Source organism: Shewanella sp. 10B, assembly GCF_023475885.1.
In the GTDB taxonomy this organism is placed as follows: Bacteria; Pseudomonadota; Gammaproteobacteria; order Enterobacterales; family Shewanellaceae; genus Shewanella; species Shewanella mangrovisoli.
In genome coordinates this window covers 115,343-346,028 of the sequence record NZ_JAMDJO010000001.1, presented here as the reverse complement: position 1 = coordinate 346,028, position 230,686 = coordinate 115,343, and the positions used below count along the sequence as shown (strand labels likewise).

Genomic DNA, 230,686 nt, shown 5'->3' with positions numbered 1-230,686 from the left:
CAACATCGGCCTGTGTGTTTGTTTCGTATTCGGCTTCATGTTCAGTCACATAAACGCCCTTCTGCTGAGATAAAAATTAGCGTAACTATATTGATATTGAAGAAGATTAGCAAACCCACAAAATAAATTGCACACAAATCAATTGATAACAATTAAACTATTATTTATGCTACTCACCACACCTAAGGAGGTAATGATGACATCGACTATCTATAGCCATAGCGCAAACGACATTCAAGGCAATCCAACTGCACTAGCGCAATATCAAGGCAAAGTGATCTTAATTGTGAATACCGCCAGTGAATGCGGTTTTACACCACAGTACAAAGGCTTAGAAGCGCTCTATCAAAAATATAAAGCGCAGGGATTGGTGGTTTTAGGCTTTCCATGCAATCAGTTTGGCGCCCAAGAAAAAGCCGATGAGAAAGGCATCCAAAGTTTTTGTGAACTCAACTTTGGCGTGAGTTTTCCGCTGTTTTCGAAAATCGAGGTAAACGGTGAGCACACTCACCCTTTATATCAGTACCTAAAAAAAGCCGCGCCGGGCGTATTAGGCACAGAACGCATTAAGTGGAATTTCACTAAATTCTTAATTAATCGTCAGGGCGAAGTGGTCGCTCGCTTTGCACCAACCACAAAACCAGAAGCCATTAGTGACAAGATAGAAGCGCTTTTAAAATAATCCGCACGCTATCCCATTGAAATTTTATTATTAAATAAAAAATTTAAGTTATTTTTTATTTTCGATGGAACTTTAATTCTATAAGCCCCTCAAACATATTGAACAGCGAATGTCTTTTTCATGTTCATCATTCTCCCTGGGGCTTCTAGCGCAGCCCCCTTGACCTAGGAATAGGTCACTAGGCAACCGTTTGGTTGCCTTTTTTTATGCCTATGTTTTATATGTAAAATAAATGTAGCCACGCACCAACAGCTCAATATGCTGATGCTAGCAAGGCCAAAAATAAATTTAAAATTTTTTAGCCGCCAACTGAACTTTATCAAAAGGTCTTAGTCTGATTATATGTAAGGATTAACAAATCCGCTTTAATGCAGAATAGATTGCTAAATGAAAACTTTAGCAAAGGATTAAATGGATAAAACGCGCCTTTTAATTCAATGAAACAGTTTCAAGTTATTGCATAGAGTCGAATTGGTTGGTCGTTCATCATCATCTCCCTTTTGGGAAGCAATCGAATACACGCTAGCGCACTGCATTCCTTTGTCTCCTACTTTGATTCTTTTATGGCAACCTTAGGTTGCCATTTTTTTATCTGTATTTTACCCCTTCAGCATCCTATCCAATTGCACTTGAATCGAAGGATGGTAACCCGCCCTTGCACTGGCATAGATGTGTTGTAACTCAGTGTGATAGCCAGCAACTTGCAATTCGGCATAAAGTGGACGAACAAACTTGCCGCGACCAATGCGCTGTAAATACGCACTTAAGGCGGGTAACACAGGATCATAATGATTACGGATAGCGACCCTAAACCAATCGCAGGCAATTTCAGCGTTAGTAGACTCGGTGAACTTAAAAGTATCGTCCAAATCCATGAGTTGCACCTGCGACAACACTTCGGGTAATTGGGTCAAAAAGTATTGCCAATGGTGGACTCGCCAACCTTTTACCTTAAGCTCGCTGGCCGCTTTGCCCTGTAAGAAATCATCTAAGGCGCAATCGACTTTATCTAAACTTCGCGATGTGGGCCCCACATAACCTTGAGGCAAACCTTCGCCATAAATCCACTCCAACAGCTCGGCTTCACTTATCTTATCCGGATAGGCTTCGACTAAGGCTACTTTCGCGTATTCGACAAACACTTCGGTGGTGATCGCCTTAAAGGCAAAGTGCTGCACATAGGCAAACAGAAACTTATCGAATTCGGCGCGGCCGAGGCGATGTTCTAACTCATGGACGAACATCGAAGCCTTATCGTAGGTAAAACGGTTAAACGCTAGATTAGGATCGGTCTGCTGCACATTGGCGGGCAGCGTTTGCCTGTGAAGCGGTAAAGCCGCCATTTCTTCTTGCAGTCGACCAAATTCAATAACCCATTCCAGCTCGGCCTGCTCCTTGCCATAGACTTCTTCGACAATCCGATTGGTAAAGTAGGTCGTAAAACCTTCATTTAGCCAGAGATCGCGCCAAGTCGCGTTACTGACCAAATTACCCGTCCACGAATGTGCCAACTCGTGGGCGACTGTCGACACTAAGCTTTTATCCCCCGCAATCAGAGTTGGGGTTAAAAAGGCTAAACGCGGGTTTTCCATGCCGCCGAAAGGAAAGCTGGGTGGCAAGATGATCATGTCATAACGTCCCCAGGCATAAGGGCCTAAGAGGGATTGCGCCACGTCCAGCATGTGTTCGGTATCGGCAAACTCAGTCGCTGCGGCTGCCAACATGCAAGGCTCGGTATACACGCCGCTGTGCTGACCTATGGCTTGAAAAGCTAAGTCACCCACAGCTAAAGCCAGCAAATGGGTCGGAATGGGCTTTTCCATCTCAAAATGAAATTGCCCCTCAAGCGGTGTATCAGGGTCGTTCATAGCACTCATCACGGCGCGCATGCCCTTTGGCACCTCGACGTGCGCATCGAAAGAGATCCGCACCTTTGGCGAATCCTGCAAAGGGATCCAACTGCGGGCATTAATGGGCTGAGATTGACTAAAGAGATAAGGTAATGCTTTGCCCGCCGTTTGTTCAGGCGTAAGCCACTGCAGCCCTTCAGCCTCCGGTGAGGTTTGGTAACGAATATAGATTCGTTCGCACTGCGCTTGGGGTAACTGGATGACTAATTTCTGCCCGAGAATGTCATCGGCTGCTTCTAGATGAAATGCCAGCGCGGCTTCATCAGTCGTGACCGATAAAATGCTTAAATCGCGACTATCGAGCCATAGCTCACCAACCTCAGGCTCAAGATAGCACAGTGACAGCGTTGCTTCCCCGAGCAGAGTACGAGTCGCAAAATCGACTTTTAGCGCGAGGGACAAGTGCGTGACCTGCACTTGGTCACTGTTGGCAAAGGAATGGTAATCTCGGGTTAAATCCCATGCTGCGGGTGCGATTGGCATTTGCTGATTTTCTAACGGCATCACTTAGCTAACCTGTGGACGGAAAATTATCTGACCATATTATCAGCCGCTGATTTACTCCTGTGCAATCGAATAAACCTTTCTCACATCCGCATTTTGTAACAATGCTTGAGTCGATAGCTTGCAATAATCAACTTCAACTCACCATAAACAATAAAATTCACTTACTTTCAATGTATAAAGGAAAATATAAAAAATATTTTCAAATATTTTCTATTTTTGCTGAACTAATTTCGCGTCCTTGAGTCAGATATTATGAACCGAATCTTTGCAAGAGTTTCTTCGTTCATCATCATTCTCCTTTAGATGGTTTCTAGCGCGACCGTCCCCGGATTCCGAATTGGAATTTACAGCAACCTTATTAGGTTGCTTTTTTTATGTCCTTTTATACCAATCACATTAAATATCTAATCAGTTCAGAGCCTCACAGGCATCTCAATCCAAGGCGCATTGACGAGGAAATGGTTTCTCCCTTTTAAGTCAATGTAACACGGGAGTGAGATGCCAGTGAGGTTCCCGAAGGGCGGGGTTGAACATGCTTTATACTGCGTTTAAGGCTTTCGACAGAGCAGTCACTATGCCTTCAAGCCTTCGCCTTGTCTAAAGCCCATTTAACTCCCGCTGAATGAACAGATATTTAATACGATTGGTATTACAGTCGTCAGCGCCAGTCAGCAATCCCCCAAAAATGATAACCCCCTACTCAAGTTGTTGATTTAGGTCCCAAAAACAAAAAGGGTCTCCGAAGAGACCCTTAAGGTTTAGCGATTAAGAATTAGAGGCGAATGCCTAACTGTTCTAAATCTTTAGCAACTACGCTCTTAGGCAGAGTCACATAACCGTCTTTTTCTACCACTTGCTGACCTTGCTTAGACAGCACGTAACGGATGAATTCTTTTTCCATTGGTGCTAAGTCTTTGTTTGGTTGCTTGTTCACGTATACATATAAGTAACGTGATAATGGGTAAGTACCGTTAGCGGCGTTTTCTGCAGTCGCTTCGATAAACTCGTTACCTTTCTTCGCGATGGCAACGGCTTTCACGCCAGCAGTTTTGTAACCGATACCTGAGTAACCGATAGCGTTCAGTGATTGAGACACTGACTGAACCACAGAAGCAGAACCTGGTTGCTCGTTTACGTTGGCCTTGAAGTCACCTTTACACAGAGCGTGCTCTTTGAAGTAACCGTAAGTGCCTGATACTGAGTTACGACCGTACAATTGTACGTCTTTTGCTGACCAGTTACCGTCAAGACCTAAGTCGCCCCAACGTTGGATATCGCTGCTACCACACTTGTGAGTAGAAGAGAAAATACCGTCAACTTGTTCAACAGTTAAGCCTTTGATTGGGTTATCTTTGTGTACGAATACCGCTAAAGCGTCAATCGCAACACGAACTGCAGTTGGCTTGTAACCATAGTGTTTTTCGAAGGCTTCTTCTTCGTTAGGCTTCATTTTGCGGCTCATAGGGCCGAATTGTGAAGTACCTTCGGTTAAGGCTGGTGGCGCAGTAGAAGAGCCCGCAGCTTGAATTTGGATGTTTACGTTAGGGTACATCTGTTTAAATTCTTCAGCCCACAGAGTCATCATGTTGGCTAAAGTATCTGAACCTACAGACGAAAGGTTGCCTGATACACCACTTGCTTTCTCGTAAGTTGGCAGAGATTGATCAACAGATGCCATTGCAGTGGCAGAGAATACACCAGCGGCTGTGAGGGTCATCGCGCCGACAAGCTTTTTCAGTTTCATTATGTGCTCCAGTAATAAGCTAACTAATTTCTAACTTAAGTTTCTTCAGACGCAGCCAGTATCAATCGCTACAATGACAATTCTATGTCCAAGATGTGACACTTAGATGACAAAACACATTTTTCGCATTTTTTTGAAAAAAACCTCGCATTGTTAAAGTGTCAAAAGCAAAACAGGCCATAATGACCTGTTTTATATGTAAAAATAATATGCGTTTCTATGACAATTATTTTTTGCGTTCAATCAAATGGGATGGGATCACAAAACTAAAGGTACTGCCTTTACCCAATTCACTACTGATATTGAGCTCACTGTGGTGATGACTCAAAGCGTGTTTCACAATGGCTAAGCCAAGGCCACTACCACCGGTTTGCCTTGAGCGTGCACTGTCGACGCGATAAAAACGCTCGGTTAAGCGGCTAATATGCTGCGGTGCTATCCCCTCCCCCGTATCTGTCACACTAAAGAGGCCACCGGTTGCCACACTGCGCCATTGCACGGTAATTTTGCCGCCGGGCTCTGTGTAGCGAATCGCATTCGAAATCAAATTAGAACAAGCACTTCTAAGCTGCAGCTCATTGCCATGGGAGTTAAGTCCCGCCTCACAGTGGAAGCTTAGCTCGTACTTGTCCTGCGCCAGCGCCTTGGCCTCTTCCTTTAAGACTTCCATCAACTGCGCCATGTTTACGGTGTTCTCAAGGTTAATATCCGCCGCATCTTCGATGCGTGATAACACCAACAGTTGCTCCACCATCGACTGCATGCGCCGCGTCTGCTGCTGCATTAACGCTAAGGGCTTGGCGTTCATCGAACCGGGTTCCGCCATGCTTTGCATCATCTCTAAATAGCCCTGCAATACAGTGAGCGGGGTTTTCAGTTCGTGTGACACATTGGCGACAAATTCTTTACGCATGCCTTCGAGTTGCCTTATCCGTGTAATATCGCGGGCAATGAGCAATAACTGCCTATCGCCATAGGCCATAATACGGATTTCGAGCAGTCGTCTATCGGATACGGGCGATGCCAGCTCTAAGGGATCTTTGTATTTTCCGGCTTTGATATAGGCCGAAAAATCAGGGTGGCGGATCAAGTTATCGATGCGTTGACCATTATCCTGTGGCCAGACAAAGCCTAAAATCAGCTGAGCTAACTTATTACACCATAAGATATTGTGCTCAGAGTCGAGCACGACTGCCGCATCGGGCAAGGCCTCGGCCCCTTGGCGAAAACGTCCTAGCAAGGCGGCTAGTTGACCCACTCGACGACGATTTTTACCCTGTAGACGGTATATGCCGTTAAACACCCCTTCCCAACTACCACTGCCCTGGGGAGGCGTTAATTTTCTATCTCGCCATAACCAAAAATTGAGACGCGCTAACTGACGGTAATGCCAGAACACCAGTCCTAGCAATCCAATGATAAGTATCCAGAGGGGTTTCCCTACCAATAAACCAATCAGCAAACAAAGCAGTAAAAACACCGCTAAGCGCGAAAACAGCCGGTACCCTGAATAAGAGTCGAACATAAATAAACCCAGACATCAGGCTAAATAGGAGGAGCACAAGATAGCTTAAAAGCTAACCTGTGCCTATCTCTTATTTGGCACTAAATGCGTGTAGAGAAACGATAACCTGCACCACGAACCGTTTGAATAAGGCGATCATGGCCCGATTCTTCAACCGCTTTACGCAGGCGACGGATGTGTACATCCACGGTTCTGTCTTCTACATACACATTGGTTCCCCAAACGTTATCGAGCAGCTGTTCGCGGCTGTAAACACGTTCAGGGTGTGTCATAAAGAAGTGTAATAAACGGAATTCCGTTGGTCCCATATCGAGTACGGTATCGCCAACACTCACCCTGTGGCTCACGGGATCGAGTAACAATCCTTGTACATCGATGGTTTCTTCGAGGCGGGTCGGCGCGCTACGGCGCAACACAGCCTTGATACGCGCCACCAGCTCCTTGGGTGAGAAAGGTTTAGTGATATAGTCATCGGCGCCCACTTCGAGGCCCTTAACCTTATCTTCTTCTTCACCGCGAGCGGTTAACATAATAATGGGGATCTGACGGGTAAACTCATCCTGCTTGAGGCGTTTGGCCAATTGAATACCACTTCCACCAGGAAACATCCAATCCAACAAAATCAGATCGGGGTAAGGCTCCTTTAGCAGCGCAATGGCCGAATCAAAATCTTCCGCCGCAGAGGTTGTAAACCCATGCTGTTCCATTACAAAAGTCAGCATCTCGCGGATGGCTAACTCGTCTTCTACTATCAATATCCTTGCAGTCATAAGTGATTTTCTGTCAGTGAATGTCAACACGGCTATTATTAGTCATTTTTATTACAGATTTATGAATAAGCATGCCGCAAAAGCGATATTGTCGCGATAATTGTCATATTAAGTTTATATAACTGTTTGTTTATCGCAATAAAAAAGGAGGCCTAAGCCTCCTTAATTCAACCTTAATGCTGAGATTAGAACTTGTGTTCTAAACCAACACCGATGTATTTGTCATCGTCGTTAGACGCTTCCATAGAGCGGTTAGTATAGAAAGCAAACACTTTCGTTGGCTTACCTAAGCTGTAGTCCGCACCCACTGACCATGAATCACCTAAGTCTTCCATGTCTTGGTATTGAGCTTTTAAGGTCACTGCGTTGATATCATAAGCTGCGCTTAACAGGTAACCGTTCACGCTGTCAGTGTTAACAGGTAAAGCGTTTTTGTAAGTTTGTTCCTGTTGTTGGTACATACCACCTAAGGTTAAATCAGCGATTTTACCTTGTACCGATGCACGCAGGATTTCGTAACCTTTTACGTCAGAATCGTAAGCGATAGCAGCGTAGAAAGGTGATTTTTTCAGTTTAGCGTCACCGTACATAGCGGCTAAGCTGAAACCGTCTTGAGCTTGTTGGTCAGCATCGCCTTCAGCAGCATAAGTAGCACCGAATACGAAACCACCGATTGAAGGTGACAGGTAAGTTGCCGTTTGACCTAAACGGTTTTCACCTTTGAACAGGCTCTTTAAGTCACCTGATAAATCGTTGAACTGATCAACGTTACCTTGAGAGATCTTTAACAGAGTGTCGTTACGACCAACAGAGAAAGAACCAAATGCACCTTTTAAACCAACGAATTGGTTACGGGCTTTGAAGTTGTCGCTTGTTGCAGCGCCAGTATCAACTTCGTACTCAACTGTGTAGAACGCTTCCAGCGAGCTAGACAGTTCGAAATCACCCTTCACACCAAAACGAGAAGCATTACTTTGAATAGTTGTTGTAGAATCACCTTTCTCATCATTTGATTGAGCGGTAACGTTCAACTTACCATAAACAGTCAGTGGCTCAGCGGCATAAGCAGAAGCCAGAGTTGCAGAAGCTAGCGCAGAAGCAAGTAGAGTTTTACAAAAAACGTTCATCATTTAATCCTTTCGACGTTATGTTCGTCTTGGTTATTGGTTTGGAACGACCGAAAGTTTGCAATGAATCTGTTTCAGTTTTATTTCAATTGTGACAACTTGGGGCAGCCACCACGAAACCGCCTTCCACCTCAAAGATAAAATCGAGATACACCAAGGGTTACAGCCGGATTTTTTTCAATGTTACATTTTGATGAATTCTGCAACCAAGGCAAAATTTAACGATTTAAGGTAGGTTTACCCCGTTGCAACTATGCCGTAAACTGCGACTTTATTTTTCCAATGAGCGCATCTTATGTGGTTTAAAAATCTTACTCTTTACCGTTTCAATAAACCTTTTTCCATCGAAACAGAAGCACTTGAAACCGCACTCGCCGATTTCACATTCTCTCCGTGCGGCAGCCAAGACGTCAGCAAATTTGGGTTTTCCAATGCCTTAGGTAAACAGGGCAGCACCTTAGTGCACAGCGCCAACAATCGTCACCTTATCTGTGTAACGAAAGAAGAAAAAATTCTGCCTGGCCAAGTGATTAAAGAATCATTAGAAGAAAAAGTGGCGCAAATTGAAGACGAAGAAAATCGTAAACTCGCCAAAAAAGAAAAAGATGCGCTGAAAGATGAAATCATCACTAGCCTATTGCCACGCGCCTTTTCGCGTCGCAGCCAAACTCGCGCGCTGATTTTACCTGAGCTGGAAATGATCCTCGTTGACAGCTCTAGCGCCACTAAGGCCGAAGAATTATTAGCCTTATTACGTAAGGCCTTAGGCAGCTTGCCTGTGATCCCATTAAGCTTTAAAGCGCCAGTTGAATCCAACCTCACTCAATGGTTAAAGGATGGCAGCGCCCCCTTACCCTTTGAAATGCAAGATGAAGCCGAGTTGAAATCGGCCGCCGATGAGGGTGGTATCGTGCGCTTTAAGCAGCAAGATCTAAAAGAAGATGAAGTACTTGCCCACCTCGAAACCGGCAAAGAAGTACATAAGCTCGCCCTGCACTTTGGCCAATCGATTGCGCTACTGCTGCAATCCGATGCCAGCGTAAAACGTTTAAAATTCTCCGAAGAATTTAGAGCAGGGAATGATGAGCTAGGGAATGAAGATCCAATGGCGCGCCTCGATGCCGACTTTGCCTTAATGGGCAGTGAGTTAGTGGCGCTGATGCACGCACTGGTTTCGGCATTAGGTGGCCTTGAAGAGACTCAAGCTTAACGCTTAAGCGAGCTTATAAAACGCAGCCACGTTTAGCTAAAGCTCCAAACAAGTTTATGCTAAATCAAACAAATAATGTAAAAAGGCGCCGCAGTTGAACTTAGTTCACTGCGGCGCCTTTTTAGTCTCTATGACAGAAATAACACGTTGGCAGCGATTCGAGTGAACCAACCTCTATGGCCACTCACTCAAATCGCAAACGAACTAGCTTTTCGTCAGCAGTTCACCCTTATTATCGAACGGCCAATCAATACCGAGCCAAGCTTTGAAGAAGGCTTTTTGCTGCTTAGTCGCCTTCGCATCGCCTTTTAGCACTAGCTTACCGCTTTGTTTCTCACCTAAGGTTAAAGCGACTTGCTTGATTTTGTCGTTGTTAAATAAGGTGATTTCGACTTTATCACCCACTTTAAAGTCTTTAATGCGTTTATCAAAACCTTGTGCCGTGACCTTTAAGCCATTAATCGCGAGGATCTCATCTCCTGCGACAATACCGGCCTGCCAAGCGGGGCCATTACGCAAGACTTGAGAAAGCACTAAAGAGCCATGTTCGCTACTTAAAGTCATGCCAGTAAAAGGCTCAGCTTTGGAGTCTTTACCGTAGGACATCACTAATCCCACCTGAGACAACAGGCTTGAAAACTCAAGGCTCAGCGGACTATTGACATGGCTCTGCCACCACGGGCCGTAGTCCTTACCCGATAAGTCCTTCAGGATCTGCTTTACATCACTCACAGTGTAGCCCTTAGGCACGCGGTAATCCTGATAGAGTTTGCGGTGCACGTCTCGGTACGAGTGGGCGAGCTTCGAATCCGTCAGCAGGGAGAAATCCAGCGCCAGCGAAGCTAAATAACCTTCGGAGTAAATATTCACACTGTGGTTAATGGCATAATCGCCGCCCGTGCTACTCCACTCGCCTAAACTGGCCTCGGCAACGGATTGAATTTCGCGCCCAGGTGTCAGCTCACTCTTCTCGATGCGTTTGGCTAAATCTTCTAAAAATTCCTTAGGCGTCATCACACCTGCACGCAGCAATAACTGACCTTGGAAATAACTGGTAGAGCCCTCGGCAATCCACAACAGTTCGGTCATGTTTTCATGCTGATAATCGTAGGGGACCAAACCTGCCGGACGATAGGCTTTAACGTTCCAGGTATGAATGAACTCATGGGACGCCGTGCTAATAAAGCGTAGGTAATCCTTACGCTCACGAAAACTAAAGCGCGGCAGTTGAATAACCGTTGAGTTTAAGTGTTCGGTCGCGCCGCCCGCACCACTGGTGGCATGCACCATATACACATAACGCTCAAAGGGATAACCATCCCAAATCGCCTTGGCTTGGCCACTCAATGCGGTTAAGTCTTTCACCACCTTATCGGCATCGTAGTTGCCTTCGCCCCAAAACACGAGTTCATAGTCTTTGTCGTTGGCGCTGAATTGCTTGTGGAGACTCACTCCCGTTTCGATGGGGGAATCAATCAGCACATCATAATTAGGCGCCACAAAGGAGTGCGCCGCATTACCTGACGACATACCCGAATAACTTTGCCAGTTCTCGGGAACCGTTAACTGCACGGCCACTGGGTCTGCCCGAAATTGCGGGCTATACATAAATACGCCACTGGCATCGAGATAAGCATGGCTCGCATCGATATGGCGTACTCGTTGACCTAATTCATTGGCGAAAAGTTGATAACTCACTGTCACACTGGCGGGTTTATCGAGGGCTATTTGCCACTCGCCACTGGCGCTACGTTTCCATGGAAGACTGTTGCCTTGACTGTCTTTCGCGGTAAATAAACGCACACCATCGGATAGGGATAACACTTGATATTTACCCGTACGCCACACGGGAAGATTAACCGTCAACTCACCCGCTTTAGCTTCGGGAAAAGTCACACTCACCTGCGCAAGGTGATGTTCTGGTTGGCTTAAATCAATTTTATAATCTACATCGGCTAAAACAGTTGTCGAACCTAATGCACTTAATATCAAAACAGATAATCTACTGGGTTTCACTCTGACTTCCTTCCGTCTTCTGTTATTATGCTTCTTATATTTTTTCCAAGTATAACAAGTCGATGTAGCATCCTCATTAGGCGCTAACAAAAGCTAACAAAATAAGTTCCTTGACTTAGGGAATATAGGGCCACCTACACATGCGTAAATTCATTGTTATTTTCGTGACCTTGTTGATGTCTATTTCGTTTCAAACAAAGGCTGCCGATCTCGAAGCCGAAGAAATAGAATTGCGTGAAACGCCACAGAAGATGTACGACAGGCTCAATCAATCCCTTTCTTTTCCTATTGCCTTTAAGACCCGCGAACAGTTTGAACGTGCCGCCCAAGAGCAGGGCTACAGCAGCGACGAATTCGAGCATATTTTGCAGCTACTGGCGCGATTGAATATGGAGCCGAATGTAAAATCTAAGGTCGGGTTTCAAGACGCTAATACCCTTATCGAATTGCTTGCAAGCATAGCGCAGACGCCGTTCGAACAAGCCACGGTCGCCATGTTAAAGGGCCGCTATATCGGCCGTACCGAACAAAAATACCAAGAAGCCATCGCCTTTTATAATGAGGCGCTGACACGGATTAACGACAGTTACGATGTCGAGTCCATGCTGCTCAAGCACACCATTCATGAACACTTAGGCGGTTTGCACCTCGTTATCCGTCAGGATGTGCCTGCCTTAATGCATTTTCATACCTATCGCGATATCGCCTACAAACTCAGGAACGATTATTTGATTGCGGCGGCCGAGTCAAAGCTCGGGCATTATTACAATAAAAATCAGCAGCTCACTAAGTCATTACAGCACTATAGCGAAGCGATTCGCCTGTCCAATCGCTCCAATTATCCTTCGATGAAGACCCATCTGCAGCTACAACTGGCGAAGGTCTATCGGGATTTAAAACAATGGGATGAAGCCTTAAAGAATGCCCATGAGGCCGCCGCAGGATTTAAAAAACTGGGCAACGACACTTATCTGTCAAGTTGCATGACAGTGATCGCCATGGTGTATGGCGAGCAAGGGGATTGGAACCGCGCCATTGATTACTATCTCAATGCCCAGCAGCTCGATGCTAAACGCGGTAACTACATCGCTCAAGGATTGAACTTCCATAATCTCGGTCAAGCCTATTCGCACTTAGATGACGAGGCAAACGCCCTCAAATACTTACTGATGGCGAACCAAATCTTTGTTGAAAAACAAAGTCATCACTATTTAGTGTATAACGAGCTGCTAATTGGCGAGATAGCCCAAGCGAAGGAAGATTGGCCGCTGATGATGAGCCATGCCGAAAACGCTTTGGCCCTAGCGACCGATTTAAAATTGCAAGATGAGCAAAAATCAGCCTTGACGCAAATCGCCCTGTCGGCGGAAAAACTTAACGATCAAGCCAAGGTAATAAGCACTCAAAAACGCATTATCGAATTAAGCCAAGCATCCGAGAATACCGCGCAGGACTCGTCGGTATCTTCCTCGGTACTGGCCGAACAGCAACTCAAACTTGAGCTCAGTATGCTACAGGGCAAACTGAACGATGCCGTTGAAACCACTAAAAATACCAACAAGTTACTCGCCTTGAGTGGCCTTATCGCCACGCTACTCTTAGTAGGGATAGTTATCCTATTAAATCAGCGCCGTAAAACAAGGCGCCAAAATGCAGCCTTACTCGCAGTAAGTTTGCAGGAGCCTTTTACTCAGCATCAAGGCTATGCCGCACTCTTAAAGGATCTGGCTCAGCCTCCTGCGAATGCGCCAACTACCGCCCTCGCCTTGATTGAATTTGGCGAACACGTCAATACCGATCTTAATCACGGCCAATACTTTGCTAATGCTATTACCCAACAATTGACTCACCATATAGGCAATAGTCTATTGATGCCCGTCTATGTGATCCGCCAAGGGCTATTTGCCGTAAGATTTACTGAGGCGGTAGAGCCGCAGCAAGTATTACACACGCTGCGTAGATACCTTGATGGCAAAGGCTTAAGCCATAGCTTTAACCTTGGCTTGATTAATTTGCCACTGCTAGCCAAAGCAGAAATTAAAATCGCCCCCAAGTTACTGTTCGAAACAGTGCAAATGGCATTGGCGGGTGCCCGAAGTTTACCGAATGATACCAGCCATTATGTGTGCCTAAGGGCCTTGGATTTTGTACCGCCAACACTCTTTGCAAACCCGCTATTCTTGCACTTGGAGAAAGGGATTGAGCGCGGCCTTATTCGAGTCGACACCGATGCTCCTAAGGAGCAGATTGCCTGGCCCTGCTGGGAAAACAACCAAGATAGACATTTATTGGAAAATATTTGATCAATATCGACTATTAATCACAAGGACATGGGCAAACCGATTTGCACTCCACTGCCGTTGTTATAACATTAGTAGCATATGAGTTAACTGCTAATCTAGACAGAGGACGTCATGCTTTTTAGCCCTGCTGAGTTAGGAAAATACTCCGGATGAAGGATTCCAACACGACAGTTTCACAACTGGCATTACTCCAACAGAAACTTCACTCTGCCAAGTTGGCACTCGATGAAGTCAATGAAGATAGAAATGCTAAGTTACAAACCTTACTCCAATTTATTGGCCATTTAAGTCTTGCCTGCAAAGGTCAGAATTTAGAACTGGATAATAAACTCGCCAAACTTCGCCATAACTTGAATACCTTTGAGCGAGTCGATGAAGCGTTGCCGGAATTAGTCGATGTTGAACGCCTATTAAAGGGTCAATACCACCATGTGATGGTACAACTTGAAGAGAGCCGTACAGGGCTTGCGCAAGTCATTCGCCAAATCCAACGGGTAAACTCAGCGCCAGATAAACTCAAAAAAGAAGTTAATTACTTTAAGCAGGATCTCGCCAAACCTTTCCATACGGTGTGGGAATATATTCCTAAAGTAAAACAAATAATTGGTTTCTATGACACCATTTTGCAGCAGCAATTTGAAGAAGCCGAAAAACTCGATGTGTTGCCTAAACACAGGCAGCTCGCCCACGAATTGGCGCAGATGATCTCGGAAATTGAGTTCCGTAAAGATCAACGCGACCAAGTGCTGGTTATTAAAGAGCTACTGGCTTCGGAAGTCGAAATCGACACCCTGCTCGAAGCCTATCAAACGATTTTATCCCTGCTGCTCGATAATATCGCCCGCGAAAAGTCAGCCTCGCAAGAATTTTTATACGCACTAAACGATGCCTTAGCCGCGGTGCGTGAAGTGGTGAGTGAATCCTACAATCACAATCAGCGCAGCTTCCAACTGAAGACTCAGTTGAATCGGGAAATTAATTCGCGCGTGGATAACGTAGGTGAAGCCATTATCGACACCGACGATATTGTCGATCTTAAAGCACAATTAACCGAACAGCTTAGCTCGATTCGTTCCGCCCTCGCCCGTAAAGAAGCATTAGAGCAGCGTGAGCAGGCCCTGCTGCGCAAATCAATGGAGACCATGCGCAAAGAGCTGAATGAGCTCAGTAGCGAAGCGAATACCTATAAAGAACGGCTATTCGAGCAACAAAAACTCAATCTATTGGATAGCTTAACTCAACTGCCTAACCGCGCCGCCCTTGAAGAGCGCATGGAGCTTGAGTATCGCAATTATCAACGTCACAGAACACCGCTGTGGATTGCTGTAGCCGATATCGACCATTTCAAAAGCATCAACGACAGCTTTGGTCACAGCACGGGCGATAAAACCCTGCAGGTTATCGCCATGGCATTAAAGAATTCCCTAAGGGATACCGAGTTTGTTGCTCGCTACGGCGGCGAAGAGTTTGTGCTCATCCTGCCTGAAATTGACGGTGGCGATATTGCTCAACTTTTAAACAGAGTCCGTGAAAAAGTAAAAAATATTCCATTTAAATTTAAAAATCAGCGAATTACAGTTACAGTATCTATAGGGGCTGCGCAGGTTATGGGGAATGAGCTCATACATGAAACCTTCGAGCGCGCCGATGCAGCACTCTACAAAGCAAAACATGAAAGCAGAGACAGGGTTGTGATTGACGTATAACAAAGTCAGCCTATACGTCGCCTCTTATCACTCCTGTCGAGACGAAGGAGTGATAAATGATAGTAAAAGTCAGCCCAAAGGGCAGCATGGATCAGCTTTCACAACTCGAAGTTGATCGCCTCAAAAAAAGCGCCAAGAGCGCCCTATATCAACTGTATCGTAACTGCTCACTCGCCGTACTCGCAGCAGGCCTTAAGACCGACAATTCTAAAGCACTTTTCGAGCAATATCAGAACTTCGATATCAATGTGTTGCAACGTGAACGCGGGGTTAAGCTAGAGCTTATCAATCCCCCAGAACAAGCCTTTGTCGATGGCCAAATTATCACCGGGATCCAAGAACACTTGTTTTCGGTGCTGCGGGATATCCTCTACATCAGCGACAAGTACGACACCCTTAAACATATCAATCTGACCAACGCCAGCCACATTACAAACGTAGTGTTCGATATTTTGCGTAACGCCCGCGCCATCGCACCGATGAAAGACCCCAATGTGGTCGTCTGTTGGGGCGGCCACAGTATTAATGCCGTCGAATACCAATACACCCGCGAGGTGGGTTATCAGCTCGGCCTAAGGGAACTCGATATTTGCACCGGCTGTGGCCCAGGCGCGATGGAAGGCCCAATGAAGGGCGCGGCCATTGGACATGCGAAACAGCGGATTAAAAATGCCCGCTATATTGGTCTTACTGAGCCGAGTATTATTGCCGCCGAGCCGCCTAACCAAATTGTGAACGAGCTGGTGATTTTGCCCGATATCGAAAAACGCCTCGAAGCCTTCGTGCGCTTAGGCCATGGCATTATTATCTTCCCCGGCGGCGCGGGTACCGCCGAAGAGCTACTGTATATTCTGGGGATTTTGCTCAATAAAGAAAATCAGGAAACCCCCTTCCCACTGGTACTGACGGGTCCCAGTGAGAGCGCGGATTATTTTATTAAAATTGATGAGTTTATTGCCGCCACCTTAGGAGCCGAGGCGCAGCAAAAATATCAAATCATCATAGACAATCCCGCCGAAGTCGCCCGAGTGATGAAGCAAGGCATGGAACAAGTGAAAAACCATCGCCGCGCCACCGGCGATGCCTATCAATATCAATGGGGACTGAAGATAGAACCCGAGTTCCAACTGCCGTTTATCCCTAGCCATGAGGTGATGGCTAACTTAGATTTACATTTTCAAGCTAATAAAGCGGAATTAGCCGCTAATTTACGCAAAGCGTTTTCGGGTATCGTGGCAGGTAATGTAAAATCAGACACCATCAAGCAGATTGAGCACTTAGGCCCCTTCCACATTAAAGGGGATCCACATTTAATGGAACTGATGGACAATTTGCTGGGGGCCTTTGTCGCCCAACATAGGATGAAACTGCCGGGAAGCGCTTATGTTCCCTGCTATCAAATAGTGAAGTAAAACAATAACCGCCAATGAATAAGTTTTTAATTATCGATGGTCTCAACTTAGTTCGCCGGATTTATGCGGCGATCCCAGATGAGAACGATATGGACAGTTTAACGGAGCGTGTGAGTGTCGCCTGCACTAAACTGCTGCGCATTCACCACCCTACCCATGTCGCTATCGTCTGGGATGGTGATGAGATCTCTTGGCGAAAACAGCTTTATCCCGATTATAAAAAGGGCCGTAAACCTATGCCCGAGCCTCTGGCAGCTGGCTTACCTGCACTGCAGGAACACCTCAAAAGCGTACCAATTCAATCGATTTATGCCGCCGCCGAAGCCGATGATGTTATCGCCACCCTTGCGATGAAAACCGCCAAAGCCCAAGGCGAAGCCGTTATCGTGTCCACCGATAAAGGCTTTAGCCAACTCAATCATCCGCGTATCAGTCAATGGGATCATTTTAATCAGCAATACCTCAACATCGCAGAGCTTGAACAAAAATTGGGCGTCGATCGTAGCCAATTTCTTGATTTAATGGCGCTGGCGGGTGATAGCGGTAATAAAATCCCCGGTATCGCAGGCATAGGCCCCAAATCGGCGGCGGAGTTGCTGCGAACCTTCAGAACCTTAGCTGCGCTGTTTTCTTCTCTGCCCAATCTCGGCGCCAAACAAGCCAAAAAGCTGGCCGAAGGACGAGATATGGCTCGCCTCAGTTATAAATTAGCCCAATTGCAAATCGATTTGCCCTTAAACATCAACCTCAAGGATTTTAGGGTCAATGGCCCCGCCAATACGCCGCAGCTCGATTAACGCACCTTGTTAACACTAAGTTGCAATAAAGCCGTTTACCTTAGGCCATCAAAGGCGTATTTTATTGACTTGCCAGATTGTACATTGGATATGCAAAGGAATTAGATTCAATGAAATCAAAAACTTCGGTCATTATTGGCAGTATATTTGCCGCGTATGTCGCCTTCGTCGCTGTTGTGGTGCTGGTATATGAGCCCACCCCAGATGAAATGGATTGGGAAGATAGACAAGTCTATAACAGCCAGAAATTAAATGAGTTAACCCTAGGACAGGACATTGCCACCGTAAAAACCCTCTTTGGCAAGGCCGATTTTACAGAAGCCAAATCCCTTAAAGATGGCCAACTACAAGTGCTCTTTTATCGTACTCACCATGAAAAATCCGATGGCGTGACCACCAAAGAAGAATGCACCCCACTGATTTTTAAAGACGATAAACTCGTGGCCTGGGGCGATGATACCTATAAACAATATCTCGAAGCTGGCACTGATATCGTAAGCCGCACAGCCAAAGAAGCCGAAAGCTCAAGCAAAAATTGATTTAGCTCTGATATCGCCATCATCCCTAAGCTAAATATCGTAAGCGTTTAAACAATATCCCCAAATGGCAATGTAATACCAATTCATTGCCATTGTTTCCCCCTATGACAAGCCACCGATTTATTTAACAAGAATCATCCCTACAGGGTCGACGGCGGCATCTGCAACAACTATCGCACGGCTACTTACCATGCAAGGTATACTGTCGTATTCGAGTTTAGATACTTTTGAGTGATTTTAGGCCAAGGTTAGTGTATCTCAACTCAACCGCTAACAAATAAAAACATTTGGAATCAATTAATTATATAAGCCTTGATTTTAGTTAATCGGTTTCGAAAACGAGGATGTGCGTTTTCAGGATGGTTTATTAAATGGAAAACTGATAAGTTCTTTATATACAAATAGTTAATTGTGTACTTTTACTGCTCTAACAAAGTAAACGTACACTAATCACATGTTAGGCCCCATGGAACACATCGACGTTGAATGGATACATAAGAACGCCGCTTACCCTGTACAACGGCTGCCGGTGCTTGATACCGCCGCGATGAGATCTGCAAACTTGAGTTCTTCCTCGATGGCAAGCTAGGCTTTGCAGCACATGAATTATCCCTGCTCCAAGCTTGGCAGTGCTGAGGTACCCTCTTTTGGAGAGCAACCCATCTCTTGAGTTCAATGGCGCGAGCATTAGCGCTCGGGACGTCGAGAGACTCTTGTCTGCCCATTCTCCAGCTGGGGCCTAATAACTCATTCAAGCCGAAGCCGTTTAGTGGCTCGGCGTTATTCAAGCGTAATTTATACAACGGAAGTAATTAATATGATTAACCTATTGATAAATAAATCTGATTTAGCCGAAATGAGCGAAACCTCTTTTGGTGGAAAACCAGTTAAGAATAAAGGTGAAGATTTTCACTGGCCGACTTGTGCTTGCTGTAACCTTCCAATGCAATTTTTGGCGAAAATCTCGGTTGAAGAAGAATTACATCAAATTTTTATGTGCCAAAACGATCCTGGAATGTGCGACGATTCGGATGCTGATGGCGGCGGCAACGCTGTAATAGTAATAAAACCATTTGACCTTGAATTTGTCCTAGTCCCATCTGAAGGCAAAACGCTTCGAGATACAGCGCACTCAGCTCAGGTAGTATCGGTCGATGGAGATGACTACGAAGCAGCAAGAAGGGAATGGGCGGAAGAAAATGGCGTTAGCCCTCGAGAGGTATTAGGCCAAATTTCCGGTGAACCCGCATGGATTCAAGGTGATGAAACACCCAATTGCACTGCGTGTAATGAACCAATGGAATTTGTCGCTCAACTAGAACAAGGACCAAACTGGGAAACAGAAATGAATTTTGGCGGCGGAGGGGTGGCGTATTCGTTCGTCTGTCGCTGTAATGGTTCTGCAAGTTTTTTATGGCAGTGCTAATACCAACAAATAACAAGTCAAAACACATAGGGCTTGGTAAAGCTGTGATCTTTTGGGCTCCAACAAGTCACAAACTAAAACCAACGAGTGCTTAAGGCGTTACTCAACAGATATCTTAATCCGAAAGCAACTTACTAGAGTAAAAAATCGCTCGCCTATGTCCTTTCTTTCCATAAAAAACGCCACCTTATGGTGGCGTTTGCTTATGAATAAACCTAAAACAGAGGATTACTCATCATCGGCTTTATATTCGACATAGGCTTCGCCTTGGCTTAACCAAGTTGGCGCAGGTTTACCTTTAAGATAATGGTCGAAATATTCCATCATGCGAATGCTGTAATCGAGCTTATTGGGGTATTTCTTCAGATGATGGGGTTCATCTTCATATTGTAAAAACACCACATCTTTACCCGCACGGCGCATCGCCAAGTACATTTCAACACCCTGCTCCCAAGGCACCGCATCGTCTTTATCGCCAAACATGATCATCAGCGGCGTTTGAATGCGATCGGCATAGAAGACTGGCGAGTTCTCGATATACTTTTGCGGCGCAGCGAAGAGGCTTTCACCTATGCGGCTTTGGCCCGTTTCGTATTGGAATTGGCGCGCAAGCCCAGTGCCATGGCGAATTCCGCTGTAGGCGCTGGTCATGTTGGCGACAGGGGCACCAGCCACCGCAGCTTTAAACATCTTTGTTTGAGTAATGGCAAACGCAGTTTGATAACCACTCCAAGAATGTCCTTGTAAGCCAATGGCGTTAGCATCGGCAACGCCCATGTCGATAAGCTTTTGCACGCCCGAGGTCAGCGCTTGAACCGAACTGGCGCCGGGATAACCGATCTCGAAACGAATATCCGGCAAGAATACCGCATAACCGTTATTCACATACCAAGCGAAGTTTGGTCGGTGGTTGACCTTCATTTGCGGGAAGGCATGCAGTCTGTCGGTCATAAAGCGATAGTAGTAAACCAGCACAGGATAACGCTCGCCCGCTTGATAGTTAGTAGGCTTAATCAACACGCCATCGAGCGGCTTGCCATCACCATTGGTCCAATGCACTAATTCGGCTTGGCTCCAATTAAAGGCTTGGCGTTGCTTATCTAAATCGGTTTGCTTAACCGCGTTTTGTGGGGTCAGATAGCTTGCGGTATACAGGTCAGGGAACAGATCGAAGCGCTCCTTAGAGAACACTAAGGTATCCGCATCTTTACTGCGCCCAAGCACAGTTAGCTTATACTCGCCTTCCATCAAGGTCTTAACGCCCGCTTCGCCTAAGGTCGCTTGATAAAAACCATCGGCCTTAGTCTTGTCGCTGTAACCATGCAGCAGCACAGTGGCGTTGTAGGCCAATGTGGTTGGCTCATCGGGATTATCGACTAAGCCTTCAACACGATATTGAATTTTTTGAGCGCGCCCCTGCCCCGCGGTTAAGGCAAATCCGCTTTTCGATGCGGTATTAAACTGCCATACATCGTATTTGTCGTAGACGAGGAAGCCTGCATCATCCTTCAGCCAAGGGCCAAAACCATAACCCGGCGCATTGGAAGGGTAATCATGGTCTTCATCGGCAAAACTCACCTTTAAAGACTTGGTCAGATTGGTGCGACGACCTTCGGCAATATCGTATAAATACACATTACCTTGCTGATAATAGGCTACATATTTGCCGTCGCCCGATAAGCTCAGCTCAGCATCGCTTGGTTGTTGGGTTAACAGCGGCAACTTGCGCCCGGTGTTGATATCCACCAAGTAATAGTCTTGATAAAAACCCGCCCAAGTGATCATCTTGCGATAGGGTAAGTCAGAGCTTGCCAGCATATAACGCTTGTGCTGTGACAGGGTCACATCTGGCACCGTTTTATCGCCAAGTTGCACTACATTATTTGAACCTAAATGCAGCACGGCTAAGTAAGTACGCTTTTGCTCTTTATCATATTGTTTGATTTCATGGGGTTTAATCCGCGGATCGTCCCCATGCCAGACCTTAAGCCCACGTTGACCTGTGACTATCTCTTTGTCGTAAAGGTCTTTTGCTTCTGCGATTTTCTTCAGGCTGAGCTGTTGGCTCACCTCGGGCACACGGCCAAAGAAGAGTCGCTCACTGTCTAGCGAGAAGCTTAAACTGGCGTAACGATTCAGCGTCCACTCTTTGGTGTTTGGCACAGGGCGAATTTTGCCCGAAGCGATATCGACTAGGCTTAGCTGATAACTGCGGCCATAGGGTAATTCACTCGCATCCCCTTGGGTAAAGGCCAGCCAGCGACCATTTTTCGACAGTGAAACCGCACCAATTTGTTGAGTTTGAGATTCAAATGCCGTTGATTTTTTGTAGTCTTTCAAATCAATCAGTTGCAGTTGATGTTGTTTCGCCTCGATATCATTGACCGCAACAGCCAAGCGACGACTGTCTTTATCGAAGTAATAGGCGGTCACATGCTCCAGATCCACCCGCTGCGATGGCGAAGACAAATTCACTAAACTCAAACGACGGCCTTGGTCGAACTTATCGACCTTCACCTTCTCGGCTTTGGGCTTATCATCGGCGCCTTCAGTTTTCTCTTTGGCGTCTTTCTTGGCCTCCTCGTCGGCTTCAAACCAAATGGCTAAATGTGCGCCATCGTCACTAAAGGCAAATTCCTTTACCCGTTCAAATTTGGTTTGCGTGCCAGTTTGGGTATCAAGCAGCACCATATCGGCTTTGAGCTTTTTCTTGGCTTTAGCATCACTGGTTTCGACTTTAAGCAAACTGGGTTTTACGGCCATCGCCACATAACGGCCAGTGTGACTCACGATAGGACCTGAGCCGCCTTCAATCTGAAAGTCTTTTCCTGTTTGCAGATTTTTAATTAAGCCATGGCTATCGCCACGATCCGGCGCCACCTCGACTGCCAGCACTTGACCATTGTCAGCGATAACGGGCTTTTCGAGGGACTCAAAATGCATAATGTCGGTCAGGGTAAGCGGTTTAGTGCTGGTTTCTGCATGGGCATTGGGCAGTATTCCGAGGGATAAAAGCACTAGCGATGTGATAGGTAATAACTTCAATGTCTTCCTCTTTTATGTAGTTGTTAGACTAAAGTAGACTTTTTTAACCATTGGTCCTCCATCATCGTTATAACCCAGTATTTTTACAAGTTATACCCGATAAAAAATCGTGATATTGCTCACTATTTCCTGTGAAGTTTGACCAAAGACGGTTAAAATAATGGGGAGAAAAAACACCAAATTCATAGTCATGTTACCCGGCTAATCCCGGGTCGGACAATTGCAGTAACGACGAACCGTGGAAGGACTTCTCCATGTCAAAAAGAACGATAACCGTAATTCCAGGTGATGGAATTGGCCCAAGTATTATTGATTCAGCCTTAAAAATTCTTGATAAAGCAGGTTGTGATTTTGAATATGAATTTGCCGATGCCGGCTTAACTGCTCTCGAGAAGCAGGGCGAACTACTTCCGCAGCGTACTTTAGAACTGATCGAAAAAAACCGCATCACCCTGAAAGGCCCGCTAACTACACCAGTAGGCGAAGGTTTCACCTCTATCAACGTGACATTACGTAAGAAATTCGGCCTGTACGCTAACGTGCGTCCAGTGTTGTCTTTCAAAGGCACTCAAGCCCGTTATGAAAACATTGATATCATCACAGTGCGTGAAAACACCGAAGGCATGTACTCTGGCCACGGTCAAAAAGTGTCTGAAGACGGCACCACTGCTGAAGCGACCAGTATCGTCACTCGCCAAGGCGCTGAGCAGATCGCAACATTCGCCTATGAACTGGCCCGCAAAGAAAACCGTAAGAAAGTCACTATCGTGCACAAAGCAAACATCATGAAGTCAACTTCAGGTCTGTTCCTGAAAGTGGCCCGTGAAGTGAGCCAACGCTACCCAGATATCAAAACCGAAGAAATGATCGTCGATGCAACTTGCATGAAGTTAGTGATGAACCCAGAAAACTTCGACGTCATAGTGACCACCAACCTGTTTGGTGACATTCTGTCGGATCTGTGTGCTGGTTTAGTCGGTGGTTTAGGTATGGCACCAGGCGCCAACATTGGCCGTGATGCAGCGATTTTCGAAGCGGTTCACGGTAGCGCGCCCGATATCGCAGGTAAAAACCTCGCGAACCCAACATCAGTGATCTTAGCCTCTATCCAAATGCTGGAATACTTAGGCATGGCCGATAAAGCCGATCTGATCCGTAAAGCCGTATCGGCAGTGATTGAAGAAGGCGACCGTACGACTCGCGATTTAGGCGGCACCCACGGTACGACTGACTTCACTCAAGCGGTACTTGACCGTCTGTCATAATCGCTTTGCGCGAAACAAAAAACGCACCTTGGGGTGCGTTTTTTATGGCCGCTATTTAGCGGGACAGCCAAATAAAAAGCCCCAAACATGACTTGGGGCTTCACTCACTAACAGAACGATAAAAAACCGCTGATTAGTTCCAAGCCTGGCTCGGTCTAATCCACAGGTGCACAGTCACTTCATCACGGTCATGGTATAAGTGCTTACACTGTAACTGGAATTCGTTGATGCCGTTTTCCTTGAGGATTTCCTGCATGGTATTCAAAATCGCCATCACTTCTTTATAACGGCTCTTCATCGGCAGTTTGAGGTTGAAAATCGCTTCTTTAAACCAGCCATTGATGGCCCAAGCTTCAATCAGTTCAGCCACGCGCGCGGGTTTTTCAACCATGTCGCACACTAACCAATAAATGTTTTTACGCTGTGGCTCGAAGCGGAAACCATCCTCGCGGAAATGTTTCACTTGTCCGGTTTCCATCAGTTTTTCGTTCATTGGACCATTATCGACCGCGGAGACCATCATGCCACGACGCACCAATTGATAGGTCCAGCCGCCAGGGCAAGCGCCTAAATCCACTGCGTTCATGCCGCTGCGAACCCGCACTTCTTGCTCTTCTTTAGGCACAAACTGCGCGAAGGCTTCATCGAGTTTCAGGCTTGAGCGGCTAGGCGCATCGGCAGCCATTTTCAGGCGCGGGATCCCCATAAAATAAGGGGAGCTGTTGTTGCTGAAGGAATAACCTACGTAGGCGCGACCTGGGCCGATAAAGCACACGTGGATAATCGGACGCTTAGGATTTTCCTGTGCCAGTAAACTGCCGGATTTTTTCAAATGCTGGCGCAAAGGCACGGTAAACTTACGGCAAAATGCCGACAGCTCTTTCGCTTCGTTGGTGTCAGGGGTTTCAACCCTCAGCTCACCCGCTTTACTCACCTCACTGAGCGCCGCCACAATCGGACTGACACGATCAGACTCAGGTAAATCCGCCAGCAGCTCGCTTGCGGCAAACATCTGACGGGCAAAAATCAGTGAATCTAACGGCAATTGCTTCACTAAGGTATCGCCGCCGTCTTCTTCAAAACATTGATATACCACGTAGGCATCGTTGTTGTTGGCCTTAACAAAGCCACCCACATTGAGCTCGGCGGCTCGCTGTTGGATTTCTGCTGCGCATTCTTTCTCATAGCCTGCACGGCAAAATAAAAATAGGTTTTTCATGGAGATCCTTAAGAAATCCAAGCCATAAACATGGCCGACTATCGATTTGGGCGCCAGTATAGCAATTTCAATGCACAAAAGCCCGATTTGCTATCGGGCTTTTGTGTAATTGGCAGTGTGAACGCACAGCGCAGTGGCTGCGCCACACAAGTATTATGACTCGTTGCCATCCACCACTTTATGGCGCCATACGGCCGCGGCCAGCAATAACCAACCTAAGAGGAAGCAGCCACCGCCCATTGGGGTAATAGGGCCTAACCATTTGCTACCGACTAGCGCTAAACCGTAAAGCGAGCCAGAAAACAGCACGATGCCAGCAATAAACAAATACGCCGCCCAATCCAGCAAGCGTGAGGTTAACCACTGCCCGGCAAAGGCCACGGCAATCAGCGCAAAAGTATGATAGAAGTGATACTGCACGCCTAGATTAAACACATCAATCAGCTCTGGCGGCGCGACAGCCTTGAGTCCATGAGCACCAAAAGCGCCTAGCGCAACCGCAAAAAATCCGCTTACCGCGGCGAGTAACAACAATCCTTTACGCATTTTTACCTCCAAAAACCAATAGGCTTTACGACGGATGACGCTCAAGCCGTTAATCCAGACTCTGAGCGCTTTAGGCCATATTAAGAATAAGCATTAGCCAATAAATTTTGCTGATAAATCAACAGCCAATGCAAGGTTAGCCGCTTCGGTCGTGCCTGACGACTTTCTTGGGACAAAACTATGATCCCCATCGGCTAAGTATTCAATTTGTATATCACTGTTAAGCGGCCAACTTAGGAGCTGCGCCTGTGTGCCAAACTTATCCCGCTCACCTTGTAGCACTAATACGGGCACTTGGCAGTCGTTAAGGGGTTCTAACCTAGGTTCACCACCCTTAAGTGGAATAAAGGGATAACCTAAGCAAATGACCCTATCGATACGGCTCGCTTGCGCGCTATCGCAGGCCAGTAACGCCGCCATGCGTCCGCCCATGGATTTGCCCATCAAGACCACGCGCTTAACCATAGGCTGAGCGTGCGCCACATCGAGCATCTCGCTAAAACAGGCAAGCAACTTTGGCGCTCTGTCAGGAGGGCGCTTTTTACCATCCACGGCATTGGCCTGCATATAGGGAAAGTTAAAGCGCATCACTTGAAAGCCCTTGGCGACAAGACCTGCGGCCATTTGGCACATAAAGTCGGAATCTCGATTCGCTCCCGCGCCGTGGGCAAATAAAATCAAGGTTTCTGATGGCTCGCCTTCTAACACATAGGCGTTTGAAGCAACAGCCTCGTTGACCAAAGGATTATCCGGGCAACAACTCACTACGTGACTCCTCGGCAAACATATCTAACATCCACTCACGGAACGCGACCACTTTACCCAGCTCGGCATGATTTTGCTGGCAGACGAGGTAATAGGCATCTTTGCTCACTAACACTTCTTGGAATGGGCACACCAGTCGACCCGCCTTAATATCGGGGCGAGCGAGTACGCTATAACCTAATGCCACACCTTGGCCGTGGGCTGCCGCCTGCAAAACGAGGGAAGAATGACTGAAAATCGGCCCTTGGTTGACGTTAATATCGTGGATGCCACATTGTCTAAACCAAGCCTGCCAATCGTGGCGACTCATATCGTGCAGCAACGTGTGGTGTTTTAAATCTTCCGGCTTGGACAAGGGCTTAGGGCCGTTTAACAGCATGGGCGAACATACAGGGATCAGCACTTCATTACGAAGTTTATCGGCGCGAAGCCCAGGCCAATTGCCTAAACCATAATAAATGGCAACGTCGACATCATCGGTTAAAGAGCTGGCCTCTGTGTCTACCGCCTTAATTCGTACGTCAATATCAGGATTTTTTTCACTAAACTTCGATAGGCGCGGCACCAGCCACTGAATAGCAAAGCTTGGCGACATACTCACGGTCAACGAACCAATGGCGCTGCGTGCAAGTAGCCTGTCGGTCGCATCCGCCAGTTGAGTGAAGATATCTTTAATATCGAGAAAATAGCTCTGACCTTCTTCGGTCAGTAGCAGCGAACGATTCTTTCGACGAAATAATTTTAATCCGAGAAAATCTTCCAGCGCCTTAATTTGGTGACTCACCGCAGCCTGAGTCACAAACAATTCTTCAGCCGCTCGAGTAAAGCTCAAATGCCGTGCGGCGGCCTCAAATGCTTTAACCGCATTCAGTGGTGGTAAGCGTCTTGACATAGTGATCTCTATCTCAATTTTTAATTAGTTTTTCTAATCCGTATTGTTACATTTAATCGTTTGTAAAGGCCAGCGTTTTTGATTAAATTTTGCGCCAACGAAACACATGAGTTGGACAATCTCGAACGGGTGATGGGAATGTCTGACAGCAATACTTTGTCAGCCCGGAGGCGACTATGTTCAATTTAAAATCTGCTTTTGCGTTAGTGTTAGTCAGCGCACTCAGTGCCAATGTCAGCGCAAATGTTATCGATGCAGAAATTATCATCGACACCAGTGATTTACAGGCAAGCATCAATGCCGAACTGACTGCGACGATGGAAAAAATGCATGAAGAAGCGCTGCAGGATCCAACCTTATTGCTTGCCGATGAAGTGTTACCGGCCCAGCAAGTGGTCAAGACCGAATAAATTGCACTGCTGATCAGTAAAATAAAAGCCGCATTCCAATGCGGCTTTTTTGTATTCGTTTACCTGCTTATTGGCGCATCGAGGCCCCAATTAATGCGCATTAAGGCCAAAGTTGATGTTTGGCCTTAGCTCTCGTTTTACTGGCTATCGCTTAAGGGCGGTAAACCTTAACATTGTGATAACCTTGTTCAATCAGGTATAGCGCTTGTAATTTACTCATCACCCCACGCTCGCAGTACAACAGGTAAGTCTTCTGCTTATCGAGGTCGGCAAATTGAGTCGCTAATTTGAAGAAAGGAATGCGCTTGATTTCCACGCCTTCAATCTCCAGCGGCTTGTTCTCTTCTTCCTCTGTGGCGCGAATATCAATCACCACTTCATTGGTGTCGATAGCAACAACGGTTTCAGTTTCAGTGATACGCGTATTCATTTGTTCTGCTATCTCCCTGATATCAATGGCAACAGCCTGCTCAACGATACGGTCAATCAAGTCCTCAGAAAATTTGGTCTCTTCGGCCTCAACCTTGGCCAGTACCGCCTTCACGGTTGGCTTTTGCGAAATCACGCCGCAATACTCGGGCATAGATTTAGCAAAATCTTCGGTGCCGATACGGCGACATTCGTTGATAATGTCCTGCTTGTCCATGGCGATCAGCGGGCGCAGGATCAGCATATCGGTGCAGCGGTCAATCACGTTTAAGTTGGTCAAGGTTTGGCTCGATACTTGGCCTAAACTCTCACCAGTCACAATCGCCTGAATGCCCATACGCTCAGCAATACGCGCTGCGGTGCGCATCATCATACGCTTAAGCACCACGCCCATTTGACCGTTGTCGATTTTCTCTAAAATCTCGGCCACCACAGGCTCGAACGGCACAGACACAAACTTCACCTTGTGGGATTCACCATAGGTTTTCCACAAATGGTAAGCGACTTGTTTCACGCCAATTTCATGCTGCGCGCCGCCGAGGTTGAAGAAACAGTAATGGGTACGAGCGCCCTTCTTAATAAATTGGTAGCTCGACACGCCTGAGTCAAAACCGCCCGAAATCAAGGACAACACATCTTCCTGCGTCGCCATTGGGAAGCCGCCTAAGCCTTCGATACGCTTAGTCACCATATACAGTTTATCACCCTCGATTTCGAGGTTAACTGTCACTTCTGGGTTCTTCAAACGCACACCAATCGCATCGGTAAACTGGTTTAAACCACCACCGACATAACGCTCGACTTCGATAGAGTTAAAATCGTGGGAGCCAGTACGTTTGACGCGCACACAGAAGGTTTTACCGGCAATTTGGTCACGGTAAACGGGTAAGACTTGCTGGTAGATATCGTCGACTGAGGTAAAGCTATATTCATCCACTTGCACCACATGTGCGATCCCAGGAATACAGGCTAAACGCTCACCAAAGGCCTGAGCTAATTCAGGTTTATCATTTGGCACCTTTACCCAAATACGGTCCCATTGACGTTGCACTTTGGCATCTTCATCAACTTTTTTGAGCACGTTACGGATGTTGGTTTCAAGCATTTTGGTGAAGCGCATGCGCACGGGCTTGCTCTTCATCATGATTTCTGGGTACAGCTTTACAATAAACTTCATGGGATTTCCGCGGGCAATTTTGTAAACAGCAAAATTGGTTAAAAGAATAATCGCCGGATTATAACAAACTCACGGCGATTGGCGCACCTGTTTCCACACTCGAGCTGCTCGTGGCGTGCGCTTATGCATAGTTGAATTTATAGTCAAAAAATCACAAATAAAAAAGCCGTGAGCAAGTCACGGCGTTTTTATCGAATAACAAGTTTGGATTAAAAGCTATTTACCTACTTGAATTTCTTCGGATTCTTTGGCTTTACCCTGTTCAATCGCAATCTCAACACGACGATTTCGCGCGCGGTTTTCAGGTGAGTCATTAGGCACGATGGGATTATTCGACGCCATACCGACCACTTTCATCCGCTTAGGATCGAAGCCCTTCACTTGCAGCAGCACATCGGCCACCGCAACTGCGCGTTTGCTCGAGAGATCCCAGTTCGAGCTGTATAGCTCATCGCTTATCTGCATATCATCGGTGTAACCCGATACAGTGATGATCCCCGGCACATCTTTAAGCAATTCACCGACCGAGCGCACCACAGGTTTAAATCGTGGCTGCAGGAAGCCCGAACCCGAGGCAAATGAGCCCTTCTCACGGATACGGATAATAATTTGCTGCCCAAGTGACTCAATTTCGATCGCCCCATCGGTGATCTCGTTATTGAGCTCCTGCGCCATTTTCTTCACTTGTTGATTGATTTTATCCTGCGCCGCTGCGGCTTCCGCTTTTACCGCATCCGCCGTTTCTTGGGCCGTCGCCGAGGCTTCACCGCCCCGCTGCGAACCATTTTGCTGCTGCACACCACCCGCGCTATCGTCCTCGCCCGCTTGATAATCCAATACGGGTTCGGTCATTTCGTTGGTTTGTTGGTTAATGATTTCAATCGGCGTGGGATCGGGACGACCAGGACGAAACTCCAATGCAATCACAGACGTCCCCTTAGGAATGTCTTTGACTTCGACCTTATTTTGCACCCCGAAGGCATACTTCATCGAGCCTGCGATCTGCTTAAACTTCATCACGTCCATTTCGGAAAATGATAGCAGCAGCACGAAGAAACACATCAAGAGGGACATCAAATCGGCAAATGTTGCCAACCAGAGCGGTGCTCCGGGCGGTGGACAGTTGCACTTAGCCATGGGCTACTCTCCGTCCGTTGTATCGATTTTCCGCTGTTTTTCAGCTAGATAATTCTTCAAGAAACCTTCAATCACCCGCGGGTTTTGGCCATCTTGAATGGCTAATACCGCATCCATAATCAGGTTGCGGTTCAGCATTTCTTCACCCATGCGCAGGGTGAGTTTATCGGCAATGGGAATACACACCATGTTCGCGACCACGGCGCCGTACAGTGTCGTTAACAAGGCCACCGCCATCGAAGGACCAATCGATTTAGGATCTGACATGTTGGATAACATGGCCACTAAGCCCACTAAGGTACCAATCATCCCCATCGCGGGGCCGACGTCACCAAAGGCCCTAAAAATCGCAATGCCGTTACGATGGCGCTCTTCGGTGAGGGCAATGTCTTTTTCAAGCGCGGCGCGCACAACTTCGCCATCGTGACCATCGACCAACATATCGACAGCTTTTTGCATAAAACTGTTGGAAATTTGCGCTTCTTCGAGGGCAAGGAATCCGCCTTTACGGGCGGCGTCCGCCATAGTCACGGATTGTTCGATAAGATCTTCTGGCTTATCAATCTTAAACATAAAGGCTTTGACGGCAATTTTTACCGCGCCCAAAAACTGTTTGAGATTGAATTTCATCATTACTACGAAGAATGAACCACCGAATACGATAAACACTGAGGGGACGTCGATAAAGATTGCCAAGCCGCCGCTGGTCATCATAGCCCAAAGGATAAAACCAAAGCCCCCGACTAGTCCTATAACTGTAGCTAAATCCACAACGGCTCCTCAATATTCGGTATAAACGACATAATACTGACTCTATTCGCAAAATAACACAAAATGTCATCCACATAGGGATTACACTTTGGTTTTAACCTGAGCCTTACTCTATGATGTCAAAGGATGATTATAAGCATAATGCTATTATTGTCATTTATCGGACAAGCACTAAGCAAGTTTAGCGACAATTTCTATTTTCTGAAAAAAATTCAGCAACAAAGCGTGCTATTGAGCAAATATCCGTCGACTGAATTTGACCCTTGAGTCGCCCTGATATACCTTGTGTCCGCTCTTTCAAAGGAATTATTAACGTGGCGAAGAAACCCGAAAATCTCAGTTTTGAAGAATCCCTTGGTGAACTCGAGCGCATCGTTGCCGAATTAGAACAGGGCGATGTCTCTCTGGATGATGCGTTAAAACAATTTGAACGTGGCATCAATCTGGTGCGTAACAGCCAAGCAAAACTCGAGCAAGCTCAGCAAAAAGTGGCCATTTTACTCAAGCAGGATGAAAATGCGCCCCTCTCTCCCTATGCCGTTGAGGGCGAATAAGCGTGTTAGTCAATGCAATAAAAGAATATCAACTACGGGTTGATGACCAATTAAAACAACGTTTCAGCACACTCGAAGACACAGCGCCGCAATTAAAGGCCGCCATGACCCACGGCGCGCTATTAGGCGGTAAGCGTATTCGTCCCTTCTTGGTTTACAGCGTGGGGCAAATGTTTGGCGTGCCGCTTGAAAAGCTCGACGCCAGCGCCGCCGCCATTGAGTGTATTCATGCTTATTCGTTAATCCATGACGATTTACCCGCCATGGACGATGACGACCTTCGTCGTGGTCAGCCCACAGTGCATATCGCCTTCGATGAGGCGACCGCCATCCTTGCAGGGGATGCACTGCAAACCTTAGCCTTTGAAATTGTTACCGAAGCAGTACTAGGGATCAGCAGCGAGCAGCATATCGCCATGGTGAGGGCGCTGGCGAAAGCCTCGGGTTACCGTGGTATGTGTGGCGGCCAAGCGATTGACTTAGCCTCAACCGATAAGCTCATCGACCTTAAGGCCTTAACTCAACTGCATAATATGAAAACGGGCGCCCTTATCAGCTGCGCCGTTGAGTTAGCCCTGATCGCCGCTAATGCGCCAAAAGATGAATATCAGACTATGATGGAATTTGCCCATGCGGTAGGACTTGCCTTCCAAGTGCAAGACGATATTCTGGACATCATTGCCACCACGGAAGAACTCGGCAAACCCCAAGGCTCAGACGCCGAGTCCAATAAGAGTACTTTTCCGCAACTACTTGGACTGCAAGGCGCCAAAGACACCGCCGCGCAACTGATCCAAGAGGCACTATCAGCGCTGGCTAAATTGCCATACAATAGCCAGTTAATCGCAGACTTCGCCCGCTATATCATTGAGCGAAGAATATAATAAGAGACGAAGTATCTCGCTATGAGTTTGGACATTTCACAGTTTCCCGTGTTGGCTCAGGCCAACACTCCTAATGAACTCCGCCAGCTTCCTCAGGCCCTGTTACCTCAATTGGCCGATGAGTTGCGGGAGTTTCTTCTTAAGTCCGTTGGCATGTCCAGCGGACATTTTGCCTCTGGACTCGGCACGGTCGAACTGACTGTCGCCCTGCATTATGTCTATAACACCCCGTTTGATCGTTTGATTTGGGATGTTGGCCACCAAGCCTATCCCCATAAAATCCTCACCGGTCGCCGCGACAGAATGCACACCATTAGGCAAAAGAACGGCTTACACCCTTTCCCTTGGCGGGAAGAAAGTGAATACGACACCTTTAGCGTCGGACACTCCGGCACCTCCATCAGTGCCGCATTAGCCATGGCTGTTGCCGCCGAAAAAGAACAGGCAGGCCGTAAAGTGGTTGCCGTGATTGGCGATGGCGCCATGACGGGCGGTATGGTGTTCGAGGCCATGAACCACGCGGGTGATTTGCACAACGATATGCTGATGGTGCTGAACGATAACGAAATGTCGATTTCAGAAAACGTCGGCGCGCTCAACAATCACTTAGCGCAGTTGATGTCAGGCCGCCTCTACACCACGATTCGTGAAAGCAGCAAGAAAGTCCTCAAGGGCATGCCAGTTATCAAAGAAATGGCCAAGCGCACCGAAGAGCACCTCAAGGGCATGGTTGTACCAGGCACCCTGTTTGAAGAGTTAGGCTTTAACTATATCGGCCCCATCGATGGCCACGATGTCGATGCCCTAGTGGAAACCCTGCGCAATATGCGCTCTCTAAAGGGCCCACAAGTACTGCACATCATGACCAAAAAAGGTCGTGGTTATGAGCCCGCCGAGAAAGATCCTATCGGTTGGCACGCGGTACCTAAATTTGACCCGTCACAATTTAAGAAGCCAGCCACTAAGCCGGGACTGCCGACCTTCTCCCAAGTGTTTGGCAAATGGTTATGTGATATTGCCGAGCAGGATGAAAAAGTCTTAGGCATTACCCCTGCCATGCGTGAAGGTTCGGGCATGGTGGAGTTCTCACAACGCTTCCCGAAACAATATTTCGATGCCGCCATTGCCGAGCAACATGCGGTGACCTTAGGGGCCGGATTTGCCTGTGAAGGCTTTAAGCCTGTGGTCGCCATTTACTCGACCTTCCTGCAACGGGGTTATGATCAACTGATCCACGATGTGGCGCTACAGCGCTTACCAGTATTGTTCGCTATTGACCGTGGCGGTATTGTCGGTGCCGACGGCCCAACCCACCAAGGCGCATTCGATTTAAGCTTTATGCGCTGCATCCCGAATATGGTGATCATGGCGCCATCGGATGAAAATGAATGTCGCCAAATGCTCTATACCGGTTATTGCTATGATGCTGGCCCGAGTGCGGTGCGTTATCCAAGGGGCAGCGCCACTGGCGCGACTCAGGTAGAAGCCATGACGGCATTGCCGATAGGTAAAGGCGTGATTAAGCGTTTAGGCAAACGTATCGCCATGCTGAACTTTGGTACCACCTTAGCCGCCGCCTTAACCGCCGCAGAAAGCTTAGACGCCACCGTCGTCGATATGCGCTTTGTCAAGCCATTAGATGTGGATTTGGTTAAAGAGATGGCGCAAACCCACGATGTGCTCGTGACAGTGGAAGAGAACGCCATTATGGGCGGCGCAGGCTCTGGCATTTTAGAGCTACTGCAAAAGCTTAAAATGCCCAAACCTGTGCTGCAAATCGGCCTACCCGATGAGTTTATTAAACATGGCTCTCCAGAAGAAGTGACCCATGATTTACAACTCGATGCCGAAGGTATGTTAGCGCAAATTAATGCTTTTCTTGCCGATTGAGTGTTGATGGGAGCTTAGCTCCCACAATACTGCAAACGTGATAAACCACGATTAACGGCAAATAGAAAAACAACAGACAAATAAAAAGGACTGCATCGGCAGTCCTTTTTATTAGTTAGCGCTAAGCGTTAGCTTAGGCTTCAATGTTGATTTCTTGGCTAGGGCCGCCCTGTGACACCATCACCATGGCTGGACGCAGTAAACGGCTGTTTAGCTCATAACCCTTTTGCATCACTAACATCACAGTATTGGCTGGATACTCAGCACTTGGCTGCATACCAATGGCTTGATGTTGGTCTGGGTTGAAGGCTTGACCCTGTGGATCGATAGGTTTTACCCCAAACTTAGCCACGGCGGTTAAGAAGCTCTTTTGCGTGAGCTCAACACCTTCGAACAATGCTTTGGTGGTTTCATCCTGTGGATTAGTACCTTGCAGTGCACGTTCCATATTGTCTAACACTGGCAGTAATTCGTTGGCGAATTTTTCCAATGCAAATTTGTTAGCCTTTTCCACATCCATCGCCGCACGACGACGAATATTGTCTACTTCGGCAGCAGCACGGATAACTGAATCTTTTTGCTCTTCAACTTTCGCCAAAGCGTCAGCGAGTAACTGTTCCAGCTCTTCAATACGGAAATTGGCTTGGGTAAGCTCGTCAATCAGACTCGCTTCTTCGGTAGAAACTTCAGACTCTACACCCTCTTGGATCAGATCCTGTTCTGCTTTAATCGACTCGTTGCTCATTTTCACTCCAGCTAAAAATGCTTTGTTTCTAAATACTCTGGGCATATTATGGGGATCAATTTTGACGTTTCAAGGCCTAAGGCCAGATCTAGCATAAATATGACCACAAAGTTCCACACCATTGGCCTGATTGGCAAGCCACACCACCCAGGGACAAATCAAACCCTCAAACGTCTGCACCACTGGCTGACGGTGCAAGGGTATGAAGTTCTTGTGGAAGAGCGCGTTGCCAGCGAGTTAGGGACAAATATCGTCGCGGTCGATTTGTTAGAGATTGGCGCACGCTGCGATTTAGCCATAGTCGTGGGTGGTGATGGCAATATGCTCGGTGCCGCCAGAGTACTGGCGCGCTTCGATGTCGGTGTGATTGGAGTAAACCGTGGTAATCTCGGCTTTTTAACGGATTTACCGCCCGATGCCTTTGAAGAAGCCCTCGCCAAAGTGCTCGATGGGGAATTTGATACCGAGCACCGCTTTTTACTCGAGGCCGAGGTCTATCGCCATGGCATGTTAAAAGCAAGCAATACTGCCGTTAATGAAGCGGTACTCCATCCGGGTAAAATTGCCCATATGATTGAATTTGAAGTCTATATAGACAATCAATTCATGTACAGCCAACGCGCCGACGGCATGATAGTCTCAACTCCGACGGGATCTACCGCCTATGCCCTGTCGGCAGGAGGCGCTATTCTAACCCCCAATTTACAGGCATTAATACTAGTGCCTATGTTTCCGCATACACTGTCGTGTCGCCCCATAGTGGTCGATGCCTGCAGCACCATTAAGATGGTCGTCTCCCCTGAAAATGGCGAAAATCTCGAAGTAAGTTGTGATGGCCACGTGCATTTAGCCGTCTTACCCGGCGATGAAATCATAGTGCGCCGCAGCTCTGAGCAGCTCAGACTTATCCACCCTAAAGGCCATAATTACTTCCATGTGTTACGCAGTAAGCTCGGCTGGGGCAGTAAGCTGTTTTAAGCCCACATTAGGCGAGGCATAATGGCCACAAAGGCACGCCATCATTAATCACTCAGGTTAATTCCCATACCAGTTGTTAACAGAATGGTGTGTTGCGGCTGCGTGGCTGTAAACAGCTTTATTAACCGTTATTAAATTTCAGATTAAAACAAAATTCATTAAGTGATATTCATCACGCGAAATTTAGTCATCACTAAAATTTGATCTTGCTCTCAATATTTCCTGCGGTGCAAAACTCAATAAAAATCTATTTATTCACTATCTTACTCAATTCAGTTTAGCGGAGTGATTTTTACCGCCACATAAAAATGAGACATGAGTCACATTTTAATATTGTCTTAAAAATCCATTAAGTACTCATTAATGAAATAAATGGATCAGTTAATTGCAATACTGATAGCTAATTTAGCGGATATCTCGATTTTTATAACCTTAAGGAATAGAAATCAGTGAAACATCCCATTATCGAAATATAAAAAACCACCTTCGAGTGACATGGATCACAGTTAGGAAAATCCTATGAGAGAAGCCTCCCGCAGCACTGTAAATTAGCATTTTATACAGCAGTCAAAATGATCTAGATCATATTAGTTAAGCCCCGAATAGCGTCTAGTACACACCACAGAATGTTGTGACTCTTGGCATTGGCAGTTGAAACTGCTGATTTATCCGCCGAGGGTTAAACAGGAAAACACTAGCAAGATCCAAATATAAATAATAAGACAGACCACTTTATGTAGAGGCAAGCATGACAATACTTCAACTCCTCGCCAGCTTGACGCCAGTAATCAGTGTAATGATCTTTCTCGTATTACTCAGAATGCCAGCGTCCAAAGCTATGCCCATCTCCATGGTAATCACAGCGCTTGCCGCCGTGTTTATTTGGCAAATGGATACCACGCTATTAGCCGCATCGGTTCTCGAAGGACTGCTGTCAGCCATCACTCCCTTAACCATCATCTTCGGCGCGGTATTCCTGCTCAACACCCTGAAATACTCAGGGGCCATGGATACCATTCGCGCGGGTTTCACTAACATCAGTGCCGATGCCCGTGTGCAAGTGATTATTATCTGTTGGTTATTCGGTGCCTTTATTGAAGGTAGTGCGGGTTTTGGAACGCCAGCCGCGATTGGTGCGCCGCTGCTGGTATTATTGGGGGTTCCGCCCGTTGCCGCCGCCGTTGTGGCGCTGATTGCCGACTCGGCCTGCGTATCCTTCGGTGCAATTGGTTTACCCGTGCTATTTGGTATGGAGCAAGGTTTAACCCAAGGTGGTGTAAGCTTGGCGGCTGAGCAGTTTGCAGCCCATGGCGGAAGCTACGTTGGCTATGCTCGCTTTATCGTAATGCATATGATCACTATCGACTTAATCACAGGTACCTTAATCCCGCTAGTCATGGTGACCATACTGACAGGATTCTTTGGCCGTAATAAGTCATTTAAAGAAGGTTTAGCCATTTGGAAGTTTGCAATTTTCGCGGGTCTTGCCTTTACCGTTCCCGCTTGGATTATCAACTACCTTGCGGGTCCTGAATTCCCATCTGTTATCGGTTCATTGGTGGGTATGGCCTTAGTTATCCCCGTTGCTCGTAAAGGATACTTACTGCCAAAAACGCCTTGGAATGACTTTGCTGAAAATGATAGCCAAGAAGGCGCGAAAATTGAGACTACCGCTAAGTTCTCCCAAATCGCCGCTTGGACACCTTATATCATCATGGCAGCGCTATTAGTGTTATCACGTACGGTTGCGCCACTCAAAGCCTGGTTATCCAGTTTCAACATCAGCTGGACAGGCCTAATGGGCACTGAGCTAAAAGCCAGCTTTGCGACCCTGTACGCACCAGGCGCCTTCTTCGTGGCCGTGTGTATCTTAGGTTTCTTCCTGTTCAAGATGAAAAGCCCAGCGATTAAGCAATCTATCGGCGTGTCATGCAAGTCGATGTTACCGACTATCATCTCATTAGGCGCATCCGTGCCTATGGTGAAAATCTTCTTAAACTCAGGCGTTAATGGTGCAGGTCTTGCGTCTATGCCAGTCGCCTTAGCCGATATGTTAGGCCAATCTATGGGAGCGGTCTGGGCATGGATGGCACCGATTGTGGGGATCTTCGGCGCCTTCCTTTCAGGCTCAGCCACCTTCTCCAACATGATGTTCTCCAGCCTACAATACAGTGTGGCCGACAACATTGGCATGAACCATACACTGGTGTTAGCACTACAAGGTATCGGTGCGAACGCCGGTAACATGATGTGTGTGATGAACGTCGTAGCCGCCGCGACCGTTGTAGGTATGGCGGGCAGAGAATCAGAAATTATTCGTAAAACTATGCCTGTGGCGATTGGTTATGCGCTACTTGCAGGCACCATCGCAACTCTTTGGGGTGGCTTCTAAGCCAATCTAAACCTAAGGCCGCTTGGCGGCCTTAGTCATTTTTAGCGTTGAGAGAGTAACTTATGTCTATTAATTATGACGCTGTTTATAAAGAGCTTATTCAACAACTCGGTGAGTCAGCCGTCTCAAATGACCCTGTACGCCGCTTTGCGTGGTCAACCGACGCCAGTTATTTCCGTATCGTGCCTGAAATTGTGGTCCACGCGGATAACCTCGAACAGGCCAAACAGACCTTAGCCATCGCCCGTGCCCATAAAGTGCCAGTAACCTTCCGTGCAGCGGGGACCAGTTTATCGGGACAAGCCATTGGCGAAGGGATTTTATTGATCTTGGGCCACGACGGTTTTAGAACCATTGAAATCAGTTCCGACAGCAATAAGATCACCTTAGGCGCGGCGGTGATTGGTGCCGATGCCAACGCGGCGCTCAAGCCTCTCAATAAGAAAATCGGTCCCGATCCGGCGACCCTTGCCTCGGCCATGGTCGGCGGTATTGTGTCTAACAACGCCTCGGGTATGTGCTGTGGTACGGCGCAAAACAGTTACCAGACCATCGCCTCGGCTAAACTGCTGTTTGCCGATGGTACCGAGCTCAACACGGGTTGCGATAAGTCTAAGGCCGCCTTTACCCAAAGCCACGGCGAGTTGCTCGACTCACTGGCCTCACTGGCTAAATTAACCCGCAGCAATGACGTGCTCGCGCAGCGTATTCGCAAAAAATACTCCATCAAAAACACTACGGGTTATAGCATCAATGCTCTAGTGGATTTTGAAGACCCGTTCGATCTGATTAACCACTTGATCGTTGGCGCCGAGGGCACCTTAGCCTTTGTCGAAGAAGTCACTTACCACACGGTCGATGAAGCCAAATTTAAAGCCTCGGCCATGGCGGTATTTTTCAACATGGTGGATGCGGCGAGTGCCATTCCACCGATTATTGGCGATAGCGTTGCCGCCGCCGAATTACTCGACTGGGCATCCATCAAGGCCGTCACCGGTAAAAAAGGCATGCCAGATTGGCTCAATGAACTGCCAGAAGGCGCGGCAATTCTATTGATTGAGTCCCGCGCTAACGATGCCCAAACCTTAGAAAGCTATACCCAAGATGTGATTGCCAAACTCGCGCACATCAAAACCGAGCGTCCAATTAGCTTCAGTAGCGACGCCAATGTGTACAGCAAATACTGGGCAATGCGCTCTGGCCTGTTCCCGATTATCGGTGGTGAGCGACCAAAGGGCAGCTCAGTCATCATCGAAGACGTGGCCTTTAACGTCGAACATTTAGCCGCGGCCGCCGCCGATTTAACCGAGCTATTCCATAAGCACGGCTATCCCGAAGGCGTGATTTACGGCCATGCGCTGGCGGGTAACTTCCACTTTATTATCACCCCGACCTTCGCCTCCCAAGCCGACATCGAGCGCTTCCAAGGCTTTATGCAAGATGTGGCCGAGATGGTGATCCATAAATACGATGGTTCGATGAAGGCCGAGCACGGCACTGGCCGCGCCGTTGCACCTTTCGTTGAAATGGAATGGGGCGCGGATGCTTACACCCTCATGAAACGCATCAAGCATATCTTCGACCCAGAAGGCCTGCTCAACCCCGGCGTTATCTTAAACGACGACAGCACAGTGCACGTGAAAAACATCAAGCCTTGCCCTGTGGTCGATGATTTTGTCGATAAGTGTATCGAGTGTGGTTTCTGCGAAAAAACCTGCCCGACTTCGGCGCTGAACTTCTCGCCACGTCAGCGGATCGCCACCCTGCGTGAAATCGAGCGCTTAGAGCAATCTGGCGATAAAGCTGCCGCCGATAAAATGCGTGCCGATGCCAAGTATGATGTGATTGATACCTGCGCGGCTTGTCAGCTCTGTACTATTGCCTGCCCAGTCGATAACAGCATGGGTCAGTTAGTCCGTAAGCTACGCACACCCTATATCAGCACCACTGAGCAAAAAGTGTTGGATTTCCAAGCCAAACACTTTGGCGCCGTCAACCAAGTGATCAGCACAGGCTTTGACGTATTGGGAGTCATCCATAAAATCACCGGCGATGGTATCACCAACGCGCTGATGAAAACTGGCCGCTTACTCTCTAAAGAAGTGCCCTATTGGAATCCAGACTTCCCCAAAGGTGGCAAACTGCCTAAACCGTCCCCAGCTAAAGCAGGGCAAGAAACCGTGGTTTACTTCCCAGCCTGTGGTGGCCGCACCTTTGGACCTACACCTAAGGATCCCGATAATCGCACCTTGCCAGAGGTGGTTGTGACCCTGCTCGAGCGTGCTGGCTATAACGTTATTACCCCAGAGAAGACCCGCGATTTATGCTGCGGCCAAATGTGGGAATCTAAGGGCGACTTTAAAAACGCCGACGCCAAACGCCAAGAGCTTATCGATGTGGTCAGCAAGATGAGTAATGGCGGCAAAATCCCCGTATTAGTCGATGCCTTGTCTTGTACCTATCGTACCCTCACGGGTAACCCTCAGGTGCAAATCACTGACTTGGTTGAGTTTATGCACGACAAGCTACTGGATAAGCTTAGCATCAACAAAAAGGTCAATGTGGCTCTGCACTTAGGTTGTAGCGCTCGTAAGATGAAGTTAGAGCCTAAGATGCAAGCCATTGCTGATGCTTGTTCGAGCCAAGTGCTCAAACCTGCGGGCATTGACTGCTGTGGTTACGCCGGTGAAAAAGGCCTGTATAAGCCAGAAATCAACGCCAGCGCCCTGCGTAATATCAAAAAGCTCATTCCTGTCGAGATTAAGGAAGGCTATTACGCCAACCGTATGTGTGAGGTCGGCTTAACGCAGCACAGTGGCATTTCCTACCGCCACTTAGCGTATCTGCTCGAAGAGTGCAGCCGCTAAAAAGTACTCAACGGGGCTAGAAATGGCCCCGTTTTTTTATCAGAAGAAAACTATTCTCATTTATCGAGCAAAACACTAAAAACAGGAGATAAATCACAAAATAAAAACCAACATAAACACTTTAAATTCAATAAATTAAAATATTCTCATTTTTACAAAAATCAACAAGGTCATTTACTAAATTAGCGCTACTTATTTACTTAAGATAAGCCTATATTTGATCAACTACCTTAGCATTTGTGTGGACTTTGGGGTCACAATGCAAGGCAATGTCGTTCACTAACAAGAAAGAGAAAAACACAATGAAAATCGCTCTTTTCATCCCGTGTCTCGTTAACCAAATGATGCCAGACGTGGCGATTGCCACCCTGGAATTACTGGAAAAACTCGGACACCAAGTGATTCTACCCGCAGGCCAAACTTGCTGTGGCCAACCTATGACCAACTCGGGTTGCTTCGATGCAGCACGCAGTACTACCTTGAAATTACTTAATGCTTTCAAGGGTGTGGAATGTGATGCCATTGTTTGCCCTGCCGCCTCTTGTTTAGTGGCCGCCAAAGAAAACTTCCACGAGTTTGATAACAGCCCTGAAGCCCAAGCCGTTATCGACAAACTCTATGAGCTGACCGAGTTCCTCCACGATGTCGCCCCAATCCCAGCGTTCAACAAGCCTTTTGCCCATAAGATCAGTCTGCAACTGAGCTGCCACGGCATTCGCATGTTGAGCCTTGCCACACCGAGCGAGCAAATGGGCCCACGATTCAACAAGGTAGAAGCCGTGCTCGCCAATATCGCCGGAATCGACATTGTCTATCCAGACCGTCGCGACGAATGCTGTGGCTTTGGTGGTACTTTTGCCGTTGATGAAGGCGCCGTATCCGCCAAAATGGGTAAAGACAAGGCCCAAGCCCACGCAGCAACAGGCGCGCAATATGTGGTTGGCTTCGACCCTTCATGCCTATTACACCTCGATGGCATGATCCGCAGACAACAATTGCCAATTGAAATTCGCCACATAGCGCAAGTGCTTAACGCCGCGCTCTAGGAGACCCACTATGGCATATCAACATAATCACGAGGCAACGGGTTCACAGGTTCACGCCCACAAGGCCGATATTTTCTGCCGTGATGAAACCCGTGTTGACTGGCACTCAAAAGCCCTTTGGGTGCTGCGGGAAAAACGTGACCGCGCCGCAGGCAGCTTACCCGAGTGGGAACAACTGCGTCAGTTAGGCTCCGAAATCAAGCTGCATACCTTAACCAACCTTGCACAATATCTTGAAACCTTTGAGCAAAACTGCCTTGCAAACGGTATCAAAGTCCACTGGGCAAAGGATGGCGCCGAGCACAACCGTATCGTGTACGACATCTTAGCTAGCCATAAAGTGAAGAAGTTAGTTAAGTCTAAATCCATGCTCACCGAGGAATGTCACCTCAATCCTTACTTAGAGCAACGTGGAATTGAAGTCATCGATACCGACTTGGGCGAGCGGATTATTCAGCTGGCAAAAATGCCACCTTCGCACATTGTGGTGCCCGCCATCCACATGAAGAAAGAAGAAGTGGGCGATCTGTTCCATGACAAATTAGGCACTAAGGCAGGCGAGTCCGATCCGCTATATTTGACCCGCGCCGCCCGTGCTCACCTGCGTGAGCAATTCCTCAGTGCCGATGCCGCCATGACAGGGGTAAACATGGCGATTGCCGATAAGGGCGCCGTGGTCGTTTGTACCAACGAAGGTAACGCCGACATGGGGGCAAACCTGCCCAAGTTACAATTGCATTCAATGGGTATAGACAAAATTGTCCCCGATATCGACAGCGCCGCCGTGTTACTGCGCACCCTAGCGCGTAACGCAACGGGTCAACCTGTCACCACCTATAGCGCCTTCTACCGTGGGCCACAGGTCGATGGCGAAATGCATGTCATCATCGTCGATAACGGCCGTACAGAGATGCTCAAGGATAAAATCCTTGCCGAATCATTGAAATGTATTCGCTGCGGTGGCTGTTTAAATACTTGCCCTGTGTATCGCCGCTCCGGTGGTTACAGTTACAACTACACCATTCCCGGCCCGATTGGGATTGCCGTGGGTGCCAAGCATGATGACACAAACTCCATCGCTTGGGCTTGTACCCTGTGTGGCAGCTGTACCTATGTTTGCCCGACTAAGGTGCCGCTCGATAAGATTATTTTCCACCACAGACGCCTTAAGGCCGAAGCTGGACAACTCCCCTACGGCAAAAACGGTTATATGCCATTAGTGGGTAAATTTATGGCAAGCACGACCCTGCTCAATTGCTCAATGGGCGCGGCCCGCACCGCACTGCGCATTCTGCCCGGTAGTCTGCTCAAGCCATTTAGCGGTGCTTGGGGTAAATACCGTGAACTGCCCGTTGCCCCCAACTCCAGCTTCGAAGCTTGGTTTAAGAAACACAGGAGCCTATAAGATGTCTAGTAAGCACGAAATTCTCAATGCGCTCAAACTGTCGGCTTTAACAAACCATCCAATGCCAAGCATCGATGTCGCCCCGCGGGTAGAAGATCTGGTTGGCCAGTTTGAAACCAATCTTAAAACCGTGGCGGGCACGCTGCACCGCGAAGGTGGTCTTGCGACATTGCAAGCCAAAGTGGATGAGCTTGTCGCCCAAGGCTTACAGGTTATCTCCCTCGTTGAGGGTGTCACGGCAAACCGTGATGTGCCACCAACGGCACACGAGCTTAGGGATATCGATTATGCGGTCATTCCTGGTGATGTTGGCGTTGCCGAAAATGGCGCCATTTGGGTGAACAATAAGAATTTAGGCCACAGAGTCACGCCTTTTATCTGTGAAAACCTGATCTTAGCGCTACCTACCACTAAAATTGTGCCTAACATGCATCAAGCCGCCAAGGACATTACCTTAGATGCGGGTGAGTTTGGTGTGTTTATCGCGGGTCCCTCAAAAACCGCCGATATCGAACAAGCCTTAGTCGTCGGCGCCCACGGTGCCTGCAGCTTAAATGTGTATCTGGTTTAATTGCTAGCGCGCTAAACCTTTAAAAGCCGCCTTAACAGGCGGCTTTTTATTGGGATGAATGTGTTGATAAAACGCTTTGATTCAAAAGGTAAATAGTCATTTATCTGCTCAACAAGTTTAATGCCAATTTAAACTACCCATTTGCGATATGCACGTAAAAAGCTAAGGGACAAAACCTTGCTAGATTTTTTACTCTAATTCATTGGTTTCGGATTAATATTTGTAAGGCGATTATTGAGCGTTAGTATTAAACCCGATAAACAAGCCATCCATTTTCGTTGCATGAACTTAAGCGAATGATCTCCAAAAACTCATTTGGTCAAAACTCGCAGCAGACTGAGCAGTCCAAAACAGTAGAAGTGATCACTTGTGAACAGCGGAAGCGATCAATTGCGCCAGTGCCGCCAACTGGCGGCGCTGCCCCAAACTGCCCGCCCTGCTGGCAAACACTGATCACTTCTACCGGCAACGGCTGCCCAGACCGCTGGTCGGATTGCCCAAGTTTCAGGCAAGAAAAAGCCCCAAGTAAATGGGGCTGATTGGCAAAAAGAGTTAAGCCTGTCCTGTCTCTTTTTGCTGTCCTGTCTTTCTATAAAGTGTTATACCTGACCCATCATTTTCCCTTGGTAAATTTATGAGGAGAACCATCAGGATTGGGCTTGTTTTATCTACTTCCAAAGCCTAAGTTTTCTGTAGACCAATAGGTTACCGGATATTGTATTTCCGACTCCACATCGTACAAGAGCTGAGTGAACCCAAGAATTCCATTGGTACTTGAATAATATACTATCATTGGATCAGACGTAGCCATCTCACGTGATAAATTTATCACTTGAATTTTAAAAACTTCCTGTGAAATTCCAAAAAATTCAATTGTTTCCTTTCCTTTATTGATATATTTAAATCCCTTATGCTTCCACTCGGCGGCAGTTTTATCTTTTTTTTGTATTGCAAAATTAAACGTAATACTTTCAATACATATCCAATTATCATCGCAAGAGTCATATGGTGAGCCAGCATGCCCCCAAAAAAGTACTTTGGATTTAGTATCGATAGTAAAATTTTGACTAGCTACATTAAACGAATCTGCAACAATGTCTCTTTCTAGGTCTGAAGACCAACTCTTATAAATGTATTGATATTCATCAGCGCTCACTAATGTTGGTACTAAAACTGAGGCGATAAGGCAGCTAATTACAAGAAATTTATTGAAATTCATTTGATCACCATCAATATTCTTTTGGATAGACAGACTTAAGGAAACTATCGGCCATCCCCTCTCTACGTTTATCAGGAACACGTCGCAAGCCTCCATTTACAGAAGTCACGTTAACCCTTGGTATAGAATGAGCGATCTCATGAACAATTAGTCCCCTAATCGCATGAACGCCCGCATTTAAACTAACGTGATAACCACTTGCCACATTTGCTGGTGAACCGTTTTTATATGCATCATAGGCACCTCTATAGAATATAACATAGACTTTTTCGGCTACAATATTACCAGCGGCATCTTTAATAAATGTCGTTGTTGTTTTCGCTTCTGAACCATCTGCTGCATATTCATTCGTGTATGACCAAGTTGCCATTCTTAAACCATTGATTGCATGTTCAAGATCTGTAGATAGTTGTTCATTCCCGGAAGCAGTTGCGTCATTTATTCGTTCGACAAGACTAAAGTACTCATTAACAATCCCATTTTCTAATTCGTTAACAAAATCTTTCTCACCCTCTGATATCTCACCAACATCAGTGCCTCTAGAAGTTTTGTTAATACCAGCTCTTGAGCCTTTAGCTGTTACACCATCCCCACCACTCTTAGCAGCAGTCTGTTTCAAACTCCCCATATCAGACAAATTACCTGCACTGCTCATGGCATTTTGAATCCCTTGATGGGCACTCGCGCCATTGCCTTTGGTAATGTACATATTGCCCTGACTATCTTTGCCGACCGTACCGACGGTTTTACCATCTTTATCAGTAATATCTTGTGTCGTTCCACTTTCGATACTGTCGGCACAATCCTGAACATTATCTGTGGTCGCACAATACCCCGTCGGATCCGTCCCCGCCAGCGGGTTGTTCATTATGTAGGAATAGGGATTCACACTCTGGGTGCTGGTCGGGCTCTGGATCAGCGGGTCGACGCTGAGGAAGCGCCCGAGGTTGTAATCGTACACCCGGCCATTCATATGAATTAACTGCTGTTCATTCAGATGCTCGTGGTCGGTAAAGCCACGGCGGTTTTTGTTGGTGATATCCAAATCCTGCAACTTTGATTGCAGGGTATTTTTATTCACTATATCAGTACGATGCCCACCGCCTGTCGATGCGGTTCGCCCAAAGGGGTCAAAGTAGCGTTGACTAACAATATTACCATTTTGGTCGGCTAAGGTGGTGGCACTGCCGAGTCTGTCCTTGAGGTAAACTGCAGCAAATGACCACGCTGTGAGGTATAACTGAGTACCGCAATATCGTCTAAGTAGGCACGCCAACTGCCATCACTGTCGGCTTCATAGTACTTATCGACATAATAAGTGGTTGTCGTTGCACTGCCGACCGTACGGCTTTGCTTGGCGCGCATATTATCACTGCCATAGACAAAACTGGTGGTGGCACCACGGCCAGAGACACTCAGTGGCTTATCCATGGCATTGTAGGTCATGGTGAGACCATCACCCACACGCAAATTGCCGCGCTTATCATATTGAAAACTCACCGTGGTGCCATTGAGTTTAGTCAGCTGACATACCGCATTGGGGCCGGCATTATTGCCCGCGGCACAGCTGGCATTGCCGCCATAACGGTAGGCAGTGCTGCTATTGGCACTGTAGTCGGTTTTCTTAAGGAAGTTCCCGACCTTATCGTAGGCATAGTTAACCGTGGCACTAAAGGTCGGGTTGCTATTGCTAAACTGATACTCGCTTAGGCGATTAAGCGTGTCATAACGGTAGCTCTTAGTTAGGCCTGTCACCCCATCACGTTCACTGGTGAGATTCATAAACTCATCGTAACCATCATAGTAGTGCGCATGAATACGCCCCAGCGGGCCATCCACTTCGACACTCGCCATGGTGCCTTCGCTGTAATAACTGCGTGATTCCGACATCACCCGGTTACCAAGTTCAGCGCCTGTGATATGGCCTGCTTCATCCATGGCTGTGACTTGACGATAGAGATAGCCAGAAGCAGCATTGCTGGTCTGCTCGAGGTAACCATAATCGTTATAGCTATATTTGAGCGTTAAGCCGTTCGGGTATTCGAGTGCCTTAGGACGACCATAGAAGCCATCGTACTGATGTTTAACTGTGCGACTCACTCCATCAACGGTCACTGTGGTTTGCGCCAATTGCAGCGCAGTTGTGTAGGCATAAGTGCGAGCGACGCCGTTTTCGGTTTCAGAGGTGAGTAAGCCTTGCTTGAGGGTGTCCCACACAAAGGTCGCCGTACCTGGTGCACTGCCGCCCGTGGTGGTTTTACTGGTGACACGGCCCAGTACATCGAGTACATAGGTTTGCACCACGCCATTGGCATCGGTTTGCTTATCCAGTTCGCCTACGCTGTTGTAACCAAAATTGGTGGTGCCTTGGTTAGGGTCGATAACTTGGGTTTTATGGCCAAAACCGTTGTAAGTTGCTTTGATATCACTATTGTTAGCATCGCGGATAACTAACGGTCTACCGCCACTATCGTAAGCAAAGCGGTTGGTGCCATTTTGCGCATCCACGGTTTCATATAACCAGCCTTGACGACCATAGGTACGCGACATCAAGCGTCCTTCGACATTGATATCGGTGGTTAACCCGTTATAGGTGTATAGGGACTCCAGCCCACCGGAGCGCCCATTAGGAATGGTGCGTCTGCCGGGTCTATCAAGCGCATCAAAATCGCTGAACTCGGTATAGTCTGCCGCCGTGCCGTTACCATAGGGCGTCGAATCTCGGGTTAAGCGGCCGAGCACATCATAATGCTTATCCTGATATTGATAGCCCCCGTCAAAGCCTTGGGTTGCGGTGCGCAGTAAACGACCTTGGCCGTCAAAATACTGCTCCGTTTCAGGCATACCTGCGCCGCTGGTGCGGGTCATCACCACAGGAATATTGTCGTTGTTCTGGGGCGGATTATTACCCTCATTGGCGAGTAAATAGCGCAAATAGCGGGTTGGACTGCCCGTCTGTTTGACCTGCACCGGACGACCGATACCATCGTACTCGGTTTGAGTGATGATATTATTAGGCGCTATCACTTTGGTGGGGAGTCCTAGCCCCATATTGTATTCGGTGGTGTTGATATGGCCCTTGGCATTGGTGACCTTGTAAGGCAGATAACCATCGTCAGCCTGAGTTGTGCCGTCTTTGGTGTAGGTAAAACTGGTTTGCCTTGCCGCCATGGCAATACACGTACTGCTTTGCCCTGTGGTTTTAGTCCACAGTGGCAGACCGTAACTGTTTAATCCGGTTTCTTCAACGCGATTGCAACTGCTATTACTGGCGGTAAAAGTCACTTTAGTGGGTAACTTATGATTGCTATCCCAGGTATTGACCGTTTGCAATTGCCACTGCGCCTTATCCATCGTGCCAACCGGATCATCTCCCCAGTTGCGCTGAGCAGTACTGTGGCTCGTCTTTATCCAGTTAAACTTATTGAGCCACCAATTATTAATATCGGGCACATAACCAGTTTCCGTCACACTGGAATAGGTATTCGCCTTACCCTTTATGTAATCTGTAACCGTTTGAGTTTGCTTTTTAATATTGCCCCACTCATCCACATCGGTAGGGCTAGTTCCTACCGTCTGCTTTATCTCTGACATCAGACTCCCATCATCCAGATCCCAGGACTTCTGCAGCGAGCTGGTCTGAATGTTGTGGTACACACCTTTGCTGCGCACTAGGCTTGCCTTATGCTGCGGGTTATCGACCCAGGTATTTTTTAGCTCAACCACAGTGCCCTTTACACCATTTTTGTTCGGTGCGACCACTGTCTGTGATATCAGCAATCCCACCTCAGGAAACTTCTGCTTGAAGACGCTATGCACTGTCTTATCCCGCAGCATATCCTTTTCCCAGATTTGATTAAATCCGGTAAAGCCACGTCCTTGCAGGTTGTACATCGCGCCTTTATAGGCATATTGGGTTTCATTTTCGCCACCCTGTCCGTTGCTTTGCTTGAAGGATTGCACCACATACATACTGGAGGCGAAATGGACATAACCGGAACCAACCTCATTGTGGTCTGTAGTATAAAGCTTAGCTTGGTCCGCACTGCCTTCTCCGGTTGACAGTGGGCGATAACGCCATTCGCTACGATTACCTAGACCGTCAGTAACGGCTTGCAGGTAATCTGTAGCAGCATAATCGTTGGTAGTTTGTCCGTTACCAGAGCCATAGTTACGGCTGAGGTAAGCGCCATAGCGCGTGCCCCACATGCTTGAACCCGGGTTTTGTATCCACGTTTCGTTAAACTGTCCTGTGCCAGGCACGCGTGGCCCATAGGTTGTGAGCATATCAACCAGACCATCCCCAAATGCATCCGCCAAGCGGGATTCATGGGCAGAACCGTAGAATGGGGTGGATTGCTTTGTTAGCCCCCAGCGGCCATCGGCTTGCAACACGAATTTAATCGCATCGTATTGATAAATCGAATCATCAAAATCTGAACTGGCAATCGGTTTGCTGGGAACCGTATTAAAACTGTTTACAGGCATATCCCCATAGAGCGCATCGCCACAGAGTGTCCTTTTAATCCCGCTGCCCGAAGTCCCACCGGGAAACATCACATAGGCACAACCTGTAATCACCCTCTGACCTGGAAGTAATATCTCCTCAATACCGTCTAAATCGATGTCAGCCGTTTGCATGCTGTCAAAGTATTGGGGGTAAATCACATCCATAGGCTCTTGCGCCGTGACCACCACATAATGAAAACGCTCTTTCAAATGCAGATTGCCCGCAAATGCCATCCAAGGGGCAAACGTGGCGCGTCCTTGATTAAGTTCATAACCAATCACGCGGTCATTATTTACCATTCGCCAAGAAATAATGTCCGCTAATCCATCACCATTAATATCAATCAGCTTTTGGAAAAAATGAAAACCATCCCCAGTATGGAATGGATAAGTTGGAGCACTTGACCATTGCACACTCCATTGTTGCGGTGTGCTGTTATTTAAGATGAAACTTCGCAACACGGGGACAGGGGCATTCGCCGCACCACTGCCGCCCAAGCTTGACACCACAAAATCCACCATCCCATTGCCATCAATATCACCCGCCATAGTGACATCAACTTCAGGTCTTGCTGGCCAACTTCCCAGTTTGGGGTCTATTGCGGTCTCATGGATTAATTGAAAGGAATTCGCGGAATAAGGCGTTGATGCGTTACCCGTATTTAAATAAGCTCGCCAATAGCCTTTACCGCTCACAACAGTAAAGACCATCAGGTCAACATCCCCATCTCCGTTGAGGTCTATCGCACTCATTAGCCTATCAGGGCTTGGAAAGCGATTCGGATTAAAAGGGATACCCGTTGACACATACGAAGCTGACCCTGATGCAGATAATTGAATATGTAAGATGTTGTTGATGGATTTAAAGGGGTCGACTTTACCGTCATGGTCCGCATCGAATGCAACACAAATCCAGCCATCGGAGACATAATCGTTGTAGCAAGCTTTCTCATGGGTAAAACCATTTTGACCCAGCATGTCCTGCTCTGCATTTGAGTCATATCCAGGGAAATCGGTGGAACCATCACCATTAGCATCGCCATGCGGGGTCACTTTATTAATGTCCAACTCACCTGAAAATACCGCTTGCCCACCAATAAGGAGTTCATCGGCCTTAACTGTCGATGCGCTATCGCGCCAAGTCAGTTGAGTTTGCGGTGTGCAGTGTCCTAATGCATCACACTGCGCTAGCGCTCGTAATAAGTGGCGCCCGCTAGCCAGACTCAGTTGATAATCAAACTGATATTGATGAACTAATTGTCCTCCTGCACCATTGACCTTAAGCTCTGATAACAAACGAGTACTGGTTGTTAGCCCTCCGGCCAGATAACTTTTACGCTTGTCAGTCCGAGGCTGATAATAAAATGTGATATTCCTATCACCTAATACGCCCAAACCACCTGTATATAAAATCTGGCTAAGAAGATGCTCACCCGCCACGCTCGTATCGTATTGATAATCGATGGTATTAGCGCCATTGGAATAAGACTCCTGGGTCATCTTCCAACTGAGTGCAGTGCTTAAGCCGCTTGGCACAAAGCGACTATTAGCGTTTGCGCCATAGGTAGCTCGACTACCATCAGGTTTATAGACGGTAAAACTGCTGTTACTGTCATTAATATTGCCGTGCTGTACCACTTTAGCGAAGGAATCCATCTCAGTGCGATATTCAGCATTGCTTGCCCCATAACTGCCACTCACGACAATTAAACGCTGCCCGTCAAGACACAACCTATCGGTCGAGGCATTAAAGGTGACCGCACGGGTAAAACCATCTTGCGCAAAGGTTGCAACACAGCGACTAATACTTGAACCGGCATTGAGTGACCAACCCACACCTAAAATGCCATTACCCCCTTGGGAGTTATAGCTAAGCGATATAGAAGGCTGAACGCCATTACGTCCTGGCGGTAAATCGATAGGAATGTGATAACTTGCTTGACCACCCGATACGCTGGCTTGCCCCTTAACCGCTGCGGCATTTAAGTCAACACCTTCTGCGGGCTCAATATCGCTGCCACCCGCATCGGCAACCGTTACCCGAGATAAATTTTTCCAGTCGCTTCCAAGCACAGGCAAGCTAACCTGAGTATTGCTGGATAATTTCCAAGCACTGCACGCCGTTGAGCAAGCCCGCACTTGATATTGATAAGTACCAGAAGCAAGCCCCGACAAAGCATAACTGGTGGCCGTTCCAGAATACTTAGTGGCCCATGCGCCACCGTTAACGCGCTGCTGTAATTCATAACGTGTAGCGCCGCTGATGCTAGACCAAGTCACATTGAAGGCACCTGTTGCGTTACTTGCTGGAACAGATATTGATGTCGGGGCCGATGGTGTTGTTGGTATAGAAGGGGTACCAACGAGAAGAGACGAACTATAACCACTACATAATGTGCCTTTACAAGCATTGATGCGATAGTAATATCCCGAGAGTGTTTTTCCGGAAAGATTAATATAACGGGCGTTTGTCCAGCCAGAACATACTGTTCCCGAGCCATCGCCAATGACAACAGCTCGTGCCATTAACATCGATGACGAACCGCCATCCGCATTACCCAGTCCTGTGTAAACGGTGCTCCACGAAACATTATCGGTTGATTCTTGGATATTTGCAGAGGTTATTTCACACCCAATGTACCAATGCAAATCAATCATTGAGTTTGATTTACTTCCGCTGAGCGTAGGTGTATCAGGAACCAGCGCCGCATAACTCGGTATAATCCATGCCAATCCAAGCAATAACATAAAAGCAGTAAACAATGTTTTACAGCGCAACGTTGTCAGCAGTGGTGACATGACATTCCCTTAGTGTAAGTTCCTTTTTTTGTCAAATCACAATACAAAATTAAAAACATCTTCACAACACTAACGAAACACTTTAATTATTCTAGGCGCTTACAAATGTTGTGATGACGTTTGCTACGATAAATAAGAAGTCATTGTTTACCGGCACCACAGATAACCGAGACAATATTGCTAAAAGTGCATATTGCCTCAGCGTCCTTACATTTCAATAGACTCAGATATTCGAAGTGCATCTTCAATCTCTACACCTAAGTAGCGGACGGTGTTATCTAACTTGACATGGCCAAGTAATATTTGAATGGCTCGAATATCTTTCGTTCTACGGTAAATCAATGTGGCTTTGGTTCGGCGCAGTGAATGCGTGCCGTATAATTCACTATTTTGGCCTAACTGATGCGCCCAGTTTTTGACTATAGCGCGGTAATAGCTGTAACTCATCGGTTGATGAGCACATCTTGGGCTTGGAAATATGTAGTCCTCAGCGACGAGCCGCTGTTCAAGTAACCAAGAGGTCAGACAATGTTGGGTTGGTGGTGTAATTTCAAACTGAACTTCACGATGGGTTTTACGCTGTGATAATCGCACTCGCGGATTGATGATGCCTGCCGAGGTAATGTCTTGAACTTTCAAATGCAGTAAGTCACAAGCGCGCAATTTTGAATCAATGGCTAAATTCAGTAACGCTAACTCAGCAATATTATGCTCTAACTCTAAACGAGTGCGAATGCGCCAAATCTCTTCCAGTTTAAAAGGTCGTTTTTGTCCCATGGGATGACCTTTATTCCAAGCGTCCATACAAACCTCCTCTGGTTGTGATGAATAGACACTTAAATTTTAGGAAATGGTGCGCTTAATTGAACACATATGGATTATAAAATCTCATGCATATATGCAATTAGAGTGGTGGGCAAAAATGGAGTGCTGAATTGCTTTGGGGCAAAAAAGCTTTTAGCCGGATGAACAGTTCAATGGTCGTAAAGATTGTTGTTGCAACAGTGACCGTTGGCGGCATGGCCGCTCTTTCACATCTGACCCATAGGGATATGGGAAATGCCAGTATGATGTCGGGAACATCATCGGTCATGTGAACGCGGCATTTACACTTCCATGTATTGCAAATGCCGCCGTCGAGCCTATAAGGATACTTCTTGTAAAATAAAAGGGCGGCGTGTCACTGGGGAAACAATGACAATTCATCCTGCACACCTGACGACAAACTTGCTAGTTTTGGGGCATGAGCGAACAAATAAATCGCTTAGATAAAGATTTTAAGCTCTGCTTAAATTAAAACGACCCAAGTCACCAACTTATTCAGCCATTACTATTTTAGATAACTCATCTCAGTACCCTTACTCTTCTTAAGCAGGTATTTTCCGCTTAAACCTATCACTTAGCGAGGCAATCACGGCTGTATTGACCTCAAAAATTTGCATACATCCGCAGCGTAAATGAGCAATCAAGAATATATGTCAGGCTTGCAACCTGCTGACTCACTGAACGTTTTATTAGATGGTCATCACACTTTAATGGTGGAATTTACCAAATAATTCACAAACATGAACTAATATGTAACTTACCAAAATATCGAGAGCTGGAATGAGGGCTCACTCTACTGAATACAGGGGATTTATCAGTCTGACACCTTGAATAGCGTTACGGTAAGCGGGTCGCTATAAAGTACTAAATCGTCTTCACCAACACAGTAACATCAGGGATCTGCCGTTCTGTAGCAATACAGATGATTCAAGTTATAGGTTTATAACTCGTTGAGGTAACAACGGAATGGAAAACAACGAATTAATCGCGGTTGAAAATCGAATCGTCACTAAATTTATGGACATGTTTATCAAGTTTGGCATGCTCCTCGCTCTAGCGTCCTTCTGCTACACCATCTTCTCCCCGTTTTTAAATATCATGCTCTGGGCAGTGATTTTAGCCGTGGTCATTTATCCCTTTCACCAGCGTATCGCTAAACGGCTGAGTGATAAGCAAGGTCGAGCCGCTACTTTGTTGATTGTTATAGGGTTAATGATCTTAGTTTTACCGACCATCATGATGGTTAGCTCCATGACCGATAATATGGGTAGCTTGGTTGAGCGCGTGAATCAAAATACTCTTGAAGTCCCTACTCCAAAGGAAAGCATTGCCAATATTCCCTTTGTTGGCGCTAAGATTTATGACTTTTGGCTGAAAGCATCGACCGATTTACCCTCGTTAGTCAAAAGCTTACAACCGCACTTAGGGGATGCTGCCAAGCAAGTCATTCATGCGTTAGCCAGCATCAGTGCCAGTCTGTTGATGAGTATGTTTTCCTTCATCATCGCAGGCATCATGATGGCTTATGGCCATTCTGGTGCACAAAGTTCGGCTCGGATTGCCACTCGGATTGCTGGTCCTGAGCGCGGCGCCAAACTAGTCAATATCTGCTCTTCAACCATTCGTGCCGTCGCCTTAGGCGTTATTGGCGTGGCCTTCATTCAAGCCTTGTTAATCGGCATTGTGATGACCTTCGCGGGTATCCCCTTGGTGGGTATCTTCTTTATCTTGGTCTTGATATTAGGGATTGCCCAAATCCCCGCGCTTTTAGTGACGCTTCCAGCGATTGCTTATATCTGGATGGCGGGCGATAACGGCACGGTAGGCAGTATCATCTATACCGTGTTGCTGATCCTTGCGGGTGCGGTGGACAACGTACTCAAGCCTATTTTCCTCGGCCGTGGAGTCGATGCTCCCATGCCAGTGGTGCTCATAGGCGCCTTAGGCGGCATGGCCACCAGCGGTATTTTAGGGATGTTTATTGGCGCCACGCTACTGTCTATCGGCTACCGCATCTTTATGATGTGGGTGGATGAAGGTCTCGAAGAGGGATTGAGAGAGCAAGATGACAATTGATCACTTTGTTCCCCGCCTCGTGTTAGGCGGGGTATGTGCTCTGCTCAGCGGTTGTACTGTACTCGGTCCTGATTATCAACGGCCCGATGTGCCAGAAGTCCAAAGCTGGCAGAGCGCGAGCTCACGCCTCTTTAGCGGTGCGACAGCGGCCAGCGATTATCATCAATGGTGGTCGCAACTGAACGACCCAGTGCTAAGCAGCTTGATTGACGAGGCCTTGCAGAAAAATCCTGATGTGCGGATCGCAGGGCTACGCATTCTCGAAGCGCAAGCCCAGTTGGGTATCGCGGAAAGCCTTAAAAATCCCCAGTTAACCCAAGCCACAGCACAATGGCTGGGCGCTGGCCAAACCCAAAGCGGTAACACTACCTCAGGTAGCAGTTATGGCGCGGCATTTAATCTGGGCTGGGAACTGGATTTTTGGGGCAAGTTTCAACGCAGTATCGAGTCTGCCGATGCCAACTACTTTGCCACTATCGCCCAATATGACGATGTGCAAGTGTTGATGATTGCGCAAGTGGCACAGCTGTATGTGAGCATTCGCACCTTAGAGGCGCGGCTGCAAATTGCCCATGAGAATGCGCAGATCCAAAAGCGCAGCTTAGAAATTACTCAGCACCAGTTTCACAGCGGTAATACCGCCGAGCTGGATGTGCAGCAGGCCAAGACGCAGTATCTCAGCACGCTCTCGACCATCCCTCAGCTAGAAACGAATCTGCGCCAAAGCCAAAATGCACTCAGCACTCTGCTGGCAAGGGCGCCAGGGGCATTACCCGAAATGGCAAGCAATACGGGCGTACTCCCCCAGGGGCAATTGGCCTTAGTTGCTGAAATGCCCGCCGATTTATTACGGCGCCGCCCCGATGTCAGAACCGCAGAGCGTCAACTTGCCGCCCAATCTGGGCTGATTGGTATTGCCGAGAGCGATCTGTATCCATCCATCACCTTAGCCGGAACGCTAGGATTAAGTGCAACGGGCAGCGGCCATAGCATTTTCTCTTGGGGGGCTGGGCCATCCATTAGTTGGAATATCCTCGACAGCGGGAGATTAACCAACCAAATCTTAGTGGAAGACGCGCGCTTTGAGCAGTTACACGAACGCTACCGTGAAACCGTTTTTAAGGCCGCGCGGGAAGTTGATGATGCCGCCATCGCTTATGCCAACAGCGCAACCGAAATAACCTTGCTGACACAAACAGGTGAAGCAGCGAGTCGTTCACTCGAAATTGCTAATACCCAGTACCGCGAAGGTATGGCGGATTTTCAGCGTGTACTCGATTCGCAGCGCGCCCTCTTCAGCCAACAGGAACGGCTCGTTAACAGTCGCGGCGCCCATATTGGCAATCTCATCACCCTCTACAAAGCGCTTGGTGGCGGGTGGGAACCGGGGCGGCAACGTCCGTTAGTGACTCCCGCTGTTGATCAAAAACTTCGCACGCGTGATGAATGGGTGCCCTATCTCGATAACCCACGGTCCGATGCAAACCAGCCCCAAACGGGTTATCAACCTAATGCCCAGCCTACATCGACTATTCAAAAGGGAATTGTGAATGACTGACAGTACCGCGACTCCGGGAAAGGCGAGTAAATATGCCACCCTTGGCCTTCTGGCACTCATAGTAATATTGCTGCTCTGGTACCTTTTGGCCGACAGAATGACCCCCTATAGCTCACAGGCAAGGGTCCAAGCCTTTGTGGTGCCGATTGCCACCGAAGTCACGGGGCAGATTTTGAAAGTCTATGTGCAGGATAATCAAGATGTCGCCGAGGGTGATCCCTTATTCGATATCGATCCTGAGCCCTATGATATTGCACTTGCCAAAGCCAAGTCGGACTATGAAACAGTACTAAATAGCGTTAAAGCCAATAACGAAGGCGTTAAGGCGGCGGAAGCGAAATTACAAGCCATGCGCGCGTCTTACAATAATTCAGTGAAAGATGCCGAGCGGCAAGAACGCCTCTATCGCCAAGACCCGGGGGCTATTTCAGTACGCCGACTCGAAATCGCACAAGCATCGCGAGAAACCGCCAGCAGCCAAGTCACAGCCGCCGAAGCCGATGTTAGGCGCGCCATTGAGGCAGCCGGGGTAAATGGTGAAAACAACTCACAACTATTAAGTGCTCGTTCGGCGGTAAATAAAGCCGAGCGCGATAGACAAAATACCCATGTCGTCGCCCCAAACCGTGGAGTGATCACTGACTTAAATACCGATGTGGGGCAGTTTATCAACGCGGGCGCCCCCGCAATGACCCTGATTGCAATCCACGATGTGTGGATTTCCGCGGATCTGACCGAAAACAATCTCGGCAATATTAAAGTGGGGAACAGAGTCTCTATCCTGCTCGACAGCATGCCTGGACAACTGTTTAGCGGACAAATACGCAGTATTGGTTATGGTGTGGATGATGGTAAAAAGCAGGCCGTCGGTTCACTGCCGACGGTCAGTAATAGCCGCGATTGGCTGCGCCAAGCACAACGCTTCCCCGTAAAAGTGTCGTTCTCAGCGGACGATATGCCCCCCGCAGCTAACCTGCGTGTAGGAGGCCAAGCCGACATCTTGGTTTATACCGAAGAACATGGCCTGATGAACCCGCTAGGCGCACTGTATATTCGGGTAATGAGCCTCTTCTCCTATCTGTATTGAGGCCTGATATGCATCACGCAGACAGTACAGTACTCAGAATTAGCCTTGGCATCTCATTAGCCGCGTTTGTGTGTTTTGGTCTAGCCCTGCCCATGCCCCACCTGGGTTGCATTATGGCATGGGTCATCCTATGCATGCCCGGCGAAGCACTGAGCTTAAAAAAAGGCCTTATTGGCGGTGTATTCTTGTCGCTTATCATGACTGCGGGCGTCTTATTAGTCCCCTTATTGAGTTATTACACCTTAGCCGCGGTGCTATTAGTCGCATTATTGCTGTACTTTTTAATGCTTATTTCGGTCACAGGTAAAGGCGTACTAGCCATGTTGCTGACAATGGCGATTACCCTCATTCCGATTGCAGGCTTAATAGAGCAAGCCGTGGCGCTCGCGATTGCACAGCTCATCGCCATCGGGGTATTGATTGGCACGTTAGTGAATGGCATCGCCCATGCCTTGTTTCCGCCCGCCCCCGTGGCCGCAGCAGAAAAACCTATCCTATTGCCCCCAGAGCATCCCAAGCGGTTGGCCCTCCGCGCCACCATCATAGTGATCCCTGTATGGCTTCTGGCGCTAAGCGATCCGGCGTTTTATATCCCCGCCGTGATGAAGACAGTGATGTTAGCGCAGCAAAGTACTCTGCTAAACGCCAAACAAGCAGGCAGAGAACTCGTGCTTTCTACCTTAATGGGCGCCTTGTTGGCATTCGCCCTGTGGATGGGACTCAGTATTTGGCCTTCGTTATTGATGTTAGTGCTGATGCTGGGACTAATGACCATGTGGCTGACTCGTCGGCTTATTCAATTAGTGCCAACGGGGTTTCCCCCTTCCTTTTGGAGCAATAGTTGGATCACCGCCCTCATCTTATTTGGCCCCGCCATTGCCGACAGTGCGAATGGTAAAGATGTATGGTTAGCGGCCGCCATGCGTTGCAGCCTCTATTTATTGGTCGCTGGTTATGGTTGGCTGTGTTTTATCGCACTGGAGCAGAAATGGCCAGCAGGCCGCCCAGCCTCAGAAGCCCCCGTAGGAGAATAGAATGTTATCAGCATTAGTGGTTGGCCTACCTATCATATTAATCAATATGTTACTGCAATCTCTTGCCACTATGTGGTGCATCCGTTTCTACAATAAACGGCTACTAGACCACGATAGTTTAGTCGCAGGAGTATTAGGACTTTTCGGTATCACCAGCATAGTAATGCTGGGTAACCTTTTACAAATCGTCGCTTGGGGCAGCTTGTTTCTCTTCCTCGGCGAGTTCAATAACCTGCATGATGCGATTTATCATTCTGGGGTCAACTTCGCGACCTTAGGCTATGGCGATATTGTGATGAGTGAAAAATGGAAATTATTAGGCCCAATCGAAGCGGTAAATGGCGCCCTGATGATCGGCTTATCGGGCGCATCCATGTTGGCTGTGCTACAGCAATATGTGCAGAAAAAATAACCGACGATGCCTCAATGTAAACGCAGTCTACAGTGACTGAGAATATCCATGGGAGTAATGACCCAACACACCTACAAAAAAGCAGCCTCAGTTAGGCGGCTTTTCTATTGGATAGAACCTTAGACGAGACAATAAAGTATACGCTTAAAGCGATGGGCTAATGCCGCGGGATCGAAAACCGCCATGGTGGCGGTATCTGTGTCAAATCGAGTGCTTGTATAGGGTTGACTCATCATCCTTGCCTACGAACCGAATATGCTTCTGACGTCCTGTTATATCCTTGATAACCCCAAAGCTAACATCGAAAAAGCCAAGTGATTTAGACCATTACGACCTCTTGGCGATAAGCATCAACTACATAAAGGCCTTCGTAAAGGCTTCCTTCGATTGGCGAATATAGTTGCGCGCACTTTGGGCATGTTGTTCCCATACCGCCCTATCGCTTGGGTCGGTGAAGGGATTTTGCTCGGCGGCAATCGAGCGCTCAAATCGATCGTAGAAGGTTAACATCGCCGAGGTGATTTGATTGAAGCGCTCCTTAAACTCCTGAAACTCATCCATTTTTTCAGTAGTTTTAATCATGTATTGCACCAACTCAGCATTGCTATTTGCGGCTAATAAGGCGTCGGCCTTGGCGCTGATATTGGCATTCACATCGGCCATAATTTGCGCCCGTGTTTGCTCATCTTTGCTCATCACCTTACTGTAGTTTTCGGGCGTACGTGCAATGCTGGCATGCTGCAGATAGCTACGCAGATGCTTATCTAAATCCTTGCGGAAAGTATCTAAGTTCTTCTGCATATTGACTAAATCGTTGTCGAGCGCCGTAACCTGTTGCAACTCTTTTTCGATTTCAGCCATAAAGCGTTCGGCCTGCTGATAAATCTTAAGGCCGTTTTCCTCGGCAAACTTTTTATCACTGCGGCTTAAGTCGCTGTTGTCATAGTTTGAGCGGTCGAAGGTGGCCGCGAGGAAAGATTTAAAGGGTTCGGCAAATGCTGAATAAGCGCCCGCACTCACCACATTTAAGGTAGCCGTGGCTAAGTCACCAAAGGGTTTGACCATAGAGCCTAAACGCGCCTGTTGGATCGGCGATGCCACCCGCTTAGCATCGGTTAAGACTGACCTAAAGGTGTTATAACCCAATGGGTTAGACATTTTATTACGTTCAGAAGTCGCCAATACAAAGGTGATGCTCGAGTAAATCGCATTGGAATATTCGAGGTACTGTCTTTGGCTTTCGAGCTGGGCAGCGTAGTTTTTACCCAAAGTTCTAAAGGATTCGGCTTGAACCTCGTAGTTTTTGTCTTCTTTAAGCTTATCTAAAATGCCGCCAATGATTTTTTGCTCGTTCTTTTGCAGCGCGATATCGAGGCGAATTTTATCTAGGGTTAAGTCATCCAAACTGATGGGGCCATTGATGGCTTCGATATCGAGGCGAATATACTGGCGGCTCGGGTCGTCAATCGACACCCTGTGGGCCAAATATTCGGTAGTCGCAGGAGTAATATCGATTAGCGCCACATGCTGCCACTGGGCATCCAGTTTTAATACCGGCGATGTGAGTACATTGATCCGATATTGGGTTTGGATATTTTGGGTCTTAACCCAAAACTCCAACAGGCCCGCTTCGGAGACAGGGAATTTACTGACGATACTGCTATTGCCTTCGGCACATAACAATGCGCTCTCACCACTGTGGGGCTCCGCGCCCTCAAATTGGCAGCCCATGATCCAAGACCAAGGTTGGGATAAACGGTTACCCTCAAAATCGCTAGCAAACACTAGCTCATTATCCTTGGCACTGGCATTAACACTGGTTAACACGCCAAACAACAGCATAGAGATGACTGCAGCGGTGCGCATAAGAGCCTCATAAAACATAAATAACAAACGACGAGCCTGAAAAGGCCCAGAATTCTATCCTATCCGCACGCTTTTACCGTCAGTCGGCCGCCGTATTTTAGTATAAAAAACACGCTAAAAACTGCGCTAAATTTAAGCTGGGATTAAACCAGCGAAATGTAACAGAGCGCATGCCGACACGCCAGTACTAAGTCGGTTTCGAAGGTAAAGATAATGCGTAAACAGCATCAGACTTTAGCGTTCACTTGGAGCCGCCCCATCGCGATAAACATCCAAATCACCAGCATAGTGCTACAGGTCGCGAGCGACACCCATACGCCAATCACGCCAAAGGCCCAGGCAAAACAATAGATAATGGCGGCGATAAGCAGCAGTTTCGCCCCTGTGAGTATTGATGCCTGTTTAGAACAATTAATCGCCTGGAAGAAACTCGCGCCCACAAGAATCAAGCCTTCCATCGGTAAGCCCCAGAAATACCAACGCATTCCTTCAATCGCGACCGGCGTTAAGCTTGGGTTGTCACCGGCAAACAGGTACACCAACCATTCGGGGCGGGAATAAATCAACACTAAGCCAAGTGCCGCGGTGAGTAGGGTCATGCCAAAGGCGATATTGCGTGCCTGCTTAACCCTGTCGAAACGCCCTGCCCCCGCATTAAAGCTGTAAATCGGTTGAGTACCGAGGGCAATGCCTTCAAAAATCAGATAGAAAAACGCTTCGGTGTAACTCACCACCCCGTATGCCGCCACATGCAGAGGGCCACCGACCCATAAAAAGGCGGTGTTATGCAGGGTCAATACAATCGACAAATACAGGTTCATCAAAAAGCTTGGCAAGCCAACACGGGCAATGTTGAGGCAGTTATCGAGCTTTAGCTTCATCTGCTCAAGATTGATTTTGAGCTGAGTGCGCGCCCCAAAAAAATGCTGCAGGCAGAGTAAACCAGTCACGGCCTGGGATAACATGGTGGCAATCGCCGCCCCAGCCAAACCAAAGGGAAACACCACAATAAACAGCCAATCTAAAAAGGTGTTCAGCACGCCACCTAAGATCAACACAAAGGTCACCATGGAGGGGCGACCGTCGTTACGCAGCAAGGTGGTAAATGCCATTGAAATAATAGGGAAATGACATAAGGCAAAATACCAGAACAGGTATTCGTTAGCGTTTTCGAGTATCTCCCCCTCGGCGCCGAGGGCAATTAAAATATCTCGAGAAAAGATCCCGCCGATTAAGGCAAAAAATGCCCCCGCCAGTAAACATAAACTAAAGGAATTGCCGAGCAACTTACGCGCCTTGGCGACATGACCTTGCCCTAAGTTAATCGAGACTAACGCGGCGCTGCCCATGCCGAACATGGCGCCGACGGCATAGAGAATCGCGCCCACGGGATAGGCCAGCATCATGCCCGCCAACCCGGTTTCGCCGAGATAATGGCCAACGAAGATACCATCAATGGTGACATACACCCCAGTCACCAGCATAGAGGCGATCGTTGGAATGGTATAGCGCCAGAAAAGCTTAGCAATCGGCTCTTGCAGCAGGCGTTGGTCCGTTGCGGCAGCGGAAATAGCAGTCATAACCTAATCTCACAAAAAATAAAGGCAAGGCGCGCACTTACATTATTCTGACTGTATTCGCACAGATAAAATAGTGGATGAACAAAAATGCGGCAGAGGATTGTACCTAAATTTTGCCTTAATACCAAAGGGATTGAATGAGGTGGATTTGTAACAAAAACTAATCAGCACAATACCTTACTGCTTGCACACATTTATTCCGTGATTGCAACAAGCGAGCATCACTTAATAACAGATGTGGCGAAACTCATCATTTTTCACTACTTTTTTGGTATTTAACCCTTAATTAGGTAAAGTGTAGGCTTAAATTGCCCGAAATCGGTTAATTACCTAGGCATTATTTGCCTAAACAATTGAGTTAACCATTTAATTAATAATGAATTAGTGGAATTAAATTCAATAACAATAATAAAGGGAAGGACATGAGTCACAATAGTCCAAATGCAGAGAATGATCTGCGCGAAGTCAAGCAGTTAGGCATGTGGGCCTCCATCACTAGCCTAAGTTATATTTTTTGGTTAGTGGGCGGCATGGAGCTGGTCGAGCGTATCGCCTATTACGGTGTCAAAGCCAGTGCAGGCTTATATGCCAAAGCCCCCGAGTCGGCGGGCGGTCTGGGGATCAGCCTCAGCGACTATGGCATCATTATCTCGCTCTGGGCCATTATGCAGACCTTTGTGCCTGTGTTTACCGGCGGGATTTCCGACAGGGTCGGCTACAAGGAAACCATTTTTGCCTCAACCGTGATTAAAATCATGGGCTATCTGACCATGGCTTTCTTCCCCAGTTTTTGGGGCTTCTTATCGGGATCATTATTACTCGCCATCGGCACTGGGATATTTAAACCCGGCATTCAAGGCACCTTAGTACTCTCAACCAATCGCAATAATACCTCCATGGCCTGGGGAATATTTTACCAAGTGGTGAATATTGGTGGCTTCTTAGGGCCATTGGTTGCCGTACATATGCGCCAGCTTTCTTGGGATAATGTGTTTTACGCCTGCGCCGCGATTATCTCGTTAAACTTCTTGTTCTTATTGACCTATACCGAGCCGGGTAAGGCCGAGCGCATCGCCCGTAATCAGCAAATAAAATCCGGCGAAATTAAACAAGAAGCCCTCTGGCGCGACGCTTGGCATGAACTGAAAAAGCCTATAGTCATCTATTACATGTTAGTGTTCTCTGGCTTTTGGTTCCTCTTCAATGCCCTGTTCGACGTACTACCCATTCATATTTCTGAGTGGGTCGATACCAGCGTGATTGTGACCAGCCTGTTTGGCAGCGAAGGCACCAGCAACGGTATTTTACAGTTCTGGCTCGGGTTAAATAACGAAGGCACTAAGGTCATGCCAGAAGGCATGCTCAACCTTAACGCCGGCCTGATTATGACCAGCTGCTTTTTAATTGCCGCCCTTACCGCCAAGTACCGCATCACCACGGCGATGCTGATTGGCTGTTTACTCAGTATCTTAGCCTTTGTGTTTATCGGCGCCTTCCATGCCGCTTGGTTTATCGTGCTTGCCATTGCCATGTTCTCCATCGGCGAGATGATGATAAGTCCGAAGAAAAACGAGTTCATGGGTAACATTGCCCCCGAAGGTAAAAAAGCCATGTACCTTGGTTTTGTGATGCTACCGCAAGGGATTGGTTGGGGCTTAGAAGGCTATTTCGGCCCTAAACTCTATGAGATTTTTGCCTCTAAAGAATTGTTCTCACGCGAGTTATTACTCGAGCGCGGCATGAGCTCAGCGGATGTGAACGCTATCCCGCAAGGGGAAGCCTTTACCACCTTAGTCAGCTTTACTGGCGAAAACGCCCACGATCTGACTCAGCTGCTCTACCATAGCCACAATATCGGCATGGCTTGGTATATTATCGCCGCGATCGGCACCATTTCGGCTGTGGGGATTTATATCTATGGTAAGTGGTTACTGACGCTGCAACGGGCGCAGCAAGCCGCACACTAATGGGCTGGGTCTTCTAGGGCGTAATAAGAAACGTAAGTTCTTACCCCAATAGGCTTATCTAAAAAGTGATTTCTAAAAAGTAAGTTCGAAAAAAGTGAGTGTGTAGGCACTCACTTTTTTTATTGGGTGCTTGGCACAAATGTCACTAAAAACCCGCTAACAGCGCTACTTCAAATTGCTCGGCCGAGAGCGTTAATCCCAAGGCGTTGCACTGCTCTTGCAGTTGGTTTAATTCCTTATCGACGCTGGATAAGGTCAAGGTATTATCATCGAGCAGATAGACTTGGCGTAAACTGGTGAAGTAAAAAAGTAATGTAATCAAGGCGTTTACATCATTATCCGCCGCCGCGGTCCGAATTTTACTCAGCTTACGATAAATGCGATTTTGCAGCTGCTTTAACTGCCAGACGTAATAAATCTCTCTAAAGAAGGGTTTACTCTTAAGCTGATACACTATGGCGCTACAGAGTAACACCGCCAAAATCACCCCGAGTAGGTTCCAATGGAAATTCCCCGTCGGCTCACCGGGCACAGCCTGGACACCAAAGAGCGCAATCAATCCCGCCCCAAAACTTAAGGATAAAACTATCAGCCCCAGCACTAAGGCCACCATAAACAGGTTCATATTGCTACGGTAAACCGTTTTATCTACTTGCTGTAATTTCATTGGCTCACTTCTTATCGAAAAATACCTATTGGCGGCGCAGCATAACTCAGTTTGCTTGAGCCTGCCTGAATATCAACACCCTTTACCCGTTATCAAACTTGGCAAGATACAAACTGAAACAGGTATAGCCAGATTAAAAGGCTCGTAAAATACTAATAAATTGATTCGCTTATCTTCCATTTAAAGAAACACTCTTATTCTGTAATGTCGCTTTGCAAACTGCAAATAAGCATAAAAATCGGTGTACAATTTGCCAGTATTGAGGAAAAAGAACATTTACCTAATAACTACCTCAAAATTGAACTAAATTCCTATAGTAGTCATAAAGGAACCGTCAATGGCATTTAATAGAGTGCTTATCGCTTACAGCCTTTTTATCCTCTCAAGCCTGTGCCCGCCCGCACAGGCAGAGGAGCTGCTTGCCGTCGGTACCTCGTTTAGCCAGATTTTTGAACAGAATGCCAAGGGCGAATACAGCGGTTTAGGTGTGGACATTCTGAATCGCTTTGCCGAACAGAAAAAAGTGACGATTCACTATCAAATTGCGCCTTGGCGCCGCGCCCAATCTATGGTCGAGCGAGGGCAAGCGGATATTCTGATTGGCCCCTACATTTCCGAGGCTCGGCAGAAAGTTTTAGCCTTTTCCTCCCTCGCCTTTTACCGCGATGACATTGTCTTTTACGCCAGAACCAACAATCCCACACCTTGGGATGGTAACTACGCCGGTATCCGTGGATTAAGAATTGGTAAGATGCAGGGCTGGAATTACGGCTATCTGTTTAACGAGCGCACTAAGTCGCTCACAGTCAATGAATTTGCCGATCTTAAGAGTGGCATTGAACGTTTATCCCGTGGCGATCTCGACCTGCTTGCCAGCAATGTGCGTAACACTCAAGCCTTACTGGCACAAATCAAGATCCCACAGGCTATCGCGCCACTTTCGCCCGCGATTGATACTCAAGATGGCTTTATGGCATTTCCAAAATACGCACAATTTCAACCGCTTCTGGATAGTTTCGATCTGTTTTTGCAGGATATGGTGCAAAGCGGTGAATTAGCGAACCTCGCAAAGGCAAGAGGCGTGTCTATCCCAGATACTATGCTGACCGAGTAACACGACTCCCAACTTCAGATTAACTGGCTCACTTAGCCTAGCGCGCTAAGCAACCCAATAAACCTTGCTCAATCTCATCCCAATTGAGCGCTTGGGTCGCAATCACTTCTAAGCGCGAATCTAGGCTATCATCCAGCTCAGTCACCGCCATATCGCCATCACTCCAATTGATCCCAGCAATACCATCGCTGGTGATCATCACCGCTTTTAACCGCAAAAGTGCAGAATGGCCTTGAGTCTGTGCCGAGATAAACTGCATGAGTTTATCAAAATCAAACTCTTGCATTGGCTCAATAACCCAGCCGCAGCTAAAACAGCCTTCGCCCTGATTGTGTTTACGCACTAGGCCGCGTGCATCGAATTGGAATATTTGCTCGCTCGCGCCCTCGGCAAAAACGCCCTGTGCTCCTAAGCTGTCGCCACTATTACGCAAAAGACTTGAGGATGTTGTCACGGGTCGAAAAGCGGCGAGTTTGCCATTCGAGGCTTTTTGACGCCGTGGCTGTTTAAGGCAGTCAAGCAAAGTTGCGGACAATCCCTGTGACGTATTATGTTCAATCACGCGAGTATCACTCAGCTGTAACTCATTCAGATATTGACTTAAGTCGTCCGCCAAGCGCCCGCCCTCAGCCGCTTCAAACTCGGGGTATAAATCGGTTTTCGTGGTGACTATTACATCGGCGACGTGCAACTGCTGGATAAAATTGTCGTGCCCACGGTAGCGCTCATCCCGTAATTTGCGGGCATCGATAAGACAGAGAGTGCTCTGCAAGCTGATAACATTGTGATAATGGGGCGCACTGAGCACTTTAATAATTTCATTGGGATGCCCAAGCCCCGTCGGCTCAATCAGCAATCTGTCGGGCTTAGCCCGGGCGATCAGTTGATTAATGGCCACTTGAGTCGGTACACCTGCGGCGCAGCACATGCAGCCCCCCGCCACCTCACGAATTTGCACGCCGTTGTCGCTAGCATCCATCAACCCGGCATCAATCCCCACTTCGCCAAACTCATTCACTAATACCGCCCAAGTTTCGCCTTCGGGTTTGGTTTTAAGGAGCTGTTTAATCAGGCTAGTTTTACCGACGCCTAAAAAACCTGTGATGATATTGGTGGGAATGGCTTTGACTATCATGGACGGCACTCTCATGGCAACGAACAGAATTGAGGGCACTCGAGTGTAGGGATTATCCCGTAAAAGCTCAACAAAAAGCGCGCCAATGGCGCGCTGATAAATGGATAAGTGGAAGCTGAGGGATTATTTACCCTTTGGAGTATTCGGCTTATTTTTTGCGTATTTACCTTCACGGGCTGGCGATTTACGCGCCCGTGCTTGGCTTTCGCTCGATTGGCCAAATCCGGCGTTGCCGCCAAAGCCCCCCTTGCCTCGCGCGCCGTTGCCTTTCGAGCCATTAGCTTTAGTGCCATTACCGCCCGCCCCTTTAGCCCCAGTATTTCGACTGCTCTTGTAATTCCACTTAGCAGTCTTAGTGGTGGCCGTCGGCGCCTCACGGTAACGGGCAGGCAACGGTGTGCCTTCCTCGTAACCGGGCTGTACCGTCACTGGCAGGGTTTGGCCAATCAAGGCCTCAATCTCGGCCAGCATCTCATCATCGGCTGGAGACACAAATGATATCGCGCGCCCCGAGAGTCCCGCACGGCCGGTGCGGCCAATACGGTGCACATAGTCTTCCGCAAGGAATGGCAATTCGAGGTTAATCACTAAGGGCAACGCTTGAATATCTAAGCCGCGCGCCGCCACATCGGTCGCCACCAGCACCCGCAGTTTGCCCGCTTTAAAATCATCGAGCACGCGATTACGCGCGCCTTGGGTTTTATCGCCGTGGAACACGCCTGCGCTGATCCCATCGAGGGTGAGTTCCTGTAATAGATGTTCGGCGCATTCCTTGGTGCTGGCAAATACCAGCACCTGACGCCAATTGTTGCGCCCGACAAGCTCAGACAATAATTCGGCCTTGCGGCGTTTATCGACTCGATAAACTAGCTGCTCAACCGTGGATGCCGTGGTATTTTCGGCCACATTCACCCACTCGGGTTGATTAAGCATCTTATGGGAAAGCTGCTTTACCGCATCACTGTAGGTGGCTGAAAACAACATAGTTTGATGCTCAGTGGCAATAAGGCGTTTTACCTTTTCAATGTCACGCACAAAGCCTAAATCGAGCATGCGGTCCGCTTCGTCGATCACTAAGGTGGTCACACTCGAGAGATCTAAATGGAACTGGCCAATAATGTCGAATAGTCGCCCCGGCGTCGCCACCAGAATATCGACGCCCTGCTCCACCCCTTTACGCTGCGGATTCATGTTCGCGCCGCCATAAACGGCTAAGGTTTTCAGGGGTAAAAACTGACTGTATTTCTGAATGTTAGCGCAAACTTGAATCGCCAGCTCCCGGGTCGGCGTCATCACCAATGCCCTAAGCAGAGGCTTATCATTTGGCTGCTTTGACAGTTGCTCAAGTACGGGTAAGGCAAAGGATGCGGTTTTACCCGTGCCCGTTTGGGCGCAGGCCATAATATCTTTTCCTTCGAGCGCGAGGGGGATCACCTGCTGCTGCACTTGCGTGAGCTGCTGATAGCCACACTCAGCTATCGCATTCAAAATAGGGGAAGATAAGCCGAGTGTGTCAAATTTCATAAAAGCTCTTTTTGTTAGTGCGAAGTGTGAATGCAAAACCGCTGAGTGCAGCTTGGTTCCATAAAGTGCGGCGTCGTTAGTGGCTTTATCAACCGCTACACGAATCAACTGCTATTCGAATCAGCCGCCATATAGCCCTTTACGGGGCCGCGGAGTCTAGCAAAATTTGCGGCGCATTTATAGGCAAAAGATAACCATAAGTGCAGGATAATAGTTACTCTGTTACCAACTAAGCCTCTTTAACCAAATACTTACTCGCAAACTCTGTGGCGCTCACGGGTTTAGAGAATAAGTAACCTTGGCCATAATCACAGCCCGCAGTAAGCAAGACTTGGCGCTGCGCCTCGGTTTCGACCCCTTCGGCGATGACTTTCATCCCCAACTTATGGGCCATTACGATAATGGCCTCGCACAGGGTTTGGTCGCTTTCATCGGTGTCGATATTGCGGGTAAAGGATTGATCGATTTTTAGGTAATCTATATCGAACTTCTTCAAATACGCCAAGGACGAATAACCTGTGCCAAAATCGTCTAGGGAAACTTGCACGCCCGCATCCCGATAGGCCAAGAGTTTTTCGGTGACGCCCATACTGGCATCGAGGAGTAACCCTTCGGTAATTTCGACGCACACGCCCGTGCCGGTGACGTCTAATTTCTGCAGTAATTCGAGCCAATTGTGCAGCAGTGTGCCCTCATCGCGGAACTGAATGGGTGACTTGTTAACGCTGATCTGGATATCGACTCCAAAGGTTTTACGCCACAGGGCACTTTGCCGCGCCGCCTGCTCAAAGACCCAGTTGCCAATCTCGACAATCAGCCCAGTATCTTCGGCAACCGGAATAAATTCCGCAGGGGAAACATAACCCCGCTCCGGATGGAACCAACGCAATAGCGCTTCGGCCTTAAGCACTTCGCCCGTGGTCATGGTCACTATGGGTTGATAGTGCAGTTCAAATTCTTTGCTCACCACTGCCTGGCGTAAATCTTGGATTAACCGCATCCGATACTTGGCGTATTCCTGCATCGAAGGAGTGAAATAGTTGAAACGATTGCGGCCCTGATCTTTCGCCGCATACATAGCCTGATCCGCATGTTTGAGCAGACCTTCGATGCTAGTCGCATCATCGGGATAAAGAGTGATGCCAATACTGGCGCTGATATAGGCCGTTTCTTCCCCCAGCACATAGGGCTCGGCAATGCGACGTAAAATATGTTCGGCAACCCGCTCTATCCCCTTGTGATCCACCATCGAACTGAGCACCACAGTAAACTCATCCCCGCCGAGGCGCGCCACCACATCGGCATCCCGCACGCAGGATTTTAAGCGACTGGCGGTTTCAATCAGCAATAGATCCCCCATCGCATGGCCTAGGGTGTCGTTCACTTCTTTAAAATAATCCAGATCGAGGAACATCAAGGCAAAATGATTGCGATTGCGGTCGGCACTCTTGATCTCGGCGCCTAAATATTCGAGCAACATGCGCCGATTCGGCAAGCCCGTTAGCGTGTCGTAGTTGGCCTGTTTCCAGATCAAATGCTCGCTCTGCTTTTTATCCGTGATATCAGAAAACAGCGCCACACGCCGATAAGGTTGGCCATCTTTATCTTTGATGGTGTTGATGGTGAGCCAAATGACGTACTCTTCATTGTTCTTACGTCGCTGGCGCATCTCCCCCTGCCACTCGCCCTTCTCGCGAATTTCATTATTCATCTCGGTATAAAAGCCATGACCGTTGAGATCGCAATAAAGTAGGCGAATATGCTGACCACGAATTTCTGACTCGCTATAACCCGTGATCGCTGTAAATGCGGCGTTGACAGTGATGATGACCCCCGTCTCATCGAGCACACTCATGGCCTCGGAGCTGTTGTCATAGACCAGCGCCGACAGCTTTAGGGATTCTTCAATAAGCTTGGCCTCGGTGATATCGGTATAGGTACCGCACATTCTTAAGGCGTTGTTATTGGCATCGCGGCTCACCACTTTGCCCGTATCTAAAATCCAGCGGATATCGCGGTTAAGGGTTTTTAAGCGATATTCCATTTTATGTTGCGGCGTTTCCCCGCGAATATGGGCCTCGATGGAGTGCAGCACCTTGGGCCTGTCCTCGGCGACAATCGAGTCCATCCATTGGCGACTATTGGCGTTAAGCATATCAATATCGCAACCTAAAATATCGGCACTGCGGGCGTTACGCTCGATATGGTCATTACGGATATCCCAGTCCCAAACGCCCAGATCGCTACTGCTTAACACCAGCTCGAGTTGCTCACGACTGGCGAGCACTTCCCTATCGGCGAGAGTCTGGGCGGTGACATCCAAATAACCCGCAATCACCAATAACACTTGATGATTAGCGCGCTTACAGGCGACCGTCATATGGGTATATACAATCGAATTATCTTTGGCGATAAAACGTTTATCCATTTCATAGTTATCGATTTTACCCGCCAGCATCAGCTCAAACTTGACTACGTCCGCCTCGACATCATCAGGATGAGTGAGCTGTTTCCAGGTCATATGCAACAGCTCATCCTCTGAGTATTTCAGCATTTGGCACAGCCTTGGGTTCACCTTGATCCACTTTTGATCGACGCCGGTAATGGCAATCCCGATGTTGCCGACGTTAAATTGGCTGCGGAACAGGAAATCATCCTGCAAACGGATCTGCTCGTCACGCTCGAGCTCAAAACGGCGGGAGAGTAAACGGCTCAGTAACCAAGTCGCGAGGGGATAAATGGTTAGCACGGGTAACATGATTTTTTGCAGCACGGGAATGGCAACCTTGTCCGGCAGCAAAAAGAACCACAACAACATGACGATATGCACGACGAAGGCAAAGCTGAAGATTTCTCTGCCCGAGATATTGGCAAGGTAAGATTTACGTTGCTGGCGCCATATCACCCCAATCAAGCCTGAGGAAATAATCACCCCTAAGCCGACCCACATGGCAGCGCCACCAATGCTGATCCGATAAATAGCCGTCATCACAACGGCGATGGCGGTGGGCAAACCGCCAAAAAACAGGCCGGTGACACATAGGAGCACAGAGCGGGTATCGAAGATAATGCCGGGTTCGTACATCCATGGGGTACTCATAATCGTGACGCCAATGCCACCTATGAGTAATCCGATCCCCAGCCGCCACAGCAAAAAATACTGCCGCTGATGCTTTTTAGGAATCGCATCGTACAAAAACACCAAGGCGAGCAATAACGCCGCATTTTGTACTAAGGGTAAGAAAATGCTTTTATCCATGGATGTGGAAGCAACTCCAAAAATGAGGGAACGGATTATCTTACGAAAACTCTCCCTCACAAGTGTAGCAGAATTGCTTACAAATCATGGTCTAATTACAAGGGATAACTCACAAAATGTTGTAGAGTTGTTTCTTGTATTCGAGGGCTATGCTATGCCAATCAAAGCGCCGCGCTTTTGCATTACGCTTGAATTGCATCCAATCAACAGCGCCAAATGTCTCCAATGCGTCGCCAAGCTTTGTCAGTAACGCCTCACCCTGCGCCTTGATATCGTCGCCATAAAACACAAAGCCATCGACATTGTCCTCGACCGTATCCCGCAATCCGCCAACCCCATGCACTAGGCAAGGCTGACCACTACGCATGGCAAGCATTTGGCTAATACCACAGGGTTCGAAGGAGCTTGGCATCAGGAACAAATCACCCAGTTGATAAAGACACTGTGAGAGTTCCTCATGGTATCCCTGCAGAAACACAAAATGGGCATACTTAGCCGCAAGAGTTTGAAAAAACTGCCCTATCTCAGGGTCGCCACTGCCCAGTAACACAAACAGAGCCTTAGGCTGCGTTTGCGGCAACTGTTGCAATAACGTCTCCAATACCGATAAGCCAGAAGGTAAAATATGCCGCAGGATCAACACTTTTTGATCGGTCAGCCTGCCAACAGAGGTCAACAGAAAGTCCGGGAATTCCCCCGCAGAGGCTTGGCGCCACAGGGCTTGTAGCCGCGTAAAAGCAATCATATCGACGCCACTCACCTGACTTCGTCCGCCCTGCCACTGCACTAAGGCCGACTCGATGCAACTCAGTAACGCCTTAAACTCAGTTAATCCCATACGTTCGAGGGAGGTTTGGGCCAAGGTTTCAGGGTATTCGCAACCGTTTAAAATACCAAGCACTCGCCCCTGCTCGGCTTTGCGTTGTAAATCTGCCTCCAAGCCTTCACCACCGAAGAAACCCAACTCGGGACGGGAGGGAAGCAATACCTCCTTGGCGTAGGTCGGTGACACGAGATGCACCTTATCCGCCAGCGTTATCCCCATCCGCATCGGATTAATGCAATGGGGATAGCGGGGATCGATAATCTGGGCGCGTTGGCCCTCATCTAACTGAGCGAATAAGTAAGGGAACCAAGCCGCAAAGCTTGAGGTATCATGGCTCAGCGGCCTTATCCCCTGCAGCGCAAGGTTATGAATCGAAAACACACATTCTATGCTTTGCAATGCTTGATACTCAGGCGCCAGCGCCCGCAGCATGGCTAAACATCCCGTGTGCCAGTCGTGCAGATGTAAAAGCTCTGGCATAGGCACAAGCCCTGCCACCAAGGCTTTGGCTACGCTTGCACACAAAAGCGCAAACTTAGTCGCATCATCGGCAAAGGGGCGGTCGCTCGAGCCTTGGCTATAAATCTGCCCGGGGCTCGATTGCCACAGCCCATGCTCGAGCAAGTAAATATTGGCGCCCGGCACCTTAGGCTGCGCCAGCCAATACAACTTAATCGGCTCCTGTCGCCCAGCAAAACTCACCTCAAACTCATGGATAAGTTTGGCCCCAAGGCCCGTTAAAAATCCGTAGCTTGGCATAATTATATCGGCTTGGATCCCAACACTCGCGAGGGCTTGGGGCAAGTCACGGATCACATCCGCCATACCGCCCACTTTCGCCCCTTTCAGCGCCCCATTTTCCGCTGCAACCATTAATATGCGTTTCACCTAACTTCATACTCCAACAGGGTTAATATTCAAACACATTATCGGCTTGGCCTTACTCATAGCCCACGGGCAGCCCTAGCATATCGCGGGTGACTAAGGTGATGCCTTTCTCGGACACCCTAAAGCCTTTTGCCCTGTCATGGTCGTGGTTATAACCGATCACTGTGCCTTCGGGGATGATGCAGCCCCTGTCGATGATGGCGTTTTTAATCTTACAGTGGCGCAGCACCACCACATCGGGCAGCACCACTGAATCCTCAACCACTGAGTAGGAACAAACCCGCACCTCATTAAACAATACGCTGCGGCGCACGGTCGCGCCCGAGATAATACAGCCGCCGGAAATAATCGAATCCACCGCCATACCGCGTCTATCGTCATCGTCGAACACAAACTTAGCGGGCGGCAATTGCTCCTGATAGGTCCAAATCGGCCATTTGGCATCGTAGAGATTTAAGGCGGGCGTTGGCGATAACAATTCCATATTGGCCTGCCAAAAGGAATCTAAGGTGCCCACATCGCGCCAATAGGCTTGTTCATTGGGGAAGGCACTCTTAAAGGGGTAGGCAAACACTTTATGTTTTTCGATGATCGAGGGAATAATGTCTTTGCCAAAATCCCGATCGGAATTGGCGTTTTGCGCATCTTTCTTCAACTGTTCGAACAAAAACTCGGTGTTAAACACATAGTTACCCATCGAGGCGAGGCACTTCTCGGGATTGCCTGGGGAGTGTTTAGGATGCTTGGGTTTTTCTTCAAAACCTAGGATGCGCATCTCGTCATCAACCTCCATCACCCCAAATGCACCCGCCGCCTCGGCCACAGGCACCTCGAGGCAGGAGACTGTCATATCGGCGCCGGATTCGGCATGGGCGGCCAATAAGCCAGCGTAATCCATGCGATAGACATGGTCACCCGACAGCACCATCACGTACTTGGGCAGCTCATGGCGGATGATGTCGATATTTTGAAATACTGCGTCAGCCGTGCCCTGATACCAATTCTCAGAGTAACGTTGTGAGGCGGGCAGGATCTCCACCGACTCACCTAATTCCTTTTTAAAGTGACCCCAACCGCGCATCACGTGGCGAATTAACGAGTGCGACTTATATTGGGTCACCACCCCAACGCGGCGGATCCCCGAGTTGATGCAATTCGACAGCGGAAAATCGATGATCCTAAACTTACCCCCGAAATACAGCGCGGGTTTAGCGCGCCAGTCGGTGAGTTCATGTAAACGCGAGCCTCGGCCACCAGCCAGAATCAATGCATAGGTTTCACGAGTTAAATTACTGATATAACGTACATTAGACATAGGCTCTACTCCCCAAATAGCACATCAGTGCCGATTGCTTCACAACCACTCTTCCCAGCCGCCCTAAGGCCGCAGGATTGCATACCACAGCGCATTCCCTTGCTCATTAATCTCTCCGTTACAGTTTCCAAATATCATCTCGATAGCCAGCAATCGTCACATCACTGGAGAAGCGACCACTGGCCGCCGTGTTGCGAATACTCATTTGCGTCCACTTTTTCGGATCTTTATAGGCCTTCGCCACCGCTTCTTGGGCTAGGCGATAACTGTCGAAATCTGCCGCCGTCATCCACTGATCATCCGCGCTTTCAATCGAGGCGATAATGGGATCGAAAATCCCCGGTTCCAGCAGGTTAAAATGGCCGCTCTTAAGTAAGGCCATGACTTCGGATAAGGCGTGGGACTCGGCGATAATCCGTTGCGGTTGGTAATCGCAGCGCATTTGGGTCACTTGCTCGGCGTTGAGGCCAAAGAGGAAAAAGTTATCCTCGCCCACCTCTTCGAGCATCTCGATATTGGCGCCATCTAAGGTGCCTATGGTGAGTGCGCCGTTCATCATGAACTTCATATTGCCCGTGCCAGAGGCCTCCTTACCCGCGGTGGAGATTTGTTCGGAGACATCGGTTCCGGGGCAGATTTTTTCCATGGCACTGACGTTGTAATTGGGCAGAAAAGCAAAACGTAGATACGGCGCCACCACAGGATCGCAATTGACCATATGGGCAACATTACTGGCGAGTTTGATGATGAGTTTCGCCATAAAGTAACCTGGCGCAGCTTTACCGCCAATCAGCACACAGCGTGGCACTAGGTGCTCCGTGTGCCCCTGCTGGATTTGATGGTAGAGATGGATCACATGCAGAATATTAAGGAGCTGACGCTTGTACTCGTGGATCCGCTTAACCTGCACATCAAACAGCATCGCAGGGTCAAACTCGACGCCACATTCCTTGGCGATCATCTTGGCGAGTTGCACCTTGTTGGCTTGTTTCACCTCACGCCACTTTTGAATAAAGCTGGCGTCTTGGGTTAAGGCATTGAGCGCCGTCAGTTGGCTTAAATCCGTCACCCAACCCTTGCCTAAATGGCTGGTTAACAGTTTGGCGAGCGCGGGATTGCAGTGGGCTAACCAACGTCTTGGGGTTACGCCATTGGTGCGATTGTTAAATTTCTCCGGCCACAGGCTATAGAAATCCTTAAACAGGCCCGACTTTAATAACTGGGTATGCAGCGCCGCCACACCGTTTACCGAAAAGCTCGCCACTATGGCTAAGTACGCCATGCGCACGTGGGGATCGGGGCCATCTTGAATGATCGACATGCTGGCCAGTTTAGCGCCATCCCCCGGCCAATGATGGGCAACTAAATCTAGGTATCTGGCGTTGATTTCATAGATGATGTCTAAAATTCGCGGCAGCATCAACGCCATCATACGCACGGGCCAGCGCTCTAACGCCTCGGGCAACAATGTGTGATTGGTATAGGCCATAGTGTGGCTGGTAATCGCCCACGCAGCGTCCCATTCGAGGCCATATTCATCCACCAGCAGCCGCATTAATTCGGGGACGGCAATACTCGGGTGAGTGTCATTCAGTTGGATCACATTTTTCGCGGCAAACTCACTGAAGTCATGGCCGTGGTGATGCACCCAACGCTTCAAAATCGCCTGCAGGCTGGCGGAGGACAAAAAGTACTGCTGACGCAGCCGCAGCTCCTTACCGTTCTCGCTGGCATCATTGGGGTACAGCACCATAGTGATCTGCTCAGCGAGGTTCTTGCACGCCACAGCTTCTGTGTAATCCCCTTGGTTAAACTCTGCTAAATCAAAGTCATCCGTCGCTTCGGCCTTCCAGAGTCTAAGGCTATTCACCCGGCCATTGCGATAACCGGGCACGGGCATGTCATAGGCCACGGCGAGCACATCTTGGGTATCGACCCAAATCATGTGCCTGCGCCCTTGTTTATCCACATAGGATTCGGTGTGACCAAAGAATTTTACCGTCACATTATGGTGCGGAACACGCACCTCCCACGGGTTGCCCTCACGCAGCCAACGGTCTGGACGCTCTACCTGATAGCCATCGACAATCTTCTGGGCGAACATGCCGTATTCGTAACGAATGCCATAACCCGTGACGGATAAATCCATGCTGGCGCAGCTATCGAGAAAACAGGCGGCGAGCCGCCCAAGGCCACCATTACCTAATCCTGCGTCATGTTCGGCCTCTTCAAGCTCTTCGAGAGACACGGAATATTGACTAAGCGCCTCGCGGCTATCTTGCTCTAAATCTAGATTTAACAAGGCATTACCTAATGCCCTGCCCATCAGAAACTCAAGCGATAAATAAGCTACTTGCTTGTTGTCATAGCAGCTATCTTTGATGCGCGTCTCACGCCACTCATCTAACATTTGCTCTTTAACGCTGAGTGCCAACGCTTGAAATAACTCACCGTGAGCCACTTCGCCGCGGCTTAAACCGTAACGCACATGGCGATTAAAGGTCGCGGGCAGGGCATCACAGGGCTCGCAGGGTTCGAGTGTCGCTTTTGGCTTACTCGGCGCGGCCTTAGTGGCACGTTTTTTGGAGGGAACGCCGCTGGTATTTGGGCTCAGCTCACTGTTATGACTCATAGTTAATTCCTTATAAAATCAGCATGAAACAGCATAAGACTGCGATCCTGTAACAAGTACCGCGTCGGTGAGGACTGAGCATCCAGCGGCTCAGTGGGAGTTAAAAATTGTGGGTCGGTTTGGGTATGCAGCAGACATTGCCACGGTCCTAAACCGTCAAAAATAGGCAGGGTAAAGGCCAAGGGATGCTCATCGGCATTGACCATCAACAGCAGCGCTTGGAGTGTGTCAGCCTGAGTTTGTGGTTGACTGGCAGTTAAATTGCCCGATAACACCACGCAGAGGCTGCGCCCCATGGACTCACTCCACAGGCTTTTGCTCATAGGTTCACCTTGGCGACTAAACCAATCCAGCCTCGCCCCCGATGGGGTTGAGACAGGACTTACAGCTTGGCTTGAAGATGACTCAGACGACCAATCGAAGGCATTGGCCACTAGCTGCTCATGGATAAAACGTTTGGAACACAAGAGCGGAAAGCGTTTACGCAAGGCAATCAACTGTGAGGTGAAACTCAGTAATGAGCTATCCATGCCCTCCGCTGACCAATCGAACCAATTCAATGGGTTATCTTGACAATAGGCGTTATTATTCCCGCCTTGGGTGCGGCCAGTCTCATCGCCGCTGAGTAACATAGGCACCCCTTGGGAGAGGAATAATGTGGTCAATAGATTGCGTTGCTGGCGAGCGCGCAGCGCGAGAATGGTGGCGTCATCGGTGTCGCCTTCTACTCCGTAGTGATGGCTGAAGTTCTCATGGTGGCCGTCGCGGTTTTCTTCACCGTTGGCCCAATTGTGCCGCTCGCAATAACTCACTAAATCTTTGAGAGTAAAACCATCGTGACTGGTTAAAAAGTTGATACTGGCGGCAGGAGGACGGCCGCTATGCTCAAAGAAATCCCCCGAGCCATGAAAACGCCGCGCAAACTCGGGCAACATGGCGTGATCGCCGCGCCAAAAACGCCGCATAGTGTCACGGTATCTGTCATTCCACTCGCTAAAGGCCACCGGGAAATTACCCAGCTGATACCCACCCGGACCAATATCCCAAGGCTCGGCAATCAGCTTCACCCGGCAAAGTACTGGGTCTTGCAGCAACGCATCGAAAAAACCACTACCTGGGTCGAATCCATAGGCTTCACGGCCAAGGCAGGCGGCTAAATCGAAACGAAAGCCATCGACCCCCATCACTTCGACCCAGTAACGCAGCGAATCTAACACCAACTGCAACATGCGTGGGTGATTGAGGTTTAAGGTATTGCCGCAGCCGGTATCGTTGATATAAAAGCGTTTATCGTTTGGATGCAGGCGGTAATAGCTCAGATTGTCGATACCGCGAAAGCTAAAGGTCGGCCCGAGGCGACTGCCCTCGGCGCTGTGGTTATAGACCACATCGAGAATGACTTCGATACCCGCACCGTGTAACGCATCCACCATAGTGCGAAACTCACCAATATCTTCACTCGAGAGATAACTCGGCTCAGGCGCAAAAAAGCCTACGCTGTTATAACCCCAATAGTTAGAGAGCTGTTTTTCAAGTAGAAAGGGCTCGGAGAAGAATGCCTGTACCGGCAGTAACTCGACACAATTCACGCCGAGATTAACTAAGTAATCTATCGCAGCATTCGATGCCAGCCCGGCAAAGGTACCACGCAGCGGCGCATCTATCTCAGGGTGCAGCGCGGTAAATCCCTTTAAGTGCATCTCATAGATAATGCACTGCTCAAGTGGCAATGGCTCACGCTTGCTTGAGAGTGGCCGAATAGTATGGGCCTTAGCGGCATTAAAAAGAGGCCGAGTATCGACCACTTTGCACTTAGGTACAAAATCCGCGTTATCTAAGGTGCTGAAAGATAAGTCTTCATTAGGGTTATCAATCTCATAACCAAAGTTGGCGATATGGTGGTGATAACGCCCCACGAGCTGGCGAGCGTAAGGGTCTAACAGCAACTTATGCGGATTAAATCTGTGGCCTAATTGCGGCTCGTAGGGACCATAGACACGGTAGCCATAAAGCTGGCCGGCACTGAGCCCATGCACATATAAATGCCAGATTTGCTGGGTCTGCTCCGTCAAGGCGATGCGCTGAATTTCTACCTCGCCTTGGGCATCAAACAGACATAACTCCACCCCAGTGGCATGGGCCGAAAACAGGGCGAAATTCACTCCGCCATCATCGACCGTCGCCCCTAAGGGAAAGGGCTGCCCCGCACTTAGGTTATAGGCGGTTGAGCCATCAGCATTTACAGGCACAGTATTCGTCATAGGTTAGTGTCTCTTGGCGTATCCGTCGCAGGCCCGAGAATTAAGCACCCCAGGGGAGGCACAGTGATCAACGCGCTCGATGCCATGCCCTGCCAAGGTAAATCTTCGGCAACCACCTTGCCCGCATTCCCCTGATTGCTGCCACCATAGAGATGGCTGTCGCTATTGAGGTACTCACAGAAATCCCCGCCTTGGGGCAAGCCGATACGAAATCCTTGGTGCAGGGTTGGCGTCATGTTCACCACAAACACTAAGGGCACATCACTGCTCTCGCCATAGCGAACAAAGCTAAAAATACTGTCGCGACCATTGTCACAATCGAGCCAGCGAAAACCTTGCGACTCATAGTCGAGCACGGATAAGGCGGGGAATTGGCGATAAAGCTGATTCAGATCGCGAAGCCAGTGCTGCACGCCTTGGTGAGGCTCGAAGGCGAGCAAATGCCAATCGAGGCTATGGTTATGGTTCCATTCGTCACGCTGGGCGAACTCGCTGCCCATAAACAGCAGTTTTTTGCCCGGATGTCCCCACATAAAGCCGTAATAGGCCCTGAGGGTAGCGAATTTTTGCCAATCATCGCCGGGAATTTTATGCAGCAAAGAGCCCTTGCCGTGCACCACTTCATCGTGGCTTATCGACAGCATAAATTGCTCCGAATAGGCATACATCAGGCTAAAGGTCAGCTGGTTATGGTGATACTGGCGATAGATGGGATCGCGGCCTAAGTAGTTTAGGCTGTCGTTCATCCAGCCCATATTCCACTTAAAACCAAACCCCAGCCCGCCGCTATCCGTCGGCTTAGTCACCCCCGCAAAGGCGGTCGACTCTTCGGCTATCATGCAAATGCCAGGGAAGGCTTGATACAAACGTTGATTCAACATTTGCAGAAAATGAATCGCCTCTAAATTCTCCCGTCCGCCATAGGCATTGGGCAGCCATTGCCCGGGTTCGCGGCTGTAGTCGAGGTACAACATGGATGACACCGCATCGAGCCTGAGCCCATCGAGGTGAAACTCCCGCAGCCAATAGCAGGCATTGCTGAGCAGAAAGCTGCGCACCTCACCACGGTCGTAGTTATAGATCAGCGTATCCCAATCGGGGTGCGTGCCTTTGCGCGGATCTTCATGTTCGTAGAGACAAGTGCCATCGAAACGCACAAGGCCGTGGGGATCCTTAGGGAAATGCGCTGCGACCCAATCGAGTAACACGCCAATCTCGGCCTGATGGCAGGCATCGATAAAGGCCTTTAAGACATTGGCATCGCCAAAACGATGGGTCGGCGCGTACAGGCCAACGGGTTGATACCCCCAAGAGCCGTCGAAGGGATACTCGCTGACAGGCATCAACTCGATATGGGTAAAACCTTGCTCCTTCACATAGGGGATCAATTGCTCGATTAAGTCTTGATAATCAAAATATTGCTCACCAAACTCACCTTTTCGGCGCCAAGAGCCTAGCTGCACTTCGTAGATAGACATAGCGGCGCGATGCCAAGCCGTGGTCGCCCGTTTGTGCATCCATTGTGTATCCGCCCAAGGGTGTTGATGTTTTTTCGGCACTATGGAGGCATTGTGCGGTGCACATTCCATTTGGGTCGCCATAGGGTCGGATTTGGCGTGGCGCTCGCCATTTTGATATACCAAATCAAACTTATAGTGCGCGCCTTCGGCAACATCAGGCAGAAAAATCTCCCATAAGCCGTTGGCCAAATGTTGGCGCATCACATGGCGAGTCTCGTCCCAGTGGTTAAAATCCCCCACCACAGAAACCCGCTTAGCATTGGGCGCCCATACGCAAAAATGCACGCCTTCGACGTTATCGACGTGGCGCCAATTCGCACCTAAAAAGCGATAGGCCTGTTCAGAGCTTCCTTCGCCGAAGAGGTATAAGTCTTGACTATCGAGGAGGGAGCCAAACTGATAGGGATCGATAATATCCTGCTCGCAGAGGGGATAAGTCACCCGTAGCGCATACAAAAAAGGCTTAACCCGTCTGCCAAGCGTGCCCGCAAACAGCCCCGCCTCATTGACGCGCTCAAGGCTCGCCACCTTACGGCCATCCTTAAGACTTATCACATCAACCTTTTGGGCATTGCGTAAAAAACAGCGCACCACCAAGGCCTTACCCTCGTTGATGCTGTGCATACCGAGCAGGGAAAACACATCCGTATATTGACCATTTAACAGTGCGACATCGCTACCGTCATAGAAGTAAGTCTGGGCTTGAGTCATCATTTGGCTTCCATTTTTAGTCAAAGGGTATCTGTATGCGCAGCCGTTTCTGGCAAATGCCTTGCCGCAGCAATGCGTTGCAAACGCTCAACCAGCGCAGGCCTAGCTGCAGCTTCACTTAGGCTGATGGGCAATCGCCGCTGCCAATTCGGGTACTCGAGCCAAGTGCCGGGGATATTCACCGCATGGCGGTCCCCGAGCAGATCGCACCACTGCACGCTGTAAAGAGCGCTGTTGCCCGAGGCGCCAAATGGCATCCACGCCGTTAATAAATCTTCAATATCAATCTGTTGAATATCTGTCTCCGGCAATAGGCCCTGGGAGATTAAGCACTGCGCCAGCTGGTGTTTTTCCTGCTCACGTCCGGCTAAGGCCTCACCTAATTGCTCGTCGGTATTGAACAGTTCGAGTTGTCGCCTCAGGTGCAAATCGCTGCCCGTCCACCAGGCGACTAACGTCGGCACATCGTGGTTTGCCAGCATCATCAAACTCTGGAACTTATAGTGGCTCGGCGGCTTAAAGCCTTGATGGTCTTTGCAGAAGTAGAACAACTCGTTGGAGTAAACCCCCGCCTGATACAGGCGATGAATAATATCAGGCGGCACTAGGCCCAAATCTTCACCAATCACCACACAGCGGGCGCGTTGACTCTCAAGGCAGAGAATCGCCAACAGAGTTTCGACCGGGTAATACACATAGGCGCCATGGCCGAGGCGCTTGTCCAGAGGCCACCACCAGAGTCGCAGCAGCCCCATCACATGGTCGATTCGCAGCGCACCGCAGTGGGTCATGTTGGCGCGAGTCAGTTCAATAAAATGGCGATATTGATGCTGTTTTAGCTTGACGGGATCGAGGGGTGTGAGGCCCCAGTTTTGTCCCTGCGGCGCGAATGGATCCGGCGGTGCGCCTATGCTGGCGTTTAAGCAAAACTGCTGCGAATTGGCTTGAACTTCAACGCCTTGCAACGCGGCGCCTACGGCCAAATCGCGAATAAGCCCTATGCCCATCCCCGCTTCTTTGGCTTTGAGCTGGCACAATTGCAGTTGATCTTCAGCCACAAACTGCAAGTACAAATAAAAGCCTTCATCCTGTGCTATGGCCCGTGGGCTGCGTAGCGATTCGGCTTGGGCAAATTCCCTGAGCGGCGCCCCCTGCTCTGCCACAAAATCCTCAAAACGCTGCGCTCTTGGGGTGTTGGGCTGTAAATGGTGTTCGCAAAAGACAGTGTATAAACGTGCAAAGGCGCGGTACTTAAGCTCGCTGACTTTGGGATAATCGAGCCAGTTCTCCGCGTTGAGTAGGGCAATGGCTTCTTGCCACTCCTTCGCCGCAAACTCCGTTTTTAATGGCTCAAATTCAGGCACGCTAGGTAAATGAATATACAGCGGATTCAGCCTTCGACGGTCGCAGGGACTATAAGGACTCGGATGTTCCGGCGCGGCAATATCTAAGGCATGTAATGGATTAAGTTGAATGAAATCGGCGCCATATTCGGCCACTAAACCGATAAGTTGCTCTAAATCGCCAAAGTCGCCCATGCCCCATTGGCTTTCGCTGCGCAGACTATAGAGCTGAAGACTCACGCCCCACGGTTTATGGCGCTTTCCTTGAGCTACAGCGCTCATCACCCCTTGATAGGCGGTTCTCGGTGCCACCATAAAAGTGCCATGGAACTCAGTCGCCTTACTTGCTGCCGAAATGCTTGCTGATGAGTTGCTTGCTGCTGAGGTGCTTGCCGATGCAAGGCCTTGCTGAGCATCTGCCAGCCCAAGCAAACTGACGCTCAGTGTGTGGTACCCCAATCCCAAGCAAGATAAATCACTTAAGTTGTCTTTATTGTTAGATGTGTTTAGCGCGGCGCTGACATTTTCCCATGAACGGCGCGGCTCAGCCTTGCTATCTTGCTCAGCAGCATCGCCCGCATCACGGCAATGAAACTCATGACCTAAAAGGTCGAGGCGGTATTGCAGGAACTGACACTCATTGGCAAAGTGGCTATTGCCAAACTGTGCCAACTCCTGCGCCTGAATCCGATAATCCCCAATCGGTTTTAGCGCCGAAAACAGCACCTCGAGGATAACCCTCTCCCCTTGCTCACAGGTAAAGGTGAGCAGCAGATCGCCACGGTAAGATTGAGGTAAATACAGACAGACCCAAGGTTCGTCGACATAGCACCAATGAAACGCCGGCAACACTTGTGTCCAATGCTGTGCATCGAGTTGATATACCTGAGCGTCAAGCTCATCGCCACTGGGTAAACTCGTTAATGGCTCATCCTTTGCCTCGCAGGCCTGAGTGTTTTTCTCCTGCAACATACAGGTCAAAATCCCTTGCCTGTCAGCCTCGGGAATGCGGATGTACTGGCCGAAGCAGTCGGTAAAATCTGCTCCCACGCCCCGCAAATACAGCAACTTCTCCAGCCCCATATTTGTCGCCCCCGCGACTGCTCATCCATAGCCTTAGTTAGGCAGTAACCATGCCAGCGCAAAATAACAGCATGAAGACAGATTTGTGTCAGCCAAGTGACAACAAAGAAAACTTATAAATCAGCATCTTGAATAAAATGCGTGCCTTTATCGCTCAAGCCTTTACCCACGGGGCCATCTCGCTAACGCACTAGTTTGAAGCAGGGAGTGGTTAAAAAAGGTGCAACGCGCTTAAATGGCGCAAGCAAAACAGCGTCTTATCTTAGAGCAGCATTTCAAGAAGTATCGCAGCGGTTAACTCACCCGCTCAAACTGCAATGCCCGCATTAATAACTAGCTGCAACACTTTGTATCAATTGCATTTTTCATCTTGAACTCACCTTCATCGCTCTGTCACTATGCGCGTTCAAAACAAAAACAACACTTAATCGCAACATTTACCCATGCACGCTTACATCATCCAAGCTGACAGGGCGTAAGTAGCGAACGACGCAAAAATAAGGAAATTGACATGAGAAGTATCACAGGGTTTATCTTCGCAGGCGGTTTGAGTTTGGCCCTCAGCGCCTGCGGCGGTGGCGATGATGAGTTAACGCCGAGCATACCGACTCCCGATCCAACACCACCGAGTCTAAGTGCCGATGTCTGCTATTTAATGAGTACGACTAAAGGGGATTTGACCTTAGCCATCGACCTCACCAATATGCCTATCACGGGCAAGAACTTTAAACAATATGTCGATAAGTCCTTCTATAACGGCACTTTATTCCACAGAACCATCAATAACTTTGTGATCCAAGGCGGCGGTTTCACTACGGGATTACAAAGCAAACCGACCAGCGCACCGATTAAAAACGAGGCCGCCGTCGGTATCAGTAACAAACGTGGCACTATCGCAATGGCGCGTACCACAGTGCCAGACTCAGCGACATCACAGTTCTTTATCAATGTGTTAGATAATCCGCAGCTCGATGCTTCGGCGAGCAGCTATGGCTATGCCGTGTTTGGTAAAGTCGTCGAAGGGATGGATGTGGTCGATCAGATAAGCATTGTGCCAACCAAAACCAGCAACGGTTTTAGCGACACGCCAGTGAATGAGATTTTGATTAATAGTGTAACGGAAACGAACTGCCCCGCCGCCTAGCCAAAACAACAACGCACTGTATGCACAGTGCTTTTTATCATTTGTGGCCGAGGGGATTATTCGTCCCCTTGAATTTTACCCACCAACAGCATAGGTGCAGCATCAATTTTATCGGCATCCATCATGGCGGCAATACGCTCCACCGATGACAGCAACTGACTCTGCTCCCACTCTTCAAGGTTTTGATATTGCTTTATAAAGTGCTCTTGAAGCGGTTTAGGTGACTCTTGCAATAATGCCCGCCCCGCCTCACTTAAATGTAGATGCACCTTGCGCTTATCCGACTCACTGCGTTTGCGGATCACTAATCCCCGCCCTTCGAGCCTATCAATAATTGTCGTCACAGTGGCAGGGCTGAGGGTGATTTCTTCGGCCACCTGCTTGGCTAAGGGTGCACCAAGTTGGGCTATTTTCTGCATCACCATCAACTGCGGTCCCGTCAGGCCTGAATGTTTATTGAGTTGCCGGGAATGAATGTCGATAGCGCGGATCACCCTGCGCAGTGAAATCAGCAGTTGTTCGTATTTTTCCATCGTGCTTCGCGTGCTCCTCATCAACCCAACGGCCGCACCTTACCAGAAACTCAGCCACAACTCACCTCGGCGGGCAATTTATCGCGTAACAATCTGAGTTTAACTAAACAAGCATCATCTGAAAAAAGCTTTTAAAAACATAGCGTATATCGAGCCTGATCCCTGTCATAAAAGTTCATTATTTAGTTATCTAGTTCCAACTTTAGTGGGAATTTCACCTCAATAAACTGCCTAAGCCGATCTAGATCACATCTTGAATACCCCTTAATTGGTAGCTTGGTCACCAGAAAGAAACAAATTTAATTTACAAGCAAATAGGTGGACTTATGGCTGCTAAATTTTTTATCCCTTCCGTCAACGTATTAGGCAAAGGCGCCGTCGATGACGCTATCGGAGATATCAAAACCTTAGGCTTTAAACGCGCGTTAATCGTGACGGATAAACCTTTAGTCAAGATTGGTCTGGTCGGTGAAGTGGCCGAAAAGCTCGGTCAAAACGGCATTACTTCAACCGTGTTTGATGGCGTACAACCCAACCCAACCGTCGGTAACGTCGAAGCCGGTCTTGCACTATTAAAAGCCAATCAATGTGATTTTGTGATTTCATTAGGCGGTGGTTCCCCCCACGATTGCGCTAAGGGTATCGCCCTAGTTGCCACCAACGGCGGCAGCATCAAAGACTATGAAGGGTTAGACCAATCCGCTAAACCACAACTGCCATTAGTGGCTATTAACACCACCGCTGGTACCGCCAGTGAAATGACCCGTTTTTGTATCATCACTGACGAAGCTCGCCATATCAAAATGGCGATTGTCGATAAACACACCACCCCATTACTGTCTGTGAATGACCCTGAGCTGATGCTGAAAAAACCAGCGAGCCTCACCGCCGCAACAGGCATGGACGCGCTGACCCATGCGGTTGAAGCCTATGTGTCTATCGCTGCTAACCCAATTACCGATGCCTGCGCCATTAAGGCCATTGAACTTATCCAAGGCAACTTAGTGAATGCGGTCAAGCAAGGCCAAGATATTGAGGCCCGTGAGCAGATGGCCTATGCGCAATTCTTGGCGGGTATGGCCTTCAACAACGCCAGCTTAGGTTATGTACATGCGATGGCGCACCAATTAGGCGGTTTCTACGACCTGCCCCATGGTGTGTGTAACGCCCTATTATTACCCCATGTGCAAGAATACAACGCCAAAGTGGTACCAGATCGCTTAAAAGATATTGCTAAGGCGATGGGTGTCGATGTAACCAATATGACGGATGAACAAGGTGCAGCGGCGGCGATCGCCGCGATTAAGGCCCTATCCGTTGCGGTAAACATTCCAGAAAACCTGACATTACTCGGGGTTAAAGCGGAAGATATTCCAACCCTGGCCGAAAACGCCTTAAAAGATGCCTGTGGTTTCACTAACCCTAAACAGGCAACCCATGAAGAGATCTGCCAGATCTTCACTAACGCGTTATAAGCCAAAACGCGCTCTAGAGCATACGCATTAACGCCGTCTGTCGCGCGCCAATTGACAGGATGTTGTTCGGCTAGCGCAAGCTAACGACATGAGAATCGGCCCAAACAAGGGAGCTTGTTTGGGCCTTTCTTTTGGGCTGACTCAGCCAATTTTGCACTACGCCATAATGTAAAACACCGCCGTAGCGCCGTAATCTTCGGCAGTTGGGATCCCATAGATCGAAAAATCGTCCCAATAGCGTAAAAACGTGATCTTGGTGGGTTACATGCTGTTACAAATCCGCTAGACTGGCTTTAGTTCGCTTTTTCCCTGCAAAAGATGAAGCCAGCTCAGAGGCCCATTCTAAGGAATGGGCCTCTGTCCCTTTTAGCGCCCGCCCCTACACCTCCCCAATAATTTGCTACTGTTTAATGGCTGACTGCGCCATTCAGATCCTGTCGCTTATTTGCTGCTTTATTGCGCAGTAATTAAGCAAAAACGAATTTGAGTGCAAAACTGAGAGATAGCACATAGATATTCGTTAAAAACTCATGCTAAATAACACTGAATGGAAATGAATTAACTGACTCATTTTTAAACAAAAATACTTGTAAAAACTGTGATTTAACTCGGGCGATATCAGCGCAATTAATGATTGACCGAATTCAAAAACGATGCCTATGATGGCAGCAACATCCTCAACAGGTAGGTACGCTATGACAGCAATTACTCATGTATATAACTACACAGTTAGATGTCCGCATTACAAAGATCCCGAACATCCAGTGAGTTGGTTAAACCACATCGAATTAAACCAATCCAGTGAAATTGCCTTAAACCGTATCACCAAATGGCACGAACTCTCAGGCAGTAAATCCTTCGAAACCAGTAAGTTTGTAGTCCGCAAAGCCGATAATGAAGAAGCCTACTTCTCCATGCAGAGCGATAGGCTTAAAAATGATGGTCACGCGCTCGTCACCTTTAAAATCTTCCTCGATACCTGCTGTGACGAGGCTGCGCCAGAAGAAATTATGCAGCACCTGATTGATGATTATCAGCAGCGTTTAGCGAAACTCGATCAAGCCTCATAGTGCTTTGCTTGAGAGTGACGTATCACACAAGCGATTAATCGCTAAGTGAAATAGCAACAATGCCAGAGTTAATACTCTGGCATTTTGTTTTACTCACCTTGTTAATCAATTCATTCTTAAACCGTCGTTAATCCGCCGCCTCGTTATCTTGAGCCAGAGACATTTAAGCTTCACTCAAGCAAACTTATGCATTATCCCTACTCCAAAAGTTGGACTCAAAAGATTAGGCTCCAATGATTGGATTTTCAGATTATTAAGGCGCGGTACAGCAGTATTTGGTATCTTGCTTAACAACCGTTAGTTTTCAGGATGAGTACAATGAAAAAAGCCGCGCTCATAATATTACCACTGCTACTGGCCACCACGGCCTGCGCCGATTTAAAGGATGCGGGTCGCGCCATAGGCACCACCACTAAAGATGTGACGAAAGAGATTGGTCACGCCACTCGTGACACCACAAAAGAGATTGGTCACGCCACCCGCGACACCACCAAAGCCATTGGTCATGCCTCACGGGATGCGGTGAAATCGGTCAAAGAAGATCTCACTAAAGATTCAGAGTGACGCCCATGCGTCACTCTGCTTTATCGGGGCTCAATCCTTAGGCCGCATTGGCTCGAATACCATGGGGCACGGGTAAGCCCTGGGCATTCACGTTTACAAACACCATCTTATCGATACTAACCACAGGCGCTTGCGTCATCTTATTACGCACTTGGCAACTAACCGTAATGGAACTGTGGCCAAGGCTGACAAGCTCCAAGCCAAACTCCAATACATCCCCTTGGCGCGCTGGCGTCATAAAATTGATTTCAGAAATCAGCTTAGTCACATGGCTGCTGCTCTTCATCTGGCACGCAGCAAAGATAGCCGCCTCCTCGTCAATCCAACTCAATAACTGGCCGCCAAATAGGGTATTTGCAGGATTTAAATGTTCAGGTTTGACTAAACGACGACTGTAATATTTCATGACGGTGACCTCACTGTGAATGCCAAGTTTTACCGTCAATTCACAGCATTATTTAGGCCAAGATAAATAGCCATTGAATAACAATGAGATAGTATTAAGCTATTGTAAAACGGTTAAAAATTTGCACCAACTCGAGTCAGAGTTGCACCAGAATAATCAATTAGATAAAAAAATAGCGACTCAAAGAGTCGCCAAGCTCAGGCAAGCAATGTATTGACTGGGTAGGAAGTTAAGTCACAAGGTTTGACTTAAAAACCCGTGCAGCACATGTAGGCGAACTGCACGGGGGACAACAGCTGCAATGCAGCTAAACACAGGGTTTACGGGTACAACATCTTACGGGTAGAACCTATTCGCGATACAACAGACTTCGCTTAAAACTGCTCTTCTTCGGTCGAGCCAGTCAGTGCAGTCACCGATGAATGACCGCCTTGGATCACTGTGGTGACTTGGTCGAAGTAACCTGTACCCACTTCCTGTTGATGCGCGACGAAGGTGTAGCCTTTCTTCGCTGCTGCAAACTCAACTTCTTGAACTTTCTCAACGTAATGCTTCATACCTTCACCACGAGCGTAGTCGTAAGCCAGGTCAAACATGTTGTACCACATGTTATGGATACCCGCTAAAGTGATGAACTGGTACTTGTAGCCCATGTCCGACAGCTCTTGTTGGAAGCGCGCAATCGTCGCGTCATCCAAGTTTTTCTTCCAATTGAACGAAGGTGAACAGTTGTAGGCCAGTAATTGGTCTGGGTACTGAGCATGGATTGCCTCAGCAAAGCGGCGTGCTTCTTCTAAGTCAGGCTTAGCGGTTTCACACCAAATTAAATCCGCATAAGGTGCGTAGGCAAGACCGCGAGAAATCGCTTGGTCTAGACCCGCTTTCACGCGGTAGAAACCTTCACTGGTGCGCTCGCCAGTCACGAAGTCACGATCGTATGGGTCGCAATCAGAGGTCAATAAATCCGCTGCGTTCGCATCGGTACGAGCGATAACTAAGGTTTCAACACCGCTCACGTCGGCTGCAAGGCGCGCTGCAACTAACTTTTGTACCGCTTCTTGGGTCGGTACTAATACTTTACCGCCCATGTGGCCGCACTTTTTCACTGAGGCCAATTGGTCTTCAAAATGCACACCGGCGGCGCCAGCGTCGATCATCGACTTCATCAACTCGAACGCATTCAGTACGCCACCAAAACCCGCTTCCGCATCGGCAATAATCGGCAGGAAGTAATCGACAAAGTTTTCTTCTTCCGGATTAACACCATTGCTCCACTGAATTTGGTCTGCACGGCGGAAAGAGTTGTTAATACGTGCAACGACAGCAGGTACTGAGTTTGCTGGGTATAAAGATTGGTCTGGGTACATAGTGCCCGCTAAGTTAGCGTCGGCCGCCACTTGCCAACCAGACAGGTAAATTGCTTCGATACCGGCTTTAGCCTGCTGTACCGCTTGGCCGCCAGTCAGTGCACCTAACGAGTTCACATAACCTTTTTTTGCGCCACCGTTGACTAAATCCCACAGTTTAGCGGCACCGCGTTTGGCAATGGTGTTTTCGGGTACGATAGAACCACGAAGAGCCACAACTTCCTCTGCAGTGTATGGGCGACGCACGTTTTTCCAACGTGGATTTTCAGCCCAATCTTTTTTGATCGCGTCAATCTGTGCCTGACGTGAAGTCTGTGTTGCCTTAGTCATAGTGTCACTCCTTTCTCTGTGATGTTGTAGCAAGTGAAGCTGCCCCACAGCCTCACCCTGCCCATTGGTTTAATTGGCGGCTTGACCGCCATAACGCATTCCATGTAAACGCATTCAGTGTTACAGCATTAAAACGCTAATCATTAAGCCGTTAGCATCTCGTAACCGGGTAAGGTTAAGAAATCGACCAACTCATCCGAAGTGGTAATATCCTCAAGCAATACCGCTGCTTGGGTAAATTTGCCGTGGGTGAATCTGTCACCGCCCACTTCTTTTTTCACATTCGCTAACTCTTCCACCAGCATGTCCTTAAACAATTGTTTAGTGACGGGTTTGCCGTTAGAGAGTGACTTGCCATGTTGGATCCATTGCCAAATCGAGGCGCGGGAGATTTCAGCCGTTGCCGCATCTTCCATTAATCCGTAGATCGGCACACAACCATTGCCACTGATCCACGCCTCAAGGTATTGCAGAGCGATGCGAATATTCAGGCGCATCCCTTGCTCAGTACGCTCGCCATCGCAGGGTTTTAATAACTCTGCGGCGAGAATCGGTGCATCCACATCACGGGTGATATGCAATTGGTTTTGATGATCTTGGCCTATGTATTCGTTAAAGATCCCCATCGCCGTATCCGCAAGACCCGGGTGAGCGACCCAAGTCCCATCGTGGCCATTACGCGCCTCAAGCTCTTTGTCCTTACGCACTCGTTGCAACACGGTTTCGTTCTGAGCAGGATCCTTCGCTGGAATAAAGGCCGCCATGCCACCCATCGCCAGTGCGCCACGTTTATGGCAGGTTTTGATCAGCAGTCTTGAATAGGCGCTTAAGAAAGGCGTATCCATGGTCACCGCTTGGCGATCCGGTAAAACGCGGTCGCTATGACGCTTTAATGTTTTGATATAGCTGAAGATATAGTCCCAGCGACCACAGTTGAGCGCGACAATGTTTGAGCGTAATTCATAGAGAATTTCGTCCATTTCAAACACTGCGGGTAAGGTCTCAATCAAACAAGTACATTTGATTGTGCCAGGCTGTAGGCAGAATCTTTCTTCAACAAAAGCAAACACTTTTGCCCACCAACGCGCTTCGATATGGCTCTCGAGTTTAGGAATATAGAAATAAGGACCACTGCCCTTCGCCAGCAATTGGCGATAGTTATGGTAAAAGTACATCGCAAAGTCGAATAACGCGCCGGGGATGGACTGCTGGTTAAATTCAACGTGCTTCTCTTTTAAGTGCAGGCCACGCACACGGCAGATTAATACCGCAGGATTTGGGCCTAGCTTGTAATGTTTACCAGTTTCAGGCGCTGTGTATTCAATCTCACCGCGCACGGCATCACGCAGGTTAATCTGACCTTCAACCACTTTCTGCCAGCTCGGTGCTAAGGAGTCTTCAAAATCCGCCATAAACACTTTGGCATTGGCATTGAGTGCATTGATCACCATCTTACGTTCAACTGGACCGGTGATTTCAACACGGCGATCGAGTAAGTCATTCGGAATGCCACGGATCTTCCATGCCCCGTCACGAATAGCGCGAGTCTCGGCTAAAAAGTCAGGCAAAGCCCCTTTATCAATACGCGCTTGTCTATCTTTACGTTTGGCGAGTAAGGTGGGCACTTCTGTCGCAAATTCACGGCAAAGTGACTCAAGCAACGCCAGCGCGCCTTCGGTAAAAATCACCTCCTGCCCTGGTATGGTATTTCCCACTAAGGCCAGAGTGCCATTCGCAGTGGCCTTATTCTGTGTCGAATTCAATTGCTGTTCACCTAAAGTGTGTTCCGTCATCTTCTCGCCCTCCCAAGAGGCTAACCTTTTGCTCGTTTACGACCCGTTACCAGCAAAGACATGAGTAACATGTACAAACATTCACCACAAAACATTCAAATGTTCGTTTAGAACCAAAACTTACAGACAAACATTTGTATTTGCAACTATCCAAAAGTGCCATAACCGCTCAAGAATTTGACCAAAAAGCTGCTCAAAATTGGTCTGACCAAGATAATAATTGCAGCATAAGCAATTAATAAATAACAATTTTAAAATTTAAAGCTAAATAAGATTTTTCTTATCGTGAAATTTGTCAGACAACTTTACCACTCAAAGCTCGATGTAATTTTATACGTAACTTAATTACCAATTGAAAATTTAAATATACAGCATTTTTGACCTATTCGACCTAAGTAGAAAGCAGTGCGCGTTTTGAACTCCACCCGGAGGAAAGCGGTAAAAATCAACAAAACCAATAAATTAACAAAATAGAAACAGATTAAAAATTTAAACACTCGTTTAACTGTTACGTTTACGTAAACGGCCAAGTAAATAGAGGGAGAGTGACAGGGAGCACGGGTTATGTTTCTCGATCAAAAACCCGAGTCGATATGGTTAACCCAAAAAATAAATCACTTTTTTATAAAAAAAATGAAACAAATTAGAATTCTGACCTTGTGTTGCTTCAAATGAGGGCAACAGGTGATAGTGAAGGTCTTTATCCCCAACGCAGTTAACCGTATTTCGTATGTAAAGATAACCAAGGTTCATGGTCTTTTAAGCGCCAAACAAGGGGTTGCAAAGTAGATGAAAATCATTATCATTCGCGACCTTTCTGATTGGGGGACTTTCAATGCCAGTATTACAGCCTGTATTTCGCTTATCACTTATTGCACTCGCCTGCCTCAGTGCTTTACCACACACAGCCAACGCCGATGACACACCTTCAGCTCGCGATGAAAACGTCGAGCGTATAACGGTATACGGCAGACAAAACTCTGTGGTGAAAAACTCAGGACTTGCAACTAAGTCAGATATGTCCTTAATGGAAACTCCTGCGGCGGTTGTTATCGTTGACCAGGAGCTGATTAACAGCCAAGGAGTCGATAATCTGCAGGACTTGATCCGCAATATCAGCGGGGTAACTCAAGCAGGCAATAACTACGGCATTGGGGATAACTTGGTTATTCGCGGTCTTGGCGCAAACTACACCTATGACGGCATGTATGGCGGTGCCGGCCTTGGCAATACCTTTAACCCCACTCGCTCCCTAACCAATGTGGAATCCGTTGAGGTTTTAAAAGGGCCTGCTACTGGACTCTACGGCATGGGCAGCGCGGGCGGCGTGATCAACCTGATTGAGAAGAAACCGCAATTTGAATCCAAACACAAAATCACCACTGAAGTTGGCCAATGGGATACCTACTCTTTCGCCATCGATAGCACGGGTGGGATCACCGATGATCTTGCTTATCGTTTAGTCGCCAAAACCGCCCGCAGTGAAGGCTACCGTGATTTAGGCGCCGACCGTGATGAAGTGTTCGGCTCACTCAAGTGGGTATTAAGTGATAGCCAAGATCTCATGCTGTCAGGTGCGTATATCAAAGACGCCATTGCCGTTGACTCCATCGGCCATCCAATCCGTATCTACAATGCCGATTCTGTCGGTGGCAAAACCGCGGGCGAAGTCACTTGGCAAGATTTGATTAACGATCCTAAGGGCCAAGGCATACAGCTAACCGACGAGCAGCGTCAGCAATTGGCGGCATCACTCGCCAGCGGTGATGGCTTAACTCCCTATTCCTTCGGTGACGCGGGATTAATTTCTCCCATGGCAAAGGATAATGAAGGTGAAGAATTAAGATTCAAGCTGACCCACAATATCTACTTTACCGATAATCTGTTCCTCAACCAGCAGTTGCAATATCGCGACTACACTACAGGTTTTGCTCGTCAAACAGGGGCTTACAACTATGTGTATTGGAAGCGCAAAATCAAGGTTGGCGGCGTACCGACTGATGTGATTAACGAAGATCCCCGCGCGCCACTGGTTGAAAATGGTGTGCTCTATCCGTTTGCCGCCAGACGTCAGGAATACCGCCAACTCGATGCTGAAGAAACCTCATGGCAGTATTTTGCCGATCTACGTTACGACTTCCAAATCGGCAATATCGACAACGAATTACTGGTGAACGCTAACTACGAAGACCGCAACATTCGCCTCGAGCAATTCTCGATTTACGATGCGGATCAAGTCATTAAAAACAAACAAGGTGATGTGATTTACCGTGGTTCGCTACCGTACATTTACGATATCCGCAATCCAAATTGGGGAACGGGTAAATTTGCCGACTACGATCCGCTCAAAACCGCCAACTACAATAAAAAAGTCAGCGCTTGGGGCCTAGGCATGCAACATGTGGGTTATCTAGGTTATGGCTTTACCACCCGTATTGGTGTGGCCTTTAACGAAATCAAACAGAGCTATGAACACCTAGGTGTGGATGAGCGCTACAGCGCGAGTCAAGCGAGCCCCACTCCAGAGGAAGATAGCAAAGATAACGGTGTCACCTACAACTTGGGCTTAACCTATATGCCCATTGATGATTTATCATTTTTCGTCAATCACTCAAAGGGTCGCACCGCCTATAGCATTTTAGGTTCAATCACGGGGGAAAATACCGACCGCGAAGACTCAGAATCCGTTAGTAACGATCTCGGTATGCGCTTTAAAGCCTTTGACGATCAGATGCTAGCATCGCTGGTGTTCTTTAAAAGCTCACGCACTAATGTGCCTTACAACAACCCAGACTATAACGCTGGTGTGTCAGGTGCCGAGGTGCCCGTGTACTTTTACGATGGCAGTGAAGATACCCAAGGGGTCGAGTTGGATCTCAATGCCCACTTAAACGATAACTGGCGCATCAACCTTAACGGCATGTATCAAGACGCTAGGGATAAACAAAACCCGAATGACAAAGCCAACTACGACAGCCGTCAAAAAGGTGTGCCCTATGTGACCGCCAGTGCTTGGATAACCTATGGTGCAGACTGGTTTGCCTTAACAAGCCCTATTGAGCTGAGTTTAGGCGCCAAGTATGTGGATGATAGAAGCACACACTCAAGCTCATTTGGCATCCCAGATGGTTATGTGCCGAGCTACACCTTAGTGGATTCTGCCATCAGCTACACCACCGACTCTTGGAAGTTACAATTGAATATCAACAACCTATTCAATAAAGACTATTACAGCAAGGCGATGTTCCTCGGTGGCATGCCGGGCGAAGAGCGTAATGTGAAGCTGCAATATAGCTACAGTTTCTAAGCGTTTTCCTTAAGCCCATAAACAACAAGAGAGCCCATTGGCTCTCTTGTTTGTTTTAACTGGCTGACTTAACTGACGTTTTCCCGGTCGCCACGCATCAGCGACTCCAACTCGGCTTTCCCCTTAGTGGATAAATCAATCAGCTTGGCTAAATCATGCTGATGGGCAGCACTGGCGATCACCAGCTTTTTATCGTGCTCGGCAAAAATCTTCACCCTTTCATTGGCTTGTACCTGTGATAAGCCTAAGCCCTGCAAAATCTTCTCACTGGCAGACAAAGCCGAACCAAAGGTTTCACGGAACACATCGGTCACCCCAAGGCTCATTAATCGATAGGCGTGGTTACGGTCACGTGCCCGAGCGACAATATTGATATGGGGGAAATGGGTTTTCACCTGCTGGGCAATTTCAATCGAATCCTCAACATTATCAACGGCCAGCAGCAACAAGCGCGAGCGCGCAATCCCGGCCGACATCAACATATCTAAGCGTCTGGCATCGCCAAAATAGACCTCACCGCCGTATTTGCGGATCACATCTACATGGCTGGCATCCTTATCTAAGGCCACAAACGGAATGCCCGATGACGCTAAAATCCGCCCAGTGATCTGCCCTACCCGCCCAAATCCAGCGATCACCACCTCAGACTCAGTCACATTAATGGTATCGGGCAAACGTGTATCCACCACCTTAGGTTTAGTGGCTCTAAATAGTGTGAAAATCATCGGTGTGACAGCCATGGATAAACCAATGGCGAGCACTAAGATTTGAGCGATTTTATCATCCACTATGCTGGATAATTGCGCCTGCGACAGCAGCACAAAGGCAAACTCACCACCCTCTGCCAAGATAAGTCCTAGGGCAATACTCGGGCGCCATGTATGGTGGCGTACTCGACCAAGCAGCATCAGCACTAGGGTCTTAATCAGTAACATGCCCAGCAAAATCGCGAGGATAAGTAAGGGATCGGTTAAAAACAGCTTGAGATCCATACTCATGCCGACCGCCATAAAAAACAGCCCGAGCAGTAAGCCCTTAAATGGTTCGATATCGGTTTCGAGCTGATGTCGGTAGCTGGAGTTCGCCAGCATAATTCCGGCTAAAAACGCCCCCATACCCGCCGATAGCCCTAGCCATTCCATCAATTCGGCGCTGCCCATCACCAGCAATAGTGCAAAGGCGGTTAACACTTCACGAACCCCGCTGCTGGCAACGAGTTTAAGTAACCGCGGCAACAGATATTTGCCCACCAACACAAAGCCCACTAATGCCACACAGGTCCAATACCAAGGCACCGCATGGTGCTCAATCTGGGCCGAATTAGGCGCAAGGTAAGCGGTTAATAGCAACATGGGGATCACGGCGAGATCTTGCATTAACAACACCCCAAAGGCATCGCGGCCCAGCGGGGTGGTCAGCAGTCGATGTTCGCTCATCAACTGCACCGCAAAAGCCGTCGATGACAAGGATAACGCTGCGCCAACCACTAATGCAGCCTCAATGGATAAGCCAAATCCCCAAGCTAAACCGCCAATTGCCGCCCAAGAAAGGAGTAACTGACCACTGCCGAGACCAAAGATGGCGCTGCGCAGCTCCCATAACTTGCTCGGATTGAGTTCAAGCCCGAGCACAAACAGCATCAATACCACACCCAGCTCGGCAAAATGCAACACGGCTGCGGGATCAGACACCAGCGCCATACCGCCAGGCCCTAAAATCACCCCTGCAGCGAGGTAAGACAGAATCGGTCCTGCGCCAAAACGTTTGCCCAAGGGTACAAAAATCACCGCGGCCAATAAAAATAACAGTACAGAAGTGAGCAGACTCGACTCTTCCATTAGGGCTCCACAACGTTAGCGAAAGGCAAAAATAGGGGTATGACCTTAAGCGAAAAAAGCTTCGGCTACCGCTGGCAATCATACTCTAGTTATGCAGGGAGTGTGAAAAATTGACCTAAAAATCATCGAGAAAACGCAAGAAATAAGCGAAAAAGCGAAAGAAGAAAACCGCGTTACATTAACCTAAACAGTCAGTTACACAGACAATACAACTCGTACCCTACTGCCTTGCCAACTGGCTGGTAATATTGGTAGCGCGTTTATCGGAGGCTAAAGCGTCCTCATAACAAAATACACTGTTACGACCATTCGATTTTGCGGCATACAATGCCATATCGGCACGGTGCAGCAGAGGGTCTAGGCTTAAGTCTTCTTTTGTCATACCGCTGACCCCAAAGCTCGCGGTGATAGTAAATTTATGCCCCGACAGATGCGTATCAATGGCTTCAATTCGGCTTCGGCATTGTTCGGCAACTTCCATCCCCTTAGATTCATTGGCGTAAGGCAAGAATAGTGCAAATTCCTCACCGCCAATCCGGGCAAATACATCGCCATTGCGGACATGGGGTTTTAACGCCTCAACGACTTTTTTCAGCGCCCAGTCACCCGTACCATGGCCGTAGGAATCATTAATCCGTTTAAAATGGTCTAAGTCGAATAAAATCACGCAAAAATCGCCCCCTCGGGCAGCGGCTTGCACAAACAGATTTTCCCCAAGATCTTGCCCTGCACCACGGTTAAACACGCCCGTCAAAGCATCCATTCTGGCCATGCGCATAAAACGCCGTTTTTGCAAATTGCCCACGACTAACAAAATCGCGAGGAAAAACAGCCCGCCCACTAATATCGTGATAAACATCAGCATATTAGTGTATTCACGTTCTTTTACCGTTTGCTGAGCGATGTAAAGTTCGCGCTCTTTATTTAGCAAGTTGATTTCACGCGCCTGCTCATCGGCATTAAACTTAGCCGCCTGATAAGCAAGGGTTTTCATCTTAGATTGGTCAAAAATTAGTTGATTATAATGTTGCTCTTTTCTGGAGTATTCATAGGCTTGTTCAAATTGTTTGTCCGCCGCCATCAACTCGGCAAACACTTTATAGGCAATATGCTTATGTTCGATATAACTATTATCATCGGGAAATGTGAGCACCTTAACAGCGTGACTTTTTGCTTGAACCAGCTCACCCGTTGCAAAGTAATTTTCGGCAAGTAATGCATGCACATGGCTGATTTCTAATTGAAATTGAAAATCTTCATACCCTTTTAACGCTAATAGCAAAATCGCTCTCGCGTCTAAATAGTCACCTCGCTCCTGCAAAACTATCCCTTTGCCTTTCATCGACATAGTCGCCAAAAGGGGAAATTGCTTCGCATCACAATATTGACGGCTATCTTCGAAGGCATCGAAGGCGTCGGGACTTTTCACACCGAGCAAGTAAATCGCCCGCAGCAATTTGGCATGGCAAATATCGCGAACATCGGTTTCCTGAGCGAGTTGTAACACCTTATTGGCATAGAGGCCCATATCGCTATAAGCGTCCATTTCAGAATAAATATTGGCAATTCTTAGATAAGAGTGACGTTTAATCGTAATATCATCGATATTCACCACTAGGGCTAATGCTTTGGCGACAGCCGATAAGGCTTTATCATAGTCGCGCATCCCTATATAGACAGTGGCTTGATAGCTATAAACCGATGCTAATAATTCAGAACTTGTGATTAAGGTTTCGGCCTGATGCAGATCGTCTAACGCTTTGGCATATTCACTGACAAAAATATAACTAATGGCTCTGTCAATTCTTAGTCTGCCTTTTTGTGTCGGGGTTAATCCGCTAAATGCGGTCTCATATTCGGCCAGTTTTTTCTGCGCAGCGCTGAGATCAGATTGCAGTAATACATCAAGCTCATTGAGTGCCTGATCAAAATCGATAGACTTAGCCATCAACGCTGTCGAACACAAAGCAAAGATGGCTAATAGGGCGCAACGCAACCGTTTCAAGATAAGTTAATTATTACCATGATTCACTAATAAGAAGGCTTGATAGTCTTGGTCGCCACTTAACGTTTTGAGCTTTTCCATATCCCCAGTCATTACAGCGTTAATTTCTTCATCAGTTAATCCGTGGGCACGCATCACCGCCTCGGGATTCTGTTTATAGTCTTCCATTAACTGCGCATCTTGGCCTAACTGGGTAAAAAAATCCGATAATGCAGACATGTTTTCTCCTTGCGATTACTAGTTAGGCTGCACAGCCAAAAGCTCTAACATTGGTCACTAAATCCGAACCTAAAAGGTTACCATGTGAAATAATAAGGTAGGATTGATAGCTACTATCACCACTTAACGTTTTGAGCTTTTCCATATTCCCAGTCATTACAGCGTTAATTTCTTCATCAGTTAACCCATGGGCACGCATCACCGCCTCAGGATTCTGTTTATAATCTTCCATTAACTGCGCATCTTGGCCTAACTGGGTAAAAAAATCCGATAATGCAGACATACTTATTCCTTATTGTTAATAATGACTCAATATCACACTTCAATTTAGCCCAAATCTTCGGGACTGATCCCTAACTTAGCCAAAATAGCATAGTTGTACTCTAGCTTTTTTGCTGGCGGAATTAACAACGTACTAATCGGTGTTAAGTGTGCTTGGGGTAAATTCGCTAAAGGTAAACGCTCGATACGCGGGGATTGGATTGGCAAATTGGCCGCTTCGTAGATGACCACCTCATGCTCGAGCGGGTACCATTGATTCAACTGCTCCACGAGGATCTGCAACCTGTCACTCGAGGTATGAAATTGGGTTAGGGTATGTTCGCCCGCAATCGCGATTTGCCAGAGTAATAAGTGAGTGGTGGGATCCGGCACATGGTTGAAAAACATAAACTGGCTGGCTTCAAAGCTTTGATGCCCGGAGTTGCCAGGGTCAATCCCTAAGTCGGCCCACAGGCAAGCTTCGGCCGAAATCCCCGGCTCCATCTTGGCTGAAAACCCTTCTGCCTTGGCGCGAGTTATAGCCATATGGGATACACAGGCAAACACACCCGGATGGCCATAGAGTGCACACACGGTTTTTTTACCCGCTCTCACCGCATCTAGAATGGCATTGACCATTTGCTCGTAGGTGTCTCGGCGATTTTTAACTTCACCATTTTGCGCATAAAACTGCTGCAAATTGATGACATTGGGGTTGAGCTTCGTCAACCAACGCTGCGAGAAACCGTCGGGTAAGAGTGAAAATACAATATCGGCATGTTCAATATAGCTGCGGCTTAATACGCTAATTTGCCCCGCGAGCTGCAATCCCGTACCCACACAGACGAGTGATCCCAATGGTCTCTCCTAAAAATGCACTACCGCAGGCTGATCCATGAACTCAAGCCATAACCTTGATAGCAACCGCTAAACCCTATGCTACTCCCTAAAGTCGCGAAAAAATGCTAACACCATCAAAGTAAAACACTTTCACAACTCTACCCATGTTTTCACAACATTGCTACATGACTATTTCGACTTTGCTTAACTTTACGGTTTTTCAGCGCAATTTACCGCGGGGCAGCTTATTTAAGCGCAATCATCAGCATAAAAATCTTCACTCATCGCGAACTAAAACGCGCCGCTTAGGTCGAAAACTCACACAATTGCAACGATAAGCGCCGCAACGCCCAATTACCCTTGTCATAAGGGGGAGTGCTTGGGTATGATGGCCGCCAGATTTTCAGAAGTAGCGCATACAATGATCAATAAAAAGCAAAGTCTTACCCTGCTGAGCGCCGTTGCGCTCTCAGTTTCGCTCAGTGCCTGTAGCGTGTTTGATTGGCTGATCTATAAGCCCGATATTCCGCAAGGCAACTACATGGAGCCGCAACAGGTTGAAAAGTTGCGTATCGACATGACCAAAGAGCAGGCCGAATACATTCTTGGTCGCCCAGTATTGCGTGACAGCTTTGCCGATGACACTTGGTATTATGTGTACCACTATAAGAGTGGCCGTGATGCGAGCATTACCCACAAAGAACTGATCCTGCACTTTACCGGTAACAAATTAAGCTTAGTGAAGGGCGACTATGAATTAAGCCCAGAGTTTAATACGCCGCTTGAGCAGAGTAAGTTACCTATGGCCAACACCGCTGAATCTGCGCCGCTCGTGCCAGCACAGCGCCCGGATGAAAAGCCATTAGTGAAAGAAAATCAAACCGAAGCGCAAGTTCAAAAGCCAATCAAGTAAGCACACTGGTTTAACACTTGCCTTAAACACAAAAAGCGCTCATGGCGCTTTTTGTTTGTTCGTGTTGCGGACAGATTAAGACACTCGCCCACCGGTCACTTTATTGGCACGACCTTCATCCTTGGCCTTATCAGCACGGCGACGGCGCACATCCTTAGGATCGGCGATCAGCGGGCGATAAATCTCCACACGCTGCCCCGGTAGAATCACTTGGTCATGCTTAACCACATTGCTAAACACCCCAAGCTTTACCGTTTCTAAATCAATCTCAGGGAAAAAACTTACCATATTGCTCTGACGCACTATGTCAATCGCGCTCGTGCCGGGCAATACGCTAACCGAAATCACCTTTTGCTGAGTCGGCAGTGCATAAATAACATCGACGACGAACTTATCTGCTTCATTTGTCACTGTAAATTACCTTAGCGCGGCTGGTAAATGCCGTCACCATTGACACCATAAGATCATTAAACACTTTACCAAAAGCCATATCGACCAATGAGCTGGAAAACTCGAAATTTAAGTCAAACTCCACCTTACAGGCATCTTCCGTCAACTCGGTAAAACGCCACTGGCCGAATAAGTGTTTAAAAGGCCCATTTTCAAGTCTTAACTCGATACTCTTTCCCGGCACCACCTGATTGCGCGTGGTGAAGGTCTTACGGATCCCCGCCTTACTCACATCGACCGAAGCCACCATGGTTTTACCATCAAACTCAAGCACTTTACCGCCAACACAACCGGGTAAAAACTCTTTGTACGACTCAACATCATTGACTAAATCATACATTTGCATCGCACTAAAACGAACTAACACACTTCGAGAAATTTGCGGCATAGGGCTTGGCACTCTCAATCTAAGTAAACACGCTGTCTCAAGCGAACTCCGCGCGCCCTACTCTCTAGGGAAGCTAACAAAATTGGTTTGGATTCTACCACGATACTTAAAAAACGCACCCCTCACATATCCCTATGATGACTAAGCAAAACCGCATAAAAAACCAGCAATGAATTGATGAGGGCTTGAAATAGCTCAAATAAACCCTTATATCCATTTCAAATTGATTCACCGTGCGTATAATGGCGCCACTATGGTAAAGAAAAACTCAAAAAAAGCCGCGCCTGCGACGATCGCACGCAATAAGCGCGCAACCTTCGAATACCGTTTCGAAGAAAAAATGGAAGCTGGCATTTCCCTCATGGGATGGGAAGTGAAGTCTATCCGCATGGGTAAAGTAAACCTATCGGACTGCTACGTCTTCTTAAAAAATGGCGAAGCCTTTATGCATGGCTGTACCATTATTCCGCTCAATACCGCATCGACCCATGTGGTGTGCGACCCGATTCGACTGAAGAAATTACTGTTAAGTCGTAAAGAGTTAGACAAATTAGCCGGTCTTGTTGAGCGTCAAGGCTACTCGATTATCCCTATCTCCATGTACTGGCGTAAAGGGGCTTGGGTCAAAGTAGAAATCGGCCTAGGTAAAGGTAAAAAAGACCACGACAAGCGTGAAGATACCAAAGCACGCGAGTGGGAAGTGGAAAAAGCCCGCGTAATGAAAAAGGAAAAAACGCGCGGATAATGAACAAACGATTGAACTTGCAGCAAATGATACTAGGTTATCGCCACGCTACGAGTTACAATCAACTTTCTTGGGGGGCGATTCTGGATTCGACAGGATTCACGAAACCCTGGGAGCATGCCGAGGGGCGGTTGGCCTCGTTAAAAGCCGCAAAGTTATAGTTGCAAACGACGATAACTACGCTCTAGCCGCTTAATGCCGCTAGCCATCTACCACACGTTTCGCACATGGGCAGTGGATTTGATGGTCATCTCACATCGTGCTAGCGAGGGAACCCTGTCCGGGGGTGAACCGCGAAACAGTACCGGACTCACCGTGTGGGATCCTGTCTTTCGGAGTTCAAACGGTTAAACAATAGAAAGACTAAGCATGTAGCGCCTTGGATGTAGGTTTTCTGGACGCGGGTTCAAGTCCCGCCGCCTCCACCAAATAAAACAAGGACTTAGCAGAAATGCTAAGTCCTTTTTCTTTTCAGTGTCCACCGATTGCCCACACAGATTTACCAATGTCCACAATTGCTGTTGCCAATTGCTTAAAATCTACGAACAGCGCAACAACGAAATCATTTCAGATCTTTGCTCCTTTAACTCCCCCTAGGAATGACGCTGGTTGCGCCTACGAACTGCAATAAACCAAAACTGAAAAAAATTTAAGATACAAACCGTGCAGAAGGGGGAGCAAGAGTGCGGATTTCGTGGCTTAGTTTCTCTATTGCGCTGGTCTACGTACCTTACTGTGGTTGAGCAGTGTTTTGTCTGTGTGGTTTTTATGGACGCAGGTTCAGTTCCTCACTGCGAATTAAACCCGAGCTGATTTAGATGTGGTCACATAGCCGCACATGGGACTACTCAAGAGAGAATTTCGATTGGAAAGCGGTTTGGGCAGAAAGAGTGTAGCTCAAATCCAAACTGACCGCGGCCCACAAAAATGGGCTCGGCCAGTTTAGAGCTGAGCGAGTACCTACATTATTGGCCCACATCGACACCATTTTGATAATGGTATTCGGATGAGGCTTCGCCGTTGAAGTAGTAAACCAACTTGCCGTGTAACTGGTTATCGACATACTCTTCGCTTCGTTGCAGGCTGCCGTCTTCATTGAAGCTGTAGCTTTTCCCTTGTAAAAGGCCCTTGTTATCGTATTGCATCGTGCCTAATAAGTGGCCGTTAGCGGACATGGCTCGCCACGGTCCCACTTCATGCCCCGCTTGGTACTGGCCGTGCCATAACTTCACCTCGCTGTAACTGCTCTCGTCTTGCACTAACCATTTACCTTCACGCTGGCCGTTAACATACTGACCTTGGGCTTGCAGTTGTTTATCGAAGCCTCGCTGTACAAAAGCGCCATGCAACTTATCGTTTTTATAAAACGCTCGATACATTACCGTGCCGTCGGCGGCGATATCGCTCTGCTCGCCGTTGAGCTGCCCTTGTGAATTAAACTGTTCGATACGCGTCGAATCGGGATTTTGGCTTACCCACTTTCCGACCTTTAGATCCGATTGATATTGCCCAGTGACAAAACTGCCATTTTCAGCGTTATCTTCACGATATGCGCCGTGCATTTTGCCTTTACTGTAATTTACCCGCCTGACAGAGCCATTCCAGCCTGCGTCAACATATACCCCTTCGTAGCTCCCCTTAACTCGCTCTTCTCGTTCAAGCAGCGAGCCTGCGGCATCAAAGCGCTGACGCAGACTCCAATCTTTTACGGTATCGCGCTGATATTGATAGGTTAACTTTCCACTCTCATCGAAGCGCTGCTCGTTGGTAATATGACCTTTAGCAAGATATTGGGTGTCAAGTTGGGAGGTTACATGGCCCGCACTCGCATAGGTCATATCCTGAATTTCACGGCCATGAGTATCGTATTTCTGCTGCTGCGTTAATCGCCCTTGCTGATCAAAACGTTGCTGGATACCCACCTGCTTATCATGCTGATAATGTTTAATCTCTCGAGGTACATCAGCGGCATGATAAACCAACACTTCACCGTGTAATTTCCCCTTAAGATAAAACTCCTTAGTGAATAACCAGCCTTCTTTTGTCCAATATAGTCGCTCGCCTTCTCTTTTCCCCGCCACCATATTTACGGTTTGCTCCGGCTGACCATTGCTATGGAAGCTTTCATATAAGCCTTCCATCCCCTTAGCGCCATAGGTTACCCGTGTTTGTAGCTGGCCATTGTCGAAATAACTTTGCGCTAATCCGGACTCCACACCATTCGCATAATGTTGAAGGTCGCGTAATTGACCATTGGTGTGATAACGTTTTTGCTCACCATGGAGCCTGCCATTCAGATATTGATACTCACCCGAGCGTGTTCCATCTTCCCAGTAATACAGATGCGTTCCCTGATAACGCCCTTGTGCATCGCTACGTCCCTTGCGAGAGAGTTGACCATTAGGGTGATAAAATTCGAAATCACCGACAATAGCACTCTCCGCTAAATTGGGGCCGTTAACTGTCCCTTTAAAAACGGGTTTATCTGTCCCTACATAAAAAAGCGCTACTGGCCACACGCCCTCTTGCTCAGTCGCTAGCTGTTTCTGGTAATAAATCGCTTCACCTGGCACCTCGCTAGGCTGCCATTGTTCGTCGAGTAAGATGCGATCAGCCAACACATTACACGACAGAAATAGGGCAGATAATAGTAATAAGGCTCTCATATCAGTTCCTTAAGGCAAGGCTGGGAATGTAGTAACCCACTGTTTATTAATGGGCTCGCCACTAACCTTCAGGTATTCAATCGCCTGCACTCGCCCTTGCAGCTCAAACCAACGGTCTTGATGAAGCACTTGCTGTAACGGCCGTTGATAAAAATCGTCGCGATCCTCAGGCATAAAAGGCGCGAGTGGAATGTTCTGCGCATTTAAAAAACGATAACGGCGCATCACCTCGCCCACGGTTTGCGTGGTATCGAGTTCAGGTAATTGAGTGGTATCAATCAGCCAACCTTGCTTAGGTTGATACGCAATAGCTTGCCATTCGGGTGTACCGCTACAACTCAAGGCACTGCTGACTTTAATATCGTAAAAATTACGACGGATCCCATCGGCACTGGTGAGTTGATATAGGACAGTCTTCTCAAGATGTTCCGCCATACTGTTTTCGGATTTGATCTGCGTCCATTGCAAGCTGTGGCCGTCAACTTGGGGCGCATCCACCACAGTTAGCGAGCACACGGCGGCTTGCTCGGCGCTTAACTGTAGGCTTACGCCATATTTAGCCACCATTTGGGGTTCGAGCAAGGCGGGATCCGTAGCTAATGCCTCTTGCGGCGCTTCATTGTAGCGCGCATACATATCATCACGGTAAAGCGTGCGCTGATCCACTGGGGGATAAGCGAGGTTCTTCATGTAATCCATCATCGGAATAAAACGAACATTTTTAGTCAGCTCGCTACTCTCATCCGGCGTATTCACATAGATGGTTAGCGCCTGTGGCTCGGCCGGAAAACTAAAGAAGGTGGTGGGTTCAAATTGCATCGAGGCAGCTAACCCCAACATATTCCGTTCGGCTGAGGTTAACCAAGCAGGCCCTTCTACCGACGGCGATTGGTACTTCATCATGGCACCTTCGGCACCGTCAAATCGACCCGCTAACCAAGATTTATGGGTTGGATCGCGTGATGTCAGCACATACGAAAAAGGCTTATCGGGGATGGGGGCAAATTCCAGCTGTAAATCTTTATACTGCAAAGACACCGTTTTGTTTGGATCGGGTGTTAATGCCAGTTTAACCAGCTTAGCGCCCTGATAGTGGGCCTTAGCACGAAACTCAGTCACTTGGGAAAACAGCTCGGAGGGTTCATTCCAACCGACGAGTAAATGTTGCTCTACGGATTTATAAAAACCATCCTTTTCAGCGAAATTAAAGCGATAAATTTTACTGAGTTGTAGCGGTAAAACGCTGCCATCGGCACTGTGCGCCGTAATATCGGTTAAACGAAACTCTCCTGATGCTTTTAAACCTGAAAAATCATGCTGATAGGTAAGGCTGAGTTGGTCATCAATAAGGTCAAAGTAACCCGCATCGTAGGCAAAAACCGCCTCTTGGCTTAAGGGTTTATTGGCCTCTTCAAGTGATAATTCGGGCTGTTTTTCATATTCACCCGGTGGAAAATCGTAATCAAAAGCCACTCGCTGCGACAGGTCGCCCAGCTCACGCTCCTTAGGCACCATAATCACATTGCTGCGCATCGTTCCCTTAAAGCCGTAACGCTCAAAGGGCACCTCTGCCACTAGCCCCATCTGCATTAGCCATCCTCTGTCACGCTCGAGCATCAGTTGGCCATATATTTTGGCTTGCTCACCTTCGCTTTCCACCTGAGCCAGAACATGGGTGTCAGTGACCTTTAACACGGTAAGCTTTGAATTAGCATGGCCTTGATAGGCCGGAAGCATCACCACAGCCCCCACTTCAGCGGGTATCGCATTAATAAAAACCGATGAGCTAAAGAGCTTTTTAAGTTCCTGCTCGAGCTCAAGGCCGCGCTCTGCGAGCATGGCTTGCCAGGCGGGTTTATTTAATGCGCTAAATTCTTTAACGCTGCCATCGTCTAAATTTAATGAAAATTCAAAGCCCTGAGAGAAAATGGCATGCATTTCGGGATTTCGCTCAACCCGTTCGCCGCTGCTCACGCCACTCCCTTGGCCATCTTGCATTTTCATATAATCGACATGCACTTCGAAGCGGCTATTTTTACCTGCCTCGAGCACCTTATAACGCAGTAATTGATGGGATGTGGTGTCCACCGTTTCATTACGACCACCTGCCTCGACCGAGATGCGGGCAGTGCTATAGACTTGATACGCGCGCTCATCGCCTTTTTGTGGCTTAAACTCCACATCGGCATCGCCAAATGAGCAGGCTGATAAGAGAAAACATGTAACTACGCTAACCAAATACTTCATGGTTATTCCCTGTAACTGAATATTAAAACGCCGCATTATGCCTGTTAATCCAACATAAATACATTTTTGAGGCGATTTTATCGGGATCTCTATTTGAGCTAAGCATATTATTGATGGAAAATGAGCGCGATTTCGAATTAAATTTTCGCTGTTCTGCGGTAGGAATTCGACGGTAAAAATAGCTCTTCGAAGTATCCCAAAATAGGATTACAACGGCTTAAAATGGATAACATTCGATGACGACTGTAACGACTAACTCACCTCAATAAAGTAACTCAGATGTTAACAAAATAATAATCACATATATTCATTAATAGTACTAAGAATACCCATTACAAGCTCAAATCGCAGTTATCCATCTGAAAATTAAATACTTAAAATCATAGCGATACCTTTAAGCACAAATATTCATCTTGTAAGCATGCCATTAGATTCTTTCCTTATTCAAACGCGTTAACACAAAGGTATCGATAAGATTCAGGCCCTCATAATTAATTACTGGTTTTATTTGTGCCAATAATAGAGCAAGGTCTACATCGCATATTACTGCTGGCAGTGAAATTACCAGTATGGCGACCTAGAGACTTTATTCAGTCAAAAGTAGTAATTTGGTCAGCATTAACCATGGCAGAGTGAGTGAATGAAAAACTCAATATTAATATTGTTCTGCTTAATAGAATCCAGCACCTAAGAGTCGCAAACAAAAAAGCACAACCCAATTAGGTTGTGCTTTTTTGATTAAATACCGAAATTGTACTTAATCAATATCAGCTCTGCTTTTCGACCTTATTGATAGTGCCTTTATAGCCAGTGGCGTCGACGGCGGTAATCAACTTATCGAGGTTAAAATCATCGGCGACTGTGACCACGGCCTGCTCGGTTTTCAAGTTTGCCTTGGCTTTGATCACTCCATCGGTTTTGCGCAGCGCCTGATTGACGACAGTGACGCACAGTGGACAGGTCATGCCTTTCACATCGAGTGTTACCTGCACGTTATCCGCCCAAGTGAATGGCGCAAACCCCAGCGATACTATGAGTATGAGAGTAGTGCGTAATAGTGGCTTCATTCGAACACCTCAAGTAGCCAAGGTAAAACAAAGGGATACAGTTGGAACGCCAGCACAATAGGCACGGTCAGCCAATAGGCGAATAGCATTTGTCCTCGGCTAAATGTACCAGTGCAAAGCGGCTTTTTCGCAAAGTACAAGCGCCAAAAGCCCAGCAAAATCAACCCTGTTGATAGAAGTAACATGGGCACTTGCAACCAAACTAAGCTCGATAACCCCGACAGCCCCGCCGCAGACACGCCAAACACTAAATAAATTAAGGGCGCAATGCAGCAAAGGCTAGAGGCAACCGCCGCAACAACGGCAGCGGCCATGGTGGCAAGCAGCGGTTTAGCGCTGCTCGCTTGACTTGTAGTCATAGGCAAAGACTTTTGGCTCATAGTAATTCACAGGATCGCCGTCCACTTCGGCATAGGGATAACCAAAATTGTTCAGTGGAGTCTGCTCTGCCACGGGGAATAAGTCAAAGTCGCGGCCATAGTTAAAGCCAACCCAATTCATTTCCCAGTTACCAAATAGGTAATCATTCACCGCTTGTACCGCAGGATCGCTATGTTCCTTCTTCTCGGTGAGGCGCATTTTAGTGACATCCGCAGGATCGGCAGGTAACCAACCATAACCCGCAAGATAGAACATGGCACGGCAGTGTTGACCACCCGTCACATCGGCAAAGCCCTTATCATCGGCGCTGCCAAAGGCCTTTTTGGAATAATGGCCCATCTTGATGGCTTGCCCTAGACGAATACCAAACATTTCACGGGCAGGCACACCCACAGCGCGCATCAGCGCCACAAATACTGAGTTGATATCGGTACACTTACCGCCGAGTTTGCCACTTTCAAGAATGGCGGCCACATCGCCACTGCCACAACCGATAACATCGTTATCGCGGTACATGTTGGCGCTCACCCAGTTGTAAATCAACTGTGCTTGCTTGAGCGGCTCGGTTTCTTTACCCACGATCTTATCCGCGGTTTGCTTCACGATACCATCCACAGGCATATGCTTGGTTGGTTTAAGGTAAATGGCGACATCGGCGGGATACTCAGGTTTAGCTGGCGCGCGGTAATGGCTTAACTCGCCACTTTTAACAGGTTCCCAATCTTGGGTTTCAATCACTAATTCTAGTGTTAGGGTCATCTTGCCCTTGGCATCGGGCCAAGTGGCAAACAGGGTTTTAGCGCCATAGTGGTTATTGGCACTGATATAGGCGTCTTGATAAGTCCCGCTAAAGTTAAGTTTTTCAACCTGCTGGAAAGCTGTGTTTTCAGGAAGTGGCACCCATAACTTCACCACGCCCGCAGAGCCTTCTGGCGCGACGAGCTGATAGGTATTGGTTAAGGTAAATCGGCGACGACCACAGGTTTTATCGGTCATCGCATGGGTTTGCGTCGACGCCGCTAACACTGGCATCACGGTTCCCGCCGCCGACAGAATGGCTGCCCCCTTCAAAAAATCACGTCTTTGCATTAGGCATTCCTTAGTTTGATAAGCATTAGAAAAAAAGAGACCACTAAAGTAGTTGCCAAGGATTATAGAAAGTTATCGATCCGGCACAATCACCAAATTTCATCCAGCGCGAACAGCATGACAAAAACCACTACTAGCGCACAATCAGCCTAGTAAATAGCGGGGAAATTAAGACAATTTGTCTCAATAGAAGCCAAAAAAACAGGTACAGCACGACTGCTATACCTGTTTGTAAAGGAGGTAAAGCATTAACTAAAGGCAAGCAGAGGCGAAATACATAGCAATAAGCCAGTGACGATAATGATATACAGCGACACCCCTTTATATTTATGCAGCGCAGGCACTTGATAGACCAAATAGGCAGGGATCAAACAACCCACTAAACCGAAGATAGGACTGCATATAGAGGTAAAACTCAGCACAGGGGCATTTAATACAATCGCACCCCAGGACAGCAAAATGGTAAAGATCATGATGCCGTAACCCACTAACGACTTATTGATCCGCTCCTCGGGCATCACTCGGCGCAGCATATTCATGGTCAATCCCTGACACGCCTCCCTAAACCCTAAATACACACCAAAATACGCCGTCATCACCGCAAAGATATTTAAGGTCAGACTAAGCAGCTTTAAGGTTTGCCCAGGCATCCCCTGGGCCACCATGGCTAAGGCGGAGATATTTTCATGGGAGGCGCGCACCGCCTGCTCATGCCCCATGGCAAGGGTAAAAGACACAGCGTAGAAAAACACCACCACAAACAGCACCCCAAAGGCAATGTTCATCGCGCGCATCGCCTTAAAGCGGGCAACAGCAAGGGATTTCTCCCGCGAACGATAGGAAATCACCATAGGGCTTAAACTTTGGATAAATAGAATCGATGTCAGCGTAAAGGGCAACATCACAATCGCATCCTTTAGCCAATCGCCCGTGCTGGGTACGCTACCGATATTATTGATATCCCACTTATCGACCATCATCAGCCCGAGTACCGCCACCACCCCAAGCTTAGTGAGCACCATAAAGGTGGAGATCTTAAATAATAGGTTTTCACCACGGGAGGCCAATGCGACTAAACCGCAGATCAGCGCTAGGCCATAGAAGGGATTTTCAGACAACAATGAAGTAGTCGCGCCAAAGCTTTGTAAAAAGGAGGCACTATCATTGGTGATGGCCGTGGAATACACAAACACCCAAATCACCAACATAATGAAGTACAAGCCGCCGAGTAAGATGCCCCAGTTTTTGCCCAGATACCCCGAAATCACACTCGGGTAATCCTTACATTCGGGCGACTCGGCCAAAGTATTGATAAATAAACGTTGAAACAAATACATGGCGGGATAACCAATCACGCTGGAGAGCAAGAATACCCACAAGCCCATCAAGCCCACCTGCACTGGCAAAAATACGATCCCGGCGCCAATCGCCATGCCAATACTCATAATGATCCAGCCCCAATCCGTACTGTCGAAGCGGGTATCCTCTTTCCATTGTGCCGCCGTTAGCCTTGCATCCATATCTCATCCTAACCGAGTTGATGTTATTTTTTTGCAAATATATTTGAACAAAACAAACTCAACAAACAAAATACTCAACTTTTGTTGAACAAAGTGCCGTCGCTCACAATTCGGTCCAAAACCCGCTGAAAGACGCATAAACTCGTCTTTACGGCATGAAACATTAAAAAATAATTGCAACCAAACCAAAATATGCAAATAATATTGCACATAGAAATTCGACAGCATTCAATTTTATTTGCAGATTGGAGAGATAATGAAAAGCATCATTCATGCAGAACGTGCCCCAGCCGCGATTGGCCCTTATTCCCACGGCACGAGTTATGGCAACCTGATTTTTACCTCTGGACAACTGCCTGTATGTAAAGAGAAAGGTGGCGTTGTCGAGGGTGGGATCAGCGAACAATCTGTGCAATGCCTTGAGAATCTGAAATATGTGATTGAAGCCGGTGGTGGCAGCCTTGAAACCGTGCTTAAAACCACCTGTTACTTGAGTGAGATCAGTGACTTTGCCGCCTTTAATGAAGTCTATAAAACTTATTTCAAAACCGACTGCCCTGCCCGCAGCTGTTTTGCGGTAAAAGATCTTCCACTGGGTGTCAAAGTGGAAGTCGAAGCCATCGCCCACGTTCACGCATAAATTGGTAAGGTTGTAGCCCGATGAAACCTTTATGGCAGCAATACATTCAGATTATTAACCAAGTGGTTAAACCCGCCTTAGGCTGTACCGAGCCGATTGCCGCGGCCTATGCGGCGGCCGTGGCCCGTACCTTATTGCCGGTAGAACCCGAGTCAATTGCGGTGCAAGTTTCTGATAACTTGTATAAAAACTCGATGGGCGTATATGTGCCCGGCACGGGTAAAATCGGCCTCGCTATCGCCGCAGCCGCTGGCGCGCTTGCAGGCAATGCCGATGCGGGATTAGAAGTCTTAGCCAACGTGACGCCTGAACAAGTGACACAGGCGCAAACCCTTATCGATGAGGGTAAAGTGAAGGTAGAGCGTACCGAGACCGACGAATTTATCTATTGCTGCGTCAGCTTAACCGCCGGCGAGCAAGAGGCCATGGTGAAAATCTGTGGCGGCCATACCTTGATTGCCGAGAAGCGCTTAAATGGTGAGTTAGTATTTACCGCCGATAGCGCCCAAGCCAAGGCCACAGGCTCAATCTGCGACGGCGTCGATATCAATATTGAATCGATTTACCGCTTTGCCCAAGAAGTGCCCTTCGAAGAAATCCAATTTATTCTTAAAGCCTCGGAATTAAACAGTAAATTATCCGATGAAGGCATGTCTAAACCCTATGGCTTGGAAGTCGGCCGCACCATGAAAAACGGCATTGCTGCGGGGATCATCGGTGAGGACTTACTCAATAAGATTGTGATGCTCACCGCGGCGGCTTCGGATGCGCGCATGGGCGGTGCCAATCTGCCCGCCATGAGCAATTTAGGCAGTGGTAACCAAGGAATTGCAGCGACGATTCCAGTAGTGATCACCGCCCAGTGTTATAAAGTCAGCGAAGAGAAACTGGCTCGCGCGCTGATCATGAGCCACCTCGGGGCGATTTATATCAAGTCCCACTATCCGCCGTTATCGGCATTCTGTGGCAATACGGTCACCAGCGCCGCAGCCTCTATGGCCATGGTGTATTTAGCGGGCGGCAGTTTCGAGCAATCTTGCTTTGCGATTCAAAACGTCATCAGCGACAGCTCGGGCATGGTTTGTGATGGTGCCAAAGCCTCCTGCGCCATGAAGGTCAGTACCTCATCGAGTGCGGCGGTGCGCTCCTTCTTAATGGCGCTCAACAGCCAAAACGTTTCAGGCCAAGGCATCATCGCCAAAGATGTTGAGAAAACCATTAAGAACATAGGCAAGATGGTACTCAATGGCATGTCATCTACGGATGTCACTATCATTAACATCATGTCTGAATAAGATGGTTATTCCTGAGAAGCAGCTGAAAAGGTAAGAATATTGTGAAATTGCAAGACTTAACCCAAAGCGATCTGGATATACTCAAGTCCATCGAAAATATCGTCGATGGGATTGCCGCCATGTATGGCCAACATACAGAAGTCGTGCTGCACAGCTTAGATGCTAAGCACCCTTCGGTGATCAAAATTGCCAATGGTCATGTCACTGGCCGTGAGGTCGGTGCGCCCATCACGAACCTAGCCTTGCTTAAGCTCAAAACGGGTCAGGATATATCCAACTCTTACCTTACCAAGTGTGCCAACGGTAAGACCTTACGTTCGATAACCACAGTGATCCGTAATCCTAAAAACCTGCCAATTGGGTTGCTGTGTATCAATACCGATATGGATGCGCCGCTGCAATCTGTGCTGCGCACTATGATGCCAGAGCAGCTCCTCGGCAGCGAATTGACCAGTTCGCCCGAGGTGTTTGCGCGCAATATTGATGAGGCGCTGCACAGCACTATCGATAGTGTTAACCACGAGGTGCGTGCCAATCCTGCGATTTCCCCTTCACAAAAGAGTCGCGAAATTGTCAATCAACTCCATGAGTTAGGGATTTTCGAACTCAAGGATAGCGCCCAAGTGGCCGCCACGCGATTGGGGATTTCAGTGCATTCCATTTACCGCTATTTGCGTGAAATTAAAGCCAATCAGGCGGAAAGCGAGAAAAGCCTCGCTTAAAAACAAAGGGCTAAGATGTTCATCTTAGCCCTTTGTTTTTATCAGCTTGCTAGCGTCAAATGGGATTGCTCATTGGCTTAGAGCACATTGCTCGTTCTACCTGTTACATCCCAAGCCTGTACCGTGCCATCGTCCATTAGGGCAATTACATCCAGTAAATTACTGCGAATATCCCGCATGTGGCTCAAATCAACGGCTTGCTTATCTAGCGTCACTGCTGGCTCTTCCCGCATCCATACTGCAATCGAGCCATCTTGGCGTTTAACCGTAAAGCCTAACCCCGTAGGGAAAATATCCGTTGCTTGAGTAATGTCAGTTTTGGGACCAGAGTGGCCATCAACCACAGTGCCATCTTGCTTTAAAAAGGCAAACTCTCGTTCATAGGTCACCACTTTGCTCACCTGAGTGACCTCTTGATAACGCGGCTGGTTTTCTGCCAATTCCCATCCTTCCCAAGCGATAGCCGTATTATCCCTACGTAACGCGACAAATCCTTCATCAAAGGGATAAACCTTAAGCACGCTTTGTAATTTATCTTTAAGGACTGTCGTATCAGCACCATCATATTTACTGCCCCAAACGATAAGTTGACGGCTGATGGTTAAGGCGGCAAACGCATCATTATTGGCAAAAATATCAATCACTTTATTGGCGCGATTTGGGCGAGATAAACGAGCAGGGAATGGCACATCATACTCAGTTAACTCCCCTTCCCCCCACGCATAAACACTACCGTCAGCCAGCAGCGCTGCAAAACCATTTTTGGAAGCAACAACTTTCACGGCAGGCGCAAGCTGGTTAAGCTTTGCCACTTGCTCACGACCTTTTTGCTCCGCTCTGACCTTACCCCACGACACCAATCTGCCCGTCGCTGTCATAGCGGTAAAAGCATTATCGTTAGCATAGAGGAGTTTCACATTGTTAAGCGCTGAGGCGACTTCGCGACTATCGCCACCGTAATCCGCCTGCCCCCATGTCACTACTGTCTCATCCCGTTTTAAGGCGGCAAAAGCGCCATGGTTAACAGACACAGACACGACGCCCGTCATCGCAGGCGCGGCGTATTGACCAGAGCCTAGCTCGGCAGTTGATGCATCTTCAAAAGACCAACTGACGACACTTCCATCTTGCTTAATGGCAGCATAGAGCCCCTTAGCCACAACAAATTCGCGCACATCATGCAATACAGGTCTCACTCCTCGAGTCCAAGGCATAGTTTCATCCCCCATTCCCCAAGGGATCAGTTTGTGGTCATGGGTTAATGCTGCAAAGCCGCAGGTATCCTCTGCCGCATACAGTTGTTTTACATTAAGTAGAGGCTCGGCGGCGTTATTGCTATCGCCACCACACTCGCCATCCCCCCATGTGACGACAGTGCCGTCTCGTTTGAGCGCCGCAAATGCATTGAGATTGCTGTAGATTTGACTCACATCGGCTAATTCTGCAGGCATAGGGATTTTGGGCGAAGTCTCAGCAATCTCAGGGGTGTTTGGCTCATGAATCAAGACATTATTCGCTGAAGCGGGTGTTCTGTGAGCCTGAATAGTGTCAGAAATTTGCTACTTTAACTCTGGGGATATTTCAGAATCTTGTTTATCTATGATTAAGTTAACCACATGACCTAAGGCAAAAATGGCTAGCGCCACGCCAACCCAGGGGACCTGTTTTTTTTCCACAACTATATCCTTATCGTAACTGCAAACTCTCACTGAGTTTAAACGGATGCACAACATCGACTGCGTGCACTCTGAGGCGCGATTGTAACTTAACGGACCAGCAAAATAACATTGCCCAAAAGTCGAGGACATTCCATTGGCCTTAAAACATAAAAGCAGCGAATATCGCTGCTTTTATTCATATCATCCACAGGATTGGCTTAATCCCGTTTGCCGACCTTCTCTAAACCCCAAACTAAGGCAATGGCCGCCAACATACACACAACAGCTAACATCAGCTGTGAAGGTTGGCCCGTCACTTGTTCAAAATTCAGCGGCGAAATATTTTGCTCCAATAGCGGCACTTGTTCACCGTGGGAGTTAGTACGCCAAGTTAAGGTTTGTTTCCAAGGCCAAATTTTACCTAAGGTGCCGAGCATCAAGCCCGTGAGAAACACTACGGTCGCATCATGGTATTTACGCAGCAAGGCCGAGAGTAAATGGCTAAAGCTTAAAATCCCCAGCAAAGCGCCAACGGCAAAACAGGCCAAGATATCGATTTGGATATTTTTTGCCGCCGCGAGTACCACTGGATATAAGCCGAGCAATAATAAGATAAAACTGCCCGAAATCCCCGGTAATACCATGGCACAAATGGCAATCGCACCGCCGAAGAAAATATTTAAATAGCTGGCCTCGACCGACACAGGGTTCAGCACTGTGATCACCCAAGCAGCCAAAACTCCTAAGGCGAATAATCCCAAACGCGCCAGCGTAAAACCACTCACCTGCTTAAGCATGTGCACCACAGAGATGATGATGAGGCCAAAGAAGAATGACCAAATCGGAATGGGATGGGCCACCAGCAACCAAGAAATCAGTTTAGCGAAGGTAAAAATACTGGTTAGGATGCCCGCTAATAGGCTCAGTAAAAATCCGCCATTGATATGTTCAAAGGCGCCTTTAATCCCCTTCGATTTAATCACGCTCCAAAGGGACGGATTAATACGTTTAACGCTTTCGAGCAGGGTATCGAGAATCCCGGTGATAAAGGCGATAGTGCCACCCGAAACCCCAGGCACCACATCGGCGGCACCCATGGCCATTCCCTTAAAATAGGTCAGCAAATATTTCACTGTGAGTCCTTGTAGTTAAATCATTATGACGTGTCATTGATGACAAATTTGTCGTGATTATACGGTGTTAGCGTAAAAACCGCGAAATGAAGTTTACTTAATTCGGCCGACTGGCATTTAATGTTATCCCAATGTTACACTCATCCGACCAGAAAGAAACAGGCACGTCGCTAAGCATTAAAAATATCAGCGGCCCAAGACTAACACCTTAAGTTTGCACTCCGATGAAGGATAACCATGAGCCCTAACGCACAAACCCCAAACGCTAAGCCCAATAAGGTTCTCGCGCTTTACCATAAAACCCAAGGCTGGCCCTTTGGCCAAAAAATCTTCTCTATCATGGTATCACGCATGGCGCCTTATTTTGGCACCATCAAACCACTGATCACTGAATTGCGCCTTAACCACTGTGCTTGCCTGATAAAAAAACGTCATGCCGTTCATAACCATATAAAAACCGTGCATGTTATTGCCATCTGTAACGGCTTAGAAATGGCGATGGGCGTGATGGCCGAAGCATCGATTCCAGCGCACCTGCGTTGGATCCCCAAGGGCATGAGCCTAGATTACACCGCCAAGGCGGGCAGTGATATTTTATGTGTTGCCGAAGTCACCCCAGAGCAGTGGACGCCCGGCGATATGCTGGTGCCAGTTACCGCCTACGATACCCAAGGCGTGGTGGTCGTAAAAGGGCATATCAAGTTATGGATTTCAGAAAAGCCGCAGAAATAAGCCAAGGCACATCAACCCAAACTTAATCATCAATCGAAATCACCACTTAGGTTGTCTTGCTCAACGCTTGCAGGCTGCTATGCTAAGCCAAACAACCTAAGACAGGGGTTCAAAATGGATGAATTTTTACAGGCCGCGATTGATGAGGCCAAACAAGGATTAGCCGAAGGCGGTATCCCCATTGGTTCAGTATTAGTGATCGACGGGAAAATTGTCGCCCGCGGCCATAACAAACGCGTGCAACAAGGCAGCGCCGTGCTGCACGCCGAAATGGATTGCCTCGAAAATGCCGGCAGACTAACCGCCGCCGATTATCAAAAGGCCACACTTTATTCGACTCTCTCCCCCTGCGATATGTGTAGTGGGGCAATATTACTCTACGGCATCCCTAAGGTGGTGGTCGGTGAAAATGTCACCTTTCAAGGGCCTGAAGCCTATGTGCAGTCCCGCGGAGTTGAGGTGACTGTGGTAGACAATCATGAGTGCAAACAGTTAATGCGCGATTTTATCGCCGCCAAGCCACAACTGTGGAACGAAGATATTGGCGAATAGCCAATATCTTTCAAAGCGGTTCACGCGCCCAACGCTTTAATTAGTTGAGTGTTCATTGGTTTGAGCGCCTGTTAAGCTAGCGCCTTGTATTATTAACTCAATCTCGCCGAGCTGACTCGGTTAATTATCCCCAATAGCAAAAGGATGCCTGCTATCAAATCTATCACTCAAGCTGCCCAGGATCCTTGGGGAAATCCCGTCGATTCGACTCACACGCCCCATCAGCCTATCCCAACTGAACGTAATGCCAACCTCGATGCCATACGCGGGCTAGCAGTATTGGGGATATTTTTTATGAATATCTATTTTATGGGGATAAGCTTTTATGGCTATGCGCCCCATCAAATCCCATTGCTCACAGACCAAGTGCTCGAAGCCTTTAGCAATTTCTTTATTGAAGGGCGCTTTATCAGCTTGTTTTCCATCTTATTTGGCGTTGGGCTTTATATTCAGTACCAACGATTTAGCGATAAAGGCTTAGCGGCCTATTCACTGCTGCGCTCACGCTTGAAATGGTTGATTGTCTTTGGCCTGATCCACGGCATCATTATCTGGCCCGGTGATATTTTACTGACCTATGGGATCAGCGGCTTTTTAGCACTCTGCTATCGAGATGCCAGCATCGCCGAGTTAAAACGTAAGGCCAATATTTTTATTTTCAGCTCGTTAGTGGTTATCTGCTTAATCAGCATCATGGGCAGTGACGAACTCTTTACCCGCGAATCGCCCTTATTCACCGAACAATACAGCGCTTGGACATCGGGTTATGCCAATCAACTGCTTCTGCATGTCATGCAGGTCGGTTACATGGCGCTGGTCATTCCCTTCACCTTAATGTGGTTTACGGGCGGACTGATGCTGCTCGGAATGGCGCTCTATCGCCAAGGTAGCTTCGAGCAGGGATTTGAGCAAAACACCTTAATCAAGCTGGTTTTAGCCAGCTTAGCGCTCTCCGCCCTAGATACCCTGCTGAGCTTAACTCAAAACCCAACATTGGTGATGTTTTCGGACATCATAGTCATGCTAAGTGCTATCCCTACCGCACTGATTTATGTCCATATATTGGTTAAAATCTGCCAAAATCGCTCGACAGTGTTAAGGCCTTTGCAAAATGTCGGCAAACTCGCCTTTAGCCTGTATATATTGCAATCCATTGTCGGTGTGTTTATCTTTCGCCACTTTGCTCCCGAGTTACTATTAACCCTCGATAGGGGCGGTTATATGGCGATAGCGCTGGGTTACTCGCTGCTGCAATTGCTACTCGCAAGCTTGTATTTACGCTACTTTCACCAAGGACCGCTCGAAAAACTCTGGCGCCAGCTTGCCTTTAAGTCCATCAACGCTAGTAGCCATTTGAACCCAAACAATGAACAACAAAAGAGCCAGTAAAACGCCGTCCGCTCCAGTACATGAACGAAGAGCGACTCAACAAAGAGTGAATCAGCGAAGAGTGACTCAATCTAGAGCCACAGAACCAAGAGTTGCGAAATCAAAAGTGGCAAAACCAAGAGCCACAGAACCAAGAGTCACGAAATCAAAAGTGGCAAAACCCAGAGCCGCGCGCTCGCATCAGAGTTCGATGCCTTTATTATTAGCACTGGTTTTTCTGGCGATGTTAATCGGCGCCGCTTGGTGGCATATGCTGCCACTCGCGATTGTGGGTTTATACCTGCTGCTGAGTTTATGCACCTTTATCGCCTACGCCTTCGACAAATCGGCGGCGCGAAAAGGTCGCTGGCGCACCAAGGAAAGCACCCTGCATCTAATGTCTCTCCTCGGTGGTTGGCCCGGCGCACTGTTTGCCCAGCATTTACTACGGCATAAATCGGTCAAAGCCGCCTTTCGTCAATTGTTTTGGCTCACGGTCGTGACCAACTTAGCCCTGCTGGGTTATGGGATCCAAACGGGTTTCATGGATAGATTGATTTAACCGTCACGCTAATGTGTTTCTATTTCAATCAATTGCTCGACAACTTTTAATGCCTGCATAGCGGCACCTGTGTCACCGCGTAGCTGCGCCGATACTATAGCGCCTTCCTTCAATAGGCATAGGGTATCGACAAGATAAGCCGCTTTTGCCTCGGACAAGCCCAAGGCCGCCACTTGCCGACCGATTAAATCTGCCACCCGCTGTTTATGCTCGGCACATAAACGATGCACTGGATGGCTAGCATCGGTAAATTCGGCACTCACATTGATAAAAAAACAGCCCCGAAACTCACACAACTGCGGCACTCTTTGATTAAACCAATCATCGAGCGCCATAAATAACGCGCGGATCCCCGCCTTACCCACCTCGGCCGCCTGTACTCGCTCGCTTAACCATTGATAAAACACTTGATCGCGGTACAGGACCACGGCTTCGACCAACTCATCCTTACTCGCAAAATGATGGTACAAGGTTTTTTTGGCAATCGCCGACTCCTGCAAAATCTGGTTAATACCCACCCCATGTACGCTCTGAAAATAAAACAGTTTAAATGCCGTGCTGATGAGCTGTTGACGTTTATCTAAGGGCATATCTGACAAGACTTCCAGTTGTGGCATATCGCCTTCCTCTGCAATTAGGATTTAAGCGTATCTTCTCACAGGTAGACAACTCAGTCTACCTGTGCAATGATAACAAGTAGACAGATTGGTCTACCTATTGAAGATTCAACACAATTAAGTGCAACGCGGCCACCTGGATGGAGTCAACGGGCAACCCAACACTGTCCTCCCCAAGCCGCAGCCATTGATATTCACCATATAAACCACAGCCCTTGCGCGATAGCCAAGTTGGGCTCAAAGGACACACAATGAAAGTGATAAGCCAACAACAATTAAAACCAGCACTGCTCGCCGGCATAGGCGCCATGTTATGTATCAGTGCCCTAGCAAGCTTGGAGCAAATGAGTTCGCAGCTGTTGTGGCTGATGGCCCCCTTTGGTGCCACTATGGTGATTTTATTTGCCCTTCCCGATAGCCCATTGGCGCAGCCAAGAAACATTGTCTGCGGCCACTTACTGACCAGTCTGATGGGACTTATCATCCTCCACAGTGTAGGCGTCTCACCGCTAAGCTTAGGATTAGCCGTAGGGGCGGGAATCGCATTGATGATGCTGACCCACACAGTGCATCCTCCTGCAGGAGCAAATCCGCTGGTTATTATGCTGACCGCGCAAGGGTGGGATTTTTTATATTCGCCAGTCGCCAGTGGTCTAGTGCTGATCCTGTCCTTTGGCTGGCTGTATCATAATCTGCTGTGTCGACGCCCCTATCCGCAGAAATGGTTTTAAACTGTGTCAAAACATTAAAACCTAAGCGTTTTACATATTTGGGCATGAACTGGATACAGAAGAGAATAAAGAAGAGGATAAAAATAAAGGGCAAGTGAGATTGCCCTTTATCAAAAACCGTAAGTATTCGCTTAAAACCAGCTTAGGGCGATACTGATAATCACCCCGGTGATCAGCAACTGCATTAAACAGAACCCCATGATATCCCTCGCCTTTAATCCGGCGATCGCTAGCACTGGCAACGCCCAGAAAGGCTGGATAAGATTGGTCCACGCATCACCCCAAGCCACGGCCATAGCAACACGTGCCACATCGGCACCCAAGGCTTCGGCGGCGGGCAACATTATCGGCGCCTGCACCGCCCATTGTCCGCCCCCCGAAGGTACGAAAATATTCACAATCCCGGCACTGATAAAGCTCCAAAATGGCAGGCTTTCGGCGCTGGCGATGGCCACAAAACCTTCGGAAATACTCTGGGCTAATCCCGATTGCACCATCACCGCCATAATGCCAGCGTAAAAAGGAAACTGGATAACGATACCCGCGCCGCCTTTGATGGCTTCGTTGAGACTCAGCAATAAACTGCGTGGCGTTTGATGCAGCACGATGGCGAGAAATAAAAATAAGAAGTTGACTAGGTTAAGGTTTAAGCTGCCGCCCTGCACAGCAAAGTAGTAGCCTAAGTAAACGAGTCCCGCGCCGCCCACGCTCCAACCGAGCAAGCGACTGTTTTCTAATTTATCCGCAGGGCGAGTCGTCGTATTGGCCGTTAACTGCGCCGCGTTATCGTCTGCGGCCCCATCCTCAAGAGCCTTAGGATCGACATAGACACCGTCTTTCTCTTCGGGCAGCATAAAGCGGTTTACCAGAGGCATCACCACAAACAAAATCAGCACTAACAGCAGGTTAAAGCTCGCGAAGATGGTCTCGCTGGTGGGGATAATACCGATTTGTGATTCAGAGAAATGCCCCGCCGTGGCAATGGTTAGCGGAATCGAGCCCGCTAAGCCGCCATGCCAAACCACAAATCCCGAGTAAGCACTGGCGACCAATAAACGGTAATCCACACGAACTTTACGCGCTAAGGCCTTCGCGAATAAGGCGCCGACCACTAAACCAAATCCCCAGTTAATCCAACTGGCGGCGAGTGAAACCAGTGTTACTAAGATAATCGCCTGTGGCGCCGACTTAGCGAATCCAGCGATGCCATCGAGTAATTTCTTAATCGGTGGCGAGCTGGCGAGCATAAATCCCGCCACCAGCACTAATAGCATCTGCATCGAAAAACTCAGCAGTGCCCAAAAGCCATCGCCCCAGTAATTGATGACTTCGAGTGGGGTTTTCTGCTCAGCCACCACGGCCGAAATCAACACCACTAAGGTTAAGAGCAAGACAAAGATATAAGGGTCGGGTAAATAACGGTCGACGAGTTTGACCAGAGGTTTTGCCGCTTTGGTTAACATAAGACTGTCCTTGTTTATTCTTCTTATCTGTTTTTATTGAGTTTTTGTAGAGTCTAATGCCACAGGTTAAGCGATCTCTAAAACGGGATAAAGCCTTTAGCCATTTTAAAAAGTGAGAAAATGTAACGCGGATCATCCAGTACCGCGCCAAACCGAGGCGCTAGCCACTTCGGCTAAAAAACTGATAACATGGCCAAAATTGACTGAGGTGCTCCTTAAAATGAAAATGTTACTTGCCGTTGTTGTGATTGCTGGGGTGATTTTTTACTTCTTTACCTCGATGAATAACCAAAAAGCGGCCCAAGAAAATATCCGTTTAGGTAATGAGTTTTTAGCGCAAAACAAAAACCAAGAAGGGGTGAAAACCACCGCCTCGGGATTGCAATATCAAGTGTTACAGCAAGGCACTGGCACGGTTCATCCTAAGGCGAGTGATACAGTGACTGTGCATTACCACGGCACCTTAATTGATGGCACTGTGTTCGATAGCTCGGTCGAGCGCGGTGAACCCATTGCTTTCCCACTCAATCGCGTGATTAAAGGCTGGACTGAAGGCGTGCAACTGATGGTCGAAGGCGATAAGTACCGCTTCTTTATTCCAAGCGAACTGGCATATGGCAACCGCAGCACTGGCAAAATTGGCGGCGGTTCGGTACTGATTTTTGATGTTGAGCTAATCAAGATTAACTAAATGTATGCTCTACAAATGGAGGCCTCCAATCTCAACGGGGGCCTTTTTATTTGACTTAATAAGTTAATCCGAACGGATAATTTATCAATTTAGCCTGTACTATAAGCCACTTAGCTCTTATTCACTTCAAACAATTGTTGACACCTCTCGCCAATAGTTTAAACATAACCCTATTCACCTCGATATTTTTAGACTTCAGTTGTAAAGGATTGCACATTGGCCATTCCCAGAGTATTCATCAGCTCCACCTGTTACGACTTAAAGCACATCAGAGAAAATCTGAAATACTTTGTTAAAACTATAGGTTACGAGCCTGTTCTATCCGATGATGGTGATGTTTACTACAGTGTCGATAAGAACACACATGATGCTTGCCTTGCGGAAGTCTCAACTTGCCAACTGTTTATCTTAATCATAGGTGGGCGTTATGGTGGTGAACATAAAGATAAAGAAGGCTCTATCACTAACAACGAATATCGTGAAGCGGTTAAAAATAAAACGCCAATTTTTGCATTGGTTGAAAGTGCAGTGTATTCCGACCATTACACATACTTATCCAACAAAATAAGCAACCCTGATTTCTACGAAAAAATCACCTATCCAAGCATAGATAACATCAAAATCTTTGGTTTCATTGACGAAGTTAGAAAAAATAGCCTTAACAATGCAATAGTTTCATTCAACGATTTTTCTGATATGGAAACATATTTGAAGAAACAGTGGGCAGGTATGATGTATGACTTGCTCGCGGAAAGAACCAGAAACGGTAATGCCAAAATAACCAATAGGTTAATTGATGATCTGACAATAGCTGCGAAGAAATCTGAAGAGTTAATCAAGGTATTACTTAGAACAACTGATACCGAACAAGTAGAGGATAAAATTAGCAAGATTGAGTTAATAGCTAAAGCTAGAAGTTTCCCAAATTGGCTAGCAACTTTGTTCGACTCAAATATCATATCAGCATGGAGTGCTGACGAACTTCCTGACCCCAAAGAACACAAATATTGGTATGAATTTTTGCTTGCAACAAATGATTTCGTTACTACTACTGATGTTAAAAATGGTATAGAAACTTATTACTTACATGATAAAGCAAATACTTATATTGAACTTGGACCTAAACTTGACTCAAAGAAAGACGATCCTATTTTCCGTGAAATCCAATTAGCGTTTGAAGCGTTACAACAAGTTGACCCAGACATACAAAAACCAATATTAGAAGAATTAGTTTTTGGATTCTAATCATATTTTTACAGAAGATTTAACATTGCAGAATAAGTCATATAAAAAACTGTAGTTGTGTTTTTAGCAGCACCTTAATTGGTGGCACTGTGTTCGATAGCTCAGTCGAGCGCGGTGAACCCATTGCTTTCCCACTTAATCGCGTGATTAAAGGCTGGACTGAAGGCGTGCAACTGATGGTCGAGGGCGACAAGTATCGCTTCTTTATTCCAAGCGAACTGGCCTATGGCAACCGCAGCACTGGCAAAATTGGCGGCGGTTCGGTACTGATTTTTGATGTTGAGCTGCTAAAGATTAATTAATCTGACGCTGTAATTCTTAATAAAAAGCCCTGCATTGCAGGGCTTTTTTAATGTCTTTAATCCCTATCGACTAAGGGCAAGACGCCGCGCCAATATCCGTCCATACCGCAGCAACCCCAGGGACATCTCCCTTGGTCCAGTATTTGGCTTGCCACTGACGACCGTTATAGCTGGTGGTTGCACCGCCGTTATAGGCAACGCCCGCATCCCAGCCTAACTCAACCTGACTCAGCAATTGCCATTGGTCGGCGGTTCTTGATGGTGTGTTACCTTGAGTCCAGTATTTTGCCTTCCAAACCAGTTGGTTATAACTCACGGTATCACCCGTGTTGTAAATGCTTGTCGCATTCCAGGCAGGATAGTTGGCCGCATTGGGGTCAGTTGCATCACATTGACCGCCCGTCGCCTTAGGCGTCACGGTTAAGGTCAAGGCAGCACTGGCATCTAAGGCGCCATCGGAGACCAATACACTCAAACTGTATTGGGTCGACTGAGTAACCGTCGGCGCCGTCACCACCAGTGTGGCACTGTTTTGTCCACTCGCCGCCACGCCGCTGGGCACTGTCCATACGTAGGTGAGGCTGTCGCCATCGGCGTCAGTCGCCGTCGCATTGATGCTCACCGATTGCCCCGCTTCAACCGTCACACTCGCTGGTACAGTTACCACAGGCGCTTGGTTTGTCGTCTCGGCCTTATGGGTTAAAGTCACTGTATCGGTTGAAGATAATCCTTCGGGATCTGTGACTTGCAGACTAAACACATACACCACATCCGACGCCGCCTCACTCAGTTGCACCAGAGCATTGGCCATATCCGCATTTCTGATACTTAAGCTTGGGCCCGAGACTTGGCTCCATTGATAACTCAAGGCACCATTTTCAGGATCCCGCGACGCGCTACCATTTAGCGTGACATCCGCAGTGCCCGTTACCGTGATATCTGCTCCCGCATTGGCTATCGGCGCTTTGTTCGCAGGTGGCGTGGTGCCCTCACCATGGCCTAGGCCTTCGTGCATGGCATTGAGTATGTCGCCATTATCGGCGTCAATTTCCCAGGCGAACAGACCACCGAGCTGATTGGCCAGCACGTATTGGCCCTTGGCTTTAACAGAGCGCGCATCGTCGAAGGTAATTAAATCGCCCGTTGATGCATTAAAGACCGATGGCGCTTCGGCGGTTTCATCATAGGCATAGCTCCAACCTGCCCCCATATAATCCTTAGCAATCTGGCGATAATCCACCAGGCCCGCTTCCCAAGTGCCCTTCACTTTGCCCGTGGCGGTGCCCGTGAAAGGATTGTTACCGCTATAACCATTCACCCCAGTCCAGCCGCGGCCGTACATAGCGGCGCCGACCACAATCTTACCCGGCGTCACCCCTTGAGAGAGCAACGCTTTTACGCCTTTGTCCGTGGTGTAACGGGTATTAGGATCCCAGCTCGCCTCATAGAGATTGGTTTGATGTCCAAGCTCAGTATTGGTCCAGCCACCATTAAAGTCGTAACTCATCAGGAAGATGTAATCCATATATTGCTGCGCCGCCTGATAATCGACCTTAGCAATCTTATCGCCGCCCGCACTGATGGCCGAGGTCAACTCATAGCTGCGTCCGGTTTCGGCGCTGAGTTCATCGAGCATCGCCCGCAGTTCACGCATCAGGGTGACATAGGTTTCCCCATCATTGGCATTCCCTAAACTTGGGTTAGCGCCACTGCCTCCGGGGAATTCCCAGTCGATATCGACACCATCGAAGAACTTCCAGGTTTGTAAAAACTCCTTCACTGAGGCGACAAAGGTATCGCGCTTGGTTTTATCTCCTAAAAAGTAGAAGGGATCCGAGAGCGTCCAGCCACCAACGGAGGGGAGGATCTTCAAATCGGGATAGGCTTGTTTTAACGCCATCAATTGGCCAAAGTTGCCTTTGTAGGGATCGGAATACTCACTCACCCCCGCCTGCGGCATTTGTACCGCCGCCCAAGGGTCGTGAATCGCTACTTTAAAATCGGCACGGCCAGCACAGGCGCGCTGCAATGCCTCAAAGCTACCTTCGATTTCCTTTAAGCTGTCGTTGATGCCATTGCCGCCACAAATCGGGGTAAAGCCATATAAAATATGGGTTAAGTTTTGTGCTGGGATCTTATCGACGGGGAATTTACGTCCATAAACACCCCACTCCACAAAGTAACTTCCCACCACTTTGCCGGATTTATTCGCATAGGGACGATTGTTTTCCTTCAAAGGCGCATTGAGTGGCAGTAAATGGCTGCCATCGGTATCGGCGACTAAGATTTCCCTCGCATCACTGGCACTACAACCTTCGTTATTACAAAGCTGCACGCGCATTTGATAGCGCCCGCCCTTATTGACCTTGAAATTGGCCGTCCCCGCCGCACTCGATGGACCTTCCCATGCCACATTTCCATCGAGTAACACCTGCGCCTTATTGCCGATGTCGCCGTTATACAAGTTCCACGTCACGGACACATCGGCGGCATCTTTAACCGTCACTAATTGGTTATAGGCTGAGGCGGCTTGATTCACCTCGATAATGGCAAACTTGGTTTCCCCCCAACCTAATGTCGGTTTACCGGGGAGCGCTGCAAAGGCTTGAAAACTGGCAGCAGAGGCCAGCACCGAGGCCACCAGCATCGCCGAGGTGGAGATTTGAGTCTTAAACATGAGATTTCCCTATTGAGTAAGTTATGCATCAATAAGGCAAACAAAGCGTAGACAGGAAACAACACTCTTAAAACCATGTGCGTACAACGGCAGCATGAAGAAACAACCTGTGGTATCCCCGCTATCATAGGTACAAACGAACCCTTAGACCGGAGGCTTTGCGTCCCAATCTTTCGATTGGTTTGCCTTTCACACTAATGACAACGTTGTCATTACGTTAATTAGCATATGCCGCGATAGTGTTAAATTGCAACTAAATATTAACAAACGGGCCGTTGTACCGATTATCAACGCAGGATTGGCTTTAAAGAAAAGTAGAACCATTGAGTACAAAAAATAAGCAATAAATTGTATTTAAAAGGATTGCTTAAACCATAGAGTCGTATCATCGACTCACCTAGCCAATAGGAGAGACAATAAAAATAAATCGAAAGTCTTAAGAAAGCGGTTATGCAGGACGCCGCTCGATAACTCGTGCAAACAAAAATGCGGTCATCGAACAAGGTGATATGCAGAGTGCGCTGCAAACACACAAATCCGATGGCCGCATGCTGTTGTTCTCGACCCAATCAGAATCAATATCTGAGCCAATATCTGAGCCAATATCTGAATCAATATCAGCGTCAGCAAGCCAAGATTGATAGCCGGAACGAACCTATCACGCCTCAATCTTGGCCTATTCGCACCTCAATCGAATGCCGTTAGGCGGCGTCCTTCGAGTAATCCCTTGCCAAGATCACCGATAAGCCACGGCAGACTAAGGTCTCCATATCATCGACACGATTAATCTTCATTTCGGCTAACGGTGCACTGAGGGCCATGCGTCTTAAACTATCGAGACAACCCTTGTAGTACGGCGCGCTGTTCATCATGCCACCCGCTAACCAGATCCGATTAGGATTAAACAGATTGACCGCCCACGCGAGCCCCATCCCCAGATAAGTACCGGCGAGATATAAATCATCGGCGGTAGCAATCTTACGGCTGCGGATAGAATCGCCGCTGGCGAGCTGCTCAAGACTAAACTCCCCCGCCTCCGTCATCACCCGGCAATGCCCAAGCTCCCCCGCGACTCCCGTGGCCCCCGTAAAAGCCTTGCCACTCAACGCGATCGACATGCCAATCCCAGTGCCGCACATGACTAACAACTCACAGGCATATTTTTCATCACAGGTTGCCTGCATACCGGCGTCGATATCATTGCAGATAAACTTAAGTTCGCCTTGGGTTTTCAAGGTTTCAAAGCTTAGCCCATTGAGACCGGGCAAAGATTTACAGGACACCAAACGATTCTGTTGTACGAGTCCAGGTACAGCGATCGCTAAATGGTAATTCTGTAAATCATAATCCCGTTCCAGCGCCGCGATTTGATCATTTAAATCTTCAATTTTAAAGCCTTCACCCGTGGGGATTTTATATTGTTCTGTATGCCCCTTGAGTTGAAGTTCGAACAGGGCTTTGCTACCGCCCACGTCTATTGTTAATGTTTGCATCGCCAACTCCACTGATACATGTGCTCCCCTCTGACCCCGAGCGGAGATGGCGAATGTTAGCATAATGGGCCAATATTAGCGATTGAATAAAACTTAAGTAGCTAATTTGTAAGAATTAGTCGGAAGGACTGAGTGATAAAGATAACATTTCAATTTGAGAATTCGCCTAAGATCACAGCCCTTGTTACTGCAAAGTGATGCTTCAAAAACAAAATTGTATACAAAATCCTTTATTCCATCCCCTTGCATCTTAGCCATTGAGCTTGCGATAATCGCCGCCAATTCGCATCCTTTTCGCCAGCATTACGCATTATAATTTGGTCGCCTACGTCAGCCGCCAATGCCAATATTTGGAGCCCCTATGTCGTTAGAATCGTCATCATCCCAACAACCTAATAAGATTGCTAACCGTCTTGCCGCCATTCGTAGTGAACTCGCCAATGCCAATTTAGATGCCTTTATCATCCCGCGCGCGGATGAATACTTGGGCGAATATGTGCCTGAGCATAACGAGCGTCTGTACTGGGCAACGGATTTTACTGGCTCAGCGGGCATGGCCATTGTCTTAAAAGACAAAGCCGCCATCTTTACCGATGGTCGTTATACGGTGCAAGTGCGTCTGCAGGTTGATGCAAATCTCTTTAGTTATGAAAGCCTGACCGACACACCACAAATCGAATGGCTATGCGATACGCTTGCCGCTGGTTCACGTGTGGGCTTCGATGCCCGTTTACACACCTTAGCGTGGTTTGAAAACGCCAAAGCGACCTTAGCGAAAGCTCAAATTGAACTGGTTGCCGTCGAACAGAATCCGATTGATAAGCACTGGCAAAATCGACCTGCACCATCGAGCGCAGCTATCACGCTATTTAGTAATGAGAGTGCGGGTAAAACTAGCCTGCAAAAACGAACCGAGATTGGCGCACTAGTCAAAAAAGCGGGCGCCGATGTCGCGCTGATCGCCGCTTTAGACTCCTTCTGTTGGCTACTCAATATCCGTGGTAATGACGTGCCGCGACTGCCGGTCGTGCTCGGCTGCGCGCTACTTCACGCCAATGGCGATATGCAGCTATTTACGGATTTGAACAAACTCCCTGAAGGCATTGAGGAACACGTTGGTACAGGTGTGAGCTTTAAGAGCGAAGCTGCACTTGCCGATACCTTGGCAAGCTTACAGGGCGTGAAACTGCTCGCCGATCCGAACTCTGCCAACGCTTGGGCACAAAATCTCGCCCGCGATGCAGGCGCCAAGTTAATTGCCGGTATTGATCCCGTCTCCCTGCCTAAGGCACAGAAGAATGCCGCAGAATTAGCAGGCATGCGCGCCAGCCATATCCGTGATGGTGTGGCCGTGAGTCGTTTCCTCGCTTGGCTCGATGCCGAAGTCGCCGCCAATCGTCTGCATGATGAAGCAACCCTTGCCGACAAGTTAGAGAGCTTCCGTCTCGAAGATCCACTGTATCGCGAGCCAAGTTTCGATACCATTTCCGCCGCTGGCGCCAATGCGGCCATGTGCCACTACAACCATAACAATGGCACGCCAGCCATGATGACGATGGACAGCATCTACCTTGTAGATTCTGGCGCTCAGTATCTGGACGGCACCACGGATGTCACTCGCACCATCGCCATTGGTAAAGTGACCGATGAACAGAAGAAAATGGTCACCTTGGTATTAAAAGGCCATATCGCCTTAGATCAGGCTCGCTATCCGAAAGGCACTACGGGGCAACAACTCGATGCCTTCGCCCGCCAATATCTGTGGCAACATGGGTTTGATTACGACCACGGCACAGGCCACGGCGTAGGTCATTTCCTCAGCGTGCACGAAGGCCCGCAGCGCATCGGTAAAAACCTCAATGCCATCGCCCTAATGCCTGGCATGGTGTTATCCAACGAGCCAGGTTATTACCGCGCCGACAGTTTTGGGATCCGCTTAGAAAACCTAGTGGTAGTGCAACACTGTGAAGCCTTAAAGGGCGCCGAGCGTGAAATGTATGAATTCGATGCCTTAACGCTGATCCCAATGGATGCTCGCCTTATCGATAAGAGCCTGTTAACCCAAGGCGAAATCGACTGGTTTAATGCTTACCATCAGAAAGTGTTTAACACCTTATCGCCCTTAATGTCGGGCAGTGAGCTTGAGTGGCTGACAAAGGTCACAAAAGCCATCTAACGTTAAGTGGCACAAAACTAAAGCCCAAGCCAATGCTTGGGCTTTTTATTGAGAGTCGCGTCAAGACCCGTTCCACCTATGATGTTACTGTTCTGACAAGCTAAATCACGACATTAGTCCAATAGTCAGGCTGGTGTTTTTCACCTAAGCTCCTACCACTATTTAGGCAAATGAACTTATAACCGCTTTAGCCCGGCATAAGCTAAAAACAGACCTTATACAAAACTCTGAAATTTGCTTTTAAACAGGATAAACACTCGTTTGAAAGCGAATTAAAAATGCAATATTTGCAGAAACTTACAAAATTTAAAAATCATTACTTTTGTTGCGGGTAAAGCTAAAAACCGCTCTCCAATACCCACACAAAAATGATACCATTATCACATAATAAGCCGACTCCAATGAGAGCTGGCACCCGTTTTACCAGTTACATTTACCCAAAAAGTCGTATCGGCCCTGAATGGACACACTAAATGAGCCAGAGTAACCCTAGCCGCAGTAAAACCAGCCAACTCCACAGTAACGCACAGGAAGTCCGCCTCACACCGCAAGACGAATTGATTTCTACCACAGATACCCGTGGGATTATTACCTACGTTAATCAACGCTTTGCCGAAGTCTCGGGTTATAAGCCCGAAGAATTGATCGGCCAGCCTCATAACAAGGTGCGTCACCCAGATATGCCCAGTGCCGCCTTTAAAGAGATGTGGGAAAAGCTTAAATCCGGCCAATCCTGGCGAGGCATAGTCAAAAACCGCTGTAAGAATGGCGGTTTCTATTGGGTCGATGCCTTTGTTTCTCCCCTGTTTGAGAATGGGACTATCATTGGTTATCAGTCGGTGCGTATTCAGCCGCAGGCGGCCTATGTCAGCAAAGCCACGGATATCTATCGCAGGCTAATACAAAATAAACCCATCCCTAAACCACTCAGCTTAATGCAAAAACGTTTTGTCTCTGCCGTCGTCGCGACAACAGGTTTACTGATTGCGGGTTACTTTTGGGGTTGGGGAGTGATTTTCGCAGGGGCGATTCTGATGAGCCTCAATCTGGCGATCTTCTATGATGAGGCCTTTCGCATTCCAGCCAAACTTGTTGAAATGCAGGAGAAATATGACTCTATCAGCCGCTATATCTACTCGGGCGCCGATACCTCATCGATTCTCGATTTCCAATTGATCCTATTGCAAGCCAAGATGAACGGCGTACTTGGTCGCACCCAAGATCAGGCCCACCACTTACATGCGATTGCCGATCAGCTGGTGGTGACGACAGAACAAACCTATGTCAGCCTAGATCAAGAGAAAAACCAGCTAGAACAACTCGCCAGTGCGATGGAAGAAATGAGCTCAACCATTGCCGAGGTTGCACAAAATACTCAACTGACCTCGACCAGTATCAACACCGCCTACGATCTCTGCCTCAAAAGCAGCGCCAATATGAAGGCCAACACCCAAAAGGTTGAGCAATTAGCCAAATCCGTGGCCGATGCCGCCAATAATGCCCATCAACTCAATAAGGAAGCCGAACGGGTGGCCAGCGCCATGGGTGAGATTGACTCGATTGCCGAGCAGACTAACTTGCTCGCGCTCAACGCCGCGATTGAGGCGGCTCGCGCAGGCGAGCAAGGCCGTGGGTTTGCGGTTGTCGCCGACGAAGTACGCGCGCTATCGAGCCGTACCCAATTGTCGACTAACAGTATTTCCCAGAGCGTCGACAAGATGTTCAGCATGCTAAATGCCTGGGCGAAGGAGATGGAGCAGAGCCGTCAGCATGCCGAGCTATGTGCTAACGATATTCAAACTTCTGCTGAGAACGTGAACACCATTTACCAAGAGGTGAGTGAGATCCACACCTTTGCCCAGCAAAACGCGGTGGCCGCCGATCAGCAGCGCCAAGTGGTGCATGAAATCACTAACAACATTCACTCCATCACCCAAACCAGCAGCGAAAACCTCGCCGCCACCCATCAAATTGGTGATGCCGCGAATCATTTAAAACACAATGCCGAAAAGGCCCTCGGTCTACGCCGCGCCTTTGGTTAGTACTCCCGTCGCGCCATTATCAGCTAAGATGATGGCGCGATACTCTCCCTCTAGGTTTGCCCCTCAACAATTTCAACCACATCTAAAACCGCTTACAGATTGTTATAAAATCCCAAAGGGTTAAAAAGTACAGGTTTTAACCGAAAATTTTGCTATACTCCGCGCCCGCCATTTTTCTGCTACAAAGTGCAAAATACTGTGTGGCGGAAATGCGTAAGCAAGTGCATAGGTTTGAAGCACTCTTGTAGTGAAGCGCTGTTGTAATGAATAAAGTGCAGCAGAGTGCGCTTTCAACAATAGAAGATGCGCTTGAATGATTGAATAAGTGACTGACAGGAATCCAAAATGAGATTTGAATCTTTTAGTTTTTGCCCCGAGATTTTACGCGCTATCTCAGATTGCGGTTATCAAAAAATGACACCTATTCAGCAGCAAGCGATCCCCGCCATCCGCCGCGGGCAAGATGTGCTGGCTAGTGCGCAAACAGGTACGGGCAAAACGGCGGCATTCGCCCTGCCGATACTGCAAAAGATGGTAGAAAACCCTAGCGAGACCCTAAAATCGAACGCGCGGGTATTAATCCTCACGCCGACTCGTGAGCTCACAGCTCAAGTCGCCGACAACGTTGAAGCCTACAGCAAGTATTTAAATTTCAGCGTATTAACCATTTACGGTGGTGTAAAGGTTGAGACTCAGGCGCAAAAACTAAAACGCGGTGCCGATATTATTGTCGCCACGCCAGGACGCTTACTCGAACACCTGACCGCCTGTAATTTAAGCCTCTCTAGCATCGACTTTTTAGTGCTCGATGAAGCCGACCGTATGTTAGACATGGGCTTTAATGCAGATATTCAAAAAATCCTTCAAGCGGTGAATAAGAAGCGTCAAAACCTATTATTCTCAGCCACCTTCTCGAGTGCGGTGAAAAAACTGGCTAACGACATGATGGTCAAGCCTCAGGTGATCAGCGCCGATAAGCAAAACACCACCGCAGATACCGTGAGCCAAGTAGTGTATCCGGTTGAGCAGCGCCGTAAGCGCGAACTCTTATCCGAACTGATTGGTAAGAAGAACTGGCAACAAGTGTTGGTCTTTACCGCGACGCGCGATGCGGCCGACACCTTAGTGAAAGAATTGAATTTAGATGGTATTCCCTCTGAAGTCGTCCACGGTGAAAAGGCACAAGGTAGCCGTCGCCGCGCGCTGCGTGAGTTTGTCTCAGGCAAAGTGCGCGTATTAGTCGCCACCGAAGTCGCCGCCCGTGGCTTAGACATTCCAAGCCTTGAGTATGTGGTCAACTTCGACTTACCTTTCCTTGCCGAAGACTATGTGCACCGTATTGGTCGCACTGGCCGCGCGGGTAAATCTGGGGTTGCGATTTCATTTGTGAGCCGTGAAGAAGAGCGCACACTCGCTGATATTGAAAAGCTAATCGGCCAAAAAATTCGCCGCATTACCGTGCCTGGATACGAAGTCGGTAGCCGCGACTTGCTGTTAAAGCAGCTACAAACCCGTCGTAGTTTTGCTAAGAAACAACAGAGACTCGACAACGTTAGCGAGCAGATCATCGCCGAGAAAAGCATGCAGGGCCGCCGCGTGAAGATGAAGGTTGGCCAAGCCCCAAGTAAGGCGAAAAAGCTTAAGTAAATAGAGTGAACTATCACCTATCCAATAAAAAAGCGTCCTAGTGGACGCTTTTTTATTGAGCCAATTATGGTCTTTATATCACTTAACCACTTGAATTTTAGGGAAAGGATACTTGCCCTCTTGGATTTCCTTATTAGGGCCGTACATGCGCATAATAATATAGGCATCCTTTTCAGGAATCGGCAGCCAATTGCTGTTGCTCTCATCCCCTTTAGCGCTCAATTCGATGGTATACATGCCATCGGCGCCGGGTTTAAGAGTACGATCGCCGCGGCTGTGGCGGTTAATCTCATTGTGCGCCATTAAACGATTATCCGATCCATACACAGTAAACGACCAGAATTGACTCACCTCGGGCGCCTTAAAGTGCATCAGGTATTTTTTGCCATTTGAACCGTTGAGATTTTTACCGTCATCGCCCTTTTCCTCCTTCAGATAAACCGACTCATCGGGTGGCAATCCCCACTGACCAAGATAAGTGCCTTCGGCGAAGAGATCGCGCGCACCGTCACTCAATTGCTCACGGGTACCTAATAACTTACCCGCATTGGTCATTTTTGGCGCTAAGTCGATGATATGTTTCATCCCTAACGTTTCACCGACCTTAGCGGCAGCGATTTGGGCGGTCGTTAAATCCTCCTTACAGGGGACCAGACCAATATCCTTAAACTGATCTAACCATTGCTTATCGGCCGTGCCCATATCACCATCGCAGAGCATATAGTTGACCCGTTGCAGCCAATTGGTCTTCTCGGGATCGGGGTAAGTGCGCTCCTTAGGTTTAGGGCCAGCCACACCAAGATAGGCAGACAAAGTGCGGATATTCCAGTCATCCATATAATTTAACGCGACTTTCTCATCTTCCTTGCCAACAGCCATAATGCGGCCCATCAGCTTGATCAGATTCGAATCCACATAAATCACTTCGTCCACGCTGGCTGGCACATCGCCTTTCCATGAACGGGCGGCAAACATAAAGTGGCCGCCCTCGTTGCCCCTTAAACGAGAGCCAATCATGGAGGTGGTGTAATGGCCCATATCCATAGTATGGAGGATCCAATAACGTCCTTTATCCATATCGGGCACGCTCACGATCACAGGCTCAGCAGCCACGTCCAACCATCCCATTAAGTGCAGGGTATCGTTGTTAATGGTGGGGTGAGCTGTGTAGGTATCGTCGGCAATATGACGAATATTTTGGAAGCGGTTCAGCGGAGTATCGGTTTTAACTGCAGTTTCGTAGAAAAATTTATAGGCTTCATCTATCGAGTAACCATAGATAAATGCATCCTGAGCATTTTTATCCGAAATAGATTGTGCAAAAACGACTTGGCTCGTCATGATTGCAGCGAGGGAAAACAGTACTTTCTTCATCAACAACTCCTTGTATAGACTTGAAATAATGTAAAAATCCGAGCTCATCTATCAACAGCCAATAGCTTATCTATCCAGATGCCAACAAATGCGAGTCACGCTACTCGAGATTTATCCTAGACCCGTTTAAGTTCAATCACAAGCCTATATAAGTTGTTCAATCTACTATCAAATTCAACATGAGTTCCCTCATTAACCCCGTCGGTTCTAACTCACGTTTTATCCATTGTACAAGTACTCAAGCCTACTTCCCCTCAAACTGCGCCGATTAAAGGTAAACAGCCCCCCTAACGCCGAAGAGACAACAAACTTAGAGATACTTTGCAAACAATTGCTTAAGTCGAGCCTCATCAATGGGATTTTCGCCGCGCCAGCCCGCAAGCGGTAAGATGATATCGGAGCGAATACTGCCGGGATATTTGATATTGCAGATATCCTCAAATGGCGTAAAAGTCTCGTAGAGCGGTGCAACATAGGGATTCGGCATAATGCCAAGCTCTGCCAATACCATCAGCTGACCACGGAAACTGTACTTATTAAATTTAGGGATAATCTTGGCTTTCTTCACTCTTTGCTCGAGTTTTCCAGGTGTTTCATCCGCAGGAGCCTGACGAATTGCCTCAATTAAAGCACTGAAGATGGCCACATCCTCAGCGCTTGGTTTACAAGGCGATAGCGTACAAAATTCTTGTAATTCTATGAGTTTGTGCGCCCAGCGCTCGTTCCACACACTGCCAGCGTAACAGGAAAAGATTTCTTGCCCCTGCTCAATCCAGTTAACGCGCTTGATGGAACACACAGGACAAATGTCACTATCGGTTGCCATCGAATGTTCTGGTAGCGCCTTAGCAAACAGATAGCTGAGAATTGGTTGACGACCGCGGGGGAAACTCGAAAAACCACATAAATAGGCCGCCAGTAAATTTTCGAGGGAAAGATTAGGCTGCTTTAGTATCGCTTTATAGCCAAGCACCACATCATCATGACTCAGCTTAACCCTGTCGTTAACCGGATAGCCATTCTGTTCAATCAATGCGATTTCGGTATCAGATAGGCCTTGATAGGAGTAGATAGAGGTTCCCGTATCGACATCGAACACATCGCCATTATCGATTCTTTGCTGATAGCCATGCTCATCTTTGCGGTAGGACTTTTTATAATAGACTTTCTTTAATGCGTTAAATAATCCCTTATCCATTTACTGCTTCCTATTGAAAAATTGAGTGAATTGCTCTGTAACCTATGAACATGCAAGCAATAGTATCACTACATGCTTCTCCACCACACCCTTGAGTCACACCACAGCGCACCACCACGCTAACGATTAATTCATACTCCTTAATAAAAGATGCCACTAAAACTGCAATAAATTGGCCCATTAGCCGTTCTTATCTGTATCACCACAACCTAGACCGGCTCAAAGACTCAAGCCTGGCTCAATCGCTTGATTAAAAAGAATAACCAAATAATACGGAGAGATGACTGATGCAGTCCCTACTACAGCGCTTTTTACTGACCACCAGCCTATTGCTCGGCAGTTTTACCACGTTAGCTCAACCTATCGCCAAGGATGAATATTCGGTTAGCCCATTGCTCAATGGCGAGCACATCCCCACAATCACTTTGCAAGACATGAATGGCCAAAGTGTTGATTTAGCGAAATTAACAGCACAAAAGCCAACCATTTTCTTCTTTTACCGTGGCGGCTGGTGTCCGTTTTGCAACAACCAAATGGGTCAGCTCAAAGCCATCGAACCTAAACTTATCGACATGGGCTTTCAACTGGTGGGGATTTCCCCTGATACGCCCGCACAGTTAAAGGCATCGGCCGCTAAAAACGAGCTTAAATACCAGCTACTTTCCGATGAAAAAATGCAGGCATCGCAAGCCTTTGGTCTTGCCTTTTACACTAGCAAACAAGTCACTGATACTTATTTGAGTCGCTTAAAACTGGATAACCCACTGTGGACAACGCCCGAAGGCGATAAGCGCTTAGTTCTGCCTGTTCCGGCAATTTATATCGCCGACACTCAAGGATTAATCCATTTCCAATATGTGAATCCCAACTATAAGGTGAGACCCACGCCTAAGTTGATTCTGACAGCCGCCAGCCTCGTGGGTTCGCCAGAATAATCTATCCCTCATCTAAGCAGCCGCTAAGAATCGTTATCGATTTAGCGGCTGCTTTGCTAAACTAGCTTGGCCGCAATCGATACCACACGTTCCATTAGATCAATCCTTTAGCCCGCGGCGGAGCCACAATGAATTCTCAAACCTATAACCAAGCCGTACTCGAACTCGCCCGCGCAGGTCTTGCCGATTTAACCGCCTCAGCCCAAGCTAAAAAAGCCCAACGAACTGCCGCGCAGGAGAGTCATTTTCTGTGTAACTGGATGGTTGAGGCGCTCAAAGAGAAGCGTTTCTCGAAACTGGTGGCAGACGATCTCGCGGTATGGATCCGTATGGCACGTAGTCAAGGTGCTGGCGCCGAACTTAAGCGGTTATTAGAGAGAATTGTTCATCAATATCAGAGCGTTGAAAACTCACACGTGGAGTTAGGTACGGCATTAAACGCTATGATTGCCGAGTTAACCCAACTCGAATGGCTAGTGTTTACCGACACTGAAATTAACACTAAGCTTAAGCTGGACGCCGATGGACAATCGAGCTTAGTTATTGATGTAAAAGAATTTACTCAACATATTCAAGAGAATCAGCTTATCAAGCCTATCAACTTATATGTTCGTGCCGATGAGCAGCTGTTGACTCAAATCGCCCTCTCCCATGGTTTGCTGATAAGCCAAGGCAATAAGAAAACTAGCCTGATTAAGCATCATAAGACATTTCAAATTTACCCGCACAATCAGCTGCCCGCCTTGTGCCTACTCTTGGCTTAAGCCCAAAAAGCTGCTTGAATAGGGAAACTGCGCTATAGATAACAAATTTTTCACAATGACTAGGTAAGATATAGCGCAGTCACCGCGAAGCTCGTTCAACCAAGGAGTGAAGGATAAGATGGGTAAAGGACGTATTCTCTATCGTTGGCGAGCTCACGCCGTTTTATTACTTCTGTTGTTTACACCGCCTTCCTTTGCCCAACTACTCAAGTACAACATCACCGGCTCCTATTCTTGGTATCCCTATTTTATTGCGAATCAGCCCGAAGCTCCCGGCATGGTATCTGAGTTAATTCCACTGATTTTATCCTTAGCCAATATCGAGGGTGAAAACCTGTCCTTACCACCCAAACGGACGAACAACGCCCTTGAAACCGGCCAGTTAGACTTTGATGTGGTCAGCCCAAGTTGGTTTACGGATCAAGACTTTGGCCCCTTATTTGTTAAATCCGATCCCATTATGCCCATCACAGAATACGTGGTGACCAGACCCGAGAATGTCGAATCCTTTAAGGAAGTCACTGAAATTAAAGGTAAGCAAATCGGTACCGTCAGGGGATATTTGTACCACGATGACAAGGAGTTTATCCGTGTCGATTTTACCTCGGAGCAAGAGCTGATTAAGGCATTGGATAAACACCGCATCACGGCCATTATCTCGGGTAACTATCCCGCCTTATATTGGTCGAACAAGCTTAAGATCCCCGTAGGATTGGCCGCGGTGCATTCCGATGGTGTATTGGTGCTAAGGCTACGTAAGGAGCATGCCGATCTACTGCCAGCCCTCAATCAGGCGATCGCACAGCTAAAAGCCGATGGAAAAGTGGAACAGATTATCCAAAAATACACCCAAGCCTTTGCGAGCTAAACCGATAAAAGCTCATGTTTTTAGGTGCTCACAAGAAACTAGCTCTGCAATAACGTGACAAGCTTAGTTTTTGTAAATCATAAAGATGAGATGGGTATTTAAGAGGATTTTGCGTTTAGCGCAACCTTAGGTTTTAACACCAAACGCTGCCCCTGATTAAGATGGGTGGTGCAGGCAACCCGCAATAAAGAGGCAAAGTTTGCCACTTCTCCGTGGCGAGTTAACACTTCACGGTAAATTCGGGTTAAAAACACCGCCACACTCAGCTCGGCATCTTCGGCAATCTCTTCAATAATCTGCCAAAAAATCGCCTCGAGCCGCACGCTCGTCACGACCCCATCGATTCGAATGGAGCGGGTTTTGAGTTCAAACAGTTCGGGTTCTGCACCGGAATAGATTTCACACACTATATCACTCCCCAAGCGGCGATTGCGCTAAGCTCTCGCATTGCGCTTAGCTTAAGTCCCCAGCGAATACTCAACTTATACCAATCACATTAAATATCTAATCAGTTCAGAGCCTCACAGGCATCTCAATCCAAGGCGCATTGACGAAGAAATGGTTATTCCCTTTTAAGTCAATGTAACACCGGAGTGAGATGCCTGTGAGGCTCCCGAAGGGCGGGGTTGAACGTGCTTTATACTGCGTTTAAGGCTTTCGACAGAGCGCAACTATGCCTTCAAGCCTTCGCCTTGTCTAAAGCCCGTTTTACTCCCGCTGAATGAACAGATATTTAATACGATTGGTATTAAGCCCTACCCGAACTGTTATGCCATAAATAACGCTAGATGAATATCGTTAATTCAATAACTTGTTAAACTGCGCCAACCATGCAGGATGCGCAGGCCAGGCGGGGGCCGTGACTAACTTGCCATCGGTGATTGCCGCCGTCACCTCAATCTCGCAATACTCGGCGCCCGCTTGTTTCACCTCAGGCGCACAAGCTGGATAGGCAGACACTTTCTTACCGCGTACCACATCGGCCGCCGTCAGTAACTGCGCGCCATGGCAAATGGCCGCTATGGGTTTATCTTGGGCAGCAAATCCCGCCACTAAGTCAATCACCGCTGGGTTTAGGCGTAAATACTCAGGCGCACGGCCACCGGGAAGCAGCAGCGCATCGTAATCACTGGCGTTGGTACCGGCAAAGTTGCCATTTAAGGCAAATAAGTGCCCTGGTTTTTCGGTATAGGTTTGGTCGCCTTCAAAGTCATGGATAGCCGTTTTAATGGTTTGCCCCGCCACTTTATCAGGGCAGACAACCGTTACGCTGTGACCCACCATTTGCAGGGCTTGGAACGGCACCATTAGCTCATAATCTTCCACAAAATCACCGGCGATGATCAAAATATTGGCCATGAGAAACTCCTTTTATTCGATAAGGGAAAACGCAACATCGGATTTCACTCTACTCCGACCATTAAATTTAGGGTAATAGTGGAATACTACAAATTGGCGCAGCAGTTTCAGGCATTAAAAAAGCGCCCGCAGGCGCTTTAATCTAAACCATTAATATCAATTACTTATCTTTGGCTCTATCACAGTATGTTGCTGGCTATAACCATTTAATCCGCTATTCGCCGACTTCACTACATTTAAGGCTTCGGTAGTTAAGGCATTATTACCATTGAGCAGGTCGTTTAAGGTGCCAGACTCAGATTGCACTAAGCCCAACTCCCGCAGCATGGCATCCACCACAGGTGCATTGGCGCGGTAGTTTAACGCGGCGCTGGTCACTTGCTCGGCGATACCGCCTTGATGCGCGATAGCGCCATCAGCTCCCGATGCCAATTGATTACCTGTGCCATAACCTTGAAGAATTTTAATACCTTCAATGTTTTCTAATGGTTTAACCGCCTGCGCGACAATTTCAGGCAGTGCTTTTAATATAGCGAGGGATTTTTGCAGCGCAATTTGCTCATCACGCAGCACGTTTTCGGCTTCGTACAGAGCTTGTTTACCCGCCGCTTCTACCGCATAGACCTTCTCGTCGGCCTCGGCTTGCAGTTTTTTGGCATCGGCACTGGCACGGGCTTCAATCAGAATCGCGCTCGATCTATCTTCGGCGGCACGTTTTTCCGCCTCGGCTTGCACAGTCACGCCCACCGCATCGCGCTCCGCTTCTTTGCGCGCATCGATTACTTCAATCTCTTTACGACGATTCGCCTCAGCCACTTGGCGCACCGTAATAACCGCTTCTTCTTTCTCTACCTTGGTTTTTTCCGCTTCAGCGGCGCGGGCACGGGCGGCAGACTCTTCTTCCGACTTCGCGGCTACCGCGATGTGTTTTTCCTGCTCGGCGACTTCGATATCACGTTGCTGCTGAATACGGGCCTGTTCGATAGATTTGCGCTTTTCAATCTCACGGGTTTCGATGTCTTTAGTCTTTTCGATTTCCGCAGTTTCGATTGCGCGCTCTTTGGCAATCTCGGCTTCGCGTTCTTCACGGGACTTGTTTTCTTTTTGCTTAATAATTTCCGCTTTTTGCTCGGCACGCTTAAATTCGAGTGACTGTTGCTGCACCAAACGCGCTTCTTCTTCGGCCTTTTCAATCTCCAGCGATTCTTTTTCAGCCTCTAGGTTACGCTGCTCGATCTTGATGCGGTTTTCCTGCTGGATATCGTTGGTCTCTTTACGTTTTTCTTCGATGATCTTGGCTAAACGCGCACGGCCTTCGGCGTCGAATGCATTGTTTTCATTAAAGAATTGCAGATCAGTCTGGTCAAACCCCGTCAACGAAACGGATTCGAGTTCTAGCCCGTTTTTCTCGAGATCGTTGGCGACGTTATTCTGTACCCGCTGCACAAAATCGGCGCGCTGCTCGTGCATTTCTGTCATGGTCATTTCCGCCGCGACCGCACGTAACACGTCAACAAACTTAGATTCCATCAGCTTTTTCAGCTCTTCCACACGCGTGGTACGGGTACCTAAGGTTTGTGCCGCCATTGAAATGCCTTCAGCATTGGGCGCCACACGCAGATAGAAGTCGGCCTTCACATCGACGCGCATTCTATCCTTAGTGATCAGCGCATCTTTTTGGGTTTTCTCCACTTCGATACGCAGGGTATTCATATTTACTGCGATGGTTTCATGCAGCACGGGTAAGACGATTGCGCCGCCGTCCTTAATAATTTTTTCACCACCAAAACCCGTACGTACAAAGGCCATTTCCTTCGTCGCACGTTTATATAACTTGGCGAAAATCAGACCAATCACAATCAGGCCAATCAATACCATTCCGGCAACTAACAACACGAAGTTGCTCGAACTGGTTACATCGTTTAACACATCCATTTGCTTTCCTTTTTCGTTAATGGCTTTGGAAAATTAATTATCAAAGCGAGTCGCAGACCAGACTCTTCCTTCTCGTTTTAGCAGCACCACTTGCGTGCCGCTGGCAAACTCGATACCCGAGGTTTCGGGTTCGACTAATACATAATGTTTTTGTTGATGTTTATCGCGCACCACGGCTTCCGATGGCATGCCCTTCATGGCACAGCCTAAGGTGATAGTGCCGACATAACCGCTTAAATCATCAAGGGATATGGCGGTTGACTCATTCTTAGGGAGCAGATCGGCCAAGATCCGCCCGAGATAGCGACAGGCAAACGCACTACCAACCACGGCAATTGGTAAGGTAAAGAGTTGGGGTAACAAGACGCCCGTGAAAAGCAGGCTCAGGTAATTTGCAATATAACCGACAATCGCAAAGCTGGTCAGTGCCAGCACAAACCAGATAAGTAAGGGTAATCGATTTAGACACAACCAGCCCGCAATCCCCGTCAGGCCAGTACCGCCAATCTCGGCATCATAATCCACATCGGCGGGTACCCATTGGTCGAGCGCACTCATCATGCTTAACCCTATCACTAGGGCTAAGGCTTCAAACACACCAAGGACAAGCACGCAGGCGAAGGCAATAGTGTAAGGTAGGTTAGGCTGTTCAACTAAAAACGCCCACATAGTCATCTCCTTGAACGATACAGCATTCCATTTATTTCACTGTAATTATCAACTTACGAGTGACAGAATAGCAAGGCGAGCCTAGTTTCCAAACAAAAATTTACCCTAAAACGGATTTTGACTAAATCCCTGCTGCGCTAGAATCGCATGGGCCGTCATCGCGGACAGGGCCATATCGACACCCGGTAACAAAGAGGCGTTGTGTAAGTCAAAATAAGCGGCGCTCTGACCACAGATATAAAATTTTACCCCATGGGCTACTAAGGTTTTCACTAAGGCTTTATTGGGGTTTGGCGCCCCGTTATGCTGCTTGGCATAAAAACTATCGTCGGCTAAATCGCCAACGGCACTGCCATGCACCACCATCGCTAGCTCAATATCGCTTTCTTTCACGCCAGCAGCCACGTGCATATTGATAAAACGGGCAAGGCTATCGAGCTGACGATTCACTTGGCCGACATCGGCCGCCTTACTCATATCAAATGCCACCTTAAACTTCATCCCAGCGGGGATAGCAAGAGTACTTTCGACCTTAGCCACTTGGCCAAACTCGGGGATGGCGGTTCCAGGCGCAAAGCTGTCGGCTCCGGCATGGGCGGCACTGGATAACCCGACCAACAGCGCTATGGTCATGGCTTTAAGGGTTTTAGTGTGATGTGATTTTGGCTGCATGATATTATCATCCTGTTATTGTTATTTTTTCGTGCTAATAGATAACGACAGCACCTTAAGATTGAGTCTATGGATACCGCTATGAACACCAAAGAACCTACGCCAAGTTACGACAAACTCACGGCGCATTTCCAGAAAATTTCACATTTTGAACATTTTAGTGCGCTTGGTGATTGGGATCAGGCCGCCATGATGCCCCTCGGTGGCGGCAGTGAACGTGGTGATGCGATGGCAGAACTGGCATTACATATCCATAGCCTTAAAACGGCCCCAGAGCTTGGCGATAACCTCGCTCGAGCCTCACAAGAGGCGCTGAGCCCAGAGCAACAGGCCAATCTGAGGGAAATGCAATATCAGTATCAACAGGCGACCTTAGTACCCGGCGAGCTAGTACAGGCCAAAACCAAAATGGCCTACCAGTGTGAAAATGCGTGGCGCGAGCAACGCAAAAACAATGATTGGCAAGGTTTTAAACCGAATCTAAAAGCAGTGATCTCCCTCGCGAGGGAAGAAGCCTTAATTCGCGCGCAGGCGCTTAACATTTCCCCCTACGATGCCCTGCTCGATAAATTTGAGCCCGGCATGAGCACGGCAAAGCTCGAACAAACCTTTGGCGACTTAAAAACTTGGTTACCCTCTCTTATTCAAGATGTGCTGGCAAAACAAGCCAGTGAACCCAAGCTTACCCTTAATGGCCCCTTCGAAATCAAGGCCCAGCAAGCCCTTGGCCAAGCCGTGATGGCCTATTTAGGGTTTGATTTTAACCATGGCAGGCTCGATATCAGCAGCCACCCATTTTGTGGTGGAGTGCCTAGCGATGTGCGCATCACGACGCGTTATAATGAAGCCGATTTTAGCAGCGCTATCATGGGCATAGTGCATGAAACTGGTCACGCCCGTTATGAACAGGGCTTACCGAAACCATGGCGTGGTCAGCCCGCAGGATTGGCTCGCTCCATGGGCGTCCATGAGAGCCAAAGCTTATTTTGTGAAATGCAGCTCGGTGCCAATCCCGCGTTTTTACGCCAACTGCAACCACTGATTAAACAGCATTTGGGCTGCGAGTTCAGCGCCCAAGACTTAGCAAGACACTATACCCGAGTCAATCCCGGGCTTATCCGTGTCGATGCCGATGAAGTCACTTACCCTTGCCACATTCTATTGCGCTTTGAAGCCGAAAAAGCCTTTATCGACGGTAGCCTGAGTGTGGATGACCTTCCCGATTTTTGGTCAAGCCAGATGCAACAACTGCTTGGGATCAATACCGATGGTAACTATCGCGATGGTTGTATGCAGGATATCCATTGGGCCGTGGGTGAATTGGGATATTTCCCAAGTTATACCTTAGGCGCCATGTATGCCGCCCAATGCCGTTTTGCGCTGGAGCGAAACTTAGGCCCGATTGAAAACCTCATCGATAATGGGCAGTTATCCCAAGTATTTGACTGGCTTGGCAGCCACATTTGGTCCAAAGGATCATTACTGACAACGGATGAGCTCATCATTCAAGCCACTGGCGAACCGCTCAATAGCCAATATCTTGCTAAACATTTGAAGCAACGTTATTTGGGCTAAGCGTGGTAAGCAGTCTAGATAATCGCAGCACTGCCGAGTTTCAAAGCTTTTGCTGCGATTTGGGTATATAATCCCCAACTTATTTATTCACACTGTTTTGGACGGAAAAAGGTCGACCATGTTACTGCGTGCAATCACCCCAGAGGATTGGGATGCTATTTTACAGATCCAGGAAGAATGTTACTCCCAACTGGATCCTGAACCCCTGCATGTATTGCAAAGCAAGTGGCACGTCTCACCTCAATCCTGCTTTGTGTTTGAGGTGAATGAGGCGGTGGTGGGCTATTGCCTCGCCCATCCTTGGACCACCAATATGCCTCCCGCACTGTATGAGCCCATCACTGAGTTACCTAAAGCCGATACCTTGTATCTGCACGATATTGCCATCTCGGTAAAGGCCCAGGGTTTAGGCGCTGGCTCCAAGGCCCTAATGCGCTTAAAGCAGCTCGCGGATCGTTTTAACTTGAGCTCCCTCTCTCTGGTTGCGGTGCAAGGCGCCGATAGCTACTGGCGTAAAATGGGCTTTAAACCTAAAGCGATTGAGAAATGCCTTGGCAGCTATACCGACGATGCAATGTATATGATTTATAAGCTTAATCATCGAGAAGAATGATGAACCCCACCCTAACGACTATTGGTTTACTCTGTCTTAGCAATATTTTTATGACCTTTGCATGGTATGGACATTTAAAATCCTTAGGTTCAAAGCCTTGGATTATTGCCGCCTTAGTCAGTTGGGGCATCGCCCTATTTGAATACCTACTGCAAGTGCCCGCTAACCGCATCGGCTACACAGTGATGAATGTTGGCCAATTAAAAATCCTGCAGGAAGTCATCACCTTAAGCTTGTTTGTACCCTTCGCCTATTTCTATATGAAGGAGCCACTCAAACTCGACTATCTCTGGGCTGGCCTGTGTATCCTCGGTGCGGTGTATTTTATTTTTAGAAGCGAATTTAACTAATTCCAGACTTATTTCAGGACTTTTTCAGGAGAGAATCATGGCGCGTCAAGTGACTTACACCTTCAAAGGTGAGACGAAAACCATCGCCTTTAGTTATGATAAACACCGCGATTTATACGAAGCTGTGGCCGAGGCCGAAGGCATTGACTTAACCAAGTTTCTCGCGATGGAACAACAAATTGCCATGACCTCACGCAAAGGTGCCAAGGCTGAAAAAGACTATCGCAAGGTCGAATTTGCGCGCTTTGGTTTTAGCAATATCCACTTTGTACGTGATGAAGAACCCGAGGCCTAAGCCTTATCGTCATTTATCCATTTAGAATTAGGATTGCAGATGTTAAATGCTGAACATGCTAACTTTCCCCGTGCAGGATTCTTCCGCCGCTTAGGGGCAATGATCTATGATCTGCTGCTCGCAGTAGCCGTGTATATGTTTGCTGGCGCCATCGGCTTTGGTATTTTCTTCGGACTCACAGCCTCGGGCCTGATTAGCATGAATGGCTTTGAACATGTGTCCGACGCCCTCAATGGCACGCCGATTTACCATGGGATTTATCAACTCTGGTTAGTGCTCTGCGTAGGCACTTTCTATGCGCTTTTTTGGAGTAAGGGTGGTCAAACTCTCGGGATGCGCGCCTGGCGCCTTAAGATCCAACATCCTAATGGCCAAAATCTAAGCCTTATCACCGCCTATGCACGCATCGTCTGGTCATTACTCGGGATTGGTAATCTGTGGGTGCTGATAAACGACGATAAACTCGCACTACAGGATATGATGACCCGCTCTGAAGTGGTTGTTCTTTCTAAGGAAGCCAACCAAATGCGCAATTGGCATGGTGCATAAACTACAGGCGGTTAAATCATAGCGCTTAAACCTAGCACCTAAGCCTCACAACCGTGATTGAGCTAACATTGCCCCAATAAAAAACGACGCCATGGCGTCGTTTTTTATTACCCGTGTGTATCACCGCCGGATAAAGTAGAAGGCAATGCCGGTAAATAACAGACTCGGCGCGATGGCCCCCACGTAGGCCGGCAACTCATACACCATACTCATGGGACCAAAGATCTCGTTACTGATATAGAAGCTAAACCCAGCAACCACCCCAAGCAACACCCGCGCCCCCATAGTCACGGTCCGCAGCGGCCCAAACACAAAGGATAAGGCCACCAGCATCATCACCCCAACAGTGACAGGCTGCATCACCTTACGCCAGAGGGCTAATTCGTAACGGCTTGGATCTTGGCTGTTATTTTTAAGGTAATCTAAGTACCCCATTAAGCCGCGAATCGATAACGCCTCAGGCTTGACCGATACTACGCTGAGTTTGTCGGGCGTGAGGCTTGAGCGCCAAATATCTTCGTCTAAGTGTTCGAGCTTCACTTCGTCATAGCTTAAGTCAGTACGCTTTACATCCATAAGATGCCAGCTGTCCTTACTGAACAAAGCGCTCTTGGCATGCACCACATTTGTAAGCTTTAACTCACTGTTAAACTTATACAAAGTAATATTATTCAGCTTATCAATATCGGCGACTTCACCAATATTCACGAACAAATCGCCGTCTTTAGCCCAAATGCCTCGGTGGGATTTAATCAAACTACCGCCGGACAGTTTAATGGCTTGGAGTTCATTGGCCTTTTGCTCGGCCACTGGCGCGCCCCACTCACCCAATGCCATCACCATCAACATCAATGGCACTGCGGTTTTCATCGCAGATAAGGTGATCTGCAACCGCGACATCCCTGAGGCTTGCATCACTACTAGCTCAGAGTTCGAGGCCAGCATCCCCATGCCGATCAGCGCGCCTAGCAGCACCGCCATAGGGAAAAACATTTCAATATCGCGAGGCACGAGGAATAACACATAAATGCCCGCATCCATCATAGTGTAGGAACCACGCCCCACTAAACGCAGCTGGTCAACCCACTTAATGATGCCCGACAAGCCCGTCAGCACCAGCAAACACAGCGCCGAAGTGCTTAATAAAACTCTGGCGATATAAAGGTCTAAAATCTTCATGCGGCCACCTTTTTACGCGCCATTGCCGTCGATAAACGAGCAAATAAGGGTCTGTCTTTTCCTAGGAGTAAAATCCCCATAATGAGTGCCGACAAATGGATCCACCACATGCCTAAATATTGTGGGATCACCCCATCCTGCAAGGCTTTACGTCCCGCGACCATCAGGCCAAAGTAGCCAAGGTATAACAGCACCGCGGGGAGCATTTTGGCAAATTTACCTTGGCGCACATTGACTCGCGCCAGCGGCACGGCAATAAGTGTCATGATAGGAATCGCCAGCGGAATCGCTAAACGCCAATGGAACTCAGCCACGGCTTCAGGTCCTTCGACTTTCATCAATTCAGTCAGCGGTAATGCAGAGAGTTTACGGCGACGCTCATCGACCTGTTGCTCTTTGATTTGCATCTTATAGCCACCAAACTCAATCATTTGGTAGTCTTTCTGTTGTGGGCTGCCCTGATAGCGCACCCCATCATTGAGCTGTAACTGCTGCGAGCCGTTCTGATCTTCCAGTACCCGCCCGCCTTTAGCCACCACCACGTTGGTTAAACCAATTTCGTCATTTGGGTCGGGTAACTGGGCCACAAACACTTTATCCAAGTCGTTATCCTTGCCGATACGCTCGACAAACAACACAGCACGGCCGTTAGGACTCGCCTGAAAACGCCCTTGCACTAATGCGGCAAGACCCGCTTCGGATTGGGCTTTCTCGAGCACTTGGTTTTGTTGCTCCTCGGCCCAAGGCGCGACATAGAGGGATAAATAGCCAGTAAACAACATGTTGATAACGGCGAGGATCAACGTTACTCGGGTAACATACCATTCACTTACGCCAACACCGTGGAGAATGACCATTTCATTCTCGGCATACATGCGACCGTGGGCCATGAGGATCCCAAGGAACAAACTTAAAGGTAAAACGAGAACAACAAGATAGGGTAAGTTGAGGCCTATCAAGGTGGCGATAAGAGAAGCAGGAAATTCACCGTCTGAGGCGTCGGCCAATATGCGCACGAAATGCTGGCTAATAAAAATAGTTAACAGTACGAAAAGTACTGCAATTTGCGCCTTTAAAACTTCTCGAATAAGGTATCTAAATACAATCACAGGTAGGATCCGGTCTCTAAACTTATCTTTTTGCTGGTAACAGACTAACTTTCATGTAAACTGTTTACTTTTGGTAGTTTTCTGACCAGCTTCAGGGGTTCCTGGCAAACGATAAATGTCACGGATATTTCACAAAAACGTGACTCAAGTGCCGAGAATAAATCACCTTTGGAGTAATAACTTAGGCCCTTTTCGGGACAAGCAGACATTATCCAATAAATATAAAAATTTGTCTTTAAGAATCTAGGAGTGCTCATGGAGTTTAGCGTAAAGAGCGGTAGCCCCGAAAAACAACGCTCAGCCTGCATCGTTGTCGGTGTTTATGAACCCCGCCGTCTATCCGGCATCGCCGAGCAATTAGACAAGATTAGCGAAGGTTATATCAGTAATCTACTGCGTCGCGGCGATTTAGAAGGTAAGCCTGGCCAAATGTTATTACTGCACCACGTTCCTAACGTATTGAGTGAACGAGTGCTGTTAGTCGGTTGCGGCAAAGAACGAGAACTAGACGAGCGCCAGTACAAGCAGATCATCACTAAAACCATCAACACCTTAAATGAAACGGGTTCAATGGAGGCCGTGTGCTTCTTGACAGAGTTACACGTGAAAGGTCGTGATACCTATTGGAAAGTTCGCCAAGCGGTCGAGACAACCAATAGCAGTTTATATAGCTTCGATGCGCTCAAAACCCGTAAAGGTGAGACCCGTCGTCCGCTGCGCAAGTTAGTGTTTAATGTCCCAACTCGTCGCGAACTGACCTTAGGTGAGCGTGCGATTGAGCACGGCATGGCCGTTTCTGCCGGTATGCATTTATGCCGCGATGTGGCTAACATGCCACCAAATATCTGTAATCCAGCCTATTTAGCCTCTCAAGCTCGCCAATTGGCCGAAGTTCACGAAAACCTGCATGTCACGACTGTGGGCGAAGAGCAAATGGCGAAACTCGGCATGAACTCTTACCTTGCCGTTGGCCGTGCCAGTGCCAATGAATCCATTATGACAGTGATGGAATACAAGGGTGCAGTCGATAGCACAGAGAAACCTATCGTATTGATTGGTAAAGGATTAACCTTCGACTCAGGCGGTATTTCATTAAAACCGGGCGAAGCCATGGATGAAATGAAATACGACATGGGAGGCGCAGCTGGTGTTATCGGCACCATGAAAGCCATCTGTGATATGAAGCTGCCCATCAACGTCGTCGGTATTCTCGCGGGTTGTGAAAACATGCCATCGGGCAATGCTTATCGCCCAGGTGACATTTTAACCACAATGTCGGGTCAGACCGTTGAAGTCCTCAACACCGACGCCGAAGGCCGTCTGGTACTGTGTGACGTATTAACCTATGTTGAGCGTTTCGACCCAGAGCTAGTGATCGACACGGCAACACTGACGGGCGCCTGTGTGATTGCCTTAGGCAAACATGCCTCAGGCCTGTTCTCATCACACAACCCTCTGGCACACGAGCTACTCAATGCAGGTGAGCAGAGTGGTGACCGCGCATGGCGCATGCCTCTGTGGGATGAGTACCAAGATATGCTCGATAGCCCATTTGCCGATATGACCAACTTAGGTGGTCGTCCAGCGGGCGCGATTACTGCGGCTTGTTTCCTGTCTCGTTTCGCCAAGAAGTACAACTGGGCTCACTTAGATGTGGCCGGTACTGCCTGGAACAGCGGCGCGAATAAAGGTTCAACCGGTCGCCCTGTGCCAATTTTGACTCAGTTCCTGATCAATCGAGCTGGCGTAGAATTAGGCGAGTAATCGCTAATAGCACTGAAAAGGCGAAGAATTTCTTCGCCTTTTTTATTGGGCTCGAAGGCGAAATGACGATTGGCTCAGGAATAATTGCAACCTAGCAACGAGAAGATGAAAGAAAATCGCGATTGAATAATTTTTGATTGACAGCCACGCCCTCGCCCTTTAGTTTTACTCCCTATGAAAACAAATACCGCAGCTTTTTTTACTTTCTTTTTTACACCCCCACTCTAGGAGGCGGATTTACTGTGTAAAAACGAAAGTAAAAATCCAAAGCCTCCCACTGGGAGGCTTTTTCGTCTTAAACGCTCGATAATACGGTGGCAAATGAGGTCAGAATGCAAAAACCACAGCCTTTAAATCAAACGCGAGAACAAATTACTCACCTCGACAATGAGCTTCTCTCGTTACTCGCCGAACGTCGACGCCTAAGCCTTGAAGTGGCCCGCAGTAAAGAAGTAGATGTGAGACCCATTCGCGACACCCAAAGGGAAAAAGAACTGCTGACAAGATTAGTCACCGCTGGCCGAGAAAAAGGCTTAGATGCCCATTACGTGATTTCACTTTATCAAAGCATTATCGAAGACTCAGTCCTCAACCAGCAGGCTTATCTCCACGGCCGCGCGAATCCTGAAACGCAAAAACAACAATACTGTATCGCTTACCTTGGCGCCCGCGGCTCCTACTCTTACTTGGCCGCCTCTCGCTATTGTCAACGTCGTCAGGTTGAGATGCTCGATTTAGGCTGCCAAAGTTTCGATGAGATTGTCCAAGCCGTTGAGTCAGGCCACGCCGACTATGGCTTTTTGCCGATTGAAAACACTTCGTCCGGCTCAATCAACGAAGTGTATGACGTGCTACAACATACGAGTCTGTCCATCGTAGGCGAGACGACTATCGAAGTCAGCCATTGCCTGTTGGGTAAACCGGGCAGCAAACTGAGCGATATCAAAACTGTTTATGCCCATCCGCAGCCAATTAGTCAGTGCAGCCGTTATCTGAGCCAGCACAAGGACTTAAGACTGGAATATTGCTCAAGCAGCGCCGAAGCGATGGAGAAGGTCAATCAATCTGCCGACAATAGCGCCGCTGCGATTGGTAGCACCGAAGGTGGCGCGCTGTACCAACTCGAGTCGATTGAGTCAGGCCTTGCAAACCAAAAGATTAACCAGAGCCGCTTTATCGTGGTGGCTCGAAAAGCCGTAGCCGTACCCGAGCAATTGCCCGCTAAAACCACCCTGATCATGGCCACAGGCCAAAAGGCAGGGGCGTTGGTAGAAGCCCTGTTGGTGCTCAAGGCGCATCAATTGAATATGAGCAAACTCGAATCTCGCCCTATTCCAGGCACGCCGTGGGAAGAAATGTTCTATCTGGATATCGATGCCAATATCTCCAGCGAAGCCATGCAGCAAGGGCTAAAGCAGCTCGAGAGGATCACGCGCTTTATCAAAGTATTAGGATGTTATCCCTGCGAAACCGTCAAACCGACGCAACTCAGTAATAGCCAATTACTCATTGAGCCGAACACCTCAAAAGCTGAGGTGATAAGCACGGTGAGCCTTGACCCGTCGCCCTATCGCTTCAGTAAAGCGTACAAGGCGCAGGCGAGTGAAATTCACTGCGGCCCCTTTACCATTGGCGCAGGCTATATTGGTGCTATAGCCAAAATCACGTTGAGCAAAAGCCTACTGCAGCAAGAGTCGTCACAGGCCGCCTTATCCGCCTTTGAGCGTAGAGTAAAACAGCTAAAAGAAGCGGGTTTCCAAGCGGTGATTTTAGATGGATGTCACTCACTCGCCTCGGCCAAAGCCATCATCCCTAAGCTGCGCCAAACCCTACATCAGTATGATTTGCTCTGTGTCATCGCCATAGAACAGGCGACGGATATGCCATTGGCGACTAGTCATGCCGACATGCTGTTCTTAACGGGCAAACAAATGTTTAATCAATCCTTGCTGACTCAGGCAGGCACCCTGCCGATTCCGCTATTCCTCGAACGTAACGATATGGCAAGTTATGAGGAGTTTATGGCGGCAACGGAGACGATTTTAAGTCAAGGTAACCAACAGCTTATCCTATGTGACTCGGGCATTCGTACCTATAACAATGCCAACTTACCCACTTTGGATTTAGCAAGCCTTATCCAAATCAAGGCCAATAGTCATCTCCCTATAGTGATTAATCCTTGTTATGCCATCAGCGAAGATGCGCTGCTACTGCAAACTCAAGGGATTAAACAGCTCAAAGCCGATGGTCTAGTGCTGAATTGCTCCCTCGAAGAAGATAAAGCACATAACACACTGGCGCTGATGGCCGAGGTCGTCAGGGAGTTATATCGCTAATTTGCGCGAATAACGATACCAAAGAACATACAGCCACGAATATCGTGGCTGTCTTGTTTAGGGCTTTTAGGCTTTTAGGATTTTAGGCCTCAAGCTTAAACGCAGCAGGGCTAGGTTCGCTAAAGCGCAATCTGGCTATTGGTATCTGTTGCCACCGCATTACTGCGGCGAATTAACCCCGTCATACTCGAGCCCTGCACTAGGATTGAAAACACCACCACGGCATAGGTCATCACGAGCAGTAGCTCTCGCAGCTCGACACCGCTTTGTGAATCGATAATAACGCCCTCGGGTAAACTCATCGCCATGGCCAAGGCTAAACCGCCTCTGAGCCCACCCAGATAAGTATCGACTCGGCATAGGGATTGTAAGACTTAACCAACCTAAATCCGATATACGGCAAATATACACTCACCGCCCGCGCCGTTAACACCAATGGAATAGCCACTAACATAAACCACCATAATGGCGCCTTAAAGGTGACGAGCAGGAGTAATAATCCCAGCAGAAGGAACAGCAACGCATTAAAGAAGGACTCTATCAGTGACCAAAAAGTGTAGAGTTTCACCCGCTCATGGCGCACAAAATACTTAGGCACGCTGTAGTTGCCGATAATCATCCCCGCACTCACCATCGCCAGTGGCCCCGACACCCCTAATACTTCGGCGATAACATAACCCGCCGTCGGGATCAGTAAAGTAACCAACATCAGCTGAGTTTCTTCCTCACAGTAGCGAAAGAAATGGTGCAACAATACACCCAGCGCTGCACCATAAACGATGCCCCCTAGCGCCTCTTGAACAAACAATAACGAGATTTGCGAGAAGGTCAGCGGCTCAGTTGAAAAGGCTAGATGGGAGATGGCAACAAAAATCACCAGCCCAATGCCATCGTTAAAGAGCGACTCCCCTTCCACCTGAATCGCAATATCTTCGGGCGCGCCCATCTTCTTCAAAATGGCTAATACGGCAATCGGATCTGTGGGTGAAATTAAGGCGCCAAAGAGCAAACAATGGCTTAAGACCAAGGGCAATCCCAACATGGGAGCTATGTAGTAAAGCAAACCACCGACGATAAAAGTCGAGAGCAAGGTACTGACAAAGGCAAGGATGAGGATTTCCCATTTCTGATGCCTTAAGATTTTTAAGCGGATCTGTAATGCCCCAGCAAACAAGAGAAAACCTAACATGCCATTGAGCAATAAGGCTTGAAAGTCGAGTTTCTCCAGCCCTGCCACAAAGTAACCATAAACATTACCGCCAAGTGCTTTACCCCCCAACAATAGCAACAGACTCATGCCCAAGGCTAATGCGGTAATGGCGACGGTTTCTTGCAGCTTATGTAAACGTGAAGATGCCACTGAGGTGACTAAGGCTAACGCACAGAGAATACACAGAATTTGATAACTAGACATTAGAGCCTCTTATCTCGTTAAGATGAAAAGACTCTAGCATAAGTTTTAGACTTCTAAACCATCCAATAGACTTAACCAGCCTTTAATTATCCGATGACAAAACCAAATAATACCAAAGAGATAAATCGAAAGACTAAGCCAAGTAATCGGCAAGCAATAACCTAATATTAAGAGTCCTAAAAAAATCATATTAGAATGGCGTTGCCAACGCAGGTGCGAAGCTAGCACCGCATTGCCTTGAGAGTGTCGCTGAGACAAGTTAATAAACAAGCTCAGCAGCACAGGAAGCAGTAACAACGGAAAGCCGGACATTAAGGCGTAAAGTAAATGGCCTAAGCTGCGATCTTCAATTTTTGCGGCATAAGTGGTTGTCGTTGTCATTGAGAGACTCCAGCCAGACGATGGGACTGGGCGTTACTCCGCCCTCGTCTTTAACCTTACGTTCTCGCAGACATAATCGCAACTAAGGCGCAAAAATATTTCCACGCTAGGTCTTTTAAACCACCGATGTTTTGAATCAACCTATGCCCTTCAAAGGCTAGGGCGTGTTGACGCTTCGAGATTAGATTTTGTTCGTTCTGGCAAGCACGTGCTCGCGAAACGAGGAATGATGTGTAGTTATTCTACTCAAATGACGAGTGACAAAGAGTAAGGGCTTGCCAGACTAACCCTTCGGGCAGCATTTGGCTGGCTTTTCTGCCGCGTTATCGTCCGTTTATGTAGAATAACTACACTGCACGGACTTTGCCTTGCATAAAAGCTAGCCAAATTGCCGCAAAAATAACCCTGAAACGTCAACACGCCCTAATGTCAGGTCAGAGACAGCGTTACATCCGATTTGAGTTTAGTCGAGCAAGCTAACACATATCCGGCTTCGATTTCGCTAGGTGTTAAGGTCATGCTACTTGTGGACTCGGTCTCCCCTTCGAGCACCTTGCATTTGCACGCGCCGCATACGCCCGAACGGCAGGCCGCAATAATCGGTAAGCCTTCGGCTTCAATCCCCTCAAGCAAGGTTTGCTCGGCCGTTAAAGCCCGCTTTTTATCGCCAATGGATAACATAAAGCTGTTACTGCCACTCACAGGAGCCTCAGTCTGCATTTCAGCCTGTTTTACGCGGGATTGCGCCTCTTTCACCGCAGTGGCAAAACTCTCGTGATACAGCTGAGTCATATCGAAGTTAAGCTCAGCTAGAATCGTTTTGACCGCCTGCATATAAGGCTCTGGCCCGCACAAAAACACGGTTCGCTCGGCAAAATCGGGGACTAAATCTCGTAGATTATCGGCACTTAAACGGCCGACATCATGCAATACCGCCTCGGGATGCCAAGCCGTGTCAGCGGTGACATCCTCCACAATATAACGCAGGTTAAAATCTCGATGGCGCGTAGCCATGGTCTCTAATGAGGTTTTAAAAATAATATCGGCCTGGGTGCGAGCGCTATGCACAAAGGCAATGTCGGCATTCATTTGGCTGTCGGTTAAATAACGCGACATCGAATACATGGGCGTAATCCCACAGCCAGCACTCAAAAATAGGTATTTTTTGGCAGGAATATCAAACAGATTAAACTGCCCCGTTGGCGGCAGGACTCGTACCGTTTGCCCCGGTTGTAAATGATCAATCAAGTAATTCGACACCAGTCCGCCATCGACTCGCTTAATGGTTAACATTAAGGAATAGGGTCTCGAAGGGGTTGAGGACAAGGTGTAACTGCGGCAAGCCTGCTCACCGTTGATCTCTAGCACTAAGGTCATAAATTGCCCCGGCTTATAATCAAACTTCATCGGCTCACCCGCTTGAAAGCGAAAACTCACAACATCGGCGGTTTCGTTCCAGCGCTCCACACACACTAACTGGCTAAAGCCCACAACACTTGCAGGCGCAGAAGATAAAACGGGACTTGGCATGATATTTTGCATAGTACTGATATTCATCGTCTTTGTATCCATAACACTGCGGCTTTAGCGCAAAGCCGCAGTGACTCCATGCATCAATCGGCCTAGGCCACGTTCAGCATGGTCTTCAGATCGGCTTCAACTGTGGTGGTGTTACGCAAACCAAATTTTTCTTCCAAAATTTTGGCAAGATTGGCCGTTAAAAACGCTGGCGGCGTTGGGCCGGTGCGGATGTTTTTCACCCCGAGCGATAACAGCGTCAGCAGCACGACAATGGCTTTTTGCTCAAACCATGAAAGCACGAGATTCAATGGTAATTCATTGATATCGCATTCAAAGATTTGTGATAACGCGATAGCCAACTGGATAGCCGAATAGGCATCGTTACATTGGCCAATATCGAGTAAGCGCGGAATACCGTTGATATCACCAAATTCCAACTTGTTGAATTTGTACTTACCACAACCTAAGGTCAGGATGACGGAATCCTTTGGCGCCGATTTCGCTAAATCGGTGAAATAACTCCGCTCCGACTTATCACCATCACAACCACCGACTAAGAAGAAGTGTTTGATAGAACCGTTTTTCACGTTTTCCACCACAGTCGGGGCTGCGGCCATTAAGGCATTTCGGGCAAAACCGATAGTGATATTGTGAGGGATTTCATCGTATTGGAAGCCATCGAGTGCGAGCGCCTTGTCGATCACAACTGAAAAATCATCCCCAATTACATGGGTCACACCAGGCCAACCCACGATACTGCGGGTAAAGATACGGTCGCTGTATTGGCCCACATTCGGGTCAATAATACAGTTTGAGGTCATCACTACGGCGCCGGGGAAATTAGCGAATTCTTTTTGCTGGTTCTGCCAGGCACTGCCGTAGTTACCTACTAAGTGGGCATATTTTTTAAAGGCAGGATACGCAAGCGCGGGGAGCATTTCTCCATGGGTATAAACATTAATGCCCTTGCCCACGGTTTGCTCGAGGATAAGCTCCAAGTCCTTCATATCATGGCCAGAAACCAGAATCGCTTTTCCCTTAACGGCTTTAGTATTGACGACAGTCGGTTCAGGATGACCAAAGGCTTCGGTCTCGCCCGCATCGAGCATGGCCATGATGCGGTAGTTCAGTTGACCAATATCCATAGCTGTGGTGAACAGTTTGTCAGCATCGACACTCGGCTCACCGAGAAACGCCATAATCTCATGGAAGCGACCAGCAATCTCAGCATCGGTTTTACCTAAAACACGGGCGTGCTCCATGTAAGCCGCCGCCCCTTTAAGGCCATATAAGCACAGCAGTCTCAGCCCAAGGATATCTTCGTGGACCTCATTTTTATCTTTATTGAGTAAGGCGACTGGTGCTTGAGACAACATTTCAGGCTTGTTGGTGCCCAATACAAATTGCGCCACAGGGGGGAGCGATTCAGCCTGTTTACCCGCAGCTTCACACGCCGCTTCATAGGCATTTTTTAAACTCTCACGGTACTCAGCCGCCTGCTGGGCGTAGGCGATGATGCGTTCATCATCGAAGTTGACGTTGGTTAAGGTCGAGAAAAAAGCTTTAGGAACAAAGGTATCCACCTCAGGGTTAATAACGCCCAGTTCACGCGCCTTAGTCGCATACACTGAAACACCCTGCAGCATATAGATTAACAAGTCTTGCAGATCCGAGGTCGCGGCCAATTTGCCGCACATGCCCTGGGCATAGCTACAACCGTTGCCAGCTGGGGTACGAATAGTTTGCTCACACTGAATACAAAACATGGATAGACTCCTAATTTAAATTCATGCTTTATTTTTACATGTTTAAAATAAGTCTACCGAAACCGTAAATAAGCGATAGCCTTTTCTTGGCTCGAATGTGAGATCTTAGAGAGAGATCACCTTCAGCAATTGCTAATTAACACAGTGATGCCCGCCTGAAACAACTAAAAAAAATGCCCATCAAAGATGGGCATTTTATGGCTAACTCATTCATTATCAGTTTGTTTTCATATCACTGACCGATTGCAGCATCATGCGGCTTTCACGCTGAAACTGAGGTGCAAAATCACCAAACCATTTTGCCACCGTTTGGAACTGGCTAATAAACGCGTCTCTATCGCCCCGCTTCAGCAGCTCTAATGCCTCGCGGTAGTTATCCAAATAATCGCCAATCGCATGCTGACTATCCTGCTGGGCAAAAATAATATCGGCATAGAGTTCTGGGCTTTGGGCAAACAAACGGCCAACCATGGCGAGCTCTAAGCGATAGATAGGTGAGCTAAATTGCAGCAGGGTTTCAATATCCGCCTCTTCTTTGCAAAGATTCAAGCCATACACAAAGGTCGAGAAGTGGCGCATCGCCTGTACCAGCTGCATCGCATTATCGTGACGCTCAGGCTCAGCTTCGACAATCCGCGCGCCCCAAATCCCAATTTGCTCGAGCAACCATTGGTATTTATCGGCTTCGCGGCCATGGCACACCACCACCACCTGTTTAGCCAAACTGCCGACATCGGGGCCAAACATGGGATGAAACCCGACAACAGGCCCCTTATGAGCAGCCAACATGGCATTCATGGGTTCAGTCTTGATCGAGGTTAAGTCGGCTAAGATACATTCCTGCGGTAATTGGGTCAGTTTTTCACGGATAATGTCGCAGGTGATGGCGATAGGCACAGTCACCAATACCAATCCGGCGTCGGCAAATAAGGTTTGGGCTTGCTGCCAGTCGTCTTTATCCAGCACTTTGACCTGGTAGCCCGAGAGCGACAGCATTTGTTGAAACAATCCACCAAGCTGGCCCTTACCACCAACAATCACGACCGAACCGAGATCGTTTTTCACTTGCTTAAAGCCGACATCCTTCTCGTTGAGATAGGACTCACGCATCAAGCGGCGCAAAATATCTTCAATCAGTTGCGGCGCAATCCCCATGGTCTTGGCTTCTTCGCGGCGTTTTGCCAGCATTGCCGCTTCGCGTTGCGGCGCATAAATCGGCAGTCCTGCGGCGTGTTTAACCGTGCCCACCTGCGCGACTAAATCTAAGCGTTTACGCAGTAAATGCAGCAATTGCTGGTCGACACCATCGATGAGGCCGCGAAGGTGTTCTAATTCAGTTGTGGTTTTTTCGTTCATCTTATCAGTCCACTACACACCTAAAGTCAGGTGTTTAAACATTCGGCTCTTAAGATTGACTCTTAAGCATTGGCCACTTTGAGCATATCGAAACGCGTTGCTAATACCGAAGATAACTTCGATGCGCCCTCACGTAAAACGCTTTCGGTTTTTTCCCAATTAATACAGGAGTCTGTCACAGAAACCCCATAGGCCAATTCGCTCAATGGTTTATCACAACTTTGATTACCTTCATTTAAATGGCTTTCTAACATCACGCCAATGATGGACTTATTGCCGTTGTAGATTTGGTTAAATACATCTTCACACACGGGGACTTGCCTTGTGTAATCCTTAGAGGAATTACCATGGCTGCAATCGATGATAAGGCGCGCATTGAGTTTGGCCTTATGAAGCTGCGCCTCACATTCAGCCACACTTGCAGCATCGTAGTTTGGCGTTGCGCCGCCACGGAGGATCACATGCCCATCTGGGTTTCCCGCGGTTTGCAATAACGCCACTTGGCCCTGTTGGTTAATCCCCATAAATCTGTGGCTGCTGGCCGCCGATTTCAGCGCGTTAATGGCTACATCGAGCTTTCCGTCTGTGCCATTTTTAAAGCCGACTGGCATAGATAAACCCGACGCCATTTCCCTGTGGGTTTGCGACTCAGTCGTACGGGCACCAATGGCTGACCAAGTCACTAATTCTGAGATGTACTGCGGGCTGATAGGATCGAGCGCTTCGGTTGCCACAGGCAGTTCGAGTTCTGCCAGCCAAATCATCAGCTCACGGGCCATCTTTAAACCCTTCTCGACATCGAAGGACTCGTCCATATCAGGATCGTTAATCATCCCCTTCCAACCCACTGTGGTACGTGGCTTCTCAAAGTAGACTCGCATCAAGATGTAAAACTCATCGCTGAGTTCATCGTGGAGTTGTTTAAGCTTTAAGGCGTATTCCTTGGCGGCATCGATATCATGGATAGAACAAGGTCCGGTGACGATAAGCACACGGTTATCGCGCTTATGGACAATATCCGCCACGGTTTTACGTGCATTGAGGATATAACGATACGCGTGCTCAGAGAGTGGCAGAGCCGCTTTTAGCTCCAGCGGTGTAATAAGAACTTTCTCTGAACTGATGTGTACGTTATTGATCGTATCCTGTTGCATGCTTACCACCTAAAACTGAAGTCATATCCCCACGCTATCAGGAGTCTGGATCTCAAACCGCTGCGGGGAAGAATAAATAGCCGAGGCCACCATGTAATATCGTAATGATACGCCATTACAATGAGCGACCAATATGCCTATTAATTGGCAGAAGATCAAGGAAGAATTTAATAAAATCGGCACTTAACTCGAAACACACTCGAAATGGCTAAAAAGACAAACTGCAGGTAACAAAAAACCGCCACGAGGGCGGTTTTCTGTGCGAACACTACGTCTTGTTTTCTGTAGCGGGTACTATTACTTAGTAGCCAGCTTTTCACGGATACGTGCAGATTTACCTGAACGATCACGTAAGTAGTACAGTTTGGCGCGACGAACGCGGCCACGACGCTTAACTTCAATGCTAGCGATCAGAGGGCTGTGCGTTTGGAATGCACGCTCAACACCTTCGCCATTAGAGATTTTACGTACTGTGAATGCAGAGTGCAGACCACGGTTACGTTTAGCAATTACAACGCCTTCGAAAGCCTGTAAACGCTCTTTATCACCTTCTTTAACACGAACCTGAACTACTACTGTATCACCAGCACCAAACGCAGGTACGTCTTGTTTCATTTGCTCATCGTTGAGCATTTTAATGATGTTGTTCATAACTTACTCCGTTCTAGAATTAACTGAGCTACGACTAAGCATTCTTGTCCATTGCTTCAACGAACTGCGCTAAAAGAGTCGATTGTTCGTCAGTCAGAGCTAGATTTTCAAATAATTCTGGCCGTCTTAGAAAAGTCCTACCAAGGCTTTGCTGCAAACGCCAGAGTCTAATTTGTTCGTGGTTGCCACTTAGCAGTACTGCGGGTACATCGAGTCCATCCAGACTTTCAGGGCGCGTGTAATGAGGACAGTCCAGTAAACCGTCGGAGAAAGAATCTTGCTCCGCCGAAGCTTGTTTTCCTAGCACGCCAGGAACCAATCTCGATACTGCATCTATCAAGGTCATTGCAGGTAATTCGCCGCCCGAAAGCACGTAATCCCCAACCGACCATTCTTCATCCACTTCCGTTTGAATGATGCGTTCATCAATACCTTCGTACCGACCACACACCAGAATCAACCGGGATGATTCAGCCAACTCAGTAACGCCTTGCTGATCCAGCTTGCGTCCTTGAGGTGACAAGTAAATCACCTTTGCCTCTTCGCCTGCCGCCGCTTTCGCAGCATGGATGGCATCGCGTAAGGGTTGCACCATCATCAACATTCCGGGACCACCGCCGTAAGGCCTGTCATCTACCGTACTGTGTCTATCATGGGTGAAATCGCGAGGATTCCACGTGTGCAACTCAAGCAGACCGTTCTTCACGGCACGACCCGTAACCCCAAAGTCTGTTACGGCACGAAACATTTCTGGGAACAGGGTTATTACCCCTAACCACATATGTTGTACCTCGACTTAAAAGTCAGGATCCCAATCCACTAAAATCTGTTTACCTTGGACATCCACCTTTAAGATGAATTGCCCAGGGACAAAGGGAAGCATACGTTCCACTTTGCCGAAGCTATCTTTCGCGTTGGCTTTCACTAAAAGCACGTCGTTCGAACCAGTTTCCACGATTTGATCAACAACACCCATGTTATAGCCATTGGTATTAATCACTTCACAACCGATGAGGTCACGCCAATAGAACTCGTCTTCTGGCAAATCGTTCATCTGCTCTGGCAGGATCCCAATTTCGCAATTGGTGAGCATTTGTGCTCGCTCCCGCGTGGTGACACCTTCAAGCTCGGCGACAACCGCCTTGCCTTGGTAACGCCACTGAATGACTTTTACTTCACGCCATTCACCATTTTCTTTAATAAGCCAAGGTGAATAGTCAAAGATACCTTCAACAGAATCGGTATAGGCGGTGATTTTCAGCCAACCTTTAATGCCATGACAGGAGCCTAATTTCCCCAGTACGACTGGCTGTTGGTTACTGCTCATCAATCTATACCTTAACGCTATTAAGCAGCTGCTTTAGCGTCTTTGATCAATTTTGCTACGCGATCAGTTGTCGCAGCGCCGTTCGCAACCCAGTGCTCAACGCGAGCTAGGTCTAAACGTAAAGTTTCTTCTTGGCCACGAGCCAATGGGTTGAAGAAACCAACACGCTCAATGAAACGACCGTCACGAGCGTTACGGCTGTCAGCAACAACGATGTTGTAAAATGGACGCTTTTTAGCGCCACCACGAGCTAAACGAATGGTAACCATGCGTTTTCAATCCTCTAATGATTTGCTTGAAGCAAAAATAAAAACTGGAACCCCGTGTTCGCGAAGAGTCCCAGATAGAAAGCCGGAAGATTTTACCTGACTTTTCAACGAATGCAACCAAATCTGGCGATTATTAAACCTGCCTTAGGATTGCCCGCCTCATTTCAAATAGAATCAACCAACTGATAAAACATCAACTTTGATGAAAATCGCCAGAATTAACGGCCAGGAAATTTCATGCCGCCTGGCATCATGCCACGCATTCCGCGCATCATCTTCTGGATGCCGCCCTTGGCCGACATCTTTTTCATCATCTTTTGCATTTGGGTAAACTGTTTCAATAAACGGTTCACGTCTTGAATTTGCGTACCAGAACCCGCAGCAATACGGCGCTTACGTGAGCCCTTGATTAAATCGGGGTTTTTGCGCTCTTTTGCCGTCATTGAGTTAATGATGGCTTCCATTTGACGGGTCATTTTACCGTCTTGGATTTGCGCTAGGGCATCGGGTGGCAATTGACCCACACCGGGCAGCTTTTCAATCATGCTCATCATGCCGCCCATGTTTTTCATCTGCTGTAGCTGCTCGCGGAAATCTTCAAGATCAAAACTGCCGCCCTGCTTCACTTTAGAAGCCAGCTTCATCGCCTTGTCTTTATCGACACCGCGCTCAACTTCTTCGATAAGCGATAATACGTCGCCCATGCCGAGAATACGTGAGGCGATACGGTCTGGATGGAAAGGCTCTAGGGCATCGGTCTTCTCGCCGACACCGAGGAATTTAATCGGCTTGCCGGTAATGTGGCGAATCGATAATGCCGCACCGCCGCGCGCATCACCGTCGACCTTAGTTAAAATCACACCAGTGAGCGGCAGCGCTTCGTTAAAGGCTTTGGCCGTGTTTGCCGCGTCTTGACCCGTCATGGCATCGACCACAAACAGTGTCTCAATCGGTTTAACCGCCGCGTGCAGCGCCTTGATTTCATCCATCATGGCTTCATCGACGTGCAGGCGACCCGCGGTGTCGAGGATCACCACATCGATAAATTTAAGCTTAGCGTGGGCAATGGCGGCCTTGGCGATATCGATTGGCTTTTGGCTCACATCCGATGGGAAAAACTCCACATCGACTTCGGTCGCTAAGGTTTCTAGCTGTTTAATCGCCGCTGGGCGGTAAACGTCGGCACTGACGACCAGAACCGATTTTTTATGGCGCGTACGCAGCAGCTTACCTAATTTGGCAACGCTGGTCGTTTTACCCGCACCTTGAAGGCCCGCCATCATCACCACAGCTGGCGGCTGAGTGGCTAAATCCAGCGCTTGGTTGGCCTCGCCCATGGATTTTTCAAGTTCACTTTGAACAATCTTAATAAAGGCTTGACCAGGACTTAAGCTCTTCGCCACTTCCTGACCAACGGCACGTTCTTTTACATTGTTAACGAATTCACGCACCACAGGCAGGGCAACATCGGCCTCCAGCAGCGCCATACGCACTTCGCGCAGGGTTTCCTTAACGTTTTCTTCGGTTAAGCGACCACGGCCACTGATATTTTTCAGCGTGCGTGACAGTCTGTCGGTTAGATTCTCAAACATCGTCCTGCTCTATACCTTTAGGATCTCGATTAATGGGCTGTATTATAACGATGCGGGCGCATTATGCTACTGCTATGCCCTACTTGCGTTAACTTCGGCAACTAACCTGCTTTAGGTCATATTTTGCGATTCGCCTACGACTATTTACGTCTAACAATAAGAATCTGCTAAATTTTGCAACTTATGTCACTGCCCATTTGCCGACGGCTCATGTTATTCTAGGCAAAATATTGATCTGTATGCCCCGTTTTCAAGGCACCATTAACAACACGAATAGGTTAATTACCCATGGTCATTTTTTCTGCCTCAGCCATGTTTTTTTATTGCATCGCATTGGTATTAGTGACAAGTCGACTGTTCCATCCTGAAGGCCCTAATCGCAAGGCCGTTGCCGGTGTCGCGGCCATCGCCGTGATTTTGCACGCTGCCGCCCTTTCTCAAGCGATTTTTACGACCGATGGACAAAACTTCAGCCTCACTAATGTGATCTCCTTAGTGAACTGGATCATCGCCTTCACCTTTACTGTGATGATGTTTAGGCTAAAAGTGATTGTGGTTGTGCCCGTGGTTTACGCCTGTTCTGTGCTCTCTGTGGCCCTACTCTGGTTATTGCCGCCTAAGTTTATTACTCACTTTGAGCTGTATCCTGAGGTTTTGGCCCACGTAGTGCTCTCTCTTATGGCATACAGCGCCCTGATGATCGCCGCCCTGTACGCGATTCAGCTGGCGATGATCCAAAATAAACTCAAGAAGAAACAATTAATGCTAAGCCCTGGCATTCCGCCGCTGATGACAGTAGAAAAACAGCTCTATCATCTTGTGATTATTGGGGTGATTTTACTGAGTTTATCCCTCGCCACTGGTTTTATCTTCCTCGATGATATGTTTGCCGATGGCAAAGGCCATAAGGCGATTCTGTCTATCATCGCGTGGTTTGTGTATATCGCCATGTTATGGCAGCAGTATTGGGTTGGCTGTAAAATTCGCACAGCGGTCATTTACACCTTAACGGGCGCGACCTTGTTATCCTTAGCTTATTTTGGCGCACGGATTGTCAAAGAGTTAATTCTTAGTTAATAATTCCAAGTCAGCTTAGGCGCTTATTCCCTGAGCTGACTTGACACCCCGTTTATTTCTCGGTATCAACTTAACCTTATCGGCCTGATTGGAGCCTATTTTTGGACGCTATATCGACAAGCGCACTCCTCATTTTCTTACTAGTGCTTATCCTTTGTTCTGCCTACTTTTCAGGTTCTGAAACCGCCATGATGACCCTTAACCGTTATCGGTTAAGACATCTCGCCTCAAACGGCCATAAAGGTGCCATTCGCGCCCTCAAGTTGCTCGAACGTCCTGACCGCTTAATTGGCTTGATTCTGATAGGTAATAACCTCGTTAATATTCTCGCCTCCGCCATAGCGACCATTATTGGGATGCGCCTTTGGGGCGATTTAGGCGTCGCGGTCGCCACAGGGGTGCTGACCTTAGTCGTATTAGTCTTTGCCGAAGTCACCCCAAAAACTATCGCCGCCTTGAACCCTGAACGCATTGCCTTCCCATCGAGTATTTTACTCATTGGGCTATCAACGATTTTCGCCTATGTCGTCACCAGCGTTAACTGGATAACCACGGGCATACTGCGTCTCTTTGGTATCAAAACCATCAGCAGCAGCGATGCACTAAGCCAAGAAGAGTTACGGACGGTTGTACATGAGGCTGGCGCCTTGATCCCCCAACGCCACCAAGAGATGCTGTTATCGATTCTCGATTTAGAAAAAGTGACCGTTGAAGACATCATGGTGCCGCGCTCGGATATCTATGCGATTAACGTCAACGATGACTTTAAGTTTATCAATCGCCAAGTGATCCAAAGCCCACATACTCGAGTGTTGGTATACCGCGATACCATTGACGATGCCGTTGGTTTTATTCATCTGCGTGACGCGCTGCGTCTGCAATCAAAAGAGCAGTTCAGTAAGTCCTCATTGCTACGTGCGGTAAAAGAACTCTACTTTATTCCCGAAGGAACACCGCTCAATGTGCAATTAGCCAACTTTCAGCACAATAAAGAGCGCATCGGCCTAGTGGTTGATGAATACGGTGACATCCAAGGATTGGTGACACTCGAGGATATTCTCGAAGAAATTGTCGGCGACTTCACTACCTCCATGTTGGCCACACCGAGTGAAGATATTACTGCCCAACAGGATGGAAGCTACTTAGTCGATGCCAGTATCACTATCCGTGATTTGAATAAAGAAATGAAATGGGATTTCCCAACCGATGGCCCTAAAACCCTCAATGGCCTGATCTTAGAGTATTTAGAGGATATCCCCGCCGAGAACACTAGCCTGCGCCTAGCGGGTTACCCATTAGAAGTGATTGAAGTCGCGGATAATATGGTCAAAACAGTGCGGATCATTCCACAGCATTATCAGTCTCAAAAGTAACTAGATTACCTCCCTACGGCAAATGCGTGGTTGATTTAACCCTTAGCAAATAGCCCGCAATACCACGTACGACTTAGATACCATTAGTTATAATACCATCTAAGCCTTAGGAAAAATCTTCAGCATTTTCAACGCCTTATGGATTTTCAAGAGAAAGCTCTAACTACCTTCTATTCACTTTTTAATTTGCCTTTTGTTTACGCGTTAATTTTTTCTAAAGGCCATCCTTATCTAATCGTAGGAATACCCCATTAGACATAACAAGCTTGCAACAAGATTAAATCTTTGATAGTAAATAAACTTAACTGCATAGTCTTAATGCTGCTTCCACGATACGATTAAACTCTCAAGGATGAAACATGTTTAAATACTTAGTTTTCTCATTCATTCTATTTTCGCCCTCCTTTACTTTGGCAGCAGACGGACTTCCGCAAATCCTGGATTATTATCCCAAATGTGAATACACAGTAATAGCTAAAAAAAATAACAACTACACGTATGAATTAAATGAAAATGAACTCTTAGAAAGTAAAGACGCTAACATAACGTCATTTGATGGAAGATATCTAGAAAATATGCTTTCAAGCATTCAACAAGATGCACTATCACAAGGCGCCGACGCTATTATTATTGAAAAAATTAACCTAGGTATTTTTGAGAGTAAACCCATCAAGAATAAAGTATATGTTAAGAAATTTAAAATTCTCACCACAGTGAAAAATATCAAGCTATGCCAAGATCGAAGTTTAACAACGAAACCTACGCCGTATAACAGCAAAGGTCAGCAGATAATACAAAAAACCGAAGAGGTTAATGTAGAATTCGCAAACAACGTCAGTCAATATAAACAAGCTGAAAACCACCTTGCTCCAGCAGCGAATATTACATTAAATCATGCTTATGGCTTAAGTAATGGTGAGCCGGAGTCATCTATAAACCAATTGATGGGGCCAGAGAGCGTAAAATTGTCTATGCTGGACGGTTCAACAGCGTATGTTTACGGTAGAACGCTGTGGATTTATGCAAAAAATAGCCAGATCGTTAGGATTGATAAAAACCAGAGCATTCTAAATAATCATGGTGGTAATATGATTGAGCCTAGTGATAATTATGACCAAGATAACTGGATTATTGATGGCAATATACAATTTAAAGATAAGTTAGCGCAAATACAGTCGCATGAGAAAATAGTGCAAGAAAGCAACAATTATCACCTCGATGGAAAAAACAATAAACTAATATTGCACTTCGAAACCTTCAGTTTAAACAATAAACATGAAACAGCAGAGATGCTAACTGGATTTTCGTTTGTTCCACGAGAAAATAGCGGCAAGTTCACTTCGATAAAATTCAATGAGTTTGACAACAATAAAATAAAACAATTTATCGAAAATAAAAATAAGGATGAATTTATCTTAAGCCCCTCTCAACTTTCCAACATTATAAAAATACCCAATCAAGTTGACTCCTTACGTAATGAACAATGGGTTATCGCCAATGAAAACATTCTCCTCGGCATTAATGATATTGAGACAAGAAAAGTCAGTAAGATTCGGTTTACAGAGTCACTAACTAGAAATCAAAAAAAAGACGAATTTATACAAACGTTGAAAAACTACAACATTCCCATCACTAAATCTGATTTCTTATCAAAAAACCAAGAGTCGGAAGATAATTTCGAACAAGTATTTTATCGAAAAGATAGTGTCTCACTCACAGCAACATTCGAGTCGGAAGATATGAATGCACAACTAATTGATTTACTTATTGAGTTGTAAATGACTAGCCGTGCAGAGCACATAAAAAAGGCAATAAAACCCCAAACTACACTTTTTTGCTATCGAGTGCCCGGCGCTTCTCGATAGCGATAGGTGTAATCTCGGCATCTAACTCCTTTTCTAGCCCCAAGATAAAATACACTTCGGCCATTAAGAAGAACGGGCCAATTAATAGTTGGTTTAAATCGTCCACAAAAGCGGGTTTGGCCTTCTCGTATTGATGGCCAATCAACTGAAAAATCCATCCCACGATAAATACCGATATAGCCAACCAGAAGGCGTTGGGAGAATCTGCCATTAGCTCAGTGGTATATACGACGGGGGCGATAAATAAAGCTAGGCCAATCGCTAACTTTGCATGTAAGCGAAAGTAATAAACCAGCACACCAGCCCCTAAAATCACACCTAAACTCACATCACCCGCGCTGCCAAGTGGAATACGGATAGTCGCTAGTAATAGGAAAGCAGACCATATAATCAATGGGATACCAACGAAATGGGTAAGTATATTGCGCTGATTCAAATGCACACTCTTATAGGTTGATAGCTGCTCTACGGCGGATTTCATCTGGGGCTCCTTTTGCTGTGTCCCTGCAAATTATCTAGATACCACTTTTGACCTAACCTAGCCCAAAAATGCAAGACTGAACAGTAAAAAGTAACAAAAATATTGCTATTCATTTTGTTGAGGCAATAAAAAAGGGAGCTTAAGGCTCCCTTCGTACTAATGGGTTAGAGACTAGCGAGATTCGAGGATAACCGTAGCAATAGCGTAGGATTTTTCATCCGCGATTGAAATGTGCCCGATCACGCCGTTGAGCAAAGCTAACCGCTGCTGCGCCCCTTCTGTAAAATCAATCGTCGGCGCGCCATCGGGCGTATTCCCAATGTGGATATGCTGAAAAGATACCCCTCGACCAATCCCCGTCCCCAAGGCTTTAGCTGCGGCCTCTTTGGCGGCAAAGCGTTTAGCCAAATAGCGGCTCGGTTGGCTATGCTGTTGATAGATATCGAACTCAGCCTCTGTCAGTACACGTTTTGCCAGCTTATCGCCGGAACGTGCCACATGGGCGGTGATACGCTCGATTTCAACTATATCAGTGCCAAGCCCAACGATTGCCATTATTCGCCTCGACGACCTTCTAACATCAGCGCTTTCATGTCTGTAACCGCTGTCGCTAAGCCATCAATGGCCGCACGCGCGACAATGGCATGGCCAATGTTGAGTTCATACAGCTCTGGGATCGCCGCAATCGGCTTAACATTGTGATAATGCAACCCATGGCCCGCATTCACCACTAAGCCTTTGCCGTGGGCGTATTTCGCCATTTCGCTGATACGCGCAAGCTCTTTGGCTTCTTCTTCAGCTGTTTTAGCGTCGGCATAGCAACCAGTGTGGATTTCGATAAGTGGCGCGCCAGAGGCGACGGCGGCATCGATTTGCGTCTTATCGGCATCGATAAACAGTGACACTTGAATGCCATTGGCGGCTAAGCGGCTTACAGCGGCAGTGATTTTATCTAGTTGACCAGCCACGTCTAAACCACCTTCAGTCGTCACTTCTTGGCGTTTTTCAGGGACTAAGCAAACATAGGTCGGTTTGACTTCGCAGGCGATGTTGAGCATTTCTTCTGTCACGGCACACTCAAAGTTCATCCGCGTCTTTAAGGTTTTCGCCAGCAGATATACATCGCGGTCGATAATATGACGTCTGTCTTCCCGTAAATGAATCGTGATACCGTCGGCACCCGCATGCTCGGCAACCGCCGCCGCATGAACAGGATCAGGATAACTGGTGCCGCGAGCCTGACGCAGGGTCGCAATATGGTCGATATTAACACCCAATAAGATACGGCTCATCGGGAACTCCTTTATGTTTGTAAGGCTAGAATTAACGCTGATTTGCGCCCTATTGTACTGGGACAGACAGTAAAAAACAGGAGCTAGGGCTAATTATTCCCATCTCTGTTAGAGGCTGTCGCTTGAATAAACAACTGCCGACTCACCAGCGGCTTTTTTCCGAGCAAGGGTTGCAGCATAGAGCGCATCAATCGTTTGGCCTCTAAAAACTGCTCTTGCAACAATTGATTATCGTTAAGTGCGGTTAACATCGCGCCTTGATAGGTATGCTTTGCCCTGCTGTTCAACACAAATTGAAAACCCAGTTCTGGCACAAGCTGATAGTAATGTTCAGGGATCAGCGGTTCGCCCTGAGTATCGCGGATAAGGGATGGCATGGCTCCTAGTTCCCGCAAGAGCGCCAGCTCAAGGTAGCGCAGCTTCGACTCACAAAACTGCGCCGCGAGCCCGACCAAGGCTTGATGGTAGATGAGGAATAACGCCTCGGCATTATGGTGAACCGACAGGGTGCGCATCAGCAACTCATTGATATACATGCCGGCATACAGACTATAGCCCGATAAAGGCACGGCTGGCGCGGCCGCTTCAATTTGGCTGATGTTTTTGAGTTCAGACTTGCCGCTAAATTCAAAAATCAGCGGCTGAAAGGGTTGGAGGATACTTTTGATGGAGCGTTTACCGCTCCCAACGCGCGCGACGGCATCGACACGACCGATACCGTCAACCAAGAGATTCACCAGTGCGCTAGACTCCCGGTAAGGGCGATGATGCAAAACATACCCTCGTTTCATCGGTCTGCGCGCTCGTTCATGGTTAGGCTCGGCCTATTATCAGTAACGATTAATCGTCACCGTAACCTAAGCTTCGCAGGGCGCGTTCATCATCGGCCCAACCGGATTTGACCTTCACCCACACCTCGAGGAACACTTTGTTATCAAACAAGGTTTCCATATCGAGGCGCGCTTGCGTGGCTATGGTACGAATGCGCTCACCTTTGCTACCAATCACCATCCGCTTTTGGCCTTCGCGCTCGACCAAGATCAGGGCGTTGATTTGATAAACGCCGTTTTCCATCATCTTAAACTGCTCGATTTCAACCGTCGCATCGTAGGGCAATTCATCACCTAAAAAGCGCATCAGTTTTTCGCGGACAATTTCAGAAGCCATAAAACGCTGCGAACGGTCGGTCACATAATCTTCTGGAAAGAAGAAGGGATTCTCGGGCAGAGACTCTGCCGCCATATCTAAAATGCGCTTAACGTTGGTGCCCTTACTGGCCGAAATCGGCAGGATCTCATCGAAGGGGTACTTCTTGGCCACTTCTTCCAAATAAGGGAAAAGGGCTTCTTTGTCTTTGATATTATCAACTTTGTTGATGGCTAAAACGGTTTTACGCTCTTCACCGCCACGGCGAAGTTTGCTTAATACCATCTCATCATCGGCGGTCCATGTCATACCATCGACCACAAAAATTACCATAGACACATCGGCAAGCGAGCTCGCTGCCGCGCGGTTCATCAGACGGTTAATCGCACGCTGCTCTTCAATATGCAGACCAGGCGTGTCGATAAACACGATTTGGCGTGGACCATCGGTATGGATACCCATGATGCGATGACGCGTCGTTTGCGGCTTTTTCGAGGTAATACTGATCTTTTGCCCAAGCAAACGGTTCAGCAGGGTCGATTTCCCCACGTTAGGGCGCCCAATAATGGCCACCATGCCACAGTAGGTCACATCATAGTGAACAGACGGCGCCGCCGCGCTCGCTGCATTCATCCTTGCCAGTAATTCATCTAAGCTCGGCTCATTGCTCGCGTTAGCGGCATCGACAGCTGGCAAGTCTGTTTTTTTGGTCATTTCTTCAGTAACTCCAATACTTGAGCCGCGGCAATCTGCTCGGCTTTACGGCGCGAACTCGCTACGCCAATCACGCTTTCGCTCAAGTCATCTATACGACATTCAACAGTGAATGTTTGATCGTGGGCATCGCCTTCTATGTTGATTACTTGGTAATCGGGTAGCGGCTTCTTTAACCCTTGTAAATATTCTTGCAGTAAGGTTTTCGCGTCTTTTTGATTCACGCCAGGTTGGATCTCGGCCAAACGTTCTGCGTACCAATGCAGTAATAACTTACGGCACACTTCGAGATCGGAATCTAAGTAGATTGCGCCAATAATCGCCTCGACCGCATCGGCCAAGATGGACTCACGTCTAAAACCACCGCTCTTTAACTCGCCGGGGCCTAAGAATAAATAATCCCCAAGCTTAAAGGCCTTAGCAATCAAGGTGAGCGTATCACCACGCACTAAGGTCGCGCGCATCCGGCTCAAGTCACCCTCAGTCGCCTTAGGAAACTGATGGTATAAGGCATCAGAAATCACAATCGATAAAATCGAATCGCCTAAAAACTCTAAACGCTCGTTGTGCTTATTTGCCGCACTTCTGTGGGTCAATGCTTGGGTGAGGAGATCAATATTCTTGAACTCATAGCCCAAAGTACGACACAAACGTGGCAAATTTTTAATCGGTTCCATACTAGTGAATTCCACCTACTCGTTCAAAACGTACTCCACTTGGCACCCAAGTTGGCAGGAAGTCGGCTTTAGAACGGTCAAACTCAAAACTAATCCAGATAGCGACCGCTTTACCCACAAGATTCTCTTCAGGGACAAAGCCCCAGAAACGGCTGTCGGTACTGTTATCGCGGTTGTCACCCATCGCAAAATAATGGCCTTCGGGTACAAGAAACTCACCCGCTGGTAAATTTCCTTCACGCTTGAAGTATCCCAGCATATCGGGGCGGCTTGGATTGATTAAAATATCGTGGGCCACTTCACCGAGTTGCTCTTTAAAACGAATTAGTGGCACACCATCTTGGCTGAAATCACCACGGCTGATTTCGGTACGCGCCACCAGTTCTGGCTCAGGGCAATGGGTTTGCTCGGCGCCACAGGCCTTTTGGATCATCAGCTGCTTGTTGCGGTAGATAATTCTATCGCCCGGTAAACCCACCACGCGCTTAATGTAATCAATCTGAGGGTTCTCAGGATATTTAAACACAATCACATCGCCACGTTTCGGCTCGCCCGTTTCAATCAGTTTAGTGCGCCATACGGGATCTTTTAGGCCATAGCTAAACTTTTCCACCAGAATAAAGTCACCCACTAACAGGGTTGGCATCATAGAACCTGAGGGAATTTGGAATGGTTCATAAATAAACGAGCGCAGGATCAACACGAAGGCAATCACAGGGAAGATGGAGTGCGCGGTTTCAACCACAGTGGGCTCGCGGATGATGTTATATTCGGCTTCCTCGGTTAAATTAGCCTGCGAAGCCTTGGCTAAGGCTAAGCTTTCGCGGCGTTTAGGCGCAAATACCAGCACATCGATTAACCAGATCAACCCAGAAATCAGGGTGACTAGCACTAAAATAATGGAAAAATAGGCTGCCATTGCTTATTGAACTCCTGCCTTGAAATGTAAAGATCCAAACTCAGCGACTATTGTATTTCGACTCGCGAACTTTAGTTAACTTACCGTATTTCTAAAAAAACACCACAAAACATACGATAAGCTAAGTAAAGCGCCGCAAACTGCGGCGCAATAATAGCTAAATTGTGTTATCTCGAGTGTTACTCGTTTAGCTTAAGTACCGCTAAGAACGCCTCTTGCGGCACCTCAACGTTACCCACTTGTTTCATCCGTTTCTTACCCTCTTTTTGTTTATTCAAGAGTTTCTTCTTACGGGAAACGTCACCACCGTAACACTTAGCCGTTACGTCTTTACGTAGGGCTTTTACGGTAGAACGGGCAATAATTTGGCTGCCAACAGCGGCTTGAATCGCGATATCAAACATCTGACGTGGGATCAGCTCTTTCATCTTCTCAACCAACGCCAAACCACGGTGACGAATGTTTGAACGGTGAATAATCATCGCCAATGCGTCTACACGGTCGCCGTTGATTAAGATGTCTAAGCGCACCATGTCCGCAGGATCGAAGCGGATGAAGTTATATTCTAACGATGCATAACCACGGCTGGTCGATTTTAAGCGGTCGAAGAAGTCCATTACCACTTCTGCCATCGGCAGATGGTAAGTCACGGCCACTTGATTGCCGTGGTAAACCATGTTCACTTGGGTACCGCGTTTTTCGATACACAGGGTAATCACGTTACCTAAGTATTCTTTTGGCACCAGAATGTTAGCTTCAACGATTGGCTCACGCATCTCTTCGATGTTGTTAATCGCCGGCAAGTCTGCTGGGTTATCAACATAGATGGTTTCACCACTGGTCAACAGCACCTCATACACTACGGTAGGCGCCGTCGTGATAAGGTCAAGATCGTATTCACGCTCTAAACGCTCTTGAATGATTTCCATGTGGAGCAGGCCTAAATAGCCAATACGGAAACCAAAACCCAGGGCTGATGAACTTTCAGGCTCGAAGAACAATGACGCATCGTTGAGGCTGAGTTTGTTCAGCGCATCACGGAAGTTTTCATATTCGTCGGTCGAAATGGGGAACACACCAGCGTAAACCTGAGGCTTCACTTTCTTAAAGCCGGGTAATGGCTTCTCGGCGCCATGCTTAGCCAGTGTCAAGGTATCACCCACAGGCGCACCATGAATCTCTTTAATACCCGCGATAACGAAACCTACTTCACCAGTTTTCAGCTCGGTTTTATCGGTTTGTTTAGGCGTGAAAATACCCACGCGGTCAGCGGTGTGGTTTTGTCCGGTAGACATTACCTTAAACTTGTCGCCTTTCTTCAGCACGCCGTTTTTAATACGTACAAGAGAAACAACGCCTAAATAGCTATCAAACCAAGAGTCGATGATCAGCGCTTGTAGTGGCGCCTCTGGGTCGCCTTCTGGCGGCGGAATTTGATCAACGATGACTTCTAATACTTCGTCAATACCCACGCCAGTTTTGGCCGAGCAACGCACAGCGTTCATCGCATCGATACCCACGATGTCTTCAATCTCAGCGGCTACGCGCTCAGGATCGGCTTGGGGTAAGTCGATTTTGTTCAGGATAGGTACCACGTCCAGATTCATATCCAGCGCGGTGTAACAGTTAGCGAGCGTCTGCGCTTCAACGCCTTGACCCGCATCCACCACGAGCAACGCACCCTCACAGGCGGCTAATGAACGAGATACTTCATAGGAAAAGTCAACGTGGCCTGGGGTATCAATAAAGTTAAGTTGGTAAGTCTCGCCATTTTTGGCTTTGTATTCCAACGTGACGCTCTGGGCCTTAATCGTGATACCGCGCTCACGCTCTAGATCCATAGAATCAAGAACTTGCGCATCCATTTCACGGTCGCTTAACCCGCCACAAACCTGAATCAGACGATCTGATAGCGTCGATTTACCATGGTCGATATGGGCAATAATTGAGAAGTTTCTAATGTGTTTCATTATGCTGCTATGACTAATACTGAAAAATGGATACGGTTCAAAGGTGCGAAATTGTACCTGATTGCGGTTTCAATACCAATCAGATTCACTCATCCTTCTCTTTAAGTCGGAAAATGTGGCTCTCAGCGGAAGTTTATTGCCAGATTAAAATCAATAACAACATGAAATTAAAAGGGTAATTTTTCTAAACTGATCCCTGAGCCTAAATAAGCCAAAATGACAGGTTGCGAATCAACTTCGAGTTGTTTTGCCTTGTGCTTTCCAAAGAACCAAGCGGCTATAGCGCCTAAGACAGCAAAAGCTATCGCACTGAGATCCGAATTGATTTCCAACAAACCTGCGAAAAACTGGCCAAATACGGCGCCAGCAAATAATCCGAGCAGCGGCGTCAAATAAACCAAAGCCGCCGCTTTCAGGATCACGCTCTCTGGTAAACCGAGTTTTAGCAGTTCACCAACCTCGCAGGTTCGTTCACTTTGAATGGAGAATTGTTGTGTCTTTGCCGAAAAAGCCTGAGCCACCGCCGACGTACCACAAGACTCGCTACTGCTGCAGCTCTTACAGGTACTTTTGAGCTCTACCTCGACGGTCAGCCAACCTTGATTATCGCAGGCGACAACCCGCGCCACTTCTTCCATCATGATAAGGGGCCTTATTCTAACATCAGACTTTTCGCGATACGGGCCAAGGTTTCGGTAGGCACTTTACCCACGGCAACTACTTCGGCATTACCCACTTTTTCAGACACCAAAGACAAGCCATTACGAGTGATTAACTCTTCAGGTAATGGCGTCGAGCCAGCTCGCGCGACATAGACAGAAATGCTGGCTAAGCCATCGGTTAAGGCAATATATTCAACCGCCTCGTGACTGCCAATTAAACGGTGATGGTCACGCACTACCACACTAAATCCTGCTGGTAACCAAGAGAACTGCCAGTTTTGTCCATCTTGGCGTTCGGCCTGATCGATAACCGCTGGCCATTCTTGTTTATAGGCTTCCTGCAGAATCGATGGCGGCTCATTTAACTCAATCAGCTCAATCACCATCAGCTGTTCAAGTAATTGTTTATCTTGAGTTAGCATGTCGTATCTCAGCGGCAGATAAGTGTCCATATCCAGCCAAATTTGGAAACCGTAACGGTACTCATCATTTGGCAGTAAACGGATCATTTGACCTGGACGTCCCGCAATGCGCGTACGACCACCGAGCACAAACTGATACCCCACTTCTAAGTCACTCATCTTTGACGAGAAAGCCGCAGGCCACACGCCCTGAATATGATTAGAAAGGATGCTATAGGCGGGTTGATCGTGTTCGATAAAGGTGACTCGGTTTCCCACTCTGACCGCATTTTTTGGCGGGCCATTGAGGTACTCAAGAAACGCAACTTCTTGATTATTCACTTTACCGTGAAGATAAACCAAAGGCCGAATATGGTCGGCCTGAAGTTGTATAATCGATGCTTTAAACTCTTTCTCTTTTAAAGCCTGGCTCATTTTCTCAAGCCAGACTTTGGCAGGCATATCTTCCTGCGCCACTGCAGGGAATACCAAGGCTAACAAAGCCAACAGGATTAGACGCAAGCTAACTCCTTACTACTGATTGACAGGAACGGGAATAACCTCGCTATTGTCTTCTACAACGGCACCCGTATTCAATCGTTGTTGCAACATATGGTCCTGAATATAAGTATTAATTCGGCGACGTTGCTCGTTCATTTGGTCATTAGTGTAGCTCTGATTTTGCTGGACTGGACCTGTCTGTAAACTCACTGGCGATGCACTACCGACTAGGGGACGGGTGATGAGCACAGGCGATGGCGACGCGGCATCATCAGCGGTTTGGTTAAAGTTCTGTACGCCAACGATGGCGAACATGGCAACAGTAGCGGCAATCGCATACTGACCAAACTGCTTGAATAAGGGCACAACACGGCTTTGACCAGCATTTACAGCCACTTGCTGTGGAGCCGCTGTGACTTCAGGCGCGCTCACTTGAGGCGAGACAATGGCAGGCTCAAGTTCGATTGCAGCCGCAATACTGGCGGAAAGGTCTAACGCCATAGTCTGGAGCAATTCACCCCGCATAGCATCACCTATCACATGATAGTTACGCCATTTATTATGTGAATGCGTATCGGCAGCAAGTTCTGCCATAGTCTGCAGATCTGTCTCTCCATCGACAGCGGCAGATACCCATTCTTGACCTAATTTATCCATTGTTCACCTGTCTAAATTTAAGGGTGTTACTCTTCCAGTAATGGCTGGAGTTTTTTATCGATTGCTTCACGGGCGCGGAAGATACGAGATCTTACAGTACCCACAGGGCAATCCATGATGATGGCAATATCCTCGTAACTCATCCCGTCGAGTTCACGTAGCGAAATCGCCATACGTAATTCTTCCGGCAAGGTTTCTAATGTCTCGAAAACCACTTTTTTGATTTCGTCCGATAACATTAGTCGCTCTGGGGAGGCAAACTCCTTTAGCGCATCACTGCCTTCGTAGTATTCGGCATCCTCTGCATCCACATCATTTGCAGGTGCTCTGCGCCCCTGTGACACGAGGTAATTCTTAGCCGTGTTTACGGCTATGCGGTACAACCAGGTATAAAACGCACTTTCTCCGCGAAAGTTTGGCAAAGCTCGATAAGCTTTGATAAACGCTTCCTGTGCCACATCGGTAACGTCGGCTTGGTTACGCACATAGCGTGAAATCAAGCTCACCACTTTACTCTGATATTTAAGCACCAACAGGTTAAAAGCGTTTTTATCTCCCCGTTGTACGCGCTCAACTAATTGTTGATCACTTATTTGTCCACTCATCCGAGCCGACTTCTCCCAAATCTAAAATGCTGATTTCTCAGTCGCTCGAATCATATTCACTTATGTAGACTAGCGTGCTTTGAAAAAGTTCTAAGAATTATACAAAAAAAGTAAGGTTAAAAGGAAAGTACCCATAATCGGTGAGTTGGTTTACCATAGATGGCACTCTCAGTCATAGCATGATACCCGATGAAACAAGTAGTTGAACACCAATCTGACATATTAGTCATAGGTAGCGGTGCCGCAGGTCTGACACTAGCTTTGCATCTTGCTGAAAAAGCAAACGTAATTCTGCTCTCAAAAGGCCCACTCTCGGAAGGGTCGACATACTACGCCCAAGGCGGTATCGCCTCCGTGTTCGATGAAAGTGACACCATCGAATCCCATGTGGCCGATACGTTAGTGGCCGGTGCCGGCTTGTGCGATAAAGAAGTGGTAACTTTTACCGCAGAAAACGCCAAGAGCGCCATGCAATGGTTAATTGAATGTGGCGTGGCATTCGATAAAGAAGAAACTGCTGGCGATAATGCCAAAGACGCACCTTATCATTTGACCCGCGAAGGCGGTCACAGCCATAGACGCATTCTGCATGCCGCCGATGCGACGGGCAAAGAAGTGCAAACCACGCTACAAGAACGCGCCCTCGCCCACCCCAATATTCAAGTTTTAGAACGTTACAACGCCATCGACCTCATCACCACCCGTAAATTAAATCGCCCTGGCAATCGCGTGCTAGGCGCTTATGTGTGGAACCGTAATGCCGAGCAGGTCGAAACCATTAAGGCAAAATTTGTCGCATTAGCCACGGGCGGTAGCTCTAAGGTCTACCAATACACCTCAAACCCCGATGTGGCGAGTGGTGATGGTATTGCCATGGCGTGGCGCGCAGGTTGCCGTGTGGCCAATATGGAATTTAATCAATTCCATCCAACCTGCCTTTACCATGCTGATGCGCGTAACTTCCTACTGACCGAAGCCCTGCGCGGTGAAGGAGCTTATTTACGTCGCCCCGATGGCAGCCGCTTTATGCCTGACTTTGACGAGCGTGCCGAACTCGCGCCCCGCGATATCGTGGCCCGCGCCATCGACTACGAGATGAAACGTTTAGGTGCCGATTGTGTCTACTTAGACATCAGCCATAAAGACAGCGACTTTATCATCAAGCACTTCCCAACAATTTATAGTCGCTGCTTGGAACTGGGCATTGATATCACCAAGGATGCCATTCCTGTGGTGCCTGCCGCCCACTATACCTGTGGTGGTGTAATGACTGACTTACACGGCCAAACCGACCTCAACGGCCTCTACGCCATCGGCGAAGTCGCCTATACCGGCTTACATGGTGCGAACCGCTTGGCGAGTAACTCGCTGCTCGAGTGCTTGGTATTTGCCCGCGCTGCATCGCAGGATATTGAGAGCCAAATGCACAAAATTCCATTACCGGGGCAAATTCCGGCGTGGGACGAGAGTAAAGTATCCAACTCCGATGAAGAAGTGGTGATTGCCCACAACTGGCACGAACTGCGCCTCTTTATGTGGGACTATGTGGGGATCGTCCGCTCAGATAAACGCTTGGAGCGCGCGCTGCGTCGCTGCCTGATGTTGCAGCAGGAAATCCAAGAGTATTACAGCAACTTCAGAGTCAGCAATAACCTGCTGGAACTGCGTAACTTAGTGCAAGTGGCGGAACTGATTATCCGCTGCGCTATGGATCGTAAAGAGAGCCGTGGTCTGCACTATAATATCGACCATCCAGAGAAAGTTGACTCTCCACAACCAACGATTCTGCAACCTGAAAAATAACCGAGTTGCTTAAGGGACACTTTTAACGGGCTAAATCTACTCAGATTTAGCCCGTTTTATTTAGGCTGAAGGAACCATGTTAGATATGAATTAAAGGGACTCACCTTGACTCGTCGCTTGAGTTTTAACCTTAAGTAATAGTCGGCATAAGTGGCGGTAATCCGTATCGCTAAACATATCGGCCCACAGGGGCAACAGATGCAACTTATCGGCGGACTGATAATAAACCAAGCAAATAAAAGGCGTTACCCAAGTTCTCGGGAGCACATGAAACGCCTCCCCCGTCGAGAGCCAGCCTTCCCCTTTTCCATTGAGTTCAAAACGACACTGCCAGGTCCTCAGTCGCCATAACTGATATCCCAAGAATCCGAGGATTAAAACGGCGAACACCAACTTAAGCACAAGCCAAAATACGACATCCGTTTCAGGCCAGATAAATAACGAGGTACTGCAGACACAAACAAAAACGACCAACGAGAGTCGTTGGTCGCGAGAGGCTTTTACGCTAAAACTATGGCGCCGCTCTGCCACGGACTTGCACTACCATGCGGGCAAGCTCTGCATCGGGACAGGCTTCATGACCCATAAACCAGGCAAATAATTCAGGGTCTTCACACTCGAGTAAACGAATAAACAGGGCCTTGTCGTCATCCGACAAATCCTGATAAACATTTTCGACGAAAGGCTGGAACAAGACGTCCAATTCGAGCATTCCGCGGCGACATGCCCAGCGGACCCGTGCAATGTTCATTAACTCCAAGTTAATTCTCCCAAAACAAATTTCGCCTTAGTTTATCAGTTCACGCCGTTGAGTGTCGATGCAAGCCGTATTGAAACTCGGTTTAACACCGCTGAACTTGGCTGTCTAATCCGGCAAATAAATCACTGAAATCCGTCTCTAATAAACGTTTCACCGCGGGATGTTGGATCATCCGCTCGGCAAACATCACATGGTACTCTTCCTTCACATCTAAGGTTTCGCCGAGCAAATGCATGCCGTGGGAAATAACTTCTTGCGGATAGACCGACGGCGTGACGAAGATCCCGCGTTTAAGGTAGCCAAAGGCCTTCATCATCGCCGCATCATCAAACTCGCCTAAGATGCTGACCTTAAGATTTTGCTCATCAAACCAACGGTATAATTGTTGCCCAAGCGATGTTCTTCGGCCAGGGATCAGCAGCTGCCCTTGCTCTAAACAAGCGGGAAAATCGGCGCTATAGGTTTCGGCGGAAAAAAAGCTCACGCCACACTCACCCAGTTTTTTCGATAAAATCTCAGGATATTTCAATGACTCACCCGCACAGTCCGAGAGGATCATATCCAGTTTATGCTCGCGTAAACGAGTCATTAAACTTTCGTGGGTCGCTTCATAACAAGCAAGGTGCATGGAACCATCATTAGGCACCACAGAAAGCAACACCCTACTAGCTAGGGCTTTAGACAAGGCATCGGCAATCCCCACTTCAAATAAAATGGCATCATCTTTTTGATAGTTGAGTAAATCGAGCATCTCATAACTGAGGGAAAACATCTTATCGGCGTAACGAAATACCAGCTCACCGAGTTCCGTCGCCTCTAAATTGCGTCCGACACGTTTGAATAGACTACCGTTAAGGCGATCTTCAAGGGCGCGAATTTGCCCCGTGATGGTTTGAGGTGTCAGACAAAGGGCTTCGGCCGCCTTGGCCACAGAGCCCTTCTTCTTGATCATCCAGAAATAATAAAGATGGTTGTAATTAAGATGCAGCATCGCCAATAAGCTTCCTCTGATGAACACCGCAGCCTCAAGGGCTGCGGCATGTCGGATCGCAGTGACTCAGCTTAACAAATGATGAGTCGATAGTGCTATTTTAAACGCTGACAATCCAATAAGTTAACCACTATTCCCTGCAGTTGTTCTAAATCGGCTGCCGTACCCGTACTAACCGCTTCCGTTACACCAGAGACTAAGCTGTCTCTATCCGGAATACGGTTAGCGCAATAAGTGCGATTCGCCTCTTGGAAACGTTTACCACCGCGGTACTTGAGCGCTCTAGACTCATAGCCATTGGTTTCAAGCCTTGCGCCTAATGCCTCAGACTTAAACATTAACGCGCCATCGACTATGCCCTCAAGGTAGCTTTGACAGGTTTGTGATGCGACATCCTTGTTACAGGCATCAATCTGCGAAGCCATTGCGCTTGAAGAAAGTGTTAACAGTGCTGCCATTCCTACTAATTTCATATTTATCATAGTTATACTCCTTTTTTAGGTAACACTTTTGATAACCAGAAATACCCGATCAAGGCCGCCAGAATTGAGCCTATCAAGGTGCCAAGGCGCGCTAAGTCGCCGTACATAGGGTCTGCTTGCTCAAATGCCAGCGAAGCAATAAACATCGACATGGTAAAACCAATACCACACATTGCCGCCACTGGTGCAATCTGCTTCCAACCAATCCCATCGGGTAATTGCGCCAACTTCAGTTTGACGGCTACATAACTAAACAGCATCACACCAATCGGCTTACCTAACATAAGTCCCAATGCTATCCCGACTGGCACAGGGGAAATCAAGGTATCTAAACTCATGTTACCTATGGCCACACCCGCATTCGCAAAGGCAAAGACTGGCAGGATAAGGAAAGTGCTCCAAGGGTGCAGGCTATGCTCTAAATGCTCAGAGGGTGAACTTCCATCCTTTGCCCGCAGAGGGATACAGAAGGCAATAATCACACCAGCCAAAGTCGCGTGGACGCCAGACTTTAATACCGCGACCCACAGGACGAGTCCCAATACGCCATAGGGCGCTAACGCGGTCACACCTTTACGGTTTAAGGCGACTAAACCGACAATCGCAATGCTGGCAACAATTAAGCTAATGGTTGATAGATCGCTGCTGTAGAAGAGCGCAATAATCACAATCACGCCTAAGTCATCGATGATGGCAAGCGCGAGCAGGAAGACCTTCAATGCCACAGGCACGCGGCTACCCAGCAACGCCATGATGCCGAGTGCAAACGCAATATCGGTAGCCGCAGGAATGGCCCAGCCCGCTTGGGTCACAGGATCGCCATAGTTAAATAGCAGATAAATGCCTGCTGGCACTAACATACCACCAATCGCCGCGAAGGTTGGCAGTGAAGCCTGAGCGACACTGGATAAGGCGCCTTCTAACAGTTCACGCTTTACCTCTAAGCCAATCAGTAAGAAAAACAATGCCATCAGGCCATCGTTAATCCACAGCAACAGCGGCTTATGCAGATCGAGCGCGCCGACACGCACTTGTACTTCAGTACCGAGAAAACCTTGATAGAGTCCCGCTAGAGGAGAATTGGCCATGAGCATGGCTAAGACAACAGCAACCAATAACAGGATGCCGCCAGCCGATTCCTGGCTCAGAAAATTTCTAATTGCTTTTTCCATCTTGCACTCCAAAAAATCATAATGAACTGAGTGTAGACGAAGAAAAAAAACAAGTATAATCGATAGTTTCGACAAAACACCTCGGTAATTCCGAGGTGTTAGTCGATTAATTCGCCATTAAACGGCGACAGGGGCTTTGATATGCGGGTGTGGATCGTAGTGAGTTAGCTCGAAATCTTCGAATTGATAATCAAAGATTGAAGCGGGTTTACGCAGGATTGTCATGGTGGGTAACGGTCTTGGCTCACGGCTTAACTGTAACGCCGTTTGTTCCATATGGTTGGAGTACAAATGGGTATCGCCGCCCGTCCACACAAAGTCACCCAAAGCTAAATCACATTGCTGTGCCACCATCATGGTCAGCAGCGCATAACTAGCGATATTGAAAGGTAAGCCTAAGAACACATCACAGCTACGCTGGTACAGCTGACAGGATAATTTGCCATCGGCAACATAGAATTGGAAAAAGGCATGGCAAGGTGCCAGCGCCATTTTATCCAGTTCACCCACGTTCCACGCCGACACAATTAAACGACGTGAATCGGGTTGAGATTTGATTTGTGCAATCACCTGAGCGATTTGGTCGATAGCATCGCCACTTTGGGTCGGCCAGCTGCGCCACTGCGAACCATAAACAGGGCCTAAATCGCCGTTTTCATCGGCCCATTCGTCCCAAATACTAACTTTATTCTCACGCAGATAAGCAATATTGGTATCGCCCTTCAGGAACCACAATAGCTCATGAATAATCGAGCGCATATGGCACTTCTTGGTAGTGACTAAGGGAAAGCCCTTACTTAAATCGAAACGCATTTGATAACCAAACACCGAGCGAGTGCCGGTACCTGTGCGGTCTGATTTATCCACACCTTCGGCTAAGATGTGCTTCATCAAGTCTAAATACTGTTGCATTACTGCTTACCCTCTGGACGAAGAATTAAATATAAACCGAAGAGGATCATCGGCACAGAGAGGATCTGCCCCATCGTCAGAAAGCCCCAGTAGAGACCTAACTGCGCATCAGGTTGTCTTACGGTTTCAACAATCACACGGAAAATCCCGTATCCGAGTAAGAACATGCCCGATACGGCGCCGACTTTCTTCGTTCGTTTACTGAACCAATAGAGGAGCAGGAATAAGGCCACCCCTTCAAGGGCGAATTGATAGAGTTGTGATGGGTGACGAGGTTCAGGTCCACCACTTGGGAACACCATGGCCCAAGGGACATCCGTGACACGGCCCCACAACTCACCATTGATAAAGTTACCGATACGACCCGCCCCTAAGCCAATAGGTACAACCGGTGCCACCATATCTGCAACCGCAAAGAAGGTACGCTTTTGATTCCAGGCGATATAAATCATGGCGGTAATCACCCCCATCAAGCCGCCATGGAAAGACATACCACCTTCTGAAATCTTAAACAAATACATTGGGCTAGCAAGGAAGTAATCGAAATGATAAAAGAGCACATAGCCGATACGTCCACCTAAAATCACCCCTAAAAAGCCATAAAACAGCAGATCGGAAACCTGTTCTCTCGACCATAAACCATTGGAGCGGTCGGCCTGACGATTGAGTAACCACATAGCGGCGACAAAACCAACTAAATAAGTAAATCCATACCAACGCAGGGCGGGTTCAAAGGTTTGTCCAAAAATATCAAAGGGACCAAACTTCACGATCACGGGATCGATATTGGGAAAATTCAATGCCATAACTTATCCATCAACAGCCTCAAATCGAGGGCTAAACACTAAACATCAGCTCAGAATTAATTTGAGACCGACACACAAGAGTAAAAGTGCAAATATTTTTTTAAGGACCGAGGTAGGCCAAGTACTTGCCGCCTTAACGCCCACTGGAGCCATTAAAATTGAGGTTATTATTAAGCCAAACAGCGCAGGTAAATAGATATACCCTAAGGTACCTTCAGGGAGATCCGGCGCGTTAAAGCCCGCGATTATATACCCTAAGCTGCCCGACAAGGAGATTAATAATCCGGTCGCGGCGGAAAATCCTACAGCTAGGCGCATCTGTAAACCAAAATAGGTTAAAAACGGCACTAACAAGACGCCGCCGCCGATCCCCATCAATCCTGCAATCGCGGCAACAATCACGGCCACTACAAACAGAATCATCGAGTTTGGCAGTTCTCGATTCGATTCGGTTTTAAAGGGATAAGCCATTTGAATAGCCATTAACATCACAAACACCGCAAACCCTTGTCTAAGCGTCGCAGCAGGGATTTGCTCGGCAATAAAGCCGGACATTAGGGCGCCGAGAATAATCCCCGGAAACATGGTTCGAAACAATCCCCAGGGCACATTACCGCGTTTATGGTGGGCTCTGGCTGAAGAAATTGAGGTTAAAATAATCGCCGCAAGGGATGTGGCAATCGCAATATGGGGTAACTGAGCCGAAGTGATGCCAACCGAAGGTAAGATATAAAGCAGTGCGGGCACGACAATTAAGCCACCACCGATGCCCAATAACCCCGCCATAAAACCGACAAACGCGCCTAAAGCCAAGCAAATAAAGAACACCGACAGCAAACTATCCACACGGGTACCTACAGCGTGATTAAGTGAAGCCTTAGCTTAAAGCAAAAGGCACGATTAGTTAATTAAGAATTGTGGCTAATCCCTGCTGTGTTAAATATTCTTTAACCAACTCACGCACTTGGAAACCGTTTGATAGGCTCAAGGCCTGCGACAAGAGTTGCGTCAAATCGGCGCGGGAGACTCGGCGCAGCAGGTAATTAATCCGCGCTAAACTGCCTTGGTTCATACTCAAATGCTGGTATCCCATCGCCACCAACAGAATCGCCCCCATGGGCTCCCCCGCCAGCTCGCCACAGATACTGATATCGAGTTCATGGTAGTCACAATCAAGCCTTGCTTGATGCAGTGCCCGGAGAATGCCTGGATGATAACTATCAAACAGGGAACTCACCCTTGGGTTGTTACGGTCCACCGCGAGTAAATATTGGGTCAAATCGTTACTGCCGACCGACACAAAATCGACGCGTTTTGCCACTTCATCTAACTGATATAACAGCGCTGGAACTTCGAGCATAATGCCAATACGCGGCATTTCAATCTGGCTGTTCACATCGTTTTTGAGCTCAACATAGGCCTGCTCTAGATAGGCCAAGGATTGATCAATTTCATCTAAGTTACTGACCATAGGCAGTAAAATACTGAGCTGCTTGCCCTCTCCGCCCGCTTGCAACATCGCCCTTAACTGCACGAGGAATAGCTCAGGGTGATCCAATGATAAGCGGATACCGCGCCAGCCTAAGAAGGGGTTATCTTCTTTAATCGGGAAATAAGGCAGCGGCTTATCGCCCCCCACATCTAAGGTACGCATCACCACAGGACGACCCGATGCCGCCGATAACACCTGCTGATAGACTTTTACCTGCTCGGACTCACTCGGAAAACGCTGCTGCAACATAAAGGGAATTTCGGTGCGATACAGTCCGATACCATCGGCACCTTCGGCGATTTCAGAGGCGACACCACTGAGTAACCCAGCGTTAAGGTACAAACGGATCCGTGTGCCATCGAGCATCACCGACGGCAGGGCTAACTCCTGCGCGTATTGACGTTGCAACGCCTTTTGCGCCGAAATCAAACTGCGGTATTCGCTAACAATCGCAGGCGATGGCGACACCATTAATTGCCCGCGACTGGCATTGACCACTAACAGCTTCTGGTCAATATCGGCCGACAATAACTGCTCGACGCCAGTAATCGCAGGTACGCCCAGTGCGCGCGCTAAAATGGCCGCATGGGAGTTAACGCCCCCTAATTCAGTGACAATACCGGCCAATTTTTGTCGAGGGAACTCGGCGAGCATAGTGGCATCCGCTTCCCGGGTCACTAGAATCACCGGCTTATCGGGTTCAAGCTCTAAACGTTCGGGTTCGATTAACTGCCTTAATACCTTTTGCCCCAGATCCCGAATATCGCTCGCCCGCTCCTTGAGGTAAGGATCTTCCATCGCCAAAAACTGTTGAATATAACGCAGCGAAACTCGGCTAACCGCCGATTCGGCTTCCCAGCCCTGCTGCACTTCACGGGCATATTCACCACCTAGGCTGGCATCATCGAGCAGCAGCTGCAAGGCATTGAATATTGAGGCTACTTCTTCATCCTGCTCACGGTCGAAACGCTGAGATAAGGCGCCGATTGCCTCTTTACAACGCCCCATCGCCGCCACTAATCGGCTGGATTCGAGAGCGACATCCTCGCAGCGCACATCGGGCTGCTCGAGGGAGATTTCGCCACCAAGCACTAACGCATGGGCAATGGCGATTCCGCTAGATGCGGAGGTACCCTGGAATAAAATCTGTTGATGCAGCGAACTGACCTGCGCCTTTTGCTTTAATCCTCTAATCGCCATCGCGAGCTGCGCGGCCAAGGTCATTAAGAAGGCTTCTTCCCCTTCGCTAAATTGCCGCGCGCTGGCCTGCTGCACCACAATTACGCCGACTACGGCTTTTTGATAAATAATGGGGACGGCTAAAAAGGCACGGTATTCTTCTTCAGCGACTTCGGGGAAGAGTTTAAAGCGTGGATGCAAACGGGCATCGGCGAGGTTTACGGCTTCTTCGCGTTCAGCAGCCAAGCCAACCAAGCCTTGGGTTAACGGCATGCGCACGCGCCCAACGGCACTCTTTTCGAGGCCATCGGTGGCTGATAATACGAGTTCTTGCTGGTCTAGGATGTAGACCGAGCAACATTGGGTTTCCATCGCCGCTTTGGTCGATGAAACTAGGACTTCTAATGCGGTTTCTAAGCTGTGGGCGGACGCCACAGCTTGAGTAATATCCCTGAGCGTATTTAACACTGTTTTCAATCCTCTTTTGAAAATCAGCCCGTTGTTCTTTGTCTTACCCGCTTCCTCGGAATTTCCTGGGTTTGGAATGACAATGCCGTTACCGCAAATTCTTTCATGACCTTACGATAAACATCACGCTTAAATGAGACAACTTGCCGCACAGGATACCAATAACTGACCCAACGCCAATCGTCAAACTCAGGGTGGCCTGAAGAACTTAAATTAATCGCACTATCTTGGCTTTTGAGTTGTAACAGAAACCATTTTTGTTTTTGGCCGATACACACAGGCTTACTGTCCTGCCTCACTAAACGTTTAGGTAAACGATATCTCAACCAAGAACGGGTCGAGGTTAATATAGTGACATGCTCAGGTCTTAAGCCTACTTCCTCATACAATTCACGGTACATCGCCTCTTCGGCCGTCTCACCATCATCGACGCCGCCCTGAGGAAATTGCCATGAATGTTGTCCGAATCGTCTGGCCCACATGACTTGGCCGTATCTATTACAAATTATTATGCCCACATTTGCGCGAAAGCCGTCGCTATCAATCACATGGACTCCAAATAAGGATAACTTTTAATAAACCGATTGTTTCACAAAGCCAGTCTCTCAGCAAACCTCTATTTACAGCTATTTTTTGGATAAATACCCTCAACTTACTACTTTATCAACAATACAAGGGTTTCAACCTTGGGGATATCCACATTTTCTGTGGATATCTCTGTTTGAAACTAGGGTAAACTAGGTATATCGTTCAAAAAACATCAAATATCATTCATGGCAGCCAACTTGTTTAAATAAAATAAAAAACTAAAAATCATGAAGTTATAAATTTTCAGTGTAAAGATATGTGACTAAAAAGCTAAGAAGCTCACTTTTTAACCTAATGCAAATTATGCGATTTCATCCGAGTAACACCTAAATGTTATACACAGAGCTCACCCAAAATTACCCACACTCCCGTGGAAAAATGCCCCTTTTAGCCATTGACTCTCGATTTTTAATCGGTTAAAGCCCACTGCATTGTGAGTTATCCATAATATCTGTGGATAAATATGTGAGAAACGCAAGGGAAAACCGAGAGTAACTTTGAACACTTTCGCAGGTATTGGAATGCAAACAGACAACTAACATTAAAATCATGCACTTACAGATTTCTCTGTGAGTACAATCTTATCCCTTTTTGAGTGCTTAATTTTTAACCTCTGTTGCTAAGCACCTATTTTTCAGTAAAATTCGCCCTATGAAACCGATAATCCCTCCTCAAAATCTGAGCGAACTGCTCGAACGTGCCAATATGATGGCCGGCATCTCTTTGGCTCAAATTGCAGCCCACCGCGGGATTACTGTGCCTAAGGATCTGAAGCGAGATAAGGGCTGGGTCGGACAACTCATTGAAATGGAGTTAGGTGCAACTGCCGGCTCAAAACCCGAGCAGGATTTTCTCCACCTCGGCGTTGAGCTAAAAACCATTCCCATCGATAGCAAAGGCAAACCACTGGAAACCACCTATGTGTGTGTGGCCCCGCTAACCAATATCGAAGGCTTAACTTGGCAAGACAGCTTAGTGTGTCACAAGTTACAGCGTGTGCTCTGGGTACCCGTTGAGGGCGAGCGGCATATTCCTGTGGGAGATCGTAGAGTCGGCACCCCCATATTGTGGGAACCCGATCTCCAAGAGCAAAGGTTACTGCAACAGGATTGGGAGGAGATAATGGAACTTATCGCCTTAGGTAAAGTGGAAAAACTCACCGCAAGGCATGGCGAAGTGTTGCAACTGCGCCCCAAAGCTGCCAACAGTAAGGCGCTGACCCAGAGCATTGCCGAGGACGGTAGCCTGAAAATGACCAATCCACGGGGTTTCTATTTAAAGACCGCTTTTACCGCCATGCTATTAAATAAGGTATTTGGTTAAATTTTCGTAGCTATATAGCGTTGGATTGATCCAGATCACAAATATCACTGGCACTCTAGTGATGATTTTCTATAAACTACGGCATCCTGAAATATATGGTCGTATTCGGATACAAAACCCGTTGTGAGAGCACGTAGACAAGCGAAAAAACTTCTTTTTGCGATATTAGCTTGGGCGATAGCCATGGCTGCGTTCGTGTTTTTCCGATATGCGCAGTCGCCAGAGTTACCACAATGGGCTGTCGGTTCGGCCGATCTCGCGACGCTTGCCGTCTACATGGGCATCATTTTTGGCAGCCTACATTGGATGTCGAACCTGATCGCCGACTTCAGCGCCATCAATCGTCTTCCCTATGTTTTCTCAGTGATTTTTAAAGGTTTGTTCCTGTTACTCGGGGCGACGACCTTAGCCTATATGACCCAGTTCTTGAATATGTGGGCCATTGAAAATCATATGTCGACCCTAAGGCAAATGCTTACGGCGCATATTCTCTATAGTCCGTCCTTCCAAGCGCTCATCGTCTATTTAGTGGTCGTACGGGTCAGCTTAGCCTTTGTCGAACAAATGGCACTCTTAGTTGGGCCGCGTATTCTGCTCAATATTGGTTTAGGTAAATACCATAAACCACGATACGAGCAGCGTTTATTCCTTTATTTAGATATGGTTGCTTCGACAACCCACGCCGAATCCCTCGGGGATTACCGTTTTAGCCGTCTCATTCAAGACAGCTTTAGCCTGCTATCCGATACTGTGACCAATAACGAAGCCGAAATTTACCGTTATATGGGCGATGCCGTATTGATCCACTGGCCGTTAGAAGAAGGCGTGGTGCACGACCGCTGCATGAATATCTATTTTGAATTTAGCCAGCAGTTAAATTGGCAGCGACGTTACTTTGAAGAGCACTATGGCTTTGTGCCTAAATTTAAGGCGGCGGCCCACTGTGGCCAAGTGGTTGCTGCAGTGGTTGGTGTGCAAAAACAAGAAATTAGCTTCTTTAGTGATGTGCTAAATACCTTAGCCAGACTTCAAGATCAGTGTAATCCACTGGGGCAACGCATGTTGATTTCTGGTGCGCTCGCGGGCCGACTCGACAATCCCAATAGCGAATACCGCTTAACCAATTTGGGTCCAGTCAAATTAAAGGGGAAACAACACTCGATTGAAGTGTTTGGTGTTTCCCCTCTCTAATATCCTAGCTATTTTAACTTACAGCAATTATTCCATTTCTTTGGTTAACAGCTTTTGAATAAGTAAACCTAAGGTACGGAAGGTCAAAATCCGGCTGGTTGTTTGTCGCCAAACTAAGCCGATATCGCGGTAAGGCGCTTCACCGGGCGGTGTCATCACCACAAGATCGGTATCGTTTAAGATGCCAGCATCGATCGCCATTTGCGGTAAGAAGGTGGTACCCAGCTTACTATCCACCATTTGCACTAAAGTGTGCAGACTGGTTGCGGCAAAGGGATTCACCTTAGCGCTATCACCTAACTGACAAGCGGTAATCGCATGCCCTGTAATACAGTGTTCACTTTGCAGCAGGAAGATACTCTCATCGGGCAAGGTCTGATAATCGATAGGTTGATGAATGCCACCCACTAAGTCTTTATGGATCACCATCTTAAAAGGGTCTATCCCGACTTTCATGCTGTGGTAACCACTGGTATCCACGGGCAAGGCGAGGATGAGTAAGTCCAACTCTCCTTTACCTAAGGCATCGAGCAAACGCTCAGTAGTATCCTCTTTGAGTAATAAACTCATCGCCGGATAGGCTTGCTGGCATTGCTTAACCACGCGGCTTAATAAAAATGGCGCAATGGTTGGAATACAACCTAAGCGGATATCCCCAGTCATAGGTTCGCCCTGGTTTTTCACCAGTTCGACTAAATCATCCACATCTGTCAGGATTTTGCGGGAACGCTGCACCACTTCTTCACCTATAGCGGTGAACATAAAGGATTTATGATCACGTTCAATCAATTGATGGCCAAGCTGTTCTTCAAGATTCTGGATCCCGCTCGACAGCGTTGATTGACTGACAAAACACACCTTAGCGGCGCGGTTAAAATTCTGCTCTTGGTGAAGGTTCACCAAATAGAATAAATTCTTAAGGCTAGGTAAATTTTTCATTTAATCGATTGCCACTAAGGTTATGAATTAATAAATTTAATCAACTCTAGCATAAGTTATCAACTAAAACGCGGCTGAATTGCTCAATACTGTGAGCAAAATCGATTTTCAATCAAAGGAAAACCTAAGAGAGCGCTTATTAAGAACAAACGGAAGGGATAAAGACTGGAATAGAGGTTATTGAGGTGCAACCTGCAGCTGCACCTCCATAGTACAGACTAGGCTTTAGCCTGCAGGAATTGCTTTAACTGCTGGAGATCGGCACTTGCAAATTCAACAATTTGCGCGACCCAGGTTCCATGTTCAGCTTCCCAACGTGTTTCTTCACCATGTTGGAGTAACTGGGCAATTTGCTGAATACGTTTTAACCCCACTGAGCCCGCCGCACCTTTAAATTTATGGGCTTCGGCGCATAAAGTGTCCTTATCGGCAGCTTCGTTAGCCTTGACTAGATTCCCTACATACTCAGGCATTAATTGCTCAAACAAGACCACACTCTTTAGCAGAGTTCCGGCACCAATCGCACTGCAATACTGTTCTAACGTATTGAGATCTAGGATTGTTTCTAATTCAACTGTGGCCATCTAGGCCTCCCTTAAGTAGTCCAATGCTTAAAACACGTTTATGACATGATACCCACTAAAATTGTCAGTGCAACTTATAGCAGCATTTGTGGTCAAATGATGTTTTATTTAACAAAAAATCAACTATTTCAAACACTCTCAGCGATAAATCGGTTTCAACTGAATCCCTTCAAGCGATATGGTCATTATGGTCGCGCTAATGCCGCGCCTTGTCCACCCTTACGCGCAAGATCCTCAACAATTGCCACTAAACCATTCCAACGATAACCACACCAGTCGGGCGCGAGTAGTATCGGTTTTTTCGCATAGGCGGTCACCCGATGAAAAATCACTTCTTTAGGTGTATGCCGAACCAGCTCGCCGACACAAGCCGCATACTCTTCGATACTGAGCAATGGCAAGCGTCCTGCGCGCCAAGCCTTCGCCATCGTACTGCCCTCAACGACATGTAATGGATGTAGCTTTAAGCCATCGACGCCCTGCGCCAGCACCGCCTGCAGTGTCGCCATATAATCGAGGTGAGTTTCACCGGGTAAGCCTAAGATAAGGTGAGTACAGACTTTTAGGCCTCGGCTTCTGGCCCGTGCAACCGTATCGCAATAACAGGCAAAATCGTGCCCGCGGTTAATCTTATGCAAGGTTCTATCGTTGGCGGTTTGCAATCCAAGCTCCAGCCAGACATCGACCCCCTTTCGCTGATAACTGGCTAATAAATCGAGAACCTTGTCTGGCACACAGTCGGGACGCGTACCGACACATAAACCCACAATCTCACTGTCTTTGACCGCTTCATCGTATTTAGCCATCAACACCTGATACTCATCATAGGTGCTCGTATAGGCCTGAAAATACGCGATAAACTTATCCGCATTCAGCTTAGGTTTAGCCTGTTTATAACGGGCTTTCCCTTGTTCTAGCTGCTCACTAATGCTGAGCGTTTCCGCCTGCTGATAACTAAAGGAGGCCACATTGCAAAAGGTGCAACCACCCCGTCCTAGAGTGCCATCGCGGTTAGGGCAAGTGAATTTGGCATCGATAGTCAGCTTGCGTAAGCGCTCGCCGTATTTCGCCTTACACACGGCACCGAATGTGTTTACGTATGCATCGAGCCCCATTAGCTCGCCTGCCAAATTTCATGTCGTTTCATTAAAAATAACCAAGATAAAATCACAAATAAGAAGAAATAAAGACGTGTGTTTAGATGAAAAAACTCATGATAAACAAAGCGAGCATCGTTTTCTTGGTGGTAAATCAAACTCCGGTTAGATTCACAGCGGCAAAGCTTAAAACCTGAGTCATTGCTCACAGTGTCTTTACACTCCGTGATTTCACTCACAAGCAAATAGAATAACAATTCATTTATTATAAATTTTTATACAGCCACTGTATTTGCAATAAAAATCACTATTTCTAAATCAAAAACAATCGATTTCAATGTTACATTTTAGTAACCCTATCGTTTTTCATTTTTTAAAATTCTTTTTATTCATAATGTTATACAGCACTTTAATCAGTTAACGTTAACGTCAAGTAATTGTATTTTGTGTATGAAACATGAATGAATACCCATATTTTATGCAAATTTTTGGTTTGACCTTTGGTTAATCTCAGGATAATTTGGGTGGTTCGGGTGCATATCTATAGAAAGTCTTTACATTTCTCCCCGAGTAGTAATTTCGTTGAGGTCAAGGGAGGTTTTTGTATGAGCTTATATCATCCCAGTTTTGAGCGGGACAATTGTGGTTTTGGCTTGATTGCACAAATGGATGGCGAAGCCAGCCATCGTATCGTGCGTACCGCCATCCATGGCCTCGATCGCATGAAACACCGTGGCGGTATCGCCTCTGACGGTCGAACTGGGGACGGCTGTGGTTTATTAATGCAGCTACCATTGCAATTCTTTGAAGCCATTGCCGCGGAAAATGACTGGCACCTGAGCCGCAAATTCGCCGTGGGCATGTTGTTTTTAAGCCAAGATGAAGAACTGGCCGACCAAGCCAAGTTTATTCTCGAACGCGAACTCGAGCGTGAAACCTTAAGCATTGCCGGCTGGCGTAAAGTCCCCGTCAATCCTGAGGTATTAGGTGAGATTGGTAAATCGAGCCTGCCACAAATCTATCAAGTACTGATCAACGCCCCTATTGGCTGGCGTGAGAAAGATCTTGAGCGTCGCCTCTACATGGCTCGCCGCCGATTAGAGCAACAAATTACTGATGATAAAGACTTTTATGTCGCGAGTCTTTCAGGCCAAGTCATAGTCTACAAAGGCTTGATGATGCCTGCCGACTTGCCCGCATTCTATCCCGACCTTGCTGACATCCGTTTGAAGAGCTCTATTTGTTTATTCCATCAACGCTTTTCAACCAATACTTCACCTAAATGGCCACTCGCTCAGCCCTTTAGATATCTTGCCCATAACGGCGAGATCAACACTATTACTGGTAACCGCCAATGGGCCCGTGCCCGTGCCTACAAGTTTAATTCACCACTGCTGCCCGACTTACAACAGGCGGCGCCCTTTGTGAATGAAACAGGCTCTGACTCCTCATCCCTCGATAATATGCTCGAAATGCTGCTCTCAGGCGGCATGGACTTATACCGCGCCATGCGTTTGCTTATTCCGCCAGCATGGCAGAGTAACCCAGAAATGGATGATGAGCTAAAAGCCTTCTATGACTTTAACTCCATGCATATGGAACCTTGGGATGGCCCAGCGGGTATCGTCATGACCAACGGTCGCCACGCCGCTTGCGCGGTGGATCGTAACGGTCTGCGCCCATCACGTTATGTGATCACTAAAGATCGTATCTTAACCCTCGCCTCCGAAGTGGGCATTTGGGACTACGCCGCCGATGAAGTGATTGAAAAAGGCCGCGTCGGCCCGGGTGAGCTGTTAGTGTTAGATACACTCAATGGCCGTCTGTATCAGTCATTCGAAATCGATAACGACCTTAAGCGTCGCCACCCCTATAAAGAGTGGATGGCCAAAAACAGTCGTACTCTGATCCCTGCCGAACAGTTAGCAACGGAGCAACATGGCGCCAGCGAACTAAGCCCAGAGCAACTGCTGCAATACCAAAAGCAATTTGGTTACACCCGCGAAGAGCTTGAACAAGTGATTTGGGTGCTGGCAAAACAAGGCGAAGAAGCGACAGGCTCCATGGGCGACGATACGCCAATGGCCGTATTGTCGAAAAAGTCACGCTCGCTCTATGACTATTTCCGACAGAAATTCGCTCAAGTTACAAACCCGCCTATCGATCCGCTGCGTGAAAAGCACGTGATGTCTCTGGCGACCTGTATCGGCCGCGAGCAAAACCTCTTCAACGAAACCACTGGTCATGCCTATCGAGTGATGTTCAACTCACCGATATTATTATTCAGTGATTTCAATCAATTACTCGGATTAGATAGTACTTACTATCGCGCCAATATCGTCGACTTAAACTACGATCCGAAGGAAGGCTTAGAACACGCGATTCGCCGCATCACCTCGGAAGCCGAGCGTTTAGCCCGCAGTGGCACCACGCTGCTGATTTTATCCGACCGCGCGATTGATAAATCGGCGCAGGTCATTCCGGCAGCCATGGCGGTTGGCGCTGTACAACAAATGCTGGTGAGCAAGAGCCTACGCTGCGATACCAACATCATTGTTGAGACCGCCTCGGCACGGGATCCGCACCACTTTGCGGTGCTGCTCGGCTTTGGTGCTACCGCGATTTATCCGTATCTAGTGTATGAATCAATCTCAGATCTGGCGAAACGCCATCAATTGACCGATACCACGGCGTTGATGCTGAACTTCCGCTACGGCATCGAGAAGGGCCTGCGTAAGATCATGTCGAAGATGGGGATCAGCACCGTCGGCTCCTACCGTTGTAGCCAACAGTTTGAGGCCATTGGTATTGCCAGCGATGTAATTGAACTCTGCTTTAAAGGCGTGGTGAGCCGTATCGAAGGCGCCAGCTTTGAGGATATCGCTCAAGATCAAGCGCTGCTGCATAAAGCCGCTTACCGTGCCCATGTGCCACTGCCACAAGGCGGTTTACTCAAATACGTGGATGGCGGTGAGTACCACTGCTTCAACCCAGATGTGGTCAACACGCTGCAGGCGTCATTAATCGACAAGAATTTTGCGACCTACAAGAAGTTCGCCGAATTAGTGGATAACCGCCCAGTTGCCACCCTAAGGGATTTGATTGGCATTAGAGCTGACCAAGCTGCAATTGAACTGGATAAAGTTGAAGCAGCCAGCCAATTGTTCCCACGCTTTGACAGTGCGGCCATGAGTATCGGCGCCCTAAGCCCCGAGGCCCATGAGGCATTAGCCATCGCCATGAACCGTTTAGGCGGCCGCTCCAACTCGGGCGAAGGTGGTGAGGATGCTCGCCGCTTTAACACCGAGCGTAACTCGGCGATTAAACAAATTGCGTCGGCACGTTTTGGGGTAACCGCCCATTACCTAGTCAATGCCGATGTGTTGCAGATTAAAGTCGCACAGGGCGCGAAACCCGGTGAAGGCGGACAACTGCCAGGCCATAAGGTGAGTGTGGAAATTGCAGGGCTACGCCACGCGCGCCCAGGTGTAACCTTGATTTCACCACCACCGCACCATGATATTTACTCTATCGAAGACTTAGCCCAGCTGATTTTCGATTTAAAACAAATCAATACCAAGGCACTGATCTCCGTGAAGTTAGTGTCTGAGCCAGGTGTCGGTACGATCGCCACAGGTGTAGCAAAAGCCTACGCCGATATGATCACTATTTCTGGCTACGATGGAGGCACCGGCGCGAGCCCTATCACCTCGGTAAAATACGCTGGCAGCCCATGGGAACTCGGCCTTGCTGAAGTACATCAATCTCTGGTGGAAAATGGCCTACGCCATAAGATCCGCTTGCAGGTCGATGGCGGCCTAAAAACCGGAACCGACGTCATCAAGGCGGCCTTACTCGGCGCCGAAAGCTTTGGCTTCGGAACTGTGCCTATGATTGCCTTAGGTTGTAAGTACCTGCGTATTTGCCACCTGAACAACTGCGCTACCGGTGTCGCAACTCAGGACAAGAAACTGCGCGATAACCACTACCACGGCTTACCAGAGCGAGTAATGACTTACTTTGAGTTTGTCGCCGAGGAAGTGCGCGAGTGGATGGCAACCCTAGGGGTCAGCAAGTTCGAAGACTTAGTAGGCCGCAGTGAGTGGCTACATACCTTAGAAGGCCAGACCGATAAACAACGTGGACTCGATTTAGCGCCAATTCTGTATCAGCCTAAGGTCAAAGCCAGCACCTCGCGCACTTGGCAGGAAACCAATCCACCTGCGGATTTAGGCTTACTCAATCAACATCTGCTCAATGAGTGCCAGAGTGCGGTCGATAAGGGCGAGTGTTTCGATGCCGCTTACTGTATCAACAACACTGACCGCTCAGTGGGCGCACGCCTGTCGGGCTATATCGCGACCACCCTTGGCGTTAAAGGCACTAAGGCACCGATTAAACTCAGCTTTAATGGTAGTGCAGGCCAAAGTTTTGGGGTATGGAACAGTCCTGGCCTCGAACTTAAGCTCTGCGGCGATGCCAACGACTACGTCGGTAAGGGCATGTCGGGCGGCAAGATTGTGATTTATCCACCGCTGGGTAGCCCATTCCAGAGCGAGCGCAGCGCGATTGTCGGTAACACTTGTTTGTATGGCGCAACTGGCGGACGCTTCTTCGCCGCGGGCCAAGCGGGTGAACGCTTTGCGGTACGTAACTCGGGCGCCATTGCCGTAGTTGAAGGCTTAGGCGATAACGGCTGCGAATACATGACCAGCGGTATCGTAGTCGTACTCGGAAAAACTGGGGTGAACTTCGGCGCAGGGATGACCGGCGGCTTTGCCTATATCTTCGACCAATTTGGCCGCTTTAACCGCCGCGTGAATAACGAGCTTGTCGATACCCAAAAACTCGAGTCACCGATTCATCAACAGCATTTGAAAGGCTTGATTGAAGAGCATGTGGCCGAGACTGGCAGTGAGCACGCGAAGATGATCTTAAGCGACTTTGCCAACTGGTTAGATTGCTTTGTTTTAGTGAAACCGAAAAATATCGCCGTTGCAGATCTGCTCAAATTAGAGCAATCGAGCCCGGAACTAGCAGTTAAAGCGGGGTAATAGCAGATGAGTAACGATTTTCAATTTATTGAAGTGGGTCGTAAAGACCCAACTAAACACCCTGCAGCAAAGCGTTCGACTCAGTTTATTGAGATTTATCAGCCCTTTGCTCAAGCTCAGGTGACTGAACAAGCGGACCGTTGTCTCGATTGCGGTAACCCTTATTGTGAGTGGAAATGCCCGCTACACAACTATATTCCCAACTGGCTGAAACTGGCGCAGCAGGGTCGGATCATGGAAGCGGCGGATTTAGTCCATGAGACCAATACCCTGCCCGAGATTTGCGGCCGCGTCTGCCCACAGGACAGACTCTGCGAAGGGGCTTGTACCCTAAACGCCGACTTTGGCGCCGTGACTATCGGTAATGTGGAGAAATATATTACCGATACCGCCATCGCCCAAGGCTGGCGTCCGGATATGAGCAAGGTCACGCCACGCAAGGAAAAGGTCGCGATTGTGGGCGCTGGCCCTGCTGGTTTAGGCTGCGCCGATATTCTTGCCCGTAATGGGGTTAAGGCTGTCGTGTTTGATAAGTATCCCCAGATTGGTGGCCTGCTGACCTACGGTATTCCTTCTTTTAAACTGGATAAAGCCGTGATGGCGACTCGCCGCACTGTGTTAGAAGGCATGGGCATCGAGTTCAAGCTGGGCGTAACTGTCGGTAAAGACATCGCCTTTAACCAACTGCTTGAGGAATACGATGCCGTCTTCCTTGGCATGGGCACCTACACCGCCATGAAAGCGGGCCTTGAGGGCGAAGATGCCCAAGGCGTGTACCAAGCTCTGCCCTACTTGATTGGTAATACCCATCACCTGATGGGCAGCACAAGCCCTGATACGCCTTACCTAAACCTTGCCGGTAAGCGCGTGGTGGTCTTAGGTGGCGGTGATACCGCCATGGACTGTGTTCGTACCGCAGTTCGCCAAGGGGCCAGCAGTGTGATTTGTGCCTATCGCCGTGACGAAGCCAACATGCCGGGTTCACGCCGCGAAGTGCAAAACGCCCGTGAAGAGGGAGTGAACTTCCTGTTTAACCGTCAACCCGTGGCGATTAAAACTCAGGATGGCAAAGTGGTGGGCGTGGAATGCGTTGAAACCCAAATGGGTAAAGCCGATGCGAGTGGCCGTCAACGTGCTGAAGCAATTGAAGGCAGCGAGCAGTTACTCGACGCCGATGCGGTGATTATCGCCTTCGGTTTCCAACCTAGCCCTGCGCCTTGGTTTGCCGATTACGGCATTGAACTCGACCAATGGGGCCGAGTAAAAGCCAGTAAACAAGCCGATAACCCATTCCAAACCACCAATCCAAAGGTATTTGCTGGCGGCGATATGGTCCGTGGCTCGGATCTGGTTGTGACCGCGATTGCCGAAGGACGTGATGCCGCGCAAGGCATTCTTAACTACTTAGATTAATTGTTTTTTGTTGTACCGCTGTACCTGTGAGTCTCGGACTCGTACCCACGAGTCCACCATTTGCTTGTGAATTTTGGCGCACCTTAGGGTGCGCATTTTTTTATCTTCCGCGCGTTTAATCCTATCCCAATCAAGCAATCGCAATCCCACAATAACGCCAAAGCATAACTGTGGTATATTAGCCGCCATTCTGTTATCCCACGCTTTAGTGGCATCACACATTCAGTTGAATCAAAAGGGTCTCCCATGAAAATTGGTATTATTGGCGCAATGGAGCCAGAAGTTGCCCATCTTATTACGGCTATGACAAACGCCTCTTCACAAACGATTGCGGGCATTGAATTTATCGCAGGCACCTTAGCGGGCAAAGACGTTGTAGTGACACGCTCAGGTATTGGCAAAGTCGCCGCCAGTATCGCCACCACACTGCTGATTGAAAAATACGCCCCCGATGCGGTAATCAACACAGGTTCTGCGGGCGGTTTTGTCGATACACTGTCGATTGGCGATATCGTGATTTCATCCGAAGTGCGCCACCACGATGTGGATGTGACCGCATTTGGTTACGAAATTGGCCAAATGGCGCAGCAACCTGCGGCGTTTATCCCAGCGCCATACTTAGTCGAAGCCGCCAATAAGGCCATCGCACAATTAGGCGAAGTAAAAGCGATTGAAGGCTTAATCTGTACGGGCGATAGTTTTATCTGCGACCCTGTACGCACTAAGACCATGTTGGAGCACTTCCCAACCATGGCGGCCTGTGAGATGGAAGGCGCGGCAATTGCCCAAGTGTGTCACCAATTTGGCGTGCCATTCGTGGTGATCCGCTCGCTCTCTGACAATGCCAACAACGACTCTCCGGTCGACTTCGATTCTTACATTGTGAAGGCTGGTTACCATTCGGCACTGATGGTGATGTTGCTGCTTGAGCAATTAGATCCAAACTCAGTAAAGTAATTGACTAAAGCATGATTGCGGAAAGTACCTGATGCACAGTTCTTTTTATCAACAACTTGTCGAAATTGATGGCGCTTTGTTTGAGGGCTTCTTGGTACTTTTCTTTGCTTTATTGCTGGCGCGTTTAGCGCCATTACCAAGGGAAATGCAGCCACTGATTTGGTTTAGTCACTTAGCCAAACAGCTCGCCGCTAAAGTCAATCGCCCCGAGCGCGCCCCCAGTCAACAGGCAACCGCCGGCTTTTTAGCCATGTTGCTGCTGGTGTTCCCCTTTTGGGCGATTATCACTTTCTTACTCGAGCTCGCCGCCTTCCCTTGGTTCTTCGAATTTTTAGTTCTGTATCTGTGTTTAACGGATGCAGGCTTTAGCCAAGTCGCCGACGAAATTGCTAAAGCATTGAAGCGCGAGGACAATGCCAGCGCAAAAAAGCTATTACAGCCGTGGATTGTCCGTGATACGGATAATCTATCGGAAGTCGGCTTAACCAAGGCCACGATAGAAAAGCTCGCTACCGCGCCGATTTATGGCACGGCATCGACTATCTTCTTCTTTGCGATCGCAGGCGCCCCTATGGTGCTGGCGGTGAGAATGATTAAACAGCTCGAACTCAGTTGGCCGCCCATTCAACCTAAGTACCAGCACTTTTGCAGTTCGGTACACGTTATTTCTACGGCGCTGCTGGCAATCCCCGCTTGGTTATGGAGCCTGTCGATTGCGATTCAGGGCGGCCCCAAGGCCTTAGCATTGCTGTTTCGCACCTCTAAAAATCATCCAGCCCTGCGGGGTTATGTGATGAGCGTGTCCTTAGTGGCAAATATTTTACGCATTGAATTGGGTGGACCACAGAAGTTTTCGGGGCAACGCATTGATGTGGCTAAGATAGTCTATGGCCCGCAGCCGCACCAAGAGATGATAGCCCCCGCGGTAAAACTCGCCTCACGGGCCTGCGCTATCTGGTTTAGTTTTATCACCTTACTTCCGATCATTTGGGCGGGTTTACGCTGGCTACAAACCCTGTGATATGATGCCTTTAATCTTAACATTAGGTTAAAGGCTGACTATCTTGTTCGAAAACATGCATGTTTCATTAACAACTCCCGCCTTGCTATTTCCGGCAATCTCACTGCTATTACTCGCCTATACCAACCGCTTCTTTGCGCTGGCGGCGCTGATCCGTCAGCTCAGTAACGGCGACAAACCCGTGCATAAGGATCAGATTAAAAACTTAAGCCAGCGGATCCGGATTATTCGCCGCATGCAGGAGGCAGGCGTATCCAGCTTTGCCCTGTGCGTACTCTGTATGATTTTTATCTATATCGGTTTTAATAAGACGGGCTCGGTGATCTTCGGTGCCAGCTTGTTACTGCTGCTCTATTCACTGATTTTATCTGTGATAGAAATTCGTATCTCTGTGGACGCGTTGAATATCCACATCAAAGAGATGAGTAAATGAGCCACTGGATTTACTTCTTCGATTTATGTGGTACGGCGGTATTTGCCCTTTCTGGCGCCTTAGCCGCAGGGCGTCACCGTATGGACCCCTTTGGCGTTATCGTACTGGCCTCGGTGACTGCGGTCGGCGGTGGCAGTATTCGCGATGCGCTGATAGGCGCCACGCCGGTGTTTTGGATCCGCGACCCAAACTACATCATTGTGATACTCGCCACAGTCCTAGCTTGTTTGCTGTTAGTGCGCCGTCCCCGCAAGATGCCGCAATATACCTTGCCCGTCGCCGACGCCTTAGGTTTGGCCCTGTTCACTGTGATTGGTGCTGAAAAAGCCCTCAATATGGGACTCAGCGGCATGATTGCCGTCGTGATGGGCTTGATCACGGGCGTAGGAGGAGGCATTATTCGAGACTTACTGTGCAGACAAATCCCTATGGTGTTACGCACAGAAATCTATGCCACGGCGTCGATTGTTGGCGGCATAGGTTATACCGTAAGCCTTGCCTACGGGATGGGCGAAAAAACGGCACTATTTTTAGCCATGACCAGTGCCTTAATCATTCGTCTATGCGCCATCAAATGGCATTTGTCGTTACCCGCCTTTGATCTCAAAACCAAGAGGGAATAGTTTGCGAATATTGTGTCTTTTAGTCTGTCTTATTTGGGTTCCGGCCTTATTTCCTGCGTCTGTACACGCTAACTCAGGGGAAATGCCAGCAGAACAGCAGTTAGCCGTAAAATACATGAACGCGCTAACCGAGCACGACTATCAAACACTCGGCAAATTCTATAACCGTGATACCGTCTTCTTCGATAAAACCGCCAATCGTAAATACACGGGTGGGCGGTTTATTATCGACTTCCTCGAGCGCGCCCACGAGGGTGTGCTCGAATATGATTTTAATATCGAGCATATGTATAACGCCGGCTCCCTCGTGGTGATGATTGGTAACTATCACTTTAAGGGACCCGGCGAGCAATTTGGCAAACCCGGAAAAATTATTGATGTCGCCATTCCTGGGGTCACCAGTCTTAAGCTCGATATGCGTAATCACAGGGTCACAGAGCATGTGGATCTGATTGATTACCAGACCATGTCAGACCAATTAGCGATGCAGTAGTCACAAAATTTAGCTTTTGTTGAAACTTGAGCCCTCAAAACGAGTCGAAACCTGCAATGAGTCAATACGACTGAGGTGCGGCATCCTTTGCCCACGGGTCGTTTCGTTTCAATGAGGTTTGTATGAAGTTGTTTGGACTGATTGCCCTACTCGCCCTGAATGGCCTAATGCTCGCGCCCCATGCACAGGCGCAGCAGCCCATTATTGTGTCCTACGCGGTGCAACCCGTAAGCCATTTCAACCAGCAACTGCGGGCCGCCCAGGAACAACATCAAGCCTGGAGCGAAGATCCCACCGCCATCAGCAGCCAATATGCGGGTAAAAAATTTACCCTTGTTCGTACTCAGCCCACCAAAAATGGCGTGTTTACCTATCAAGTGAGTGAGTTATCGCAGCAGCACCCACAAATGCTGTTAATCCTGTCGCTTAAGAAAAGTGCCCAGCGCTGGCAAGTGGATTCCGCCCAGCTGGCTTGGAAGTGTCGCGATGGTCAGCATTTCGGTACCGACAGATGTAATATCGGCGAGCATGAGGCCAGCACAGCACCTTAAACGATTGCCTAGATAAAAGGCAGAAATAAAAAGAGCGCTCTTAGGCGCTCTTTTTTACTTGCTTGGTAAGTACTTATTAACCCTCATAAGCACTCACAAGCGGCACTAACATGGTTCGGCTTAAACCAGAGTCACTTTCGCGAACTTACGCTTACCGACTTGGAATACGGCAACCGTGCCAGCGCTTAAGGTCATACGGCTATCATCAACCTTCTCACCGTCCATCTTCACCGCGCCTTGCTTGATCATACGCATCGCATCGGAAGTCGACCCCACTAAGTCGGCATCTTTAAGTAAGTTAGCAATCGCTAAGCCTTCACCCGCCGCTAATTCAACCTCAGGGATATCATCAGGGATAGCGCCCTTTTGGAAACGGTCGATAAAGGCTTGATGGGCACTCTCGGCCGCCGCTTGGTCGTGGAAGCGCGCGATGATTTCCTTCGCAAGGGCAATCTTGGTATCACGGGGGTTAGCACCGTTGGCGATATCTTGTTTGAACTGTTCAATCTCGGCCAAAGGACGGAATGACAGCAACTCAAAGTAACGCCACATTAATTCGTCAGAAATCGACATGATCTTGCCAAACATTTCATTGGCGGGCTCACTCACACCAATGTAGTTATGCGCCGATTTAGACATTTTCTTCACGCCGTCTAAACCTTCAAGCAGTGGCATCATAATCACGGCTTGTGGCTTTTGGCCTTCGGCTTTTTGTAACTCACGGCCCATCAACAGGTTGAACTTCTGGTCGGTTCCGCCTAATTCAACGTCGGCCTTCAGGGCTACTGAGTCATAACCCTGTAAAAGTGGGTACATAAATTCGTGGATAGCGATCGACTGACCCGAAGCATAACGCTTCTTAAAGTCATCACGTTCCATCATACGGGCAACGGTTTGCTGCGAGGCTAAACGGATCATCCCCGCCGCGCCTAATGGCTCTAACCAGCTCGAGTTGAACTCGATACGGGTTTTTGCAGGATCCAGAATTTTATAGACCTGCTCTTTGTAGGTCTCGGCGTTGGCTAATACTTGCTCACGGGTGAGTGGTGGACGCGTGCTGTTTTTACCACTTGGATCACCCACCATACCGGTAAAGTCACCAATTAAGAAAATGACTTCATGACCTAACTCTTGGAATAATCTTAATTTATTTAAAATTACTGTGTGTCCAAGATGGATATCCGGTGCGGTAGGATCAGCGCCTAACTTGATACGAAGTGGACGTCCTTCTTTGAGTTTTTCCAGCAGATCCGATTCGAGTAGGATCTCATCGGTACCACGTCTAATTTCTGCTAATACTTGGTCTAAATCAGCCATCTCGGCGGGGACTCCTAAGGCCATGATCATAAAATGAGGAGACTTATGTTACTTGTTAGCCACCACAATTGAAAGTGTGTACACTAACGGGATTATTCAAGCCTTAGGTAATCGGTATCGGCGTCACATGGGAAAGGTTATAACGTTATTTAAATTGTTGCCTAAAAAGCATCAAATTCTCCTCAGCATTCTTTCTGTTATCACTACGATAACCCTGCTCTTTCCCTCTGAAGAAGCGCAAGCTTCAAGACAAACTCAAGGTGTCGCAGACCAAGCTCAAGTCAATACCCGTTACGATGTCCCCTTAGCCTTTCGCTCACCAGAGCGTCCTGAAGGGGTTGAGGGCCAACCGCAAGATGCATCCACCAACGCCACGCCGTTATCTTCGGCCGAGGCATTAGCCGCAGGCAATGTGCCCGCCAGCGAAACCTTAGAGAGCGCCCACCATAGGGACGTTGAACATTTTAATGTGAAAAATGGCGATACCTTAGCCGCGGTATTTGAGCGCGCGGGGCTCACCAGCAAAGATGTGTATGAAATTACCCAGTTGCCGCTCGCCAAACAGAATCTATTAAAAATCATCCCCGGCGAAGAAATTGTGATTTCGAAGGATGCCAAGGGCGATTTAACCGAAGTGCGCTACCGTGTCGATGCGGTATCGACCTTAGTGATCACTAAGGATCAGGATAAGTATTCCGAGAAAATCTCTGAAAAAGACATTGAAATCCGCACCCAATTCACCAGTGCGAAAATCAAGAGTAACTTCTGGAATGCCGCCGTCGATGCGGGTTTAAACGCGAACCAAATTATGCAACTCTCGACCGTGTTTGGTTGGGATATCGACTTTGCCTTGGATTTACGTGAAGGCGACAGCTTCGCGATTATCTATGAGCAGGAGTATGCTGAAGGCGAGTTTTTACGTAACGGCAATATCCTCGCCGCCGAGTTTATCAACCAAGATGAGCGTTACACAGCGATTCGCTATACCGACGGCAACTATTACTCCGAAAACGGCACTAGCATGCGTAAGGCCTTCCTGCGCTCACCGGTTGACTTTAAATACGTCAGCTCAAACTTCAACCCCAAACGCCTACATCCAGTTACGGGGCAAGTTAAGGCTCACCGCGGCGTTGATTATGTTGCCGCCATCGGCACCCCCATTAAGGCGGCGGGAAATGGCCGAGTTGTCGAATCCGGCTACAATCAATTTAACGGTAACTATGTGTTCATTAAGCACAACGATACCTACACGACTAAGTATTTGCATTTGACCAAACGCAACGTCAGTAAAGGGGCCAGCGTTAAGCAGGGGCAAATTATCGGCACCTTAGGTAAGACAGGACGCGTCACTGGCGCTCACCTACACTATGAATTTATCGTCAATGGCGTACACCGTAATCCAAGAACGGTAGATTTACCTAAGGCCGAATCGATTGCCCGTAAAGAAAAGCCACAATTCGATGCGCTCAGCAAACAGTTGATGGCCAGCATTTCACTGAACAAGCAAACCCAATTGGCGATGCAATAACGACGGACGGATCCCCTCAAATGAACAAGGCTTATTATATTGGACTGATGTCTGGCACCAGCATGGACGGCGTCGATGCGGTGTTAGTCGACTTTGCGGGTGAGCAACCGCAGCTTATCGCAACGCATACCGAGTCGATCCCCAGCCATTTGCTTAAGGGATTGCAACGTTTATGCCTGCCTGGCAATGATGAAATCAACCGCCTCGGCCGCCTTGACCGCAGTGTCGGTAAATTATTTGCCCTCGCTGTCAATAACTTGCTCTCCAAAGCCCAAATAGCCAAAGAAGATATCATTGCCATTGGTAGTCATGGCCAAACCGTGCGCCACATGCCAAACCTTGAGGTGGGTTTTACCCTGCAAATTGGCGATCCCAACACCATAGCAACCGAGACAGGCATCGATGTGATTGCCGATTTTCGACGTAAAGACATCGCCTTAGGTGGCCAAGGCGCGCCCTTAGTACCCGCCTTCCACCAGCAAACCTTTGCCCAAGTCGGTAAAAAGCGCGTGATCCTCAATATTGGCGGCATTGCCAATATCACCTATCTGACCGGGAACCGTGAAGAGGTCTTAGGCTTCGATACTGGGCCTGGCAATACGCTGATTGATGCCTGGATCCAGCAAGTGAAAAATGAGCCCTATGACAAAGACGGTGAATGGGCCGCCTCGGGCAAAACCGACCCACAGCTACTGGCGCAGTTGCTGTCGCACCCTTATTTCTCCCTCGCCTATCCCAAGAGCACGGGGCGCGAATTATTTAATCAGGCCTGGTTAGAGCAGCAATTATCAGAGTTTAATCAACTGGATGAAGAAGATATTCAATCGACGTTACTCGATTTAACCTGCCACAGCATCGCCCGCGATATCCTTAAACTCGCCCCTGTAGGAGAACTATTTGTCTGCGGTGGCGGCGCCTTTAATAGCGAGTTAATGCAGCGCTTAGCGGCGCTATTACCGGATTATCATATCGATACTACCTCTGCACTAGGCGTCGACCCTAAATGGGCCGAAGGCATCGCCTTTGCGTGGCTCGCAATGCGCCACCATTTAGGTTTACCCGCTAACCTACCTGCGGTGACAGGCGCCTCGCGCGAAGCTGTATTAGGCGGACGCTTTAGCGCTAAGTAAAACTCAAACCTACTTAAGTAGTTTGTGTTTAAGCAGTATGATGTCCCGCTGCGGAAAGCCATCGAGCGTCATCACTAAGCGGTTTGACTCCGGAATATAAGTCATGGAGCCAAACCCGCTTAGGCTCGAGCGGGGCACCCTGAGGAGTGGCGTGACTTGCTGGCTGCTCGCCTCCCAGTAATTTAATCTCTGCTCATTGCCATTACTGGATTTGAAATACACCCCGTCCGCCGTCATTGCCCAATTATTACCAGATCGAAACACTTTGCTGGAAATGAGCTGTGTTACCTCTTCAGGCTGCGCGAGATTAATCAACCAGAGTCCATTCACTCCATAGCGACTAAACACCAACTCGGTTGCCGACTTGGCAAATCCCACCGCCATACTCAGAGGGCTTATCACCTTGGGCGCACTGTTATCTAAATAAAACTCGGTGATACCGTCGCTGGTCGATGCGAATACCGCAGTACCCTGCCAATTCCAGCTGGGGCGACCATGGTTGTGATAACTCGAGGCTAAGGCGGTGATGTTCTTATTGGTTAAATCTAAAATAAAAATGCGATTGCCTTCATTGCGATCATCGGGGGCGATAAAAGCAATTTTAGAACCGTCGGGTGACCAACGCGGATAAGCGACACGCGACTTAAGCTGAGTGTGTTGCTCTAGTTTTTGCCCCTTGATATCCGAGGTCCAAATCTCGTTATAGCCAGTATCGCTAGAGACAAACACGATTCGCCCCGCCTCAGGTGAATAATGGGGATTGCGGTGGCTAATGCCGGAATACAGCAGCGGAAACAAACTGCCCGGCACTTTATCCCCGAGGGAAAAATACGCCATTTGGAATTGCCGGCGATACTGGTGATAAACCAACTAGCCCTCATCGGATACGCTACTGGGATAACTCATACCTTCGACATCGAGTGGCCGAATATGGGCCGTTTCGATATCGATAGTAAAACCGTTGCGACTACCAGAGTCTTCCGTGGCAAACACTAACGCCTGACTGTTGGGCGTCCAGCTCAAGCCGCGAATATCTTCTAGTCCTTGGGTTAAGCGTTTTTCATTGGCATTGGCTAAGTCGCGAATAAAAATATCCTCAGAGATATTACTAAAGCGCCTCGCTATCGCGAGCCATTTACCATCGGGGCTAAAGGCTAAATCTCTATCTTCATAATTACACTGGCTTTCGCAGGATAATCTTTCAGCCGTAGCGTCCGCTTTTGCCAAAGATAAGCGGTAAATACCACCCACTTTATCCGCCTCGTGGGAGGAGATATAAGCAAGATATTGACCATCGGGGGAAATATCTATCGCAGCCATATCCGTGCTACAGGGCGCTAGGGCTAGCATCTCATTGGTCGCTAAAGTCAATTGAGTAATAGTGCACTTTCCCGTCGCGTGGCTGCGAGAGGCAAAAAACAGCTTGGTATCATCTAAGCTCCACACTGCACGCAGCTCAACCGATGTTGAAGGGGTTAACTGTCGGGCGGGAACATCTTCACGTTTAAAATCTTTAAGATACAGACTAGATGTCACCCCAGGACGACTCGCGCCATACACAAGCCAACGCCTATCGTGGGATAACCTTGGATAACGCTCCGAACCCGGATCTCGAGTCAGCACTGTCATTTGGGTATCCGTCATCCGCTGTTTATCTTGATATAAATGCATACCAATAAATAAACTACTGACAACAGCCACGGCCCCCAGCACCATCGCCATTAAACGCAGACGATGATTGGCATATTGCAATTTAGTCTCAGTAGTCTGCCGTAAATCTTCTTCGGTATCGTCGAGTTGATCGTAGATAGGTGGTAACAACAAGCGATAGCCAGCCTTACGCACTGTCTCAATCACGCCACCATCCACGTCTAGAGGTGATAGTTGCTGCCGTAAATGCCAAATGGCATTCGTGAGCGCCTTAGTGCCGACGTAGGCATTGCCTTCCCACACTTGAGTAATCAACTCATCGCGGGTAACTACATTAGGATAACGCAGGGCAAGATAGCTAAGCACTTCAATAAACTTAGGTTGAAGCGACACTTTAGCGGATTCATGTGAGGAGGTTTCATCCCCCTGCGTTTGAAATAAAATTGAGTTATCGGAAGGGTCAATACGACAGCTCCCTAAGCAAAAACCCAACTTACTCTTATCCTTCATTTTTCTCACACCTTCGCTATTCGTCTTTTTATGGTTAGGGTAATGAGTACATCGTGTGGCTAGATACTACCTAAGACTTAACAAAGATGGCAATCCAATGTTTTATACTAACTATATAAAATTCAAAATATTAGCTAATTAAAAATCTAAAATAGAGATTTAAACAATATAGAAACGAGCCGGGATAGATTGCGATACAGCAACAGATTACTTACAACTGATTGACCAATAACAACATAAGAGTCAAAGCCTTACTCCTGCGGTTAACTCATCTCAGCTGGGGTAATTTACTTTGCTAGGAACCCAAGTATGCTTCGCTTAACCTTGACCGGCATCTGGACTATGCTATGCCTAATTTTTATCCCCAACACCTTAGCGCAGGACTACCAGAAACCTTCCCCCGCACTGCAACAAACCATTGCGCATAACGCGGATCTCACGACTCGACTCTCAAACGATCATCAGTGGCTGGCATTACTTAGCCCAATTGCCGCGCCGAGCATTGCCACGCAGGCCCAGCCAGAGCAGAAGTTGGCAGGATTACGTATCGCCGCCGAGCAATATTTACCGAGCCGTATCACCCAGCGCTACCACCAACTTAGGCTGATTAATATTCAGGACAATCAGCAACGGCTGATAAGCTTGCCCGGTGGTCACGATATCACCGAGCTGCAATTTTCCCCCGACAGTCGCTACCTCTCCTATGTCAGCCTAACGCCAGAGGGCGGTTACTTATATGTTTACGACATCGCACAAGACCGCCACAAGCGCCTGTCAGACAACCGATTAAATGGCACGATTAGCCTTGATTATCAATGGGCTAACAATAAAAGTCTGCTCGCTCGCTTTGTCATAGCCTCCAATGCCAACACAAGCATGGCTCAGGCCGTTTACGCACCGAAAACCAAGGAAACCTCGGGCAAACAAAGCCCGCAGCGCACCTATCAAGACTTATTGAAAACCAGCGCTGACAAACAACGCTTTAGCCAACTGACGACCAGTCAACTGGCCCTTGTGGATATGGATAGCAAGCTGACAAATATCGCCGCGCCGGGCATTTTTGAGGATTTTTCGCTGTCGCCAGATGGTCAATATATCTTAACCAGTCAGCTCACCACGCCCTTCTCAACCCAAGTAAAGTATTATGATTTTCCAACCTTAACAGAGATTTATAATCTTGATGGTCAACGCATTACGCAACTGCACCAAAGCCAGAGTGGAGAATCTAAGCCCCAAGGAAGAGACTCAGTTTTACCCGGCCCTCGCATGTTCCATTGGGTTCAAGGGCAAGGCGCAACCTTAGCCTTTACCGAGGCTTTAGATCAGGGCAATAGCCAGCAAGAGGCGCAGCTACGGGATAGTCTATGGCAACTCGATGCCCCCTTTACCCAAAAGGCCAAACTCATCGCCAAAACCCCTTGGCGGATCATCGATATCGACTGGGCGGAAAATAACATCGCCTTAATGAGCCAGCGCAATAGCAAAGCACAGTTACTGCGACTGAGTCGCCTAGACACCCACCTTGGGGAAAGTTCGTTGTATACCTTGAACGAGCGTAATCTGCGCGATAAATATCAAGAACTTGGAAAATTCCCCAGAGAATATACCCAAGGCAAAGGGCTAGTGATCCGCGTGCAACAGGCACAAACCGCTGGGGTTATTCACTACGGCCAAGGGGCATCGCCTCAAGGCGATAAGCCATTTTTAAAACGCACCTCACTCGCTACCGGAGAATCCTCACTGTTATGGCAATCTGCAACCAACCAATTAGAGTCGGTGCGCTATGTGCTCAATCTTGAGCCCTTACAACTGATTATCAACCGTGAAAGTCCGACTGAAGCCCCAAGCCTCGTCTTAATCGATGGCGCCAAAGAACGTGTGCTCTACCAACAGGCCGATGAACTGAGTGCGTATCGGGGGATGCAGAAGCAGCTGATCACCTACAAAAGAGCCGATGGCGTGCCCCTGTCAGGCACCCTCTACTTACCCGCTAATTACACCAAGGAGCAAGGCACCTTACCCGTGTTGATGTGGGCTTATCCGCGGGAATTTAACGATCCCGATGTCGCGGGCCAAATCAGCTTTAGCGCCAACCAATATCCCAGCATCAGCCCAAGGGGCCCGATCCCATTAGTTGCTGAAGGCTTTGCGGTGTTTGATAAAGTCTCTATGCCTATCATCGCTCAAGGGGATAAAGCGCCCAATGACAGCTTTCGCGAACAACTCGTCGCCAACGCGCAGGCGGCTGTCGATACCTTGGTGGATTTAGGCATTGCCGATCGCAAACAAATCGCCGTGGGCGGACACTCCTACGGGGCCTTTATGGTGGCGAACTTGCTCGCCCATACGGATTTATTCTATGCAGGTATTGCCCGTAGCGGTGCTTATAATCGCAGTCTAACGCCTTTTGGCTTTCAAAATGAGGAGCGTTACTACTGGCAAGCCAATGATATTTATCAGCAAATGTCACCATTTAATTATGCTGATAACATCAAATCACCCTTGCTATTAGTTCACGGAGAGATGGATCAAAACTCAGGCACTTTCCCGCTGCAATCGGAGCGACTATTTGATGCCATTCAAGGCCTTGGCGGTAAAGCAAGATTAGTTATCCTACCCTTTGAAGGGCACGGTTATGCGGCTAAGGAATCCCTAGAACACTTGCTCTGGGAACAAAGCCAGTTCTTAAAGGCAAATCTGCCGTCCACGAACCTGTAAAAATCAGCGCTTTGCATTCCACAAGAACACACCCATCAGATGATTGGCGGCACAATAAGCCGCCAATCGCTTAACAAGTTACTGCTATCACTTATCCCTAAACGCTGTGTTTATTCAGTATTTAAGCGAGTATCTCTCTATCTCTCCCCCTCACTTATAAGCCGAAGCTTTACCTCTTTAGCCTTTGTCTCTTTGGCCTTTTTACGATTCCCCGTTAGCCGACTTACTTCAAGTCAGCACTCATTCAAGCTCTGGCTGAAATTCAAGATCTGGCTGAAAGAGTTAACGTTAAGCGCTTCTCTACAGAGGAAGTTTCAAAGGTCTGTGTCAGCCTATCCCATTGAAGGCTTGATGCTTGTGCCGAAACTATTACGACGAACCTATTGCGACAAACCTATTGATGTGAATATCTTGCGGTTATTGGCAATAAAAAACCGCATGCAGGGAGCCACATGCGGTTGAGCAAACTTAAGTGGTTAGTATCAGTGCAACGATATTAGAACTTAAGCTCTGCACCTAGGTAGGCATAGCGACCAACACCACCGCCATAGGCGCTGCTGTAGTTACCGTTACCCGTTTCGACTAAATCACCAGTATCGGCCACCCAAGGACCCTGATTGTCGAAAATATTGCGCACACCGCCGTATAAACGTAATTCAGCCTGACTCACGTCCATAGTGTAAGACACCGACAAATCGTGGGTGATATACGAGCTATAGAATAGGAATGCGGGAGTTTCTGGATTAGCGACCGCACTGGCATCACCCGCATCGAGTTTGGCTTGGTTTTCGGCTTTCAGCACGTTCCACTCTTCAACTCTATCGTGGCTATCGACCATGGCGCTCTTGTACTTAGCGCTCCAACGAACACGCCAATCATCATTGCTCCAGGTTAATGAAATTGCGCCTCTGTCCTCAAAAATCCCGCTGGCAAGCTCACCCACATAGTCATCTTCAACTAAACCATCGGCGCCGTAGTAGCTAGTGCTAAATTCCAACACATGGGTCCAGTTAGTTTTTAAGCTAAGTTCACCGTATCCGTCTAACTGCCACTCGTAGGCCATGGCGATATCAACACCACGGGTAACAATGTCATTCAGGTTCTGTTCCTGTTGGATAACCTGAGTGATTTGCCCTTCAGTATCACGGCTGATGACCTGACAGTACTCGTTATCGGCACCATAGGGATTACTCGAGTTATAACATTCGGCCAGAATATCCTCGTTGCTTAATGAACCAATGGCATCGGTGACTTTAATATCGTAATAATCGACCGCCAAATTAAAGCCTTCGAGGAAGGCTGGCGCCATGGTAAAGCCTAAGGTGTAGGTATCCGCGGTTTCCTCGGTGAGGTTTTCGTTACCAGCGTTCGGCGAATATTTAGAACCGCCCTCATCCTCAAAGACACCGTTAGTCGCAATTGCGGCTGCAATCCCTGGATCTTGGCGGCAACTATCATGCCCAGCCCCAGTTGAGGTTGCTGTTACCCCATCACAAATATCGCGGATACTGTCGTAATCTCCACGGGGTGGAGAGATAAGCTCAGTAATATTCGGCGCACGTTGCGAGCGAGAGTAGTTAGCACGTAGGGCATAGTTGGCAATAGGCTCCCACAGGATCCCCGCGCGATAGCTCGACATTAAGTCGATGTTTTTCTGGCTGTAATCCGCAAGACGCAATGACACGTCTAGGTCGAGCTTATTAGCAAAAGCCTCATCCCTTAACAAAGGAAGATTCGCTTCACCAAAGGCTTCCCATACGGTGACATCCCCTTCGAATGGCGGCACGTCGTTAAAGGTAATCGCATCGCCACGCATCGCTTTATCGGTATCGACGGCTTGAGTATCACGGCGATATTCGACCCCGAATGCTGACTGCACGCCACCCGCGGGTAATTCAAACAATTCACCCGAGATAAATCCTAGGGCATTGAATTGCGTGATATCCGTGTTGATATAGGGATTGGCGCGGATATAGTCCGCCCCTTCCTTGCTGATTGAACCTTCACCAAAGATATTAACGGGAACACAGCCCTCGGCTCTAGCCTCTTCACTGGCACATTGGATAGTCACACCATCGGCGGCGTATTCAGCATCCAAGGCATATTGCAGACGACGAATACTGATTTCATTGCTGCGGCGCTGACGCTGTTCAAACTTACCGTAACCCAGTGAGGCATCCCAGGTCCAAGTTTCAAATAGGTTGCCCTGCAATCCCGCCCAAGTCCGCAAAGTGGTGCGCTCGTTATCGCTCTCAACGGGACCTACTTCTTGGAAGCGGCGATCCCAAGTGATGCTCTTGCCAGCTGTCGCGGCAATTTCGGCTGGCACATAAGGATTGTTTGGTGAAATACTGCCCGCAGCAATAGTGCCAGGGAGACCCGTCACAGGGTCGATATAGAGTTCAGCGTCGTTATAGTCTTGGCCTTCGGCATCGGTACGACGAAACGCATTATTGCGGCTAAACTGCACTTGCACATTCGCGCGCACATCGTCGCTGAGGTCATAATTCATTTTGACCGCAGCGGCCAAGGTATCCTCGGGGACCTTTAATAAACCTGTGGTGTAACCGTTATAACCATCACGCTCTTCTTTAAAGTCGGTTTTAAGCTCTGTGCCATCGTACCACCAAGAGTTTGATTTAAAGCGGCCACCGACGATGTCATTACTGCGCTCGCGCCAGTCGTCTCGGGTAATATCACGCATACACTGGTCGCCATCGACCGTGTTCATGGCATTACACATTTGCTTTGCATCATAGGCAAAACTTGACTCATACAGGGCTCTTTCCCTGTCGGTCGCAAATAACCCATGTTGTTTATCATAAGTCGCACTGGCGAAGATATAACCTTTATCGCCATTAAAATCAGTGCCATAACCTACATCGACTGTAGTTTCACGACCACCACCTTCGGTGGTTTCACCGCCACGGGCGTTAATCTCAAAGCCAGTCTTATTCTGCTGGGTAATAATATTCACCACCCCGGCAATCGCATCTGAACCATAGACAGCCGACGCCCCGCCGGTAATGATTTCGACCTTATCGACCATAGCGGCAGGAATAGTGCTTAAGCTGACATAGTTACCGCTATAACTGTTTGATACTACGCGGCGACCATCGATCAAGGTCAGGGTGCGATCCGTTCCTAAGTCACGTAAATCAATGGTTGAAAGACCCGTATTTTGCACGCTCGATTGGCTATTTGTACTGCTAACGCCTTCCGATAACGCTGGAATTTGATCAACTAAAATGTCCGCCAATGAGCCAATCCCGCTATCGGCGATATCTTTCGCATCTAACCCCTGCAATGGAGTGCTCAGGGAAAAGCTGTCACGTTTAATCCGCGAGCCCGTGACTGTGACTTTTTCGATGCTTTCTTGCTTATCCGCTACCTCGACTTCAACCCGATTAGCGCTCTCATTCACCGCATTCACTTCAATTGGATCGGCAGCCCAAGCTACCGAAGGAGCAATACCAAACATCGAAGCTTGGATTGCCAAGGTCAATAATTTCTTCTTCATCCTTCCCACCTTCACTTTTACAGCGCAAGCCATTCTTGTTGTTATTTGGAGCTGTTACTTCATCCGGCTAACCGTGTTTTCTTATTCATGTTCATCAAGTTCTTTGAATATGAGGTAGCAACACCACAAAAACACAATTAACATTTCAGCAACCAAAACCTTGTACTTGGCCGAGTGAAGAGCGGCAATCATCTGTCCCTCGTTTCTTTCCCCGTTTTATATCTATTAAATATCTATTCATTTATTTTCAATATATTAAAGACAAGCAAAGAGAATAAATCGACTATTGAAAATGCTAAAAATCTTGGTGTAGCAGTTAGCGTTCTACTGCATTTTTACCGAACAACGACAAGATAAGGCGTAACAAAACAGCGGAGACGATGCCTAAAAATGCTTTAAATAGCACCAATGACGGTCGTTCAAAAATGCACAATATAAAAACCCATCTATGCTTGATCACAGTTGTGTCATCTAAACTCGCTAAAGTGATTGTTAACTAAGCAGTAAATACACAACCTCACTCACTGTGAAGGCCAACTCGTGCCTGCACACTTTGGGCGCGCAAACATATCAATTAAGGGAATGGTTATTTATCTAGCTCAACTTAACCAGCAAGATAAACAAAGGTTTATGCAAAGAACGCGATACGTATGTCGGCATAAATCGACTGAATAGGAAATCAATCAATGAATATGTCACAAAAAATGGCGGCAGAATTTTTGGGCACTCTGTGGCTCGTTCTCGGCGGCTGCGGCAGCGCTGTGCTGGCGGCAGCCTTTCCGGAAGTCGGGATAGGCTTACTCGGGGTGGCGTTAGCCTTTGGTTTAACGGTTCTGACCATGGCGTTTGCCATTGGCCATATTTCGGGTTGCCACTTAAACCCAGCGGTATCCTTTGGACTCTGGGCAGGCGGACGTTTTCCCGCCTCCGAACTGCTGCCTTACATCATTGCCCAAGTGGCAGGCGGTATTGTCGGCGCGGGTGTATTGTACGCCATCGCCTCAGGGCAAGAAGGCTTTAGTCTCGCGGCGGGCTTTGCTTCTAACGGCTTTGGCGAACATTCCCCCGGCGGTTACAGCATGATGTCGGTGTTAATCTGCGAAATCGTGATGACTTTGTTCTTCTTATTGGTGATTTTAGGGGCGACCGATGAGCGTGCACCTAAAGGCTTTGCGCCGATTGCGATTGGTCTATGTTTAACCCTTATTCACCTGATCAGCATTCCCGTATCAAACACCTCGGTCAATCCGGCTCGCAGTACTGGCCCTGCGCTTTTTGTTGGCGATTGGGCTGTATCACAACTGCGGATATTCTGGGTCGCTCCTATCGTAGGAGCTATTCTCGCCGGTATGATTTACCGTTATTTCAACGCTGCTGAGTAATTCCCACTAGCAACAGCGCCTTCGCGGCGCTGTTGTGCTTTTTCAAACCCCGCTCTAATGTTACCATCTTGCCAACTGGTGAGTTTTGCTGTGCTGACGCTATACATGAGTAGCACAACAGGTTTCGCCCTATTCACGCATAAGAGATATTTTCATGAGCAAGACTGTTAAAACCTTTGCAGAAGCCGCTGGCATGACTCCAGAAGGTCGTTACGATTACCTCGTTGAACAAGTTAAACAACACAAAGTGTTATGGACGCTACAGGACCAAGATGGTTGCGTCATGCTGACCACAGAAGATGAAGATTGCATCCCAATGTGGCCAACCGAAGAAGCGGCCGAGTCATGGGCAGTCGATGACTGGAGTGACTGCCAAACCTTAGCGATTCCCTATGATGAATGGCATGAAAGATGGGTGCCTGGCATGGAAGAAGACGATCTGTTCGTTGCCGTATTCCCAGTACAGGATGACTTAGGTGTGGTCATTCCACCCTATGAATTAGATCAACGTTTAGTCACTAAACAAAGCCACTAATCCATAAGGGCAAACCACAATGTCGCTGAACGAGCAAGAATCCTCTTTGGCAACACAGGCTACACCGCCCTTGGCAAAAGCCCGTTTACCTAAACGCTTAATTGCCTTACTGCTACTCTATGTCGCAGCATCGGTAAGCGGCTTAATCGCCAAACAAGGGGTACTTTTCTGCCTGTTAACCCTATTGATGGTGCTCGGGATTATCGGTCGCCAAAAGGCTGGGTTGATTATGTTAAGGGGTTACACCTTAGTGCAATTGGCGCTAGTCAGTATGTTACCTGTGATCCTTTATGATCCTGATAACCTAGTCGCAGGGCCAACCACAGTGCACCTTGGCGAGTGGCAAGAAAAGCTACCCGATTACGTAATTTTTATCGTGTTGATTGTCTTATCTTTATTGCAGGTGTGGGTGGCATTCGATAAGAAAGTGAAGGCTTGGTTTAAACCTAAGCTTAATCTGAATATTATGAATTAACTCCAAAGCAACGCGCTTACGCCTTGCTTTGCCAATCCTAGCAATACAGGAAAGACCAACAAAAAAGCCGTCATCTCGACGGCTTTTTTATCTTCTATATCAGTTCACTACATTCGTAGAACAAACTTACACAGAGAAACTTGCGCCACAACCACAAGTCGTTGTCGCATTCGGGTTCTTCACAAAGAAACGCGAACCTTCGAGGCCAGAAGTGTAATCCACTTCACCGCCAACGAGGTATTGTAAGCTCATGGGATCGACGACCAATTGGACGCCTTGCTTCTCAACGGTGAAGTCGCCTTCGTTGACCTTTTCATCAAAGGTAAAGCCGTACTGAAATCCAGAACAACCACCACCCGTCACGTACACACGTAGTTTAAGTGCAGGATTTTGCTCTTCTTCCAACAAGCCCTTTACCTTAGCGGCTGCCGCATCGGTAAATTTGATAGGCATTGCTGCGTCAGCTTGATCAGTCATTACTACCTCTTACATCAGTTTTCTGGGGCAAATTATCCGTTACCTGACTATTTTGTTCAAGTATTACCCGCGGTTCTTTTTCACCCTGTAATAACTCAGGGACACTATAGACATGTTCTGTCTGCGAATTTTTGGTCCAGCGGCTCGAAGGCACCACCACTTTGACTTTGACCTGCACCACATTAAACCCTGCAGGCACTGTAACTTTGGTATCTATGACCTGAAAATAGCGAAAATCAAACTCAAGCTTAGAACCCGTGAGTTTGTTCACACTTAACTCAACGGATTTTCCGTCTTGCACTCCAATGAGGGTGATTTCGGTACGACCTTGAATCGCCTGCTTACGTTTTTGCAGCTGAGTCAAAATCAGTTTGAAATTGTATTCATCCGCCAGGGCGCCCGGCGTCATTTCTAAGCCGTGAATGGCCACCCCTTCGGCATTGTCATCCGGCGACATAATACTGCGATAAAAGGCTAATTCGTGCTCTAGCTCTTTTTGTTTCTTCATCTGCTGCGCAAACATATCTTGCATTTGCGCATTGGCTTCGCGCTCGACAGATAATTCTAAATTGCGGGTCGCGAGCTCCTGGGTTTGCGCCTCAAGTTCGGCGGTGACACGTTGCAGTTTACCGCCGCCAATATGCTTTACGACGGGCTCGTCACTGTTGAGCACAATAAAGCTCACCCACGCCCCTAACAGAAATGCCACTAAGACTAAGGACAATAAATACTTGGTCGATGGACGATACTTTAGATCCATGACTTGCAGCCGATCTAGCCAACGATGATAATTTGGCATTAGGTAACAGCCCCTTATATAAAATACAATCAACTCAAGAACGAGTTCGATACAATACAACTCAGGCCAATGCAGTGCAATTAACGATAAATAAAGCCGCGATTCAAGACGCCATCAGCACAGCTAAAAAGTACTTAACTAACGAGCTGCGTGATCATTTATCCCAAGCCAAGATCAGTGCGCAGTTGTGCTTACTGGCCTTGCTATTCGCCATCTTCGCCTCCTGCGTGATCCTGTTGTTTCGACTCTTGCTCCTGTGGGCGAACCATTACACCCAAATCGAGACGCTGGATTTTACGGGTAACATCGCCGACTGGCGAGCCCTGTTGCCACTTTTTGGCGCCTTGTTGATCTGGATTGTCGCTAAACTCGGCTCCAAACGTTACAAGCGTATGGGGATTGCCTATGTATTACATAGGGTTAAATTGCACTATGGCAAAATTCCGCTGCAATCTGCTGCGGGGCAATTTTTTCAGGCCCTGTTTGCCTTAGGCACCAATTTCTCGGTAGGACGCGAAGGTCCCGCCATTCACCTTGGCGCCGTAAGTGCCAGTGTTTTAGCCGAAAAATTTAATCTTCCCGATAATAGTGTGCGGATAATGTGCGCCAGCGGCATTGCCGCAGGGATTGCCGCCACCTTTAACGCCCCGCTAGCAGCAGTAATATTTGTACTCGAAGTGATAGTGCGCGAGTACAAGGTACACTACTTCTTCCCCATAATGCTGTCCGCCATTTGTGGTGCGGTTTCCAGCCAGCTGGTTTTTGGTAATGTGCACGAGTTTGACCGTATTCAGGTTATCCATATTCCATTGGATCATTATCCGATTTTAGCCTTGGGCGGCATTGCACTGGGCTGCGCGGCAGCCTTCTTCAACTACGCACTCCTTAAAGTCACCGCCACTGGGCAAAACTGGCCACTGATTTATCGGCTATTACTTGCGGGCAGTATCACTACGCTGATTGGCTTAATCTTGCCACAAGCCCTCGGCACTGGGGATTTGGCTATCAGTGAAGCCATTAGCGAGCATCCCAGTTTATTGTTGTTAATTGCCCTACTTGCAGCCAAGATTATCGCCACCATAGCGGCAATCGGACTTGGGATCCCTGGTGGTTTGATTGGTCCACTCTATGGTATCGGCGCCTTAATAGGTGCCATCTTAGCTTTAGTCAGCGCCATTCTATTCCCTTCGATTGCGCCTTACGTCGGCCTCTATACGGTTATCGGCATGACAGCGATGATGGGCGTTTGCCTCAGTGCGCCGCTCGCCGCCCTAGTGGCGCTGCTGGAGATGACCAACGATGCCAGTATCATTCTGCCGGCAATGTTTGTGACCATTCCCGCCTTCTTGATTGCCTATCAAGGGTTTAAAACCAACTCTATTTTCTTCAAGCAGTTAGAGATTATGGGCTTAGGCTATAAAGTCGCCCCGGTGAATCTGGCGCTACAGAAAAAAGGCGTGCGCGCCCTGATGGATAAACGATTTGTTATCGTCAACAACAACGACGAGCTGCTGCTCGAAGTGTTAAAGCGCGCCGAAGGTCGCCCAGTGCTAGTGCGTAACGCCGATGGGGTGATCGAAATGCTCAGCCTTGAGATGCAATCCTACGATGACAACATCACCCTCTCACGCCATCCTATGCAGGGGCTGAGTGACACTAAAACCCTCGATGAGGTGTATAACTTGTTGTCGCCCAAACGCAGTGGTGAGGTATTTATCTACCAAGACACCCCAGACAATGTGGTGGGAGTGGTCAGTTGGTCGAACCTACAGCAGGAAATTCGCTCCGGCCAAGTCTAAGTTCTGCAAAGATGGGCTTAGATTCACAAAATCCTGTATTAGCTGCCTAAAAAATCCATGGGAGGGCGCGGCGACTATTTCGCTGCCCCAGTGCATCTGTTACAATCGCGCCTCAGCCACCCTACATATACACCAGGGCACAAAGCGCGACATTGCACTTTAACGCCCCCTAGCAATTGGAAAACAGGCTGATGAACCAGTTCGAAGGATCTCATATCCTCTCCGTAAACCAGTTAGATCTTGATTCAATCCAAACTATTTTTAATGTTGCCCATCGTATGATGCCCTATGCACTTCGTGAGAAGCGCACTAAGGTGCTCGAAGGCGCCATTTTAGGTAACCTGTTTTTCGAGCCTAGTACCCGTACCCGCGTGAGTTTTGGCTGTGCCTTTAACTTACTCGGCGGCCATGTGCGTGAAACCACAGGCATGGCCTCTTCGTCCTTATCTAAGGGCGAGTCACTGTACGATACCGCACGTGTACTCTCGACCTATTCCGATGTGATTGCGATGCGCCACCCCGACTCTTATTCGGTGAAAGAGTTTGCTGAAGGTAGCCGCGTTCCAGTAATCAACGGTGGTGATGGTTCGAACGAGCACCCGACCCAAGCCCTGCTCGATTTGTTCACCATTCAAAAAGAGTTAGGCCATGCTGGCCGCGGTATCGATGGCATGCATATCGCTATGGTCGGCGACTTAAAATTTGGTCGTACCGTTCATTCCCTGTCGCGCCTGTTGTGCATGTATAAGAACATCAGCTTCACACTGATTTCGCCAACTGAATTAGCAATGCCTGACTATGTGATCTCCGACATTGAAAATGCTGGCCATAGCATCAAAATAACAGACCAGCTTGAAGGCCACTTAGATAAAGCCGACATTCTTTATCTGACCCGCATTCAAGAAGAGCGCTTCCCATCCCAGGAAGAAGCGAACAAATACCGCGGTAAATTCCGTTTGAATCGCAGTATTTATACCCAACATTGCAAATCTAACACTGTGATCATGCACCCGCTGCCACGGGATTCGCGTGCGCAAGCTAATGAGTTAGATAATGATTTGAACAGCCATCCTAATCTCGCTATCTTCAGACAGGCGGACAATGGACTGCTAATTCGTATGGCACTGTTTGCATTGACACTCGGGGTTGACTCGCAACTCGAAAAATATGAGTGTCCCGTTAATTGGTATTCACGTAAAGCCGATCGCTAATCGGCTACTTACTTTAAGGACTTAACATGACCCGTTCCGAAGCGCTATTTGAACAGGCTAAAAAAACCATCCCCGGCGGTGTTAACTCTCCGGTTCGTGCATTTAACGGTGTAGGTGGTTCGCCGCTGTTTATTGAAAAAGCTGATGGCGCTTATATTTACGATGCCGATGGCAAAGCTTATATCGACTATGTTGGCTCTTGGGGCCCGATGATTTTAGGCCACAACCATCCGAAGATCCGTGAAGCCGTATTAGCTGCGGTGCACAATGGTCTGTCTTTTGGTGCACCAACCGAGCTTGAAGTGCAAATGGCAGAGAAAGTCATCGCCATGGTACCTTCTATCGAACAAGTACGTATGGTGAGTTCAGGCACTGAAGCCACCATGAGTGCAATTCGTTTAGCGCGCGGTTTTACCAATCGTGACAAGATCTTAAAGTTTGAGGGCTGCTACCATGGTCACGCTGACTGCCTACTAGTTAAAGCAGGTTCTGGTGCTTTGACCTTAGGCCAACCAAGCTCTCCAGGTATCCCTGAAGATTTCGCCAAGCACACTTTAACCGCTGTGTATAACGATCTCGATTCAGTTCGTAGCCTGTTCGAGCAATATCCGACTGAAATCTCTTGTATCATCATCGAGCCAGTGGCTGGCAACATGAACTGTATCCCACCTATCCCAGGCTTCCTCGAAGGTCTGCGTGCTATGTGTGATGAGTTTGGTGCGCTGCTCATCATCGACGAAGTGATGACAGGTTTCCGAGTATCAAGAAGCGGCGCTCAAGGCCACTATGGCGTTACTCCTGACTTAACCACACTGGGTAAAGTCATCGGCGGCGGCATGCCTGTGGGTGCATTTGGCGGTCGTAAAGAAGTGATGCAGTTTATCGCTCCAACGGGTCCTGTGTACCAAGCGGGTACCCTGTCTGGTAACCCCATTGCGATGTCAGCGGGTCTAGCGCAAATGGAAGCCCTGTGTGAAGAAGGTCTGTACGAAGCGCTAAGCGCGAAAACCAAGCGTATCGCCGAAGGCTTTAAAGCTGCGGCCGACAAACACGGTATTCCAATGGCCATCAACTATGTCGGTGGCATGTTCGGCTTCTTCTTTACCGAGCAAGAGCAGATCACGCGCTTCGACCAAGTGACTAAGTGCAATATCGAACACTTCCGCACTTTCTATCACGGTATGTTAGATGAAGGGGTTTACTTAGCACCGAGCGCCTATGAAGCAGGCTTCCTGTCGATGGCCCATGGCGAAGAAGAACTGCGCCTCACGCTAGAAGCGGCGGACCGTGTATTAGGTCGTATGAAAGCGGCAATGTAAGCGATAGCTTAAAACACTAAGGGACGCAGTAGCGTCCCTTTTTATTGCTTGGCGTTTGAACAGGCTATTGCGCGAGCCTTGACCCATCAATAGCTATCGGATCGTTTCGAGCCTAAAGCCGATTTAAATACCACCGCCGCGACTAAGACCTGTAAAGTCAAAGTGATATGGTCAACCATCAGGCTAGGATTATGTAATATTCCTAATGCTATCAGCTGCTTGCCACTATATGTTAACCACACTAATGAGCCTAATAACATCAGACTGCGGAGCACAAATGTCATTTTGCGTTATCCTTAAGATACAACATCCAGTGTCTTAACTACTAAAGTGGCACAAGATACAGCTCACTTTCTATCCAGTCAATATTTTGACTTGGTCATTTTTGTGACACAGCTAAAGAATCCCGCACTCAGCACCGTAAACAGCACAA

184 protein-coding genes, 1 other RNA gene, 3 pseudogenes, 1 riboswitch and 1 other annotated feature (1 of these 190 only partly in view) are annotated in these 230,686 nt (G+C 48.0%); of the genes and pseudogenes, 81 read left to right on the top strand and 107 right to left on the bottom strand.

The genetic code is table 11. The annotated features are described in order from the left end of the window. Nucleotides 1-49: the start of a magnesium transporter gene (locus M0415_RS01420; protein WP_011626763.1), read on the bottom strand. 1,322 nt of this gene lie to the left of the window's left edge; the window shows 49 of its 1,371 coding nt (coding positions 1-49); the start codon lies at nucleotides 47-49; its stop codon lies beyond the left edge, outside the window. A gap of 147 nt (nucleotides 50-196) precedes the next feature. On the opposite strand from M0415_RS01420, the gene M0415_RS01415 reads away from it, so the two are divergent. Continuing rightward, entirely contained in the window at nucleotides 197-682 is a 486-nt protein-coding gene (locus M0415_RS01415) for a glutathione peroxidase (RefSeq protein WP_011626764.1), read from the top strand. Nucleotides 683-1,281: 599 nt separating this feature from the next. Here M0415_RS01415 and M0415_RS01410 read toward each other — a convergent pair. The 5 genes from M0415_RS01410 to M0415_RS01390 form a co-directional block, all read right to left on the bottom strand. Beyond that, nucleotides 1,282-3,096, bottom strand: a complete 1,815-nt coding sequence (locus M0415_RS01410) for a M1 family metallopeptidase (protein ID WP_249556613.1) — start codon at nucleotides 3,094-3,096, stop codon at nucleotides 1,282-1,284. 775 nt (nucleotides 3,097-3,871) lie between these two features. Then, nucleotides 3,872-4,843 carry a PstS family phosphate ABC transporter substrate-binding protein gene (locus tag M0415_RS01405; protein WP_011623458.1) on the bottom strand — a complete coding sequence of 324 codons (972 nt, stop codon included), beginning with the start codon at nucleotides 4,841-4,843 and terminating at the stop codon, nucleotides 3,872-3,874. A 226-nt stretch (nucleotides 4,844-5,069) separates the two neighbouring features. Further along, on the bottom strand, nucleotides 5,070-6,368 hold the full coding sequence (phoR, locus tag M0415_RS01400; protein ID WP_011717745.1) for a phosphate regulon sensor histidine kinase PhoR: 1,299 nt from the start codon (nucleotides 6,366-6,368) through the stop codon (nucleotides 5,070-5,072). A gap of 80 nt (nucleotides 6,369-6,448) precedes the next feature. Next, the gene (phoB, locus tag M0415_RS01395; protein ID WP_011623460.1) at nucleotides 6,449-7,138 is read right to left on the bottom strand and encodes a phosphate regulon transcriptional regulator PhoB; all 690 of its coding nucleotides are present in this window, start codon (nucleotides 7,136-7,138) and stop codon (nucleotides 6,449-6,451) included. 185 nt (nucleotides 7,139-7,323) lie between these two features. Continuing rightward, the gene (locus M0415_RS01390) at nucleotides 7,324-8,268 is read right to left on the bottom strand and encodes a porin (protein ID WP_164717875.1); all 945 of its coding nucleotides are present in this window, start codon (nucleotides 8,266-8,268) and stop codon (nucleotides 7,324-7,326) included. Nucleotides 8,269-8,560: 292 nt separating this feature from the next. Between M0415_RS01390 and rdgC the strand changes: the two genes are divergently transcribed. Then, nucleotides 8,561-9,475: a recombination-associated protein RdgC gene (rdgC, locus tag M0415_RS01385; RefSeq protein WP_086902322.1), complete on the top strand. Its 915-nt coding sequence runs from the start codon at nucleotides 8,561-8,563 to the stop codon at nucleotides 9,473-9,475. Between the two features lie 204 nt (nucleotides 9,476-9,679). On the opposite strand, the gene M0415_RS01380 is transcribed toward rdgC, so the two are convergent. Further along, the gene (locus M0415_RS01380) at nucleotides 9,680-11,491 is read right to left on the bottom strand and encodes a M61 family metallopeptidase (RefSeq protein ID WP_249555916.1); all 1,812 of its coding nucleotides are present in this window, start codon (nucleotides 11,489-11,491) and stop codon (nucleotides 9,680-9,682) included. A gap of 140 nt (nucleotides 11,492-11,631) precedes the next feature. On the opposite strand from M0415_RS01380, the gene M0415_RS01375 reads away from it, so the two are divergent. From M0415_RS01375 to M0415_RS01350, 6 genes are all read left to right on the top strand, one after another. Next, complete coding sequence (locus tag M0415_RS01375) at nucleotides 11,632-13,794, top strand: tetratricopeptide repeat protein (RefSeq protein WP_249555917.1); 2,163 nt, start codon at nucleotides 11,632-11,634, stop codon at nucleotides 13,792-13,794. A 149-nt stretch (nucleotides 13,795-13,943) separates the two neighbouring features. Then, the gene (locus M0415_RS01370) at nucleotides 13,944-15,500 is read left to right on the top strand and encodes a GGDEF domain-containing protein (RefSeq protein ID WP_011717750.1); all 1,557 of its coding nucleotides are present in this window, start codon (nucleotides 13,944-13,946) and stop codon (nucleotides 15,498-15,500) included. A gap of 56 nt (nucleotides 15,501-15,556) precedes the next feature. Beyond that, nucleotides 15,557-16,912: a nucleotide 5'-monophosphate nucleosidase PpnN gene (gene ppnN / locus M0415_RS01365; protein WP_249555918.1), complete on the top strand. Its 1,356-nt coding sequence runs from the start codon at nucleotides 15,557-15,559 to the stop codon at nucleotides 16,910-16,912. 14 nt (nucleotides 16,913-16,926) lie between these two features. Then, on the top strand, nucleotides 16,927-17,709 hold the full coding sequence (gene xni, locus M0415_RS01360) for a flap endonuclease Xni (RefSeq protein WP_249555919.1): 783 nt from the start codon (nucleotides 16,927-16,929) through the stop codon (nucleotides 17,707-17,709). A 110-nt stretch (nucleotides 17,710-17,819) separates the two neighbouring features. Next, nucleotides 17,820-18,248, top strand: coding sequence for a DUF3192 domain-containing protein (locus M0415_RS01355; RefSeq protein ID WP_011717753.1), 429 nt, complete (start codon nucleotides 17,820-17,822; stop codon nucleotides 18,246-18,248). An 817-nt stretch (nucleotides 18,249-19,065) separates the two neighbouring features. Beyond that, nucleotides 19,066-19,674, top strand: a complete 609-nt coding sequence (locus tag M0415_RS01350; protein ID WP_249555920.1) for a hypothetical protein — start codon at nucleotides 19,066-19,068, stop codon at nucleotides 19,672-19,674. Between the two features lie 228 nt (nucleotides 19,675-19,902). Here M0415_RS01350 and M0415_RS01345 read toward each other — a convergent pair whose 3' ends face one another. Beyond that, on the bottom strand, nucleotides 19,903-22,719 hold the full coding sequence (locus M0415_RS01345; protein ID WP_249555921.1) for a S9 family peptidase: 2,817 nt from the start codon (nucleotides 22,717-22,719) through the stop codon (nucleotides 19,903-19,905). A gap of 254 nt (nucleotides 22,720-22,973) precedes the next feature. Between M0415_RS01345 and M0415_RS01340 the strand changes: the two genes are divergently transcribed. Further along, nucleotides 22,974-23,984: an isocitrate dehydrogenase gene (locus tag M0415_RS01340; RefSeq protein ID WP_011717756.1), complete on the top strand. Its 1,011-nt coding sequence runs from the start codon at nucleotides 22,974-22,976 to the stop codon at nucleotides 23,982-23,984. Between the two features lie 133 nt (nucleotides 23,985-24,117). Here M0415_RS01340 and rlmM read toward each other — a convergent pair whose 3' ends face one another. The 4 genes from rlmM to M0415_RS01320 all read right to left on the bottom strand — a co-directional run bounded on the left by rlmM (nucleotide 24,118) and on the right by M0415_RS01320 (nucleotide 27,406). Then, the gene (gene rlmM / locus M0415_RS01335; protein WP_011717757.1) at nucleotides 24,118-25,203 is read right to left on the bottom strand and encodes a 23S rRNA (cytidine(2498)-2'-O)-methyltransferase RlmM; all 1,086 of its coding nucleotides are present in this window, start codon (nucleotides 25,201-25,203) and stop codon (nucleotides 24,118-24,120) included. A gap of 153 nt (nucleotides 25,204-25,356) precedes the next feature. Beyond that, entirely contained in the window at nucleotides 25,357-25,749 is a 393-nt protein-coding gene (locus M0415_RS01330; RefSeq protein WP_220053531.1) for a DUF423 domain-containing protein, read from the bottom strand. 93 nt (nucleotides 25,750-25,842) lie between these two features. Beyond that, nucleotides 25,843-26,514 carry an alpha/beta fold hydrolase gene (locus M0415_RS01325; protein WP_249555922.1) on the bottom strand — a complete coding sequence of 224 codons (672 nt, stop codon included), beginning with the start codon at nucleotides 26,512-26,514 and terminating at the stop codon, nucleotides 25,843-25,845. After that, nucleotides 26,495-27,406: a transcriptional regulator GcvA gene (locus M0415_RS01320; protein WP_023268106.1), complete on the bottom strand. Its 912-nt coding sequence runs from the start codon at nucleotides 27,404-27,406 to the stop codon at nucleotides 26,495-26,497. The genes M0415_RS01325 and M0415_RS01320 overlap by 20 nt, the downstream gene beginning before the upstream one ends. Nucleotides 27,407-27,582: 176 nt before the next feature. Here M0415_RS01320 and M0415_RS01315 point away from each other — a divergent pair, with 176 nt between their 5' ends. Further along, entirely contained in the window at nucleotides 27,583-27,816 is a 234-nt protein-coding gene (locus M0415_RS01315; protein WP_011717760.1) for a hypothetical protein, read from the top strand. 151 nt (nucleotides 27,817-27,967) lie between these two features. On the opposite strand, the gene thiI is transcribed toward M0415_RS01315, so the two are convergent. From thiI to pomA, 3 genes are all read right to left on the bottom strand, one after another. Continuing rightward, nucleotides 27,968-29,422, bottom strand: a complete 1,455-nt coding sequence (gene thiI, locus M0415_RS01310) for a tRNA uracil 4-sulfurtransferase ThiI (protein ID WP_249555923.1) — start codon at nucleotides 29,420-29,422, stop codon at nucleotides 27,968-27,970. Between the two features lie 216 nt (nucleotides 29,423-29,638). Then, a complete protein-coding gene (locus M0415_RS01305) occupies nucleotides 29,639-30,559 on the bottom strand; it encodes a flagellar motor protein MotB (protein WP_011623478.1) in 921 nt (306 codons plus the stop codon). Nucleotides 30,560-30,562: 3 nt separating this feature from the next. Then, the gene (gene pomA / locus M0415_RS01300) at nucleotides 30,563-31,330 is read right to left on the bottom strand and encodes a flagellar motor protein PomA (protein ID WP_011717762.1); all 768 of its coding nucleotides are present in this window, start codon (nucleotides 31,328-31,330) and stop codon (nucleotides 30,563-30,565) included. A gap of 314 nt (nucleotides 31,331-31,644) precedes the next feature. On the opposite strand from pomA, the gene xseB reads away from it, so the two are divergent. From xseB to dxs, 3 genes are read left to right on the top strand one after another with little or no spacing between them, the layout of a single operon-like run. Continuing rightward, the gene (xseB, locus tag M0415_RS01295; RefSeq protein WP_011623480.1) at nucleotides 31,645-31,884 is read left to right on the top strand and encodes an exodeoxyribonuclease VII small subunit; all 240 of its coding nucleotides are present in this window, start codon (nucleotides 31,645-31,647) and stop codon (nucleotides 31,882-31,884) included. Nucleotides 31,885-31,886: 2 nt separating this feature from the next. Further along, nucleotides 31,887-32,768 carry a (2E,6E)-farnesyl diphosphate synthase gene (gene ispA, locus M0415_RS01290; RefSeq protein WP_249555924.1) on the top strand — a complete coding sequence of 294 codons (882 nt, stop codon included), beginning with the start codon at nucleotides 31,887-31,889 and terminating at the stop codon, nucleotides 32,766-32,768. 21 nt (nucleotides 32,769-32,789) lie between these two features. Next, nucleotides 32,790-34,658, top strand: coding sequence for a 1-deoxy-D-xylulose-5-phosphate synthase (gene dxs / locus M0415_RS01285; protein WP_249555925.1), 1,869 nt, complete (start codon nucleotides 32,790-32,792; stop codon nucleotides 34,656-34,658). 133 nt (nucleotides 34,659-34,791) lie between these two features. Here the strand turns inward: dxs and grpE are convergent, their stop codons facing one another. Then, nucleotides 34,792-35,403 (bottom strand): nucleotide exchange factor GrpE, encoded by a 612-nt coding sequence (gene grpE / locus M0415_RS01280; protein ID WP_086902308.1) that lies wholly within the window; start codon nucleotides 35,401-35,403, stop codon nucleotides 34,792-34,794. Between the two features lie 99 nt (nucleotides 35,404-35,502). On the opposite strand from grpE, the gene nadK reads away from it, so the two are divergent. From nadK to M0415_RS01250, 6 genes are all read left to right on the top strand, one after another. After that, the gene (gene nadK, locus M0415_RS01275; RefSeq protein WP_084789193.1) at nucleotides 35,503-36,381 is read left to right on the top strand and encodes an NAD(+) kinase; all 879 of its coding nucleotides are present in this window, start codon (nucleotides 35,503-35,505) and stop codon (nucleotides 36,379-36,381) included. A gap of 748 nt (nucleotides 36,382-37,129) precedes the next feature. Further along, entirely contained in the window at nucleotides 37,130-38,773 is a 1,644-nt protein-coding gene (locus M0415_RS01270; protein ID WP_089067341.1) for an L-lactate permease, read from the top strand. Nucleotides 38,774-38,835: 62 nt separating this feature from the next. Further along, nucleotides 38,836-41,640: an FAD-binding and (Fe-S)-binding domain-containing protein gene (locus M0415_RS01265; protein WP_089067340.1), complete on the top strand. Its 2,805-nt coding sequence runs from the start codon at nucleotides 38,836-38,838 to the stop codon at nucleotides 41,638-41,640. Nucleotides 41,641-41,942: 302 nt separating this feature from the next. Then, nucleotides 41,943-42,686 (top strand): (Fe-S)-binding protein, encoded by a 744-nt coding sequence (locus tag M0415_RS01260; protein ID WP_011626788.1) that lies wholly within the window; start codon nucleotides 41,943-41,945, stop codon nucleotides 42,684-42,686. Between the two features lie 10 nt (nucleotides 42,687-42,696). Next, nucleotides 42,697-44,091, top strand: coding sequence for a lactate utilization protein B (locus M0415_RS01255; protein ID WP_249555926.1), 1,395 nt, complete (start codon nucleotides 42,697-42,699; stop codon nucleotides 44,089-44,091). Nucleotide 44,092: 1 nt separating this feature from the next. Continuing rightward, the gene (locus M0415_RS01250) at nucleotides 44,093-44,662 is read left to right on the top strand and encodes a LutC/YkgG family protein (protein ID WP_249555927.1); all 570 of its coding nucleotides are present in this window, start codon (nucleotides 44,093-44,095) and stop codon (nucleotides 44,660-44,662) included. Between the two features lie 664 nt (nucleotides 44,663-45,326). Here the strand turns inward: M0415_RS01250 and M0415_RS01245 are convergent. From M0415_RS01245 to M0415_RS01230, 4 genes are all read right to left on the bottom strand, one after another. Then, on the bottom strand, nucleotides 45,327-45,881 hold the full coding sequence (locus tag M0415_RS01245) for a hypothetical protein (RefSeq protein ID WP_088212433.1): 555 nt from the start codon (nucleotides 45,879-45,881) through the stop codon (nucleotides 45,327-45,329). A gap of 10 nt (nucleotides 45,882-45,891) precedes the next feature. Beyond that, nucleotides 45,892-46,962: an RHS repeat protein gene (locus M0415_RS01240; protein ID WP_249555928.1), complete on the bottom strand. Its 1,071-nt coding sequence runs from the start codon at nucleotides 46,960-46,962 to the stop codon at nucleotides 45,892-45,894. A gap of 89 nt (nucleotides 46,963-47,051) precedes the next feature. Beyond that, nucleotides 47,052-52,670 carry a SpvB/TcaC N-terminal domain-containing protein gene (locus M0415_RS01235; RefSeq protein WP_249555929.1) on the bottom strand — a complete coding sequence of 1,873 codons (5,619 nt, stop codon included), beginning with the start codon at nucleotides 52,668-52,670 and terminating at the stop codon, nucleotides 47,052-47,054. 726 nt (nucleotides 52,671-53,396) lie between these two features. Beyond that, nucleotides 53,397-53,993, bottom strand: coding sequence for a tyrosine-type recombinase/integrase (locus tag M0415_RS01230; protein WP_249555930.1), 597 nt, complete (start codon nucleotides 53,991-53,993; stop codon nucleotides 53,397-53,399). A 987-nt stretch (nucleotides 53,994-54,980) separates the two neighbouring features. Here M0415_RS01230 and M0415_RS01225 point away from each other — a divergent pair. The 5 genes from M0415_RS01225 (at nucleotide 54,981) to M0415_RS01205 (ending at nucleotide 60,181) form a co-directional block, all read left to right on the top strand. After that, nucleotides 54,981-56,090, top strand: coding sequence for an AI-2E family transporter (locus M0415_RS01225; RefSeq protein ID WP_249555931.1), 1,110 nt, complete (start codon nucleotides 54,981-54,983; stop codon nucleotides 56,088-56,090). Beyond that, entirely contained in the window at nucleotides 56,080-57,648 is a 1,569-nt protein-coding gene (locus M0415_RS01220; protein ID WP_249555932.1) for an efflux transporter outer membrane subunit, read from the top strand. The genes M0415_RS01225 and M0415_RS01220 overlap by 11 nt, the downstream gene beginning before the upstream one ends. After that, nucleotides 57,641-58,735: an HlyD family secretion protein gene (locus tag M0415_RS01215; RefSeq protein WP_249555933.1), complete on the top strand. Its 1,095-nt coding sequence runs from the start codon at nucleotides 57,641-57,643 to the stop codon at nucleotides 58,733-58,735. The genes M0415_RS01220 and M0415_RS01215 overlap by 8 nt, the downstream gene beginning before the upstream one ends. Before the next feature lie 113 nt (nucleotides 58,736-58,848). Beyond that, nucleotides 58,849-59,769 carry a hypothetical protein gene (locus M0415_RS01210; protein WP_249555934.1) on the top strand — a complete coding sequence of 307 codons (921 nt, stop codon included), beginning with the start codon at nucleotides 58,849-58,851 and terminating at the stop codon, nucleotides 59,767-59,769. A gap of 1 nt (nucleotide 59,770) precedes the next feature. Next, complete coding sequence (locus M0415_RS01205) at nucleotides 59,771-60,181, top strand: ion channel (RefSeq protein WP_220053542.1); 411 nt, start codon at nucleotides 59,771-59,773, stop codon at nucleotides 60,179-60,181. Nucleotides 60,182-60,535: 354 nt separating this feature from the next. Here M0415_RS01205 and bdpA read toward each other — a convergent pair whose 3' ends face one another. Together bdpA and M0415_RS01195 are read right to left on the bottom strand one after the other, a co-directional pair. Next, nucleotides 60,536-62,047 carry a BAR domain-like protein A BdpA gene (bdpA, locus tag M0415_RS01200; RefSeq protein WP_011717784.1) on the bottom strand — a complete coding sequence of 504 codons (1,512 nt, stop codon included), beginning with the start codon at nucleotides 62,045-62,047 and terminating at the stop codon, nucleotides 60,536-60,538. A 227-nt stretch (nucleotides 62,048-62,274) separates the two neighbouring features. After that, on the bottom strand, nucleotides 62,275-63,627 hold the full coding sequence (locus M0415_RS01195; RefSeq protein ID WP_249555935.1) for an MATE family efflux transporter: 1,353 nt from the start codon (nucleotides 63,625-63,627) through the stop codon (nucleotides 62,275-62,277). Between the two features lie 422 nt (nucleotides 63,628-64,049). On the opposite strand from M0415_RS01195, the gene M0415_RS01190 reads away from it, so the two are divergent. Continuing rightward, entirely contained in the window at nucleotides 64,050-65,594 is a 1,545-nt protein-coding gene (locus M0415_RS01190; RefSeq protein WP_249555936.1) for an MFS transporter, read from the top strand. 145 nt (nucleotides 65,595-65,739) lie between these two features. Here M0415_RS01190 and M0415_RS01185 read toward each other — a convergent pair whose 3' ends face one another. Continuing rightward, a complete protein-coding gene (locus M0415_RS01185) occupies nucleotides 65,740-66,261 on the bottom strand; it encodes a DUF3087 domain-containing protein (RefSeq protein ID WP_249555937.1) in 522 nt (173 codons plus the stop codon). A gap of 337 nt (nucleotides 66,262-66,598) precedes the next feature. Here M0415_RS01185 and M0415_RS01180 point away from each other — a divergent pair, with 337 nt between their 5' ends. Continuing rightward, complete coding sequence (locus tag M0415_RS01180; RefSeq protein WP_249555938.1) at nucleotides 66,599-67,375, top strand: substrate-binding periplasmic protein; 777 nt, start codon at nucleotides 66,599-66,601, stop codon at nucleotides 67,373-67,375. A gap of 37 nt (nucleotides 67,376-67,412) precedes the next feature. On the opposite strand, the gene M0415_RS01175 is transcribed toward M0415_RS01180, so the two are convergent. The 9 genes from M0415_RS01175 to malQ all read right to left on the bottom strand — a co-directional run bounded on the left by M0415_RS01175 (nucleotide 67,413) and on the right by malQ (nucleotide 85,872). Next, a complete protein-coding gene (locus M0415_RS01175) occupies nucleotides 67,413-68,510 on the bottom strand; it encodes a CobW family GTP-binding protein (RefSeq protein ID WP_249555939.1) in 1,098 nt (365 codons plus the stop codon). A gap of 123 nt (nucleotides 68,511-68,633) precedes the next feature. After that, nucleotides 68,634-70,034, bottom strand: coding sequence for a DEAD/DEAH box helicase (locus tag M0415_RS01170; RefSeq protein WP_249555940.1), 1,401 nt, complete (start codon nucleotides 70,032-70,034; stop codon nucleotides 68,634-68,636). A gap of 229 nt (nucleotides 70,035-70,263) precedes the next feature. Continuing rightward, complete coding sequence (locus M0415_RS01165) at nucleotides 70,264-73,293, bottom strand: EAL domain-containing protein (protein ID WP_249555941.1); 3,030 nt, start codon at nucleotides 73,291-73,293, stop codon at nucleotides 70,264-70,266. A gap of 109 nt (nucleotides 73,294-73,402) precedes the next feature. Continuing rightward, the gene (locus tag M0415_RS01160; protein WP_249556614.1) at nucleotides 73,403-74,992 is read right to left on the bottom strand and encodes a glycogen synthase; all 1,590 of its coding nucleotides are present in this window, start codon (nucleotides 74,990-74,992) and stop codon (nucleotides 73,403-73,405) included. Nucleotides 74,993-75,059: 67 nt separating this feature from the next. Next, nucleotides 75,060-76,322 (bottom strand): glucose-1-phosphate adenylyltransferase, encoded by a 1,263-nt coding sequence (gene glgC, locus M0415_RS01155; RefSeq protein WP_011717793.1) that lies wholly within the window; start codon nucleotides 76,320-76,322, stop codon nucleotides 75,060-75,062. 118 nt (nucleotides 76,323-76,440) lie between these two features. Then, nucleotides 76,441-78,954 carry a glycogen/starch/alpha-glucan phosphorylase gene (locus M0415_RS01150; protein ID WP_249555942.1) on the bottom strand — a complete coding sequence of 838 codons (2,514 nt, stop codon included), beginning with the start codon at nucleotides 78,952-78,954 and terminating at the stop codon, nucleotides 76,441-76,443. A gap of 2 nt (nucleotides 78,955-78,956) precedes the next feature. After that, nucleotides 78,957-81,215 carry a glycogen debranching protein GlgX gene (gene glgX, locus M0415_RS01145; RefSeq protein ID WP_249555943.1) on the bottom strand — a complete coding sequence of 753 codons (2,259 nt, stop codon included), beginning with the start codon at nucleotides 81,213-81,215 and terminating at the stop codon, nucleotides 78,957-78,959. Further along, nucleotides 81,212-83,449: a 1,4-alpha-glucan branching protein GlgB gene (glgB, locus tag M0415_RS01140; protein WP_249555944.1), complete on the bottom strand. Its 2,238-nt coding sequence runs from the start codon at nucleotides 83,447-83,449 to the stop codon at nucleotides 81,212-81,214. The genes glgX and glgB overlap by 4 nt, the downstream gene beginning before the upstream one ends. Before the next feature lie 17 nt (nucleotides 83,450-83,466). Then, on the bottom strand, nucleotides 83,467-85,872 hold the full coding sequence (malQ, locus tag M0415_RS01135; protein WP_249555945.1) for a 4-alpha-glucanotransferase: 2,406 nt from the start codon (nucleotides 85,870-85,872) through the stop codon (nucleotides 83,467-83,469). A gap of 511 nt (nucleotides 85,873-86,383) precedes the next feature. Between malQ and M0415_RS01130 the strand changes: the two genes are divergently transcribed. Next, complete coding sequence (locus M0415_RS01130; protein WP_249555946.1) at nucleotides 86,384-87,016, top strand: peptidylprolyl isomerase; 633 nt, start codon at nucleotides 86,384-86,386, stop codon at nucleotides 87,014-87,016. Nucleotides 87,017-87,072: 56 nt separating this feature from the next. Here M0415_RS01130 and M0415_RS01125 read toward each other — a convergent pair whose 3' ends face one another. Further along, nucleotides 87,073-87,549 (bottom strand): MarR family winged helix-turn-helix transcriptional regulator, encoded by a 477-nt coding sequence (locus M0415_RS01125; protein ID WP_041408827.1) that lies wholly within the window; start codon nucleotides 87,547-87,549, stop codon nucleotides 87,073-87,075. A 326-nt stretch (nucleotides 87,550-87,875) separates the two neighbouring features. Between M0415_RS01125 and yiaY the strand changes: the two genes are divergently transcribed. The 3 genes from yiaY to M0415_RS01110 all read left to right on the top strand — a co-directional run bounded on the left by yiaY (nucleotide 87,876) and on the right by M0415_RS01110 (nucleotide 90,658). Then, nucleotides 87,876-89,024: an L-threonine dehydrogenase gene (gene yiaY / locus M0415_RS01120; RefSeq protein ID WP_249555947.1), complete on the top strand. Its 1,149-nt coding sequence runs from the start codon at nucleotides 87,876-87,878 to the stop codon at nucleotides 89,022-89,024. A 695-nt stretch (nucleotides 89,025-89,719) separates the two neighbouring features. Beyond that, nucleotides 89,720-90,094, top strand: a complete 375-nt coding sequence (locus M0415_RS01115) for a hypothetical protein (RefSeq protein WP_011717800.1) — start codon at nucleotides 89,720-89,722, stop codon at nucleotides 90,092-90,094. Nucleotides 90,095-90,412: 318 nt separating this feature from the next. Next, entirely contained in the window at nucleotides 90,413-90,658 is a 246-nt protein-coding gene (locus M0415_RS01110) for a hypothetical protein (RefSeq protein WP_249555948.1), read from the top strand. A gap of 37 nt (nucleotides 90,659-90,695) precedes the next feature. On the opposite strand, the gene M0415_RS01105 is transcribed toward M0415_RS01110, so the two are convergent. The 3 genes from M0415_RS01105 to aceB form a co-directional block, all read right to left on the bottom strand. Beyond that, nucleotides 90,696-91,064, bottom strand: coding sequence for an acyl-CoA thioesterase (locus M0415_RS01105; RefSeq protein ID WP_011623516.1), 369 nt, complete (start codon nucleotides 91,062-91,064; stop codon nucleotides 90,696-90,698). Nucleotides 91,065-91,438: 374 nt separating this feature from the next. After that, complete coding sequence (aceA, locus tag M0415_RS01100; protein WP_086904378.1) at nucleotides 91,439-92,761, bottom strand: isocitrate lyase; 1,323 nt, start codon at nucleotides 92,759-92,761, stop codon at nucleotides 91,439-91,441. A gap of 143 nt (nucleotides 92,762-92,904) precedes the next feature. After that, a complete protein-coding gene (aceB, locus tag M0415_RS01095; protein WP_249555949.1) occupies nucleotides 92,905-94,554 on the bottom strand; it encodes a malate synthase A in 1,650 nt (549 codons plus the stop codon). An 835-nt stretch (nucleotides 94,555-95,389) separates the two neighbouring features. Here aceB and M0415_RS01090 point away from each other — a divergent pair. Continuing rightward, nucleotides 95,390-97,861 (top strand): TonB-dependent receptor, encoded by a 2,472-nt coding sequence (locus M0415_RS01090; RefSeq protein ID WP_249555950.1) that lies wholly within the window; start codon nucleotides 95,390-95,392, stop codon nucleotides 97,859-97,861. Nucleotides 97,862-97,929: 68 nt separating this feature from the next. Here the strand turns inward: M0415_RS01090 and M0415_RS01085 are convergent, their stop codons facing one another. The 5 genes from M0415_RS01085 to M0415_RS01065 all read right to left on the bottom strand — a co-directional run bounded on the left by M0415_RS01085 (nucleotide 97,930) and on the right by M0415_RS01065 (nucleotide 103,042). Beyond that, the gene (locus tag M0415_RS01085) at nucleotides 97,930-99,699 is read right to left on the bottom strand and encodes a monovalent cation:proton antiporter-2 (CPA2) family protein (protein ID WP_086904598.1); all 1,770 of its coding nucleotides are present in this window, start codon (nucleotides 99,697-99,699) and stop codon (nucleotides 97,930-97,932) included. A 220-nt stretch (nucleotides 99,700-99,919) separates the two neighbouring features. Next, on the bottom strand, nucleotides 99,920-101,647 hold the full coding sequence (locus M0415_RS01080; RefSeq protein ID WP_249555951.1) for a tetratricopeptide repeat-containing diguanylate cyclase: 1,728 nt from the start codon (nucleotides 101,645-101,647) through the stop codon (nucleotides 99,920-99,922). Nucleotides 101,648-101,710: 63 nt separating this feature from the next. Further along, nucleotides 101,711-101,923, bottom strand: a complete 213-nt coding sequence (locus M0415_RS01075) for a hypothetical protein (RefSeq protein WP_086904596.1) — start codon at nucleotides 101,921-101,923, stop codon at nucleotides 101,711-101,713. A gap of 22 nt (nucleotides 101,924-101,945) precedes the next feature. Continuing rightward, nucleotides 101,946-102,206: a hypothetical protein gene (locus M0415_RS01070; RefSeq protein WP_249555952.1), complete on the bottom strand. Its 261-nt coding sequence runs from the start codon at nucleotides 102,204-102,206 to the stop codon at nucleotides 101,946-101,948. Nucleotides 102,207-102,250: 44 nt separating this feature from the next. Further along, nucleotides 102,251-103,042, bottom strand: coding sequence for an SAM-dependent methyltransferase (locus M0415_RS01065; protein WP_249555953.1), 792 nt, complete (start codon nucleotides 103,040-103,042; stop codon nucleotides 102,251-102,253). Between the two features lie 403 nt (nucleotides 103,043-103,445). On the opposite strand from M0415_RS01065, the gene M0415_RS01060 reads away from it, so the two are divergent. Beyond that, entirely contained in the window at nucleotides 103,446-103,937 is a 492-nt protein-coding gene (locus M0415_RS01060) for an outer membrane protein assembly factor BamE (protein ID WP_249555954.1), read from the top strand. A gap of 75 nt (nucleotides 103,938-104,012) precedes the next feature. On the opposite strand, the gene M0415_RS01055 is transcribed toward M0415_RS01060, so the two are convergent. Beyond that, nucleotides 104,013-104,348, bottom strand: a complete 336-nt coding sequence (locus tag M0415_RS01055) for an RnfH family protein (protein ID WP_011623525.1) — start codon at nucleotides 104,346-104,348, stop codon at nucleotides 104,013-104,015. Further along, nucleotides 104,338-104,775, bottom strand: a complete 438-nt coding sequence (locus M0415_RS01050) for a type II toxin-antitoxin system RatA family toxin (RefSeq protein ID WP_011623526.1) — start codon at nucleotides 104,773-104,775, stop codon at nucleotides 104,338-104,340. The genes M0415_RS01055 and M0415_RS01050 overlap by 11 nt, the downstream gene beginning before the upstream one ends. Before the next feature lie 253 nt (nucleotides 104,776-105,028). Between M0415_RS01050 and smpB the strand changes: the two genes are divergently transcribed. After that, a complete protein-coding gene (gene smpB / locus M0415_RS01045; protein WP_011623527.1) occupies nucleotides 105,029-105,520 on the top strand; it encodes an SsrA-binding protein SmpB in 492 nt (163 codons plus the stop codon). Nucleotides 105,521-105,593: 73 nt separating this feature from the next. Then, nucleotides 105,594-105,948: a transfer-messenger RNA gene (ssrA, locus tag M0415_RS01040) on the top strand. Between the two features lie 537 nt (nucleotides 105,949-106,485). Here the strand turns inward: ssrA and M0415_RS01035 are convergent. The 6 genes from M0415_RS01035 to M0415_RS01010 form a co-directional block, all read right to left on the bottom strand. Continuing rightward, entirely contained in the window at nucleotides 106,486-108,186 is a 1,701-nt protein-coding gene (locus M0415_RS01035; protein ID WP_249555955.1) for a toxin-antitoxin system YwqK family antitoxin, read from the bottom strand. Between the two features lie 9 nt (nucleotides 108,187-108,195). Then, nucleotides 108,196-110,433: a hypothetical protein gene (locus M0415_RS01030; protein ID WP_249555956.1), complete on the bottom strand. Its 2,238-nt coding sequence runs from the start codon at nucleotides 110,431-110,433 to the stop codon at nucleotides 108,196-108,198. Nucleotides 110,434-111,200: 767 nt separating this feature from the next. After that, nucleotides 111,201-111,500, bottom strand: coding sequence for a heavy-metal-associated domain-containing protein (locus M0415_RS01025; protein WP_249555957.1), 300 nt, complete (start codon nucleotides 111,498-111,500; stop codon nucleotides 111,201-111,203). Beyond that, nucleotides 111,497-111,814, bottom strand: a complete 318-nt coding sequence (locus M0415_RS01020) for a hypothetical protein (RefSeq protein ID WP_342190528.1) — start codon at nucleotides 111,812-111,814, stop codon at nucleotides 111,497-111,499. The genes M0415_RS01025 and M0415_RS01020 overlap by 4 nt, the downstream gene beginning before the upstream one ends. A 16-nt stretch (nucleotides 111,815-111,830) precedes the next feature. Further along, on the bottom strand, nucleotides 111,831-112,970 hold the full coding sequence (locus M0415_RS01015; RefSeq protein WP_088210542.1) for a transglutaminase domain-containing protein: 1,140 nt from the start codon (nucleotides 112,968-112,970) through the stop codon (nucleotides 111,831-111,833). Nucleotides 112,971-113,218: 248 nt separating this feature from the next. Continuing rightward, the gene (locus tag M0415_RS01010) at nucleotides 113,219-114,490 is read right to left on the bottom strand and encodes an SLC5/6 family protein (protein WP_011717825.1); all 1,272 of its coding nucleotides are present in this window, start codon (nucleotides 114,488-114,490) and stop codon (nucleotides 113,219-113,221) included. A 256-nt stretch (nucleotides 114,491-114,746) separates the two neighbouring features. Between M0415_RS01010 and M0415_RS01005 the strand changes: the two genes are divergently transcribed. The 3 genes from M0415_RS01005 to M0415_RS00995 are packed head-to-tail and all read left to right on the top strand — an operon-like array spanning nucleotide 114,747 to nucleotide 117,147. After that, nucleotides 114,747-115,130, top strand: coding sequence for a RidA family protein (locus tag M0415_RS01005; RefSeq protein WP_011717826.1), 384 nt, complete (start codon nucleotides 114,747-114,749; stop codon nucleotides 115,128-115,130). A 20-nt stretch (nucleotides 115,131-115,150) separates the two neighbouring features. Then, a complete protein-coding gene (locus M0415_RS01000) occupies nucleotides 115,151-116,425 on the top strand; it encodes an L-cysteine desulfidase family protein (RefSeq protein ID WP_249555959.1) in 1,275 nt (424 codons plus the stop codon). Nucleotides 116,426-116,466: 41 nt separating this feature from the next. Further along, on the top strand, nucleotides 116,467-117,147 hold the full coding sequence (locus tag M0415_RS00995; RefSeq protein WP_086903341.1) for a helix-turn-helix transcriptional regulator: 681 nt from the start codon (nucleotides 116,467-116,469) through the stop codon (nucleotides 117,145-117,147). 77 nt (nucleotides 117,148-117,224) lie between these two features. On the opposite strand, the pseudogene M0415_RS00990 reads toward M0415_RS00995, so the two are convergent. Together M0415_RS00990 and M0415_RS00985 are read right to left on the bottom strand one after the other, a co-directional pair. Next, nucleotides 117,225-118,823: pseudogene (locus M0415_RS00990) on the bottom strand (RCC1 domain-containing protein). A gap of 200 nt (nucleotides 118,824-119,023) precedes the next feature. Continuing rightward, the gene (locus M0415_RS00985; RefSeq protein ID WP_249555961.1) at nucleotides 119,024-119,938 is read right to left on the bottom strand and encodes a polyprenyl-phosphate transporter; all 915 of its coding nucleotides are present in this window, start codon (nucleotides 119,936-119,938) and stop codon (nucleotides 119,024-119,026) included. 237 nt (nucleotides 119,939-120,175) lie between these two features. On the opposite strand from M0415_RS00985, the gene M0415_RS00980 reads away from it, so the two are divergent. From M0415_RS00980 to M0415_RS21505, 4 genes are all read left to right on the top strand, one after another. Further along, a complete protein-coding gene (locus M0415_RS00980; protein WP_011717831.1) occupies nucleotides 120,176-120,670 on the top strand; it encodes a hotdog fold domain-containing protein in 495 nt (164 codons plus the stop codon). A gap of 114 nt (nucleotides 120,671-120,784) precedes the next feature. After that, nucleotides 120,785-121,222 carry a nucleoside deaminase gene (locus tag M0415_RS00975; protein ID WP_011623549.1) on the top strand — a complete coding sequence of 146 codons (438 nt, stop codon included), beginning with the start codon at nucleotides 120,785-120,787 and terminating at the stop codon, nucleotides 121,220-121,222. Nucleotides 121,223-121,366: 144 nt separating this feature from the next. Further along, on the top strand, nucleotides 121,367-122,611 hold the full coding sequence (locus tag M0415_RS00970; protein ID WP_249555962.1) for a DUF418 domain-containing protein: 1,245 nt from the start codon (nucleotides 121,367-121,369) through the stop codon (nucleotides 122,609-122,611). 190 nt (nucleotides 122,612-122,801) lie between these two features. Then, nucleotides 122,802-123,152 (top strand): DUF1294 domain-containing protein, encoded by a 351-nt coding sequence (locus M0415_RS21505; protein WP_425383132.1) that lies wholly within the window; start codon nucleotides 122,802-122,804, stop codon nucleotides 123,150-123,152. An 8-nt stretch (nucleotides 123,153-123,160) separates the two neighbouring features. Here the strand turns inward: M0415_RS21505 and M0415_RS00960 are convergent, their stop codons facing one another. Then, complete coding sequence (locus tag M0415_RS00960; RefSeq protein ID WP_249555964.1) at nucleotides 123,161-123,769, bottom strand: TetR/AcrR family transcriptional regulator; 609 nt, start codon at nucleotides 123,767-123,769, stop codon at nucleotides 123,161-123,163. 251 nt (nucleotides 123,770-124,020) lie between these two features. Between M0415_RS00960 and M0415_RS00955 the strand changes: the two genes are divergently transcribed. Continuing rightward, a complete protein-coding gene (locus M0415_RS00955; protein ID WP_249555965.1) occupies nucleotides 124,021-124,500 on the top strand; it encodes an HPP family protein in 480 nt (159 codons plus the stop codon). Between the two features lie 131 nt (nucleotides 124,501-124,631). Here the strand turns inward: M0415_RS00955 and M0415_RS00950 are convergent, their stop codons facing one another. After that, nucleotides 124,632-125,963 carry a short-chain fatty acid transporter gene (locus tag M0415_RS00950; protein ID WP_249555966.1) on the bottom strand — a complete coding sequence of 444 codons (1,332 nt, stop codon included), beginning with the start codon at nucleotides 125,961-125,963 and terminating at the stop codon, nucleotides 124,632-124,634. Nucleotides 125,964-126,183: 220 nt separating this feature from the next. On the opposite strand from M0415_RS00950, the gene bamJ reads away from it, so the two are divergent. The 3 genes and pseudogenes from bamJ to M0415_RS00935 all read left to right on the top strand — a co-directional run. Further along, on the top strand, nucleotides 126,184-126,654 hold the full coding sequence (bamJ, locus tag M0415_RS00945; RefSeq protein ID WP_088210532.1) for a BamJ family beta-barrel-assembly machinery protein: 471 nt from the start codon (nucleotides 126,184-126,186) through the stop codon (nucleotides 126,652-126,654). 216 nt (nucleotides 126,655-126,870) lie between these two features. Continuing rightward, nucleotides 126,871-127,899, top strand: coding sequence for a DUF4062 domain-containing protein (locus M0415_RS00940; RefSeq protein ID WP_249555967.1), 1,029 nt, complete (start codon nucleotides 126,871-126,873; stop codon nucleotides 127,897-127,899). A gap of 62 nt (nucleotides 127,900-127,961) precedes the next feature. Beyond that, nucleotides 127,962-128,201 (top strand): annotated as a pseudogene (locus M0415_RS00935) (FKBP-type peptidyl-prolyl cis-trans isomerase); the annotation flags it as partial. Between the two features lie 70 nt (nucleotides 128,202-128,271). Here the strand turns inward: M0415_RS00935 and M0415_RS00930 are convergent. Then, on the bottom strand, nucleotides 128,272-130,878 hold the full coding sequence (locus tag M0415_RS00930; RefSeq protein ID WP_249555968.1) for a glycosyl hydrolase family 18 protein: 2,607 nt from the start codon (nucleotides 130,876-130,878) through the stop codon (nucleotides 128,272-128,274). Nucleotides 130,879-130,986: 108 nt separating this feature from the next. Beyond that, nucleotides 130,987-131,075: riboswitch (cyclic di-GMP riboswitch) on the bottom strand. A gap of 504 nt (nucleotides 131,076-131,579) precedes the next feature. Next, on the bottom strand, nucleotides 131,580-132,371 hold the full coding sequence (locus M0415_RS00925) for an ROK family protein (RefSeq protein WP_011717840.1): 792 nt from the start codon (nucleotides 132,369-132,371) through the stop codon (nucleotides 131,580-131,582). Between the two features lie 361 nt (nucleotides 132,372-132,732). Here M0415_RS00925 and M0415_RS00920 point away from each other — a divergent pair, with 361 nt between their 5' ends. The 3 genes from M0415_RS00920 to M0415_RS00910 all read left to right on the top strand — a co-directional run bounded on the left by M0415_RS00920 (nucleotide 132,733) and on the right by M0415_RS00910 (nucleotide 138,236). After that, nucleotides 132,733-134,547, top strand: a complete 1,815-nt coding sequence (locus M0415_RS00920) for an aminopeptidase P family protein (protein WP_249555969.1) — start codon at nucleotides 132,733-132,735, stop codon at nucleotides 134,545-134,547. Between the two features lie 473 nt (nucleotides 134,548-135,020). Next, on the top strand, nucleotides 135,021-136,589 hold the full coding sequence (locus M0415_RS00915; protein ID WP_249555970.1) for a methyl-accepting chemotaxis protein: 1,569 nt from the start codon (nucleotides 135,021-135,023) through the stop codon (nucleotides 136,587-136,589). 345 nt (nucleotides 136,590-136,934) lie between these two features. After that, on the top strand, nucleotides 136,935-138,236 hold the full coding sequence (locus M0415_RS00910; RefSeq protein ID WP_249555971.1) for a DEAD/DEAH box helicase: 1,302 nt from the start codon (nucleotides 136,935-136,937) through the stop codon (nucleotides 138,234-138,236). Between the two features lie 78 nt (nucleotides 138,237-138,314). On the opposite strand, the gene M0415_RS00905 is transcribed toward M0415_RS00910, so the two are convergent. Both M0415_RS00905 and M0415_RS00900 read right to left on the bottom strand, forming a co-directional pair. Continuing rightward, complete coding sequence (locus tag M0415_RS00905) at nucleotides 138,315-139,610, bottom strand: DUF1254 domain-containing protein (protein ID WP_249555972.1); 1,296 nt, start codon at nucleotides 139,608-139,610, stop codon at nucleotides 138,315-138,317. Nucleotides 139,611-139,920: 310 nt separating this feature from the next. Beyond that, on the bottom strand, nucleotides 139,921-140,808 hold the full coding sequence (locus M0415_RS00900) for a hypothetical protein (protein WP_249555973.1): 888 nt from the start codon (nucleotides 140,806-140,808) through the stop codon (nucleotides 139,921-139,923). A gap of 287 nt (nucleotides 140,809-141,095) precedes the next feature. Here M0415_RS00900 and M0415_RS00895 point away from each other — a divergent pair, with 287 nt between their 5' ends. The 3 genes from M0415_RS00895 (at nucleotide 141,096) to M0415_RS00885 (ending at nucleotide 143,375) form a co-directional block, all read left to right on the top strand. Next, entirely contained in the window at nucleotides 141,096-141,743 is a 648-nt protein-coding gene (locus M0415_RS00895) for a peroxiredoxin-like family protein (RefSeq protein WP_249555975.1), read from the top strand. A 128-nt stretch (nucleotides 141,744-141,871) separates the two neighbouring features. Continuing rightward, nucleotides 141,872-142,507: a DUF2913 family protein gene (locus M0415_RS00890; RefSeq protein WP_249555976.1), complete on the top strand. Its 636-nt coding sequence runs from the start codon at nucleotides 141,872-141,874 to the stop codon at nucleotides 142,505-142,507. A gap of 118 nt (nucleotides 142,508-142,625) precedes the next feature. Then, entirely contained in the window at nucleotides 142,626-143,375 is a 750-nt protein-coding gene (locus tag M0415_RS00885; protein WP_249555977.1) for a substrate-binding periplasmic protein, read from the top strand. Nucleotides 143,376-143,473: 98 nt separating this feature from the next. On the opposite strand, the gene M0415_RS00880 is transcribed toward M0415_RS00885, so the two are convergent. From M0415_RS00880 to M0415_RS00860, 5 genes are all read right to left on the bottom strand, one after another. Beyond that, nucleotides 143,474-143,782, bottom strand: coding sequence for a ribbon-helix-helix domain-containing protein (locus M0415_RS00880; protein ID WP_037416089.1), 309 nt, complete (start codon nucleotides 143,780-143,782; stop codon nucleotides 143,474-143,476). A 391-nt stretch (nucleotides 143,783-144,173) separates the two neighbouring features. Further along, nucleotides 144,174-144,734 carry a DJ-1/PfpI family protein gene (locus tag M0415_RS00875; RefSeq protein WP_023268188.1) on the bottom strand — a complete coding sequence of 187 codons (561 nt, stop codon included), beginning with the start codon at nucleotides 144,732-144,734 and terminating at the stop codon, nucleotides 144,174-144,176. Between the two features lie 156 nt (nucleotides 144,735-144,890). Continuing rightward, nucleotides 144,891-146,669, bottom strand: a complete 1,779-nt coding sequence (locus tag M0415_RS00870; protein WP_249555978.1) for a flotillin family protein — start codon at nucleotides 146,667-146,669, stop codon at nucleotides 144,891-144,893. Nucleotides 146,670-146,702: 33 nt separating this feature from the next. Next, the gene (locus M0415_RS00865) at nucleotides 146,703-147,338 is read right to left on the bottom strand and encodes a YqiJ family protein (RefSeq protein ID WP_011717852.1); all 636 of its coding nucleotides are present in this window, start codon (nucleotides 147,336-147,338) and stop codon (nucleotides 146,703-146,705) included. A 105-nt stretch (nucleotides 147,339-147,443) separates the two neighbouring features. Next, nucleotides 147,444-148,010 carry a DsrE family protein gene (locus M0415_RS00860; RefSeq protein ID WP_086903319.1) on the bottom strand — a complete coding sequence of 189 codons (567 nt, stop codon included), beginning with the start codon at nucleotides 148,008-148,010 and terminating at the stop codon, nucleotides 147,444-147,446. Between the two features lie 81 nt (nucleotides 148,011-148,091). On the opposite strand from M0415_RS00860, the gene M0415_RS00855 reads away from it, so the two are divergent. The 5 genes from M0415_RS00855 (at nucleotide 148,092) to M0415_RS00835 (ending at nucleotide 151,392) form a co-directional block, all read left to right on the top strand. Next, nucleotides 148,092-149,585, top strand: a complete 1,494-nt coding sequence (locus tag M0415_RS00855) for a carboxypeptidase M32 (protein ID WP_086903318.1) — start codon at nucleotides 148,092-148,094, stop codon at nucleotides 149,583-149,585. Nucleotides 149,586-149,703: 118 nt separating this feature from the next. Next, on the top strand, nucleotides 149,704-150,198 hold the full coding sequence (locus tag M0415_RS00850; RefSeq protein ID WP_086903317.1) for a GNAT family N-acetyltransferase: 495 nt from the start codon (nucleotides 149,704-149,706) through the stop codon (nucleotides 150,196-150,198). Then, nucleotides 150,198-150,548 carry a DMT family protein gene (locus M0415_RS00845; RefSeq protein WP_037415674.1) on the top strand — a complete coding sequence of 117 codons (351 nt, stop codon included), beginning with the start codon at nucleotides 150,198-150,200 and terminating at the stop codon, nucleotides 150,546-150,548. The genes M0415_RS00850 and M0415_RS00845 overlap by 1 nt, the downstream gene beginning before the upstream one ends. A gap of 37 nt (nucleotides 150,549-150,585) precedes the next feature. Further along, entirely contained in the window at nucleotides 150,586-150,843 is a 258-nt protein-coding gene (locus M0415_RS00840) for a DUF2960 domain-containing protein (RefSeq protein ID WP_011626864.1), read from the top strand. Nucleotides 150,844-150,882: 39 nt separating this feature from the next. Continuing rightward, the gene (locus tag M0415_RS00835) at nucleotides 150,883-151,392 is read left to right on the top strand and encodes an RDD family protein (RefSeq protein ID WP_011717856.1); all 510 of its coding nucleotides are present in this window, start codon (nucleotides 150,883-150,885) and stop codon (nucleotides 151,390-151,392) included. Between the two features lie 120 nt (nucleotides 151,393-151,512). Here the strand turns inward: M0415_RS00835 and lptG are convergent, their stop codons facing one another. Both lptG and lptF read right to left on the bottom strand, forming a co-directional pair. Next, the gene (gene lptG / locus M0415_RS00830; protein ID WP_011717857.1) at nucleotides 151,513-152,571 is read right to left on the bottom strand and encodes an LPS export ABC transporter permease LptG; all 1,059 of its coding nucleotides are present in this window, start codon (nucleotides 152,569-152,571) and stop codon (nucleotides 151,513-151,515) included. Further along, nucleotides 152,568-153,680 carry an LPS export ABC transporter permease LptF gene (lptF, locus tag M0415_RS00825; RefSeq protein ID WP_011623577.1) on the bottom strand — a complete coding sequence of 371 codons (1,113 nt, stop codon included), beginning with the start codon at nucleotides 153,678-153,680 and terminating at the stop codon, nucleotides 152,568-152,570. The genes lptG and lptF overlap by 4 nt, the downstream gene beginning before the upstream one ends. A gap of 255 nt (nucleotides 153,681-153,935) precedes the next feature. Between lptF and pepA the strand changes: the two genes are divergently transcribed. After that, nucleotides 153,936-155,444 carry a leucyl aminopeptidase gene (gene pepA / locus M0415_RS00820; RefSeq protein WP_011717858.1) on the top strand — a complete coding sequence of 503 codons (1,509 nt, stop codon included), beginning with the start codon at nucleotides 153,936-153,938 and terminating at the stop codon, nucleotides 155,442-155,444. Nucleotides 155,445-155,620: 176 nt separating this feature from the next. Further along, nucleotides 155,621-155,739: a sequence feature (Phe leader region), on the top strand. Between the two features lie 37 nt (nucleotides 155,740-155,776). After that, complete coding sequence (locus M0415_RS00815; RefSeq protein WP_249555979.1) at nucleotides 155,777-157,780, top strand: chorismate mutase; 2,004 nt, start codon at nucleotides 155,777-155,779, stop codon at nucleotides 157,778-157,780. Between the two features lie 119 nt (nucleotides 157,781-157,899). On the opposite strand, the pseudogene M0415_RS00810 reads toward M0415_RS00815, so the two are convergent. The 11 genes and pseudogenes from M0415_RS00810 to ffh form a co-directional block, all read right to left on the bottom strand. Next, nucleotides 157,900-159,194, bottom strand: a pseudogene (locus tag M0415_RS00810) (cation:proton antiporter). 45 nt (nucleotides 159,195-159,239) lie between these two features. Continuing rightward, nucleotides 159,240-159,575, bottom strand: a complete 336-nt coding sequence (locus M0415_RS00805) for a hypothetical protein (RefSeq protein ID WP_037425417.1) — start codon at nucleotides 159,573-159,575, stop codon at nucleotides 159,240-159,242. A 429-nt stretch (nucleotides 159,576-160,004) separates the two neighbouring features. Beyond that, entirely contained in the window at nucleotides 160,005-161,117 is a 1,113-nt protein-coding gene (locus M0415_RS00800; RefSeq protein ID WP_249556615.1) for an FAD-binding oxidoreductase, read from the bottom strand. A gap of 80 nt (nucleotides 161,118-161,197) precedes the next feature. Then, on the bottom strand, nucleotides 161,198-162,862 hold the full coding sequence (gene hcp / locus M0415_RS00795; RefSeq protein ID WP_249555980.1) for a hydroxylamine reductase: 1,665 nt from the start codon (nucleotides 162,860-162,862) through the stop codon (nucleotides 161,198-161,200). Nucleotides 162,863-163,078: 216 nt separating this feature from the next. Beyond that, the gene (gene tyrA, locus M0415_RS00790; RefSeq protein ID WP_249555981.1) at nucleotides 163,079-164,218 is read right to left on the bottom strand and encodes a bifunctional chorismate mutase/prephenate dehydrogenase; all 1,140 of its coding nucleotides are present in this window, start codon (nucleotides 164,216-164,218) and stop codon (nucleotides 163,079-163,081) included. A gap of 62 nt (nucleotides 164,219-164,280) precedes the next feature. After that, complete coding sequence (locus M0415_RS00785) at nucleotides 164,281-165,372, bottom strand: 3-deoxy-7-phosphoheptulonate synthase (RefSeq protein ID WP_249555982.1); 1,092 nt, start codon at nucleotides 165,370-165,372, stop codon at nucleotides 164,281-164,283. 297 nt (nucleotides 165,373-165,669) lie between these two features. Beyond that, the gene (gene rplS / locus M0415_RS00780) at nucleotides 165,670-166,023 is read right to left on the bottom strand and encodes a 50S ribosomal protein L19 (protein ID WP_006080791.1); all 354 of its coding nucleotides are present in this window, start codon (nucleotides 166,021-166,023) and stop codon (nucleotides 165,670-165,672) included. Nucleotides 166,024-166,057: 34 nt separating this feature from the next. Next, on the bottom strand, nucleotides 166,058-166,804 hold the full coding sequence (trmD, locus tag M0415_RS00775; protein ID WP_011623586.1) for a tRNA (guanosine(37)-N1)-methyltransferase TrmD: 747 nt from the start codon (nucleotides 166,802-166,804) through the stop codon (nucleotides 166,058-166,060). A 15-nt stretch (nucleotides 166,805-166,819) separates the two neighbouring features. Beyond that, a complete protein-coding gene (gene rimM / locus M0415_RS00770; protein WP_011717865.1) occupies nucleotides 166,820-167,350 on the bottom strand; it encodes a ribosome maturation factor RimM in 531 nt (176 codons plus the stop codon). Between the two features lie 20 nt (nucleotides 167,351-167,370). Then, nucleotides 167,371-167,619, bottom strand: coding sequence for a 30S ribosomal protein S16 (rpsP, locus tag M0415_RS00765; RefSeq protein ID WP_011071566.1), 249 nt, complete (start codon nucleotides 167,617-167,619; stop codon nucleotides 167,371-167,373). A 218-nt stretch (nucleotides 167,620-167,837) separates the two neighbouring features. After that, on the bottom strand, nucleotides 167,838-169,211 hold the full coding sequence (gene ffh, locus M0415_RS00760; protein WP_011623589.1) for a signal recognition particle protein: 1,374 nt from the start codon (nucleotides 169,209-169,211) through the stop codon (nucleotides 167,838-167,840). A 288-nt stretch (nucleotides 169,212-169,499) separates the two neighbouring features. Here ffh and M0415_RS00755 point away from each other — a divergent pair, with 288 nt between their 5' ends. The 3 genes from M0415_RS00755 to M0415_RS00745 all read left to right on the top strand — a co-directional run bounded on the left by M0415_RS00755 (nucleotide 169,500) and on the right by M0415_RS00745 (nucleotide 173,439). Then, nucleotides 169,500-170,288: a cytochrome C assembly family protein gene (locus M0415_RS00755; protein WP_011717866.1), complete on the top strand. Its 789-nt coding sequence runs from the start codon at nucleotides 169,500-169,502 to the stop codon at nucleotides 170,286-170,288. Between the two features lie 101 nt (nucleotides 170,289-170,389). After that, entirely contained in the window at nucleotides 170,390-171,661 is a 1,272-nt protein-coding gene (locus M0415_RS00750; RefSeq protein WP_249555983.1) for an HlyC/CorC family transporter, read from the top strand. Nucleotides 171,662-172,020: 359 nt separating this feature from the next. Next, entirely contained in the window at nucleotides 172,021-173,439 is a 1,419-nt protein-coding gene (locus tag M0415_RS00745) for a hypothetical protein (protein ID WP_249555984.1), read from the top strand. A gap of 46 nt (nucleotides 173,440-173,485) precedes the next feature. On the opposite strand, the gene M0415_RS00740 is transcribed toward M0415_RS00745, so the two are convergent. The 12 genes from M0415_RS00740 to rpoE form a co-directional block, all read right to left on the bottom strand. Next, a complete protein-coding gene (locus M0415_RS00740) occupies nucleotides 173,486-174,007 on the bottom strand; it encodes an Mpo1 family 2-hydroxy fatty acid dioxygenase (RefSeq protein WP_249555985.1) in 522 nt (173 codons plus the stop codon). Nucleotides 174,008-174,178: 171 nt separating this feature from the next. Further along, the gene (acpS, locus tag M0415_RS00735; protein WP_249555986.1) at nucleotides 174,179-174,562 is read right to left on the bottom strand and encodes a holo-ACP synthase; all 384 of its coding nucleotides are present in this window, start codon (nucleotides 174,560-174,562) and stop codon (nucleotides 174,179-174,181) included. Next, nucleotides 174,562-175,299 carry a pyridoxine 5'-phosphate synthase gene (pdxJ, locus tag M0415_RS00730; RefSeq protein ID WP_249555987.1) on the bottom strand — a complete coding sequence of 246 codons (738 nt, stop codon included), beginning with the start codon at nucleotides 175,297-175,299 and terminating at the stop codon, nucleotides 174,562-174,564. Before pdxJ ends, acpS begins: the two co-directional genes overlap by 1 nt. An 89-nt stretch (nucleotides 175,300-175,388) precedes the next feature. After that, a complete protein-coding gene (gene recO / locus M0415_RS00725; RefSeq protein WP_249555988.1) occupies nucleotides 175,389-176,090 on the bottom strand; it encodes a DNA repair protein RecO in 702 nt (233 codons plus the stop codon). A 49-nt stretch (nucleotides 176,091-176,139) separates the two neighbouring features. Next, on the bottom strand, nucleotides 176,140-177,159 hold the full coding sequence (gene era, locus M0415_RS00720; RefSeq protein ID WP_037427575.1) for a GTPase Era: 1,020 nt from the start codon (nucleotides 177,157-177,159) through the stop codon (nucleotides 176,140-176,142). Continuing rightward, nucleotides 177,156-177,836, bottom strand: coding sequence for a ribonuclease III (gene rnc / locus M0415_RS00715; RefSeq protein ID WP_011717872.1), 681 nt, complete (start codon nucleotides 177,834-177,836; stop codon nucleotides 177,156-177,158). Before rnc ends, era begins: the two co-directional genes overlap by 4 nt. A 1-nt stretch (nucleotide 177,837) precedes the next feature. Further along, the gene (gene lepB, locus M0415_RS00710) at nucleotides 177,838-178,755 is read right to left on the bottom strand and encodes a signal peptidase I (protein ID WP_011717873.1); all 918 of its coding nucleotides are present in this window, start codon (nucleotides 178,753-178,755) and stop codon (nucleotides 177,838-177,840) included. Between the two features lie 179 nt (nucleotides 178,756-178,934). Then, the gene (gene lepA, locus M0415_RS00705; RefSeq protein WP_011717874.1) at nucleotides 178,935-180,725 is read right to left on the bottom strand and encodes a translation elongation factor 4; all 1,791 of its coding nucleotides are present in this window, start codon (nucleotides 180,723-180,725) and stop codon (nucleotides 178,935-178,937) included. Nucleotides 180,726-180,892: 167 nt separating this feature from the next. Beyond that, complete coding sequence (locus M0415_RS00700; RefSeq protein WP_249555989.1) at nucleotides 180,893-181,366, bottom strand: SoxR reducing system RseC family protein; 474 nt, start codon at nucleotides 181,364-181,366, stop codon at nucleotides 180,893-180,895. 11 nt (nucleotides 181,367-181,377) lie between these two features. Continuing rightward, nucleotides 181,378-182,310, bottom strand: a complete 933-nt coding sequence (locus M0415_RS00695; protein ID WP_011717876.1) for a MucB/RseB C-terminal domain-containing protein — start codon at nucleotides 182,308-182,310, stop codon at nucleotides 181,378-181,380. Between the two features lie 12 nt (nucleotides 182,311-182,322). Beyond that, entirely contained in the window at nucleotides 182,323-182,946 is a 624-nt protein-coding gene (locus tag M0415_RS00690) for a sigma-E factor negative regulatory protein (RefSeq protein WP_249555990.1), read from the bottom strand. Nucleotides 182,947-182,972: 26 nt separating this feature from the next. Continuing rightward, nucleotides 182,973-183,551 carry an RNA polymerase sigma factor RpoE gene (gene rpoE, locus M0415_RS00685; protein ID WP_011623604.1) on the bottom strand — a complete coding sequence of 193 codons (579 nt, stop codon included), beginning with the start codon at nucleotides 183,549-183,551 and terminating at the stop codon, nucleotides 182,973-182,975. Nucleotides 183,552-183,740: 189 nt separating this feature from the next. On the opposite strand from rpoE, the gene nadB reads away from it, so the two are divergent. After that, a complete protein-coding gene (gene nadB / locus M0415_RS00680; RefSeq protein ID WP_086903302.1) occupies nucleotides 183,741-185,354 on the top strand; it encodes an L-aspartate oxidase in 1,614 nt (537 codons plus the stop codon). Nucleotides 185,355-185,444: 90 nt separating this feature from the next. On the opposite strand, the gene M0415_RS00675 is transcribed toward nadB, so the two are convergent. From M0415_RS00675 to rppH, 10 genes are all read right to left on the bottom strand, one after another. After that, nucleotides 185,445-185,885, bottom strand: coding sequence for a protein YgfX (locus M0415_RS00675; RefSeq protein ID WP_249555991.1), 441 nt, complete (start codon nucleotides 185,883-185,885; stop codon nucleotides 185,445-185,447). Beyond that, entirely contained in the window at nucleotides 185,866-186,114 is a 249-nt protein-coding gene (locus M0415_RS00670) for an FAD assembly factor SdhE (RefSeq protein ID WP_084294861.1), read from the bottom strand. Before M0415_RS00670 ends, M0415_RS00675 begins: the two co-directional genes overlap by 20 nt. Before the next feature lie 82 nt (nucleotides 186,115-186,196). Further along, a complete protein-coding gene (gene nhaR / locus M0415_RS00665) occupies nucleotides 186,197-187,105 on the bottom strand; it encodes a transcriptional activator NhaR (RefSeq protein ID WP_011717881.1) in 909 nt (302 codons plus the stop codon). Nucleotides 187,106-187,200: 95 nt separating this feature from the next. Continuing rightward, nucleotides 187,201-187,587, bottom strand: a complete 387-nt coding sequence (locus tag M0415_RS00660) for a hypothetical protein (protein WP_011717882.1) — start codon at nucleotides 187,585-187,587, stop codon at nucleotides 187,201-187,203. A gap of 2 nt (nucleotides 187,588-187,589) precedes the next feature. Next, entirely contained in the window at nucleotides 187,590-188,759 is a 1,170-nt protein-coding gene (gene nhaA, locus M0415_RS00655; protein ID WP_249555992.1) for a Na+/H+ antiporter NhaA, read from the bottom strand. Nucleotides 188,760-188,876: 117 nt separating this feature from the next. Then, nucleotides 188,877-189,671, bottom strand: a complete 795-nt coding sequence (thyA, locus tag M0415_RS00650) for a thymidylate synthase (protein WP_249555993.1) — start codon at nucleotides 189,669-189,671, stop codon at nucleotides 188,877-188,879. After that, entirely contained in the window at nucleotides 189,671-190,477 is an 807-nt protein-coding gene (lgt, locus tag M0415_RS00645; RefSeq protein WP_249555994.1) for a prolipoprotein diacylglyceryl transferase, read from the bottom strand. Before lgt ends, thyA begins: the two co-directional genes overlap by 1 nt. Nucleotides 190,478-190,522: 45 nt before the next feature. Then, complete coding sequence (locus M0415_RS00640) at nucleotides 190,523-191,323, bottom strand: sulfite exporter TauE/SafE family protein (RefSeq protein ID WP_086903298.1); 801 nt, start codon at nucleotides 191,321-191,323, stop codon at nucleotides 190,523-190,525. 58 nt (nucleotides 191,324-191,381) lie between these two features. Further along, entirely contained in the window at nucleotides 191,382-193,616 is a 2,235-nt protein-coding gene (gene ptsP / locus M0415_RS00635) for a phosphoenolpyruvate--protein phosphotransferase (RefSeq protein WP_249555995.1), read from the bottom strand. Between the two features lie 23 nt (nucleotides 193,617-193,639). Continuing rightward, complete coding sequence (gene rppH, locus M0415_RS00630; protein ID WP_011623615.1) at nucleotides 193,640-194,164, bottom strand: RNA pyrophosphohydrolase; 525 nt, start codon at nucleotides 194,162-194,164, stop codon at nucleotides 193,640-193,642. Nucleotides 194,165-194,855: 691 nt separating this feature from the next. Here rppH and mutH point away from each other — a divergent pair. Both mutH and M0415_RS00620 read left to right on the top strand, forming a co-directional pair. Next, nucleotides 194,856-195,527, top strand: coding sequence for a DNA mismatch repair endonuclease MutH (gene mutH, locus M0415_RS00625; protein WP_011623616.1), 672 nt, complete (start codon nucleotides 194,856-194,858; stop codon nucleotides 195,525-195,527). A 123-nt stretch (nucleotides 195,528-195,650) separates the two neighbouring features. Then, nucleotides 195,651-196,718, top strand: coding sequence for an adenylate/guanylate cyclase domain-containing protein (locus M0415_RS00620; RefSeq protein WP_041412723.1), 1,068 nt, complete (start codon nucleotides 195,651-195,653; stop codon nucleotides 196,716-196,718). A 27-nt stretch (nucleotides 196,719-196,745) separates the two neighbouring features. Here M0415_RS00620 and oxyR read toward each other — a convergent pair whose 3' ends face one another. From oxyR to mnmL, 3 genes are all read right to left on the bottom strand, one after another. Continuing rightward, nucleotides 196,746-197,657 carry a hydrogen peroxide-inducible genes transcriptional activator OxyR gene (gene oxyR / locus M0415_RS00615; protein ID WP_086903133.1) on the bottom strand — a complete coding sequence of 304 codons (912 nt, stop codon included), beginning with the start codon at nucleotides 197,655-197,657 and terminating at the stop codon, nucleotides 196,746-196,748. Between the two features lie 218 nt (nucleotides 197,658-197,875). Then, nucleotides 197,876-198,241, bottom strand: a complete 366-nt coding sequence (locus tag M0415_RS00610) for an Hpt domain-containing protein (protein ID WP_220056247.1) — start codon at nucleotides 198,239-198,241, stop codon at nucleotides 197,876-197,878. A 185-nt stretch (nucleotides 198,242-198,426) separates the two neighbouring features. Next, the gene (gene mnmL, locus M0415_RS00605; RefSeq protein ID WP_249555996.1) at nucleotides 198,427-199,356 is read right to left on the bottom strand and encodes a tRNA modification radical SAM protein MnmL/YtqA; all 930 of its coding nucleotides are present in this window, start codon (nucleotides 199,354-199,356) and stop codon (nucleotides 198,427-198,429) included. 587 nt (nucleotides 199,357-199,943) lie between these two features. On the opposite strand from mnmL, the gene gltB reads away from it, so the two are divergent. The 8 genes from gltB to M0415_RS00565 all read left to right on the top strand — a co-directional run bounded on the left by gltB (nucleotide 199,944) and on the right by M0415_RS00565 (nucleotide 209,883). Further along, nucleotides 199,944-204,392 (top strand): glutamate synthase large subunit, encoded by a 4,449-nt coding sequence (gene gltB, locus M0415_RS00600; protein WP_249555997.1) that lies wholly within the window; start codon nucleotides 199,944-199,946, stop codon nucleotides 204,390-204,392. Between the two features lie 6 nt (nucleotides 204,393-204,398). Continuing rightward, nucleotides 204,399-205,805, top strand: a complete 1,407-nt coding sequence (locus M0415_RS00595; RefSeq protein ID WP_220053625.1) for a glutamate synthase small subunit GltD family protein — start codon at nucleotides 204,399-204,401, stop codon at nucleotides 205,803-205,805. Nucleotides 205,806-206,051: 246 nt separating this feature from the next. Further along, nucleotides 206,052-206,762, top strand: a complete 711-nt coding sequence (locus tag M0415_RS00590; RefSeq protein ID WP_249555998.1) for a 5'-methylthioadenosine/adenosylhomocysteine nucleosidase — start codon at nucleotides 206,052-206,054, stop codon at nucleotides 206,760-206,762. Between the two features lie 31 nt (nucleotides 206,763-206,793). Then, nucleotides 206,794-207,783 (top strand): cobalamin biosynthesis protein CobD/CbiB, encoded by a 990-nt coding sequence (locus M0415_RS00585; protein WP_249555999.1) that lies wholly within the window; start codon nucleotides 206,794-206,796, stop codon nucleotides 207,781-207,783. A 55-nt stretch (nucleotides 207,784-207,838) separates the two neighbouring features. Next, the gene (locus tag M0415_RS00580) at nucleotides 207,839-208,216 is read left to right on the top strand and encodes a DUF2721 domain-containing protein (protein WP_011623626.1); all 378 of its coding nucleotides are present in this window, start codon (nucleotides 207,839-207,841) and stop codon (nucleotides 208,214-208,216) included. Further along, nucleotides 208,213-208,839 carry a trimeric intracellular cation channel family protein gene (locus M0415_RS00575; protein ID WP_011717898.1) on the top strand — a complete coding sequence of 209 codons (627 nt, stop codon included), beginning with the start codon at nucleotides 208,213-208,215 and terminating at the stop codon, nucleotides 208,837-208,839. Before M0415_RS00580 ends, M0415_RS00575 begins: the two co-directional genes overlap by 4 nt. 1 nt (nucleotide 208,840) lies before the next feature. After that, a complete protein-coding gene (locus M0415_RS00570) occupies nucleotides 208,841-209,332 on the top strand; it encodes a nuclear transport factor 2 family protein (protein WP_011717899.1) in 492 nt (163 codons plus the stop codon). A 122-nt stretch (nucleotides 209,333-209,454) separates the two neighbouring features. Then, a complete protein-coding gene (locus M0415_RS00565; RefSeq protein WP_011717900.1) occupies nucleotides 209,455-209,883 on the top strand; it encodes a hypothetical protein in 429 nt (142 codons plus the stop codon). A 120-nt stretch (nucleotides 209,884-210,003) separates the two neighbouring features. On the opposite strand, the gene tyrS is transcribed toward M0415_RS00565, so the two are convergent. After that, a complete protein-coding gene (gene tyrS / locus M0415_RS00560; RefSeq protein ID WP_011626902.1) occupies nucleotides 210,004-211,200 on the bottom strand; it encodes a tyrosine--tRNA ligase in 1,197 nt (398 codons plus the stop codon). A gap of 127 nt (nucleotides 211,201-211,327) precedes the next feature. Here tyrS and M0415_RS00555 point away from each other — a divergent pair, with 127 nt between their 5' ends. Both M0415_RS00555 and M0415_RS00550 read left to right on the top strand, forming a co-directional pair. Next, nucleotides 211,328-212,728, top strand: a complete 1,401-nt coding sequence (locus M0415_RS00555; protein WP_249556000.1) for a peptidoglycan DD-metalloendopeptidase family protein — start codon at nucleotides 211,328-211,330, stop codon at nucleotides 212,726-212,728. A 20-nt stretch (nucleotides 212,729-212,748) separates the two neighbouring features. After that, nucleotides 212,749-213,858 (top strand): anhydro-N-acetylmuramic acid kinase, encoded by a 1,110-nt coding sequence (locus M0415_RS00550; RefSeq protein WP_249556001.1) that lies wholly within the window; start codon nucleotides 212,749-212,751, stop codon nucleotides 213,856-213,858. 9 nt (nucleotides 213,859-213,867) lie between these two features. Here M0415_RS00550 and M0415_RS00545 read toward each other — a convergent pair whose 3' ends face one another. Beyond that, on the bottom strand, nucleotides 213,868-214,695 hold the full coding sequence (locus M0415_RS00545; RefSeq protein WP_249560439.1) for a TolB family protein: 828 nt from the start codon (nucleotides 214,693-214,695) through the stop codon (nucleotides 213,868-213,870). Nucleotides 214,696-214,728: 33 nt separating this feature from the next. Continuing rightward, nucleotides 214,729-216,018, bottom strand: coding sequence for a winged helix-turn-helix domain-containing protein (locus tag M0415_RS00540; RefSeq protein ID WP_249556003.1), 1,290 nt, complete (start codon nucleotides 216,016-216,018; stop codon nucleotides 214,729-214,731). A 309-nt stretch (nucleotides 216,019-216,327) separates the two neighbouring features. Between M0415_RS00540 and M0415_RS00535 the strand changes: the two genes are divergently transcribed. Then, entirely contained in the window at nucleotides 216,328-218,736 is a 2,409-nt protein-coding gene (locus tag M0415_RS00535; RefSeq protein WP_249556004.1) for a S9 family peptidase, read from the top strand. A gap of 496 nt (nucleotides 218,737-219,232) precedes the next feature. On the opposite strand, the gene M0415_RS00530 is transcribed toward M0415_RS00535, so the two are convergent. After that, nucleotides 219,233-222,256: a TonB-dependent receptor domain-containing protein gene (locus tag M0415_RS00530; protein WP_249556005.1), complete on the bottom strand. Its 3,024-nt coding sequence runs from the start codon at nucleotides 222,254-222,256 to the stop codon at nucleotides 219,233-219,235. Between the two features lie 686 nt (nucleotides 222,257-222,942). On the opposite strand from M0415_RS00530, the gene aqpZ reads away from it, so the two are divergent. From aqpZ to M0415_RS00515, 3 genes are all read left to right on the top strand, one after another. Then, on the top strand, nucleotides 222,943-223,638 hold the full coding sequence (gene aqpZ, locus M0415_RS00525) for an aquaporin Z (RefSeq protein ID WP_249556006.1): 696 nt from the start codon (nucleotides 222,943-222,945) through the stop codon (nucleotides 223,636-223,638). A 154-nt stretch (nucleotides 223,639-223,792) separates the two neighbouring features. Beyond that, nucleotides 223,793-224,173, top strand: coding sequence for a DUF2750 domain-containing protein (locus M0415_RS00520; protein WP_011717908.1), 381 nt, complete (start codon nucleotides 223,793-223,795; stop codon nucleotides 224,171-224,173). A 19-nt stretch (nucleotides 224,174-224,192) separates the two neighbouring features. Continuing rightward, a complete protein-coding gene (locus tag M0415_RS00515) occupies nucleotides 224,193-224,648 on the top strand; it encodes a hypothetical protein (protein ID WP_086903120.1) in 456 nt (151 codons plus the stop codon). 126 nt (nucleotides 224,649-224,774) lie between these two features. On the opposite strand, the gene erpA is transcribed toward M0415_RS00515, so the two are convergent. Further along, nucleotides 224,775-225,125: an iron-sulfur cluster insertion protein ErpA gene (erpA, locus tag M0415_RS00510; protein ID WP_011623639.1), complete on the bottom strand. Its 351-nt coding sequence runs from the start codon at nucleotides 225,123-225,125 to the stop codon at nucleotides 224,775-224,777. Then, a complete protein-coding gene (locus M0415_RS00505) occupies nucleotides 225,118-225,924 on the bottom strand; it encodes a DUF6776 family protein (protein ID WP_011717910.1) in 807 nt (268 codons plus the stop codon). Before M0415_RS00505 ends, erpA begins: the two co-directional genes overlap by 8 nt. Nucleotides 225,925-225,998: 74 nt before the next feature. On the opposite strand from M0415_RS00505, the gene M0415_RS00500 reads away from it, so the two are divergent. From M0415_RS00500 to hemL, 3 genes are all read left to right on the top strand, one after another. Beyond that, nucleotides 225,999-227,723 (top strand): chloride channel protein, encoded by a 1,725-nt coding sequence (locus tag M0415_RS00500; RefSeq protein WP_011626912.1) that lies wholly within the window; start codon nucleotides 225,999-226,001, stop codon nucleotides 227,721-227,723. 191 nt (nucleotides 227,724-227,914) lie between these two features. Then, nucleotides 227,915-228,934, top strand: a complete 1,020-nt coding sequence (locus M0415_RS00495; protein ID WP_011717911.1) for an aspartate carbamoyltransferase — start codon at nucleotides 227,915-227,917, stop codon at nucleotides 228,932-228,934. A gap of 26 nt (nucleotides 228,935-228,960) precedes the next feature. Beyond that, nucleotides 228,961-230,253, top strand: a complete 1,293-nt coding sequence (hemL, locus tag M0415_RS00490; protein ID WP_011717912.1) for a glutamate-1-semialdehyde 2,1-aminomutase — start codon at nucleotides 228,961-228,963, stop codon at nucleotides 230,251-230,253. An 86-nt stretch (nucleotides 230,254-230,339) separates the two neighbouring features. Here hemL and M0415_RS00485 read toward each other — a convergent pair whose 3' ends face one another. Continuing rightward, a complete protein-coding gene (locus tag M0415_RS00485; protein WP_011717913.1) occupies nucleotides 230,340-230,537 on the bottom strand; it encodes a hypothetical protein in 198 nt (65 codons plus the stop codon). Between the last annotated feature and the right edge of the window lie 149 nt (nucleotides 230,538-230,686).

Coding starts and splice junctions, on each gene's coding strand:
- M0415_RS01305 (WP_011623478.1), bottom strand. CDS start 30,559: ATGGCTAAGTGCAACTGTCCACCGCCCGGAGCACCGCTCTGGTTGGCA.
- M0415_RS01195 (WP_249555935.1), bottom strand. CDS start 63,627: ATGACTGCTATTTCCGCTGCCGCAACGGACCAACGCCTGCTGCAAGAG.
- oxyR (WP_086903133.1), bottom strand. CDS start 197,657: ATGAAAAATTTACCTAGCCTTAAGAATTTATTCTATTTGGTGAACCTT.
- glgC (WP_011717793.1), bottom strand. CDS start 76,322: ATGTCTAATGTACGTTATATCAGTAATTTAACTCGTGAAACCTATGCA.
- M0415_RS00755 (WP_011717866.1), top strand. CDS start 169,500: ATGGTCATTTTTTCTGCCTCAGCCATGTTTTTTTATTGCATCGCATTG.
- M0415_RS01085 (WP_086904598.1), bottom strand. CDS start 99,699: ATGGAAGAGTCGAGTCTGCTCACTTCTGTACTGTTATTTTTATTGGCC.
- mutH (WP_011623616.1), top strand. CDS start 194,856: ATGAAACCGATAATCCCTCCTCAAAATCTGAGCGAACTGCTCGAACGT.
- M0415_RS01130 (WP_249555946.1), top strand. CDS start 86,384: ATGAGAAGTATCACAGGGTTTATCTTCGCAGGCGGTTTGAGTTTGGCC.
- M0415_RS01115 (WP_011717800.1), top strand. CDS start 89,720: ATGACAGCAATTACTCATGTATATAACTACACAGTTAGATGTCCGCAT.
- M0415_RS01060 (WP_249555954.1), top strand. CDS start 103,446: ATGATCAATAAAAAGCAAAGTCTTACCCTGCTGAGCGCCGTTGCGCTC.
- M0415_RS00835 (WP_011717856.1), top strand. CDS start 150,883: ATGTTAAATGCTGAACATGCTAACTTTCCCCGTGCAGGATTCTTCCGC.
- smpB (WP_011623527.1), top strand. CDS start 105,029: ATGGTAAAGAAAAACTCAAAAAAAGCCGCGCCTGCGACGATCGCACGC.
- M0415_RS01210 (WP_249555934.1), top strand. CDS start 58,849: ATGGCATGGGTCATCCTATGCATGCCCGGCGAAGCACTGAGCTTAAAA.
- M0415_RS00925 (WP_011717840.1), bottom strand. CDS start 132,371: ATGCAAACATTAACAATAGACGTGGGCGGTAGCAAAGCCCTGTTCGAA.
- M0415_RS01035 (WP_249555955.1), bottom strand. CDS start 108,186: ATGAGAGCCTTATTACTATTATCTGCCCTATTTCTGTCGTGTAATGTG.
- M0415_RS00660 (WP_011717882.1), bottom strand. CDS start 187,587: ATGATAAATATGAAATTAGTAGGAATGGCAGCACTGTTAACACTTTCT.
- M0415_RS01415 (WP_011626764.1), top strand. CDS start 197: ATGACATCGACTATCTATAGCCATAGCGCAAACGACATTCAAGGCAAT.
- M0415_RS01330 (WP_220053531.1), bottom strand. CDS start 25,749: ATGCGTAAAGGATTGTTGTTACTCGCCGCGGTAAGCGGATTTTTTGCG.
- M0415_RS00895 (WP_249555975.1), top strand. CDS start 141,096: ATGCAGTCCCTACTACAGCGCTTTTTACTGACCACCAGCCTATTGCTC.
- M0415_RS01020 (WP_342190528.1), bottom strand. CDS start 111,814: ATGGCCGCTGCCGTTGTTGCGGCGGTTGCCTCTAGCCTTTGCTGCATT.
- M0415_RS21505 (WP_425383132.1), top strand. CDS start 122,802: ATGCCTTTATTATTAGCACTGGTTTTTCTGGCGATGTTAATCGGCGCC.
- thyA (WP_249555993.1), bottom strand. CDS start 189,671: ATGCAACAGTATTTAGACTTGATGAAGCACATCTTAGCCGAAGGTGTG.
- tyrA (WP_249555981.1), bottom strand. CDS start 164,218: ATGAACGAAAAAACCACAACTGAATTAGAACACCTTCGCGGCCTCATC.
- M0415_RS00860 (WP_086903319.1), bottom strand. CDS start 148,010: ATGCAGCCAAAATCACATCACACTAAAACCCTTAAAGCCATGACCATA.
- aceB (WP_249555949.1), bottom strand. CDS start 94,554: ATGACGGAACACACTTTAGGTGAACAGCAATTGAATTCGACACAGAAT.
- erpA (WP_011623639.1), bottom strand. CDS start 225,125: ATGACTGATCAAGCTGACGCAGCAATGCCTATCAAATTTACCGATGCG.
- M0415_RS00700 (WP_249555989.1), bottom strand. CDS start 181,366: ATGATGGAAGAAGTGGCGCGGGTTGTCGCCTGCGATAATCAAGGTTGG.
- M0415_RS00530 (WP_249556005.1), bottom strand. CDS start 222,256: ATGAAGAAGAAATTATTGACCTTGGCAATCCAAGCTTCGATGTTTGGT.
- M0415_RS01030 (WP_249555956.1), bottom strand. CDS start 110,433: ATGAAGTATTTGGTTAGCGTAGTTACATGTTTTCTCTTATCAGCCTGC.
- M0415_RS01320 (WP_023268106.1), bottom strand. CDS start 27,406: ATGTCAAGACGCTTACCACCACTGAATGCGGTTAAAGCATTTGAGGCC.
- gltB (WP_249555997.1), top strand. CDS start 199,944: ATGAGCTTATATCATCCCAGTTTTGAGCGGGACAATTGTGGTTTTGGC.
- M0415_RS01315 (WP_011717760.1), top strand. CDS start 27,583: ATGTTCAATTTAAAATCTGCTTTTGCGTTAGTGTTAGTCAGCGCACTC.
- lgt (WP_249555994.1), bottom strand. CDS start 190,477: ATGGCATTGAATTTTCCCAATATCGATCCCGTGATCGTGAAGTTTGGT.
- M0415_RS00920 (WP_249555969.1), top strand. CDS start 132,733: ATGTCGTTAGAATCGTCATCATCCCAACAACCTAATAAGATTGCTAAC.
- ppnN (WP_249555918.1), top strand. CDS start 15,557: ATGATAGTAAAAGTCAGCCCAAAGGGCAGCATGGATCAGCTTTCACAA.
- M0415_RS00555 (WP_249556000.1), top strand. CDS start 211,328: ATGGGAAAGGTTATAACGTTATTTAAATTGTTGCCTAAAAAGCATCAA.
- M0415_RS01340 (WP_011717756.1), top strand. CDS start 22,974: ATGTCAAAAAGAACGATAACCGTAATTCCAGGTGATGGAATTGGCCCA.
- M0415_RS00840 (WP_011626864.1), top strand. CDS start 150,586: ATGGCGCGTCAAGTGACTTACACCTTCAAAGGTGAGACGAAAACCATC.
- M0415_RS00885 (WP_249555977.1), top strand. CDS start 142,626: ATGGGTAAAGGACGTATTCTCTATCGTTGGCGAGCTCACGCCGTTTTA.
- M0415_RS00905 (WP_249555972.1), bottom strand. CDS start 139,610: ATGAAGAAAGTACTGTTTTCCCTCGCTGCAATCATGACGAGCCAAGTC.
- M0415_RS00690 (WP_249555990.1), bottom strand. CDS start 182,946: ATGGATAAATTAGGTCAAGAATGGGTATCTGCCGCTGTCGATGGAGAG.
- M0415_RS01230 (WP_249555930.1), bottom strand. CDS start 53,993: ATGGACGCTTGGAATAAAGGTCATCCCATGGGACAAAAACGACCTTTT.
- M0415_RS01185 (WP_249555937.1), bottom strand. CDS start 66,261: ATGAAATTACAGCAAGTAGATAAAACGGTTTACCGTAGCAATATGAAC.
- M0415_RS01265 (WP_089067340.1), top strand. CDS start 38,836: ATGTCTATTAATTATGACGCTGTTTATAAAGAGCTTATTCAACAACTC.
- M0415_RS01125 (WP_041408827.1), bottom strand. CDS start 87,549: ATGGAAAAATACGAACAACTGCTGATTTCACTGCGCAGGGTGATCCGC.
- M0415_RS01070 (WP_249555952.1), bottom strand. CDS start 102,206: ATGTCTGCATTATCGGATTTTTTTACCCAGTTAGGCCAAGATGCGCAG.
- M0415_RS01010 (WP_011717825.1), bottom strand. CDS start 114,490: ATGGATGCAAGGCTAACGGCGGCACAATGGAAAGAGGATACCCGCTTC.
- rimM (WP_011717865.1), bottom strand. CDS start 167,350: ATGAGCAGTAACCAACAGCCAGTCGTACTGGGGAAATTAGGCTCCTGT.
- nhaR (WP_011717881.1), bottom strand. CDS start 187,105: ATGCTGCATCTTAATTACAACCATCTTTATTATTTCTGGATGATCAAG.
- M0415_RS00875 (WP_023268188.1), bottom strand. CDS start 144,734: ATGGCCAATATTTTGATCATCGCCGGTGATTTTGTGGAAGATTATGAG.
- M0415_RS00565 (WP_011717900.1), top strand. CDS start 209,455: ATGAAGTTGTTTGGACTGATTGCCCTACTCGCCCTGAATGGCCTAATG.
- lepA (WP_011717874.1), bottom strand. CDS start 180,725: ATGAAACACATTAGAAACTTCTCAATTATTGCCCATATCGACCATGGT.
- M0415_RS01245 (WP_088212433.1), bottom strand. CDS start 45,881: ATGAATTTCAATAAATTTCTTGTAATTAGCTGCCTTATCGCCTCAGTT.
- era (WP_037427575.1), bottom strand. CDS start 177,159: ATGACCAAAAAAACAGACTTGCCAGCTGTCGATGCCGCTAACGCGAGC.
- rlmM (WP_011717757.1), bottom strand. CDS start 25,203: ATGAAAAACCTATTTTTATTTTGCCGTGCAGGCTATGAGAAAGAATGC.
- M0415_RS01370 (WP_011717750.1), top strand. CDS start 13,944: ATGAAGGATTCCAACACGACAGTTTCACAACTGGCATTACTCCAACAG.
- M0415_RS01250 (WP_249555927.1), top strand. CDS start 44,093: ATGTCTAGTAAGCACGAAATTCTCAATGCGCTCAAACTGTCGGCTTTA.
- rplS (WP_006080791.1), bottom strand. CDS start 166,023: ATGAACAACATCATTAAAATGCTCAACGATGAGCAAATGAAACAAGAC.
- M0415_RS01150 (WP_249555942.1), bottom strand. CDS start 78,954: ATGAGTCATAACAGTGAGCTGAGCCCAAATACCAGCGGCGTTCCCTCC.
- M0415_RS00865 (WP_011717852.1), bottom strand. CDS start 147,338: ATGTGGGCGTTTTTAGTTGAACAGCCTAACCTACCTTACACTATTGCC.
- glgB (WP_249555944.1), bottom strand. CDS start 83,449: ATGATGACTCAAGCCCAGACTTACTTCTATGACGGTAGCGATGTCGCA.
- M0415_RS00915 (WP_249555970.1), top strand. CDS start 135,021: ATGAGCCAGAGTAACCCTAGCCGCAGTAAAACCAGCCAACTCCACAGT.
- hcp (WP_249555980.1), bottom strand. CDS start 162,862: ATGTTTTGTATTCAGTGTGAGCAAACTATTCGTACCCCAGCTGGCAAC.
- bdpA (WP_011717784.1), bottom strand. CDS start 62,047: ATGCGCACCGCTGCAGTCATCTCTATGCTGTTGTTTGGCGTGTTAACC.
- lepB (WP_011717873.1), bottom strand. CDS start 178,755: ATGGCAGCCTATTTTTCCATTATTTTAGTGCTAGTCACCCTGATTTCT.
- rnc (WP_011717872.1), bottom strand. CDS start 177,836: ATGGAACCGATTAAAAATTTGCCACGTTTGTGTCGTACTTTGGGCTAT.
- M0415_RS00805 (WP_037425417.1), bottom strand. CDS start 159,575: ATGACAACGACAACCACTTATGCCGCAAAAATTGAAGATCGCAGCTTA.
- M0415_RS00910 (WP_249555971.1), top strand. CDS start 136,935: ATGAGATTTGAATCTTTTAGTTTTTGCCCCGAGATTTTACGCGCTATC.
- M0415_RS01260 (WP_011626788.1), top strand. CDS start 41,943: ATGAAAATCGCTCTTTTCATCCCGTGTCTCGTTAACCAAATGATGCCA.
- acpS (WP_249555986.1), bottom strand. CDS start 174,562: ATGGCAATCGTTGGGCTTGGCACTGATATAGTTGAAATCGAGCGTATC.
- M0415_RS00540 (WP_249556003.1), bottom strand. CDS start 216,018: ATGAAGGATAAGAGTAAGTTGGGTTTTTGCTTAGGGAGCTGTCGTATT.
- mnmL (WP_249555996.1), bottom strand. CDS start 199,356: ATGGGGCTCGATGCATACGTAAACACATTCGGTGCCGTGTGTAAGGCG.
- nadB (WP_086903302.1), top strand. CDS start 183,741: ATGAAACAAGTAGTTGAACACCAATCTGACATATTAGTCATAGGTAGC.
- M0415_RS01225 (WP_249555931.1), top strand. CDS start 54,981: ATGGAAAACAACGAATTAATCGCGGTTGAAAATCGAATCGTCACTAAA.
- M0415_RS00970 (WP_249555962.1), top strand. CDS start 121,367: ATGCCTGCTATCAAATCTATCACTCAAGCTGCCCAGGATCCTTGGGGA.
- M0415_RS00610 (WP_220056247.1), bottom strand. CDS start 198,241: ATGGCCACAGTTGAATTAGAAACAATCCTAGATCTCAATACGTTAGAA.
- M0415_RS01410 (WP_249556613.1), bottom strand. CDS start 3,096: ATGCCGTTAGAAAATCAGCAAATGCCAATCGCACCCGCAGCATGGGAT.
- M0415_RS01025 (WP_249555957.1), bottom strand. CDS start 111,500: ATGAAGCCACTATTACGCACTACTCTCATACTCATAGTATCGCTGGGG.
- M0415_RS01110 (WP_249555948.1), top strand. CDS start 90,413: ATGAAAAAAGCCGCGCTCATAATATTACCACTGCTACTGGCCACCACG.
- M0415_RS00585 (WP_249555999.1), top strand. CDS start 206,794: ATGCACAGTTCTTTTTATCAACAACTTGTCGAAATTGATGGCGCTTTG.
- dxs (WP_249555925.1), top strand. CDS start 32,790: ATGAGTTTGGACATTTCACAGTTTCCCGTGTTGGCTCAGGCCAACACT.
- M0415_RS01375 (WP_249555917.1), top strand. CDS start 11,632: ATGCGTAAATTCATTGTTATTTTCGTGACCTTGTTGATGTCTATTTCG.
- M0415_RS00550 (WP_249556001.1), top strand. CDS start 212,749: ATGAACAAGGCTTATTATATTGGACTGATGTCTGGCACCAGCATGGAC.
- M0415_RS00740 (WP_249555985.1), bottom strand. CDS start 174,007: ATGAAATCCGCCGTAGAGCAGCTATCAACCTATAAGAGTGTGCATTTG.
- thiI (WP_249555923.1), bottom strand. CDS start 29,422: ATGAAGTTTATTGTAAAGCTGTACCCAGAAATCATGATGAAGAGCAAG.
- recO (WP_249555988.1), bottom strand. CDS start 176,090: ATGAAACGAGGGTATGTTTTGCATCATCGCCCTTACCGGGAGTCTAGC.
- rpoE (WP_011623604.1), bottom strand. CDS start 183,551: ATGAGTGGACAAATAAGTGATCAACAATTAGTTGAGCGCGTACAACGG.
- M0415_RS01205 (WP_220053542.1), top strand. CDS start 59,771: ATGTTATCAGCATTAGTGGTTGGCCTACCTATCATATTAATCAATATG.
- M0415_RS00580 (WP_011623626.1), top strand. CDS start 207,839: ATGCATGTTTCATTAACAACTCCCGCCTTGCTATTTCCGGCAATCTCA.
- M0415_RS00850 (WP_086903317.1), top strand. CDS start 149,704: ATGTTACTGCGTGCAATCACCCCAGAGGATTGGGATGCTATTTTACAG.
- M0415_RS01080 (WP_249555951.1), bottom strand. CDS start 101,647: ATGGCTAAGTCTATCGATTTTGATCAGGCACTCAATGAGCTTGATGTA.
- M0415_RS01000 (WP_249555959.1), top strand. CDS start 115,151: ATGAAACCTTTATGGCAGCAATACATTCAGATTATTAACCAAGTGGTT.
- M0415_RS01170 (WP_249555940.1), bottom strand. CDS start 70,034: ATGAAATTTGACACACTCGGCTTATCTTCCCCTATTTTGAATGCGATA.
- M0415_RS00590 (WP_249555998.1), top strand. CDS start 206,052: ATGAAAATTGGTATTATTGGCGCAATGGAGCCAGAAGTTGCCCATCTT.
- aqpZ (WP_249556006.1), top strand. CDS start 222,943: ATGAATATGTCACAAAAAATGGCGGCAGAATTTTTGGGCACTCTGTGG.
- M0415_RS00520 (WP_011717908.1), top strand. CDS start 223,793: ATGAGCAAGACTGTTAAAACCTTTGCAGAAGCCGCTGGCATGACTCCA.
- M0415_RS00975 (WP_011623549.1), top strand. CDS start 120,785: ATGGATGAATTTTTACAGGCCGCGATTGATGAGGCCAAACAAGGATTA.
- M0415_RS00960 (WP_249555964.1), bottom strand. CDS start 123,769: ATGCCACAACTGGAAGTCTTGTCAGATATGCCCTTAGATAAACGTCAA.
- M0415_RS00870 (WP_249555978.1), bottom strand. CDS start 146,669: ATGGATGTGTTAAACGATGTAACCAGTTCGAGCAACTTCGTGTTGTTA.
- M0415_RS01220 (WP_249555932.1), top strand. CDS start 56,080: ATGACAATTGATCACTTTGTTCCCCGCCTCGTGTTAGGCGGGGTATGT.
- aceA (WP_086904378.1), bottom strand. CDS start 92,761: ATGACTAAGGCAACACAGACTTCACGTCAGGCACAGATTGACGCGATC.
- M0415_RS01255 (WP_249555926.1), top strand. CDS start 42,697: ATGGCATATCAACATAATCACGAGGCAACGGGTTCACAGGTTCACGCC.
- M0415_RS00545 (WP_249560439.1), bottom strand. CDS start 214,695: ATGGCGTATTTTTCCCTCGGGGATAAAGTGCCGGGCAGTTTGTTTCCG.
- M0415_RS00890 (WP_249555976.1), top strand. CDS start 141,872: ATGAATTCTCAAACCTATAACCAAGCCGTACTCGAACTCGCCCGCGCA.
- xni (WP_249555919.1), top strand. CDS start 16,927: ATGAATAAGTTTTTAATTATCGATGGTCTCAACTTAGTTCGCCGGATT.
- M0415_RS00800 (WP_249556615.1), bottom strand. CDS start 161,117: ATGCAAAATATCATGCCAAGTCCCGTTTTATCTTCTGCGCCTGCAAGT.
- M0415_RS00785 (WP_249555982.1), bottom strand. CDS start 165,372: ATGCAACAGGATACGATCAATAACGTACACATCAGTTCAGAGAAAGTT.
- M0415_RS00950 (WP_249555966.1), bottom strand. CDS start 125,963: ATGTTAACCAAAGCGGCAAAACCTCTGGTCAAACTCGTCGACCGTTAT.
- M0415_RS01350 (WP_249555920.1), top strand. CDS start 19,066: ATGATTAACCTATTGATAAATAAATCTGATTTAGCCGAAATGAGCGAA.
- rpsP (WP_011071566.1), bottom strand. CDS start 167,619: ATGGTTACCATTCGTTTAGCTCGTGGTGGCGCTAAAAAGCGTCCATTT.
- trmD (WP_011623586.1), bottom strand. CDS start 166,804: ATGTGGTTAGGGGTAATAACCCTGTTCCCAGAAATGTTTCGTGCCGTA.
- M0415_RS00855 (WP_086903318.1), top strand. CDS start 148,092: ATGAACACCAAAGAACCTACGCCAAGTTACGACAAACTCACGGCGCAT.
- M0415_RS00980 (WP_011717831.1), top strand. CDS start 120,176: ATGAGCCCTAACGCACAAACCCCAAACGCTAAGCCCAATAAGGTTCTC.
- M0415_RS00505 (WP_011717910.1), bottom strand. CDS start 225,924: ATGCCAAATTATCATCGTTGGCTAGATCGGCTGCAAGTCATGGATCTA.
- M0415_RS00495 (WP_011717911.1), top strand. CDS start 227,915: ATGAACCAGTTCGAAGGATCTCATATCCTCTCCGTAAACCAGTTAGAT.
- M0415_RS01390 (WP_164717875.1), bottom strand. CDS start 8,268: ATGATGAACGTTTTTTGTAAAACTCTACTTGCTTCTGCGCTAGCTTCT.
- hemL (WP_011717912.1), top strand. CDS start 228,961: ATGACCCGTTCCGAAGCGCTATTTGAACAGGCTAAAAAAACCATCCCC.
- nhaA (WP_249555992.1), bottom strand. CDS start 188,759: ATGGAAAAAGCAATTAGAAATTTTCTGAGCCAGGAATCGGCTGGCGGC.
- lptG (WP_011717857.1), bottom strand. CDS start 152,571: ATGAAGATTTTAGACCTTTATATCGCCAGAGTTTTATTAAGCACTTCG.
- M0415_RS01190 (WP_249555936.1), top strand. CDS start 64,050: ATGAGTCACAATAGTCCAAATGCAGAGAATGATCTGCGCGAAGTCAAG.
- ffh (WP_011623589.1), bottom strand. CDS start 169,211: ATGTTTGAGAATCTAACCGACAGACTGTCACGCACGCTGAAAAATATC.
- M0415_RS00575 (WP_011717898.1), top strand. CDS start 208,213: ATGAGCCACTGGATTTACTTCTTCGATTTATGTGGTACGGCGGTATTT.
- M0415_RS00955 (WP_249555965.1), top strand. CDS start 124,021: ATGAAAGTGATAAGCCAACAACAATTAAAACCAGCACTGCTCGCCGGC.
- bamJ (WP_088210532.1), top strand. CDS start 126,184: ATGAAAATGTTACTTGCCGTTGTTGTGATTGCTGGGGTGATTTTTTAC.
- pepA (WP_011717858.1), top strand. CDS start 153,936: ATGGAGTTTAGCGTAAAGAGCGGTAGCCCCGAAAAACAACGCTCAGCC.
- M0415_RS00815 (WP_249555979.1), top strand. CDS start 155,777: ATGCAAAAACCACAGCCTTTAAATCAAACGCGAGAACAAATTACTCAC.
- M0415_RS00900 (WP_249555973.1), bottom strand. CDS start 140,808: ATGGATAAGGGATTATTTAACGCATTAAAGAAAGTCTATTATAAAAAG.
- pdxJ (WP_249555987.1), bottom strand. CDS start 175,299: ATGAGCCGTATCTTATTGGGTGTTAATATCGACCATATTGCGACCCTG.
- M0415_RS01015 (WP_088210542.1), bottom strand. CDS start 112,970: ATGCAAAGACGTGATTTTTTGAAGGGGGCAGCCATTCTGTCGGCGGCG.
- phoR (WP_011717745.1), bottom strand. CDS start 6,368: ATGTTCGACTCTTATTCAGGGTACCGGCTGTTTTCGCGCTTAGCGGTG.
- tyrS (WP_011626902.1), bottom strand. CDS start 211,200: ATGGCTGATTTAGACCAAGTATTAGCAGAAATTAGACGTGGTACCGAT.
- M0415_RS01405 (WP_011623458.1), bottom strand. CDS start 4,843: ATGAAACTGAAAAAGCTTGTCGGCGCGATGACCCTCACAGCCGCTGGT.
- M0415_RS01005 (WP_011717826.1), top strand. CDS start 114,747: ATGAAAAGCATCATTCATGCAGAACGTGCCCCAGCCGCGATTGGCCCT.
- M0415_RS01160 (WP_249556614.1), bottom strand. CDS start 74,992: ATGGTTGCAGCGGAAAATGGGGCGCTGAAAGGGGCGAAAGTGGGCGGT.
- M0415_RS00930 (WP_249555968.1), bottom strand. CDS start 130,878: ATGTTTAAGACTCAAATCTCCACCTCGGCGATGCTGGTGGCCTCGGTG.
- M0415_RS01105 (WP_011623516.1), bottom strand. CDS start 91,064: ATGAAATATTACAGTCGTCGTTTAGTCAAACCTGAACATTTAAATCCT.
- M0415_RS00845 (WP_037415674.1), top strand. CDS start 150,198: ATGAACCCCACCCTAACGACTATTGGTTTACTCTGTCTTAGCAATATT.
- M0415_RS00515 (WP_086903120.1), top strand. CDS start 224,193: ATGTCGCTGAACGAGCAAGAATCCTCTTTGGCAACACAGGCTACACCG.
- M0415_RS00535 (WP_249556004.1), top strand. CDS start 216,328: ATGCTTCGCTTAACCTTGACCGGCATCTGGACTATGCTATGCCTAATT.
- M0415_RS00595 (WP_220053625.1), top strand. CDS start 204,399: ATGAGTAACGATTTTCAATTTATTGAAGTGGGTCGTAAAGACCCAACT.
- M0415_RS00745 (WP_249555984.1), top strand. CDS start 172,021: ATGTTTAAATACTTAGTTTTCTCATTCATTCTATTTTCGCCCTCCTTT.
- yiaY (WP_249555947.1), top strand. CDS start 87,876: ATGGCTGCTAAATTTTTTATCCCTTCCGTCAACGTATTAGGCAAAGGC.
- M0415_RS01165 (WP_249555941.1), bottom strand. CDS start 73,293: ATGGATAAAAGCATTTTCTTACCCTTAGTACAAAATGCGGCGTTATTG.
- phoB (WP_011623460.1), bottom strand. CDS start 7,138: ATGACTGCAAGGATATTGATAGTAGAAGACGAGTTAGCCATCCGCGAG.
- M0415_RS01270 (WP_089067341.1), top strand. CDS start 37,130: ATGACAATACTTCAACTCCTCGCCAGCTTGACGCCAGTAATCAGTGTA.
- M0415_RS01050 (WP_011623526.1), bottom strand. CDS start 104,775: ATGCCGCAAATTTCTCGAAGTGTGTTAGTTCGTTTTAGTGCGATGCAA.
- M0415_RS01075 (WP_086904596.1), bottom strand. CDS start 101,923: ATGTCTGCATTATCGGATTTTTTTACCCAGTTAGGCCAAGATGCGCAG.
- nadK (WP_084789193.1), top strand. CDS start 35,503: ATGACCACAAAGTTCCACACCATTGGCCTGATTGGCAAGCCACACCAC.
- M0415_RS01180 (WP_249555938.1), top strand. CDS start 66,599: ATGGCATTTAATAGAGTGCTTATCGCTTACAGCCTTTTTATCCTCTCA.
- M0415_RS00485 (WP_011717913.1), bottom strand. CDS start 230,537: ATGACATTTGTGCTCCGCAGTCTGATGTTATTAGGCTCATTAGTGTGG.
- malQ (WP_249555945.1), bottom strand. CDS start 85,872: ATGGGGCTGGAGAAGTTGCTGTATTTGCGGGGCGTGGGAGCAGATTTT.
- grpE (WP_086902308.1), bottom strand. CDS start 35,403: ATGAGCAACGAGTCGATTAAAGCAGAACAGGATCTGATCCAAGAGGGT.
- rdgC (WP_086902322.1), top strand. CDS start 8,561: ATGTGGTTTAAAAATCTTACTCTTTACCGTTTCAATAAACCTTTTTCC.
- glgX (WP_249555943.1), bottom strand. CDS start 81,215: ATGACGAATACTGTGCCTGTAAATGCTGATGGCTCAACCGCCTATAAC.
- M0415_RS01355 (WP_011717753.1), top strand. CDS start 17,820: ATGAAATCAAAAACTTCGGTCATTATTGGCAGTATATTTGCCGCGTAT.
- M0415_RS01175 (WP_249555939.1), bottom strand. CDS start 68,510: ATGATAGTCAAAGCCATTCCCACCAATATCATCACAGGTTTTTTAGGC.
- M0415_RS01090 (WP_249555950.1), top strand. CDS start 95,390: ATGCCAGTATTACAGCCTGTATTTCGCTTATCACTTATTGCACTCGCC.
- M0415_RS01215 (WP_249555933.1), top strand. CDS start 57,641: ATGACTGACAGTACCGCGACTCCGGGAAAGGCGAGTAAATATGCCACC.